Source organism: Pseudomonas nitroreducens NBRC 12694 (assembly GCF_002091755.1).
Lineage (GTDB): Bacteria > Pseudomonadota > Gammaproteobacteria > Pseudomonadales > Pseudomonadaceae > Pseudomonas > Pseudomonas nitroreducens.
Map to the genome: position 1 here is coordinate 1 of NZ_BDAI01000006.1, position 223,336 is coordinate 223,336.

Genomic DNA, 223,336 nt, shown 5'->3' on the forward strand with positions numbered 1-223,336 from the left:
GGCGCATAACGCGCAGCGTTATCCGCCGCTGAACTCAACAGGGACTCTCGGCACCCTTGCGCGCGTACCACCACCAGGTGGCGACGATGCAGGTCAGGTAGTAGGCGACGAAGACGTAGAGGGCGCCCTCGGCGCTGCCGGTCATGGCCAGCGAAGTGCCGAACGCCTTGGGAATGAAGAAGCCGCCGAAGGCGCCGATGGCGGCGGAGAAACCGATCACCGCGGCCGATTCCATGCTCGCGCCCTTGGCGGCCTGGGCCTCGGTAAAGCCGCCTTGCTTCAGGCGCGCGGCCCACTCGTTGCGGAAGATCACCGGGATCATGCGGAAGGTGCTGCCGTTGCCGATGCCGGCGAAGAAGAACAGCGCGATGAAGGAGCCGAGGAAGCCGAAGAAGCTGCCTGCACCGTTGGCACCCGGCAGGAAGCTGATCACCGCGAACACCCCGGCGATCATCGCCGCGTAGTTCCACAGGGTGATCCGTGCGCCGCCGAACTTGTCCGCCAGCCAGCCACCGAGCGGGCGGCTCAGGGCGCCCACCAGCGGGCCGAGGAAGGCGTACTGCAGCGGGTTGATGTCCGGGAACTGGGTCTTGCTGAGCATGGCGAAGCCGGCGGAGAAGCCGATGAACGAGCCGAAGGTGGCCACGTACAGCCAGCACATCAGCCAGTTGTGCTTGCGCTTGAAGATCACCGACTGGTCGCGGAACGAGGCCTTGGCATCGGCGATGTCGTTCATGCCGAACCAGGCAGCGACGGACACCACGGCGATGAAGGGCACCCAGATCCAGCCAGCGTTCTGCAGCCACAGACGGGTGCCGTCGGAAAGTGTCTCCGGCTCACCACCGAAGGCGCCGAACAGCCCGCCGGCCACGGCCAGCGGCACGGCGAACTGCATCACCGACACACCGAGATTGCCCAGGCCGGCGTTCAGGCCCAGGGCGGTGCCCTGCTGGTTCTTCGGATAGAAGAAGCTGATGTTGGACATGCTGGAGGCGAAGTTGCCGCCGCCGAAGCCGCACAGCAGCGCGATGGTCGCGAACACCCAGTACGGCGTGGTCGGGTCCTGCACGGCGAAGCCCAGCCAGAGGCAGGGGATCAGCAGCGAGGCGGTGGACAGCGCGGTCCAGCGGCGGCCGCCGAAGATCGGCACCATGAAGGAGTAGAAAATGCGCAGCGTGGCGCCGGAGATCGACGGCAGCGCGGCGAGCAGGAACAGCTGGTCGTTGCTGAAGCTGAAGCCGGCGGCGTTCAGGCGCACGGTGACGGTGCTCCAGATCATCCACACGGCGAAGGCGAGCAGCAGTGCGGGAATCGAGATCCACAGGTTGCGCGCGGCGATGCGCTTGCCGGTACGGGCCCAGAACTCCGGGTCCTCCGGGCGCCAGTCGACCAGCAGCGGGCCTCTGGCGGCTTTGAGTTGGGGCTTGGCGATCATGCCCATGACGGCATTACCTCAGGAGTGGCTGGAAGGAATGGGAGAGGCGTCGACATCGGCCGCGCGGGGCTGGCCGTCGAGGCGCTGTTGCTGCTTGATCGCGTAGTGCATCCAGACCATGCACACCACGGTCAGGCCGAACAGCAACATGAAGCAGGAGGAGCGCACGCCGATGCGGTCGGCGGCGAAGCCGAACAGGATCGGCAGACAGAAGCCGCCGAGGCCGCCGATGACCCCGACCATGCCGCCGACGGTGCCCATGTTCTGCGGGTAGTAGTCGTGGATGATCCGGTACACGCTGGCCTTGCCGAAGCCCTGGGCGATGCCGACGACGAACACCAGGAAGGTGAACAGCCAGACGTTCAGGCCGATACCGAGGCTGACGTCACCCTTGATGCCGTGGATGGTCATGGTGGTCGGCGGGTAGGAGAGGAAGAACAGGCAGACCAGGCAGATCCAGAACACTCCCCAGTTCACCGCACGGGCGCCGTAGTGGTCGCTGAACCAGCCGCCCAGGGCGCGGATCAGGCCCGACGGCAGGGTGAACAGCATGGTAATGAAGGAGGCGGTGCGCAGGTCCAGGCCGTACTCGGCGATGTAGTACTTGGGCAGCCACAGGGCCAGGGCGACGAAGCCGCCGAAGACGAAGAAGTAGTACAGGCCGAAGCGCCAGACGCGCAGCTCGCCCAGCGGCGCCAGCTGCTTGGCCAGGGTCGGCCGCGGGCGGCTCGGGTCGGCGTCGCCGCCCTTGGTGTGGGCCGGGTCGGTCCAGGTGCAGAACCAGAACAGCAGCGCGGTGACCAGCATGGCCACCGAGTAGATCTGCGGAACCATGCGCCAGCCGAAGGCGACGACGATCATCGGCGCCACCAGGTTGGTGATCGCCGCGCCCGCGTTGCCGGCACCGAAGATGCCCATGGCGGTGCCCTGGCGTTCCTTCTCGAACCACGAGGAGGTGTAGGCGATGCCCACGGCGAAGGAGCCGCCGGCCAGGCCGACGAACAGGCCCAGCACCAGGTAGTGCCAGTAGAGGGTGGCGAAGGCCAGCCCGTAGATCGGGATGGCCACCAGCAGCATGTGGATGAAGAACACGCGGCGACCGCCGAAGCGGTCGGTGATCAAGCCCAGGGGCAAGCGCACCAGCGAACCGGTAAGGATCGGCAACGCGACCATCAGGCCGAACTGGGCTTCGGACAGCCCCAGCTCTTCCTTGATGCGGATACCGATGATCGAAAACATCGTCCAGACCGCGAAGTTCACGGCGAACGCCAGTGTGCTCATGCCGAGCACGGAGTACTGTTTCTGACGGTGGGACAACATGGCTAAGCTCACTTCCTGACAGCCTTTGCCCGCACGTTAGGTAAGGACTCGCGTCCTTCTTTTGATCGTCATCAATGAGCGAAAGGGCGATTCGTGAGCAGATGCGCGCCGCTACTCCTTAGTGGGTATCTCCGAAAAGAACATATAAGTTGTTGTTTTTAAAGGCATTTCATATGAACACGGCGTCCCAACCCGAGCCCTCCGCCAGCGACCGATTCTTTGTGGGTAGTCCGCCCGCCGGACGCCCTTCCCTGCGCAAATCCATCGTCGTACGCTTCGGCTGCTACCTCACCCTGCTGGTATCCCTGGCCCTGGCCGGTATGTTCAGCGCACTGCTGTTCGCCGACTATTCGCACCAGGATGCGGCGGTGATCAACCAGGCCGGTTCGCTGCGCATGCTCACCTACCGCCTGGCGCTGGACCCCTCGCCGATCAATCGCCAGGCCCTGCAGGCAACCCTCGCCGCACGCCTGGACAACGACGAGATCACCCGCCTGCTGCGCCGCTCGGATGCCGACGCGCCGATCCGCCAGCAGCACGCGCAACTGCGCAAGGAGCTGCAGAACCTCGACCTTTCCGAAGCGCCGGCGCTGGCGACCCTCGACACCTTCGTCAGCCACATCGACGGCTTCGTCGGCACCCTGCAGAGCAATGCCGAATACCGCTCGCAGATGCTCAGCACGGTGCAGGGGCTGTGCCTGTTCCTCAGCCTGCTGGTGGTGTTCATCAGCCTCTATGACCTGAGCTACCACGTGGTCGGCCCGCTGCGCGAACTCACCACGACAGCCCGCCGCCTGGGCGAAGGCGACCTCGATGCACGGGTCAGCAGCAGCGGCGAGGACGAGTTGAGCCAGTTGGGCGAGCGCTTCAACCAGATGGCCGAGGAACTCCAGGCCAGCTACCGCGAGCTGGAAGCACGTGTGGAAGAGAAGACCCGCGCCCTCACCAACAGCCACCAGCGCCTGGAGCTGCTCTACGACAGCGCCCGCCGCCTGGGCCAGGACCCGTATGACGAGCGCTCCCTGCAACCGCTGCTGAACCAGCTGGAGCGCGTGCTGCAGGCCGGCAAGGTGACCCTGTGCCTGAACAAGGACGGCGTCGAGCGCGCCTATTCCTCGCTGACCACCGACGGCATCACCGGCAGCTTCTGCCTGCAGGGCAACTGCGGCGACTGCCGCGCCCAGGCCGACCATTGCGGCGAGCCAAGCCAGGGCATCAATCCGCTGCTGATGCAGCCGCTATCCATCGGCGAACATCGCTTCGGCGAGTTGTTCATCGAAACCGCCAACGGCCAGTTGGAAGACTGGCAGCGGCAGTTCGTCGAAGGCTTCTGCGACAACATCGCGCGCACCTTCGCCCTGACCCTGCAGCAGGAACAGGAGAACCGCCTGGCGCTGTTCGCCGAGCGCGGCACCATCGCCCGCGAGCTGCACGACTCGCTGGCGCAGTCGCTGTCCTACCTGAAGATCCAGGTCAGCCGCCTGGCCACGCTGCTCAAGCGCGACGTGCCGCCACAGAAGATCGAGGAAACCCTCGACGAACTGCGCGAAGGCCTCAACAGCGCCTACCGCCAGCTGCGCGAACTGCTCACCACCTTCCGCCTGAGCCTGGAGCAGTCGAGCCTGGAAGCGGCGCTGGTGAAGACCGTGGAAGAGTTCGCCGAGCGCGGCAACCTGGGCATCGAACTGGACAACCGCCTGGCGCACATCCCGCTCAACCCCAACGAGGAAATCCACATCCTGCAGATCGTCCGCGAGGCGCTGTCAAACGTGGTTCGCCACGCCGGCGCCAGCCACGCGAAGGTGACCCTGGGCGAAGATGCGGATGAGCAGGTATGCATCACCGTGGACGATGACGGCGTCGGCTTTGACCCAGCGCAGAGCCGCAACGGGCACTACGGGCTTAGCATCATGCGTGAGCGCAGCCAGACCCTGGAAGCCAGCTTCAGCATCGCCCCGCGCGAGCCGCAGGGCACCCGCGTCAGCGTGCGCTTCACCCACAAACCCCTGTCGCAGTACCCGGAGACCCACCCATGACGGCCACCCCCACCGATGACCGCGCGCGCATCCTGCTTGTCGACGACCACCCGATGATGCGCAAGGGCGTGATCCAGTTGCTGGAGTTCGAGGACGACCTGCAAGTGGTGGGCGAAGCCGGCAGCGGCGAGGAAGCGCTGCGCATGGCGGCGGAGCTGGAACCGGACATGATCCTGCTCGACCTCAACATGAAGGGCATGACCGGCCTGGACACTCTGCGCGCCCTGCGCGAGAACGGCGAGGACGCGCGCATCGTGGTGTTCACCGTCTCCGATGACCGCAACGACGTGATCAACGTGCTGCGCGCTGGCGCCGACGGCTACCTGCTCAAGGACATGGAACCCGAGCGCCTGCTGGAACACATCCGCCAGGCTGCCACCGGCCAGCTCACCATCAGCCCGCAGTTGACCCAGGTACTGGCCCAGGCCCTGCGCGGCGATGACCGGCCCAAGGGCATCGAGGAGCTGACCGATCGCGAGCGGCAGATCCTGCGCCAACTCGCCCACGGCTACAGCAACAAGATGATCGCGCGCAAACTCGACATCACCGAAGGCACCGTGAAGGTCCACGTGAAGCGCGTGCTGCACAAGCTGGGCATGCGCTCACGGGTGGAAGCAGCGGTGTGGGCGGTGGAGAACCATCTGGTCTGACCTCGACGCCAAACGCAATTTGTCGGGCGCATAACGCCAACGGCGTTATCCACCTCCGGGTCTGACGGCGGATAGAGCCTTCCGCTTTATCCGCCCTACCTCCCTGGTAGTAGTCCAATCGCCGACTTGATTCAGATCATGTCGCGCCAGCCCACGGCGGCAGGACACTGCGGGACTTACCCAGGAGGTCCCCATGCCGCCCTCGCCGAACCTGCCCCTCGTGTACTCCTGCTCCGGCTGCTCCAATCTCGCGCAATTGGCCAACGACCTCGCCCTGCGCCTGGACCGTGACGGTCTGGCGGAGATGTCCTGTATCGCGGGCGTAGGCGGCGACGTGCCGGTACTGGTGAAGACAGCCTGCTCCGGCCGGCCGATCATCGCCGTGGACGGCTGTCACCTGCACTGCGTGCGGAACTGCCTGGCGCGCCATGGCGTGAAGGCCGCGCACGAGGTCACCCTGACCGAGTACGGCCTGAAGAAACGCTACGGCCAGGACGCGCCGGTGCAGGACTTCGAGATGCTCTACGAGGAACTGCAGTTCCTCGTGCGCACCCGGGCCTGAAGCTCAGGCGTTTTCCTGCACCACCCGGCTGGCGCGGCGCATGGCGCTCCACAGCCAGGCCGGCAGGCTGTCCGGATCGAGGCTGTCGATCAGGTTCTTCACCGCCAGCCCCAGCTCGGTATCGCCCTCGATCACCAGGCGACGGCGGAAGAACAGCGTGTCCGGATCCTCCTGGCGGCCCGCCAGCAGCAGGAAGTCACGCCAGCTGCCGCGAATGGTCACGCTGGGCACGCAGGCATCGGCGAAACGCAGGCCCTTGCGGTCGTGGGTGAAACTCCAGGCCAGGCCGAGATCGCTCACTTCCAGCCGCAGCCAGTGGCCGTCGAGGATATCGAAGGCACCGTCGGCCAGCGCCTCGGCGAACAGGCGATTGGCGGCACGCTGCAGCACCGCGCGCTGCAATCCCGACGGGACGCGCGCGGCCAGCGGCAGGAGTCGGTCGGCGGCGCGCAGGGCACCGGTTTCCAGAGTCAGCACAGGTTCACCTCATCACTGCGCAGCATGCCCGGTCGGCCATGCCAGTATCCGTTGCAACCCTCCACCGCCAGCGGCGGCGTGGCGCCCTTGCGCACGCGGTCGAAGGCCTGCACGACGTCCACCATGCCTTCCGCGCGCGGGCTCAGGCGCAGCAGGTCGGCGCCGCAATCACGCAGCGAGGCGTAGTCCGCCAGCAGGTTGCTGGACTCGCCGGACAGGGTCTGGATGCCGTTGAGGGTGAACAAAGGGAAACCCTCCTGGCTGAGCATCGACATCCCTTCCGGGTAGTTCAGGCAACAGAACTGGCAATCGTCCTTGGGCCGGTTCTCCGCTCGCGCGGTGAAGCAGCGCGCCGAGTACGCCAGCGGCAGATGGCCGTAGGCGAACACCTCGGTCTCCACATCATTGATGCCCAGCTCGCGCGCCTGCTCGATCACCGCGTGGATCTGCTCGCCGGAGCACTCCACCGGCGGCACCCAGCGGCGCAGGCCAGCGGCATGCAGCTCCGCCAGCGTATGGCCGTTGTAGACATTCAACGCCGGCCCGCCGACGAACTCGACACCCAGGCCGGAGAGAATCTGCACCGCGCCCATGTCGTTGGCCTCGACCCGCAGCTCGCCGTTGGCGCACAGACGGCGCAGCGCGGACAGCTCCGAGGCCGCCTCGATCAGCGCCAGCCCCGCGATGAGAATCTGCGCCCCGCTCTGCTGCTGCAGCTCGCGCCCAAGTCCGAGCCAGTCGTCCAGCGACAGCGCCCGGCGTTTGGAGCAGACGGTCTCGCCGATAGTGATGGCGTCCAGCGGCTGCTCCGCCATCTGCGCATAGAAATCCAGGAGTGTCCGGCGGTCCCAGTAGAACAGCACGGGGCCCAGGCTGAGTTTCATCTCGATGTCCTCACTGCCAGGAGCGATGGTAGGCGCCCAGGGTCGTCTGGTGGCCTTCGGAAAGCTTGTCCAGGGCATCCTGCCACTGCGTCAGCGCACGGTAGTTCTCCGGTGCGCGTTGCCACGCATCCAGCGCCTGGCGCCAGACGCGGGTGACCTGCTCGACATAGGCCGGGCTGCGCTGCCGGCCCTCGATCTTCACCGCCGCCACACCGATCTCCGCCAACTGCGGGATCAGGTCGATGGTGTTCAGGCTGGTGGGTTCTTCCAGCGCGTGGAAGCGCTCGCCGTTGACCACGAAGCGGCCCTTGCACAACGTCGGGTAGCCGGCCGGCTCATCCGGCGCGTAGCGGTCGATCAGCACGTCGTTGAGGCGCGAGGTCAGGCCTTCGGGCTCCTCGCTCCAGCGCACCGCCTTGGCCGGCGAACAGACGCCGCAGAGATTGGGCGACTCGCCGGTGACATAGGACGACAGGTGGCATCGTCCCTCGGCCATGATGCACAGGCTGCCGAAAGCGAAGACTTCGATGGGCACCGGGCTGTTCGCCGCCACCTGGCGCACCTGCGCCAGCGAGAGTACGCGCGGCAGCACGGCGCGGCGGATGCCGTAGCGCTCGTGGTAGAACGCCAGCGCCGCCACATTGGTGGCCGAGCCCTGCACCGAAAGGTGCAGCGCCAGGTTCGGATGGCGCCTGGCGGCATAGCCGAGCACCGCGCAGTCGGCGGCGATCAGCGCATCCACGCCCAGGTCGGCGGCGTGGTCCACGGCGCGTTGCCAGCGGGCCCAGCCCGCCGCGCCGGGATAGGTGTTGACCGCCACGTACATCTGCTTGCCGGCGTCGTGGATCAGGTCCACGCCCTGGCGCAGTTGGCGATCATCGAGGTTGAGGCCGGTGAAGTGCCGGGCGTTGGTGTCATCGCGAAAGCCGACGTAGATGGCGTCGGCGCCTTCGCGCAGGGCCGATTTCAAGGCGGGCAGACTTCCCGCCGGGCAGACCAGTTGCATGTTTCCCCCTGGCACTACGGAGGCCGCCGGCCCCCGCCGGCAGCCGGGAACGGCGTCAGGCGCCGAGTTCGCTGAAAGACAGGAACGGCAGCGGCTCGCCGGCGTGCAGGGTGCGCCCGGCCTCCACCACCGCCAGGCCATCGGCCCAGCTCGCCGCGCGCAGCATGGCCGAGCCTTGCTGCGGGTGCAGGCAGATGCGCGCCACGCCGCTGGCATCGAGTTCCAAGCGCGCGCGCAGGTACTGGCGGCGCGAGTTGGCGGCGGGCCAGTCGAAGCCTGCCGGCAACGTCACCGGCAGCGTCTGCACGTCACTACGCCCCTGGGCGCGCCAGAGGAACGGCCGCGCGACGACCAGGGCGGTGACCAGGGCCGCGGCAGGGTTGCCCGGCAGACCGATCCACGGTTTGCCCGAAACACTGCCAAAAGCCAGTGGCTTGCCCGGCTGCATTTTCAACTTCCACAGGTGCAGCTCGCCCAGTTCGCGGATCGCCTGCTTGAGGTAATCGCGGTCCCCCACGGAGACACCGCCGCTGGTGATCAGCACGTCCCATTCGGACGCAGCGAGGCTCAGCGCATCGCGGCTGGCCGCCAGGGTGTCGGCGAGCACGCCGTAGTCATGCACTTCGATGCCCCAACCGCGCAGCAGTGCGCCGATGCTGAAGCGGTTGGCGTTGTAGATCTGCCCCTGCGCCAGCGGCTCGCCGGGCTCGCGCAGCTCGTCGCCGCTGCTCAGCAGGCAGACCCGCAACGGCCGGTAAACCGCGACGCGATCCAGCCCGACGCTGGCCAGCAGGCCGATGTCCTGGGCGCGCAGTTTCTGTCCGGCACTGAGCAGGGCCTCACCGCTGCGGAGCTCTTCACCACGCCGGCGCACATGGCTGCCGAGGGCTACCTGGGGAACCAGCAAACGTTCGCCCTCGACCTCGCAGTACTCCTGAGCGATCACGCTGTCGGCACCCGGTGGTAGCGGCGCGCCGGTGAAGATGCGCATGGCCTGGCCCGGTTGCAGCGCAACGTCGGCGGCATCGCCCGCGGCGATGTAGCCGGCGATCTTCAGCCGCGCGCCGGCTTCTCCCGTGTCGTCGCTGCGCAGGGCGTAGCCGTCCATCGCGCTGTTGTCCCACAGGGGCAGGTCGATGGGCGAGCGGATGTCCTGCGCGAGGACGCGACCCAGGGCGCTTTCCAGGTCGACGTGTACGGTCGGCGGCGCCACGGGAGCGAAATCCATCAGCGCGGCGATGGCCTCGTCCACCGGGCGCAGGCCGGCGCCGGAACAGCCGCAGCCGCTCACGAGCGGGTACCGCAGGCCAGCACCGGGCGCTCGGGCAGGCGCTTGAGATGAGGAACGAAATTGCAGGGCTTGGTGCGGCTGTCCAACTGCTGGACGAGGATCTTTTCCCAGGCCGTCAGGCAGGCGCCGGTGGAGCCGGGCAGGCAGCAGATCAGCGTGCCGTTGGTGATACCGGCGATGGCGCGGGACTGGATGGTGGAAGTGCCGATTTCCTCGCGGGAAATCTGCCGGAACAGTTCACCGAAGCCGTCCACGGTGCGCTCCAGCAGGGGTGCCACGGCCTGCGGGGTGTTGTCACGCAGGGTGAAGCCGGTGCCGCCGGTGATCAGGCCGATCTGGACTTTGGGATCGGCGATCCAGGCCGAGACCACAGCGCGAATCTGGTAGATATCGTCGATCACCAGCCGACGCTCGGCGAGGGCATGGCCGGCACGCTGCAGGGAGGTGACCAGGGCCTGGCCGGAGGTATCGTTGTGCAGGCTGCGGGTATCGCTGACGGTGAGGACAGCGATCTCCAGCGGCTGGAATTCCGGGGTGCTGAGATGGCTCATAAGGGGGCTCTCCGATTCGGAGCAAAAAGGCTGGCGCCAGCCTGCGCCCGTACTCCCCTGCCGCCCATTCCTCCTCGGAGGTACTGCCCCGGCGCGTGCGGGGCATCGCCGCTCAGCAGAGACGGCGGATAAAGCGTTCCGCTTTATCCGCCCTACGTGGAGCGCCGTCGTAGCTTCCGGACAAACCCTAGGGCGCACAACGCCTCCGGCGTTATCCGCCAGCCGTCACCGGTAGAGACTGGATCAGCTCTTCCAGCGCTCGGCGGCGGCCTGATCACTGCAACGGCCCTCGACCCAGCGCGGGCCGTCGCTGGTGTCTTCCTTCTTCCAGAACGGCGCGCGGGTCTTGAGGTAGTCCATGACGAAGTTGCAGGCATCGAACGCTGCCTGGCGGTGGGCACTGGCGGCGCCGACGAAGACGATGGGCTCGCCCGGTTCCAGGCGGCCGATGCGGTGGAGGATTTCCAGGCGCAACAGCGGCCAGCGCTGGTTGGCTTCCACTTCGATCTTTTCCAGCGCCTTCTCGGTCATGCCGGCGTAGTGCTCGAGGAACATGCCGCCCACTTCGCGCCCATCGTTGAAGTCGCGCACGTAGCCGACGAAACCGACCACCGCGCCCACGCCGACATTGGCGGCGTGCATCGCATTGAGTTCGGCGCCCGGATCGAACGCCGCGGGCTGGACGCGGATCGCCATGGGCTCAGCCTCCGGTAACGGTGGGGAAGAACGCCACCTCGTCGCCATCGGCGAGGGGCTCATCCAGGGAGCACAGCTCCTGGTTGCGTGCGCACATCAGGTTCTGCTCGCCGAGCACGTCCCAGGCGCCGCCGCGCTCCAGCAGCAGGCGCCGCAGGTCGTCGAGGCTGGCCAGGGAAGCGCTCCAGTTCAGTTGCTCGCCATCGAGACCGAGGGCTTCGCGGTAACGGGCGAAGTACTGCACGCGGATCATGGGGTGTCTCCTGCGGAACTGTCTGTCGCCACGTAATGGCCGCTCTTGCCGCCGAGCTTCTCCAGCACCCGCACGCTGTCGATGGTCATGCCGCGGTCCACGGCCTTGCACATGTCGTAGATGGTCAGCGCAGCGACGCTGGCGGCGGTCAGCGCTTCCATCTCCACGCCGGTCTGCCCGGCCAGCTTGCAGCGGGCGACTATGTGCACCGTGTCTTCACCCTCGGCGGCCAGTTCGACCTTGACGCTGGTGAGCAGCAGCGGGTGGCACAGCGGAATCAGTTCATGGGTCTTCTTGGCTGCCTGGATGCCGGCGATGCGCGCCACGGCGAACACGTCGCCCTTGGGGTGGCCGCCGTCCTGGATCAGTTGCAGGGTCGCCGGGAGCATGCGCACCCGGGCTTCGGCCACGGCTTCACGGGACGTCACGGCTTTTTCGGTGACATCGACCATATTGGCGCGGCCCTGGGAATCGAGATGGGTCAGCACGGGTGGGCACTCTCCGGAGAATCAGGGGAACAGTTTAACCCCGGCGCGCGGGGCCGGCAGACCGGCGAGCGGCGCGTTGGGGGGGAGGATTGTATACAAGAAGAGGTATGCGCGGGCTACCGCCGGCGTCGCCAGGGTTCGCGAGCAAGCTCGCTCCTACAAGAGCATGTCGCGCCGGACCTTGGGGAGCGAGCGTGCTCGCGAACAACCTGGAAGCAGGAATAAAGAGGCCCGCCAGATGGCGGGCCCTGCTGAGTGGGTGGAAGTGGCCTACATGTGCGCTTCGGCGAACTCCGCCAGCACCGAGCGCGGCACCCCTTGCAGGGTCACGTGCACGCCGTGGGGGAAGTCCTTGAAGCGTTCGGTCAGGTAGGTCAGGCCGGAGCTGGTGGCCGACAGGTAGGGGGTGTCGATCTGCGCCAGGTTGCCCAGGCAGATCACCTTCGAACCGTTGCCCGCCCGGGTGATGATGGTCTTCATCTGGTGCGGGGTGAGGTTCTGGCACTCGTCGATCAGGATCAGGCTCTGCTGGAAGCTGCGGCCGCGGATGTAGTTCAGCGATTTGAACTGCAGCGGCACCTTGCTGAGGATGTAGTCGACGCTGCCGTGGGTGCACTCGTCGTCCGAATGCAGGGCTTCGAGGTTGTCGGTGATCGCGCCGAGCCAGGGCTCCATCTTCTCCGCCTCGGTGCCGGGCAGGAAGCCGATGTCCTCGTCCAGGCCCTGCACGCTGCGAGTCGCGATGATGCGCTTGTAGCGTTTGGTGACCATGGTCTGCTCGATGGCGGCGGCCAGCGCGAGGATGGTCTTGCCCGAGCCCGCAGCGCCGGACAGGTTGACCAGGTGGATGTCCGGGTCCAGCAGCGCATACAGCGCCAGCGACTGGTACACGTCGCGCGGACGCAGGCCCCAGGCTTCCTGGTGCAGCAGCGGCTCCTGGTGCAGGTCGAGGATGGTCAGCTCGTCCTGGTCGATCCCCTTGATCCAGCCGACGAACCCCTGCTCATCGACGATGAACTCGTTGATGTGGACCGCCGGCAGGTTGTCGGTGAGTTGCACGCGGTGCCAGGTGCGCCCGCGGTCCTGGCGGGTCTCCACCTTGCTGACGCGGTCCCAGAACGATCCGCTCAGCGAGTGGTAGCCACGCGACAGCAGGTTGATGTCATCGACCAGCTGGTCGGTGTGGTAGTCCTCGGCAAATACCCCACAGGCACGCGCCTTCAGGCGCATGTTGATGTCCTTGGTGACCAGCACCACGCGCTTGCTGCTATGGCGACTCTTCAGCTCCACCAGCTGGTTGATGATCTTGTTGTCGTTCAGGTGCTCGGGCAGCCAGGTGATCGGCTCGGCGCGCTTGCTCATGAGGATCGACAGGCTGCCGCAGGGGCCGCTCTTGCCGCGCTGGATGGGCACGCCATCCTCTACCTGCTCGGGCGAGGCTTCGCCCAGTACCGAGTCGATCAGACGGATCGCCTGGCGACATTCCGCGGCCACGGTGTGTTTGCCGGTCTTGAGCTTGTCCAGTTCCTCCAGCACCGTCATCGGGATGGCGACGTGGTGCTCCTGGAAATTCAGCAAGGCGTTGGGATCGTGGATCAGGACGTTGGTGTCGAGGACGTACAGGGTGGGCTGGGTGGGGCGGGAGCGTCCGTGGTCATCCATACGCGGGTCACCTCTTGTGGGGGCGTTCGACGGAATGCCGCTACAGCGCTCCGCCGTGCTGCGAACCACCTGCTCTCGAAGCCTGGGATCAGGGCAGGAATCGAGAGAACTGCAAGAAGAGGACGGGCCGGGCCGGGGCCGCCACCTGTCTGCAGGGTTCGGCGGTCTACGTCTCAACAAATACAGGAAAAAACATGACGATAAAAAGTCTTTTTCCTTCCTAAGGAAGTTTTTTTCGTCGTACGACGAAATACCTTGGCGAGGGCCTCGGACAGCGCTAGTTTTAGGGGTCCCACCTCCCGCGTTTCCCTGCCTTTCCCTCGACGGATCAGTCCCTTAGCCCTTCGCCACGGCAACTTGCGCCGCGCCAGGCCCTGGCTCTGCGTCCGCGCCCTCCTCTATAGAGAGGCTAATCGTCCCCATAGGTGGAGCCAACGCCCGCGACTCCTTACAATCGCCGCTCGCTTGTAGGAGACCGCACGATGCTGATGGTGATTTCCCCCGCCAAGACCCTGGACTACGACACCGCGCCGGTGACGCAGCGCTTCACCCTGCCCGAGCACCTGGACGACGCGCAGGAGCTGATCGGCATCCTGCGGGAACTGGCCCCGGCACAGATCGCCGAACTGATGCACCTGTCGGACAAGCTGGCCGGCCTCAATGCCGCGCGCTTCGGCAGCTGGCACCCGGAGTTCACCCAGGCCAATGCCAAGCAGGCGCTGCTGGCCTTCAAGGGCGACGTCTACACCGGCATGCAGGCCGAGGACTTCAGCGAAGACGACTTCGATTTCGCCCAGCAGCACTTGCGCATGCTTTCCGGCCTTTACGGCGTGCTGCGGCCGCTGGACCTGATGCAGCCCTACCGCCTGGAGATGGGCACCAAGCTGGCCAACGCCCGCGGCAAGGACCTCTACGCCTTCTGGGGTGAGCGCATCAGCGGCTGGCTGAACGAGTCCCTGGCCGAACAGGGCGACGATGTGCTGCTCAACCTGGCCTCCAACGAGTATTTCGGCGCGGTGAAGCGCAAGGCGCTGAACGCGCGGGTGATCGACACCGAGTTCAAGGACCTGAAGAACGGCCAGTACAAGATCATCAGCTTCTACGCCAAGAAGGCCCGCGGGATGATGGCGCGCTACGTGATCAAGGAGCGCCTGAGCAACCCCGAAGGCCTGAAGGACTTCAACTACGCGGGTTACGCCTACAGTGCCGAGCACTCCAAGGCGGACCAGCTGGTGTTCCTGCGCGACCACGCCGACGACTAAGTTGCCCCACCTGCTGCACCGAACGGGAGCCCTGAGGCTCCCGTTTTCGTTTCGATCCCCCCTTCCTGTCGGGCGCGCGAGCGTCGGTGGGGCGCCTCGATGGTGCGGTGACGCCGGTTACTGAGCCCGCACGCCCCGCAAAAACCTGCCTGATACCAAGTGGCCTGTAAGCCATTGACCATGGAACTGCGCGGTCACGGGGGCCTGAACTGTACGTTTACTGCTCAAAACACCCCCTAATGCCCACACAGTGAAAATGGTCAAAATGACCGTTCGTCTGCTTCGGGATTAATCGTGAGAAATTTTTTCCGCCATCCGAACCGACCGGATGGATGGAAATCGTCCCGATTCGCTCCTGCCCTTGTAATCCATTGGCCATTAACAGCCCTTGGCCATGACATGCATTTCACGATTGCACTTTGCAAGAGAGAAAGCTGAACGGCAGCTGAACGAATGTCTTACCGACGATACACGGTCGTTTTTAACGAAAAATTCAATGGAACTTTTCCTGACCATGCACTTTGCACTGGAAAGGCCAAGTCGCGAATGGCCATTAATCCAGCATCAAGTGATATCAATTGGATATTTCAAATCATTTCCGAGGCGGGATGAGCGGAAGGAACTAACCGCATTTGAGATAAATCCTATTTGCGCAACGATCATCGATGGCGACCAGAAAGTGCCTCGGTGAGAAATTGGAGATTAGGTTCCAAGGTTATTTCGATTGGCAATCAGCGATTGAACTAAGCACCTAACCCAATGAAAAAACTGAACTTTTCAGATGACGAGGCAATCATCTAACCAGACTTGAGCACGCCAGGACGGAGAGCGCACCAACTTTGCAATCCGCCTGAAACATAACAGGGCAACTATTAAAAGTTCGCCCCAAGACTGTGCTCGAAAGTTTAGCACTCGATTCCCATGCCTGCCTGGAAGGAAGTACGGAAGAACTCGAAAGAGCATCTTCCGAGGGTTCACTCAACCTGAATAAAGCGCCCTTCGGGGCACCCTTTAAAAACGCCCACGGGCAACTTAAACAGTTCGACCATTGAAGAGGTGAATGCGATGCGTATCAGCATCTTTGGTCTTGGGTATGTTGGCGCAGTATGTGCCGGCTGCCTGTCCGCACGAGGCCATGAAGTCGTTGGGGTGGATGTCTCCACCACCAAGATCGATCTGATCAACAACGGGAAGTCGCCCATCGTCGAACCGGGCCTGGAGCCTCTGCTGGAGCAAGGCATCCGCAGCGGTCGCCTGTCGGGCACCACCGACTTCAAGAAGGCCGTGCTGGACACCGACGTGTCGTTCATCTGCGTCGGCACCCCGAGCAAGAAGAACGGCGACCTCGATCTTGGCTACATCGAGTCCGTGTGCCGCGAGATCGGCTACGCCATCCGCGAGAAGAAAGCGCGCCACACCGTGGTCGTGCGCAGCACCGTGCTGCCGGGCACCGTGAACAACGTGGTGATCCCGATCATCGAGGACTGCTCGGGCAAGAAGGCCGGCGCCGACTTCGGCGTGGGCACCAACCCGGAGTTCCTGCGCGAATCCACCGCGATCAAGGACTACGACTTCCCGCCCATGACCGTCATCGGTGAGCTGGACGCCCAGACCGGCGACCTGCTGGAAGAAATCTACCGCGAACTGGACGCGCCGATCATCCGCAAGACCATCGAGGTCGCGGAGATGATCAAGTACACCTGCAACGTCTGGCACGCCGCCAAGGTCACCTTCGCCAACGAGATCGGCAACATCGCCAAGGCAGTCGGCGTCGACGGCCGCGAGGTGATGGACGTGATCTGCCAGGACCGCAAGCTGAACCTCTCGCGCTACTACATGAAGCCCGGCTTCGCCTTCGGCGGCTCCTGCCTGCCCAAGGACGTCCGCGCCCTCACCTACCGCGCCAGCCAGCTGGACATCGAACACCCGATGCTCGGCTCGATCATGCGCAGCAACCAGCACCAGGTGCAGAAGGCCTTCGACATCATCGCCGCCCACGGCAGCCGCAAGGTCGGCCTGCTCGGCCTGTCGTTCAAGTCCGGCACCGACGACCTGCGCGAAAGCCCGCTGGTGGAGCTGGCCGAGATGCTCATCGGCAAGGGCTACGAGCTGCAGATCTTCGACCGCAACGTCGAGTACGCCCGCGTCCATGGCGCGAACAAGGAGTACATCGAATCGAAGATCCCGCACGTTTCCTCGCTGCTGGTCTCGGACCTGGACGCGGTCGTGAAGTCCTCCGACGTGCTGGTGCTGGGCAACGGCGACGAGCTGTTCGTCGACGTCGTCAAGCAGGCGCCCGAGGGCAAGAAGGTCGTCGACCTGATCGGCTTCATGCCGAGCGTCACCGACGACCGCGCCGAAGGCATCTGCTGGTAATTGGGTTTCGATTGGCTGCGCGTCGGCCCGGTGTCGTTGGAGAGGAACTCGGAAATGCTCATTCACTTCAGTGAACTCCGCTTCCTCGTCCCTCTCCGCCTAACCGGACTCTAGCTCGCTCAATCGAGTCCATGCCTTCAGAACCCCAAAGCGCCGGTTACCGGCCCGCCCAGGCGGACCGGTAACCAAGCCCCACCAGACGGATAGACGACGATGGAAACCTACAAACGAGTGATCGGTGAAGCCACGGGCTGGCTGGTCTTTCTCAGCCTGCTGATGCTGCTGGCGCTACTGGTGCCACCGACCGTATTCGACGCCGAGTCCAAGGACTTCCTGCTGCTGATCGGTGCGGTCGGTATCTGGCGCTATTCCATGGGCGGCCTGCACTTCCTGCGCGGCATGCTGTTCCTCTACCTGGTCTACCCGCACTACCGGCGCAAGGTCCGCAAGCTCGGCGACGCGGCCGACCCGTCGCACGTTTACCTGATGGTCACCAGTTTCCGCATCGACGCGCTGACCACCTCCATGGTCTATCGCTCGGTCATCGAAGAAGCCATTGCCTGCGGCTACCCCACCACCGTGGTGTGCTCCATCGTCGAGATGTCCGACGAGGTGCTGATCAAGCAGCAGTGGCAGAAGCTCAACCCGCCGGACCACGTCAAGCTCGACTTCGTGCGTATCCCTGGCACCGGCAAGCGCGACGGCTTGGCCCATGGCTTCCGTGCCATCTCCCGCCACCTGCCGGATGAACACGCGGTAGTCGCGGTGATCGATGGCGACACCGTGCTCGAACCCGGCGTGGTGAAGAAGACCGTGCCCTGGTTCAAGCTCTTCCCCAACGTCGGCGGCCTGACCACCAACGAATTCTGCGAAGTGCGCGGCAGCTACGTGATGAGCGAGTGGCACAAGCTGCGCTTCGCCCAGCGCCACATCAACATGTGCTCCATGGCCCTGTCCAAGCGCGTGCTGACCATGACCGGACGCATGTCGGTATTCCGTGCTGCCGTGGTCACCGATCCGGACTTCATCACCGACGTGGAAAGCGACCACCTCGACCACTGGCGCCTGGGCCGCTTCCAGTTCCTCACCGGCGACGACAAGTCCAGCTGGTACAGCCTGATGCGCCTGGGCTACGACACCTTCTACGTGCCGGACGCGGCGATCAACACGGTCGAGCACCCGCCGGAGAAGAGCTTCATCAAGGCCAGCCGCAAGCTGATGTTCCGCTGGTACGGCAACAACCTGCGGCAGAACTCCCGCGCCCTGGCCCTGGGCCCGCAACGCCTGGGCTGGTTCACCAGCGTGGTGCTGTTCGACCAGCGCCTGTCGATGTGGACCTGCCTGCTGGGCCTGGTCGCCGCGATCATCGCCAGCATCAAGTACAGCATCGCCTTCCTGCTCATCTACCTGCTGTGGATCGGCATCACCCGCTTCGTGCTGACCCTGCTGCTGTCGCTGTCGGGCCACCACATCGGGCCGGCCTACCCGGCGATTCTCTATTACAACCAGATCGTCGGCGCCCTGGTGAAGATCTACGTGTTCTTCCGCCTCGACCAGCAGTCCTGGACCCGCCAGAACACCAAGCTCGACCGTGGCCTGGCCAGCTTCCAGCGCTGGTTCAACACCTGGTCCTCGCGCGCCATGACCTTTTCCGCGGCCAGCGTTTTCGTCGCCGTACTGCTGACCATCGTCTGAAGGCTCCCTTTAGCCACGCCCCTTTTAGCTACGAACAGGACTCGACCCCATGAATACCGCCGTCAACGTCAATGTCGTGCATGAATCCGAAGCCCAGCGCCAGCACGCACGGGTCAAGCTGCCCGCGCGCATCCGCTACATCGGTGGCAACCGCGAAGGCGTCGATGCGCGCCTGCTGGACCTGTCCGCCGGCGGTTTCGCCTTCAGCTCGGCGAACAACACCCCGGTCCAGGTCGGCGACCTGCACAAGGGCAAGCTGCTGTTCCAGATCGACAGCATCAGCTTCTCCCTGGAGGTGGAATTCCAGGTGCGCTCCTACGACCGCGACAGCGGCCGCGTGGGGTGCGAATTCCAGCACCTGAAGCCGCGCGAGATCGCCGCCCTGCGCTACCTGATCACCTCCTACCTGGCAGGCGAAGTGATCAGCGTGGGCGACATGCTCAACACCCTGCAGCGCGAGAACTTCACCAAGGCCCGCAAGCACGGCGCAGGTTCGGGTGGCATGGGCTTCTTCGGGCGCTTCCGCGCGGTCACCGTGAGCACCGCGATCTTCGTGGTCGGCGTCGGCGCCTTCGCGGTGATCCTCAACCAGATCTACAACCTGTACTTCGTCACCCACGCCGATTCGGGCGTGGTCAGCGTGGCCAACCAGCAGATCACCATGCCCCGCGAAGGCACCGTGGAAAGCCTGGTCGAACCCGGTGCTGAAGTCGCCAAGGGCGCGCCGATCGCCTCCTTCTCCGCCAACCTGCTGGACCTGCTCAAGGGCAACCTGACCGAAGAACAGCTCAACCCGAGCAACATCGAGAAGCTCTTCGGCCACCAGATGAAAGGCACCCTGACCAGCCCGTGCGATTGCCGCGTGGTCGAGCAGCGCGTCGCCAACGGCCAGTTCGCCAACAAGGGCGACGTGATCTTCACCCTGACCCCGCGCGACAGCACCGCCACCGTCGAGGCGCGCTTCCCCTACCGCAACGCCGCCGAGCTGTCCCCTGGCACCCACGTGAACTTCCAGGTCGCCGGCGACAGCGAAGTACGCGGCGGCCGCATCCTGCGCACCGCACCGGTGGACGGTGACCTGTCCTCGGAAATCCGCGTGCAGATCACCCCCGACCAGCCGCTCGACAGCCAGATGGCTGGCCGCCCGACTGAAGTCAGCATCGGCGGCCTGCCGGGCCGCACCCTGCTGAACAAGGCGATGGCCCTGGCCACCGCTCGCTAAGAGGACTGCCCGCATGAATCGACCTGTCTTGCGACACGCCCCGGACCTGGCCCGACACCTTGGATTGGCGCTGGCCATCGCCGCAGCCGCCGGTTGCGCCGGCCTGCCCGACCAGCGACTGGCCCAGGAAGCCCTGGAGCGCGGCGACATCGCCACCGCCCAGGCCAACTTCCAGGCCCTGGCGACCATGGGTTACGCCGACGCACAGGTCGGACTGGCCGACATGCAGGCCGCCACCGGCGACCCTGACGAGCAGGCCCGCGCCGAAAAGCTCTACCGCGAAGCCGCCGAGAGCTCGCCGCGCGCCCGCGCCCGCCTGGGCAAGTGGCTGGCAGCCAAGCCCGGCGGCACCGACGCCGAGCACCGCGAAGCCGAGCAACTGCTGACCCGTGCCTTCGACGAAGGCGAGGACAGCGCCTTGGTGCCGCTGGTGGTCCTCTACCTGCAGTACCCGCAGGCCTGGCCGAACGTGAACCCGCAGCAGCGCATCGACCAGTGGCGCGCCCAGGGACTGCCCCAGGCGGACCTGGCGCAGATCATCCTGTACCGCACCCAGGGCACCTACGACCAGCACCTCACCGAAGTCGAGCAGGTCTGCCAGCGCTGGCTGAACCGCATGGACGTGTGCTGGATGGAACTGGCCACCGTGTACCAGAAGCAGGGCAACGCGGATAAGCAGAAGGCCCACATCGAAGCACTCAAGGCAGGCTGGAAGGCCGGCCGCGTGCCGTCCGAGCGCGTCGAGTCGGTGGCCGGCGTGCTGGCCGATCCGAACATCGGTACCGCCGACTCGCAGGCCGCGCAGGCGCTGCTCACCGAGATCGCGCCGACCTACCCGGCCGCCTGGGTCAGCCTCGCCAAACTGCAGTACGACAACCCCGACCTGGGCGACCTCGACCAGATGCTCGACTACCTGAAGAAAGCCCAGGACGCCGCCCAGCCCCGCGCCGAGCTGCTGCTCGGGCGCCTCTACTACGACGGCAAGTGGGCCCCGCAGGAGCCGCAGAAAGCCGAGCAGCACCTGCTCAAGGCCGCCGCCAGCGAACCCCAGGCGCACTACTACCTGGGCCAGATCTACCGCCGCGGCTTCCTCGGCCAGGTCTACCCGCAGAAGGCCGTGGATCACCTGCTGATCGCCGCCCGCGCCGGTCAGGCCAGCGCCGACATGGCCCTCGCCCAGCTGTATTCGCAGGGCCGTGGCGTGCGCCCGAACCTGGTCAACGCCTACGTCTTCGGCGAACTCGCCCAGCGCCAGCAGGTGCCCACCGCCAGCGACCTGATGGCGCAGCTCGAACCGCAGATCCAGCCGGCCGACCGCAGCGCCGCGCAGCAACTGCTCAAGCGTGAAGAACAGGCTCGCGGCGCCAACTGGCAAGCCACCGTCAGCCTTCTGCAGAACAACCAGGAACAAGAAAACCTATGAAGCGCATCGACCCGATGACCACCCCGCCGTTTGCTCTTATCGAAGGGATTAAGCCGCGAGCTCTGGCTACCGCTGTTCGCCGCGCCCGCCTGTTCCCTGCCATGTTCGGCGTCGGCCTGAGCCTGGCTGGCACCCTGTTCGGCAGCCTCGCCCATGCGGCAGAAGAGCCGCCGAAGAACGTCGGCATCGACATCAAGGTCACCGCCGAATCCGAGGATGATCGCGACCTGGGCACCGCCCACGGCGGCGACCTCAACGGCATCGGCCTGGACCTGCGCCCCTGGGCCTTCGGCCAGTGGGGCAACTGGAGCGCTTATGTGATGGGCCAGGCAGTTGCCGCCACCGACACCATTCAGACCGACACCCTGCAGAACGACGACGTCAACAACGACAGCAGCGGTCGCAGCGACAACAAGCGTGAGCCGGACGACGCCTACCTCGCCCTGCGCGAATTCTGGGTGGACTACGCCGGCCTCACCCAGTACCCCGGCGAGCACCTGCGCTTCGGTCGCCAGCGCCTGCGCGAAGACAGCGGCATGTGGCAGGACACCAACATCGAGGCCCTGAACTGGACCTTCGACACCACCCTGCTGCGCGCCCACCTTGGCGCCGCCCAGCGCTTCTCCGACTACCGTACCGACATCACTGACCTGGCGCCGGACGACAAGGACCGCACTCACGTGTTCGGCGACATCTCCACGCAGTGGATGCCCCAGCACTGGGTCGGCCTGCGCGTGCACCACGCCGACGACAGCGGCAGCCTGCCGGACCCGGGTGAAACCGTCGACTCGCTGGACAAGCGCTCCACCGGCGACCTCACCTGGGTTGGCATCGAGGCCAACGGCGACGGCTACAACTGGCGCTCGCAGATGCCCATCAACTATTGGGCCAGCGCCACCTGGCTCACCGGTAACCGCGACCGCCTGACCACCGTCCCGGTAAACGGCGAGCGTGTCGCCGCCGGCAAGCAGAGTGGCGATGTGGATGCCTACGGCGCGGACCTGGGCCTGCGCTGGAACATCGACGAGCAGTGGCGCGTCGGTGGCGCCTACGCCCGTGGCAGCGGCGGCGGCAAGAACGGCGAAGACCAGTTCGAACAGACGGGACTGGAGAGCAACCGCTCCAACTTCACCGGCACCCGGGCCCGCGCGCATCGCTTCGGCGAAGCTTTCCGCGGCGAGCTGTCGAACCTTGAGGCCGCAACGCTGTTCGGCTCCTGGCAGCTGCGCGACGACTATGACGCCAGCGTCATCTACAACAAGTTCCGCCGCGTGGACAGCGATTCGGACATCGGCAACAGCGGCATCACCGCGCCGCTGGTCAATGACTCCAAGGACATCGGCCAGGAAGTCGACCTGGTCGTCACCAAGTACTTCAAGCAGGGCCTGCTGCCGGCCTCGATGAGCCAGGCGATCGATGAGCCGTCGGCGCTGATCCGCTTCCGCGGCGGCGTGTTCAAGCCCGGCGATGCCTACGGCAGCCACGTCGACTCGACCATGCACCACGCCTTCGTCGATGTGATCTGGCGCTTCTGAGGACTGTAGCGATGAACATCCGTCAGCTACCCGCACTCGCACTCCGCCGCTCCCGGCGCGTAGCCGGGTGCCTGGCGGATGACCGCGCGCAAGGAGACATGGCCATGAACCGCCACCCGTTACACGCCCTGCCGCTGACCGCGCTGCTGCTCGGCGGCCTGCTCAGCGCCGGCGCACCGGTCTGGGCGGCGCAGCCCGCGGCCAAGGCCGAGAGCAGTGCCAAGGCCGCCGCGAAAGGCAGCGAAGAGAAAACCGCTGAGGAACATCCCGGCGCCGAGCCCGGCAAGACCCAGACGCTGAAGGAGTCCGGCAACTACACCGTGACCGCCGCGCCCAGCGAACCGCTGCACCTGGAACCGCCCAAGCTGCCCGACCTCACCGGCTACACCGCCGAAGCGGTGGAGAAGAAGATCGAGCGCAAGAAGCCCGGCCGGGCCCACATCGAGCGAATGGTCCAGCAGCAGCCGCTGAAGGAATTCACCGGCGGCAAGAACCGTCTCGCCGAATGGGTGAAACGCCAGCGCCAGATGCCCCAGGCAATCTTCATCGACGGCGGCTACGTCAACCTCGCAGACCTCGTCGGCAAACTGCCGAAGACCGCGCTGGAACAGACCGAGCCGGGCGTCTACATCGCCCGCCTGCCCATCGTCGTCAGCCAGGGCGCGACCCTGGAAGTCGACGGCAAGGTCAAGGAACTGCGGCTGTCCCAGGACCGCGGATCGTTCCTGGTCAACGACGGCAAGCTGTTCGTGCGCGACACCAAGGTCACCGCCTGGAACGAGGCGAAAAACGAACCGGCCTGGTTCAAGACGCCCAACGAGTTCCGCCCCTTCCTGATCTCCTGGGGCGGCGCCGAGGCCTACCTGGTGAACAGCCATTTCACCAGCTTCGGCTACAACGCCTCGAAGGCCTACGGCATCTCCATCTCGCAGTACAGCCCGGGCATGGACAAGACCATGAAGCGTCCGCGCCCGCAGGGCTGGGTGCTCGACTCGACCTTCGAGGACGCCTGGTACGGCTTCTACTGCTACGAGGCGGACGATCTGGTGGTGCGCGGCAACACCTACAAGAACAACATCGTCTACGGCATCGACCCGCATGACCGCTCGCACCGTCTGATCATCGCCGAGAACACCGTCTACGGGACGAAGAAGAAGCACGGCATCATCGTTTCCCGTGAGGTCAACGACAGCTGGATCATCCACAACAAGACCTACGACAACCACCTTTCCGGGATCGTCCTCGACCGTAATTCCGAGCGCAACCTGGTGGCCTACAACGAGGTGTACCGCAACCACTCCGACGGCATCACGCTCTACGAGTCCGGCGACAACCTCATCTACGGCAATCAGGTGCTGGCCAACCTGCGCCACGGCATCCGCATCCGTAACAGCGTGAACATCCGCCTGTACGAGAACCTCGCGGCCGGCAACAAGCTGATCGGCGTCTACGGCCACATCAAGGACCTGACCGACACCGACCGCAACATCGACCTCGACCCCTTCGACACCAAGGTCTCGCTGATCGTGGTCGGCGGCAAGCTGGCCGGCAATGGCTCGGGCCCGCTGTCGGTGGATTCGCCGCTGTCGCTGGAGCTCTACAAGGTGGCCATGCTCGGCCCGACCAAATCTTCCGGCATCAGCTTCAACGGCGTGCTCGGCGAGAAGCAGGACCAGATCCTGGACCTGCTGGTGCGCCAGCAACGCGCGGTGCTGATCGACCCCGTCGAAAGCCAGGCCGAACTGCAGAACTGAGGACCGACCATGAAACGTATGACCGTCAATTTCCTGCGCCTGTCGGGCCTCACCGCCGGCCTGCTGCTCGCCCACCACACCCTGGCCGCCGACGCGCCGAGCTACACCGCTCAACCGGCCGCCGGCCTGTGCCCCACCGCGTCCAACGACGCGGCGTACAACACCAAGTACCTGGGCTTCTTCACGCACCTGGTGCCAGCTCAGGAAGACTGGCTGTTCCGTACCACCTACGACCTGCGCACCGACTTCGGCACCAGCGCCGAAGGCTGGCGCGAGCTCAAGCAGTTGCGCGACGAACTCAAGCGCAAGGGCATCGACCTGGTCGTCGTCTACCAGCCCACCCGTGGCCTGGTGAACCGCGAGAAGCTCAACCCGCAGGAGAAGGCCAGCTTCAACTACGACCTGGCGAAAAAGAACTACCAGGCGGCCATCGCCCAGTTCCGCAAGGCCGGCATCTACACCCCGGACTTCTCGCCGCTGTTCGACGAGAAGCAGGAGCACCCCTACTACTTCAAGGGCGACCACCACTGGACGCCATATGGCGCGATGCGCAGCGCGAAGATCGTCGCCGAAACCCTGAAGGAAATCCCCGCCTACAACGACATCCCGAAGAAGGAATTCGAGAGCAAGCGCGTGGGCCTGCTGTCCAAGCTGGGTACCTTCCACAAGGCCGCCGCGCAGCTGTGCGGCAGCAGCTACGCACCGCAGTACGTCGACCGCTTCGAGACCGAGCCGGTGGGCGATTCGGGCGGCGGCGACCTGTTCGGTGAGGGCGGCGATGCCCAGGTTGCGCTGGTGGGTACGTCCAACAGCGGCCCGGCCTACAACTTCGCCGGTTTCCTGGAGCAGTACGGCAAGGTCGACATCCTCAACAACGCCGTGTCCGGCGGCGGCTTCGACAGCTCCCTGCTGGCCTACATGACCAGCAAGGAATTCCACGACAAGCCGCCGAAGATCCTCATCTGGGAATTCGCCACCCACTACGACATGGCGCAGAAGAGCTTCTACCGCCAGGCCATGCCGCTGGTGGACAACGGCTGCGCCGACGGCAAGCCGGCCATCAGCCGCAAGGTCAAGCTGCACGCGGGCAGCAACGAGGTGCTGCTCAACAGCGGCGCCCTGCCGATCCGCTCGGGCAGCTACACCGCCGACGTCACCTATTCCGACCCCGGCGTACACGAACTCAAGAACACCATCTGGTACATGAACGGTCGTCGCGAGCAGCTGAAGATCGAGCAGTCCAAGGCCGTGGATACCGGCGGACGCTACGTCTTCGAACTGCGCAACGACGAAGACTGGTCGAACCAGCAGTTCCTCTCCCTGGAGATCGAGGCGCCGGATGACATGCCGGCGGGCCTGGAAGTCGAGGCCAAGCTCTGTCAGACGCCCAAAGCCAAGTCGGCCGACGTGGCCGCCAACTGAAGCGAGGGACGAGAACCATGCCCAGCCTCCACAAGATCAAGACACCCGTTGTCGCCCGCATCGGCCTCACCATCGCGGTCCTCGGCGCGCTGTTCGGCGAGAGCACCACCTACGCCGCCGACCTGATGCCGCCGCCGGGCTACTTCTCCGCGGTCGGCGACAAGAGCAGCAAGAAGGACGCGGACAGTTGCCCTACCGCCCCGACGCCCTACACCGGCAGCCTGCAGTTCACCAGCAAGTACAAGGGCTCGGACTCGGCACGCTCGACGCTGAACGTGGATGCGGAGAAAGAGTTCCGCAGCCAGATCAAGGACATCACCGACATGGAGCGCGGCGCCACCAAGCTCATCACCCAGTACATGCGCAGCGGCAACAAGGGCGACCTGGACTGCGCGATGAGCTGGCTCGATAGCTGGGCCAAGGCCGGTGCGCTGGAAAGCAGCGACTACAACCACACCGGCAAGTCCATGCGCAAATGGGCACTGGGCAGCCTGTCGTCGTCCTACATGCGCCTGAAGTTCTCCAGCAGCCGGCCGCTGGCCGCCTATGGCGAGCAGTCGAAGGAGATCGAGAACTGGTTCAGCACCCTGGGCAGCCAGGTGGTGCGCGACTGGAGCGACCTGCCGCTGAAGAAGATCAACAACCACTCCTACTGGGCCGCCTGGTCGGTGATGTCCACCGCCGTGGTGACCAACCGCCGCGACCTGTTCGACTGGTCGGTGCAGGAGTTCAAGGTCGCCGCCAACCAGGTGGACAACGACGGCTACCTGCCCAATGAACTCAAGCGCCGCCAGCGCGCCCTGTCGTACCACAACTACTCGCTGCCGCCGCTGACCATGATCGCCGCCTTCGCCCAGGTGAACGGCGTCGACCTGCGCCAGGAAAACAACGGTGCCCTGCAACGCCTGGCCAACCGCGTGATGCAAGGCGTGGATGATCAGGACGCATTCGACGAGAAGACCGGCAACGACCAGGACATGGGCGACCTGAAGGAGAACAGCAAGTTCGCCTGGCTGGAGCCCTACTGCGCGCTCTACAGCTGCGCACCGAAGACCCAGGACTGGAAGAAGAAGATGGAGCCGTTCAACAGCTTCCGCCTGGGGGGTGAAGTGACCAAGGTTTTCAACCGTCAGGGGGCGGGGAGCTGAAGCAGCGCCCGCCTCCTTGAGGAGGCCAGAGCCCCTCACCCTGACCCTCTCCCGGAGGGATAGGGGACCGTCCGAGCATTCGGGCAGCACTGAGCCAGCCGGCGAGCGCGAAAACAACCGCCGCACGGATACCCCCTCTCCCTCCGGGAGAGGGCTGGGGTGAGGGCAAACCCTCGCTCCGAAGCAACAGCATCACCACCCGACCCACGCAATAAAGACGTGAGCGGGCGCAACAGATTGAGCACCACATGGGGAGGAATTGGCGGGTTGCCCCGGCCTTTCCTCAAGGCGTCGAGAAGACGCCGGAAGGTCCGGAGCCACTCAAGGTTTGAAGCTCCAGAGAGAGACGCGGAATGGTCTTTTCTTCCAACGTGTTCCTGTTCCTGTTCCTGCCGGTCTTCCTCGGCCTGTACTACCTGAGCGGGAACCGTTACCGGAACCTTCTGTTGCTGGTCGCCAGCTACATCTTCTACGCCTGGTGGCGGGTGGACTTCCTCCTGCTGTTCGCCGGCGTCACCGTATTCAACTACTGGATCGGCCTGCGCATCGGCGCCGCCGGCGTACGCACCAAGGCCGCCCAGCGCTTGCTGCTGCTCGGCGTGGTGGTCGACCTCTGCGTGCTGGGCTACTTCAAGTACGCCAACTTCGGCGTGGACAGCCTCAACGAGATCATCACCTCGTTCGGCATGCAGCCCTTCGTGCTGACCCACATCCTGCTGCCCATTGGCATCAGCTTCTACACCTTCGAATCGATCAGCTACATCATCGATGTGTACCGCGGCGATACCCCGGCCACGCACAACCTGATCGACTTCGCGGCCTTCGTGGCGATCTTCCCGCACCTGATCGCCGGCCCGGTGCTGCGCTTCAAGGACCTGGTCGACCAGTTCAACCACCGCACCCACACCGTCGACAAGTTCGCCGAAGGCTGCACCCGCTTCATGCAGGGCTTCGTCAAGAAGGTGTTCATCGCCGACACCCTGGCCGCGGTGGCCGACCACTGCTTCGCCCTGCAGAACCCCACCACGGGTGACGCCTGGCTCGGCGCGCTGGCCTACACCGCGCAGCTGTACTTCGACTTCTCCGGCTACAGCGACATGGCCATCGGCCTGGGCCTGATGATGGGCTTCCGCTTCATGGAGAACTTCAACCAGCCCTACATCAGCCAGTCGATCACCGAGTTCTGGCGGCGCTGGCACATCAGCCTCTCCACCTGGCTGCGCGACTACCTGTACATCAGCCTGGGCGGCAACCGCGGCACCACCTTCCAGACCTACCGCAACCTGATCCTCACCATGCTGCTGGGCGGCCTGTGGCACGGCGCCAACGTCACCTACATCATCTGGGGCGCCTGGCACGGCGTGTGGCTGGCCATCGAACGCGCCCTGGGGGTGAACGCCGCGCCGCGCGTGCTCAACCCGCTGAAGTGGGCCTTCACCTTCCTGCTGGTGATCGTCGGCTGGGTGATCTTCCGCGCCGAGAACCTGCACGTGGCCTGGCGCATGTACGAAGCCATGTTCAGCTTCGGCGACTGGAAGCTCTCCGAGCTCAACCGCGCCAGCCTCACCGGCCTGCAGGTCGGCACCCTGGTGATCGCCTACCTCGTGCTGGCCTTCTTCGGCATCCGCCAGTTCTACAACCAGCCGATGCAGGACAAGGCACCCAAGGCCGCCGCGAAGACCGAACAGGTCGACGCCGACGGCCCGGCCAGCGCCCAGCCGCGTACCCCGGCCATGGCCCGGCAGGACCCGGCCGCCATCGCCTATTCGCCCAGCGGCGCCGCCGTCTACCAGCCGCACTGGATGTCCCAGCTGCCGGTACTGGCCACCCGACTCGCCCTGCTCCTGCTGTTCGCCGCTTCGGTGCTCAAGCTTTCGGCGCAGAGCTACTCGCCGTTCCTCTACTTCCAGTTCTGAGCGAGGCCGGATCATGCAATCGACCACTCAACCCAAGATCAGCAAACCCCTGCAGTACGCCTACATCGCCGCCTTCGGCGGCATGCTGCTGGGCCTGGCCGGCTGGTCGCTGAAGGCTTTCCCGAGCTTCTCCGCCGCCGAAGGCACCACCGTGCTCAACGGCAAGCTGGCCCACGCCTTCGAAGGCCACTACGACGACGAATTCCCCATCAAGCGCCTGGGCACCAACCTCTGGGCCGCGCTGGACTACACCGTCTTCGACGAGGGCCGCCCCGGCGTGGTGATCGGCAAGGACGGCTGGCTGTTCACCGATGAAGAGTTCAAGCCCGCGCCGACCCAGCAGCAGCTGGACGACAACTGGGCGCTGGTGCGCGGCGTGCAGCAGGAGCTGGAACGCCGCGGCGTGAAGCTGGTGCTGGCGATCATCCCGGCCAAGACCCGCCTGTATCCCGAGTTCGTCGGCAAGGAACAACCCGCCGCCCTGCACGCCTCGCTCTACAGCGACTTCCTGCAACGCGCCCGCCAGGCCGGCATGGCCGCGCCCGAGCTGCTCGGGACGCTGGAAAAAGCCAAGGACAACGGCCAGGTGTTCCTGCGCACCGACACCCACTGGACTCCGCTGGGCGCCGAGGCCGTGGCGCAGCGCCTGGGCGAAAGCATCCGCCAGGGCCAGGGTGCCGACCTGCCGACCCAGACCTTCGTCACCGAGGCCGGCAAGAGCGGCGCGCACAAGGGCGATCTGCTCACCTTCCTGCCGCTGGACCCGCTGTTCACCGAGCTGCTGCCGCCCGAAGACCAGCTGGAACAGCGCCAGACCCATCCGGCCGACGACGCCACGGCGGCATCCGAAGGTGGCGGCGACCTGTTCGGCGACAGCGCCCAGCCGCAGATCGCCCTGGTCGGCACCAGCTACAGCGCCAACCCGCGCTGGAACTTCGCTGGCGCGCTGAAGCAGGCGCTGTCGGCAGACGTCATCAACTACGCCAAGGAGGGCAAGGGCCCCCTGGAACCGATGCTCGAACTGCTGCAGGACGAAGGCTTCAAGAAAGCCCCGGCCAAGCTGCTGGTCTGGGAATTCCCCGAACGCTACCTGCCGATGCACAGCGACCTCAGCCAGTTCAACCAGGACTGGCTGGCGCAACTGCGTGCGGACGGTAACCGCGACGAACGCCTGGCTTCCAACCAGGCCGCTCACTGACCCGAACACCCACGGCGCACCAAGCGCTGGAACTGGGCACCTCTTGTGCCCCCCAAGAGAGAAAGACGGAGGTACACCCCATGAACCGACTGAGCATTCGCACCCTGAAGTCGTCCGCCCTCGCCCTCGCCCTGGGCGCCGCTTCCTTCGGCGCCTTCGCCGGCGGTGAAGGCGCGCTCTACGGCCCGCAGGCACCCAAGGGCTCCACCTTCGTGCGGGCTTACAACGCCGGCAGCTCGGAGCTGTCCGTCAGCGTCGGCAACGCCACCCTGAACGACATCTCGCCGCTGGGCTCCAGCGACTTCAAGTTCCTCCCGCCGGGCAACTACACCGCCAAGGTCGGCTCCCAGAGCCTGCCGGTGAAGCTTGACCCGGACGCCTACTACACCCTCGTCAGCCAGCCCGGCGGCCAGCCGCGCCTGGTGCCCGAGCCGCCGTTCAAGAACAAGCAGAAGGCCCTGGTCCGCGTGCAGAACCTCAGCGGCAAGGCCCTCACCCTGAAGACCGCCGACGGCAAGACCGAAGTGGTCAGCAACGTCGCCCCGCAAAGCCACGGCGACCGCGAGATCAACCCGGTGAAAGTCAACCTCGCCCTGTTCGACGGCGCGAAGAAAGTCAGCGACCTCAAGCCCGTCACCCTCGAGCGCGGCGAAGTGGTCTGCCTCTACGTCACCGGTGACAGCAAGCTGAACCCGGTGTGGGTCAAGCGCCCGGTGAAGGCGGACTGATCCATGCGCCGGCGGATGCTGCATGGCCACTCCCAACCGGAGTGCGCGCGAGGCGCCACACCTCCCGCCGGCACGAACTGCCTGCCCTCCCCTCGGCGAGGGTCCTGGGGCGCGCGAGCAATTGACGCGCCCCGCTCCACCCAGAACAACAAGACCGGCCCAGCACCGGCAGAAGAACCCGTGCGCCGCAGCGACGGCAAGCACTGGAGAGGTCACCCAAACCGCAGGCCGGTCCGCACGACGCGGCTCGGCAGACAGAACGCAAACGCTTAAGGAGAAACCCGATGATCCCAGTAATTCTTTCCGGTGGCAGCGGCTCGCGACTCTGGCCTCTTTCGCGCAAACAGTATCCCAAGCAGTTCCTGGCCCTGACCGGCGACCACACCCTGTTCCAGCAGACGCTGGAACGCCTGGTGTTCGAAGGCATGGAGCCGCCCGTCGTGGTGAGCAACCAGGAACACCGTTTCATCGTCCAGGAGCAGCTCGAAGCGCTGAACCTGAAGACCCAGTCCATCCTCCTCGAACCCTTCGGCCGCAACACCGCCCCAGCGGTCGCCATCGCCGCCATGAAGCTGCTCGCCGAAGGCCGCGACGAACTGCTGCTGATCCTCCCGGCCGACCATGTGATCGACGACCAGCGCGCCTTCCAGCGTGCCCTGGCGCTGGCCACCAACGCCGCCGAGAAGGGCGAGATGGTGCTCTTCGGCATCCCTGCCAACCGCCCGGAAACCGGCTACGGCTACATCAAGGCCGGCGACGAGCGCGGCCTGCCGGACGGCGTCATCCGCGTCGAGCGCTTCATCGAGAAACCCGACGAAGCCCGAGCCCAGCAGTTCGTCGAGGACGGCGGCTACTTCTGGAACAGCGGCATGTTCCTGTTCCGCGCCAGCCGCTTCCTCGAGGAACTGAAGAAGCACGACGCCGACATCTACGACACCTGCCTGCTGGCCCTGGAGCGCAGCCAGCACGATGGCGACCTGATCAGCATCGACGCCGCCACCTTCGAGTGCTGCCCGGACAACTCCATCGACTACGCGGTGATGGAAAAGACCCGCCGCGCCTGCGTGGTGCCGCTGTCCGCCGGCTGGAACGACGTCGGCAGCTGGTCGTCGATCTGGGAAGTGCACGACAAGGACGATGACGGCAACGTCACCATGGGCGACGTGATGGTCCACGACAGCCACAACTGCCTGGTGCACGGCAACGGCAAGCTGGTCTCGGTGATCGGCCTGGAGGATATCGTGGTCGTCGAGACCAAGGACGCCATGATGATCGCCCACAAGGACCGCGTGCAGGACGTCAAGAAGGTGGTCAACCAGCTCGACGCCGCCGGCCGCAGCGAGACCCAGAACCACTGCCAGGTCTATCGTCCGTGGGGTTCCTACGACTCGGTGGACATGGGCGGCCGCTTCCAGGTCAAGCACATCTCGGTCAAGCCGGGCGCGCGCCTGTCACTGCAGATGCACCACCACCGCGCCGAGCACTGGATCGTCGTCTCCGGCACCGCGCAGGTGACCTGTGACGACAAGACCTTCCTGCTCACCGAAAACCAGTCCACCTACATCCCGATCGCCTCGGTCCATCGCCTGGCCAACCCCGGCAAGATCCCGCTGGAAATCATCGAGGTGCAATCGGGCAGCTACCTGGGCGAAGACGACATCGAGCGTCTGGAGGACGTCTACGGCCGCACCACGGAGAACGTGGAACTCCAGGCTGTAGTTCGCTAAGCCCCGGGACCCGGCGCTTCCCCCCATCGGCGCCAATGCCCTCGCACCATTCGGTGCGGGGGCTTTTTTATGGGCTGGCGCTTTGCCGGCGCCACATCAACCCACCGCCGCGAAGCTCCTGCTAAGGTATCCACACATCCCCCGCGGAGCGCTCCATGCTGTACGGCATCCTGCTGATCGTCACCTGGATCATCCTGCTGATCCGCTACCCCTCCCGCGCCCTGCCGATCTCCGGTGCCGGACTGGTCGGGCTGGCCTGTGTGATCGCCATCGCCATCTGGCAGGACAACAGTGACGCACGCCAACTCGAGCACCTGGAACTGCGCATCGCCTACCAGCCCGAGCAGTGCCAGCCCGGCCGCCCGCTGGCCGTCAGCCTGAAGAACGGCTCTTCCCGCCCGCTGCTGGAACTGCGCTGGAAGGTCGCCGCCTACCGCCCTGGCGATACCACCGATCTCGCCGAAAACCTCTACGAAGCCCCGCGCTACCGCGGCCCCGGCGCGCTGCTCGCCGGCGACAGCTGGAGCGACTGCCTCCCCTTGCCGCCGCTGCGGCCCGGCTACCGCGCCAGCACCCTGGAATTCCGCGCCGAGCGGGTGAACGGCCGTTTTGGTAACTGATTCACCTGCCCCGCACAATCCGGTACGGTAGTCCCGCCCACAGACACGGACTACCAGACCATGCCCCAGCCCGTCGCCCTCATCACCGGATGCTCCAGCGGCATCGGCCGCGCTCTAGCCGAAGCCTTCCAGACCGCCGGGTACCAGGTCTGGGCCACCGCCCGCCGCGATGAAGACGTCGCCGCACTCGGCCAGGCCGGCCTTCGCGGCGTGCTGCTGGACGTCAATGACGAGCCCGCCGTCGAACGTCTCGCCGAGCAGTTGCAGCGTGAAGCCGGCGGGCTCGACGTGCTCATCAACAACGCCGGCTACGGCGCCATGGGGCCGTTGCTCGATGGCGGCAGCCAGGCGATCCGCCGGCAGTTCGAAACCAATGTGTTCGCCGTGGTCGGCGTCACCCGCGCGCTGTTCCCGGCGCTGCGCGCACGTCGCGGGCTGGTGGTGAACATCGGCAGCGTGTCCGGTGTGCTGGTCACGCCTTTTGCCGGCGCCTACTGCGCGTCAAAGGCTGCTGTGCACGCACTGAACGACGCCTTGCGCCTGGAACTGGCGCCTTTCGGCATCGAGGTGATGGAGGTGCAGCCCGGCGCCATCGCCTCCAACTTCGGCGCCAACGCCAGCCGCGAGATGGCTGCGTTGGTCGGCGAGGACTCCGCCTGGTGGCCGCTGCGCCGATTCATCCAGGCGCGCGCCGCCGCCTCCCAGGACAAGCCCACCCCAACCAGCGACTTCGCGCAGAAGCTGCTGGCCGCCGCGCAGAAGTCCCCGCGTCCGCGCCTGGTGCGCATCGGCAACGGCAGCCGCGCCCTGCCACTGCTCTCGCGCTGGCTGCCCACCGGCCTGCTGGATAAGGTGCTGAAGAAGCGCTTCGGCCTCGATGGACAACTCTGATGACATACCAGGTCCGCTACCTCGCCCTTGCCGGTATCCTCGCCGCCTTCTTCCTCAATGTGGTAGCGCGCGGGTTGCTGCGGGTCGGTGGCGTGCCGGCGACCCTGCTGGTGGCGGCGGTGATCGCCGCCGCGATGGCCTTCTGGTTCGCCCGCCGGCACAAGCGCCTGGCGGAAACCGGTGAACGCTGGCGGCTGACTGCGCTGTACGGCGGCGGCCTGGCCCTGCTCTACACCCTCCTGGTGGGCATGGCGGCGTGGAAGAACACGCCCAGCCCGGCAGCACTGCTGCTCTACTTCCTCAATTACCTGTGCTACCCGCTGTGCGTCTGGTGGTTCTTCCGCCCCGGCGTGCTGCTGCGCTTCCTGCCAGCCGACAGGCGCTGAGCGGACTTCACGCTTTCTTCACCTGCATTTCATCCCGGCACGACCCGACCCCGCCTAAGGTGACGCAGACCTTGGAGGAGTCCCCATGTCCCTGCCCCGTTCCCTTCGCGGCGCCATCGCCGCTGCCCTGCTGACCTTCGGCCCACTCGCCCTGGCCGCCGGCGAGAGTCCGTCCGACTGGGCCAGGCCGGTGGACCCATCGTTCAACCTCTACCAGATGTCGCCCACGCTCTACCGCAGCGCACTGCCCGGCAGTGCCGACCTGCCCGAACTGCAGCGCATGCAGGTGAAGACCGTGGTGAGCTTCATCAAGGACGACGACCGCGAATGGATCGGCCAGCAGAACATCGAGGCAGTGAGCTTCCCGACCCACGCCGACCGCGTCGATGACGCCGACGTGCTGAAGGTCCTGCGTATCCTGCAGAGCGCCGAGCAGAACGGCCCGGTGTTGATGCACTGCAAGCACGGGCGTGATCGCACCGGCCTGTTCGCCGCCATGTACCGTACCGTGATCCAGGGCTGGAGCAAGGAAGACGCGCTCAAGGAAATGACCCAGGGCGGCTTCGGCACCGAGGATGACATGCAGGATGCCATCGCCTATGTGCAGAAGGCCGACATCGGCCAGCTGCAACAGGCCCTGGCCAGCGGCGAATGCAGCACCTCGGCCTTCGCCGGCTGCCAGCTCAAGGGCTGGTTGGCGGACACCTTCGGCGAGGAACGGTCGCCGCACCCGGCGCACTGATCGGCGACCTGTCACACCGAATCGGCAAGAGTGCGGTAGCTTATCCGCACCCTCACCGTTTCACAGGCTCGCCATGACCGCTTCCCGCTTCAGCGCCGTTACCCACACCCGCTATATCGACCACGCCGGCCTGGATGCCTTCTGCGCCGACTACGACGGCTTCCTGCTCGATCTCTGGGGCGTACTGATCGACGGCGTCGACGTCTTCCCCGGCGCCCTCGCCTGGCTCGCCCGCCGCGCCGCCGAAGGCAAGCCGGTGTGGTTCCTCAGCAACGCCTCGCGCAGCGTCCCGGAGATGGCCGACACCCTGGTGCGGCTGGGCGTCTCCCGCGAGCTGTTCGCCGGTATCACCACCTCCGGCCAACTGGCCATCGACGCCTTCACCCATGAACGCGAATTCCAGCGCGGCGGCATCTATACCGTCGGTGTGGGCGATGCGCTGACCACCTGGCCGGCAGACATCCGCGAGCGCTTCTGCGATGACATCCACGCTGCATCGCTGATTCTGGGCGTCGGCAGCTTCCCGCAGGACGAACTGGAAGAGCGCTTCGCCCCGCTGCGCGGCGCCACCGAAAAACCCTTCCTGTGCGCGAACCCGGACCGCGTGGTGGTCTCCGGTGGGCAAACGGTGTTCGGCGCCGGTCGCCTCGCCGAAGCCTTCGCCGAAGAAGGCGGCAAGGTGCACTGGTACGGCAAACCCGATCCTTCCGCGTTCCGCATCGCCCATCGGCAGTTGGAAGCGCGCGGCGCGAAGCACATCCTGTTCGTCGGCGATTCGCTGGTGACCGACGTCCCCGGCGCGCTGGCCGCGCGCATCGACACCTTGTGGCTGGCATCCACCGGCATCCATCGCCAGGCGCTGGGCGTGCCCTTCAACGGCGGGCTGGACCCGGAAAGGACGAACGCTCTGCTCGATGGCTATCCAATTCGTCCGCACTTTGCCGCGCCGGGGCTGGTCTGAGTTCAGGACAAACGCCTGAGCTTGCCCCCATGAACGAACTGATCGACCTGCTGCAATGGCCGGCCATGCTGGTCACCGTCCTCGCCGCCTGGCTGGTGGGTTCCCGCGACCGAAAGCGGCGCAAGGTGGGCTTCTGGGTATTCATCGCCAGCAACGCGCTGTGGATCGCCTGGGGCCTGCCCGCCCACGCTTACGCGCTGGTGATCCTGCAGCTGTGCCTGGCGGCGATGAACATCCGCGGCAGCTACAAGAACCGCAAGCGCGAGCATGCCGAGGGTTGAGCCGCTTTCGTAGGAGCGAGCTTGCTCGCGAACCGCATGGCACCGGAGCTGGGCTGTTCGCGAGCAAGCTCGCTCCTACGAAGAGCCCCTGGGCTCCGCTCCGCCCTACGCGACTTGCATGCCGCCGTAAGAGCGCCGCGATCTGGCCGCCAACGAAAACGGGAGCCGAAGCTCCCGTTGTCATTCATTGAATCAGATCACTGCGCCGTCGCAGCTGCGCCGTCGGAATGCTCCGCGTTGCGGCTCTGCGGATTGACGATCACGGTGGCGGTGATGCCCGCCGCCAGCAGCACGCCGTCCGGTACCTCGTCGATATGGATGCGCACCGGCACGCGCTGGGCCAGGCGCACCCAGTTGAAGGTCGGGTTGACGTCGGCCACCAGCTCCCGGCTTTCCGGGTTATCGCGATCGTAGATGGCGCGGGCGACGCTTTCGACGTGGCCCTTCAGGCGCTCGCCGCTCATCAGTTGCAGCTCCGCCGGGTCGCCGACGCGGATGTGCGGCAGCTTGGTCTCTTCGAAATAGCCGTAGATCCAGTAGGAGTTCTCGTCGACCACGGCCATCTTCGCCTCGCCGACGCGGGCGTAGTCGCCACGGTGCACGTTGAGGTTGGTCACGTAGCCATCCACCGAGGCGCGCACCTGGGTGCGTTCCAGGTTCAGCTTGGCGGCGTCCAGCGCGGCCAGGGCCTGCTGGTAGTCGGCCTCGGAGGCGGCGGCGGTGTTGCTGGCATCGTCCAGGCTCTCGCGGGAGACCACTTCTTCATCCATGGCGCGGCGGCGCTTGGCGTTGAGCTGGCGCATCTGCAGGGTGGCCTTGCGCGAAGCGACCAGGGCTTCGGCCTGCTTCACGGCGATCTGGTAGTGGTCCGGGTCGATCTGCATCAAGAGATCGCCTTTCTTCACCTGCTGGTTGTCGCGCACCGGTACGTCGACCACCACGCCGGAGACGTCGGCGGCGACGTTGATGATATCGGCTCGTACCCGGCCGTCGCGGGTCCAGGGCGTATCCATGTAGTTCACCCAGAGGGCGCGGCCGATCAACGCGGCGACCGCCAGGATGATCAGGGTCGCCAGCAGGCTGATGATGGATTTGAGAGTCATGGGTGCACGCTCGTTACTTATAGACAGTGAGGGACAGCCCGCCGAACAGGCAGGCGAACAGGCACACGCGGAACAGCGCCGGGTGCCAGGTGTAGCGGTACAGGCCGACCGAAGCGAGGATGCGGTCGATGCCCCAGCAGATCACCGCGGCGACGAGGAACATCAGGGTCAGGGTCGGCATGTAGACCCCGTGGAACGCGATCTCGCGGGGCAGGTCAGGCAACATGGGTCGATCTTCCAGAAGAGGTTTCGCCATCGCGCAGCGGCGACTGCGGGTCGAGCAGGCTGCTGCGGATGAAGTGCAGGTAGCTGAGCACGCGGCGCAGCGGCGAGCTTTCGAAGTCCGGCGCGCGCGGCTCGTCAGTGGTCTTCACGCAATCGATGGCCTGCTCCACTGCGACCAGGGCGCGCTCAAGGTTGGCTTCGCAGGGCTTGACGAACAGGCGGATCAGCGCACGGCCCATGGCGCGGATCGACTGCCGCCAGGGCGACGATTGCGCATAGCAGGGCTCGCTCGGCAGGTTCTCCTGCTCGACACGCAGTTCGATGATCGAATGTCCGATTTCCAGAACCACGAAGGTCCAGCGCAGCAGGCGGCGTTGCATCTGCGGGCTGCGCGCGGCCACACCGTAGGCCTGGTTGAGCAGGTCGCGGGTGCCGCTCTCGAACGACGAGACAAGGCCGTCGAGCTTGCCGCTGATGGCTTCCACCACGCGCAGGCGCAGGTCCTTCTCCAGGCGGCGCCAGAGCCAGGCGCTGGTGGGCGGCATGATCACCGCGGCGACCACCGCGGCCAGGCTTTGCGACAGCACCAGGGCGATGTACTCGTTGAGCATGCGGCCCGGATCGTAGACGGTGAGGTTCGCCGGGATCGCGCCGAAGCTGAAGAACACCAGCAGGCCCAGGCCGTAGCCGGCGTATTTGGGCTTGATCGAGAAGAACGCGCCCACCGCGAACACCGGCGCCAGGGCGAAGGCCAGCAGGGCGAAGCCGTCCAGGTGCGGGAACACGAAGAAGGTTTCCGAGAAGCCGAGGATCGCCGCGAAGAAGGTGCCCACGGCCATCTGCATGGCCATCTTCGCCGGGTCAGGCGCGGCCGAGACCAGCGCGGCGACGGCGGCGGCGTTGAGCACGAAGGTGCTGCCGCTGGGCCAGGCGGTCTCGATCCAGAACAGGCCGAACACCAGCACCATCAGCGCGGTACGCCCGCCCGCCACCAGCGAGGCGACCAGGTTGGCCTTGGGCGAGAAGCCGTGCTTCCAGTTCTCCCGCTCGTGCTTGTGCGCGGCCAGGGAGGCGTGGGTCAGGGCGTAGTTGTAGAGGTCGTCGGCCAGGCGGTAGAGCAGCTCGCCGGCGGTGTTGTAGTCCAGCAGCGCGGAGGGCTCGTCCTGCTCCGCGAGCAACTGCGCGCGGCCGGAACGGATGCACTGCATCATCCGCGTGCGGTGGCTTTCCAGCTGCGCAGCGAGGCGTTCGGCGTCACGGTCGGTGACCGACTGGCCGCGCCACGGGGCGAGCACCTGAGTCAGTTCATCCAGGCACGGTTGCAACGCGCGCAGCACCGCCTCGGCCTCCTGCGCACGCAGGCGCGAGAGCAACTGGTGCAGCGCGTGGTAACGGGTGGTGAGGACCATGAACTCGTTGTTCAGGCGCGACAGGCGACCCGAACGCAGGCGCATGTGCGGGTCTTCGAAGCGGGTAACGCTGCGCAGCGCCTCCAGGCCCACGGCCTGGGAAGCGAAGGCGACGTTGGATGCCTCGAACCTGCGCCGATCACCGCCGCCGAGGTTGTCCAGGACGAAGCCGGCGAAGGCGCCGAAACGCTGGTACAGCGCGCTGCGCATGGCCGTGCTGGAGGTCTGCGGGAACAGCGTGGCGCTGACCACCATGGAGCAGAGAATCCCCAGGCTGATTTCCAGCACGCGCCAGATGGCCGACATGAACGCGGCTTCCGGGTGCAGGGTGGCGGGCAGGCCGATCAGCGTGGCGGTGTAGCCGGCGAGCACGCAGGCGTAGGAGCGGAAGTCGCGGTAGCGCGCGGCGCCGACGGTGCACAGGCCGATCCACAGCGCCGAGACCAGCAGGAACAGCTCGCGCTGCTGGGCGAAGATGGCAATCAGCGCAACCATCACGGAGAGCCCGACGAGGCTGCCGAGAATCCGGTAGAAACTCTTGGCGAACACCTGGCCGCTCTGCGGCTGCATGACGATGAACACGGTGATGGTCGCCGTGCTTGGCTGCGGCAGCTCCAGGCGCATCGCCAGCCACAGGGTCAGCAGCGCGGCGAGCAGCACCTTGGCGATATAGATCCAGGTGATGCCGTCGCTGCGGCCCCATTCCAGCAGCGCGCGACGCAGGGCGTCCAGCGGCGCCGGGTGGGCGCTGAAGTCGTTCGCCGCCATATCAGCGTCCGGCGCCCTGTGCCGCACGCACGTCGACTGTCTCCGGGACCATCTTTTGCTCCCGCGGGCCTTCCTGCTTGTCCATCAGGCCGCCGCCGAGGGCAACGACGAGGCCGGCATGGGTCGCCAGGCGCGCGGCACGTACCTGCTGCTCCACCAGTTGCTGCTGAAACAGGCGGGTCTGCGCGTTGAGCACGTTGAGGTAGTCGGTCAGGCCGCCACGGTACGCCTTGGTGGCGATGTCGTAGGTGCGCTGGGCCGAGGCCACGGACTTGGCGGCGAAGCCTTGCTGCAGCTCCATGGAGTGCATGCGGATCAGGTGATCGGAGATGCCCTTGAGCGCGTTGATCAGCGTCTGGTTGTACTGCGCCACGGCGGCGTCGTAGCCCGCCGCTTCCTGGCTCAGCTGCGAGCGGCGACGACCGCCGTCGAAGATCGGCAGGGAGATGGCCGGGCCGACGCCGTAGGTGAATTTCTCGGCATTGAGGAACTCCAGCATGCCGCCGCCGACCGCGCTGTAGCCGATGCTCGCGACCAGGTCGACGTTGGGGTAGAACTCGGCGCGGGCGACGTCCACGCCCTTGGCCTGGGCGGCGACTTTCCAGCGGCTGGCGACCACGTCCGGGCGGTGCCCGAGCAACTCCATCGGCAGCTTGCTGGGCAGGCCGGGGCCTTCGGCGAGCTTGAGGCTCGGGCGCTGGATCGAGGCGCCGGCGCCGGGGCCTTTGCCGGCCAGGGCGGCGATCTGGTTGCGGGTCAGCTGGATTTCCTCGTCCACCGCTTCGATCTTGCGTTCGGTCTCCGGCAGCGGGACTTCCGCCTGGCTGACTTCGAAATGCGTGCCGATGCCGCCGGCCAGGCGACGCTGGGCCAGCGCGAGGATGCCCTGTTGCTGAGCCAGCATGGCCTTGCCGATGTCCAGCTCGGCGTATTGCAGCGACAGCTGGATGTAGGCGCGGACGATGTTGCTCTCCAGCTCCAGCTGGGCGACCCGTGCCTCGGCGGCGGTCATCTTGGCGATGTCGAGGTAGCGCTCGGTGTTGCTGCGCTCGCGGCCCCAGAGGTCGAGCGAATAGCTCAGGCCCAGGGCGGCGTTGTTGTTCCAGGTGGTGGTATCGGCCAGGTCGCCCGGGCCATAGAAATAGTCGGTCGGCCAGCGGTGGCGGGTCAGCGAGGCATCGCCGCTGATCTGCGGCGACTCGGCGGACTCGGCGACGCCAGCCATGGCCATGGCCATGCGCACCCGCGCCTCGGCCTGGGCCAGGGTCGGGCTGCCGTCCAGCGCAGTCTGCACCCAGCTATTCAACTGCGGATCGCCATAGGCACGCCACCACTGCTCGGCCGGCCAGCCAGCTTCCTGGTTGGCGTGCGCGATGGCGGCGTCGGTGGCCAGCTCGGTGTCGCCCATGCGCTGTTCCTGCGGGGCGATGCCGTTGGTGCTGATACATCCGGCGATTGTTGAAAAAATGACAAAGGAGCCGACGAACGTCAGTCCTTTCACGAGGTGACGCGACACGGTGGAGGTCCTGGAAGTGGTCTAGCTTTTCAGCGTGGGGCTTTTAAGCGTGGAGAGCCGGCAAAGCCAGTTGCGGCGATTGAATTCTAGGGACGGGAAAGGGAACGGATAAGCCGGCTGTTTTGTGATTGTTTATTACCGATAATGAAACAATGTGTGTCGTCATCCATGTGACAATAGGCCGCCCCCGCTCTGCTCCGCGCATTGCCACCCATCAAGGACATGCCGGCGGCGGCGACGTATCGCTGCATCGACGTCGCCACCCGGGACAGACGCCCCACTGACGAGGCCCCAATGGACACACTGCAGACCATGCGTGCGTTCGCCTGTGTCGCGGAAACCGGCAGTTTCACCGCCGCCGCGCAGCAGCTGAACACCACCACCGCCTACGTATCCCGCGCGGTCGCCAATCTGGAGTCCCACCTGCGGACCCGCCTGCTCAACCGCACCACCCGGCGAATCGCCCTGACCGAGGCCGGCCAGCGCTACCTGCTGCGCTGCGAGCAGATCCTCGCCTATGTCGAGGAAGCCGAGGCCGAGGCCAGCGATGCCCACGCCCGCCCTGCCGGCCGCCTGCGCGTGCACTCGATGACCGGCATCGGCCAGCACTACGTGATCCGCGCCATCGCCAACTATCGCCAGTTGCATCCGGATGTGACCTTCGAGCTGACCATGGCCAACCGCGTGCCGGACCTGCTCGACGAAGGCTTCGACGTGGCCATCGTGGTCGCCTCGGAACTGCCCGATTCGGGCCTGGTGTCCCAACGCATCGGCGAGACCTACAGCATCCTCTGCGCCTCGCCCGACTACCTGGCCCGACGCGGCACGCCGAAGACACCCACCGAACTGATGGAGCACGACTGCCTGCGCCTGATCAGCCCGGTGCTGCCGCTGGACAAATGGCTGTTCGACGGCCCCAACGGCCAGGAAATGATCACCCTCGGCCCCTCGCCCTTCCAGGTGAATGTCGGTGACGCCATGACCGAGGCCATCGGCTCCGGCATGGGCATCAGCGCCTTGCCGGTCTACTCGGCGATCGACGGCCTGCGCGATGGCTCGCTGGTGCGCGTGCTGCCGCATTACAAGCTGCAGATCCTCAACGTCTACGCGCTGTACCCGTCGCGGCAGTACCTGGACGCGAAGATCAAGACCTGGGTAGCCTACCTGCGCGAGAACCTCCCCGGCGTGCTCCAGGCCGATGGCGCCGGCCTCGCCGATGTGGGACCCTGACCACCCTCTTTCGTCGTGTTTCGCGGGCAAGCTCACTGTGTAACTCCCTACCCCGGTGTTCAGTGAGCTTGCCCGCGACCCACTTTCCCCCGCACCACCCGGGGTGTTCGTCGTTCGATAACCGCCCAGCGCACACGTAAGCCTTGCGCCGCTCTAGCCCGGCAGTGGTAGGGTTAAGCCCCTCCCGCCTCCCTGCCGCCCGAGAGCCATGAAAAAGAACGTCTTTGTCTTCAGCCGCCTTGCCGCGGCACACCTCGACCGCCTGCGCGCCCAGTTCAACGTCACCGTGCTCGACCCCAAGCAGGGCGACGTCGACGCGCAGCTTGCCGCGGCCCTACCGACCACCCACGGCATGATCGGCGTCGGTCGGCCGCTGGGCGAGAAGCAACTGGCCCAGGCCACGCAGCTGGAAGTCATCTCCAGCGTCTCGGTGGGCTATGACAACTACGACCTGGATTACCTGAACCAGCGCGGCATCCCGCTGACCAACACCCCGGACGTGCTCACGGAAACCACTGCGGACCTCGGCTTCGCCCTGATGATGGCCGCCGCCCGGCGCACCGCCGAGCTGGATGCCTGGACCAAGGCCGGCCAGTGGAAGCGCACCGTGGACGCCCAGCAGTTCGGCGTCGACGTGCACGGCAAGAAGCTCGGCATCCTCGGCCTGGGCCGCATCGGCGCCGCCATCGCCCGCCGCGGCCACTTCGGCTTCAACATGGACATCCTCTACCACGGCAACAGCCGCAAGCCGGAGCTGGAACAGGAACTGGGCGCGCGTTTCTGCGGCTTCGATGAACTGTTGGGCGAGGCGGATTTCGTCTGCGTAGTGGTGCCGCTGTCGGACAAGACCCGCAAGCTGATCGGCAAGCGCGAGCTGGAACTGATGAAGCCCACCGGCATCCTGGTGAACATCGCCCGAGGCCAGGTGATCGACGAAGCCGCGCTGGTGGAAGCGCTGCAGGAGAAGCGCATCCTCGCCGCCGGCCTGGACGTCTACGAGAAGGAACCGCTGGCCGAGTCGCCGCTGTTCGCCCTGCCCAACGCCGTGACCCTGCCGCACATCGGCTCGGCGACCCACGAAACCCGCCAGGCCATGGCCGAGTGCGCGCTGGACAACTTCGAGGCGGCGCTGCGTGGCGAGCGACCGAAGAACCTGGTCAACCCGCAGTCGTGGAAGGCCTGATGCGCTTTTCGTAGGGCGCATAACCTGGAACAGGTTATCCGCCGGCACCTCGGCGGCGGATAACGCTGGCGCGTTATTCGCCCTACGAAGCTGATGTCCCAGCGCTGAAGCCAGGATATCCATGTAGGAGCGAGCTCGCTCGCGAACCAGCCCCGCAGTGAGGCTGTTCGCGAGCAAGCTCGCTCCTACAGGTTCACGCCCGTGCCGGCTGCAGCACCGGCCTGGGCTTGCGGAACACCAGGACGTTGCCGGCCATCACCAGCCCCAGCCCGGCCAACGCCGGCAGGCTCCACTGGTAACCTTCGGCGAAGGCCGAGACGTTCAGCGCCACCACCGGGAACAGCACGGTGCAATAGGCCGCGCGCTCCGGGCCCATGCGCCCGACCAGTGTCAGGTAGGCGGTAAAGCCGATCACCGAACCGGGAATCGCCAGGTACAGCAGCGACCAGACGTACTGCGGGCTGCTGTCGAAGGTCAGCGGGACGCCCCGCACCAGGCAGATGCCCAGCAGGATCAGCGAGCCGTAGAGCATGCCCCAGGCATTGGTCGACAGCGGCCGCAGCCCGGCCTTCTGCTGCAGGCTCGACAACAGGTTGCCCGCCGAGAAACACAAGGTGCCGAGCAGCGCCAGGCCCAGGCCGTAGAAGGTCTCCCGCGTCGCCTGGTGCCCTGACAGCTCCGGCCAGAACAGCAGCGCCAGCCCTGCAAGGCCGAATGCGCCGCCGCCCAGCACGTTGGGCGCAATGCGCTGGCCGAAGAAAATCCGCGCATTCAGCGCATTCCACAGCGTGGCGGTGGAAAACACCACGGCGACCAGCCCGCTGGGGATCCATTGGCTCGCGGTGTAGAAGCACAGGAAGTTCACGCAGAACAGGCACAACCCCTGGGCGAAGCAGATCGCCTGCCCGCGCCGGCCCAGCGGTTGCAGCCGCCGCGACACCAGCAGCAGGACGAACAGCACCAGCGCCGCCAGGCTGAAGCGGTAGGCGATGGACAACGGAATGGCGACGGCGCCGACCTGCAGCTTGATGGCGATCCAGGTGGTGCCCCAGATGAGCACCGTGAGCAGGTAGAGCGAGAGATTCATGGCGATCTCCGGATGACTGGAGAAACAGTCTCCCGCCCAGGCCCGGGACCGGCTTGCAGATTCTTGCGCTTATTGCGACAGCCGGGCTGGCGAGGCGCGCCCGCGCGGGTAGAGTGAAGGCAGCAGAGGAACGCCCATGTCAGCCATTTCGCAGCTAGAAGTCTTCCAGTCGATGAACGCCTCGCCCAACGCCCGCCTGGAGCGCTGCGCGGAGCTGGGCGACGGGCTGTCCGCGGCGATCTGGAGCAACAGCCACGATGCCCGCGACTACCACGCGCCCAGCCACCACACGCTGTCCTGCTACCTGAACGACGGCACCGGCACCTTTCGCCGCGGCGCGCCGGGCAGCAAGGGTGCACCAGACAAACTCTGTGTGATGCCGGCCGGCGCCGAGTCGGCCTGGATCGTCAACGGCGACATCCGCCTGGCGCACCTCTATATCGGCCAGGAACAGTTCTCCCTCGGCTGCATCCGCCTGCTCGACCGCGAGCCGCGCGAACTGCAACTGCACGAACGCACCTTCCTCGATGACCCGCAGCAGGCTGCGCGATTCCGCCAACTGGTGAAGCTGGACTGGCACGAGCCGGGCGAACGCATCCGCACCAGTACCCTGGCCCATGACCTGATCGATCATCTGTTGCTCAATCAGGTCGGCCTGCGGGAAGGGTTGAAGCTCAAGGGCGGATTGGCACCGGTGATGCGCCGGCGGATTGCCGAGTACATCGAGCAGCGCCTGGACCAGCCATTGTCGCTGGGCGAGCTGGCGATGCAGACGGCGCTGTCGGAATACCACTTCGCGCGGATGTTCCGCGAAAGCTTCGGCATGCCGCCGCACCAGTACGTGCTGGCCCGCCGCGTGGCCCTGGCGCAGCGCCTGCTGCGCGATACGCGCCAACCGTTGAGCCAGGTGGCGCTGGCGTGCGGGTTCTCCAGCGCCAGTCATTTCGCCAACCGTTTCAGGTCGGTGGTGGGTGGCACACCGGGGGAATATCGGCAGGCGTTCGAGGAGTAGGCCGCTGGCCGATCCTGCGCGAACACCCGACCTATAGGAGCGAGCTTGCTCGCTCCTATAAAAAGCTTGAAGCGTCAGCCGAGTACGGCCAACACACCACCAATCACCGGCATCGCCGCCGCCGTCGGCAGCGCCCAGCGCGGCCGCCAGGCCAGCAGCAGGACCAGCACAGCCCCCGCGATCATCAACAGGCACGCCCAATAGACGATGCCCAGTTCCATGCCGATGACGTGGATCGCGTAGGCCAGCGCCAGCGCGCCATCCACCAGCGCCACGATACGCAGCAGACGCACACGGGACTCGGAGGGCGCATTACCGAACAGATCGCGGTGATGGCGCGACAGCGACAGGCAGCCCGCCGCCAGCGCCAGCAGATTGAGACCGAACACCAGCAGCATCAGGCGAACTCCTCGTTACGGGCACGACCTGCGCGGGCGGGCTCGGCGCGCTCCTGGCCCAGTCGCCAGCCAAGAAAGGCGCAGAGGCTGCCGACCAGCAGCAGACCAAGATCGATACCGACCATCGTCCAGTCGCCATTGGCGAAGTGGGTCGTGATCCGTCCCGGCTCGGGGCCGAACAGACTCAGCACCGGCAGTAATAACGCCAGCGCTGCCAGGGTGACGAACTGCTCGCGGGCCATGGCCCGGCTCCCCCGGCGCAGCAGCGCATGGAGCAGCGCCAGCAGCCAGATCACCACGAAGGCGGTGGCCTCCCAGCGAGTGCGCTGGAGCAGGTCGGCCGGCAACAGTCGCGAAGCCGCGAGCAGGCCGAGCGAGGCGACCGGGAGGCCGCCGCACACCGCGCCGTTGAGCGTGCGTACCAGCGCCACGCCCCGGTGGCCACGGGTTTCACGCTTGCTCACCCAGACTTGCAGGCCGCCGAACACCATCACGCAGCCCACCAGGCCGAGGGCGAAATACATCACCCGCAGCAGGTCGTTGCCGAACTGCGCCATGTGCAGGCCGGTCAACCAGGCGTAGGTCTTGTAGCCCGGCTTGTAGGGCTTCTGCACGTGCAGCAGCGCGCCGCTGCCGGAGTCGAAGGACACGGTGCGCTGGTCGTTGACCATGCCCTTGTCCACCGCCTTGCGGATCTGCACCATCGCGCCGGCGTCCCCCGGGTTCTCGATATTGATCCAGCCGACCTGGCTGTCGTCGCCCCAGGCTTCACGGGCCTTGAGGATCATGTTGTCGATGGACTTGGTCGCCTTCGCCGGCTTGCCCAGCGCTTCACGGTCGAAGGCGCCCTGCACGTCATGGAAGAAATGCTCCATGTCGTTCTTGTAGGCCACCTTGATGCCGGCGGTCATATAGAAGGTGATGAAGATCGCCAGCCCCGTGTACGCCATCAGCAGATGGAACGGCAGGCCGAGCACGCCCAGCACGTTGTGCGCATCCAGCCAGGCGCGCTGCTTCGCCGCCTTCGGACGCAGGGTGAAGAAGTCCTTGAAGATGCGCCGGTGGACGATCACCCCGCTGACCAGCGCCACCAGCATGAACACACCGGCCACGCCGACCATGTAGAGGCCGATCATCCCGCCATGCAGCTCGTAGTGCAGTTCGAGGAAGAAGTTGCCGCCGACGGTCCTGGGCAATACCTCGCCGCTCTGGGCGTCCACCAGGAACGACTGGAACTCGCTGAAGTCCGCCGGCTCCCAGCCAGCCGTCCAGTACGGCATGCGTTCGGTGGGCGGGTGCATCCAGTAGCCGTGGGCCTTGGGCGCACGCTCGACGATCAGCTCACGCACCTGGTCGGCACCGACTTTCACTTCGTCCAGCGTGTGCAACTGCGGCGTCATCCAGCGGGTGAGCTCCTTGTCGAACACCGCGACGGTGCCGGAGAACAGCACGACAAAGAGAATCCAGCTGACCAGCAGCCCGCTCCAGGTGTGCAGGCCGGACATGGATTGGCGCAGGCTCATGGGCGCACCCCGTAGGCGGTCGGCAGGAAGGCGGCCAGGCCCAGCACGACGCTCAGCGCCACCGGCACCCACACCGCGCGCCACGGGCTTTTCGCGCCGAAGGCGTAGAGGATCGCCGCGACCCAGACGATGAAGCAGGCCAGGCTGGCCAGCGACACGCGATCCGAGCGCGACATCGGCAGGTAGACGCTGAAGAAGGCAGTGGCGGTGTAGGCCAGGGCATAGCCGCCGACCACGGCGCTGAGGATGCGGGCAGCGATGACGCCGGCCTGGGTTGCGCTCATGGTTGGGTGCTCGAACGGTTCAGGCGCGGTGAGACGCACATCGAGGTGAATCCTGCGAGGCGGCCCGGGCACAGCCCAGGCGCGTGATTGAAAAGCGGAATTATATGATATTGCTTCTCAATTAAAAGAACTCAGCAGCGCCGTTTGTGAGTATCTGTGTCGGAAATTCGCTGAACGGCATAGGCCGCGGTCACATCCATGGCGCGCAACAGACTGTTCATCATCAGGTCGGCCTCGGCCGTGACACGCAGGGGCGGCGGCCCCGGCAGTATCCGGGAAGCACCGGGTGTCAGTTCGACGGAGGCCACCACCGTGCCTTTGCCGAACAGGTATTCGTAGATCAGCAGATAGTCCGTGTCCGGTAGGTCCTTGTACTCAGCGATTCTGCGCAGCACGTTGATCGCACCGATGATCCAGTCGCGCCTTTCGGTGAACTCCAGCACGCCCAGGCTCCAGGTCTGGGTCGCATCGTCGTAGTGGTTCCAGGCCGGCGAGCGCAGGTGCCGGCTCCAGCCCGCGACCCAGGCCGCCGCGGTGGTGCCCTGCCCCAGTTCGCAGAGTTCGCTCCAGGTGAGGCCGCCTCGCCGGTGGTGATCGCCATCCAGCCATCGCTCGAGATCGCCAAAACACGCGGCGGAACCCGCCTCCTGGGAAAGAAAGGCCTCAAACCTGAAGCGGCTGATGGCAACCTTCAGGTACAACTGGCACGGCTCGGCCATGGGGTGTCCTCTTTTTCTGATCCAACGATTCACCTCGGGATGCTCAGTGCGCCCCGAACGGCTGAATCGATAATCCTAGAGCTTCGCTCCTGCTGGCAGTTCACCCACCCGTTCGACCGTGAAGTGGTATTTTTCAGATTCCCTTGTACAACTGTTCAATTTTCCGCAGCCGTTTCGGTCGATACAGGAGTTATCGCCTTTACGGGCGATTCGCCACCTGCCCCATGGCCCGCTCCAGCCCCTCGAACACACGAGGCGACAGGCACTGCGCGACGTTGAAGCGCAGGTAACCGGTGGCGCTCTGGCTCAGGCTGAAAACGTTGCCCGGCGCCAGCACCAGGTTGTCCGCCAGGGCCGCGCGCGAGACTTCGGCGGCGTCCAGCCCTCCCGGCAGGCAGGCCCAGACGAACACCCCGCCGCGCGGCTCCAGCCAGGGCTGGATATCCAGCGCGCGCAAGCGCAACAGCGTCTCGCCCATGGCGTCGGCCAGGCGCCCGCGCAGGCTGTCCAGGTGGCGGCGGTAGCTGCCCTTGCGCAGCAGCTCGAAGAGCATCTCGGCACTGAAGGGGCTGTTGCCGAAGCTGGTCGCCAGCTTCAGGTCCACCAGGCGCTCGCACCATTCCGGCTGGGTGGCGATGTAGCCGCAGCGCACCGAAGCCGACAGCGTCTTGGAGAAGCTGCCGACCTGGATCACCCGCTCCAGCCCGTCGAAGGCCGACAGGCGCGGCGCACTTTCGTGCTCGAAGTCGCCGAAGATATCGTCCTCGACGATCAGCAGGTCATGGGCCTCGGCCAGCTTCAGCAAGCGATGGGCGACCAGCGGCGAGAGCACCGCGCCGGTGGGGTTATGGAAGGCCGAGTTGGTGATGTACAGGCGCGGGCGGTGCTGCTCCAGCAGGCCAGCCATGGCGGCGACGTCCGGCCCGGTCGGCGTATAGGGCACACCGACGACCTGCACCCGATGGGCACGCAACAGTGCCTGGAAGTTGAAGTAGCCCGGGTCGTCCACCAGCACGCAGTCACCGGGCTCCAGCAGAAAGCGGCAGATCAGGTCGATGGCCTGGGTGCCGTTGTCGGTCAGCACTATCTGCTGCGGGCCCACCGGCACGCCGTAATCGCCCAGCCGCCGCGCCAGCTGTTCGCGCAGGCCGGAGTGGCCGTAGGGGCGACCATATTCCAGCAGGCTGGAGTGCGGCGCGCGGGCAATCTGCCGCAACGCGCGGCGCAGCTCCTCTTCCGGCAGCCAGGACGGCGGCAGCCAGCCGCAACCGGGCTTGAGCGAGGTATCCGCGGCTTCCAGGGATTGCCGGGAAATCCACAGCGGGTCGATGCTGCGGTCCAGCGTCGGGCCGACGTCCGCCAGGGACAGCGGCGGCGCATGGCCGGCCACATAGAAACCGGAGCCACGCCGCGCAGCGATCACACCGTCGGCGGCCAGCCGGTCGTAGGCCTCCACGACGGTGGTCTTGGACACCTCCAGCTGCTCGGCCAGCTGGCGAATCGACGGCAGCCGTTCCCCCGGCACCAGCGCCCGCGCCGCCAGGCGCTCGCGCACATGCTGCATTACCGAATCGACCCGTGTGCTCTTTGGCCTGCCCATGCCGCCCTCGCCTGCCCCTGGATTTTGTACCGGGATAATTTACGGACAGTTTGCGCAAATTGTACCTTTCTGTCACTGGCCGCCCGGCGGCTCTGCGCGCATCCTCCAGGCTCGCTCTCCTGCCGGATGCTACCCATGAACAACTCCCACACCCTCGCCTCGAACAGCCACCTCAGCGGCTGGCTCAGTGGCTTTCTCGGCGTGCTCATCTTCAGCGGCTCGCTCCCGGCAACGCGGGTAGCGGTAGCCCACTTCGATCCGACCTTCCTCACCCTGGCCCGCGCCAGCATCGCCGGCCTGCTGGCGGCGGCGATCCTCATCCTGCTGCGGCAGAAGCTGCCGGCGCGCAAGGACCTGATTCCCCTGCTGGTGGTGGCCGGCGGCGTGGTGGTGGGTTTCCCGCTGCTCACCGCGCTCGCGCTCAAGCACGTCAACTCTGCCCACGCCATCGTCTTCGTCGGCCTGCTGCCCCTGGCTACCGCGCTGTTCGGCGTGATCCGCGCCGGCGAGCAGCCGCGCCCGGCGTTCTGGATCTGCTCGCTGCTGGGCAGCGCCGTGGTGGCCGGCTTCGCCCTGTCGCAGAGCGGCGCGGGCAACTTCACCGGCGACCTGCTGATGCTGGCCGCCGTCGTCGTCTGCGGCCTGGGCTACGCCGAGGGTGGCCGCATCGCCCGTCACCTGGGCAGCTGGCAGGTGATCTGCTGGGTGCTGGTGCTGTCCCTGCCGCTGATGCTGCCGCTGGCCTGGTACACCCAGCCGCAGACCTTCAGCGGCGCCAGTTGGCCGGCCTGGCTGAGCCTGGGCTACGTGTCGCTGTTCAGCATGCTGATCGGCTTCTTCTTCTGGTACCACGGCCTGGCCACCGGCGGCATCGCCGCGGTCGGCCAGCTGCAGCTGTTGCAGCCGTTCTTCGGCCTGGCGCTGGCCGGCCTGCTGCTGCACGAGCAGATCAGCCCGCTGATGGCCGGTGCCACCGTCGCCGTGGTGCTGTGCGTCGCCGGGGCGAAACGCTTCGCCCGCTGACCGCCGGTTTCCTTCCGCGTCCCGCCCGAGAAAAATCGCGGTATCATCGGGCGTTTGCGTACTCGGCTGGACTGCCGGAAGGACACTCGGATGAAGCCACCCGCCGAATCTCCATTGCCTGCCGTGGAGCGCGACGAACTCGCGCCCCGGCCACGGCTGACCCTGGGCAGCCACGTGCACAGCGGCTTCGACCTGCGCAGCGGGCGCATGCAGAACATCTCCCGGCACCGCGCCGCGCTGGCCTTCCTGTATGGCGACATGCCGGTCTCGGGCAGCGTCACCCCGCGCTCGGGCCGCGAGATCCGGGTATTCCGCGATGACCAGATCGTCCGTGTCAGCCGCGAACTGGAACTGGAGCAGGCCTGGCGCCTGGACCTGCGTGAACTCGGCTTCAAGCCGGCGATGCGCCGCAGCGATGCCCTGGAAGACAGCGCCGGGGAAATGTTCGAACTGCCCGACGACAGCGCCTGGCAGGAGTTCATGCGCGAAGGCCTGCCGCGGCTGCGCGAGCAGGGCTGGGAAATCGACATCCGCCCCGAATTCGTCTTCGACCTCACGCCGGTGGAGAACTGGTACGCCGAGATCGAGGAAACCGACGACCGCCAGTGGTTCGACCTGGAACTGGGCATCGAGGTGGAAGGCCGGCGCATCAGCCTGCTGCCGGCGCTGATCGAACTGATCCGGCGCATGCCCGCGCTGCTCGACCCGGTCGCCCTCGCCCGCCATGCCGACGATGAACAACTGGTGCTGCGCCTGGATGCCGGGCGCAACCCGATCCACACCTGGCAGACCGCTTCCGACCGACCGCTGCGCGTCTCGCTGCCCTTCGGCAAGCTCAAGCCGATGCTCGGCACGCTGTCCGAGTTCTATCTTGGCGAACAACTGCCGGTACGCCGCCTGCGCATGGGCGCGCCGGACGCCGCGCGCCTGACCGAACTGGAAGAACTGCCGCTGACCTGGCAGGGCGGCGAGCAATTGCGCGAAATAGCGCATCGCCTACGCGACTACCGCGCGCAACCGGCGCAGATCCCCGCCGGCCTCCACGCCGAGCTGCGCGCCTACCAGCACGAGGGCCTGAGCTGGATGCAAACGCTGCGCGAAGTTGGCGCCAGCGGCATCCTCGCCGACGACATGGGCCTGGGCAAGACGCTGCAGTCCCTCGCCCACGTGCTGCTGGAAAAGCAGGCCGGGCGCCTGACCAGCCCGGCGCTGGTGATCATGCCCACCAGCCTGATCCCCAACTGGCTCGACGAAGCCGAGCGCTTCACTCCGCAGCTGCGCGTGCTCGCATTGCACGGAGCCGGCCGGCGCAAGGCGTTCGCGAAGATCGCCGAACACGACCTGATCCTCACCACCTATGCCCTGCTGCCGCGCGATGCCGAGAAGCTCGGGCAGCACGAGTATCACCTGCTGATCCTCGACGAGGCGCAGAACATCAAGAACGCCACCACCAAGGCGGCCCAGGCCGCGCGCCACCTGCGCGCTCGCAATCGCCTGTGCCTGACCGGGACGCCGCTGGAGAATCACCTGGGCGAGCTGTGGTCGCTGTTCCACTTCCTGCTGCCGGGCTGGCTGGGCGACGCCCGGCAGTTCGCCGTGGACTACCGCACGCCCATCGAGCGCCACGGCGACCAGGGCCGCCTGGCGCACCTGGCCGCGCGCATCCGCCCGCTCCTGCTGCGCCGCACCAAGGAACAGGTCGCCTCGGAGCTGCCGCCCAAGAGCGAGTTCATCCAGCACATCGAACTCAGCGAGGCGCAACGCGACCTCTACGAAACCGTGCGCCTGGCGCTGGACCGCAAAGTGCGCGACGAGATCGCCCGCCGAGGCCTGGCGCGCAGCCGCATCATCATCCTCGAGGCGCTGCTCAAGCTGCGCCAGGTCTGCTGCGACATCCGCCTGGTGAACAAGGAAGCGCCGCCGCCCACCGGCAAATCCGCCCGCGCGGTGACCTCGGGCAAGCTGGTCTACCTGCTGGACATGCTCGAAGAGCTGCTCGCCGAAGGCCGCCGCGTACTGGTGTTCTCGCAGTTCACCTCGATGCTCGCGTTGATCGGCGAGGCGCTGGCCGAACGCAACCTGGAATACGCCCTGCTCACCGGCGACACCCGCGACCGCCGCGCGCCGGTGAAGGATTTCCAGGAAGGCCGCGTGCCGCTGTTCCTCATCAGCCTGAAGGCCGGTGGTGTAGGCCTGAACCTCACCGCCGCCGATACCGTGATCCACTACGACCCCTGGTGGAACCCGGCCGCGGAAAACCAGGCCAGCGACCGTGCCTACCGCATCGGCCAGGACAAGCCGGTATTCGTCTACAAGCTGATCGCCCGCGGCACGGTGGAAGAGAAGATCCAGCGGCTGCAGCGCGACAAGGCCGCGCTGGCCGCCGGCATCCTCGAAGGTACCGGCGCCGACTGGCAACTGGACGACGCGGATATCGACGCACTCTTCGCACCGCTGCCCAAGGCGGTGTGATTGCCAGCGGAGCGTTGCGCAAACGAACAGGCTCGCCTCGGGAGCCTTGGACATTGGCCTCAGGCCAACGGCACCAGCGTCACCCACCAGCGCGTACGGTACTGCGCGCGCACTGGCAGGCCGCGTTGCAGCGCGGCAATGGCCTGCTCGGGCTGGTCCAGGGGGAACACGCCGGAAATGGCCAGGTTGGCGACCGCCGGATCGCAGCGCAGCACGCCGGGGCGATAGCGCGCCAGTTCGGCACACAGGCGGCCGAGCGTCCACTGCCGCGCCACCAGGCAGCCCTCGCTCCACACCAGTGAATCGGCCTCCAGCGTCGTTTCGCCATACAGGCCCTTGCGATCGAAACGGTCCTGGCGGCCGGCCTCGATGACACCGGCCGACTCATGGCGCAGCGCCGGCATGACCGCCACCGCACCCTCCTGCACCGAAAGCCGCACATCGCTGCCGTCCAGGCGTACGGCGAATCGCGTGCCCAGCGCCTGCAGGCGCCCCAGCGACGTATCGACCCAGAAGGCACGGCCGGCGCTGTCCGGAGCGGTCTGTACCAGCAGCTCGCCGGCGTACAGGCGCACGCGTCGAGTGTGGCCGTCGTAGGCTATATCCACGGCGCTGTCGGTGTTGAGTTGCAGCCAGCCACCATCAGGCAGGGCGATGCGTTGGCGCTCTCCCACCGAGGTGCGCTGCTGCGCCAGCCAGGGCGAGTCGCGCAGGCCCAGGCTGCCACTGCCCACCACCGCCGCGGTACCGGCGAGCAGCAGCAGGCTTTTCATATTGAATACGAAATATTATTGTTTGAAAACGATGCGCCATGGCGGCCCCGCCACGGCAAGCACCATGTGTGTCGTGACGATCATCGGCAGGGACGGAAGTGCCATTTGTCGCCACCGGGGACGACGAGCCAGCAGCAATCGCCCGACGGCAAATCGGACGTGCCAGCCGATGGGGAATTGCCTGACAGACCGAACGGTAAACCCACTACATCGCTCGGCCCCGATCCAGGGGAATCTACTACTGCGCCGAATCAATCAGCCCCGCCCCGGAACAGGCAGAAATTCCAGGAGAACCGGAGCGCTTGCCGGCGCAGATGTTGTTCCCAAGCCCTGGCTCGCCTGTCGATTGAGCCGGGGCTTTTTTCTGGCGCTACGCCTGCACTTCAGCGCATCCCCCAGCCATGGCTGACCAGCACCGACTGCCCGGTGAGCGCCGCCGAGGGGAAGCTGGCCAGGAACAGCACCGTCTGCGCCACATCCTCCACGGTGGTGAACTCGCCATCCACGGTGCCGCCGAGCATCACCTGCTTGACCACCGCTTCCTCGCTGATGCCCAGTTCCTTCGCCTGCTCGGGGATCTGCTTCTCCACCAGCGGCGTGCGCACGAAGCCGGGGCAGACCACATGGGAGCGCACGCCCTGCGGCCCGCCCTCCTTGGCCAGGGTGCGAGCCAGCCCGAGCAGGCCGTGCTTGGCGGTGACGTAGGCGGACTTCAGCGGCGAAGCTTCATGGGAATGCACCGAGCCCATGTAGATCACCACACCACCGCGCCTGGCCGGGTACATATGGCGCAGCACGGCGCGGGTGGTGAGGAAGGCGCCGTCCAGGTGGATGGCGAGCATCTTCTTCCAGTCAGCGAAGGCGAAGTCCTGGATCGGGTTGACGATCTGGATGCCGGCGTTGGAGACCAGGATGTCGATGCCGCCGAAAGTGGCGGCCACCTGATCGATGCCATTGTCCACCGCCTGCTCGTCGGTGACGTCCATGACCACCGCCAGGGCCTTTCCGCCGGCTGCCCCGATCTCATCCACCACACGCTGGGCGGCGCCCTGCTGCAGGTCGGCGATGGCCACGGCCGCGCCCGCCTGCGCCAGCGTCAGCGCGATCTGCCTGCCGATGCCGCTGGCCGCGCCGGTGACCACCGCAACCTTGCCATTCAATGGATTCATCACAGAGCTCCCGCAGAGGTAGGAACTCTCACTCTAGACGGATCAGTCGCGCGTCAGCTCGATATTGCCGTCGCGCTGTTGGCGATAGACCGTATACGGCAGTGCCAGGGTATCGGTAGCGGCACTGAGCACGCCGTCGAACAGGGGGCAGAACGAAAGTGGCCGCCTACCAGCCCTTGAGCTGGTCCCAGCGCCAGTTGCGGTACTGGTAGACCAGAGTACCCAGTAAACCGTAAGCCGCCGCCATGGCGAACAGGATGAGAATCCTGTCGGCAACGGCAGAGAGCGGCAGGTTCATCTGGTTCATTTCCACCACCGCGCGAATCGCCCAGGTGGACGGTATCGCGTCGGCCAGCAGTTGCACCCACTGCGGCATGGCCTGGGGCGGCCAGGTGAAGCCGGCCATGTAGAACAGTGGCAGGGTGATGAAGGTCATGGTCAGGTAGACCGCCTCTTCCGAGGGCAGCACCTCGGCGATGAATTCGCTCATGGCGATCACCGCCAGCAGGAACGGCAACACCAGCCCCATCAGCATGAAGAACGACGCGGTCTGCCGGTAACCCATCATCCACGGCCAGATCACATAGAAGAGCATCGCCAGCACCGTCCAGATCGACAGCTGGGCGGCGTACCGGCCAAAGCGCGTGGACGCCGGCTGGCGCAGCGAACGCGGCGTGCCGCCGCGCAGGTTGAGATTCACCCGCGTGCAGGAAAGCAACAGGCTGTGCTGCAGGATCAGCGTCACCAGCCCCGGCAGCACAATGGCCGCGAAGCTGGTGCCAGGGTTGAACAGGTCGGTGAGCTGGCCGATGGTCGGTTGCAGCAGGACGTTCGACTGCTGCTCGGAGAAGCCCCCGCGCATCAGCCGTTCGCGGTTGTAGCGCAGCGACAGTTCGGTGTAGGTGGCACTGATATCCTGCTGGATCTGCCCATTGGCCATGCGGTTGGTGGCATCGCCGAAGATCGGCACGGTGACCGCCTCGCCACGCAGCACGCGCTTCTCGAAGTCCACGGGAATTACCACGATCCCGAACAGCTCGCGCCAGGCGAGATCGCGTTGGGCTTCAGGCAATTGGTCGTAGGCACGCACGGCGATCTTCGGCGCGGCGTCGAGCTGGCGGATCAGCTCGCGGGACACCGAGCTGTGATCCATGTCGATCACCGCCACCGGCAGGTCGTCCATGGTGCGATGGGCGTATGGCAGGGTGGTCAGCGTCACCGACAACACCATCAACAGCCACAGCGGCTTGCCGAGCATGTTGCCCAGGGACTGGCGGAAGACGGTCCAGAAGTTCTGCATGGCGGTACCTTACGCCGGGCTCAGGTCGAGGCGCCGGCGCAGGCGCATCTTGGCGATCATGTAGGCGATCAGCGGGTAGAGCAGCAGCTTGCAGCAGGTATAGAGCCCGGACTCGGCCGGCGCCCTGCGCAGGAACTGGTCGAACAGGCCGTGCAGGGTATGGGTCAGCGGCTCGGCCTCGGAGATGATGCGGGCGATCTGCGGCATCGCCAGCTCCGGCAGCAACACGCCGGAATAGGTCTGCGCCACACCGATCAGCAGGCCGATCAGCGAATAGGCGCTGAAGCGGTTGGCAGTAAAGATGAACAGCATCAGCCCCACGCTCTGCGCCGCTGCCACATAGCAGACGGTGATCGCCAGCATCCACCACGGATTGCCATTGATCCGCGCGCCATTGATCTCCACCAGCAGGAACAGCTCGACCATCAGCAACGTACTGAACAGCAACGTGTAGGGCGCCATCTTGCCCAGTAGACGAGCCCCAAGGGCCTTGGCCCGCAGGATGTGTGGCGAGGACGCACGCAGCTCCGGTGCCTCCCGGGCCAGCACATGCACCGTGGCAACGATCACGAACAGCTGCAGCAGATGCACGATGGCGGCGAACTGCTGGAAGTAGATGTAGTTGCCGCTGGCATTGAACAGGCTTTCATAGGACACGCTGATACTGGCCAGCGCCGGCATGCTGCGATCCATACCCACGGCCAAGCGTGGGCGCAACTCGGCGTTGACCGAGCTCATCAGGCCGCTGAAATCCTGGGTCGAGTAGAAGCCGGCGGAATAGAACAGCGAGTTGTAGTAGAGCTCGGCAACCGGCTGGCGACCCGACAGCGCATCCGCCTCGAAGTCGCGGGGGATATATAGCAGCGCATAGTCGTCGGCCATGCGCAGGCGGCGCAGGCCTTCCTGCAGGCCGCCGCCGAGCACCTCGACCTTGGCGTGGGAGCCGGCATCCAGCTCACGAACGATGCGTCGCGACAGGCTGCTGTGGTCGGCATCGACCACCGCCACCGGCATGTCCAGCAACGTGCCCGCCTGGTACACGCCGCTGATCACCACGAACAGCAGCAACGGCCAGAGCCAGCCGAGCCAGTGGATGGTCCAGCTGCGCAGGGCGACCCGCGTCTCGCTACCGAAGGCCTGGGCGAAGCGCCGCAGGTTGCTTCTTACTGCTTCCACTGCCACAGCGCGCTCATCCCGGGTCGCAGGCCTGGCACCGGTTGCTCCGGATAAAGGCGGACCTCGAAGGTCTTCAGGTCGAAGTCACCGGTGGCACGGGTGGCACGCTTGGTCGCGAAGTCGCCCAAAGGTGCGATATAGCTGACCTTGGCCTTCACCTCGGCGCCCTTCAATGCCGGAACCTGGATGGCCACTTCATCGCCTTTCTTCACATCCGCGAGGATGTCTTCCCGCAGGTTGAAGACGAAATAACTGTCGGACAGGCGCACCAGCGTGAGCAGCGGGCTGTAGGCATTGACCAGTTCGCCCTGCTCCGCCGGGATCGGCCCGACCTCGCCGTCCACCGGTGCCACCACGTTGAGGTCGTCGGTCTGGGCCTGCAGTTCGAGGATCTGCGCATCGGCCCGGCGCACGGCAGCTTCCAGCGCCTGCCGGCGCTCCTCACGGTCGCCCTGGTTGCCCTGGTCGAGATTGGCCTGGGCCTCGGCGACGCGGTTGCGCGCCACGTCGCGGCCGCGCCGGGAAAGGTCCATCTGCGCCTGGGAAACGAAGCCGCGCCCGGCCAGTTCTTCATTGCGCTGGTACTCCAGCTCGGCATTGCGCAGCTCGGCCTGGGCCTGGGACAGGCTGGCCTGCAGGGCACGCAGGGTTTCCTCGCGGGTGCCATGGAGAGATTCGTCGAGATTGGCCTGCACCTGGTTGCGCGCAGCGCGCAGGGAATCCAGCTGGGCCTCTAGCTCCGGACTGCTGAGGGAAATCAGCACCTGGCCCTGCTTCACGTCGTCGCCACGCCGCACATGCAGCACTTCGACCCGCCCCTTGGCCTTGGAGGCGACAATCACGTTGGTGGCGTCCGCTTCACCCTGCAGCAACAGCGGCTGGGTATGCAGGCGCAGGTAAAGGGTGATGGCGATGATCACCAGGATCAGCAGGGGTGCGAACAGCTTCCATCCCTTCATGGAGTGGTCTTCTCAGGCGGCGGATGCACCGATGGTAGTGCATCCGCCGCCCGAGCGGCGGCTCTGGATCAAGCCGGCGGGCGATCAGCGCTCGTCGTCGCTGATCAGATCGCGCTCACCGCCACCCCGTTGCGTGGAACTCGGCGAGGGAAAGCGCGAGGAGGCGTAACGCACCACGAGGATCGCCAGCGCCAGCAGCAGCAATGCCACCGAAACCAGGATGATGCCGTCGTCGGGCACGTGGTTGTGCTGGATGTCGGCGATCATCAGGCGGGTCAGCGCGGTCATCGCCACGTAGATCAGGAAGCGCACCGGCATGTGGTTGGTCTTGAAGTAGATGCCGACCATCGCACCCAGTTCGAGGTAGATGAACAGCAGCAGGATGTCGTCGATGCTCGCATGACCCTTGCCGACCATCTCGCCGAAGGCCACCGCCGCCGACCAGAACACCGTGCCCCCGATGGCGAACAGCGCCAGGTAGTGGAAGCCCTCCACCAGCAGATTGCCCAGGGATTCGGCACAGCCGTGCATCCGTTCGCTCAGGCGCTCGGCCCAGTTCTGTTTCATTCGTCGGTTCTCCGCAATACAAGGCTTGGTTGGCGTGAAGCCTGCAAGTGCTACGCCATTGATCTTGCGCAGTCATGGCACAGATCGACTGCGCGAATATGACTGCGAACTTTTTCGGCTGCGCCCCGGTCCATCCAGAGGCACGCCCCACAACAGGCAGGAACGAGTGATGGATAGTCCCTTTCAGACGCTGACCGACGCCTTTCAGGACCAATACCGCGTCAACTTCAGCGTTGAACGGCCCGACGGCAGCATCGTCCTTACCCTCTCCACCGAAGAGGGTGTGATCGCGCGCCGCCTGATCCGCAATCCCCAGCTGCAGGACCCGGAGCAACTCCAGCGCTTTATCCAGAGCATCCGGTTCGGCATCGCCATCGAGCAAGGCGGCACAGCGCCGCAGCTGCTGGCTGCCATGACGCGCGGCGATAAAGGCCTGCCGATCGCGTCCTGACGTTCCCCTCTGCAAGAATTGCTTCCCTCAGAGCCATCTGACTGACGATTCATTGCGCCAGTCACCTGGCTCGCTGGCGCGCGCCCACAGGGCGTGCGCACCGCTTTGGGCCGCCCACCGATGGTGGCCAGATACAGGCACTTCCCCTTCCTGCGTCTACGCTGCTGACAACGATTCGCACACCAGCAGTAGCATTGCGCAATCAATTTACTGTATAAACAACCAGTAAATTTGCTCCCCCCAATCAAAGAGAAGGCACAGAGGTGATGAATGGCCGTCGAAGTGGTGTACCGCAGCAGCCGCGATCCGGAGCGCCTGTTCATGGATAAGGCAGAAGCCGACCGGCACGACAAGATGCTGGAACTGGCGGAAACGCTGGCCGAGGTACTGGAGAAGGCGGTGCCTTCGCTCAAGGAAGATCAGCTCGAGGAGATCGGCATCTTCATGGCCAAGAATCGCGACGCCTTCGCCCGGGCCTTCAAGAACCAGCCCGATGCGCTCAACGACATCTTCAGCGAGGGCGCCGCCGAGGAGTGACGTACGGCGGCACGAAGCTCAGTGCCCCGAATATTCCCCGTAGAGAATCCGCTCAGCCAGCTTGTCGGCTACCCGGGCCGGCGACAGATGATCGGCCTGTGCGTGGGCATAGACTTCGGTCAGGCGCTCGGCGATACGAGACAGGTGCGCGGTAATGGTCGGCAGTGACTCGCCCTGGTGCTGCAGGGCCACGTAGATCAAGCCACCGGAGTTGATCACGTAGTCCGGCGCGTAGAGGATGCCCCTGCCCTCCAGTTCATCCGACACCTCAGGGTGCGCCAGCTGATTATTGGCCGCCCCGGCGACGGCAGCGCAGCGCAGGTGGCCGACCACCTGCGACGTCAGCACACCGCCCAACCCACAGGGCGCAAGGATGTCGCATGGCGTGGTGAGCAGCGCTTCGTTGGGCACCGGCCGTGCGCCCAGTTGTTGCACGGCCAATTGGACCTTGCCTGCGTCGATGTCGCTGACCAGCAGTTCCGCCCCTGCGGCCGACAGATGTTCGGCCAGCGCATAGCCCACGTTCCCCAGCCCCTGAATCGCTACACGCAGCCCATCGAGATCATCACTGCCCAGGCGCGCCTGGGCGCTGGCACGAATGCCGGCGAAAACGCCCAGTGCGGTATGCGGGGAAGGATCGCCACCGCTGGTGGTGCTGGTGACATGACGGGTGAACTGGGCAATGCAGTCCATATCGGCGCTGGAGGTGCCACTGTCCACCGCCGTGATGTAGGCGCCGCCGAGGGTGTCGATCATGCGGCCGAAAGCCTCGAAGAGTTCGCCACGGTTGTTGACGTGAGGCGCGCGCAGTATCACCGCCTTGCCGCCCCCCTGGCGCAGGCCGGCCAGCGCCGCCTTGTAGCTCATGCCCTGGGCCAGGCGTGCGGCGTCGCGCAGTGCGGCATCCTGACTCGGATAGGGCAGGTAGCGACAGCCCCCCAGGGCCGGCCCGAGCCGGGAGTTGTGGATGGCGATGATGGCCTTGAGTCCCGTGGCCGGGTCCTGGAAGAGATGCAGCGACTCGAGCCGGGTGGCTTCCATCATGTCGAACATGGCGGCGCTCCCTTGCTGTGGGTGGACAACGGTCCGTCGAAGGACCCTCCTGAGTATAGGCAGCGCCTGTCACATCACCTTCACGGGCGACGACCGCACCACTGGACGAGTGCCCATTGCTCCGGTTACAACCGCAAAGTCAGCCGGAGAACGCCATGGACCCGCGTCAAGCCTGCCTTGCCTGCCTTGCCCAGGACCCGCCCGCCCTGTTCGAAGCCGCTCTGTGGATCGCCACCGAGCACGAGCCGCACCTGCCGCCGGAGCATGCGCTGCGGCTCTTCGACTCGCTCGCGCACCAAGTCGCAGTGGCGCTGCCGCAGGGTACCGGCGATGCGGAGCGCGCGCAGTTCCTGCTGCGCCGGTTGAGCGAACTGGGCTTTGCCGAGGATGACGAGCACCCCTTGCACCCGCGCGCCGCCCTGCTCCCCCAGGTCTTGCAACGCCGCCACGGCCAACCGCTGTCATTGGCGCTGATCGCCCTGGAGATGGCGCGCCGCAACGGCATCACCCTGGTCGGCGTGAATTTCCCTGGCCGCTTCCTCCTGCGGGTGCCCGGTGCCGACCACCTGCTCGACCCGACCACCGGCCGCCGTCTTTATACCCGCGACTGCCGCGACCTGCTGGCGCGCCAGATGGGAACCAACGTCGAGCTGTCCGCCGAGCACCTGCGGACGGCCAGCGCCACCGACATGCTCCAGCGCCTGTCACGCAATCTGCGTCAACTGCACCTCGCCGCCGGGGAACCGCTGGCGGCATTGAAAGATGCCCAGCGCGTGCTGGAACTGGGGCCGCCCAGCGCCAGCGATCATCTCGCGCGCGCCGACCTCTACCACGTGCTGGACTGCCCGCAGGCGGAACGCTACGACCTCGAACGGGCCATGCTGCTCAGCGACGACGCCGCCGAGCAGATGCGCCTGGCCCAGCGTCTGGCCGACATCAGCGTGCCGCCCAAGGCACTGCACTGACGCCTCAGACCTTCAACAACCCCAATTCCTTCGCCCGCGCCACCGCCTGGGTGCGTCGCTCCACGCCGAGCTTGCCGTTGATCCGGCGCGCATGGGTCTTCACCGTGTGCAGGGAGATGTACAGCCGCTCGCCGATTTCCAGGTTCGAACACCCTCGGGCGATCAATTCCAGCACCGACAGCTCACGCAGGCTCAGCAGGTTGTGCGGGGCCATCTCGCCGGCATGCGGGCGCAGACCGAACAGGCCCGGCTGCCTGCGCTGGGTGTCGCGCAGGGTGGAGACCAGGCCGAAACGCTGGGCCAGAGCAACGCCCTCGTCCAGCGCGCTGCGCGCTTCGTCCAGGCTACCGGCGATGAAATGTGCTTCGGCCAGCGCCAGCCAGACGTCGCAGGCCAGGGTGTTGCGTCCCTGACGCAGCAGGTCAGGCAACATTGCCAGCAGCCTCTGCTGCGCGGCATCCACGTCGCCGTCGTAGAGCTCGGCCAGCGCTAGGTGGTGCTCGACCCGCAGGATCTGGTCCGGCGCCGCCGCCGGCGGGCAGAGAGAGTCGCTACGGTAGCGCGCAGCCACGCGTTGCAGGACCTCCCGCGCCGGCCCCGCCCGGTTCTGCCGCAGGTTCAACGCGCCGCTGGCGAGCAGCAGCGGCCCACGGTAGATGGGTTCCGGGACATGCTGCAGCTGCATCAGCCGCTCGACCTCGAGCAGGCGACTGAAGGCGCCGTCGGTGTCGCCGTCCAGCGCATCCAGCCAGGCCATACCGGTGAAGCCATAGATCGAGCTCGGGTCGTGGCTGCGGCGGGTTTCGTTCAACCCGGCAATGAACAGTTCGCGGGCCTCGTCGTCACGCCCCTGGCGAAGGCACAGCCAGCCGCGGCGCAGAGCAACACGGCCGGCCATGGCATTGCAGGTGATGCGCATCTCATCAAGGTATTCCTGCACCCGCGCCAGCAGCGCATCGGCCCGCTGCAGTTCGCCGCGCTGCTCCAGCCACTGGGCACGATCCAGTTCCAGCAGCGCTTCGAACGTGGTGCTGCCTTGCAGGCGCGCTCGCCGCAGCGCCTCGCGGTTGATCAGCCGTGCCTCGGCCAGGCGCCCTTCGGCCTGGGCCTGCTGGGTCAGCGCGGACAGGCAGATCAGGGTCTGCGCCCAGGCCTCCTCCGGCAGGTACGCCAATGCCTCGCGCAGTTGCTCGCGGGAGCCACGCAGGCCACGGGCATGGGTAAGCATGCCGTTGAGCCCTTGCCACTGAGCGATCAGCGCACGCTGGCGGTGCTCGCCGGGCATCGGCAGGAAACGATCGAAGCCGGCCAGCAGCGCTTCCACGTCATCCAGGCGACCGACGAACAACAGGGTCCAGGCGTTGAGGATGAGCAGGCGCGGAGTGCTGCACAGCAACTCCTCGGGCAGCGATTCGCGCAGTTGCAGCACACGCTCGACATTGCGACCGTGCAAGAGCTGCTCTTCGGTCAGGCGTTGCAGCAGGCTGGCAGAAACATCCGGCTGCTCGGCGTACAGAGAATGCTCGAAAGCCGAGTGGATCTCACCGCACTGGGTGAACCACTGGCAGGCGCGCCGATGCAGGGTCGCCGCCGGCCAGCGTGACAGGCTGGCCAGCGCCGTCGCGAGCATGGGTGCCACCTGGAACCAGTGCTGGGTGTTGTCCACCGCTTCGATCAGCACTCCCCAGGCTTGCAAGCCGTCCAGGCCAAGACCGGGCTCATCGAACAGGTAATCGCAGAGCTCGCGGTTGAAGCGGGCAATCTGCGCGAGGCCGCAAAGCGTCTCCGCCAGCTCTGCCGGCAGGCTCGCCAGGACTTCGCGTTGCAGGTAATCCTGCAGCAGGCCGTTGCCGGTCTCGGCGACCAGTGTAGCGCAGGGCGCGATGGGCTCATTGCCCAGGCTGAGCAGGCGAAGGCGCACGCCGGCGAACCAGCCATGGGTCGCGTCCTGCAGCGCCTGGCGCTGGGCCTGGGGCCACTCCAGGCCGGCGGTCTGCAGGTAGGCGTCCAGCTCGCCCTGGGTCAGGGCCAGGCTGCTGGCACCCAGCTCCAGCAGCTCGCCTTCGAGCAGCAGGCGGGTCAGGTTGCAGGCCGGGCGACGACGGCTGGCCAGCCACCAGCCGATCAGCGGAGAAGCGACGGCAAGCAGGCGGTCGAAGCAGTCGTCGAGAGCGGGATCGGGCGCGCGGGGATAGTCATCGAGCATCAGCCAGACCGGCTCGCTGGCGTTCTCCAGCCAGCTCGCCAGTGCCGCCTCGCCGGCCCAGGGCACGCCCAGTGCCTCGCCCAGCCGCTCGCAGAACTGCTCCGGCTGCAACGCCCTCCCTCCCAGCCCCAGCCAGACCACGCGAGTTCCGGTCGGTACCAGGCGTGCGCATTCGCTCATCAGCACCGTCTTGCCGCAACCGGGCGGCGCCACCAGCAGGCGCAAGCGGCACTCGGTGGCACTCAGGCTGGCGTGCAGCCGTTCGCGGGGCAGGTGCTGGCGGGGCAGGCGAGGCAGCGCCGCGCTGTGCTGGGCGATTGTCGACATGGGCTTCTTCCGGCCATTTGCAGGCCAGACTATGCCCGTGGGCAGAGCGGGCAAAGGACCATCAGCCAGACTCATGGGACGGTATAGCGCAGACTGCGCCCAGGCCCGAAGTAGAGGGCGCGCCGCTTGACCGCAGCGCAAAAAAAGAAACCCGGCATCCACCTGGAATGCCGGGGCCAAGGAGCGGACTGCGGGATCAGCGAACGCCGGCGTTACGCAGCGCTGCGGGGGTGAAGTCGGCCATGCTGGCCTTCTGGCCGAACTGATAGCCGCGCTTCTCTTCGTTGTTCAGGCCGAAGGTCACGTAGCGGCCGGCGAGGATGTCGTAGAGCGACTCAGCGGCGTAGCCGGTGGCGAGTTCGGTGTAGAAGGTCATCTCGTGGCCTTCACCGACGCGCCATAGCTGGCCGCGGCCGTCATACAGCTCGGACACGGCGATCTGCCAGCTGTCCTCGTCGAGGTAGAAATGCCGCTGGCCGTAGATGTTGCGCTCGCCGGACTTCAGGGTGCCGACCACTTCCCACACGCGGTGCAGTTCGTAACGGGTCAGGTCCTGGTTGATGTGACCCGGCTTGACGATGTCGTCGTACTTGAGGTCCGGCGAGTTCAGACGGTAGCTGTTGTACGGGATGTACATCTCGCGCTTGCCGACCAGTTTCCAGTCGTAACGATCCGGCGCGCCGGAGAACATGTCGTAGTTGTCCGAGGTGCGCATGCCATCGGAGGCGGTACCCGGACCGTCGTAGGCCACCTGCGGTGCACGGCGAACACGGCGCTGGCCGGCGTTGTAGATCCACGCCAGGCGAGGTTCCTTCACCTGGTCCAGGGTCTCGTGCACCAGCAGGACGTTACCGGCCAGGCGTGCCGGCGCCGTTACCTGCTGCTTGAAGTAGGTGAGGATGTTGCCGGTCTTGCCGGCGTCCTGGTCAGTCATGCTCTGCGGCACCGCGATCGATTCTTCGAAGCGGATCGGCGTGTAGCTGCCGTTGGTCTGCGGCACCACCTGTACTACCGTGCGGGAAATGTTACCGCCGTGGTAACGGGTCAGATGGTTCCACAGCGCTTGCACGCCGTTCTGCGGCAACGGGAAGGCGTAGTAGCGGCTCTTCTCGAAGTTCTCCAGGCCGTTGCCATCGTTGATCGGCTGGACGAACTCGGCGCTGCGTTTGATGGCGGCGTAGATGTCGTCGGGCAGCGCGAAGGTGCGGTGGGTCTTGTACACCGGGATCTTGTAGGTATCCGGGTAGCGCTTGAACATCGCCAACTGGCCGGCGGAGAGCTTGTCCTTGTACTGATCGGCGTTCTGCGCGGTGATGGTGAACAGCGGCTTCTCGTCGGCGAAGGGGTTGGAAAGGAAGCCCTTGCCGTCGAGTTTGCCGGCGGTGCGGGAGATGCCCCCGGTCCAGGCCGGGATGCTGCCGTCGGCGTTGCCTTCCTTCTGCGAGCCCATGGGCGTCAGGGTCGTACCCAGCTTGGCCACTTCGTCGGCGGACACCGCCGCCATCACGCCACCGGACAGCAGGCTCAGGGCCAGCGCGCCGCATTGGAGGATTCTTGTCGTTCTCATGTCGATTCCTTGAGCAGGCAGGTCAGAAGTTCACGCCGAAGCTGAGCGACAGGAAGTCCCGGTCGACGATGGTGTTGTAATCGCCGCCGAAGAAGTTCGTGTAGTTCAGACTCGCGGTGTAGGTGTTCTGGTAGTCCGCATCGATGCCGACGCTGGCCGCCTTGCTGCCTTCGTTGAAGACCGGGCCGTAACCGTGCACGTCGTGGGACCAGGCGATGTTCGGCTTGAGGTTCACCCCGGCGAAGACGTTGTTGTAGTCCCAGATGGCGCGGGCGCGATAACCCCAGGAGGACGAGGTGTAGAAGCCGCCGCTGCCATACTCGTTACGCGCGGTGGCGTTCTCCGGGACGCCGTAGACGGAGTCGCGGCCGTAGCGCTCGCCGACCTCATTGGTCATGCCACCCACGTAGGTCATGCCGACTTCGCCCACCAGGGTGAGGCGGTCCGCGCCCATGGTCTGGTCGAAGAAGTGGGTGAAGGTGGTCTGCGCCTGGGTCACTTCCTTGCGCACATAGCCGTGACTGACGCGGCCGGCCTGGGCCAGCGCACCGGCAGCGCCACCGCTGGTGAAGCCGCCGACCACGGTAGTGGCGAGCAATGGCGTCATGTCGGTGGTGTTGAGCTGCAGGGGCATGTTCGGCCGGTAGCTGATCTCGCCGTTCCACGCGGTGCCGGTGGGCAGGGTGGTGGAGAAGCTCAGGCCGTAGAGGCGGATGTCTTCCGGGTACTCGAGGAAGTAATTGCCGCGACCGAGCAGCAGCGGTTGTGCGAGTGCTGCACCACCCGGTACGGACAGCGCGCGGAGCACGTTGCCGATGTCGGCGGTGCCGGCGTTCTTCATGCTCACGATGGGCGTGCGGCTGTGGTAGTTCATGGCGTAGGCGCCGTATTCCACATCGCTGCCCAGCCAGCGCAGGGCCAGGCCCCACTGGCCCGAATCACGTGCGTCGCGGTCGGCGCCGCGCGGCACCATCAGGCCTTCGGGTGTGACGGTGACGCCCAGGGAATTGAGCAGCGCCTTGGTCGCCGGGGCGTTCAGCGAGTTGACCGTGGCCGGGTCGAGGATGTTGTAGTTGGTCTTGCAGCCGTCGGCCGCTACGTCGGTGGTGGAGAAGAAGGTGCCGCAGTTGTCGAGCACCGTCTGGTCCCACTCCAGCTGGTAGAAACCTTCGACGGACAGGCTGTCGGTCAGGCTCTGCGACAGGTAGAGCATGTTCACCGGGATCAGGCCTTCCTTGATTTCCGAACCAGGACGACGGAAGGCGGAGACGTCGATGGGGTTGATGGTGTTGATGCTGTTGCCGATGAAGGTACTCTCCCCCCAGCTCACCACCTGCTTGCCCAGGCGCACGGTGCCGGGCATGTCGGCAATCGCGTAGTTGTAGTAGCCGAAGGCATCGAGCAACTGGGCGCCGGAAGCCTTGGCGCCTTCCTTGCGGCCGTCGTCCGAAAGGTCTTTGAAGGCTACGCCTTCATCCTTCAGACGGAAGTCATACCAGTACTTGCCCCGGGTGAAGACGCCGAAGTCCCCGTACTTCAGCTCCAGGTCGTGGATGCCCTTGAAGATCTTCGAGAAGGTATGGCCCTTGCGGAAGTTCTGACGGCCATCGTCGTTGGTCTGGGTCATGCCGTGGCCGCCGTTGGCGGCCCCGATCAGGTCCTCTTTCGGACTCTGGGTACTCCAGCTGGCCCCCACGGACAGACTGGAATCGAACTGACCTTCGATCTCCCCGATATTGAAGTTGATTGCCTGAGCCTGGGTGGCGCATCCCAGGGCGACAGCAGTGGCGAGAAGTTGCGGTTGGAAGAATCCGCGCCTTGTTTTTGTTGTCATGCGGCTCTCCTGACGGTGTCTAGGTGGCCTTACCCTACTGAGCGACCTGACGGGGAGTAAGCGCTCCAAGGTGGTATTTGGCGTGTCGCCCGAAAGAGTGAATCCCCCCTCTGCCATGGGCTCTGGCGGGCGATATTGGCGCAAGCGATGACGGATCATCGAGACGATGGATAGTGCCTTGCGCCCGGCAGGTGCTTTTCCACTACCCGAGAAGCGCTGTCTGGGGCATCCTTAGCCCCCTATGCATGCCATCGACCAACGCCCGACCGACAGCCACCTGACCGAGCAGACCCGCGAGGTGGTGCTGCGCTACCATCAGTACTGGAAGCATCGCGACCTCGAAGCGGTGCTCACGCTGTATCACGCGCAGGTGCAGTACAACGACTTCTTCCAGAACCGCACCCTGGGCTACACCGACCTGCGCGACTACGTGCAGGCCACCATGCCCAGCCGCCCGGAAGAGTTCCTCGACCACATCGACCGCATCCGCGTGGACGGCGACACCGCCTTCATCCAGTACCGCATCGCGGTCACCTTGAGCGGCCGCCTGGCGACCTTCCACTCCAGCGAAGCGATCACCGTGCGCGACGGCCTGATCTGGCGCATCAACGAATATGCTTCGGTCGTGCGCGAAGGCGGCGAAAGCCGTCCACAGGCCATCGACCCGCGTCCGGCCACCAGCCGCCTGGGCCTCTCGCCGCGCCAGCTCAGCCAGTTGGCCAGCGACCTGGAGGACTACTTCAGCAAGAGCCAGCCGTACCTGGCGCCGGACCTGGACCTGACCCAGGTGGCCACTGCCACCGGCTACACGCGCAACCAGATTTCCTACCTGCTCAACCAGGTGATGGGCCTGAGCTTCTACCAGTACGTCAACCAGACCCGCCTGACCCACCTGCTCAGCCAGCTGCGCCCGCCGCTGCCTTCGCGCATCGACGAACTGGCCTTCTCCGCCGGCTTCAACTCGCTCTCGGCCTTCTATCGCTGCTTCCGCCAGCAGACCGGCCAGTCTCCCCGCGAGTATCTGAAACGCCTGCGCGAGGAACAGGCAGAGGCCTGATGCGCCCCTGCCGGCGGGTACGCGAGCAATCCTCGCGTACCCGCGCGCACGACAGAACCCCGCGCCAAATCTAGGCTTGCCGACATTCCCCCTTCTTCCTTTTGGAGTCGTCTATGTCGGCATGGCGTCATATCAGTCTGTGGATGAACCAGCTGGACGATGATCTCGTCCCGCGGCCATCCCTGCAGGGCACCCTGGACGTCGATGTGGCCATCGCCGGCGCCGGCTACACCGGTTTGTGGACTGCCTATTACCTGAAGCTGCGCGCGCCGCAGCTGAAGATCGCCATCGTCGAGGCCGAGACCGCCGGCTTCGGCGCATCCGGTCGCAACGGCGGCTGGCTGATGGGCAACATGCTCGGCGAAGACCGTCTGCTCGCCGGCCTGTCGCCCGAGCAGCGCCGCGCGTCCTACGACCTGCTGCACGACATTCCCGATGAAGTGGCCCGCGTCCTCGACCGCGAAGGCATCGACTGCGACTACCGCAAGGCGGGGGTGCTCTACACCGCCGCGCGCTACCCGGAGCAGGAAACCCGTCTGCGCGACTACCTCAAGCATCTGCACAGCGAAGGCCTGACCGAGGACGACTACCGCTGGCTGAGCAAGAGCGAGCTGGCCGAACAACTGCGCATTCCGAGCGCGCTGGGCGCCATCCACACCCCGCACTGCGCCACCATCGACCCGGCCAAGCTGGTGCGTGGCCTGGCCCGCGCGGTTGAACGCCAGGGTACGCAGATTTTCGAGAAGAGCCGCGTCACGCATTGGGCACCCGGCCTGCTGCGCACCGAGCAGGGTGAACTGAAAGCACAATGGGTGGTGCCGGCCATCGAAGGCTACGCCGCCGACCTGCCCCCGCTGGGCAACTACCAGCTGCCGGTGCAGAGCCTGCTGGTGGCCACCGAGCCGCTGCCCGAATCGGTCTGGGCGGAGATCGGCCTCGACAAGGGCCAGGCCTTCAGCGAATTCAGCCGCCAGGTCACCTACGGCCAGCGCACCCCGGACAACCGCCTGGCCTTTGGCGCGCGCGGCGGCTACCGCTTCGGCGGCAAGCTGCGCAACGACTTCAGCCTGACCAATGATGAAGTGGAGCTGCGCCGCTACCTGTTCAGCGAACTGTTCCCGCAATTGAAGGACGTGCGCATCACCCACACCTGGGGCGGCAACCTGGGCATGTCGCGGCGCTTCCACCCGCACATGCTGGTCGACCGCCGCAACGGCATCGCCCTCGCCGGCGGCTACGGCGGTGAAGGCGTCGGCGCCACCAACCTGGGCGGCCGCACGCTGGCCGACCTGATCCTCGGCCAGGACAGCGCCCTCACCCGCCAGCCCTGGGTCATCAACGACCGCAGCGTGCAGGACGGCCTGCGCGGCTGGGAGCCGGAACCCTGCCGCTGGATCGGCTACAACGCCATCATCCGCAGCTTCGTGCACGAGGACGATGTATTGGCGAACCCGAACAGCGCGCCCTGGCGTCGCCGGCTGGCGGAGAAGGTCGCCGCCAGCATGGAAAACCTGATGACCTGGAAGGTCGGCTGATTCGCCGACCTCTTCTGAATAGCCAGTCCCCGAATAGAAATCCCACTGGAGCCCCGTATGAAACTGACCCACCTGAAAGACACCCTGCACGCTCAACTCGGTGAGGCGAACCCGGTCGCCGTGCCCCTGGGCGAGCCGATTTCCGAGACCCGCGTGGAATCTGTTGAGCGTCCGGACGGCGTGGAAACCGGCATCTGGGAATGCACCCCCGGCCGCTGGCGCCGCCAGATCGTCGAGCAGGAGTTCTGCCACTTCATCTCCGGCCGCGGCACCTTCACCCCGGACGGCGGCGAGCCGATCGCCTTCCAGGCCGGCGACGCCTTCCTCCTGCCGCAGAACAGCCTCGGCATCTGGGACATCCAGGAAACCACGCGCAAGACCTACGTGATCATCGAGCGCGATTGATCGATCTGTTGGGGTGATGGGAAGCCCCGGCACTCGGGCTTTCCCTCTCCTCAGCTGCCTGGAGCCATGCGCAACGCGGTGTAAGCCAGTATTTGTAGGAGCGCGCTTGCTCGCGAACGGACTTACCGGCAGGACCAGCGCTGACCGGGTTCGCGAGCAAGCTCGCTCCTATCGTCAGAATCCCTGTCAGAACTCCCCGTGCCGCCCCGCTCCGCCGGCAAAGCGCTTCGCCCCGTCCACCGTCTCGCCGCTTTCGATCACCGCCATTCCACCCTGGAATTCGTTGGCCAGCGCCACGTCGAACGACAGCTCCCATTGCGCGAACACGCTCGCCCGGTCGGCCAGCATGCAGCTCTGCGGAAAATCGGCGATCTCCCGCGCCAGCTCTTCCGCCGCCTCCAGTGCCGTGCCGGTGGCCACCACACGGTTGGCCAGGCCCATGGCGAAGGCTTCCTGGGCGCCCACCGGGCGGCCGGTGAGAATCAGGTCCAGCGCCCTGCCCTGGCCGACGATCCGTGGCAAACGCACAGTGCCGCCATCGATCAAGGGCACGCCGAAGCGTCTACAGAAAACCCCACAGACCGCGTCCTCGGCCATCACCCGCAAGTCCGCCAGCAGCGCCAGCTCCAGGCCGCCCGCCACGGCGTAGCCCTCGATGGCGGCGATCAATGGCTTGGACAACTGCATCCGGCTCGGCCCCATGGGGGCATCACCTTCGGTTTCCAGTCGGTTGCGTCGCTCACCGCCCTCCGCCAATGCCCCCAGGTCAGCGCCGGCACAGAAGTTCCCGCCGGCACCGGTGAGCACGGCGACGCGGGCTTCGCCGTCCTGTTCGAACTCGCGCAGGGCATCGGCCAACGCCTGGGCAGTGGGCAGGTCCACAGCGTTACGCACCGCAGGGCGGGCGATGACCAGGGTGGTCACCGGGCCGTTCTTCTGGATTATCACGCTCATGGCGAACTCCTCGAGCCTGGAAGCGGAAAAGCGAAGGGCCGGCATTCAGCCGGCCCTTTCACCTTACTGCGTTCACCGCCCCGGAACAGCCCCGCTGGCGGTTCCGCCGGTCAGGCTGACCGGATCAGCTGACGTATTTCTGCAGGTTCGCCATCATTTCGCGCAGCGCCTCGACGTTGTCCTTCGGATGCGCGGCATTCTCGAAGTCGCAGATCTGCGCGAAGTTGGCCGCCACGTCCTCGACGCTGAAGCCCTTGCGCGGGTCGAAGCCCACGCCCAGGCTGCGCTCCCAACGCACCTTGCCGATCCAGCCACCACCCACTTCGAACAGGCCGGAGGTTTCCTGACAGGCCTCGCTGCCCAGGTACACCACCAGCGGGCTGACCAGCTCGGGCTTGAGCTGCTCGAATACCTGCGGCGGGATCAGGCCTTCGGTCATGCGGGTGCCGCCGGTGGGGGCGATGGCGTTGACGAAGATGTTGTTCTTGCGGCCTTCGATGGCCAGGTTGCGGGTCAGGCCGTAGAGGCCGAGCTTGGCCATGCCGTAGTTGCTCTGGCCGAAGTTGCCGTAGATGCCGGAGGTGGACGAGGTGAAGATCACGCGGCCATAGCCCTGCTCGCGCATGAACGGCCAGGCGGCACGGGTCACCTTGTAGGCGCCCTCGACATGGACCTTGTAGACCAGGTCCCAGTCGGCGTCTTCCATCTTGTGGAAGGTCTTGTCGCGCAGGATGCCCGCGTTGTTCACCACCACGTCGATGCGGCCGAATTCCTCGACGGCCTGGCGCACGATCTTCTCGCCATCGGTCACCGAGTCGTGGTTGGCGATGGCGATGCCACCGGCTTCGCGGATTTCGGCGACCACGCGGTCGGCGGCCGAGGCATTGGCGCCTTCGCCATGGGTGCTGCCGCCCAGGTCGTTCACCACCACCTTGGCGCCGTACTTGGCGAACAGCAGGGCGTGGGCACGGCCGATGCCGCCACCGGCTCCGGTAACGATCACGACTTTTCCGTCGAAGTGCAGGGCATCACTCATGATTGGGGCTCCAGACAGGATGGTTTTTCATCAAGTGTCCGGCAGTCACGATCCGGTCACAACCAAGACGACCGCGGCTGAATGGTGCCCGATAAGGCCAGGGGATGATCCGTCAGCGCATGGGCATGTTCAGGTTGCCGCGCGGGCCGAGCTTGAACAGCCACCAGTCGTACTCGCTCCAGAACAGCACCAGCCCCACCGCCGCAAGCATCGCCAACGCAGCGCCAGCGGCAGGCGCCCAGTGCTGCAGGAGCCAGGCGTAGTAACAACCGGCCGCGCTGGCCGCCAGCAGCAGCAACAGCAGCGGAATGGCGATCCAGACGAAGTCCTGGCGCATGTGCAGCAACACCCGGTAGCGCAGCGAGCCTTGCGGCTGGCGGACGGGAATGACGGATCTGAGTGGCATGTTAGCGGCCTCCGGCGGAACAAAGCCGGGGAAGCTACCGCTGCCACTCAGCGTGTGCCTATCAGCCAGTTCCTAATCTACGGGCGGATCAGTCCGTACCTGCTCGGCACGCTCCTGTCGAAAGGCCAGATAATGCCGCAGTACCTGCTCCGGCGCCTCGACCTGCGGGTAATGGCCGATCCCGGGCAACTCCACCGTATCGGGATGCGGTATCAGTTCGCGATAGCGCACCACCATGTGCGCGCCGGAGATCGGGTCCTCCGGTCCGTCAATCAGCCGCAGCGGCACGTCGGTGCGCTGCATCGCCCCGACCCAACGCTCACGGTGCTCGCGACGGTCGAGAATGTAGTGGATGAGCCGGTGCATGACTTTCGGCCCGTCGTTGTGGCGGATCAGTTCCCAGAAGGTATCCAGTTCCGCTTCGGACGGTTGCGTACCAGGGCCGAACACCTTGGCGAAGTTCTGCGCCAGTCGCCGGCGATCGAAGAGTTTGCCGAAGAAACCACCCAGCGGGCTGAGCAGGAGCTTCTGCGACAGCACGGCGCGATGAGTCTCCGGAAACAGCCCGCCATTGAGGAAGGCCAGCGAAGCCAGCTTGAAAGCTCCCTCTTCGTGCCGCGCCAGCAGCTCCTGGCCGACGCTGTTGCCGTAGTCGTGCACCAGCAGGTGCACCGGTTCCTGCACACCCAGGTGCTCCAGCAGCGCCTGCTGCAGGTCGGCCTGTTCGAGGATGCGGTAGTCGTGCCCCGCGGGTTTGGCGGAGTCGCCGAAGCCGAGCATGTCGCAGGCGATAACCCGGTAGCGCTCGGCCAGTGGCTGCCAGAGGAAGTGCCAGTCCCAGGATGCCGTGGGAAATCCGTGGATCAACAGCAGCGGAGCGCCGCTGCCGGCGCTCCAGTACCTGATCGGGTGGCCACGGAAGGTGAAGTCGCAGCCCTGCGCGCGCCAGTCGCGCAGAGTGATGCCGGCCAGCGCCATCAGTCGCGGTAGCCGGGGTTCTGCAGGTCGAGCTTGCGCAGCAGTGCCGGCCAGGCCAGCGCGCCGCCCATGCCCTGCTTGCTCTTGGTAACGGCTGCAGCCATGGCGCGGGCGCCATCGAGGATCTGCTGCGGAATCATGATCAACTCGGCGCCGCCGCCCTGAGCCAGCACCTGGATCTCGCAGGCGCGCTGCAGGGTGAACATCATCAGGAAGGTGTCGGCAATGGTCGCGGAGCAGGTCAGCAGGCCATGGTTGGGCAGGATCATGAAGTTGGCTTCGCCCAGGTCGGCCTGCAGCCGCGCCTTCTCGTCATGGTTCAGCGCAACACCTTCATAGCCGTGGTAGGCCAGGCTGGAGAGGACGAACAGCGACTGCTGGGAGATCGGCAGCAGGCCCTGCTTCTGCGCGGAAACGGCGATGCCGGCGGCAGTGTGGGTGTGCAGGACACAGGCGACGTCGTGGCGCACATCATGGATGGCGCTGTGGATGGTGTAGCCGGCCGGGTTGATGTCGTAGGGGCTGTCCATCAGCTTCTTGCCCGAGGCATCCACCTTCACCAGGCTCGACGCGGTGATCTCGTGGAACATCATGCCGTAGGGGTTGATCAGGAAGTCCTCGGTGCCGGGGACCTTGGCCGAGATATGGGTGAAGATCAGGTCGTCCCAGCCCTGCAGGGCGATCAGGCGGTAGCAGGCGGCGAGGTCCACGCGGGTCTGCCATTCGGCGGCGGAGACCTGGTCCTTGACGTTCACGGTGGGCAGCGGATGAGCGGCGTGCATGGTCGGTAGCCTCTTCGTTGTTGTTGTTCGATGGCGCAGTCTAGTCAGCAGCGCGGCGAAGCGACTGTCACGGAACTGACAGTTGCCTCTGCCACTGTCTGGCGAATGTTCCCCCATAAGCGCGGACCGATGAGCCGCCTTGCGCGGCGAGTCTCACCACCTATAGTGGGCGAAGTTGCACTGAGCGGCGCCAGCGGGACCCGGCGCACCGGCAACTCCTTCCAAAGGCGCTATCCAGACAGTGCGGCAGCCAGATCGCAGGTCCGGGCTGGCGGAAGCGTGCTCGTTTGCCGCCCTGCCCCCGACGCCTGATCCGGCGCTTTCGGTCCACCTGGAAACATTTCGCAATATCTTTGGCAACATTCCGCAGCAGTACCTGGGAGTCGGGAGGAGACTCCAGTTCGGCCAACGAGGCAGCCGACGTGAAACGAACCGCCATCATGCAGCCCTACTTCTTTCCTTACCTGGGCTACTTCAGCCTGATCAAGCACACCGACCTGTTCGTCCTGTTCGATACCGTGCAGTACATCCATCACGGCTGGATCGAGCGCAACCGCATCCTCAAGCAGCAGGACGGCTGGCTGTACATCCGCGTGCCGCGGATCAAGCACCACCGCGAGACACTGATCAAGGACGTGCGCCTGGACAACAGCCAGGACTGGCGGCGCAGCCTGTTCTCGCAGTTGGACGTGTACCGCAAGGTGGCCCCTTACTACCGCGATGTGCGGGAGATGATCGCCGCCTCCCTGGACCATCCGTTCGAAGACATCGTCTCGCTGAACAAGACCACCCTGGAGGCAACCTGCGCCTATCTGGGCTTCCCCCGGCAGATGCCGGTGCTTTCGCGCATGGACCTGCCGATGGAGCGCCCGAAAGCGCCGGACGAATGGGCGCTGAACATCTGCAAGGCACTGGGCAGCGTGGAGGAATACTGGAACCCGCCAGGCGGCCAGAGCTTCTTCGACCGCCGCAAGTACGACGCTGCCGGGCTGACGCTGCGCTTCCAGGAGCCCAAGCTGGTGCCCTACGAGCAGAAGCGGCCGACCTTCGAGGCCGGCCTGTCGATCATCGATGTGATGATGTTCAACTCCCCCGCCGACACCTCGCGCATGCTCGATGCCTACGAGCTCAGCTGAGCCTTACAGGCACCAGGCCAGGACCGGGGCCATCAGCAGGTTGAACAGCCCGGTCAGCACCATCAGCAGCCCCGCCGCCGAACCTTCCTCACCGCCGAACTCATAGGCCCGACTGGTACCCGCGCCGTGGGCGCCAACGCCCAGCAGCGCGCCACGGGCCAGGGCGGAGCGCAGGTGCAGCATTTTCATCAGCACGCCGCCGATCAATGCGCCAAATACCCCGGTGATCATCACGAAAGCTGCCGTGAGCGCCGGCACGCCGCCCAGGTCGTGGGACATCTCCATGGCAAAGGGCGTGGTGATCGAGCGCGGAATCAGCGACAGCGTTACCTGGCCATCCAGCGCCAGCGCGTGGGCCAGCGCCCAGGAACTGCCGATGGCCATGGTCGAGCCGGCCAGCATGCCGGTCAGCAGCGCCGGCCAGTGGCGTGCGAGCAAGGCGCGCTGCTGCCAGATCGGAATGGCGAACGCCACGGTGGCCGGGCCGAGCAGCGCCACCAGCCAGCTGGTGTCGCGGGCGTAGTCGGCGTAGCGGGCCTGCATCGGGATCGCCAGGGCGAACAGCAGCACCGGCACGAAGACGATGGGCGACAACCAGTACTGCTGGAAACGGCGGTAGAGGGTACGGCTGAGCAGATAGCCGCCCAGGGTCACGGCCAACCAGAACAGCGCTTGCTTATCGAGGCTCATGGCGCGAACTCCTGTTGCACATCCATTCCACCGCCAGGGCGGTGGAGAGCATCACCATCACGGTACTGGCGGTGATCACCAGCAGAATCTTCCAGCCTTCGCTGCGCAGCAGCGGGCCGTAGTCCAGCAGGCTCATCAGGGCGGGGATGAAGAACAGCAGCATCTCCGCCAGCAACAGGCCAGCGCCACCCTGCAACAGCGCCGGGCGGATCGCCCCGCAGGCGAACAGCACCAGCAGCAGCGCCAGGCCGATCACCCCGCCGGGCAGCGGCAGCCCGGTGAGCGTGGCAACCCAGCCGCCGATCCACCAGAAGGCGACCAGGACGGCGAGTTCGAAAATCAGGCGGGCGGCGCGGCGAAACATGGCGGCGATCTCGATGCGTTGAGTGGATGAATAAATCGGTTGGGAATGGCGCAAAGCCTACTCCCGCGCCTATCATCCCCAAAGCGAATAGATCGAATCGGAACCATTCCAGAATGGAATTCAAGCAGCTGCGCACCTTCGCCGAAGTGGTGCGCCACGGCAGTTTCACCCAGGCGGCGGTGCACCTGAACGCAAGCCAGTCGGCGGTGAGCAAGCAGGTCGCGCAGCTGGAGCAGAGCCTGCGCGTACAACTGCTGGAGCGCAGCGGCCCGCACATCCGTCTGACGGCCGCCGGCGAAGTGGTACTGCGCCGCGCCGAGGACATGTTGCGTCTGCGCCGCGAGCTGCATACCGAACTGGACGACCTCACCCACCTGCACCGCGGCGAACTGCGCCTTGGGTTACCGCTGCTGGGCGCCGACGCGCTGTTTGCCGGGCGCTTCGCCGAGTACCGGCGGCGCTACCCGAACATCGACGTGCACCTGATCGAGGGCGGCAGCAAGACCATGGAGGAAATGGTCCGCAGCGGCGAACTGGAACTGGGCGGCGGCCTCACGCCGGACGAGCCCGGCTTCGACTGGCAGCCATTCTGCAACGAGCCGCTGGACGTTCTGTTGCCGGCCGATCATCCGCTGGCATCGCGGGAAAGCCTGGAACTGGTGGAACTGTCCGACACGCCCTTCCTGCTCTACCAGCAGAGCTTCACCCTCAACGACCGCCTGCTGCGCGCCTGCCGCGAAGTCGGCTTCGAGCCCAAGGAAGGCGGGCGCAGCGGCCAGGCGGACTTCCTCGGCGCGCTGGTCGCTGCCGGCCAGGGCGCGGTACTGCTGCCCCGCGTGGTAGCGAAGGACCTGGAGCGGCCGGGCCTGGTGCGCGTACTGCTGAGCCAACCGGACCTGCGCTGGGACATCAGCTTCATCTGGCGGCGCGACGCCTACCTGTCGAATGCGGCGAAGGCCTGGTTGGCGTTGATGATCGAGATGCCGTTGCATCCTTAGTGAAGCGGGTTCAGAGCAGCTCGGGAAACTCGCCGGCCAGCTTCGGCCAATCCCGTAGCGCCTGCTCATCATCGGCAAGCAACTGGAACCCGGCGAACTCGAATGCCGGCGACACGGTACACCCCACCAGCACGTAGTCTCCCAGGCAGCGCGCCGCCTGCCAGGCATGGGCGGGCACGGCGCGTTGCGGCAGGCTGCCCTCGCCCACCGGGCCGAGGGTTTCGATGCGCACGACAGACTCCGGAGCGTCGGCGATCAGCAACTCCAGCGGCGAGCCTTCGTGGAAGTGCCAGAGCTCGTCGGCATCCACGCGGTGCCAGCGGCTGACGGTTCCCGCCGGCAGGAGGAACAGGATGGCCGACGATTGCGGCCGGCCATCGGCGCCCTTCAGCCGCGACTCGAACACACGTCGGTAGAAGCCGCCCTCGGGGTGCGGGGCGAGTTGCAGTGTGTCGATCAGCTGGCTGGCGCGGGGATGCATCAGGCCTTCAGCGCGGCGATGAATTCGCCCAGCCATGGCTCGGAGTCGGTCTCCTGGTCCACCGTCTCGCTGCCGTCCAGGCGCAGCATCGGCACCACTTCCCGTACGCCCAGCTCGGCGAACAGTTCACGCACCTGCTCCCCACCACCGCAGTAGGTGTCGCCATAGCTGGAATCGCCCAGCGCCAGCACGCCGCCGGGGCAACCGCGCCATTGCGCGGGCAGGCGATCACGGATGGCATGGAACAGGGGCTGGAAGCTGTCCGGCAGATCGCCCATGCCAGTGGTGGAAGTCACCACCAGGAAGGCTTCGGGAGAAAAATCGAGCACCGCATCCAGGGTGGCGCGCGGGTCGAACCAGGCCTCGAAGCCGGCGGCCTCGAGCAGGCGCTTGGCGTGACGGGCGACTTCTTCGGCGGTGCCGTAGACCGATCCGGACAGGATGGCGACTTTCATGTTCACTCCCACAAGGCAAGACAAGGCCGCCCATTATGCCCCATCCGTGCCGCACCGCGCCGGGGCTGGTATAGTTTTGCCCTACCCGGCCGCTCGGACATTGTCCATCGCGGCGCTTCCCCTGTGGATTTTCGCGAGGCGTGCATGGGCCAGACCCCAGCCCCCATCCTGATTACCGGCGCCAGCCAGCGCATCGGCCTGCATTGCGCGAAACGCCTGCTGCAAGACGGCCAGCCGGTCATCGCGACCTATCGCCAGGAAAAACCCGGCATCGCCGAACTGCGCGAACTGGGCGCCACCTGCCTGCACGCCGAACTGGCCGACGAGGCCGGCATCCAGGCCTTCATCGACGAGCTGAAGTCCCGCACCGACCGGCTACGTGCGATCATCCACAACGCCTCGGCGTGGATCGCCGAGCAGCCCGGCGAAGAGGCGCAGGCCTTCGAGTCGCTGTTCCGCGTGCACATGCTCGCGCCCTACCTGATCAACCTGCGCTGCGCCGAACTGCTCGAGCGCGACGCCGCCGGGCGCGGCGCCCCGGCCGACATCATTCACCTCAGCGACGACGTCGCCCGCAAGGGCAGCGCCAACCGCATCGCCTACTGCGCCAGCAAGGCCGGCCTGGACAACCTCACCCTGTCCTTCGCCGCCAGCCTCGCACCGCGCATCAAGGTCAACGGCATCGCGCCGGCACTGATCATGTTCAATCCCGGCGACGACGCCGAGTACCGCGCCCGCACCCTGGCGAAATCCGCCATGGGCATCGAGCCCGGCCCGGATGTGATCTACCAGAGCGTGCGCTACCTGCTCGACAGCCCCTACGTGACCGGCACCACCCTGACCGTCAACGGCGGCCGGCACCTCAAATGACCCGCCCGGTGCGGGCGCGAGGAACTCCCACCATGATTGAAGACCTGTCTCACCACTACCGTGAGATTCTCAAGGGGCTCGGCGAAGACCCGACCCGCGAGGGCCTGCTGGACACCCCCAAGCGCGCTGCAAAGGCCATGCAGTACCTCTGCCACGGCTACGCACAGACGCTGGACGAGATCGTCAACGGCGCGCTGTTCGCCTCGGACAATGACGAAATGGTCATCGTCAAGGACATCGAGCTCTACTCGCTGTGCGAACATCACCTGCTGCCCTTCATCGGCAAGGCCCATGTGGCGTACATTCCCACCGGCAAGGTGCTGGGCCTGTCGAAAGTGGCGCGCATCGTCGACATGTTCGCGCGTCGCCTGCAGATCCAGGAAAGCCTGACCCGGCAGATCGCCGAGGCCGTCCAGCAGGTCACCAGCGCCGCTGGCGTGGCGGTGGTGATCGAGGCGCAGCACATGTGCATGATGATGCGCGGGGTGGAGAAGCAGAACTCGGTGATGAACACCTCGGTGATGCTCGGCGCCTTCCGCGAATCGACCAACACCCGCCAGGAATTCCTGCAACTGATCGGACGGAGCAAGTGAAATGACGCAACTGCAGCCGGGCATGGCGCGGATCCGGGTCAAGGACCTGCGCGTACGCACCTACATCGGCATCAAGGAAGAGGAAATCCTCAACAAGCAGGATGTGCTGATCAACCTCACCATCCTCTATCCGGCCGGCGACGCGGTGCAGGTCAACGACATCGACCACGCGCTGAACTACCGCACCATCACCAAGGCGATCATCGCCCACGTCGAGGAAAACCGCTTCGCCCTGCTGGAGCGCCTGACCCAGGAGCTGCTCGACCTAGTCATGGCCAACCCGGCGGTACGCTATGCCGAAGTGGAAGTGGACAAGCCCCACGCCCTGCGCTTCGCCGAATCGGTGTCGATCGCCCTCGCCGCCCAGCGCTGACACCTTTGTTGCATCCCTGCACGCCCGTGCCAGTCGGCCAACGGGCGTTGCTGGCAGATCGCCCGCCTCTTAGAATCTCGCCAGCCCCGCCATGCGCCTCCGATGCGCCCTTGTTGAGAGACCTGCCATGACCGAGCCGATGACCCTGACCGACGAGCAGCGCACCGAACTGGAAGCCGCCGCGTTCCGCACCCTGGTGCAGCACCTGCGTACCCGCAAGGATGTGCAGAACATCGATCTGATGAATCTTGCCGGGTTCTGCCGCAACTGCCTGTCCAAGTGGTACAAGGCCGCGGCGGACGATATGGGCCTGCCTGTCAGCCCGGATCAGGCCCGCGAAGAGATCTACGGCATGCCTTACGCCGAATGGAAGGCCAAGTACCAGACGGAAGCGACCCCTGCCCAGCAGACGGCCTTCGACAACGCGAAGAAACACTAAGAGTTTGCCTTGATGACCCTCACCGATTTTCGCGTGCGCCTGCGCAGCGAGCAGCACCTGTTCACCGACACCCTGGCGTACATCGCCGAGCACTACAGCTATAGCCCCAGCGCCTTCACCAACGGCAGCGTGGAAAACCCCGCCGGGCAGAACGAGGGCTCCTGCAAGACCCTGGGCTTCGCCATTCTCGAAGGCCTGAGCCAGGAAGAGAGCCTGCTGGCGTTCGGCGAGCACTACCGCGCCGTGCGCGAGCACCCCGAAGGCACCGATCACGCCAATATCCGCGCCCTCCAGGTGACTGGACTGGCCGGCGTCAACTTCGAGCGCCAGCCGCTGTCGCGCCGCGGCTGAGGCTACTCGCTCGATGCAAAAGCCCCGCCGATACGGGGCTTTTTCTTGGGCGATCCAAATGCCCAACGGCGCGAAACCCGGTTGTGGGAGCGAGCTTGCTCACGAAGCTGCAAAGCATCGTGCCAAGCGGTCCGCGAGCAAGCACGCTGCGCGAAAAGCGCCCCCTAGCCAGGCAGAAAAAGGCCCCGCAAAGCGGGGCCTCTTCCTGCACGCCGGCTCTTCGGGCCGTTACAGGGAATCCAGGTAGCGCTCGACGTCCAGCGCGGCCATGCAGCCGGCGCCGGCGGACGTGATCGCCTGGCGGTAGACATGGTCGGCCACGTCGCCGGCGGCAAACACGCCGGGGATGCTGGTCGCCGTGGCATTGCCTTCGCGGCCGCCGTTGACCACCAGGTAGCCGTCCTTCAGCTCAAGCTGACCTTCGAACAACGAGGTGTTCGGCGTGTGGCCGATGGCGACGAACAGGCCGTCCACCTTCAGTTCCGAAGCCTCGCCATCGTTATGGCGCAGGCGCACGCCGGTGACGCCCATGGCATCGCCCAGCACCTCTTCCACCTGGGCATTCAGGCGCAGTTCGATCTTGCCCTCGGCGACGCGGGCACGCAGCTTGTCCTGCAGGATCTTCTCGGAACGGAAGCTGTCGCGGCGGTGCACCAGGGTCACCTTGCTGGCGATATTGGCCAGGTACAGCGCCTCTTCCACGGCGGTATTGCCGCCGCCCACCACCGCCACTTCGCGGTTGCGGTAGAAGAAGCCGTCGCAGGTGGCGCAGGCGGACACACCCTTGCCCATGAACGCCTCTTCCGACGGCAGGCCGAGATAACGCGCACTGGCGCCGGTGGCGATGATCAGGGCATCCGCGGTGTAGGTGCCGCTGTCGCCCTTGAGCACGAACGGCTTGCCGGCCACGTCGACGCCATGGATATGGTCGAAGACGATCTCGGTCTCGAAGCGCTCGGCGTGTTCCTGCATGCGCTGCATCAGCGCCGGGCCGGTCAGGCCATGGGGGTCGCCCGGCCAGTTGTCGACTTCGGTGGTGGTGGTCAGTTGGCCGCCGGCCTGCATGCCGGTGATCAGCAGCGGCTTGAGGTTGGCGCGGGCGGCGTAGACCGCAGCGCTGTAACCCGCAGGCCCCGAACCCAGAATGATGACGCGCGCGTGACGATCGGACATGACAGCCTCCAGTGCTCGGGTGAAGAGCGGGATGCAAAAGAAAAGGGAGCTGCCAAAGCACCAGGGGGAAGGTTGGGAGGGCGGCAGCTCCACTGAAAGGTTTCTTGCGCGGACCGCACGGCCCGGAGACTGAGGACAATGCGGTGTGACCTGAGTCACGGATCGCATTGTCCCGCAGAACTCCGGAAAACCCTTGAGATAAGTCAGGGATTTCCGCGGTCGCCCTGCGCTCCTTGAGATAAGTCAGGGAGTGTCGGATCGACCCTCGAACTCGTTCGATACCAGATGGCGCGCAGCTTACCAACGCCGCAGCGTCCTGCTGAAATGCCCAATCTCAATGCCCCCCATAGGCTGCCCCTATGTAGCGGGCAGCCACTGCACCTGTGTCTAGACTCAAGCAAACCAGAGGTCACCCGGACCACCATGAACCTTCGCGCCCGCCTGCTTTGGCTGTGCCTGCCCCTGTTCGTCGCGAGCCTCGCAGGGGTCTGGCTGCTGTCGGACATGATCCTGCTCGACCGCTTCGACCGCGGGGACCGCCAGCGCCTGGCCGACGAGGTACGCATCGTCCACAACCGCATCGCCTACGAGAAGCAGCGCAACCTCGACATCGTCCATAGCTATGCCTGGTGGGACGCCAGCTACCAGTTCATGCGCCTGCCGCAGGCGCGCTTCGTCGAGGACAACCTGGACCAGGACCTGCTGGGCATCCTCGGCTTCGACTATGTCCTGTTCGTCGACCGCACCGGGCACATCCTCGCCCAGCAATGGAAGCTCGACGAACTGGCCCGGCGCTTCCCCGGCCAGCCGGTGCCCGGCACCACCCGGCTGCGCGACGGCATCCTGCGCACCGCGCTGGAACTGGGCGCGCTGGATATCGATGGCGACCCGCGCCACAGCCTGGACCAATTGCTGCAAATCGAAGGCGTCCCCCAGATGCTGCTCAGCTATCCCATCAGCAATACCGCGGGTACCGCCGAGCCGGCCGGTGTGGTCATCGCTGGCGTGCTGCTCGACAGCGCGCGCATGTACAACCTGCAGACCCAGATGGGCGCAAGCCTTCGCCTGGCCCAGGATCCGGTGCAGAACAAGGATTGGCGCACCCTGAACATCCCCACCGGGCGCGGTGCCACCCTGCTCAGCTCGCGGCATCTGCTGGACGGGAACAGTCAGCAGATGTCCCTGCTCTATCTCGACTCCCGCGGCCGGCCGCAACTGCGCCTGGAACTGACCAGCCCGCGGCCGCTGTACCAGCAAGGCCGGCAGTCGGTCAGCCTGTTCCTCTACCTGACCCTGGCCCTGCTCGGCGGCGCCATCCTGCTCGCCTACGTGGCCCTGGAGCTGCGGATCATCCGCCGGGTCAGCAGGATGAACCGCGAAGTGGCGGTCATCGGGCAGGACCGCACCGCCCTGCGCCTGAGCCCACAGGGGACGGACGAACTGGGCCAGCTGGCCAACGAGATGAACCGTACCCTCGATCGCCTGGCGCAGAGCGAAGCGCGCGATCGGGCCATCCTCGATGCCATCCGCGATGGCTACTTCGAGATGGACACCCGGGGCATCATCCGCACCGTCAACCCAGCACTGTGCCGGATGCTCGACTACGCCGCCGACCAGCTCAACGGCCAGCACTTCGGCATCCTCCTGCAGGAGGAGGACTATCACCGTGCCCAGAGCCTGTACGACAAGGTCCGCGACGACGAGCAGGAAACCACCTTCTCCGCCCCGTTCAAGCGCCGCGATGGTCGGCTGGTGAGCTGCGAAACGCGGCTCTCGGCGATCCGTGATGGACAGGGTGGATTCCAGGGCTTCCGCGGCATCCTGCGCGACATCAGCGAGCAGGTGGCCTACCAGAAGCAGCTGATCAACCTCGCGTACCGAGACACGCTGACCGCACTGGGCAACCGCAAAGCCTTCAACGAGCAATTGCAGCGCGCCATCGTGCACAGCAATCGGGTGGCCCTGCTGTACATCGACCTGGACCGCTTCAAGCAGGTCAATGACCGCTTCGGCCATGCCATCGGCGATGCGCTGCTCAGCACCGTCGGCGAGCGCATGCGCGGCAGCCTGCGCCAGCCGGACCAGGCCTTCCGCCTGGGCGGCGACGAATTCGCCGTGCTGCTGGAAAATGCCCAGCCGGATCAGGCCGAAGCCCTTGGCATGCGCCTGCTGGGTGTACTCGGCGCCGAGTACCGCCTGGGCGGCCAGGTCATCGACTTCGTCACCCCCAGCATCGGCATCGCCTTCTACCCGCAGGACGCCGCCGATGCCGACGCCCTGACCCGCGCCGCCGACATCGCCATGTACCAGGCCAAGCAGGAACGCAACCGCTGTTATCGCTACACGGTCGCCTGAACGCGCGGCTGCGATGCACATACCCGGCAAAACAGACGGCTCGCCGGGCCTTCGCCGGGTCTGCTAAGGTCGCCTACGGTTCAACCCTGGAGAGTCCGATGTCCACCCTGAGCGGCCCGCAATACCTCGGCGAAGGCCTGAAACTGATGATGCGCCCCGGCCTGCGGCTGTTCGTCCTGCTGCCCCTGAGCATCAACATCCTGCTGTTCGTCGGCCTGATCGGCTTCGCCATCAACCAGTTCAGCCACTGGGTCGACTGGCTGATGCCGACCCTGCCGGACTGGCTGAGCTTCCTGCAGTTCATCCTCTGGCCGCTCTTCGTCGCGCTGGTCCTGCTGATCGTGTTCTTCACCTTCACCATGATCGCCAACATCATCGCCGCGCCCTTCAACGGCTTCCTGGCGGAGAAGGTCGAAGTCGTGGTGCGCGGCACCGACGACTTTCCCGAATTCAGCTGGGGCGAGCTGATGGCCATGGTGCCGCGGACCATCGGCCGCGAGCTGCGCAAGCTCGGCTATTTCCTGCCACGCGCCATCGCGCTGTTCATCCTCAGCCTGATCCCCGGCCTGAACCTGATCGCTGCACCGCTGTGGCTGATCTTCGGCGTGTGGATGATGGCGGTGCAGTACATCGACTACCCGGCGGACAACCACAAGCTGGGCTGGAACGAGATGCTCGCCTGGCTGCGCAGCAAGCGCTGGGCCTGCATGGGCTTCGGTGGCATCACCTACCTGGCGCTGCTGATCCCGCTGGTCAACCTGGTCGCCATGCCCGCCGCCGTGGCCGGCGCCGTGCTGTTCTGGGTGCGCGAGGGTGGTGAGAAGGCGCTGGTGAAGTAACCCGCCGCCGCGCCTGAGCGGCTGTCACCTATCGATCATCGCATTGTCATCGGCGCGCCACCGCGCGCCGGGACACTGCGAGCATGACCACGATTCCCCTGCGCATCGCGCTGATCAGCGAAACCTTTCCGCCGGAAATCAACGGCGTGGCCAACACCCTCGGCCGGCTGGCCTCAGGGCTGTTGCTTCTCGGACACCAGATCCAGGTCGTCCGCCCGCGCCAGCAGAGCGACGAAGGCCGACACAGCGATGGCGAGCTGGTGCTGACCCGTGGTTGGCCGCTGCCCGGCTACCCTGGCCTGCAATGGGGCCAGTCGTGCCTGCACAAGCTGCTGCGCCACTGGAAACGCACCCGCCCGGATGTGCTCTACATCGCCACCGAAGGCCCCCTCGGCCTCGCCGCCCTGCGCGCCGCCCGGCGCCTGAAAATCCCGGTGATCAGCGGTTTCCACACCAATTTCCAGCAGTACAGCGCGCACTACGGCTTTGGCCCGCTGATGCGCCTGGTGACCCTGTACCTGCGCTGGTTCCACAACCGCACCCAGCAGACCCTGGTGCCCAGCGCCAGCCAGTCCATGGAGCTGCAGCGGCGCGGCTTCGAGCGCCTGGCGCAGCTCTCGCGCGGCGTCGACAGCCAACTGTTCAACCCGGCCCGCCGGGACGAAGCGCTGCGTCGCGAATGGGGCCTGGGCGAACGGGATATCGCCGTGCTGCATGTCGGCCGGCTGGCAGCGGAGAAAAACCTGTCACTGCTGGGCAGCAGCTTCCGCGCCCTGTGCGCCGACCACCCGCAACTGAAACTGCGCCTGGTGATAGTCGGTGACGGCCCCCAGCGCGCGCACCTGCAGAGGGAACTGCCCGAAGCGCTGTTCTGCGGCCTGCAGCGTGGCGAGGAACTGGCCCGACACTATGCCAGCGGCGACCTGTTCCTGTTCCCCAGCCTGTCGGAAACCTTTGGCAATGTGGTGCTGGAGGCGCTGGCCTCAGGGCTGGCGGTGGTGGCCTTCGACCAGGCGGCCGCCGGCCAGCACATCCGCCACGGGCACAACGGCGTACTCGGTGTTCCGGGCGAGAGCCAGAGCTTCTTCGAAGCAGCGAGCTGGCTGCTGGCGGACCCGGAGCGTTTGCGCCGGGTGCGCCTCAACGCTCGTCACCACGCCATCCACCAGGCGTGGGACACGGTGGTCGAGCGCTTCGCGGGCTATCTGCAGGAAGCCTGCCGCGCGGGCCTGCCGGGGAAGAACTCCGGCGGCCTGGGTCACCCTGAAACCCACAAGTAGCGATCAGGCGAAGGGCTTGGGCTCGGCGGCGAAGGACAGGCTCATGGCGCCGGCGCCGAGGTTGATGCCGCCGGTGGGGCTGAGCATCGCCAGGTGCACCTGCACGCCCTTGGCCTGGCAGGCCGCTTCCAGCGCGGCGAAGCCCGGCAGGTCACGCAACGCGGAAGGATCGCCGGCATAACTCAGGCTCATCTGCGGCGCCAGCAAGTCGCCCGCCTCGACCCGCGAGCGGGCGAAATTGAGCAGGCGCTCGGCGGATTTCTCGTAGTTGGGCGAAACCGAGACGGGCTTGTCCTCGCCCTGCACCAGGCTCAGCACCGGCTTCATGTCGAGCATCGAACCCAGGCCGAGGAAGGCGCCACGCAGGCGGTCGCCGATGCTGCTGCGGTCGCCCTTCTGGAAGCCACGGCGGCGGATGTGCCCCAGGTCGCTGGCGACCAGGAAGGTGTTCATCTGCTGGCTGAGCTGCTCCAGGCGGGTGCGCACGGCGTTGGGGTGCTGATCTTCGCCGAGCAGGCGCACGCCTTCGGCGGCCAGCACGGCCAGGCCGGCGAACACGGTCTGGCTATCGATCACCCGCAGCGCGAAGGGCCCGGCGATGCCGGCGGCGGCGCGGCGCTCCTTATAACTCTGCAGGAGGCTGAAGGAGGCCTGGGTGGCGTTGTCGAAGATCGGGCTGCGCTGGCTGCTGACGGTCAGGCAGATCACATAGTCGAAATCGGTGACCAGCTTTTCCAGAAACCAGTCGTGGGTCTGCGCCGGCGTCAGCGGCTCGCTGCCGTCCTCGGGGCCGACCTTGGGCAGGTCCTGGGAATAAAACTTCAGGGTGGTGTCGGGATCGCGGTCATCGACGATGCGACGCTCGCCCACACGGATACCGATGGGGAGGACGCGAATGTTATGGGCAGCAAGGAATTCGGGGGGAAGGTCGCAGGTTGCATCGACTACCAAGCCGATCCGCATGACTTACTCCTATGGCCGTCTCCCGGCCTATTGTTGTGTGAACGCGTTCATACTCTGCCCGTTTCGGACTGGGAAGTCAGCATGCGGAAAGGTGGGTCTCGGAAAAGATTTGTAAACGCCTGGGACGGTGCTTTCAGACCATTCAGACAATCAATAATCCACCATAAACAAGGCATCGCTGGTAGGAGCGAGGGGGACGCCCTCGTTCCTAGAGAAACGAGAAAGCCCCTGGCACCATCGGTGCCAGGGGCTTTCCTGCATCAGGCGCGGGCGAATCAGGCCAGCGACATCAACGCGTCACGGCTGAACGGTTTGATATCGGCAAGACGACCGTCGCGGACCTTCACTGCCCAGTCCGGGTCGACCAGCAGAGCACGACCGACGGCGACCAGGTCGAACTCCTCCTTGTTCAGACGCTCCAGCAAGCCGTCGATGCCCGACGGCTGGGCGATTTCCTCGGTGTTGCCGAAGAAGGCCAGGAACTCGCTGCCGTCCAGGCCGACGTTACCGACGGTGATGGTCGGCTTGCCGGTGAGCTGGCGGGTCCAGCCGGCGAGGTTGAGGTCGGAGCCTTCGAATTCCGGAATCCAGAAGCGGCGGGTGGAGCAGTGGAAGATGTCCACGCCGGCCTCCGCCAGCGGCTTGAGGAAGGCTTCCAGCTCCTCGGCGGTCTGCACCAGTCGGGCGCTGTAGTCCTGCTGCTTCCACTGGGAGAAACGGAAGATGATCGGGTAGTCGGGGCCGACGGCCGCGCGCACGGCCTGGATCAGCTCGATGGCGAAGCGCGAACGGTTGGCCAGGCTGCCGCCGTATTCGTCAGTGCGCTTGTTGCTGCCGTCCCAGAAGAACTGGTCGATCAGGTAGCCGTGGGCGCCGTGGATTTCCACCCCGTCCATGCCGATGGCCTTGGCGTCGCGAGCGGCCTGGGCGAAGGCGGCGATGACTTCCTGGATGTCTTCCTTGGTCATCTCATGGACCAGCACAGTGCCGTCCTTTTCCTTGCCGCTGGGGCCATAGCCCGGAACGCTGGCGTCCGGCTCGGTACCCAGGCGGCGCACGGCACCGACGTGCCACAGCTGCGGGACGATCTTGCCGCCTTCGGCGTGCACGGCGTCGACCACCTGCTTCCAGCCAGCCAGGGCGTCTTCACCATGGAAGCGCGGCACGTTCGGATAGCCGTTGGCAGCCTTGTGGTTGACCGTGGTGCCCTCAGTGACGATCAGGCCAACGCCGGCAGCAGCGCGACGGCGGTAGTACTCGACGACCTGCGCGTGAGGCACGCCGCCGGGGCTGAAATTGCGGGTCATCGGCGCCATCACGATGCGCGTGGGCAGTTCCAGACCGCCCAGGCGGAACGGCGAGAACAGAGTATCTACGGATGCAGTCATTGAAGTCTCCATGACGGCCAGGCGACCGGTCGTCTCGTTTTTGAGTGGGGCTGAAAAAATGAGTGATGACTCAGGCAGATCAGGCCTGCAGCAAGTGCTCCAGGCGCTCGATAAAGCGTTCCACCGGCTTGAGCGAAGCGCTGACTTTCATGCGCGCCAGCACACCCTGCCAGGCATTGCCGATGAACTCGGCCAGTTGCTCGACGTTCTCCGAGGCGGGCAATTCCCCGGCGCGCTGGGCGTCGGCCAGGCAGTCGCGCAGGGTGTCGATGGACTGCTGGAGGATGCCGTCGACGCGCTCGGCAATGGGCGGCGACAGCTCAGCCATCTCGAAGCTCAGGCTGCCGATGAAGCAGTGGTACTCGAGCTTCTCCTGGCGGGCAAAATGCGCCAGCAGTTCGCGGTAATAGGTGAGGATGCGCGCACGCGGCCCCAGGGCCGGGTTGCCCAGAGCCTCGGCGTAGCGTGCCAGGCGTGGTGCATACAGGTGCTCCAGGGCCTGCAGGGCGAAGTCTTCCTTGCTGTCGAAGTAGTGATAGAAAGAGCCCTTGGGGATGCCGGCGGCCTGGACGATGTCCTGCACGCCGGTGCCGTGGTAGCCGCTGCGGGTCATCGCCAGGGAGCCCTTGGCGAGGATCAGGTCACGCTTGTCGAGTCGGATGCTGTTCATGGCGGCAAGAATATGACCGGTCGTCTCACTTTCGCCAGCATCATTGATCGCAGTGATTTTCCTTCAGAAGCGGATCAGCGAAGCGCCGGGCTTTCCAGCAGCTCCGCCACGCCTTCCTTCAGCAACTCACGCAGGCGCTCCACCACGGCTTCAGGTTCGGCTTCACTGCAATGCAGGCACAGGCCCAGCGGCTCCATGGTCGGCAGCCCGGCGCGCCCGGCATCCAGCCGCTCGACGCCGACCGGCAAGCCGATGGGAGTACGCAGGCCGATCCCCAACCCCGCGCCGACGGCGGCCCAGATGCCGGACAGCCCGGCACTGGTGAAGGCCACGCGCCAAGGCACGCCGGCCCTGTCCAGGGCCGTCGTTGCCGCGCTGCGCAGCAGGCAGGGCGCCTCCAGCATGACCAGCGGCAGCGCTTGGGCAGCGGGAAACAAGGGCGCATCCGGTGCGCCGATCCAGCACTGCGCCACCGCCCCCAGGCGTTCCATGTAGGGCGTGCGCTCACCGGTTTCCCACGCCAGCGCCAGGTCCAGTTCGCCGCTGCGCACCCCTTCGATGAGTTGTTGATTGCGCGAGGTGCGCACCTCGATGCGCACCCTGGGGTGAGCACGGGCGAAGCGCGCGAGCACGGCGGGCAACAGGGTTTCGCCGAAGTCCTCCTGCAGGCCGAGGCGCACCCGGCCTTCCAGCGAACCACCGCGCAACGCGCCGGCGGCTTCGTCGTTCAACTCCAGCAGGCGGCGGGCGTAGGCCAACAGCGTCTCCCCCGCCTCGGTCAGTGCCATGCCGCGTCCTTCGCGGCGCAACACCGGGGTACCGGCCTGCTCTTCCAGCTTCTTCAGCTGCGCGCTGACGGCAGACGTGGAGCGCCCCAGGCGGTCCGCGGCACGGGCGAAGCTGCCCAGCTCGATACCGGTGACGAAGGTACGCAGTACGTCCAGATCGAAGTTGATGCGAGCCATGGCAACCATTCTGATTAATCGAACTATCAGTCAAATATTTCCTGATTTTCAGAACAAACCTGCCGCGCTAGCCTGATTCCGTCAAGCCACAGAAGAGGAACGGCAGCATGTCTCGTCCACCCCAGGTCTCCCCCGCCCTGCAACAGCAGGCACCGAAGCTGGCGCAAATCACCGAGCAGGTGCTGTTCGGGGATGTCTGGCAACGCCCACAGCTGAGTCCGCGCGAGCGCAGCCTGGCAACCGTCGCCGCCCTGATGGTGCAAGGCCGGCAGGAACAACTGCCGTTCCATTTCGAACTGGCCCGCCACAACGGCCTGACCCGCGAGGAGCTGGTCGAGCTGATCACCCACCTGGCCTTCTACGGCGGCTGGCCGACGGCCGCTTCCGCTCTCAACCGTCTCGACGAGGAGTGACATCATGCCCACCGTCCGCATCTCCCTGCGCAAAGGCAAGCAACCGCAGTACCTGCGCCAGCTGGCCGACACCGTGTACGACGCCATGCACGAGGCTTTCAACGTCCCGGAAGGTGACCAGTTCGTGATGATCCACCAGCATGAAGCGGAGGAATTCGTCTACAACCGCGACTACCTCGGCGGCCCGCGCAGCGACGACTTCGTCCTCATCGCCATCACCATCGGCCGGCCGCGCGACTCGCAGACCAAACAGGCGTTCTACCGGCGATTGAACGCGCTGTTGGGCGAGCGACTGGGAATCGCCAGCGAGGACGTGATGGTGCAGATCACCACCAGCGAGGCGGACGACTGGTCCTTCGGCGGCGGGCGCATGGGCGTGCTGACGCGCCCCGATGCGGTCAGTGCCAGCTGACGCGCTGCTCCAGCGGGAAGCGCAGGCGCGGGTTGTAGACGCCGTTGTCCGCAGCCCGCCCTGCCGCCAGCAGCATGATCGGCACCGCGCGGCGGGGAATCAGCAGCACCTTGCGTAACCGCACTTCATCGAAGCCCTCCATGGGGCAACTGGCGAAGCCGTGGCTCTGCAGGGCGAGCATCAGGTTCTGCGCCGCCAGCGCGGTGGATTTCACCGCCCACAGGCGCATTTCGGCGTGGCTGTTGGGCTGCCGCATCAGGGCACGGCGCAACCCGACGACCGAATACAGCGCGCGCTTGAACAGCCCGCGCAAGCCTAATGCGCCCTGGTCGTACTGGAAAGGCGCGGTGCGCTCATAGAAGCGCCGGACCTTCTCCGGCACCTGCGGTTCGGGCCATTGCTCGAGGATGTCGGCGCAGGACTCGCGCCAGGTATCCGGCCGCGCCAGCACGGCGATCAGCACCGGCGCCGTGCGCGCTGCGTTCTGCCCCAGGCAGACCGGCACCAGTTGGCGCCGCAGCTGGGCATCGCGGATCACCTGGAAACTCCAGGGCTGCAGGTTGCAGGCATTGGGAGCGAGCACCGCCAGCTCCAGGCAATCGCGCAGCACGGCATCGGGCACAGGCTCGTCGAGGAAGCGACGAACCGAACGACGCTGCTCGATCAAGGCGCGCAGGGCATCAGGCGTGGCAGGCAAGCAGGCGGACTCGGCGGCGAAACGGCTCATGGCGGGCTCCGGAAGCAGGTCGCCCGATTAAGCCGCCGCGCGCTGCGCGAAACAACGTAAAGGAAGAAATGCCAGCGGGAATGGCGCAAGCGCCCTCTCCCGCCGGCAGCGGTCAGGCGCCCAGCGCCTTCTCGATAGCCTGGACCAGCGCCGGATCATCCGGTGCGGTGCGCGGGCTGAAGCGCGCCAGCACGCGGCCGTCCGGACCGAGCAGGAACTTCTCGAAGTTCCAGGTAATGTCGCCGGGGAACTCGGCGCCCTCGCCCGCCAGCAGGCGGTACAGCGGATGACGTTCCGAGCCGTTGACGTCCAGCTTGCCCGACATGGGGAAGCTGACCCCATAGTTCAGCGAGCAGAACGACTGGATCTCGGATTCGCTGCCCGGCTCCTGCCCGGCGAACTGGTTGCAAGGCAGCCCCAGTACCACGAACCCCTGATCCTTGTATTGCTGGTAGAGCTTCTCCAGACCGGCGTACTGCGGAGTCAGGCCGCACTTCGAGGCGACGTTGACCACCAGCACGACCTTGCCCTTGAGCGGGGCCAGCGGCAGATCCTGGCCGTCGAGACCATGCAGCGTCAGATCGTGAAAAGCGCTCATTGCTTGCTCCTTGAAGAAGTAGGCACGAAGTGCCCGCGCAGGGGCGGACAATGTGTCCGACGTGCTGCGCAATCCCAGTCGATGCGGGAAAAATGCCCTGGCATTCTTTGCAGTTGAAGCCGATTGCATGAGAAAGGCGCCCGAAGGCGCCTTTCCCGATTGAGCTTAGCAGCTCAATGATGGCTCCACCCGATCTCGATGAGCGACCGGGTGGCAGCGATCAGTGGTGATGACCACCTTCGCCGTGGACGTGGCCGTGGGCGACTTCTTCAGCCGAAGCGTCACGGATGTCGACCACTTTCACCTTGAAGTTCAGGCGCTGGCCGGCCAGCGGGTGGTTGCCGTCGACAGTCACGTCATCGCCGTCGATGTCGCGGATGGTGACGATCTGCATGCCGCCGTCCGGAGCGGAGGCGTGGAACTGCATGCCGACTTCCAGCTCGTCCACGCCTTCGAACATCTCGCGGGTCAGGGTGGCGACCAGTTCGGCGCTGTACTCGCCATAGGCCTCGGCCGGCTCGACGGTCACGTCCAGTTCATCACCGACCTGCTTGCCTTCGAGGGCTTTTTCCAGGCCGCCAATGATGTTGTGGGCACCGTGCAGGTAGACCAGCGGAGCGCCGCCGGCGGAGCTGTCGATGACCTCACCTGCGTCGTTGGTCAGGGTATAGTCGATGGAAACCGCCTTGTTGGCCGCGATCTGCATGGTTCGAAACCTATCTGATATAGAAGTTGAGCGCGTAAGTTTACGCGGCGACGCCCCCGAATGCGACCCGAAGACGGACGGACGGGACAACGCGGGGCCACCGCGCCTGCTTGACTTTCATCAGGACGAAGACGGCCACTGGGTGGCAGTCTTGTCCTGCGGCCACACCCAGCACCTGCGCCACCAGCCGCCCTGGCAGTCACGGCCCTGGGTGCTGGATCCGCAGCAACGCAAGGCGCAGATCGGCCGCTGGTTCCCCTGCGGCTGGTGCGCCAAGGATTCCGACAGCAACAAGGAGTAGGCATGCCGGCTCGCAATATCCTGGTGATCAACTGCGGCAGTTCTTCGATCAAGTTCGCTCTGGTTCGAGAAGGGCGCGAAGACTTCATCCTCCACGGCCTGGCCGAGCGCCTCGGCTCCAACGGCGCCAGCCTGCGCTGGCAGGGCGAGACCGACGAGCAGCCGCAGACCCTGGAGCTGCCCGGTGGCGACCACAAGGCCGCCCTCGCCCGCCTGCTGCCGCTGGTGGCCCAGGCTGCGCAGGGCGAGTTGCACGCCATCGGCCACCGCGTGGTACACGGCGGCGAGCGCTTCACCCAGGCCTCGCGCCTGACCGATGAAGTGCTCAGCGCCATCCGCGAGACCTCGCCCCTGGCGCCGCTACACAACCCGGCCAACCTGGTGGGCATCGACGCCGCCATGGCGCTCTACCCGGCCCTCCCGCACATCGCCGTGTTCGATACCGCCTTCCACCAGAGCCTGCCCGAGCGCGCCTACCGCTACGCCATCCCCGAGCCGCTGTACCGCGAGCAGCACGTACGCCGCTACGGCTTCCACGGCACCAGCCACCGCTATGTCAGCCACAAGGCGGCCGAGATGAGCGGGCTGGCGGTGGGCGACAGCTACTGGCTGTCCGCGCACCTGGGCAACGGCAGCTCCACCTGCGCCATCGCCAACGGCCAGAGCCGCGACACCAGCATGGGCCTGACCCCGCTGGAAGGCCTGATGATGGGGACCCGCTCGGGCGACGTCGACCCGAACCTGCACAGCCACCTGGCGCGCACCCTGGGCTGGAGCCTGGAAAAGATCGACCACATGCTCAACCACGACAGCGGCCTGCTCGGCCTGTCGGGGCTGTCCAACGACATGCGCACCCTGGAGCATGCCCGCGAGCAGGGCCACGCCAATGCGGCACTGGCCATCGAAGTATTCTGTTACCGATTGGCCAAGTCGCTGGCCTCGCTGACCTGTGCGCTGCCGCGGCTGGACGGCATCATCTTCACCGGCGGCATCGGCGAGAACTCCGCGCTGGTGCGCAACCTCACGGTCAAGCACCTGCACGTGCTCAACCTCGAACTCGACGGCGAGGCCAACGCCCGCTGCGTGCGCGGCGTCGGCGGGCCGATCCACCTCGCCGGGCACCCGCGCGTGCTGGTCATCCCGACCAATGAGGAAAAGCAGATCGCACTCGACACCCTGGCTGTCCTCGACTGAAGATTCATCGGTTGCGCCCCACAAGGGCACAGACCATTCCCGCACGGCTTAAGGAGCCCGGATGCACACCTTCTTTCTCGCGCCGACCGGTTTCGGTGTCGGCCTGACGTCCACCAGCCTGGGCCTGATCCGCGCCCTGCAACGCGCCGGTCTGAAGGTCGGCTTCTTCAAGCCCATCGCCCAGCCCCATGCAGGGGACGATGGCCCCGAGCGCTCCAGCGAACTGGTCGCGCGCACCCACGGACTCAACGCCCCAACGCCGCTGTCGCTGGCAAAAGTCGAGCGCATGCTCGGCGACGGCCTGCTCGACGAACTGCTCGAAGACATCGTCGGCATGTACAACAACGCCGCTGCGGACAAGGACGTGATGATCGTCGAAGGCATGGTGCCGACCAAGCACGCCAGCTACGCCGCACGCATCAACGCGCACCTGGCGCGCAGCGTGGATGCCGAAGTGATCCTCGTCTCCGCGCCGGACAACGAAACCGTGAGCGAGCTGTCCGACCGCATCGAGATTCTTGCCCAGCTGTTCGGCGGCCCGCGCGACCCGCACCTGGCCGGCCTGATCGTGAACAAGGTGCGCGGCGGCGAGAGCGACGACATGCCGCGCGACGCCGTGGAAGCCGCGCGGCTGTTCGGCGAGCGCCTGAAGGAACACTCCCCGCTGCTGCGCGACGGCGATGTGCGCCTGCTCGGCTGCATCCCCTGGCAGGACGAGATGAACGCCCCGCGCACCCGCGATGTCGCCGACCTGCTGGATGCCAGCGTGCTCAACGCCGGCGACTACGAACAACGCCGCGTGCAGAAGATCATCCTCTGCGCACCCTCCGCGCCGAATACCGTGCACCTGCTCAAGCCCGGCGTGCTGGTGGTGGTGCCGGGCGATCGCGACGACATCATCCTCGCCGCCTGCCTCGCCGCCATGAACGGCGTGCCCCTGGCCGGCCTGCTGCTGTGCTCGGGCCTGGCGCCGGACGCGCGGGTCATGGAGCTGTGCCGCAGTGCGTTGCAGAGCGGCCTGCCGGTGCTGACGGTGAAGACCGGCTCGTTCGACACCGCCGGCGACCTGTCGCGGATGAACAAGGAAATTCCGGTGGACGATCGCGAGCGCGCCGAGCGCGTTACCGAATTCGTCGCCGAACACATCGATTTCGAGTGGCTGAAGGACCGCTGCGGCGCTCCCCACGAGCTGCGTCTGTCACCACCGGTATTCCGCTACCAACTGACCCAGCGCGCCAACCGCGCCGACAAGCGCATCGTCCTGCCCGAAGGCAGCGAGCCGCGTACCGTGCAGGCCGCCGCCATCTGCCATGCCCGCGGCATTGCGCGCTGCGTGCTGCTGGCCAAGCCCGACGATGTGCAGGCCGTGGCGCAGATGCTGGGCATCGTGCTGCCCGAGGACCTGGAAGTGGTCGACCCGGACCTGGTACGCAGCCGCTACGTCGAACCCATGGTCGAGCTGCGCAAGGGCAAGAGCCTGAACGCGCCGATGGCCGAGCAGCAACTGGAAGACAACGTCGTGCTGGGTACCATGATGCTCGCTCTGGACGAAGTGGACGGGCTGGTCTCCGGCGCCATCCACACCACCGCCAACACCATCCGCCCCGCCCTGCAGCTGATCAAGACGGCGCCGGGCTACAACCTGGTGTCCTCGGTGTTCTTCATGCTGCTGCCCGACCAGGTGGTGGTCTATGGCGACTGCGCGGTGAATCCCGATCCTTCGGCCAGTGACCTGGCGGAGATTGCCCTGCAGAGTGCCGCCTCGGCGCAATCCTTCGGCATCACCCCGCGCGTGGCGATGATCAGCTACTCCACGGGTGACTCCGGAACCGGCGCAGATGTCGATAAAGTCCGCGAAGCGACACGCATCGCGCAGGAAAAACGCCCCGATCTGTTGATCGACGGCCCCTTGCAGTATGATGCCGCCGCCATCGCCAGCGTGGGCCGCCAGAAGGCACCTGACAGCCCGGTGGCCGGACGCGCCAACGTGTTCGTGTTCCCCGACCTGAACACCGGGAACACCACCTACAAGGCGGTCCAGCGCAGCGCCGACTGCGTCAGTATCGGGCCGATGCTGCAGGGCCTGCGCAAACCGGTGAACGACCTGTCACGCGGGGCGCTGGTGGACGACATCGTCTATACCATCGCGCTGACGGCGATCCAGGCGGACAGCGGCAAGGACGGCTGATAATCCAGGCACTAGGGATGTGCCCGTGAACGCATCACGCGCCCGGCCAACCGGGCGCCTACGTACAAGGACCATTCCTCGATGTTGAGTTTTCTCCCGCACACACTGCGCGGCATTCTCGCCACCCTGATCCTGGTGGTGAGCACACTGTGCTGGTGCATTCCGCTGCTCTCCATGTCCATCGTCAAGCTGCTGCTGCCCTTCGCCGCCGCGCAGCGGGTGTGCAGCAAGATCATGAGCCTGATCGCCGAAGGCTGGATCGCCTGCAACAAAGGCTGGATGAACCTGGTCCGCCGTACCGGCTGGAACGTGCAGGGCCTGCAGGGGCTGGAGTACGACCACTCGTATCTGGTGACCAGCAACCACCAGAGCTGGGTCGATATCCTCGTGCTGCAGTACCAGCTCAACCGCCGCATTCCACTGCTGCGCTTCTTCCTCAAGCAGGAGCTGATCTGGGTTCCGGTGATCGGCCTGTGCTGGTGGGCGCTCGACTTCCCCTTCATGAAGCGCTACACCAAGGCGTACCTCGCCAAGCACCCGGAAAAGAAAGGCAAGGACCTGGAAACCACCCGCAAGGCGTGCGCCAAGTTCAGCCGCATTCCCGTGGCGATCTTCAACTTCCTCGAAGGCACCCGCTTCACCCCGGAAAAGCATGACGAGCAGGCCTCTCCGTTCAGGCACCTGCTCAAGCCCAAGGCCGGCGGCATCGCCTTCGTCCTCGACGCCATGGGCGAACAGCTGCGCACCCTGGTGAATGTCACCATTCATTATCCCGACGGCCGCCCGACCTTCTGGTGTCTGCTGTCCGGCCGCCTGCGCTCGGTGGTGGTGCGTTTCGAAGAGATGGAAATTCCCCGCCAGTTCGTCGGCAGGAGCTACGACCAGGACGAAGGCTATCGCGCCGAGTTCCAGCTGTGGGTGAACCAGCTGTGGGAGCGCAAGGACCAGTTACTGGCCCAGTTGCACCGGGAGTTCCCGGCCGCCAAGGCTTGACCCAGCGTCGGTCACGCTACAACGAAAAAGCCCGCCAATCGGCGGGCTTTTTCATGGGCGCTGCTTACTGCTGGTACTGCTGGGTCTGCGCCCCCGGCAGGGCCTTCAGGTTCACTTCCACGCGGCGGTTCTGGGCGCGGCCATTGGCGTCGGCGTTGGACGCAATCGGTTGGTCCGGGCCCATGCCACGGGTGCTGACGCGGGTGCCGTCGACGCCCTGGGAGGTCAGGTAGGTCGCAACCGACTGCGCACGGCGCTGGGACAGGTCCATGTTGTGCTGGCGGCTGCCGGTGCTGTCGGTGTAGCCGACGATCTCGATGCTGTTCTGGTTGAACTCCTTGAAGGAGTTGGCCAGGTTGTTCAGCGGGGTATAGAAGGACGGCGCGATATTCGCCGAGTCGGTGGCGAAGGTGATGTTGCCCGGCATGATCAGCTTGATGTCGTCACCCTGACGCTCGACCTGCACGCCGGTGCCCTGCATCTGCTGGCGCAGCTTGGCTTCCTGCTTGTCGGCGTAGTAGCCGTAGCCCGCCGCCGCGGCGCCCACGGCGGCGGCGCCGATCAGCGCGCCTTTGCCACGGTTGTTGTGGTCGATGGCGGCACCGGCGATGGCACCGGCCAGAGCACCCAGCCCACCGTACTTGGCGGTCTTGCTCACTCCGCCTTCGGCCGGAACCTGGGTGTTGGGATCATAGGGGTTCTGGGAGGCGCAACCGGCCATGAGGGCAAAGGCGGTGGCAGCCGCGACCATGGACAGACTACGTGCGGTGAACATGTCGGATGACTCCTCGAATTAGCGAAACACCCAGTAGCGGGCGGCAGTTTAGAGCTTAGGTCGTGCAAATAATTCCGTAGCAACCTTAAGCACGGATGAAGGGATTCTCCCGCATCTCGTCGCCCAGGTTGGTATCCGGACCGTGGCCAGTAACCACGGTGGCTTCTTCGTCCAGGGAATAGAGACGCTCGCGGATCGAACGCTCGATAGTGGCGTAATCGCCACCCCACAGGTCGGTGCGGCCGATGCTGCGGCGGAACAGCGTGTCGCCGGCGATCAGCAGCTTGTCCTTCGGGAACCAGAAACTCATGGAGCCCGGCGTGTGCCCCGGCGTATGCAGCGCCACGCCGCAGCCGCAGGCCAGTTCCTCGTCGTCGGCCAGCCATTGGTCCGGCGACGGCACCGGCGTATAGGGCACGCCGAACATGCGGCACTGCATTTCCAGGTTGTCCCAGAGGAACTGGTCGTCCTTGTGCAGGTGCAGGGTCGCGCCGGTCTTTTCCTTCATCTGCCCGGAGGCGAGGAAGTGATCCAGGTGCGCATGGGTATGGATGATGCTGACCACCTTGAGCCCCAGTGCGTCGAGACGTTGCAGGATGAGCTCGTGGTTGCCACCCGGATCGACGACGATGGCCTTCTTCGTCACGGGATCACCGATGATGGTGCAGTTGCACTGCAAGGGGCCGACAGGGAAGGTTTCGCGGATCAGGGCAGGCTGTTCGCTCATCAAGGGCTCGCTGGGTGGCGGAAGTACACGACGCCCATTTTCGCTGATTCCCCCTGCCCTGGCGAGCCGGCCCGGTCGACGGTTCAGTCGCCCTGGCGGTAATCCGTGGGCAGCTTGCCGGTCCACTTGCGGAACGCCCGGCGGAAGTTCGACGGATCGTTGAAGCCCAGCAACAGCGCGATTTCGTAGAGCGGCAAGTGGGTCGTGGTGAGGTATTGCAGGGCCAGGCGCTTGCGCACGTCGTCGAGCACTTCCTGGTAGGTGGTACCCAGGTTCGAAAGATGTCGACGCAGGCTGCGGCCACTGGTGTGCAGGTCCGCCGCCACCGCCTCCAGGTCGGGAAACTCGCCGGGGCGCGCCAGCAGCAGGCGGCGGATGCGGGTCAGCAGGCCTTCCTGCACGTCCAGCGTGGCCAGCAGCGCCTCGCACTGCTGCTCGCACATCTGCACCGTGGCCGGGTTGGCCAGCGCCATGGGCCGCGCCAGGTATTCGCTGGGCAGGCCGATGAAGTGGAACGGCTGGTCGAACAGCACTTCGCCGCCGAATACCTCGGCGTAGCGCTCGGCGTAGTCCGGCTCGGCATGGGCGAAGCCAACACTGACGCCCTGCAGCGGCTCGCCCACCAGGAAGCGGGCGATGGTGTGCAGGCTGGTCATCAGACCCTCGGCGGCGAAGCGGCTCGTCGGCCCGAGGGGAATCGACTCGCTGGCCCGCAGGTAGGACACGCCGCCGTCTTCCACCATCTCCAGATCGTAGGCCAGGCCCAGCACGCGGTAGTACTTCAGGGCGAAGGCGATGGCACGCTCGAGATTGGCGCTGGACAGCACGGCGTAGCCGAGGATGCCGTGGGTGGAGACGTTCAGCCGTTGCCCCAGCAGCAGGCCGAAGGCGGGTTCGTTGCAGTGCGCCAGGGCGGCGCTGGACAACTGATGGAAATCGACGAAGGACAACCGACCGTTGGGGCTCTGCAGTACTTCGGGGCGCACGCGGGCCAGCTCGAACAGTCGCGCGCGCGGCACGCCAAGCTCTTCGGCAAGGTCCAGGAGCGCCTGCGCATAGGCGACCGGCACCAGTTCGGCGGTGAAATTGAGCGGTTGCTTCATCGTTCTTCTTATGTTGACCGCTGGCCGGATATGACCGGAAAGTTGGCAGACAATAACCTTGTGACGCTTCCGCTACAAGCCCAGAGTAATGACCATGGACAACCACCACACTGGAGCCGCCATGGCCAGCACCACCCCCGCAGGACTGGAGATCAAGCCCCGGCACATGGACTTCGACCTGCCCGATCCGCTGCCGCGTCACTGGCACGGCGGAGACGCTTTCAAGTCCCACCTGTTCGACGCCATGTCGGTACTCTTCCCCGACGGCGAGCGCTTCTTCATCGACTCGGTGCGGCAGTTCCGCGACCAGATCAGCGACCCGGTGCTGAAAGAGCAGATCCGCGGCTTCATCGGCCAGGAAGGTCACCACAGCCGCGAGCACCTGACCTACAGCCAGCGCCTGCGCGACCTGGGCTACGACGTCACCGCCATCGAGAAACGCGCCCAGGCGCGCATCCGCTTCACCCAGAAGAAGTTCCCTGCCAAGCGCCAGTTGGCCGCGACCGCAGCGCTGGAACACATCACCGCGATCATGGCCAACGGGCTGCTGACCGACCCGCGCACCATGGAAGGTGCCGACCCGGTGATGCAGCGCCTGTGGCGCTGGCACGCACTGGAAGAAACCGAGCACAAGGCGGTGGCCTTCGACGTCTACAACCAGGTCTGCGGCAGCCGCAAGCTGCTGCGCCGGGCGATGCGCATGGCGACCTTCTTCTTCGTGCTGGATACCTTCCGCGGCCTGGTGCACATGCTCAAGGTGGACGGCCTGCTGTGGAATTGGCGCGTCTGGCGCGACGGCATCAAGTGGACTTGGGGCAAGCACGGCGTGTTCCGCCCGCTGCTGCGCGAGTACCTGGATTTCTTCAAGTCCGACTTCCATCCATGGCAGCACAACAACCTCGATGTGCTTTACGAGGTGCGCAAGGAATACGACCCACAGCCGCTGGCACACGCTGGCTGATCCGCGCCTCGCTTCGAACACCGCCCCGCCCTGTCGGGGCGGTGTCGTTTGCGGACCTCTGTGGGAGCGAGCTTGCTCGCGAAGCTCTTCACTCGGCTGGAGAATCTGGCGCTCATGCGGTTCGCGAGCAAAGTCGCTCCTACAAAAAGCCGTTAGAGAAAAAAGCCCGGCGCTTGGCCGGGCTTTTCCTTGGGGCGATCAACAGTCAAGCATGCAGAAAGCGCAGCGCATCCGCCGCCGACTCCTCGGGGATTTCCTCCATCGGGATATGCCCCACGCCCGGGTACACCTTCACCTCGATCCCCGGTACGTCACGCTGCCACATCGGCACATGGCGTGGCGAAATCCAGCGATCGCGCTCACCCCACATCAGCATCGTCGGCACCTTCAGCGAGGCGACGCGGTTGGGGGTGGTAGGCAGCTCCTCGCGGTTGGCCTTCACCAGTACGCGGAAGATGTCGATCATCGCGCGGCGGTTACCCGGCCGGCGGCTGATGTCGTAGTAACGATCGATCACGCCCGGCTTGATCTTGCGCGCATCGCCGTAGACTTCCTTGATGCCCTGCGCCACCAGGGCGCGCGGCATCCACATCGGCATCATGATGCCGGCGCCGGGCAGTACGGCGCTGGCGATCATCAGCGGCACCTTCTGCATGTAGTAGCCGGCCGGGTCGATGAGGATCAGCCGCTCGACGCGGTGGGCGTTGGCCAGCGCATAGTTCCAGGCGATGTAGCCGCCCAGCGAGTTGCCGGCGATGGACACTTGCTTGAGGTCCAGGCGGTCGAGGAACAGGCCGAACACCTTCACCAGGCGCTCGCCGTCGTACTCGCGGTCCTGGCCGCCACCAGTGAGGCCGAAGCCGGGAACATCGAGGCGGATGATGCGGAAGTGCTCGGACAACTCGGCGACCCAGCCGTCCCAGGTATGCAGCGAGGCCATTACGCCGTGGACCATCACCAGCACCGGTTTGTCGGGGCTGCCTTCGTCGCGGTAATGGATGTCGAAGCCGTCGACGTGGATGAACTTCGAACCGGACTCGGGCGAAGCGTAGCGTGCCTTCAGCGCAGCCAGCGGCAGCGGGCCGAAACCATAGCGGGCCAGGCCCTCGGCCAGCGGCGGTTGCACAGACAATGTGGCGGTCATGGACGAGTGACTCCCGTGCTTGTTGTTCTCAAACCCGAATCACACCACAGCGTCCACGTCGCCGCGCCCAACCTAGGTAGTGTCGAGGCCCGTCACGGGATGACGCAGGCCTTGCACCTGGTTAACCTAGCCCGACCCGCCCTCGCGCAAGGAAAGCCCGTTCGTGCCGATCCTGACTCGCCGTTCGCTGTGGCCGCTGGCCGTGCTGTTGCTGCTCCTGTGCCGCCCGGCCCTGTCCGCCGACCTCTATTACCTGGGCCAGAAGATTCCCGACATTCAGCGCAACTGGACCAGCGCCGACTACCAGGTGCTGATCGACGCGCTGAAGAAGATCGACGAGACCCAGGTCAACGGCCTGCCCCGTCGCAGCGGCGAGTTCACCGGGCCGATCTACCAGCGCATGGTCAGCGAGGAAAATTTCCGCCCGCAGCTGAACATCTACGCGCCGCTGGAGCTGCGGCAGAACGAGGCGCGCGAGGTGCTGTTCAAGCTCAAGGAGCTGATGCGCCTGTACTTCAACTTCCGCGCCGCCAAGCAGCCCTACGGTGCCGAGGCACTGGGCCTGATGAGCTACTCGCTGCGCGAACAGGCGATCCTGTTCAACCTGACGGTGGAGTTCTGGATGACCCTGGCACAGAGCGAGCAGCGCAACCCGGTGCGCCTGCAGGGCATGCAGGAAGCCAAGGCCGCCGCCTCGATGCTCACCAGCAGCGCCCTGGACTACCTCGGCCTGACTGCCCAGTTCGATCGCCAGGACCTGGTGCTCTACAGCGCCGAACTGGCAAAGCAGTTGCCTGAACTCTTCATCCACCTGCCGCCGGAAGTGCGCGTGCAACTGCTGATGCGCGTGGATGAACTGGCGCAGAAGCACGCCTACCCAGAGGTGCGCGAGAACATGCGCGACCTGCTGCCGGTGCTGCAGGCGATCCAGGCGGATGTTCAGAAACAGCTGGCCGCGCCAGCCAAGGGGCAGGCCGCGCCCAAGGGATTGGATTTGAGTGCGCCGGCGGAGGCGGAGAAGAAGAAGGGGATGTGAGCCTGGAGCCAGCGGATCGCTGTTTAGATAGCTGAAGATCAGCCCAGCATCGGAGCCCACGGCTCGGCACCCTCACTCCAGCCCTATCCCAGCGGGAGAGGGGAAACCCAGGTAGAGGAGATCCTACCGCAGCAATCCCATCTCCTTCGCCCGCGCCACCGCCTGGGTACGACGTTCCACGCCGAGCTTGTCGTTGATGTGCCGGGCGTGGCTCTTCACGGTATGCAGGGAAATGAACAGGCGATCGCTGATCTCCTGGTTCGAGCAGCCCTGGGCGATCAGTTCCAGCACGGCCAGCTCACGGCCGCTGAGGCAGTCGGTGAGCGTCGTGCTGCGCTCCGGCGCCGCCGGCAAGCGTTCACGCAGGGCCTCGATGGCTGGCGAGGTGACCCGCACGGCCAGTTGCTCGCGCAGCCATTCCGGATGTTGCTGCAGCACTTCCTGAAGCGGGATCGTCAGGCCAGCGGCCAGGCCGCTCAGGCACTCGCCCAACTCGAAAGAAGCCTCGCGCTCGCGGCCATCCTGCAGCAGCAAGGCAACCAGCTGGCCCTGGGCAAAGCGCGCCTGCAACTGCGCACCACCTTGCAGGGCGCCGCTGGCCACGGCTCGCAGGCGTGCTTCGGCCTCGGCCATGCGGCCTTCGCGGCGCTCCAGTTGAGCCTGGAGCATTTCCACATTGCGCGGCAGCTGCGGCGAGCATTCCGGTGGCGTGGCCGGCTCGGCGCCGGTGTAGGTGTCGCGCAGACGCTCCAGCCAGGCACTGGCCAGTTCGACCTGGCCCTGGCCGAGCCAGAGCTCGCATTTGATCAGGGTGATGGCCGACAGGTAATAGACCGGCGGCACGTCCCAGACATGCATCATCCGCTCGACCTCGGCGAGGTGAGCGAAGGCACGGGTGTAGTTGCCCAGCCGCCCCTCCAGACTTGCCAGCACGCAGAAGCCGATCACCAGGCTGATGTCGCGGCAGGCGCGGGCTTCCTCGATGCCGGCCTTGAGGCACTTGCGCGCCTCGTCCGGTTGCAGCGCGAGGCTGCGCAGGTAGCCCTGGTAAAGCATCAGCCGGCCACGCACGGCATAGCGCCGCAGCGAGGACAGACCGGAAAGCCGCGCCAGCCCCTGGCGCACTTCGTCTTCGGCACGCAGCACTTCACCGCGTGCTTGCAGTACGCGGGCACGGTCGTAATGGACCATGGCCTCGAACAGCGGATTGCCGAAGCGCTGCGCCAGCTCCAGCGCTTCTCTGTTGAGGCCGCGCGCGCGCCACAGATCGTCGCGCACGATGGCCAGGTTGCTCAGCGTCGACAGGCACAACAGGCGCGGGCCGAAGCGTTCCGGGCCAAGGCCGTGCATGGCCTCTTCGCAGTGGCGCTCGGCCGCATCGATCTCGCCGCGGCCACGGGCAATCACTCCGGCCAGAGCCTGCCATTGCGCCAGCAGATCGCGCTGGGCCGTGGCATCGGCGGCGGGCAGGAAGCGCGACAGCTGCGCAGCCAGTTCCTCCGCCGCATCCAGCTGGCAGGCCAGCGCCAGCGCCCAGCTGTACAGCACGATCAGACGCGACGTGCTGGCCAGCAGGCTGTCGGGCAGGTCCATCTTCCAGCGCAGCAGCGTGGCGACGTTCTGCTCGGCCAGCAGTTGTTCTTCGGAAAGGCTCTGTACCAGGCTCGCCGCGACTTCCGGATGGCCGGCGCGCAGGGCCTGCTCCACCGCGTCATCGAACAGTCCCTGGGCGCTGAACCAGCGGCACGCGCGAAGGTGCAGCGCAGCGGTGGACGGCCCTGAGCCAGGCAGCGGGCGCGCCAGCAGAAGGTCGGAGAACAGGTGGTGATAACGGAACCACTGGCCTTGCTCGTCCAGCGGCACGAGGAACACCTGGTGCTGCTGTAGATGGCGCAGGATCGATGCGCTGTCGTGTGCGTCACGCAGCGCGTCGCAAAGCTCGGCAGAGAAGCGTTCGAAACGCGCGGTCTGGGCCAGGAATACCTGGACCTCCGGCGACTGCTTGTCGATCACCTCTTCCAATAGATAGTCGCGGATCAGCTCCTCCGCGCCATGCACCGAAAGATCGGGCACGTTCGCCGCCAGTTCGTCGCCATGGGCCAGCAGCCACAGGCGCAGGCCGGCGATCCAGCCTTCACTGCGCTCGACGAGGTTGTCCAGGGCGTTGTCGTCGAGCTGGGCGCCGCTGGCCGAGACCAGTTGCGCAGTTTCCTCGACGGTCAGGCGCAGGTCCTGTTCGGTGAACTCCAGCAGTTGCCGCGACAGGCGCAGGCGCGCGAGGTGCCAGTCCGGCCGCTGGCGGCTGGTGACCAGCACGACCAGGCCGGCGGGCTGGTGATTGAGGAGGAACTGCAGGCAGCGGTCGAGCACCGCGCCCTGGGCCAGGTGGTAGTCGTCCAGTACCAGCAGCAATGGGCGGTCGACGGACAGGCTGCCGACCAGTTCATCGAGCAAGTCATCGAGCCAGGATTCGAAAGCGAACGGCTGGTGGCGCTGGCGCATTTTCAGCAGCGCCAGGGCTTCTTCACCGAGGGTGGGGAAATGCAGGCGCAGGCCTTCGAGCAGGCGTTCGAGGAATCGGCCGGGGTCACTGTCCCTGCCACTGAGCCCCAGCCACAGACTGCGCCATTGGCTTTCCAGGGTCTGACAGAATTCGATGGCCAGCGAGCTCTTGCCGAATCCGGCCGGCGCGGACACCAGTATCAGCCGCCCCTCCAGCCCGGCGGCCATGCGCTGACAAAGCTGCGAGCGGGCGACGTGGCCATGCGGCAGCGGCGGCCGGAAGAAGCGGCTGCCGGCCGTGCTGGGGGGAATATCGGTCAGACTTGGCAGAGTCGAGAAGTCGGTCATCGGCCTGGCTCTTGCTCTAGCTCTTATCGCTATGTCAACGAAGGTCACACTGCCGTCCGAGCCTAGCCGCTCACGGCCAGGAATAGAAGTCGATTTTGTTACCTTTGCTCACAAGATGACTGGAATAAGTCCGACATTCTTCCCTCCATTCATCTGACAGATGATGCTCCATAAAAAAACCGGCCCGAAGGCCGGTCTTTTTTCACCGCGGAACCACCCGTGGGGATCGGGGGATCAGCGCACGCCTTCCTGGCGAAGCGCTGCCGGGGTGAAGTCGCTTTCCGAAGCGCTGTAGTTGAAGTCGTAGGCGGATTTCTCCTCGTTCTTCAGCCCCAGCACCAGGTAGCGGCCGGACAGCAGGTCATACAGGGTTTCCGCGGTGTACCACGGTACCTGGTAGTTGTAATAGTACTGGTTGAACGCCTCGGCTACGCGCCACAGGGTGCCACGACCGTCGTAGTGGTCGATTTCCACGGCCTGCCAGGTGTCTTCGTCGATGAAGAAGTCACGCTTGGCATAGATGTGGCGCTCGCCCGGTTTCAGGGTGGCGGTCACGTGCCATACGCGGTGCAGCTCGTAGCGGGTCAGGTCCTGGTTCAGGTGACCGGGCTTGATGATGTCGGCGTACTTGAGCTTGGGATCATCGAGCTTGTAGTTGTTGTACGGAATGTACAGCTCCTGCTTGCCCACCAGTTTCCAGTCGTAGCGGTCCGGCGCGCCGTTGTACATGTCCAGGTTGTCGGAGGTACGCAGGCCGTCGGCGGCGGTACCCGGGCCGTCGTAGGAGACCTGCGGCGCACGGCGTACGCGGCGCTGACCGGCGTTGTACAGCCAGGCCAGGCGCGGTTCCTTCACCTGGTCGAGGGTCTCGTGCACCAGCAGCACGTTACCGGCCAGACGCGCCGGGGCGGTTACACGCTGCTTGAAGTAGAACAGCACGTTGCTCGGCTTGCTGGCGTCGTAGTCCTTCAGGTCGGTGCGGAAGACGAATTCGTCCTGGAAGTACACCAGCGAGTAGGAACCGTTGACCTGCGGCGTGGCCTGGGTCACCAGACGGCGTACGTGGCCGCCACGGTAGCGGGTGATGTGGTTCCAGATGACTTCCAGGCCGTCCTTCGGAATCGGGAAGGGGTTAGCCGTCTGGAAGTTTTCCAGGCCGTTGCCGCCCTGCAGCAGTTTGGTATTGGTGGCGTTCTGCTTGGTCGCGGCGAGCACGCTGTCCGGCACGGTGGCGGTCCGGTGCGTCGGATACACCGGCATCTTGTAGGTGTCTGGGTAGCGCTTGAACATGGCCTGCTGGCCGGGGGTCAGCTTGGCCTTGTACTGATCCATGTTCTGCGCGGTGATGGTGAACAGCGGCTTCTCGTTGGCGAACGGGTCGCTGAGGAAGCCCTTGCTGTCGGCGGTGCCGGCATTCTTGGGCAGGCCGCCGGTCCAGGCCGGGATGCTGCCGTCGGCGTTGCCGGCCTTTTCTGCGCCCATCGGAGTCAGGGTAGAACCCAGCTTCGCCGCTTCATCGGCAGAGACGGCCGCCATCACCTGGGAGGCGATGAGGCTGAGCGCCAGGGCGCCCGTGTGCAGCAGGATCTTTGTTGTTCTCATTCGTTTATCGTCCTCGTTGAGTCTTTGCCCACCGCGGTGGCCGCGCTTGCAAACGCGGTTCGCGGGTCTTGTCTGCTGCTCGCGCGGGGCGGGTCACCCCGCCCGCGCGGATGGCCCGCCACGCGGGCGGGCCGGTTGCCGGTTGAACGGCCGGCTTAGAAGGTCACACCGAAGCTCAGGCTGACGAAGTCACGATCGTCGACGGTGCTGTACTTGCCGTCGAAGTAGTTGGTGTAGGCCAGGCTTGCGGTGTAGGTGTTCAGATAGTCGGCGTCGATACCCAGGCTGATCGCCTTGCGGCCTTCCTCGAAGTTGCCGCCAGGGCCGGGGGAGTAACCGTCCACGTCGTGCTGCCAGGCCACGTTGGGCTTGAGGTTCACACCGGCGAAGACGTCGTTGTAGTCCCAGATGGCGCGGGCGCGGTAGCCCCACGAGTCGGCAGTGGTGAAGCCTTCGCTTTCGCAGTTGCGGCTGACGTTGTTGGCGTTGGCGGTGCCCAGGGTGGAGATGTTGAGCGCTTCGCACGTCGGACGGCCGTTGAGGCTGCCGTTCAGCGGGCCAGGACCGAAGACCGGGTCACGGCCGTAGCGCGCCTTGTTCTGGCTTTCCAGGCCGCCGACGTGGGTCCAGCCAACTTCGCCCACCAGGGTCAGACGCTCGGCGCCCATGACCTGGTCGAAGAAGTGGGTGAAGGTGGTCTGCAGTTGGGTAACTTCCTTGCGGCGGTAGCCATGCAGGTCCTGGCCGGCGGTGCCGGTCAGCACGGAGGCGTTGTCGTAGACGTGGTTGCCGCCGATGGACACCGGGTCCAGGCCGGAATACAGGATGTCGGTGGTGTTCAGTTGGACCGGGGCGTTCGGACGGTAGCTGATCTCGCCCTGCCACGCGGTGCCGGTGGGCAGCGTGGTGGAGAAGCTCAGGCCGTAGAGACGGATGTCTTCGGGGTACTCGATGAAGTAGCTGGAGTTCCCCGCCATCGCCGCCGCGCCGGCTTGGGCCGCCAGGGACGGGCTGATCGCCGCGATGTTGGTGATCAACTGGTTGATCTGCGCCACCTTGGCGGTGTCGGCGCCACGGCCGCTGAAGATCGGCAAGCGGCTGTGGTAGTTCATATAGTAGCCGCCGAACTCGGTGTTCAGGCTGTCGGCGAAGTACTTCAGGGAGAAGCCGTACTGGCCGCTGTCGCGGGCGTCACGGTCCGGGCCACGGCGCACCACGATACCCTCGTTCCACGGCGAGGGAGTCAGGGCCAGGCTTGGGCCGAGCAAGGAGTTCAGGGTGTTGATCGATGCCTGATTGTTGGTCAGCACCGCCAGGTTCTGGGTGCAGCCATCAGCCACCACGTCCGGCTGGGAGAAGAAGGTGCCGCAGTTGTCGACCACCGTCTGGTCCCACTCCAGCTGATAGAAGCCTTCGGCGGAGAGGTTCTCGGTGAGGTTCTGCGACAGGTAGAACATGTTCACCGGCACCAGGGCTTCCTTGATCTCGGAGCCCGGACGGCGGAAGGCGGTGACGTCGAACGGGTTGATTACGCTGATGCCGTTCTGGATGAAGGTACTTTCACCCCAGTTCACCACCTGCTTGCCCAGGCGCACGGTGCCCGGCAGGTCGGCGATGTTGTAGTTGTGATAGATGAAGGCGTCGAGAATCTCACCGCCGGAGGCCTGGGCGGCTTCCTTGCGGTTGTGGTCGGAGAGCGGCTTGAACTCGGTATTTTCGTCCTTCTGCTCGAAGTCATACCAGTACTTGCCACGTACGAACACGCCGGTGTCGCCGTACTTGAGTTCGAGGTCGTGGATGCCCTTGAAGATCTTCGAGAAGGTCTTGCCGGCCTTGTAGTTCAGGTGACCATCGTCGGAGGTCTGGGACAGGCCCTTGCCGCCGTTGTTCACGCCGATGAGATTGCTGTTGGGGTTCTGTGTCGACCAACTGGCCCCCACGGACAGCGTCGAGTCGAACGAGCCTTCGATTTCCCCGATGTTGAAGCTGACAGCGGAAGCGGGAGCCGCCAGCGAAGAAGCCAGGCTGACTGCCAGCGGCAACCGTGCCAGGCGCCAGATATGTTGCATGGTTTTCATCGACGCTACTCCATGTGTTTTTTGTTATGAGTAGTGGCGACTATATCCAGCGCCCCACAACGCTTGATCGCTCGAAAGTGTGATTTGTCTTACAAAGGCCCTGACTAGACGCTTGCGCAGGCCCCGAGGTGGCGTGATCACTGGGCTGCGCCGTGCCAAGCGCTTGCTTGGCACGGCCGCCCGCCAACCGTGACTTGCCGGTCGTCGGTCACACCGTGGAGAGGAAGGCGCTGCCGGCCTCCTGCCATTGGGCGATGTCTACCCGGATGCGCTTCTTGTCGAGCTTACCAACGCTTGTCTTGGGAACTTCAGTAACAACGGCGATCTGCGATGGAATCGCCCATTTGTTGATGTTGCCCTGCTCGACGAAAGGCTTGAGGTGCTCGCGCAGCCCCTTGGCATCCAGCGCGAGGCCATCGCGCAGCACCAGCAGGGCGAATGGGCGCTCGCCCCACTGCGGATCGGGCACGCCGACCACCGCCACTTCGCGCACCGCCGGGTGGCGGCTGATGAGGTCTTCAAGCTCCAGGGAGGACAGCCATTCGCCGCCGGTCTTGATCACATCCTTGATCCGGTCGCGGATATCGATGAAGCCCATGCCATCCAGGGTCGCCACGTCGCCGGTATGCATCCAGCCGCCGGTCCAGAGCTCCTCGCCTTTCTGCGGCTCCCGGAAGTAGCCCTGGGTCAGCCAGGGCGCGCGCAGCACCAGCTCGCCCTGGGATTCACCGTCGGCCGGCAGGAATTCGCCGTGTTCATCCATGATCGCCGCCTCCACCAGCGGCACTGGCACACCGGCCTTGATGCGGTAGGTAGTGCGCTCGTCCTCGCTGCCGGCGCACAGTTCCTGGTTGAGGTAGCCACAGGAGATCAGCGGGCAGGTCTCGGACATCCCGTAAGCGGCGGTAAGCTGGATGCCGCGGGCCTTGGCGGCATCGTAGAGCGCTCGATTAAGGGCGCTGCCCCCGATAATGATCTTCAGCCCACCAAAGTCGTGATCCCTGGCGCTGGCGGCGTTGAGCATCATCTGCAGGATGGTCGGCACGCAGTGGGAGAAGGTCACCTTCTCTTCACGGATCAGCTTGCACAGCAGCTCCGGCTCGTAACGCCCCGGGTAAACCTGCTTCACCCCCAGCATGGTCGCCACGTACGGCACGCCCCAGGCGTGGACGTGGAACATCGGTGTGATTGGCATGTAGACGTCGTCGGTGCCCATCAGGCGGATGCTGTCCAGGCTGCCGATGGTCGAAGCCATGGCCAGGGTATGCAGCACCAGCTGACGGTGGGTGAAGTACACCCCCTTGGGGTTACCGGTGGTGCCGGTGGTATAGAAAGTGGTGGCCACCGAGTTCTCGTCGAAATCTGGGAACGCGTAGCGCGGACTGGCGGCAGCCAGCAGGGTCTCGTACTCACCGACACAGTTGGGCAGCGTGCTGGTCTTGTCCGCACCGTCGGTGATCAGCAGGGTCTTTTCCACCGTGGTCAATTGCCCGGCGATGCCCTGGTAGAGCGCGGCGAATTCGCTGTTGACCAGCACGAAGCGGTCGTCGGCGTGGTTCATGGTGTAGAGGATCTGGTCCGGCGAAAGACGGATATTGATGGTGTGCAGCACCGCGCCGATCATCGGGATGGCGAACATGCACTCCAGGTAACGGTGACTGTCCCAGTCCATCACCGCCACCGTGTCACCGGCCTTCACACCGGCGTCGGTCAGTACGTTGGCCAGTCGCGCCACACGCTCGTTGAACGTGGCATAGGTGTAACGCACGCTGTCGCGATAGACGATCTCCCTGCCCTTTTCATAACGACTGCCGGACAGCAGCAGGCTCTTGATCAACAACGGATACTGATAGGCGTTCTGAGCAGCGGGGATGACGCGGGTTTTCAGCATGGCGTGCGCACTCTCAAGGCTGGATTTCGAGTTGAGTCTCATCAGGATGAGACCGACTCTAGAGCGCTGCGCCGAGCCATTCATCAGTCAAAAGAGTGATTTGCCGATGACTCTTTGGCGACATCCGGTCACGCGGTAGAATACTGACGCCCGGCCGTTCACGGCCGGTACCTTTACCCGGAGTCCGCGTAGGGCCTGCGAGCTAGAGCAGAACAAGGCGGAAGCAGGCGAGGGAGCGGAGTTTACATCTTGTAAATGAGCATGACTCGCTTCGCTCGCCCCTGCGGGGCCGCGCTGAAGCGCGTTAGCCGCAAGCGGCTTCCGAGCCTGCTTCCAACGCAGTTCTACCGATGCGCAGCCGGTCCTACGCGGACTCCTACAACAAGAGCGAAGAGGTTAGTCATGTCCGAGATCGTCATCGTCAGCGGCGCCCGTACTCCCATGGGCGGCTTCCAGGGCAGCCTGTCCGGCGTTTCCGCCGTCGACCTGGGCGCCATCGCCATCCGCGAAGCCATCTCCCGTGCCGGCATCCAGCCCGAAGACGTGCAGGAAGTGATCATGGGCAACGTGTTGCCCGCCGGTCTGAAACAGGGCCCTGCCCGCCAGGCGTCGCTGAACGCCGGCCTGCCCGCCGCCACCGGCTGCACCACCATCAACAAGCTCTGCGGCTCCGGCATGAAAGCCGTGATGCTGGCCCACGACCTGCTCAAGGCGGGCACCAACAGCGTGATGGTCGCCGGCGGCATGGAAAGCATGTCCAATGCTCCCTACGTGATCGAGAAGGCCCGCACCGGCCTGCGCATGGGCCACGGCGAGATCAAGGACCACATGTTCCTCGACGGCCTGGAGGACGCCCGCACCGGCCGCCTGATGGGTTCTTTCGCCCAGGAAACTGCCGATAAGTACAACGTCACCCGTGGAGAGATGGACGCCTACGCCATCGAATCCCTGCAACGCGCCCAGGCCGCCATCAAGGACGGCTCGCTGGCTTCGGAAATCGTCCCGGTCACCGTTACCACCCGCAAGGGCGAGACCGTGGTGAAGGACGACGAGCAGCCGCTGACCGCCAACCTGGACAAGATCCCCGGCCTGCGCCCGGCCTTCCGCAAGGACGGCACCATCACCGCCGCCAACGCCAGCTCCATCTCCGATGGCGCCTCCGCGCTGGTCCTGATGACCGCCGAAGAAGCCGCCCGCCGTGGCCTCAAGCCGCTGGCGAAGATCGTCGCCCACGCTACCCAGAGCCAGGACCCGGCCGAATTCACCCTGGCGCCCATCGGCGCCATGGCCAACCTGTTCAAGAAGGCCGGCTGGAGCAAGGACGACGTCGACCTCTTCGAGATCAACGAAGCCTTCGCCATGGTCACCATGCTCGCCATGCGCGAACACGGTCTGGACCACGCCAAGGTCAACGTTTACGGCGGCGCCTGCGCCCAGGGCCACCCGGTCGGTTCCACCGGCTCGCGGATCATCGTTACCCTGATCAACGCCCTGCAGAAAAAGGGCGGCAAGCGTGGCGTGGCCTCGCTGTGCATTGGCGGCGGCGAAGCCACCGCGGTGGCGATCGAATTGGTCTGATACTTCGTCAGGCATGAAAAAGGGGCGCCTCGGGCGCCCCTTTTTCATTCGGAACAAAGCATTCCTGCAGGAGCGTTCAGCGCAACTCGGTGAAGGCCAGCTTGATCCCCAGGCCGATCAGTACCACGCCCATCAGCCGGTCGAACCAGTGGCCCATGCGAGCGAAGCCGGCACGGACGCGTTGCTGGCTGAACAGCAGCGCCACCAGGCAGAACCACACCGCCGTGGCACAGGCCAGGTACACGCCATAACCGGCCTGGACCAGCAACGGCGTATGCGGGTTGATCACCACGGTGAACAGCGAAAGGAAGAACAGCGTGGCCTTGGGGTTCAGGCCGTTGGTGACGAAACCGGCGACATAGGCACCACGAGCCGTACGGGCGACCGGAGCCGCCATCGTCTCTGCCGCCGCCGGATCAGCCGGGCGCGCACGCAAAGCCTTGACGCCGATGTACAGCAGATAGGCCGCTGCCAGCCATTTCAGTGCGTTGAACAGCACGATCGACTGCGACACGATCAGGCCGATGCCCAGCAGCGAGTAGGTGACGTGGAGGAAGATCGCGCTACCCACGCCCAGTGCCGTCCAGGTGCCGGCACGGCGGCCGTGGGTCACGCTCTCGCGCACCACCACGGCGAAATCCGGGCCGGGGCTGGCCACCGCCAGCAGGTGAATGAACGCCACCGTGAGAAATTCCGCCCAGTACATCGCGCCTCCGAACAACCGCCGAGAAAAGCTCATCTTCTATACGAAGCGACGGGCAACCGACAAGCCGCCGGCAGGAGACGCGGAAACTAGCGCGCGCCGGCGTGGCCAAGAGCGTGCAGCAGCGGAAGCTGACGCAGCGGGCAGGCCTGCCAGGGCGAAAGATAGTCGGCGAAAGGGCTGATGCCGTCCAGCAGCTCCATGCCGCTACGGATGAGGCGCTTGCCGACCTCCCAATCCTCGTTGGCCAGGGCATGGCCGAGCACCATCGAGATCAGGTATTGCTCCCAGCAATCGAACGCCGCACGGGCCTGACGAGCCATGTGGCGCAGGGCATTCCAGAGTGTCTCTTCATCCAGCAACCCAGCACTGAAAGCCAGCCGCGCACCGAAGGCTGCACGCTCCAGATCGTAGGCCAGCAGGGTCTGACAGTCCTCGATCATCTCCGGATCGTGCCCGGCCTTGAGCAATGCCCGCCGCGCCTGCTCGAAGCGCGCCCCACCGGCCACTCCGTCAGTTTTCCGCTTACCACCCACGGTGCCCAGTTGTCCTAGCAAGGGGTCCAGCTTCAGTCGGCTGCCATGGTCCATCAGCCACTCCATACGCTGGAGAACGCCATTCTGGTCGGTGGCGTTCCAACGTTCGGCGAGCCAGGCCCGGTTCAGTTCCCGTTCATGGTCCGCGATCGCCAGGGAATCGGCACGCGCGCCGCCACTGGTAGCGATCAGCGCCCCGAAGGCGAGCAGTGCCCGCCGCGCAGGGAGGCCGGGCCTTTCGACCGAGTGTTCCGAGTGCAGGACCACCTCGGCCACCTGTATGCCCGCCAGCGGATGCGCCTGCCACAGGCCAGCCACCGCATTGCCTTTACGCCTCTCCCCCATGAGCTCCTTGAACGCACGGATCGCCAGCGCAGTCTGTTGCCCGTCGCGCAGCAGGGTTGCCCGTCCCAGCACGAAGGAGGCGGCGTAGTCCTGCCAGTTGGCGAAGCTGCGGATCGCCGCGTCGGCCACCCAGGCCAGGGTCAACCAGGCCTCGGCTTCGGTGAGGTATCCACAGGCACGGCAGCGACGTGCCAGCCAGGCGATGCATTCGTAGTCATGGGCCGCCATCGACAAGTGACACGGCAACGTCAGGCCGGCCTTGACCCAGGCCTGCTTCGCCCGCTGCCAGCGCAACCGCTGCTCACCGTCGAAAGCACTGGATTCATTGCGCTGCAGTCGCTGAAAGTCACCGTCCAGTTGCTGGCCATGGGCTTCGAGCAACATATCCTGCAAGGTGCTGCGAGCCGAACCGGCATCGTCTATGCCCCAGCATTCACCCAGTTCCCTGTCCAGGCCGGCGGCGACCTCCGAGCACTCGCCAGCCAGCGAATGCCCAAGCGCCCCGTTACAGGCTGCCATCAGTGCGCCGAAGCACAGCAGGGGCTCGGGGCCAGCCGGGGTACTCGGTCGGCGCCGCCGCGCCCGTGGACCGGGAAAATGCCCATCACCGCGCAGCCCGACGCGTGCGCCGAGCGCCCGGATAGCTGTGAGGCTGGAAAGAATCCATCCCATCATCGCGACTCACCTCAGGATTTCGATGAGTGCAATCTACGAAGCCGTTGACGCTTGGCAGATGAGGGAAAACTGAAACGCCCGTCAGACTTTTCAATCAAACATCTACCATCAAAGCAAGACAGCCCAGCCGTGCACGTGCGGGAAGCGCGGGTTGTCCGCAACGGCGGTTGTGCCGAGAATCCCCCTCATCCCGCCCTTCCGATCAAGGTGTCATCGCTCATGAATCCTGCTCGCGCCGTCTTCCTCGACCATGCCTCCCTCGACCTCGGTGACCTCGACCTCGCGCCGCTGCGCGCACCTTTCGGCGAACTGGTCCTGCACGGGCGCAGCGAGACTCAGCAGGTGGCCGAGCGGCTGCAGGGCGCACAGGTGGCGATCAGCAACAAGGTTCGCATCACTGCCGAGGTGTTCGAGCAATGCCCGGACCTCCAACTGGTCCTGGTGGCCGCCACCGGCACCAACAACGTCGACCTTGAGGCCGCGCGCCAGCACGGCGTGACCGTGAGCAATTGCCAGGGCTACGGCACCCCGTCGGTGGCCCAGCACACTCTGATGCTGCTGCTCGCCCTGGCCACCCGCCTGCCGGATTACCAGGCGGCGATCCGCGAAGGCCGCTGGCAGAAGGCGCCGCAGTTCTGCCTGCTGGACTTTCCCATCGTCGAACTGGAGGGCAAGACCCTCGGCCTGCTCGGCCACGGCGAACTGGGCGGCGCGGTGGCGAAGCTGGCCGAAGCCTTCGGCATGCGCGTGCTGCTCGGCGCCCTGCCCGGCCGCCCACCACGCGCCGATCGCCTGGCGCTGGACGACCTGCTGCCGCAGGTGGATGCCCTCACCCTGCATTGCCCGCTGACCGACGCCACGCGCAACCTGATCGGCCAGCGCGAGTTGGACCTGATGAAACCCGGCGCCTTCCTGATCAACACCGCCCGCGGCGGGCTGGTGAACGAACAGGCGCTCGCCGACACCCTGCGTCGCGGCCATCTGGGCGGTGCGGCCTTCGACGTGCTCAGCGTGGAGCCGCCCAAGGACGGCAACCCGCTGCTGGCCGGCGATATCCCGCGCTTCATCCTCACCCCGCACAGCGCCTGGGGCAGCCGCGAGGCACGGCAGCGCATCGTCGGCCAGTTGAGCGAGAACGCCGCCGGCTACTTTGCCGGCGAGCCGCGCCGGGTGGTGGCGCCATGAGCCTGCACCTGGTTTGCGGCGACGGCGCCGCCGATGCCCTGCGCCGCGCGGTCGAAGCAGGCGTGCTGACCGAGAAGAAAATCCGCGTGATGCCGGACGACCTGGCCGTCGGCCCGCTGAGTGACGTCGACACCCCGCCCTGCCGGCAACGCGCCGCGTTCTGGCACGAACTGGGCGGCGACGCCCTGCAGAACCGGGAAATCGCCATCGAGATGGCCACCGAAGTGAACTGGCTGCGCAGCCCCGACGTACCCGCCGTCACCCTCTGGCACGGCGACAGCGCCAGCGAGCAATTGCTGCTGCGGCGCGTCTGCGCGCTGCTACCCGCGCACGTCACCCTGCGCAGCGTTGGCGCTGGCAGCGGCCAGTGCCGCAGCGAGGACCGCCACGCCATCGCCATGCTCAAACCCGAGGAACTGGCCAACGCCCTGGCCGGCAGTCATGAACTGGAAGCCACCGAGCGCCAGCGCCTGGGCGCGGACTGGGAGCGCGCGCTGCTTGAGAACGCCGAGTTGCGCCTGTGGCTCGATGGCCAGTTGAGCGGCACCGGTTACGCACACATCGACCGCATCCTGCTGGACAGCGCCAGCGAATCCTGGCGCGCGGTGCAATCGCTGATCGGGCCGACCATGGCTTACGTCGACGGCCTGTTCGTCAGCGACCTGCTGGCCGCCTGGCGCCTGCGCGCACAAGTCGCGGCCGGCGCCCTGGAACTGCGTGGCGAGGACTTCTGGAAGAACGCCGAGGTGCGGCTCGCCTAGGCTCGGCCGCGGCAGCCCTGCTAAACTCGCGCCCTTTTTTCGAGGAGGCCGCATGTCCAACGCCCCCACCAGTGAAGTGCTGCTGCGCCAGATCGAGCGCTTCCAGGGCCGCGTCCTGCTCGCCGGCCTGCCCGCCGACGCCCTGCTCGGCGACCTGCCGCAGGCGCAAGGCTGGAGTTGGCACGCCGGCGAGGCCCGACAGCTCGAAGCCCGCTACGCCGGCCGTTGCCACTTCGGCGCCACACCGCCCGAGGGCCAGTTCGACGCCGCTGTGCTGTTCCTGCCCAAGTCCCGCGAACTGACCGATTACCTTCTGGCCGCGCTGGCCAGCTGCGTGCCGGACGGCGAGCTGTACCTGGTCGGTGAGAAGCGTGCCGGTGTCGAGCGCGCCAGCAAGCAGCTCGGCGAATTCGGCCGCGCCAGCAAGCTCGACAGCGCTCGCCACTGCCAGCTGTGGCACACGCACATCGACGGCGCCCCGGCAGCGCCCGACCTGCATGCCCTCGCGCAACGCTATGAACTGCCGCTGGCCGACGGCCCGCTGCACGTCATCACCCTGCCCGGCGTGTTCAGCCATGGCCGCCTGGATCGCGGCAGCGCCCTGCTGCTGGAGCACCTGGACAAGCTGCCCGTCGGCCACCTGCTGGACTTCGGCTGTGGTGCCGGCGTGCTCGGCGCGACGCTCAAGCGACGTTATCCACAAAGCCGGCTGACCTTGCTGGACGTCGACGCCTTCGCCGTCGAAAGCAGCCGCCTGACCCTGGCTGCCAACGGACTGGAAGGCGACGTGATTGCTGGCGACGGCATCGACGCCGCGCCAAGCGATCTGGCCGCCATCGTCACCAACCCGCCCTTCCACCAGGGCGTGCACACCAGCTACGCCGCCACCGAACACCTGCTGCGCCAGTCTGCCCGCCACCTGGCGCCCGGCGGCGAGCTGCGCCTGGTGGCCAACAGCTTCCTGAAATACCCGCCGCTGATCGAACAGCACCTGGGCCCCTGCCGCACCCTGGCCGAGGCCGACGGCTTCCGACTCTACAGCGCCCGGCGCTGATCCCAGGCTCGCACTACACTCCACCGAGCCTGCCCGGATCGGCGCATCGCCGCTCGCCCTGAACTATCGAGGACACCCGTGAATCGCAGAATCAAAGACGACGTCGAACTGACATTCGCCATGGGGCCGAAAGAGAAGCCGCATCACCTCAAGCGCTCTCTCAAGCCACGCCACCTGAACATGATCGCCATCGGCGGCTCCATCGGCACCGGGTTGTTCGTCGCCTCCGGCAGCACCATCGCCACCGCAGGCCCCGGCGGTGCGCTGCTGGCCTACGCGCTGATCGGGCTGATGGTGTTCTTCCTCATGACCAGCCTCGGCGAACTGGCGGCCTACATTCCCGATTCCGGCTCGTTCTGCACCTATGGCAGCCGCTTCATCGACGATGGCTTCGGCTTCGCCATGGGCTGGAACTACTGGTACAACTGGGCGGTGACCATTGCCGCCGAGCTGGTGGCGGCGCAGCTGGTGATGAAATTCTGGTTCCCGGAAGTCTCGGGCATGTACTGGAGCGCCGGCTTCCTGGGCATCATGTTCATGCTCAACTTCTTCTCGGTGAAGGGTTTCGGCGAAAGCGAATTCTGGTTCGCGCTGATCAAGGTCGTAGCCGTGGTGGTCTTCATCGGCATCGGCCTGGCCAGCATCATCGGCATCATGCATGGCATCGACAGCCCCGGCTTCAGCAACTTCACCACCGGTGATGCGCCCTTCGTCGGCGGCCTGCAGGCGATGATCGGGGTGGCGATGATCGCCGGATTCTCGTTCCAGGGCACCGAGCTGATCGGCGTCGCCGCCGGTGAATCGGAGAATCCGCAGAAGTCCATTCCCATCGCCATCCGCCAGGTGTTCTGGCGAATCCTGATGTTCTACATCCTGTCGATCTTCGTCATCGGCATGCTGATTCCCTACACCGATCCGAACCTGCTCAAGACTGACAGCAGCGACATCAGCACCTCGCCCTTCACCCTGCTGTTCGAGCGTGCGGGCCTGGCGGCCGCGGCCGGCGTGATGAACGCGGTGATCCTCTCGGCGATTCTCTCGGCCGGCAACTCGGGCATGTACGCCTCCACCCGGATGCTCTACACCATGGCCACCCAGGGCAAGGCGCCGCGAATGTTCACCCAGGTGTCCGAGAGCGGCGTGCCGCGCTACGCGCTGTACGCCACCACGCTGATCGGCGCGCTGTGCTTCCTCACCAGCTTCATCGGCGACAAGACCGTTTACACCTGGCTGCTCAACGCGTCGGGCATGTGCGGCTTCATCGTCTGGCTGGGCATCGCGGTGTCGCACTACCGCTTCCGCAAGGCCTTCGTCCTGCAAGGTGGCAACCTCGGCGACCTGCCCTACCGCGCCAAGTGGTTCCCCTTCGGCCCGCTGTTCGCGTTCGTCCTCTGCCTGATCATCACCCTGGGGCAGAACTACCAGGCCTTCGTCGGTGAGCACGTGGACTGGGCGGGACTGGTCGCCACCTACATCACCATCCCGCTGTTCCTCGCCATCTGGCTGGGCTATCGCTGGAAGAACGGCACCCGCTTCATCCGCTACGAAGACATGGACATTCGCCCCACCCGCGAATGATCCGACACGCAGGCTTGCCCAAGTCCCAGGAGTTGGGCAGAATGCGCCCCGTCCTAGGGGAGTAGTCTCCCGCGAGCAACCCGCTCGCCCGGTACGCGTCAACACACTTGGTCCGCAGACCATGGCGCGTACGATCCAGGCCTGCAGCGTTCAGGCCGGGGTTTGACAAGACCTATGACACGAGCAACCTGACCCGGGGCGGGCAGGTGGCGCGTGTCATGGTGATTCGTCGACCCGCCCCTTAGGAAGCCTGATGGAATCCCTCTTCGTCCCCACCCTGATCGTTGCCCTCGCGGAAATCGGCGACAAGACACAACTGCTCGCGCTCGTCCTCGCCGCGCGCTTCCGCAAGCCCTGGCCGATCATCGCCGGGATCATCGCCGCCACGTTGGCCAACCACTTCGCCGCCGGCGCCGTCGGCAGCTGGGTCGCCAGCTTCTTCTCCGAAGCCACGCTGAGCTGGGTACTGGCCGTATCCTTCCTGGCCGTTGCCGGCTGGACCCTGATCCCGGACAAACTGGATGACGACGAAGAAGGCTCGCTGAAGAAATTCGGCCCCTTCCTCACCACCCTGATCGCCTTCTTCCTCGCCGAGATGGGCGACAAGACCCAGGTTGCCACGGTGATGCTGGCCGCGCAGTACCCGCACTTCTGGCTGGTGGTCATCGGCACCACTCTGGGCATGCTGATCGCCAACGTGCCGGTAGTGCTGGCCGGCAACTTCGCCGCCGAGCGCCTGCCGCTGAACCTGATCCGTCGCCTGGCTGCCGCGGCCTTCGCCGTCCTCGGCCTGGCCGCCGTGTACCACGCGCTGAAACTGGGCGGCGTGTTCTGACCGAGAGCTTTTCGATGGGAGGCTGGCGCGCCGGCCAATGCCTGTGTATCGCCTGCGATACACAGTGGCGATTCCGCCTCCTACGACAAAGGAAGTCGCCATGCCGGAAAAAGACCTGAAGAAGATCGCCCGCCAGCACATCGACCTCGCCTGGAACAAGGGACACCTGGCATTGGTGGAGCAACTGCACAGTCCGGATTTCATCTACAAGAGCGCCTTCACCGCGCAACCGTTGGACAATACCGGCTACCGCGCACTGGTGGAGGAAATCCGCGGCGGCATGGACGATCTGGAAGTGGCCGTCGAGGAATGCATCCGCGAGGGCAACAAGGTCTTTACCTGGAGCACGCTGATGGGCTGCATTGTCCGGCCCGTACTGGGCTACCCGGCCAGCGACCGCATCGTCAGCATCTCGGCCATGGGCTTCTGGGTGTTCAACAGCCAGGACCAGGTACAGGAGCTGTGCACGCTGTTCGACATGGAAAGTTTCCGTGCGCAGATGGGGCTGCCCAACCGGCCCTTCGCCGAGAAGGCGCTGCCCTGATCAGTTAAAAAGCCCGGCATGTGCCGGGCTTGTTGTTCTGGCTCGCGTTCACCTACAACTGCTGGCCCTGGAAATCAGAGGTAGTCGTTGGCGTGGAACCAGGAAATGGCGCGCTCCAGCGTGTCCTGCAACGGCACATGCGACTCGAAGCCCAGCTCCTCGCGTGCCTTGCGGCCGTCGAGGAACTGCCCGCCGGCCATCACCTCGATGGCGGTGTCATCGAGCAACGGCATCTTGCCGGTCAGGCGATAACGCCAGCGCCCCAGGGTCGCCAGCGCGCGGGCGCGGTGCAGCGGCATCGGCGTTGGCGCCGGCTTGCCCAGCAACCTGGCGATGGTCGCGGTCAGCTCGGCCATTTCGATGTTGTGCCCGGTGAGCAGGTAACGCTCCCCTACCCGGCCGCGCTCCAGAGCCTTGAGCAGACCGCGCCCGGCTTCGGAAGCATCGATGACATTTCGCCGCCCCGGCACGTAATGCAGCATCTCGTCGCGGCCGATGGCGGTGATCAGGCGGCCGGTGGTCGGGCCGATGTCCAGCTCGCCCAGCACCATGCCGGGAATCCCGATCACCACCGGCAGCCCGCCGCGAGCCTGTTCACGAGCCTGCTCGTCCAGCGCCCACTTGCACATCACGTAGGCGCTCTTGCCGGTGGGCAAGCCTTCGTAGAACAGCCCCTCATGCCCCGGCAACCCCTGCGGATGCAAAGGCATGGCGAACGCCGAGCCGACATAGAGGATGCGCGGCACCCTGGCCTGCAGGCAGGCGGCGTAGAAGTGGTTGGTCAGGTCCAGCGCGCTGGCGACTTCCTCCTGCCAGCGACGCGGCCGCACCGGGTAGTAACCGGCGCTGAAGATCACCGCGTCCAGGCCGCTCAGCGCGCGGGCCATGCCCTGGTGATCGAAGAGTTCGGCCACCCGGCACTCCGGCTCCAGATAGGCCAGGCGCTGGATCTGCGACGAGGGTCGGTGGATCAGCACCAGTTGATGGCCCGCCGCCTTGATCGCGCGGGCGGCATGGTGGCCCAGGAGGCCGGTGGCTCCGAGTACAGCGATTTTCACGGATACTCCCTGTTCACGGGGCAAAACAGCGCAACCATACGCTGACCGATGGCAAAGAGGAATCAGCGAGTCTTGGACTGCTCGTAAAGCGGCATGACTTTCGGGATAGCCGCCTGCAGGTTGGCCATCCGCGTGCTGTCCGCCGGGTGAGTGCTGAGGATTTCCGGTGGCGCGTCGCCGCCAGCCTGGCCCATTTTCTGCCACAAGGTGATCGCGGCGTTGGGGTTATAGCCGGCTCGTGCCGCCAGCTCCAGGCCGATCAGGTCGGCTTCGTTCTCGTTCTGCCGGCTGTTGGGCAACGTCAGGCTGTACTCCACCACCTGATGCGCCAGGTCGACACTGGTCTGGCCAAGGCCCAGCAACTGGCCGCCCAGCCCCAGGCCAACCTGCTCGGCATAGGCACGGGACATCGCCTCGCGACCGTGCTCGCGCAGCGCGTGAGCGATCTCGTGCCCCATGACGGCAGCGAGTTCGTCGTCGGTCAACTTAAGCTTATCGATCAGCCCGGTGTAGACGATGATCTTGCCGCCGGGGCCGCAGTTGGCGTTGAGCTCATCACTCTGGATCACGTTGACTTCCCACTTCCACGAGGGCGCGTCCGGACGGAAGGCGCCGGTCTGCGGAATCAGCCGTGCGGCGATGGCCTTCACGCGCTTGGCGTCACTGCTGCTGGCATCCAGCTTGCCGGCCTTGGAGGCCTCGCCAAGGGTCTGCTGGTAGGACTGCGCATACATCTGATCGACCTGCGCGCTGGACAGCATGCTGAACATGGTCTGCTTGCGATCCACGCCGACGACGCCGCCGCTGGTGGTGTTCACCTGCTGGCAGGCGGTCAGCAGCAGGGCGGCGGCAAGGCCGGCTACACGAAAGACGCTGGGCATGATGCTCTCCTGAATCAATGCATTATCCCGGGGACAGCGCGCATGGTAGGCCCAGCCCCGGCGGCCGGCAACTATCGCAAAAAACGCTGGCACAGCAGGGAGTTACGGACATTTGAGACCTGCCGCAACGTGCTCGCCGGCGACCGCGGGACCGATGATTGCATTGAGCCATCACCTGCTAGACCGCCCGGTCGACGCCGACAATCCTGCGACAAGCGGCGAACAGCCGCGTTACAACCCATTACAAGGACCGATTAAGGATTTTCGCGGGTTCTGCCGATATAGAAAGACACGCAGGCTTCTGGCGAATTCCGGGTACCCGTATGAAATTCAAGTCGATCCAGTTTTCCGTGGTTGCGCTGGCCGGTGCCAGCGTTCTGGCGGTGGTCGCCGCACTGGTCCTGTACGCGCTCTTCGCCGGGTCAAGAACCCAGGCGCTGGTGCAGGATCGTACCCAGGCGCTGCTCGAACAGGTCATCAATGAACGCCTGGTGGCCCTGGCGCGCGGCCAGGTCGCCCAGATCCAGCGCGAGCTGGAATACCCGCTCACCGTCGCCCGTGACCTGGCCAACACCAACGCCCTGATCGATGCGACCGACGCCAACGGTCAGCCGCTGCTGGGTATCGGCCGCGCCGGCATGTCCAACCTGCTGCGCCAGACCGTCGAACTCAACCCTAAGCTGCTCGACGCCTTCGCCGGCTGGGAGCCCGACGCCTTCGCCGGCAACGACAGCCAGTACTCGGGCCTGCCCGGCTATGACGCCAGCGGCCGCTTCATGCCCTGGTGGTACCGCAAGGACGGCAGCCTGACCGTCGAAGCCATGGGCGACACCCTGGAAAGCCAGAAGATGCAGCCCACTGGCGTGCGCGAAGGCGAGTACTACCTGTGCCCGAAGGAAAAGCACAAACCCTGCATCATCGACCCGGCACCTTACGAGATGGGCGGCAAGATGGTGCTGATGTCCTCGTTCAACGCGCCGATCATGGTCAAGGGCCAGTTCAAGGGCACCGTCGGCGTGGACCTGTCCCTGGACTTCATCCAGGACCTGCTCAAGACCTCCGACAGCCAGCTCTACAACGGCGCTGGCGAGATGGCGCTGATCTCCACCAACGGCCGCCTGGTCGCCTACACCAAGGACCCGTCCAAGCTCGGTGAATCCGCCAGCAGCGTGCTGGACGCCAACGAAGTGGCCAACCTGACCAAGCTCACCCTCGACCAGCCGCTGACCTCGGTGGACAAGGAGCACGGTCACATCGAGCTGTTCCTGCCCTTCACCATCGCCGACTCCGGCGCGCGCTGGACCCTGATGCTGCAGCTGCCGCAGGAAGCCGTTCTGGGTGACCTGAACCAGCTGCAGAGCGACCTGAAAGCCCAGCGCGACAGCGACACCCTGGGCATGACCCTGGTCGGCCTGCTGATCGCCGCCATCGGCCTGGCCGTGATCTGGCTGGTCGGCCACGGCATCGCCCGCCCGCTGCGCCAGCTGGTCGGCATGCTCGATGACATCGCCCAGGGCGAAGGCGACCTGACACGCCGCCTGACCAGCGACCGCGCCGACGAACTGGGTTCCATCGCCAAGGGCTTCAACACCTTCCTGGTCAAGCTGCAGGGCATGATCGGCCAGGTGGTGACCTCGGTGCAGCACGTCAGCGACTCCTCCGAGCACACGGCCGACATTGCCATCCGCACCAACCAGGGCGTGCAGAAGCAACTGGCGGAGATCGAACTGGTTGCCACCGCCGTCCATGAGATGACCGCTACCGCGCAAGATGTGGCGCGCAACGCCACCCACGCGGCAGAAGCGGCCAACCACGCCGACCAGGCCGCGCACCACGGCAAGCGCATCGTCGAAAGCAGTTCGGCTGCGATCCAGGCGCTGGCCAGCGAAATCGGCCGCGCCGTGGGCGTGGTGCAGTCTCTGGCCCGCGACAGCGAGAACATCAACGCCATCCTGGTGGCCATCCGCGGTATCGCCGAACAGACCAACCTGCTGGCGCTCAACGCTGCCATCGAGGCCGCCCGCGCCGGTGAGCAGGGCCGCGGCTTCGCGGTGGTCGCCGACGAAGTGCGCAACCTGGCGCAGAAGACCCAGCAGGCCACCGAGGAAATCCAGTCGATGATCCAGCAACTGCAGAACGGCACCCGCGAAGTGGTGCAGGTGATGCAGCAGAGCCAGGACAAGACCGAGGACAGCGTGCGCCACGCCGGCGAAGCAGCTCAGGCGCTGGAGTCGATCACTCAGGCGGTGTCGGTGATCAACGACATGAACACCCAGATCGCCAGCGCCGCCGAGGAGCAGAGCGCGGTGGCCGAGGACATCAACCGCAACGTCAGCAACATCGGCATGGTCGCCAACCAGGTGGCCGGCGGCGCCGACGAAGCCTCCCAGGCCAGCGCCGAACTGACCAAGCTGGCCGAGCAACAGCGCAGGCTGGTGAATCAGTTCAAGGTGTAGAGCCAGCCCCGCGCGCTGATCCCGTCGGCGCAACTGTCTTCCTCTGAACGGCCGTGCAAGTGCGTCCCCTTTCCCGCTTGCGGGAGAGGGTGAGAGCGCTGTTGATCCTGCAGGGTGCGTCGTCAGGCGGGAGTGAGGCACTCCGGCCCATTGCAGGTGGGGTCGTTGATGAAGTTCGCCAGCGCCTGCTCGCGCAGCCGCGCCTGGGGCAGCAGGAGCAACTCCATCAGCCGCGCCGTCCCGGTCTCGTTCGACAGCCACTGTGCCTGCTCGGCGACATCCAGAACCAGTGGCCGACGCATGCCGCCCGCTTCCTGGGTCAGCATCGCCACGCTGTAATAGGTGTGGCCCTCCACCGGATACGCCTCCCACACGCCCGCGAAGCAGATCAGCCCGCCGCCGGAAACCCAGTGCGGCCGCTTGCGCACGCCGCGCCACTCGTAGAAGCCGTTGGCCGGCAACAGGCAGCGGCGCTGGGCAAACGCGTCGCGAAACATCGGCTGTTCGGCGATGGTTTCGACGCGGGCATGGGCGGGAGTGCGCGACAAGTCCTTCAACCAGGCGGGCGTCAGGCCCCAGCGCGCAAGGTCGGCATGGCGAATGCCGTTCTCCTCGCGCAGCATCAGCACACGCGCGCCGGGCGAGAGACTCCACTGCGGCCGCAGGTCGGCGGGGAAGCCGGCGCTGTCGGCCAGCTCGCGGTTCCAGCGGAACAGGGCGTAGCGGCTGGTCATCGGGACTCGTTGTCGGAATTCAGCAAAGCAGGACGCCTGGGCCGCCTTCGTGATCGTCAGCGGGCCCCGGCAGGGGTTGCGCGGCATTGTACGCGGCGATCAGCTCCCGCGCCTGCTCGGCCATCTCGTCCTCGACCCAGAGGTGCAACAGCCCCATGCCGGGCAGCTCGCCGATGCCGCCGACCAGGTGACGCCCGCCCAGGTGCGACGAAATGCCCTCGTTGGCCAGCATGCCCCCCAGCAGTTCGGCTTCGATCAGGTCGGCAGGTGCGTAGATTCGCTGCATCAATCGTCCTCGCGCTGGACTTCCAGGGACCATTCCACCCCATCGGTGCGGAGCTGGAACAGGATCGGCCGGCAACACACCGGGCAATCTTCATAGTAGCTCTGGTCGCCCCCGGAGAGGTCGAGCATGGCCTCGGCCGGCTCGCCGCAATAAGGGCAGGAATAGGCCTGACTTTCGAGCATCGCTGGTTCCCCCGTGACTTCCGTTTATAATCGCGCGGTCTTTTGGGGCGCCCGCCTGACCGATGAGTCGGCGGCATACCCTTCCGGACCGTCTACATCGCGGCCCGACCCGTGATACCCCCGAGCATTCATTAGAGAGCATGATGGGCGAGTTCGAAGCCATCCGACCGTACAACGACGCCGAAGTCCCGGCTGTCCTGCAGCGCCTGCTGAGCGATGACGCCTTCCTCGGCGCCCTGGCGCGTTACCGTTTCCCGCGTCTGTCCGGTCCGTTCGGCTGGCTGCTCAGACCTCTTATAGCCCATCGGCTGGCCCGCGAAGTCACCGGCATCCGCAGCGTCAGCGAGCTGCAGCACAAAGTCGAGCCCTACGTCGACCGGACCATCGAGCACGCCACCGACGGCGTCACCTATTCGGGTGTCGAGCGCCTGCAATCCGGCCGTGCCTACCTGTTCATCGCCAACCACCGCGACATTGTGGTGGACCCGGCCTTCTGCAACTACGCGATCTACCACGCGAAGCTGCCAACGCCACGCATCGCCATCGGCGACAACCTGCTGCAGAAGTCCTTCGTCAGCGACCTGATGCGCCTGAACAAGAGCTTCATCGTGCACCGCTCGATCAGCGGTCGCCGCGAGAAGCTGGCGGCGTACCAGAACCTCTCGGCCTACATCAATCACTCGATCCGAAACGACGGCCAGTCGATCTGGATCGCCCAGGCCGAGGGCCGCGCCAAGGACGGCGATGACCGCACCGATTCGGCGATCCTCAAGATGTTCCACATGAGCCGCAAGGACGAGCCGTTCGCCGAAGTGATCCGCGAGCTGCACCTGATCCCGGTGTCCATCAGCTACGAATACGACCCGTGCGACGCCGCCAAGGCCCGCGAACTGTATACCCGCGCCACCACCGGCGAGTACAGGAAGGCGCCAGGCGAAGACGACCGCAGCATCGTGCAGGGCATCACCGGCTACAAGGGCCGAGTGCACATCAACTTCGGCGAGGAGATCACCGGTGACTTCGCCGACGCCAAGCAGCTCGCCGCCGAGCTGGACCGGCAGATCCTCGGCAACTACCGGCTGTTCCCGGTGCACTACCTCGCCTACGAGGCCTCCGACCTGCGCGACGCTGCGCTGAACGTGCCCCGCGCCGAAACCCTGTTCAAGGCCGAGGAACTGCAGCGTGCGCGCACCGAATGGGAGCGTCGCGTGGGCGAATGCCCCGTGGAGCAGCGCGGCCACCTGATCCTGCAATACGCCAACCCGGTGTTGAACCAGTACCGGCTCAAGCCGCAGGTATGAAAAAAGGCGCCCTCGGGCGCCTTTTTGCTTCCACTCGCTACTGGCCCAGCTGCGTGCTGTACCAGCTCACGGCCAGCGCCAGCGTCATGCAGGCAAAGCCGAAACGGTAGAAGAAGCGATTCATCCGCACGGTCGGCTGGACGCTGTCCAGGGGGACCGGTGCGATCTCGCTTTCGGCAGCCAGGCGAGCCAGGGCGAGGCGTTCACGGCGGCGGGTGGCCAGCAGCAACCAGCCTCCGGCCAGGGCGAAGAACAGGGCCAGGTCGTTCACGATACGACCGGGATGGGCCTGGAAAAGACTCCAGAGCGCCTGCAGCGACATCACAACCTCCGCTTCAGAACTGCACGCCATCGACTTCGAAGCAAAGCGGGGGTCAGTCTGGACGAACGGGCTTGGCCCGTCATGGATGAGAAACAATGGTCGCGCATTTTATCCGCTGGCCCTGCCTCGCAGCCAGCGCGTTACGCTTATTTACGACGAGCGTAAAGGTTATCGAGAAATGGTCTAAGACCTCTCCCGCGCTTTGGCACGCTGCTGGCTTTCACGAAATCTGCCAATCGAAGTCTTTCGCCAAGGAGATTCGCCATGCTCGAAATCGTCCCCCACGAAAACGCCTATCTGATGGAACACCTGGAAGAAATCGAAGCCGTCGTCACCGAACTCTCGTTCAATGTCCAGGATGACCATTGGCTGGTCTACACCCAGGCCTGTGGCCACGAGCACCTGGACCTGCCGGAAGCCGACGAGCGCGTGCGCCTTGTCGAGGTCGACCCGTACCACCAGGCCGCCTGATCCTTCGATCGGCCGCCCACGAAAAAGCCCGGCAGATGCCGGGCTTTTTCATTGCCGCCTCGATCAGCGCTGGTTCAGCGTCTGGCCGATGGTCGGGTCTTTGAACACCCGGGTCAGCGCGTCGCTGAGCACTTCGCTCACCAGCTTGGTGTTGGTCGCCTCGTTGGGCGCCATGCCGAAGCGCTGGTTGGTCGAGGCACCATAACGACCGCTGTAGCGACGGGTGCCGCTCTGCACGTCGGCACGGAAGGTGGCGCCGATGTCCGCCTCGGTGACGTACATGCCTTCCTTGGGCGACTGGTACTTCAGTTCGGCCAGGGTCAGGGTCAGTTGCGGTGCGTTGTAGGCGTTGGCCGACGGGGTGAAGCCCAGCAGGCGCACGGCGGTTTCAGCCTGCAGCTGCAGCTTGGGGATCACGTCCTCGCTGCGCACGGTCAGTTGGCTGGTTTCCGAATACAGGCCGCCACGGGTGCCCAGCGCGGTGCTGGGACGACCGTCGACGACACGTACCACTACCGGCTGGCCCTGGCCAACCGCGGCGACCGGCCCCTTGAATTCGGGAGTCGGGTTGAGTTGTTGCGGGCTGAGCGCGCAGCCGGTCAAGGTCAGGCTGGCGGCAGCGATAAAGCCGAGCAACAGGCGAGGCAGCATGCTCATCTCTCCATGGGGTAAGCGATGGCCGGCAGTATACCGGCGGGCAGCGCGGTCAGATAGCGCTTGGCCATTGGACGCAGAACCCGTTCTCAGGGTTCCCGTGCGCGCGTCGATCGGCCGCCTTGACCCACCCGGAGGCGAGACGCACCGGGACGGGGCACAATTGGCAAATCAAGGGGTGCAGACTAGGAAAAAAGTCTAAGGTGCAGAGCTTTTTTTTGTGTTTCGCCGTTATAATCGCCCCCCGATTATAAGGACGCCTCCTGGTCGGGCCCCGCACGATGCCGACACACCGTGTCTCGCCTCTGCCACCCCTCAAAGAGAGTCGCCACTCGCCTCGGTCACTGGCCGTCGCGCTTTGTACGTTCGTTGCGCAGAACTTGGCAAGGATGCAGCCGCCCACTCCGCACGGAGACCGGACCGGCCCGCGACGACGATCCCCTTTGAGCTTCACGCCTCCAAAAGAGCGTGATCGAAGGTTTTTCACTACTTCACGAGAGTGTGGCGAGCAATGAAGAGTTTTGCGTTGGTAGCACCATTGACGTCTGACCCCGCAGCACTGAATCGCTTTTTCGGCACCGGAAGCCGCGCCTGAGCGCCACTTTCGGATGCACTTGCGGATGAGTTCGTCCGCCGTGGACTGCCGAGAAGGTGCGCATTTCCCCTCCTCCGATCCCGGCCCGACACATTCGCGAAAGGTCCCTCGTGACCTGGGAAGAATTCGGACATGCGGCTTTGCCATTGAGTGCAAGCCCGCTGTCACAACTGGCTGCTGATAGTTTTGGAGACGCGTTAATGGCGCAGAACGAAATCGAATCGATGGACGTGCTGCTGGTCGGCGCCGGCATCATGAGCGCAACCCTGGCTGTCCTGCTCAAGGAAGTCGATCCGGGCGTGAAGCTGGAGATCGTCGAACTGCAGGAATCCGGAGCCATCGAGAGTTCCAACCCGTGGAACAACGCCGGCACCGGTCACGCCGGCCTCTGCGAGCTGAACTACACCCCGCAGGCCGCCGACGGCTCGATCGACATCAAGAAGGCGGTGAACATCAACGCCCAGTTCGAAGTGTCCAAACAGTTCTGGGCCTATCTGACCGGGAAGGACGCCTTCGGCGCGCCGCGCAACTTCATCAACCCCGTTCCGCACATGAGCTTCGTGCGTGGCAAGGACATTCCTTTCCTGAAGAAGCGTCATGAACTGCTCAGCCAGCACCATGCCTTCGCCTCGATGGAGTACACCGAGGACCGCGCGAAGATCGCCGAATGGGCCCCGCTGACCATGCCCGGCCGTCCGGCTGACGAGCAGGTCGCGATGACCCGCGTGGAAAGCGGCACTGACGTCAACTTCGGCGCCCTGACCAACCAGTTGCTGGGTTACCTGTCCAGCCGCGAAGGCAGCGAAGTCCGCTACTTCCAGAAAGTGGTCGGCCTTGAACGCAGCGGCGACGGCTGGCTGGTGGACATCAAGAACACCCAGACCGGCGACGCCCGCAAGGTCAAGGCGAAGTTCGTCTTCCTCGGCGCCGGCGGCGGCGCCCTGCCGCTGCTGCAGATGTCCGGCATCCCGGAAAGCAAGGGCTTCGGCGGCTTCCCGGTGAGCGGCCAGTGGCTGCGTTGCGACAACCCCGAGGTGGTCAAGCAGCACCAGGCCAAGGTCTACAGCCAGGCCGAAGTCGGCGCCCCGCCGATGTCCGTGCCGCACCTGGACACCCGCGTGGTCGAGGGCAAGACTTCCCTGCTGTTCGGCCCCTATGCCGGCTTCTCCACCAAGTTCCTGCGTCATGGCTCGTTCCTCGACCTGCCGCTCTCGGTGCGCACCAGCAACCTGCTGCCCATGCTCGCCGTGGCCCGCGACAACATGGACCTCACCCGCTACCTGGTGAAGGAAGTCATGCAGTCCATGGACCAGCGCATCGAAGCCCTGCGCAAGTTCTACCCGCAGCTGAACCCGGCCGACTGGCGCCTCGAAACCGCCGGGCAGCGCGTGCAGATCATCAAGAAGGATCCGAAGAAGGGCGGCATCCTGCAGTTCGGTACCGAACTGGTGGCAGCCCAGGACGGCAGCATCGCCGCTCTGCTCGGCGCCTCGCCGGGCGCCTCGGTCACCGTGTCGATCATGCTGGGCCTGCTGGAGCGCTGCTTCCCCGAGCGCTACCAGTCGGCCGAGTGGACCGCGAAGCTCAAGGAGATCTTCCCGGCCCGCGAGAAGCAGCTGGAAACCGACGCCGCGGTGTACCGCGAAGTCAACCAGATGACCGCCGACCGCCTGCAGATCGTCGCCGCGTCCTGAGTGCTGCACTCATGAAAAAGCCCGCCATCCGGCGGGCTTTTTCGTTTCGGGCGAATCAGTGGCAACTGACCATCCAGCCGACGCCGAAACGGTCGGTGAGCATGCCGAAGCGCTGCGCCCAGAAGGTCTTTTCCAGCGGCATCTCCACCCGCCCCTTCTCCGCCAGGGCGGCAAACGCCTGCTCCGCGGCCACCACGCTGCGCAGCGTCAGGTGCAGGGAGAAGCCGTTGAAATTGGCGTTGTGCTCGCCGCGACCATCAGACAGGAAAACCTCCGTCTCGCCGATCTGCAGGCTGGCGTGCATCACCTTGTCCAGCCAGCCATCGGGCACCGGCGACGGTCCCGGGGCCTCTTCGAAGCGCATCAGCGCGCCGAGCTGAGCACCTACCGCATGCTGGTAGAAGGCAATGGCCTCATCGGCGCGACCATGGAAAAACAGATAGGGCTGTACTTGCACGGCTTCGTCCTCGCCTTGTCGTTATCGTTCTTCCGAGAAGTCTAGGCGGGGATTTTGGAGCGGTGCCCCGAGCGGCCTCAAAAGCCTCGCCGCGGGCTATTTTCGCGAGCTGGCTCGCGAGCCGCCCGAACAAAAAAGCCCGCACAAGGCGGGCTTTTCAGCGCATCGATGCAATCAGCCGCGAGCGGACTTGATCACTTCGATGTAGGGCTCGGCCTGGCGCTGGTCCTGGATCAGGGCGACGAAATCCTTGCCCTGGGCATCCTTGGCGGACAGGTCGTACCCAGCTTCGACGAAGAAGCCGACGAAGCGCTCGAAGTCGTCGATGCGCAGGCCGCGGTAGGCCTTGACCAGCTTGTGCAGGGACGCCGGGGTGTCGTCGGCCGGTTCCACGTCGAGGAACAGCTTGATCTCGGCGTCGTCGATCTCTTCGCCAATCACCTGCTTCTTGTCTTTACGCATCGCTCGCTTCTCTCTACGGCTGTCTCGGGGATCGCGGCCGGCAACGGCTGGCCGGGCACCACGGGTCGGGCAGTTTACCCCCGCGCCGGGCGCGGCTCAACGCGCACGCACCGCGCCGGTATGCAGGTCGGCCCAGATATGGCCGTTGCCGTAGGTGAGGAACTGCACGTAGACGGTGCCGTTGCGCAGCAGATCGAGCAGCTGTGGATAAGCCGCCTGCGGGTAATACAGGCTGAGCACGCGGGTCTTTTCGTCGTAGGCCGGCTTCTTCAGGCTCTTGCCCTCGGCGTCGAAGCTGATCACCACCTGGCTGATCTGCGCGCCCTTGTTCAGCGGCTTGCCCTTGAGGCGCAGCAGCGACGGCGTGGTAATCGGGATCGGCTGCTGGTTGGACTGGCGCTGGTTGCCCAGCACCACGCTGTATTCGGTGACCTGCAGCAGTTGCTGCTGCTCCGGCTCGCCCTGGCGCAGGCCGGCATCGTCCGGCGGCAGGAACTGGCCGTGCATCGGCGCAGCGATGGCGGCATCAGCAAAGCCGAGGGGAATGCAGAACAGCAGCGCCAGCACGGCGCCCGGCATGCGAACGGACATCATCACCTCCGCGGGACAGGGCCGGGCACTCTAGCACGCACGTCGAGCAGGACGACAGGCACGCATGGCAAGCCCGCCGATACATTGATAGCCTTCGAAGTTATCAACTCAATACATCGCCAGCCTCCGATCGAAACCGCCATGCTGCACAACGTCTCCGACCTCGACCTGCGCCTGCTGCGCATCTTCGCCTGTGTGGTGCGCTGCGGCGGCTTCTCTGCCGCGCAGGGCGAACTGGGCATGGGCCAGTCGACCATCAGCACGCACATCGCCAGCCTGGAGACACGCCTGGGCTACCGCCTGTGCGAACGTGGCAAGAGCGGCTTCCGCCTGACCGAGAAAGGCGAGCGGGTGCTGGACTACGCGCAGAACCTGTTCGCTGCGCTGGGGGACTTCCGTGATCAGGTACAGTCACTGGCCGGGCGCCTGGTCGGCGAGTTGCACCTGGGCCTGGCCGACAATATCGCCACGCTGCCCGACGCACGCATCCACCAGACCCTGGCGCGTTTCAACCGCCGCGACCAGGACGTGCGCCTGCACTTCCTCATCGAATCATCCAGCGAACTGGAGCGCCTGGTACTCAGCGGCCGCCTGCACCTGGCCATCGCCTGCTTCAGCCGGCGCCTGCCGAACCTGCGCTATGAGCCGCTTTACCACGAGCGCGTGGCGGTGTTCTGCGGGCACGAGCATCCGCTGTTCGACAAGGACGTGCGCGCCGCCGCCGAACTGGAAGCCTGCAACTGGATCCAGCACGGCTATGCGGTGGCGGACGTGCAACTGCCCGCCGACCCACAGCGCAGCACGGCCTTCGCCCAACACATGGAAGCGGTACTGCACGCGGTGCGCGCCGGCACCCACCTGGGCTACCTGCCGACGCACTACGCCGAGCGCTGGGTCGAACAGGGCGAGATGCGCGCGTTGCTGCCGGACAGCCTCGGCTACGGCATCACCCACAGCCTGGTGGTGCGCGACGAGCCGGGGCACAACGAAGCGCTCCAGGCGCTGGTCGCAGACCTGCGCCTGGAGCACGGGGTGACGCCGATCAGCGCGGCGCGGTGATGTGCTTGATATCGAAGAATGCCGACAGGCCCCACGGTCCCAGCTCGCGACCGATGCCGCTGCGCTTGCCGCCGCCCCAGGAAGTCTGCGGGAAGACGACTTGCGGCGAGTTCAGCCAGACGTTGCCGGCCTCCAGGTTCTCGGCGACACGCTGGGCACGCTCGAGGTCGGCGCTGCACACGGTGGCGGCCAGGGCGAAATCGCTGTCGTTGGCCTGACGCAGGGCATCGGCTTCATCGCTGAAGGTACGTACGCACAGCACCGGGCCGAAGATTTCCTCACGCCACAGGCGGCTGTCCGCCGGCACGTCGGTGTACACGGTCGGCTGGATGAACCAGCCCTCGGCTGCTTCGCCACCGGTCAGGCAGGCCAGGCCTTCGTCGCGGGCCACGGCGAAGTAGTCGAGCACCTTGCGGTACTGCGCTTCGCTGGTCATCGGCCCCATGTCGGTCTCGCCCAGCAACGAGTCGCCAACGCGCAGGCCTTCCACCGCGACCTTCAGCTTCGCCAGCAGCGGTGCGGCGATGGACTCCTGCACCAGCAGGCGCGAGGTGGCGGAGCACATCTGCCCGGCGTTCCAGTAGACGCCGGCGATGATCCACTGCACGGCTTCGTCCAGGTCGCAGTCCTCGAACACCAGGATCGGCGACTTGCCGCCCAGCTCCAGGCCCACCGGCAGGGTGCGCGCGGCGGCCGCTTCCATGACCTTGCGGCCGACGACGTTGCTGCCAGTGAAGGACAGCTTGGCGATGCCCGCATGGCTGCACAGCGCAGCGCCGGCATCGGCCAGGCCCGGCACCAGGTTCAGCACGCCGGCAGGCAGGCCGATGGCGTCGGCGATCTCGCCCAGCACCAGTTCGATCAGCGGGGTGATTTCCGAGGGCTTGAGTACCACGGTGCAGCCCGCTGCCAGGGCCGGCGCGACCTTCCAGGCGCTGGTCACCAGCGGGAAGTTCCACGGTACGATCAGGCCGACCACGCCGATGGGCTCGAAACGGGTCTGCGAGCGGTAGCCGGCGTCGGGCAGGGCCACCTCGGCGTTCTGCCGGGCATCCAGTTGCTCGGCCAGCTCGGCGTAGTAGGCAAAGGTCGCGATGGCGTCACCGATATCGATTTCCGCTTCCAGGCGCGGCTTGCCGCTGGCCTGCATCTGCAGGGTGATCAGCGCTTCGCTGCGGGCTTCGAGCTGCTCGGCGAAAGCTCGCAGGTAACCGGCGCGCTGGGCGGCGCTGGTCAGCTTCCAGTCGGCGAAGGCGCGCCTGGCGGCAGCGACGGCGCGCTCTACGTCGGACACACCGGCGCAGGCAACTTCCGGCAGCGCTTCACGGGCAGCGGGAGCGATCGGGCGCAGGACGGCGCCGCTGTCGGCGGCCTGCCATTGGCCATCGATATAAAGGAGACGGGACATGCGAACCTCGGGCGGTTGTCTTGTGAGGGTCGCAGGATAGGCGGAGCATGCATTGGCAAAAATGAGCGCTTACCCATGCATACATCGATACCGCTCGATGCATGCCCTTGTGCAGGAACGCAATTCAGAGTGGGAATTGAGAACGCATCCACGCCAGGTATTCAGTCGCGCCCGCCTCGCCCTCGCGCGGCGCCCACTGCCCGCGCTCGTCCTCGCCCAGCGGCACGAAGGGGCCAGCCTTGGCTTCGAACATGATGCTGTCCGGCTCCAGCGCGACGATGGCGTGGAAGGTGCCCGGCGGCAGGTCTGCGCCGACGCACTCGCCGCCCGCGCGCAGTTCGCGAGTGGTCAATAGCTCACCGGAGTCGGAGAAGATCAGCAGGCCCAGCGCGCCCTTCACCACCAGCAGGCTTTCGGCCTTGTCCGGGTGGCGATGGCAATGCGGCGGGATGTAACTGTCGGGCTGCAGTGCATTGAGCAGGCGATGGCAGGGCTCGGTCTGCTCATGGAAGTTGTGGTTCTGCCGGCGCCGGGGGCTGGCGGCGGCACGGGCCGCGACCTCGTCGAACAGCGCGCTGTCGAGGAAACGCGGCCCGCTCATCGTCAGAGGCCCTTGACGGCGAAGATGCCGGCGGCGTTGCGCCAGTAGCCCTTGTAGTCCATGCCGTAGCCGAAGATGTAGCGGTCGATGCAGGACAGGCCCACGTAGTCGGCCTTCAGGTCCGGGCGGGCCTTGCGGTCGTGGTCCTTGTCGATCAGCACGGCGGTGTGCACGCGCTTGGCGCCGGCGTGCTTGCAGAAGTCCATGATCGCCGAGAGGGTGTGCCCTTCGTCGAGGATGTCGTCGATGATCAGCACTTCGCGGTCGATGAAGGAAATTTCCGGCTTGGCCTTCCAGAACAGCTCGCCACCGGTGGTCTCGTTGCGGTAACGGGTCGCATGCAGGTAGGAGGCTTCCAGCGGGAAATTCAGCAGCGGGAGCAGCTTGCCGGAGAAGATCAGGCCGCCGTTCATCACGCAGAACACCACCGGGTTGGTGTCGGCCAGCGAGCCGTTGATGGCCTCGGCCACACGGGCGATGGCGGCCTCTACCTCGGCGTTGGTGTACAGGCAGTCGGCTTCGGCCATGACTTGGCGGATGTGCGCGAGATCGACGGACATGGGGGTTCTCCCGTGAAAAAGTGCGCAAAGGTACCTATCGGCGTGCCACGGAGCAAGGGTCAGCGGACGAATGTCGCCGACAATCGTGGCCCAAGGTAGCTAGGATGCATTACGCTACCGCAATTTTTTTGCCAGCCCGTCCGGAGAACCCGTCCATGCCCGTACTCGAGATTCGCCATCCCCTGATCCGCCACAAGATCGGACTGATGCGCCGTCACGATATCAGTACCAAGAATTTCCGCGAGCTGGCCCAGGAAGTGGGTGCCCTGCTGACCTACGAGGCGACCAAGGACCTGCCGCTGGAGAACTACGAGATCGAAGGCTGGGCCGGCCCGGTGCTGGTCGAGAAGATCGCCGGCAAGAAGATCACCGTGGTGCCGATCCTGCGCGCCGGCATCGGCATGCTCGACGGCGTGCTCAGCCTGATTCCGGGCGCCAAGGTCAGCGCCGTAGGCGTGGCGCGCAACGAGGAAACCCTCGAAGCGCACACCTACCTGGAAAAGCTCGCGCCGGACATCGCCGAGCGCCGCTCGCTGATCATCGACCCGATGCTGGCCACCGGCGGCTCCATGGTCGCCACCATCAACCTGCTCAAGAAAGCCGGCAGCAAGGATATCCGCGCCATGGTGCTGGTGGCGGCGCCGGAAGGGATCAAGGCCGTCAACGATGCGCATCCGGACGTGCTCATCTATACCGCCTCCATCGACCAGTGCCTGAACGAGAACGGCTACATCATGCCGGGCCTGGGCGATGCCGGTGACAAGATCTTCGGCACCAAGCAGAAGGAAACCTGATTCATGGCCGATGAATTCAACGAACCGCTGTGGCGCCAGATCATCTCTGGCGCGCAGATGCTCTTCGTGGCCTTCGGCGCGCTGGTGCTGATGCCGCTGATTACCGGGCTCGACCCGAACGTCGCGCTGTTCACCGCCGGCTTCGGCACCCTGATGTTCCAGATCGTCACCGGCCGTCAGGTGCCGGTGTTCCTGGCGTCGAGCTTCGCCTTCATTACCCCGATCATCCTCGCCAAGGGCCAGTTCGGCCTGGCCGCGACCATGGGCGGCGTGGTGGCGGCCGGCTTCGTATACACCTTCCTGGGCCTGGCGGTGAAGGTCAAAGGCACTGGATTCATCGACCGCCTGCTGCCGCCGGTGGTCATCGGCCCGGTGATCATCTCCATCGGCCTGGCCATGGCTCCCATCGCCGCCAACATGGCCATGGGCAAGGCGGGTGACGGCACCGAGCTGATCCCCTACAAGACCGCCATGTTCATCTCCATGCCGGCGCTGCTGACCACGCTGATCGTCGCGGTGTTCGGTAAAGGCATGCTGCGCCTGGTGCCGATCATCGCCGGCGTGCTGGTGGGCTATGGCCTGTCCTTCGCCTTCGGCGTGGTCGACGTGGCGAAGATCGTCACCGCACCCTGGCTGGAACTGCCGAAGTTCACCGCACCGGAATTCAACTGGCAGGCCATCCTGTTCATCGTTCCGGTGGCGCTGGCCCCGGCCATCGAACACATCGGCGGCGTCATCGCCGTGGGCGGCGTGACCGGCAAGAACTACCTCAAGACCCCGGGCCTGCACCGCACCCTGCTGGGCGACGGCATCGCCACCTCCACCGCCGGCCTGTTTGGCGGCCCGCCCAACACCACCTACGCGGAAGTGACCGGCGCGGTGATGCTGACCAAGAACTACAACCCGAAGATCATGACCTGGGCGGCGGTATTCGCCATCGGTCTGGCCTTTATCGGCAAGTTCGGCGCCATCCTGCAGAGCATTCCGGTACCGGTGATGGGCGGCATTCTCTGCCTGCTGTTCGGCACCATCGCCTCGGTGGGCATGAACACCCTGATCCGCCACAAGGTCGACCTGTCCCAGGCGCGCAACCTGTGCATCGTCTCGGTCACCCTGGTGTTCGGCATCGGCGGCGTGCTGATCGGCACCGGCACCGGTCCGGACGACTTCGGCCTGAAGGGCATCGCTCTGTGCGCCATCGTCGCGATCCTCCTGAACCTGATCCTGCCGGGCGAAGAAGGCTGGGAGAACAAGGCGCTGGAACAAGGCGCCGACGACGGAAAATCCGCCGAGTGATTGGTAAGGGCGCCGACTGAGCGCGGCGCCTTGACCAGGTAAAGTTCGGCGAACGCAGCATGCCGTTGACGGTCCATTCAGCATGACAGTTCGATTCCGACAGGAGCCTCTGGTTATCCGCTCCGCCTCGCTCCTGCCCCTCCCGCCGCCGAAGGTGCGCCCGTGAGCCGTGCCTGGTGGCTGCTGCTCGGCCTGATCGGCGCCTCGCTGATCCCGCTCGCCCTCGGCGGCCGGGAAATGCTCGATCACGTCCTCGCCTTCCCTCTCGACAAGCTGCTGATCATGTTCGGCATGATCTGCCTGTGCTGGCTGATCAACGCGCAGAAGCTGCGCGTGCTGCTCAATGGCCGCGCGGGGGAGATCGGCAAGGTGCGCTCGGTGGGCATCATCATGGCCTCGGAGTTCGCTTTCTATGCGACCCCCGGCGGCACCGGCGGCCCGCTGACGCTGATGGCATTACTCGCGCGCCACGGTATGCGCCCGGCCCACAGCAGCGCGATCTTCGCCGTGGACCAGTTGAGCGACCTGCTGTTCTTCCTCTGCGCGCTGGCGGCGGTGCTGGTCTGGGCGCTGTCCCACAGCGTCAGCCCGAACCTGGAAACCTCGCTGATCACCAGCGGCGTGCTGCTGGGCGGAATCTTCTTCGGCGTGGTACTGCTGGCGCGTTTCCAGCGCCGGGTGATCAAGGCCAACGGCCGGCTGTTCCAGCGCCTGGGAATGAAGCCGCGCACACGCCTGCACTGGGCGCGCAAGGCGCTGCACTTCCGCGACACCCTGGTCAGCTGCCTGCGCCAACCCAAGCGCCGGCTGGCACTGATCTTCTTCTTCACCTGCTGCCACTGGATCCTGCGCTTCTCGGTGCTCTACATCACCCTCAAGGCGCTGGGCGTGGACCTGCACTGGGCCTGGGCCTTCCTGATCCAGCTGCTGTCGCTGGCGGCGGGCCTGGCCACGCTGCTGCCCGGTGGCGCGGGTGGTACCGAGCTGACCAGCGCCGCGCTGCTCGCCCCGCTGGTGGGCAAATCCACGGCGGCCGCGGCCATCCTGATCTGGCGCGTGGTGACCTACTACTTCTACCTGGTGATGGGTGCGCCGGTGTTCGCCCTCATGGCGGGGCGTCCACTGCTGCGCAAGCTGATAGGGATGCGCGAACGCGCCTGAAGCTCAGCCGCTGGCGGGCTTGTCTTGCTTCTGCTCAGGCTTGAGCGAATCCCAGAGCTCGGCGGCGCCGGGAAACTCGGTGCCGTCCTCTTCGCTCAGCGCGTCGGGATCGTAGCGGCTGGTGCAGCCTTCGCCCAGGGTGGGCGGTGGGGTGGCGGTGCCGGGGTTCTTCGGGTCGCTCATGGCGGCGTCTCTGTTGGGCGCAGCGCCCGCCGTCGGTGGACGGCGAGCGCATGCGGAGTACCCAGTCTGGAACGAGACCGCGTGGATCAGTCGAACACCACGGTCTTGTTGTCGTGCACCAGCACGCGGTCTTCCAGGTGGTAGCGCAGGCCGCGGGCCAGCACCAGCTTCTCGACGTCCTTGCCCAGGCGCACCAGGTCCTCGATGTTGTCGCGGTGGCTGATCCGCACCACGTCCTGCTCGATGATCGGGCCGGCGTCCAGTTCCTCGGTGACGTAGTGGCAGGTCGCGCCGATCAGCTTAACGCCGCGCAGCGAGGCCTGGTGGTACGGCTTGGCGCCGACGAAGGACGGCAGGAAGCTGTGGTGGATGTTGATCACCTGGTGGCGGTACTTCTGGCACAGGTCCGGCGGCAGGATCTGCATGTAGCGCGCCAGCACCACGTTATCGGCCTGGTGTTCGTCGATCAGGCGCGAGACCTGCTCGAAGGCCGGCTGCTTGTTCTTCGGGTCCACCGGGACGTGGAAGTAAGGAATGCCATGCCATTCCACCATGCTGCGCAGGTCATCGTGGTTGGCGATCACGCAGGGAATCTCGCAGTCCAGCTCGCCGCTGTGCCAGCGGTGCAGCAGGTCGGCCAGGCAATGCGATTCGCGGCTGGCCATCAGCACGACGCGCTTCTTCACCGAGGAGTCGGTGATCCGCCACTCCATGGAGAACTCGCGGGCGATGGGGGCGAAGGCCTGGCGGAAACCGTCGATATCGAACGGCAGGGAGTCGGCACGAATCTCATGCCGCATGAAGAACCAGCCGTTGTCGTTGTCGGAATGGTGACTGGCCTCGGTGATCCAGCCGTTGTAAGTGGCCAGGAAATTACTCACCTTGGCGACGATGCCGACCCCGTCGGGGCAGGCGATCACCAGTCGGAAAGTGCGCATGGGTGTACTCCAGATACATCGCGAAGGCCGCCATTCTAGCGGCTGCCGGGGAAAAGATCAGCCATTGCCGCAGTGCGCCGACGAGAGCCAGTTCGGTGCATTGCGAGTGCATCGATTAATTACCAGAGAATAAATTAGTTAAATAAGTCGACAATTAACGACAAAACTTTCCACAAGCATTTACTTGAACAACTTCGCTGACTATTATGTCTGCTACAAACTATCCGCCACCGCTGGACCCAGAACAAGGTACCCAACATGTCGCTGATCAACGAGTACCGCGCTACCGAAGAAGCCATCAAGGAACTTCAGGAGCGCCTGAAATCCCTGGAGCAGGACGACAAGCTGAAGAAAGAGCTTGAGTTCGAAGAGAAACTTCGCGCGCTGATGGCCAGCTATGGCAAGTCCCTGCGTGACGTCATCGCCCTGCTCGATCCGGACGCGAAGCTGAGCAAATCGCCGCGCACCGCAAAAGCCACCGTCGCCAAGCGCGCGCGCAAGGTCAAGCAATACAAGAATCCGCACACCGGTGAAGTCATCGAGACCAAGGGCGGCAACCACAAGACCCTCAAGGAATGGAAAGCCAAGTGGGGCGCCGAAGCCGTGGAAGGCTGGGCCACACTGCTGGGCTGAGCCTTGCGGAGATGAAAAACGCCAGCTTCGCGCTGGCGTTTTTTATTGCCTGCCGAAAAGTGCGCGGCGCTACAGGCGATAGCGCGCGCGCAACACCTGCGCATACTTCTCCCACTCTTCCAGCACCAAACGGCCGGCCGGCGTGGCATTGACCAGCTGTTCGCTCATTGCCGCGGCAAAGTTATCCAGAGTATTCGGTGCGCCGTATTCGGCCTGACTCAGGCGCGCGCGGCAGAAGTCCTGCCATTGTTGCTGTTGTGTGGCACTCAAAGTTTCCGGGAAATTGCGTGCCCGATAACGGAAGAGAAGTTCGGGAAGTCGCGCATCATCGAATGGCCATTGTTCTTTCGCCAGCCGCGCGGGATCAGCCTGACGCACCTGTTCGCACAATCGGCGATCACGGTCACCAATAAAGCCGTCATACAACTGCTGCTCGGGATCTTCGCTGCCGGCAAAACTTTCCTCGGCATACAAGGGCGCCAGTTTGTCCTGCCAGATCGCTTTCGCCTGGGTCAGGGTTTGCCCAGCGGCCAGGCAGGCATCGAGATCCACGCCGATGCGCTCGCGATCCTGCGGGCGCAGCACGGACAACGGCGCCACCACCGGGCAGCGGTTGATGTGCAGCAGTTTCAGCGGCACCGGCAACTCGCCTTCGGCCAACTCATCACGGCGCGTATAGAGGCGCTTGCGCAACGTTTCCGCATCGAGCTCCAGCAACGGCGAAACATCCACGCCCAGGTCGCAGACGATCAGCGCGTTGCGGTTGCGTGGATGCCATCCCAACGGCAGCACCACGGACAGGTAGTGCCGCGCCGCGGAGAACATGCCGGAGATGTGCACCATCGGTTGCAGCACACGAACCTGATCCAGCACGCCCTGCTTGCCGCGCAGGCGATAGAGGTAGTCATAGAGTTTCGGCTGGCGGTCGCGCACCAGCCGGGCCAGGGCAATGGTGGCGCGCACGTCGGACAGCGCGTCGTGCGCCTGCCCATGGTCGATCCCGTTGGCCGCGGTGAGGCGCTCCAGCTTGAGGCTGACGGCGCCATCCTGTTCCGGCCAGACGATGCCCTCCGGGCGCAGCGCGTAGGCGGTGCGCACCATGTCGATCAGGTCCCAGCGGCTGTTGCCACCCTGCCACTCGCGGGCGTAGGGATCGAAGAAGTTGCGGTACAGGCTGTAGCGCGTGACCTCGTCATCGAAACGCAGGGTGTTGTAGCCGGCCACGCAGGTGCCCGGCTGCGCCAGTTCGGCGTGCAGGCGGGTCATGAATTCGGCTTCGCCCAGACCGCGCTCCTCCAGGCGGTCCGGGGTGATACCGGTGACCAGGCAGGCGGCCGGATGCGGGAGGATGTCATCGCTGGGCCGGCAGTAGAGGTTCAGCGATTCACCGACCTCGTTGAGGTCCTCGTCCGTGCGAATGCCGGCCACCTGCAGCGGACGGTCGCGGCGCGGGTCGATGCCGGTGGTTTCGTAGTCGTACCAGAAGATGCTGGCGTTCATCGTTTTTCCTTGCCTGCAAGCGAGTGCGTCGCAGTCTAACAGTGCTGCCGACCACACTTCCAAAACGCCTCGCTGGCACCTAGCCAGCCCGCGCCTTTATGATGGCCGTCGCAAGGACACCCCACTGGAAAGGACTTTCCTCATGCAAGACCTCGCAGCACAAAATCCCTACAGCGCTCCACTGAGCAACCTCGAACCGGGCGCAGCCCCGGGCGCCGTTCCCTCCGTCGCCGAGGCGCTGAGCCGCGGTTACAACTTCAGCATCAACGAACTGCTGGGCGAATCCTGGCGCCGCACCAAAGGCACCAAGGGGCTGATCATTGGCGGCTTCGTGGTCTTCTATGCGGCGATCTTCGCCCTGGTCAACCTGCTCAGCCTGTTCCTCACCGTGGTCGGCGTCGCCGGCATCGCCGGGATGGGCCTGCTCGGCGATAGCGAAGCCGCCGGCGGCATGGCGGTCGGTGCGCTGGTGGCCTTCTTCATCGGCTCCATCGTCCTGAGCTTCGTCGCCACCGCCGTGTGCTACCCGCTGCTGGCGGGCGTGAACATGCTCGGTATCCGCCGCGCCGCCGACCAACCGCTGCGGTTCAACGAAGTCTTCAGCCACTTCGGCCGCACCTTCCAGGTGGTCGTCTGCGTGCTGCTCAGCACCCTCCTGATCTGCGTCGGCTACTTCCTCTTCGTGCTGCCGGGCATCTACCTGAGCATCGCCTATATGCTCGCCATCCCGCTGGTGGTCGAGCGCGGCCTGTCGCCCTGGGCGGCGCTGGAAGCCTCGCGCAAGGCCATCAGCCAGCACTGGTTCAAGGTCTTCGGCCTGCTGCTGGTGTTCGGCCTGCTGTTCATGCTCAGCACCCTGACCCTGGGTATCGCGCTGATCTGGGTGATGCCGTGGTTGATCGTCGCCATCGGCGTGCTGTATCGCACCATCTTCGGTGTGCTGCCACCGGCCAAGTGATCAATCCGGCCTGAGCCCGCCAGCGTGGTTGCCTCGCCGCACCGCGCTGGCTAGCATCTGGCTCTCAGTCATCGACAGCGGTTTCCCTTGAGCCCAGCAGACCTTTCATCCCAAGCGTCTTCCCACGCCCCCGTCCTGGACACCCGCTACCACGTGGAGACTCCGGAAGGCATCGATCTGCTGCTGCGTCCCGCCGGTGTCGTCCCCCGCGCCCTCGCCTACCTGATCGACCTGGGTATCCGCATCCTGCTGATGCTGGCGCTGTTCATGCTGCTGGCCTTCCTCGGCGAACTGGGCACCGGCCTCGGGCTGATCCTCACCTTCGTCATGACCTGGTGGTACATGGTGCTGTTCGAAGTGCTCAACCAGGGCCGCTCGCCCGGCAAGCAGATGATGGGCCTGCGCGTGGTACACGACGACGGCACGCCAATCGGCTGGTCCGCCTCACTGCTGCGCAACCTGCTGCGCTTCGCCGATATCCTGCCGTTCGCCTACACGCTCGGGCTGCTCAGTTGCCTGTCCAACTCCGCCTTCAAGCGCCTGGGGGATCTCGCCGCCGGCACCCTGGTGATCTACCGCGACCCGCCGCCAAGCCGCCCGCAGGTCTCGGAGGCTGCGCCCGAACTGGCGCCCTGGCCGCTGAAGCTGGAAGAGCAACGCGCACTGATGAGCTTTGCCGAACGCGGCACGCAACTCTCCGCCGCCCGCCGCGAGGAACTGGCCGGCATTCTGGCGCAACCGCTGGGTATCGCCCCGGAACAGGCGGAGGCCCGCCTGAATCGCATCGCCAGCGGCCTGCTCGGTAACGGGACGGGCCACCCATGAAGCAGGCCTTCTTCGAACAACGCCACCAGGGCAGCTGGAAACGCTTCGCCAAGCGCCTGGAACAACTGGAAAGCGGCAAGCGCCAGGAACCGAGCGAGAAGCCCGAAGAATTCGCCGCCGATTACCGGCGTATCTGCCAGCAGCTCGCCCTGGCCCAGGAGCGCGGCTACAGCAGCCACCTGATCGACCAGTTGCAGCAGCTCGCCATGCGTGGCCACCAGCAGTTCTATCGGCACCGCAGCCATCTGGGTGCGCGCATCCTCGGTTTCCTGGTCGCCGGCTTTCCGCGCCTGGTGCGCGAGGAGTGGCGCTGCATCGCCATCGCCAGCCTGCTGTTCTACGGCAGCCTGCTGCTGATGGGCGTGCTCGTCTACCACTTCCCCGACCTGGTCTACAGCGTCATGGCACCGGAGCGAGTGGCCGAGATGGAGTCGATGTACTCGCCGGACACCACGCGCCTGGGCCCCATGAGCACGCGCGACGCCGGCGATGACTGGAAAATGTTCGGCCACTACATCATGAACAACATCGGCATCGCCTTTCAGACCTTTGCCAGCGGCCTGCTGTTCTGCGTCGGCAGCCTGTTCTTCCTGCTGTTCAACGGCCTGATCATCGGCACGGTGGCCGGCCACCTGACCCAGGTCGGCTACATCGAGACCTTCTGGTCCTTCGTCATTGGCCACGGCGCCTTCGAGCTGACCGCCATCACCTTCGCCGGCGGCGCTGGCCTCAAGCTCGGCTGGGCGCTGCTCGCCCCCGGCCGCCTGAGCCGCCTGGAAGCGCTGCGCCAGGCCGCCGCCCGCGCCGTGCAGTTGATCGGCGGGGTGATCCTGATGCTGCTGATCGCCGCTTTCGTCGAGGGCTACTGGTCCTCCGTCACGCATTTCTCCGCCACCGTGAAGTACATCGTCGGCGCCTGCCTGTGGCTGCTGGTGGGCAGCTACTTCCTCCTTGCCGGACGGAGGCGTCATGCGCCTGACTGACGCCAGCGTCGCCATTCGCCCGCGCAGCGCCTGGGAGGCACTGGACCTGGGCATTCTCCTGGCTCGCCGCCACGCTGGTGTGCTGATGGCCAGCTGGGCCATCGTCACGCTGCCGGTGTTCGTGCTGCTCTCCGTGCTGCTGTGGAACTACTCCAGCTGGGCGATACTGATCTTCTGGTGGCTCAAGCCCGCCTTCGAACGCCTGCCGCTGTACATCCTCTCGCGCTCGCTGTTCGGCGACACGCCGACGCTCAAGGAAGCGCTCAGGGCCTTCCCCGGACTGCTCAAGTCACAGCTGCTGCCCAGCCTGCTCTGGCGACGGCTGAGCCCGACCCGCAGTTTCGACCTGCCGGTGCTGCAGCTCGAAGGCCTCAAGGGCCAGGCTCGCAGCCAGCGCCTGGTGGTGCTCGGCCAGCGCAACGCGGGCGGGGCCACCTGGCTGACCATCGTCGGCATGCATTTCGAACTGGCGCTGTGGCTGGGCCTGACCACGCTGATGTACCTGATGCTGCCGAACCAGTGGGTGGAAGACTGGGAATGGAAGTCGCTGATCAGCGCCGCCGAAGGCGACTGGGTGTGGCTCGAACACATCAGCAACCTGGTCTACGCCCTGCTGCTGATAGTCTGGGAGCCGGTGTATGTCGCCTGCGGCTTCACCCTCTACCTCAACCGCCGCACCGAGCTGGAAGCCTGGGACATCGAACTGGTGTTCCGTCGCCTGCGCCAGCGCCTGATCGGCAGCGCCTATGCCCTCCTGCTGGTGGTGGCCGGCGCCTTCGCGCTACTGCCGGCCCATGACGCGCTGGCGGCCGGCGCGGAAGCCGGCGGCAAGGCCAGCCAGAGTTGCCCGTTGCCCGACCAGAACCCCGACGGCCCGCAGGGTGCGCGGCTGACCCAACAGAAACTCAACAGCGAGGACTCGCGCAGCGCCGCGGAAAGGATCCTCGCTGCGCCGCCCTTCAAGAACAGCGAGAAGGTCACCGGCTGGCGCCTGAGCGAAGACAAGAAAGAGGAAAAGCCGGCAGACCCGGATGACGCCAAACGCCTAAAGAGCTTCTTCGAAGCGCTGGAGAACTGGAAAGCCTTCAAGTTCGCCGCGCAGGGCATCGAGGTACTGCTCTGGGGCCTGCTGTTCACCGTCATCGCCCTGGTCATCTGGCGGTATCGCCAATGGCTGCGGTTGTTCGTCGGGCGCATCGGCCTGCCGCAGCAGCCGCGCCGCGAAGCCCCCAGCGTGCTGTTCGGGCTGGACCTGGCGCCGGAAACCCTGCCCAGTGACGTCGCCAGCGAGGCCGAGCGCCTGTGGGACGAGCAACCACGCGCCGCCCTCGGCCTGCTCTATCGCGCCCTGCTCAGCCGCCTGCTGCACGATTTTCGCGTGCCCCTGCGCGAGTCCACCACCGAAGGGGAAGTCCTCGTACGCGTGGCCGACCTCAACGACCCGCCGCTGGACAATTTCGCCCGCAGCCTGACCCAGCAGTGGCAGGCGCTCGCTTACGGGCACCGCCCGCCGCGGGCCGAACTCAAGCAGCAGCTGTGCGGCGAATGGCGCCACCTGTTCGGTAACGAGGTGCGGGCATGAAGCGCGGCAACCTCGCCCTGCTGGTACTGCTCGTCCTGCTGGTGCTCGGCGGCATCGGCTACTACCTGTACCGCAACCTCGAGCCCTACACCGAGACCGTCGAGCACGGCGCCTCCCCGGAGGCCCGCGCCAACCCCTACCTTGCCGCCGAGATGTACCTGCGTGGCCGCGGCATCCGTGTCACCACCGCCCGCGGCATGGAAGTGCTGGACCAGCTGCCGAGCAAGGGCCAGACCCTGATCCTGCTGGGCACCCGCGAGAACGTCACGCCGACGCAGAACGCCCGCCTGCTCGACTGGGCCAACCGCGGCGGCCACCTCATCGTCACCGCCGAAAGCCTGTGGGACGAGGATGAAGGCAAGAGTGGCGACCTGTTGCTGGATCAACTGGGCGTCCAGCAATTCCTCACGGCCGACCTGAAGGACAAGGAGGAGGAGAAATCCACTCAGTCCGACGAGCAGACTGCAGCCCCATCCGAGGACCGCGCGGACGACGATACCGGCAAGGCAGAAGTGGAACACGAGCACCCGGACCAGACCTCCGGCACTACCGACAAGGCCGATGCAGAAGCCGATCCCTACCCGAACCTGACCAAGCTCTACCTGGAGAACGAGAAGGCCCCGGCCTATATCGACTTCGACACCGACTATCACCTGTTCGATTCGAAGAACCTCGCCTACGCCTGGGCCAACAGCGCCGACTCCACCCACCTGCTGCAACTGCAGCGGGGCCAGGGCTTGATCACCGTGCTCACCGACAACTGGATCTGGCAGAACGGCGAACTCGACGCCTACGACAACGCCTGGCTGCTCTGGTACCTGGCCCAGGACAGCGCCGTTACCCTGGTCTACCGCGCCGACGGCACCAGCCTCATGACCCTGCTGATGCGCTATTTCCCGCAGGCACTGCTGGCTGCCGCCCTGTTGCTGGCACTGCTGCTCTGGCGCAATGGCCTGCGCCAGGGCCCGCAGCAGCCCAATCCGGACCGCAGCCGTCGGCAACTGGAAGAACACCTGCGCGCCGGCGCCGACTTCATCCTCCGCCAGCGCGGCCAGCTTGCCCTGCTGCAAGGCCTGCAACGAGATGTGATGCGCCGGGCGCGGCAGCGCCAGCCCGGCTTCGACCGCCTGCCGGTCGCCGAACAATGGCAAGCTCTGGGCCGCATGACGCGCATGTCGGTCAGCGCCATCAGCCAGGCCATGCGCCCCTATCCGCAACAGCGCATGGCCGTCGCCGAATTCACCCGCCAGGTCGCGCACCTGCAAAGCCTCAGGAATGCCCTATGAGCGAACAGACGCCTGAACCCTCCAGCACCACCGCCCCCAATGCCGCCGCCCAGCGCCAGCGCGCCAGCCAGCTGGCCCAGGCGCTGCGCCACGAATTGCAGAAGGCCCTGATCGGCCAGCAGGCCGTAATCGACGACGTGCTCACCGCCCTGCTCGCCGGCGGCCATGTGCTCATCGAAGGTGTGCCCGGCCTGGGCAAGACGCTGCTGGTGCGCGCCCTCGCCCGCTGCTTCGACGGCGGCTTCGCGCGCATCCAGTTCACCCCCGACCTGATGCCCAGCGACGTCACCGGCCACGCCGTGTACGACCTCGCCACCGAGCAGTTCAAGCTGCGCAAGGGGCCGGTGTTCACCCACCTGCTGCTGGCCGACGAAATCAACCGCGCCCCGGCCAAGACCCAGGCCGCGCTGCTGGAAGTGATGCAAGAGCGCCAGGTCACCCTCGAAGGCCGCGCCCTGCCGGTGCCGCAGCCGTTCATGGTGCTGGCCACGCAGAACCCCATCGAGCAGGAAGGCACCTACCCGCTGCCCGAAGCCGAGCTCGACCGCTTCATGCTCAAGCTGCGCATCGACTATCCGCTGGAGGCCGAGGAACAGACCCTGGTGCGCCAGGTCACCCGCTCGGCGCGCAGCGACATGCTCGACGTGGCGCCCATGCGCGCCCTGCTCAAGGACAAGGACGTGCTGGCGCTGCAGAAGATCGCTGCCGACCTGCCCATCGATGACCAGGTGCTCGACTACGCCGTGCGTATCGCCCGTACCACCCGCAACTGGCCGGGCCTGGCACTGGGCGCCGGCCCGCGTGCATCCATCGCCCTGGTGCGTTGCGCCCGCGCCCGCGCCCTGCTGCGCAGCGGCGACTTCGTGATTCCGGACGACGTGAAAGGCAGCGCCCTGGCCGTGCTGCGCCATCGCGTGCGCCTGTCGCCGGAACTGGAAATCGAAGGCCTGTCGGTGGACCAGGTGCTGCAACAACTGCTCGACCAGGTACCGGCGCCGCGCGTATGAAGCCATCGCGCGCGCTCCTCGCGTTGCTCGGCGCCCTGCTGGCGATTGCCATCGCCCTCGGCGCGGCCGAGGCCCTGGACTCGGGATCGGCACTGCTCGGCCGCCTCTGGTGGGGGGCGCTCTGCGCGCTCCTCCTGCTGGCGCTGGCCGATGCGCTCTGGCTGCGCCGCACGCCCTCGCCCGAGCTACGCCGCCAACTGAGCGGCAACCTGCCGCTGGGCCGCTGGAGCGAGATACGTCTGCAGTTCCATCACCGCTACGCCCAGCCACAACGCGTCACGGTGTTCGACCACCTGCCGGCCGGCATGGAGTTCGAATACCTGCCGCAGACCGTGGAACTGCTCCCCGGTGAACAGACTGAACTGGGCTACCGCGTGCGCCCGCTGTCCCGCGGGCATTTCGTCTTCCAGCGCTGCGAGATCGAGTTGTCCAGCCCACTGCGTCTGTGGAAGGGCCGGCGCTACCTGGAACAGCGCGACGAAACCCGCGTCTACCCGGACTTCGCCCGCCTCTACGGCGCCGAACTCATGGCAGTGGACCACTGGCTCAACCGCATCGGCGTGCGCTCCGGGCAGCGGCGTGGCCTGGGCCTGGATTTCCACCAGTTGCGCGAGTTTCGCGACGGCGACACCCTGCGGCAGATCGACTGGAAGGCCACCGCACGCAAGCGCACGCCCATCGCCCGCGAATACCAGGACGAACGCGACCAGCAGATTCTCTTCCTGCTCGACTGTGGCCGGCGCATGCGCAGCCACGACGGCGACCTCTCGCACTTCGACCATTCACTCAACGCGAGCCTGCTGCTGGCCTACGTCGCCCTGCGCCAGGGCGACGCCGTAGGCCTGATGACCTTCGCAGGCGATCAACCGCGCCACCTGCCGCCGGCCAAAGGCAGCGCCCAGCTCACCGCCCTGCTCAACAGCGTCTACGACCTGCGCAGCAGCCAGCGCCCGGCGGACTACCCGGCGGCCGTGCAAGCCGTGCTGACGCACCAGCGCCGCCGTGCGCTGGTGGTGATAGTGACCAACCTGCGCGACGAGGATGACGAGGAACTGGTGGCCGCGGTGAAACGCCTCGGACGCCAGCACCGTGTGCTCGTCGCAAGCCTGCGCGAGGAAGTGCTGGACCGCCTGCGCCAGGCGCCGGTGGAAGGTTTCGAGGAAGCCCTGGCGTACTGCGGTGCGGTGGATTACCTGAACGCCCGCGCCGGCCTGCACGAGAAGCTGGCAGCCCATGGCGTGCCGGTGCTCGACGCGCGGCCGAGCCAGCTGGGGCCGGAACTGATCAGCCGTTACCTGGGCTGGAAGAAGGCTGGCGCGCTGTAACAGCGCGCCACGACCGGACACCAACTCCCTGGCGTCCCACACCGAGCAGATCGGTCAGCGCGTCCTGCGCTTCAGACCGACTCCACCTGCCGGCGAAAACTGAAATAACGGCGCAGCGCGTCGACCAGTTCGACGTACTCCGTCGGCGCCGCCGCCAGGCTGAAGCCCGAATCGTAGTTGCCCGGATTGACGTCTTCGCGGCACCACTGGCAGGTGGCGGCGAACTCGATCAGCTGCAGCTTGCCGTCATGCCCCGGGATCTTCAGGCGCATTTCGAAGCGGCCACCCACCAGCATCGGCAGCTGGCTGATGAGGAGCAGCCCGTCCAGCGACACGTTGCCCAGGTAACCCATCGGTTTGTCGGTGATGCTGTTGAACACCTTCAGGTAGTAGGGCAGCTGATGGCGCTCGATATGTCGTTGATGACGCATAATGGCGTTTCGCTATGAGATATCGTCCAGTATGACGATGCTGCCCGCCGGGGGCCAGTCCTAACGACAACCTTCCGCCAGTCGTGCGCTAAGCGCCTGACGAGCGGCGTCGATCTGTGCATCGCTGTAGTAAGTCCTGTCGCCACTGCCGTCCTGCGAGAAGTAGCGCCCGCCATGACTGAGCGACTCCAGGTCATGACGCCACTTCGCACACTGCTGGTCCAGCTTGGCCTGCTGCTGCGCCGCCTGGCTCTGCGCGGCCGCGCTTTCATCTCGACGCGCATCGTAGAAGCGGCGGGTACGTTCCTCCCGCTCGCGGGTCGCCGCGTCACGTTCGACAACCTGCGGCTTGACCTCGACGCGTTGCGCCCCTGGCGGTGGTGTTTCGCTGAAGTGCACCTTTCCCTGAGCGTCGGTCCAGCGGTAGATATCCGCCGAAGCGAGCAGGGGGAAACACCAGGCGCAAAGCCACAGGGCGCGCATTCGTACCTCCTTGCACAAAGCACTCAAGAGATTAGCCAGCTAGCGGCCTGGCTCAAGTTCGCCACCGACCGGCGGTCAGGGGGTAGCCGGGTAGGTACGCGAATCGCCGGGCAGCCGACCGTTGAGACGCAGTGTCTCCAGGCGTGCCTTGGCCCGGTAAGCATACTCGCTGGTGGGGTAGCGGGCGATGATGAACTGGTAGGTCTGCGCCGCGTCGACGTAGAACTTCTCACGCTCCAGGCACTGCCCGCGCAGCATGGAGATTTCCGGCTGGATCCACGGCCGCGCGCGGGCCTTGCGCTCGGTCTCGGACAGCTCCAGTTGCACGCGCTGGCAGTCGCCGCTCTTGTACGCGCGGTAGGCGTTGTTCAGGTGATAGTTCATCGACCAGCTGGTGCAGCCGGTAACACTCAGCGCCAGCAGCGCGAGGAAAAGGGTTCGCATGGGCATATCCTCCGTTGGGAAGTGTATCGGCCCGTCTTGGCCGTACTGTAGCCCGCCACTAGACTCACGTGGACCTCGCCCTGGCGCAAAGGAGTTGCCATGCGTTTCGTCCATGCCCTGCCCCTCGTCATGCTGCTGCCCTGGCTCGCCGCCTGCGCCCCTACCACGCCGTTGTTCGTCGCGCAGATCACCACCGGTGAAGTCGCGGAGTACAAACAGCTCAAGAACAAGCGCATGACCGCCGCGGTGGAAGAAGAAGGCGACCTGCTCACCTACAGCGCCCAGGCCATCCGCGATGGCAAGAGCGCCGAGGCCGAAAAGCTCTACCTCACCGGCTACGACAACACCCGCTACAGCCCGGAAGTGCGGGCGATCGCCCTGTACCAGATCGGCCTGATCTACATGAGCCGCTACAACGACCAGCGCGATGACCAGAAGGCCATGGACTACTTCCAGCGCATCGACCGCGAGTTCCCCGGCACCCAGGCTGCCGAACATGCCGACGCGCGAGAGCTGATCATCCGCCAGCGCGCCAAGGACCCGGTGCAGAAAACCGCGAAGCAACTGTTGGCCGATTGGCAGCCGCAGTACAACCTGGACCTGAACAAGCCGACCCTCGATCCGGACATGACCCTGCTGTCACGCCGTGCCGTCCTCAAGGACCGTGTTGACGAGGCCGCGCAACTCTACCTGCTGGGCGCCAACGATCCAGCCATCCCGCCGGACATCCGCGAGAAGGCGCTGTACCAGCTGGGGTTGATGTACATGGCACAGGACAACCCCCACCCGGACCGCGAGAAGGCCATCGCCTACCTGCGCCGCCAGCTCGCCGAATTCCCCAACGGCGAGCTGGCCGACAAGGGCGCCCGCCATCTGGATCGTGCGCTGAACCAGACCTCGCCACGCAGCTGACGGCAAACCCGGCGCGCTGCTGAGCCACATCAAGGCGCACGGCAGGCGCCAGTGTCTACGCTTGCTCTGCATTGAGCGCAGAGCAAGCGAGGACTCCGCCATGAAGCTGCAGCACCTGCTCGTCATCATCGACCCGACCCGCGAGGACCAGCCCGCCCTCACCCGCGCCCGCTGGATCGCCCAGCGCTGCGGCGCGCGCCTGGAGCTGCTGGCCTGCGAATACAACCCGGCGCTGGACAACGCGCTGCTATTGGAGCGCGGCGACCTCGACGCCGCCCAGCGCAACCTGCTGGACGAACGCCTGGCCTGGCTGCAAGCGCTGGCCGAGCCGCTGCGCGACGGCGGCCTCGATGTGCACTGCCAGGTACGCTGGGGCAAGTCCCTGCACCACCAGGTCGTCCTCCACTGCGAGCAGACCACGCCCGACCTGATCCTCAAGTCCGCGCACCACCACAGCCTGCTCAAGCGCCTGTTCCTCACCAACAACGACTGGCAACTGATCCGCCACTGCCCGCAGCCGCTGTGGCTGGTGCAGCATGGCGAGTGGGCCGGCAGGAGCCTGTGCGCCGCCGTCGATCCGCTGCACAGCGGCGACGTCCCCGCCACGCTGGACCATCGACTGATCATGGTGGCCCGCGAACTGGAGCAGCGCCTGCAACTCGACGCCCATTACCTGCACGCCTACATGGCCCTGCCGCACACCCTCGCATTCAACGCCGAACTGTTGGCCGACTATGAAAATTACGTACTGCGTACCGAGGCGCATCACCGCAAGGCCTTCGACGCCCTGCTGGCCAGTTATCCACAGATCGACCGAGCACGTACTCACCTGGGCCAAGGCTTCGCCGAGGAGCTAATCCCCACCTATGTAAAGGAGCACGGCATCGACCTGCTGCTGATGGGCGCTGTCGCCCGCGGCCAGCTCGACAACGCGCTGATCGGCCAGACCGCCGAGCGGGTCTTCGAGGAAGTCGAATGCGATCTGCTGGTGATCAGACCTGTCACCTGAAAGAGAGTAAGATGGCGCCCTGGCTGCCTCGGACCCGCTCGCGGGGCAACCTGACCGCTGCTTTCCCCTAGGAGTCCCGCATGTCCCTTCGCCGCACCAAGATCGTCGCCACCCTCGGCCCAGCCAGCAATTCCCCCGAAGTCCTGGAACAGCTGATCCTCGCCGGGATCGACGTCGCCCGCCTGAACTTCTCCCACGGAACTCCCGACGAACACCGCGCCCGCGCCCAGCTGGTACGCGATATCGCCGCCAAGCACGGCCGCTTCGTGGCGCTGCTGGGCGACCTGCAGGGTCCGAAGATCCGCATCGCCAAGTTCGCCAACAAGCGCATCGAACTGGCGGTCGGCGACACCTTCCGCTTCTCCACCAGCCACCCGCGCACCGACGGCAACCAGCAGGTCGTGGGCATCGACTACCCGGACCTGGTCAAGGACTGCGGCATCGGCGATGAGCTGCTGCTGGACGACGGCCGCGTGGTCATGGTGGTGAAGGAAGTGAAGGCAGACGAACTGGTCTGCGAAGTCCTGATCGGCGGCCCGCTGTCCGACCACAAGGGCATCAACCGTCGTGGCGGCGGCCTCACCGCGCCGGCCCTGACCGAAAAGGACAAGGCCGATATCAAGCTGGCCGCGAGCATGGACCTGGACTACGTCGCCGTGTCCTTCCCGCGTGACGCCAAGGACATGGAATACGCCCGCCGCCTGCTCACCGAAGCCGGTGGCACCGCCTGGCTGGTGGCCAAGATAGAGCGCGCCGAAGCCGTCGCCGACGACGAAGCCCTGGACGGCCTGATCCGCGCCAGCGACGCGGTGATGGTGGCCCGTGGCGACCTCGGCGTGGAAATCGGCGACGCCGAGCTGGTGGGCATCCAGAAGAAGATCATTCTGCACGCCCGCCGCTACAACAAGGCCGTGATCACCGCGACCCAGATGATGGAGTCGATGATCCACAACCCGATGCCGACCCGCGCGGAAGTCTCCGACGTGGCCAACGCCGTGCTCGACTATACCGACGCCGTGATGCTCTCCGCCGAATCCGCCGCCGGCGAGTACCCGGTGGAAGCGGTCAAGGCCATGGCACGCATCTGCGCTGGCGCCGAGAAGCACCCGACCACCAAGAAGTCCAGCCACCGCATCGGCCAGACCTTCGAGCGCTGCGACGAAAGCATCGCCCTGGCGGCCATGTACACCGCCAACCACTTCCCGGGCATCAAGGCGATCATCTGCCTGACCGAAAGCGGCTACACCCCGCTGATCATGTCGCGCATCCGCTCCTCGGTACCGATCTTTGCCTACTCCCCGCACCGCGAAACCCAGGCTCGCGTGGCGCTGTTCCGTGGCGTGGAAACCATCCCGTTCGACCCGGCCGCCCTGCCGCCGGAGCGCGTCAGCCAGGAAGCCGTCGACGCGCTGCTGCAGCGTGGCGTGGTGACCAAGGGTGACTGGGTGATCCTGACCAAGGGCGACAGCTACACCGCCCAGGGCGGCACCAACACCATGAAGGTGCTGCACGTGGGCGACCTGCTGGTCTGACCCTGCGTCAGCAACAAAAAGGCCGCCCTCGGGGCGGCCTTTTCATTTCCGTTGCAGGGACCTTGTTGGAGCGAGTTTGCCCGCGAACCAGGATCGCAGCAGGGGCTTGTTCGCGAGCAAGCACTGGGCGTTCCCCTCGGTCCTACGAAGAGCAAAAGCTCGCGCTGCTCAATTCCTGTCCAATCCGCGCCAAGGCCTATGGCGCCTGGCTTGCAGCGGTTGCATCAGAGCTTATCCACAACGCCTTCCACATCTACTGTGGGCAACCGGCACGGCATCGCTCAAATACCGCTCAATCCCCTGCAGGCCATGCGCGGCGTGGGTTCTGCAGGTTGCCCCAGAGCTTATCCACAACGCGTTCCACAGATTGTGTGGGCAACCTGCCTCAGAGGAACTTGGAGAAATCCGGCTGGCGACGCTGGGTGAAGGCGCTCAGCGCTTCGTGGGCTTCCGGGGAGTGCAGGCGCTGCACGAAGTGCTGCCCCTCCTCCGCCACCACGCGGCGCAATTGCTCGATGAAAGGCGCTTTCAGCAGGCGCTTGCTCAGCGCCACCGCCGCCGGAGGCAGTTGCTGGAAGGCCTGGCAGACCTCGCGGGCACGCTGCAGCGCAGCCGCCCCGTCTTCCAGCGCCTCATTGGCAATGCCGTAGGCCACGGCCTGCTCGCCGGTAAAACCTTCACCGCGCAGCAACAGGCTGGAAGCCTTCACCGGGCCGACCAGGCGCGGCACCAGGAAGCTGGAGCCGAACTCCGGGCACAGGCCGAGGTTGACGAAGGGCATCTTCAGCTTGGCGCCCTTGGCGATGAATACCTGGTCGCAGTGCAGCAGCAGCGTGGTGCCGATGCCCACGGCCGGGCCAGCGACGGCAGCGACCACCGGCTTGGTGAACTCCATCAGCGCGCGCATGAAGCGGAACACCGCACTGTCCGGGCCGCTCGGCGGCTCCTGGAGGAAGTCGACGATGTCGTTGCCGCTGGTGAAACACTCGGCGTTGCCGGTGATCAGCACCACACGCACCGAACGATCCTCCTGCGCCGCTTCCAGGGCATCGGCGAGCCCCGCATACATGGTGCGGGTCAGCGCGTTCATCTTGTCCGGACGGTTCAGGCGCAGGGTCAGCAGGCCCTCTTCGCGCTCGACGAGAATCTGTTCGCTCATGGCAAGTCCTTGTTGTTTTTGAGTGGAGCGACCGGTTCAGGCGTGGGGCAGGAACAGGTCGGCCAGGGTCTGGCCACGGGGCACGCCGCAGAGGTAAAGGCGGCGGGCGAAGGCATCGACGCTGGCGGGATGGCCGCAGAGTAAGGCGAGTGTTCGCCGCGAAACAAGCCGGAGTTGCGCCAAAACCTCGGTCGACTCGGCCGTGGTCATCAGCGTGACCTCCAGCTCCGGGTGGCTGGCGGCCAGGGTTTGCAGGGGTTGGGCGAGGTAATGGCCAGCACGATCATGGGCCTGGTGAATGACGCGGATCGGCCCGCTGTGATGCTGCCGCAGCGCTTCACGCAGGACGCCCCAGAGCGGTGCCAGGCCGGTGCCGGAGGCCATCAGCAGCAGCGGCCGCTCGTGCCATTCCGGGTCATAGTGCAGTGCGCCTCCGCGCAGTTCGCCCAGGCGCACAGCGTCACCGATCTTCAGCTCACGGGCGAAATCGGCGAAGGCACCGCGCTCGCGACAGTCGATGTGGAACTCCAGCCAGGGATCGAGCCCCGGTACGCTGGCCAGCGAGTACGGCCGCGCAATGCCGTCGGCACTCCAGAGAATCAGGTGCTGCCCAGCGCCGTAGCGCAGCGGGCGTTGCGGGGCCAGGCGCAGGCGCAGCACGTCGGGGGCTGGCCAGTCCAGTTCGGCGACCGTGGCGGGCAGGCCGTCACGTTGCGGGTCGAAGGTTTCCACCGCAATGTCGCCGACCACCCGGCACTGGCAGGACAACCGCCAGCCCTGGTCTCGCCGTGCTGCATCGAGGGCGTCGGGCAGGGCATCGAGGACTTCTCCCTGCGTGCAACGTACCAGGCAGGCATGGCAACTGCCGGCCCGGCAACTGTAGGGCACAGCGATGCCGGCCCCGCGCAGGGCATCGAGCAGGTTGGTTCCGGGGCTGACCGAAAAGCGTTGCGATCCGGCCTGTATCTCAGGCACGCGTCCACTCCCATGCGGCATCGCAGCGGTTGCGTCCGCTGCGTTTCGCACGGTAGAGCGCCTGGTCGGCCCGTTGCAAGGCTTCGTCTAGATCGTCGTTGGCATCGAGCAGGGTCATGCCCGCGGAAAGGCTCAGGCTTTCGATGTTCACGCCCACCGGCTCTGCCGCGGCATAGGCCATCCGCAGGCGTTCACAGCAGGTGGTCAGGCGGTCGGCATCGGCGTTGGGCAACAGCAGGACGAATTCCTCGCCGCCGTAGCGTGCCAGCACATCGCCCTCGCGCAGGCAGGCCCGCGCCACGGCGGCGAAGGTCTGCAGCACGCGGTCGCCGGCGGCGTGGCCGTGAACGTCATTGATGCGCTTGAAGTGATCGAGGTCGATCAGCGCCAGGCCGTGGCGCTGGCCTTCGCGCATTTCTTCCAGCGCACGACCGGCCAGACGGAGAAAATGCCGGCGGTTGAACAGACCGGTGAGTTCGTCGGTAGCGACCAGGTCTTCGAGCTGGCGCATCATGCCGCGCAACGTGTCCTGGTGCGCCTGCAGCGCGTAGCGGCGCTGACGCATGCGTTGGCGCAGCGACTGCACGTAGCCAGCGAACAGGCTCAGCCAGGTCAGCACGATAAACAGCACCAGCAACTGCAACACGGCCTGGGCCGGCAGTTGCAGGCGTTGCTGGAAGGCTTCGTGGAGGTTGAGCCCGGCAAAGGCGATGAAGGCCAGCGCCGCACAGCGGGCGAACACCCTGGGCTGCAACTGGAAGACACCGAACAGCAGGATCAGCACGTAGAGCACCATCAGCGTGCCGCGCGCGGTATCCACGTTGGCCAGGAACAGAGTGTTCCAGACCACCGCCACCAAGACCTGCGGCTCGGTCATGCTCGGGTCGGTGAAGCGCTGGTTGCGCCCGGTGAGGAAGAGCCAGCCGAACACCAGCTGACTGCCGGCGACCAGCAGGGTGCAGGTCAGGGCGAAGCTGACGGGCGCGCGATAGAACTCGCCGAACACCGCCAACCACAACAACAGCAGCGCCAGGGCATAGGTCCCGAGGGCCATGCCGAATCGCCTGATGAGTAGTTTTTGTAAGGCGTGCTGCTTCAGAGGTGGTTTCAGCGTGCTCATGGGGCTCCATCCCGTAATGGCACCTTGCCCTCACTCTACTATCAAAGCGCCCCAGTGCCTAGCCGATCGGAATGTGGGCGGCCCTGGCAAGGTTCAGAGTCCATCTGGGACCAAGGTCGGATCGCTGGCGGGTGCGCGGCGAGCGGCCGCGGCGGTATACTACGGCGCCTTTTTTCGCCGCAGCCGTGTCGGCGAATTCCCGATGTAACAGGCCCCATGCCTGTACTACCCGCCTGAAGAGGACCGTGCTCCATGGCCGTGATCAAGCAAGACGACCTGATCCAGAGCGTCGCCGATGCCCTGCAGTTCATCTCCTACTACCACCCGGTTGATTTCATCCAGGCCATGCATGAGGCCTACCTGCGCGAAGAATCGCCGGCCGCCCGGGACTCGATGGCGCAGATCCTGATCAACTCGCGCATGTGCGCCACCGGTCATCGCCCGATCTGCCAGGACACCGGTATCGTCACCGTGTTCGTCCGCGTGGGCATGGACGTGAGCTGGGCCGGCGCCACCATGAGCGTCGACGACATGATCAACGAAGGCGTGCGTCGCGCCTACAACCTGCCGGAGAACGTCCTGCGCGCCTCCATCCTGGCCGACCCGGCAGGTAGCCGGAAGAACACCAAGGACAACACCCCGGCGGTGATCCACTACTCCATCGTCCCCGGCAACACCGTGGAAGTGGACGTGGCGGCCAAGGGCGGCGGCTCCGAGAACAAGTCGAAGATGGCCATGCTCAACCCGTCCGACTCCATCGTCGACTGGGTGCTGAAGACCGTTCCGACCATGGGCGCCGGCTGGTGCCCGCCGGGCATGCTCGGCATCGGCATCGGCGGTACCGCCGAGAAGGCCGCGGTGATGGCGAAGGAAGTCCTGATGGACGAGATCGACATCCACGAGCTGAAGGCCCGCGGCCCGCAGAACAAGATCGAGGAAATGCGCCTCGAGCTGTTCGAGAAGGTCAACCAGCTGGGCATCGGCGCCCAGGGCCTGGGCGGCCTGACCACCGTGCTCGACGTCAAGATCATGGACTACCCGACCCACGCCGCCTCGCTGCCGGTCTGCATGATCCCCAACTGCGCCGCCACCCGCCACGCACACTTCGTGCTCGACGGCTCCGGCCCGGCCGAACTGGAAGCGCCGTCGCTGGACGCCTACCCGGAAATCGTCTGGGAAGCCGGCCCGTCCGCGCGCCGCGTCAACCTCGACAGCATCACCCCCGAGGAAGTGCAGAGCTGGAAGCCGGGCGAGACCATTCTGCTCAACGGCAAGATGCTCACCGGTCGCGACGCTGCGCACAAGCGCATGGTCGACATGCTGAACAAGGGCGAAGAGCTGCCGGTGGACCTGAAAGGCCGCTTCATCTACTACGTCGGCCCGGTCGATCCGGTCGGTGACGAAGTGGTTGGCCCGGCTGGCCCGACCACCGCGACCCGCATGGACAAGTTCACCCGCCAGATCCTCGAGCAGACCGGTCTGCTGGGCATGATCGGCAAGTCCGAGCGCGGCCCCATCGCCATCGAGGCGATCAAGGACAACAAGGCCGTCTACCTGATGGCCGTGGGCGGCGCCGCCTACCTGGTCGCCCAGGCGATCAAGAAGTCCAAGGTCCTGGCCTTCGCCGAACTGGGCATGGAAGCGATCTACGAGTTCGAAGTGAAGGACATGCCGGTGACCGTCGCGGTCGACACCCATGGCGAGTCGGTGCACATCACCGGCCCGGCCATCTGGCAGAAGAAGATCGCCGAGAACCTGGCGGTGGAAGTGCAGTGATCACTGCATGACCGCCCCATGAAAAAGCCCGGCCATGTGCCGGGCTTTTTCATGGGTGAATGTCTGTGGCTTCGATGCAGGGGCAGGCCGATCGCGGATGAGTCCGATCCCGTAACGGTCGGCAGCAGGGCTCAGGCGCTGCGCGGCACCCGGTTCAGCTCCACGACGTTGTCACGGCGCTGGGCGAGGAAGCGCGTACAGCTCACCCGCAGGAAGGAAGCGAAGTTCACCACCTCCCCGCGATAGTCCATCACCTCGTCATAGAGCTTGGCGATCAACTGGTTGGTGGTCATGCCGTCCACCTCGGCGATCTCGCGCAGGATGTCCCAGAACTGGTTCTCCAGGCGCAGCGTGGTGACCACGCCACGGATGCGCAGCGAGCGGGAGCGCGACTCATAGAGGATCGGGTCGGCCTTTACATAGAGTTCGCACATGGACGGCTTCTCCTGCTTCGGGAGCGGGCAAGTTTACAGGCTGATCCTGGTGCCCAGTACGTCGAGAAACTTCGCCAGCCAGGCGGGGTGCGCCGGCCACGCGGGCGCGGTGACCAGGTTGCCGTCGACATGGGCGGCGTCTACCGGGATGTCCACGTACTCACCACCGGCCAGCGTGACTTCCGGGCCACAGGCCGGGTACGCACTGCACGCGCGCCCCTTGAGCACGCCAGCAGCGGCCAGCAGCTGGGCGCCATGGCAGACGGCGGCGATGGGCTTCTTCGCGGTGTCGAAGGCTTTCACCAGTTCGATCACCTTCGCATTCAGGCGCAGGTATTCCGGGGCGCGGCCGCCGGGGATCAGCAGCGCGTCGTAGTCGTCGGCGCGCACATCGGCGAAGTTGGCGTTGAGGGCGAAGTTGTGACCCGGCTTCTCGCTATAGGTCTGGTCGCCTTCGAAATCATGGATGGCGGTACGGATGCTCTGGCCGGCCTTCTTGTCCGGACAGACGGCGTGGACGGTGTGTCCGACCATCAGCAACGCCTGGAACGGCACCATGGTTTCGTAGTCTTCGGCGTAGTCGCCGACCAGCATCAGGATCTTCTTCGCGGCCATCTGGGGCATCCTCCCGGCAGGGCCCCGCCGTGGCGGCGGGGCATGCGGGAGAGCTTAGACAGTCACGCTGGCGGCGGGGTAATACGCCGCTACTACAGCACGGTCAGAGGCCGATGCGCTCGAAGAAGCCCGGCCCTTCGACTTCCTTGCCACTGGCGGCGATGCTCACCGGCTCCTGCACCTGGCGCGTGGCGGGGATTTCCCGAGAGCCCAGCTCCTTGCCCACCAGTTGCAGGGGGCCAGCGCCCTGGCCGGCGGTGTGCTCGTATTTGGGTGGCGTGTGGGTTTCGTCGTAGCGCAGGTAATAAACCTCGCCGGCGCGGGCCTCCAGGGTGAAGCCGGCGATCAGGGTGAAGTCCAGACTGCCACCGGCGAAGAAGGTCCAGAAGCTGCCCAGCAGCGGGCGGCGCATCTGTAGTGGATAACTGCCGGGGGCGAAGTGCAGTGTGAAGTAGCCGTTGCTCGGCAGGCTGCCGATCAGCTCGTTGTTGAGGAACAGCCCCGGCGCTTCCAGTTCTTCATCGGACCACTGGTTCTGCGGCCGGTAGAGGTACACCGTGGCCTGCTGCGAATCCGCGGGCTGCGCACTGTACTGCGGCCCGTCCACCGCGCCGAAGAAGGCGCCGGGCGAACTGCAGCCGGCCAGCATCAGGAGAAAGGCGCACAGGGCCAGTCGGAGCATGGAAAGTCCCTCTTATGGTTATGCCCGGAGCATAACCACGGCGCGTGAGCTTGCCACCCGTCGAAAGTCCGGGTCGAAGAGTTCACACAAACGCCAGGGCGAGCCCCGCTCATCCCAACCTGTTTGACACTGCTGCACCCAGAGCGAAGTATTACCCGGTATTACCTTTAACTACACAGGTGCCGCCATGGCCACTTCAGTCAAACTCGACGAGGAAATGCTCGCCCGCGTGCGCGAGCTGGCCGAACTGCGCCAGCGCTCGCCGCACTGGATCATGCGTGAAGCCATCGGCCAATACGTCGTGCGTGAAGAGCAGCGCGAGAAGCTCAAGCGCGACACCGAGCAGGCCTGGGAAGAATTCCAGGCGACCGGCCAGCACGTCACTGCCGAAGCGGTGGAGAGCTGGCTGAACAGCTGGGGCGATGAGGACGAGCAAGCCGCACCAAAATGCGAGTGATCTACGCGCCCGCAGCGCTTCGCGACCTCGACCGCCTGCGCCGATTCCTCCGGGAAACCAATCCCACCGCCGCCCGCCGCGCCGGCCAGATCATTCTCCAGGCCACCCAGGCGCTGGGGGCCTATCCGCAGATGGGGCGACTGATCGATGACCTGCCGATCGAATTCCGCGAATGGCCCATCGACTTCGGTGACAGCGGCTACATAGCTCGCTACCACATCGATGGAGAAACACGGGTCATCCTCGCGATCCGCCACCAGCGCGAAGCCGGTTACTGAACCCGAGTCAGCTCAGTTCCTTTAGCCAGAACATCATCGATTTCGCAGTCTCTCGCTGCCCACCGATATCGCGCCAGTGGTATTCGATCCGCAGGGAGGGCTGCGGAGTGAAGCCGCGCTGCAGCCAGAAGGCGTCCGGTGAGCGATAACCGGCAGGTCGCGCGGCATGCTCCGGTGGTCGCCGAAGAGCGCAGAAGGCCGCCCAATCGAAGCGTCCCAGGCCGCGCGCAAAGCGCTCGCGCTCCTCGAAGAAACGCAGGTCGAAAGCGGTGCTGCGGTACTCCGGCAGAACCACCGACTCGCCGAAATAGAAGATTCGTTCCGGGTTCCAGCCCTGCGCGAGGAGCGGTTGCTGGAGAGCCTCGGCCTCGTCCACCAGCGGCAGCCCGGTCGAAGCCCCCACTACCCGGCCCTCATCGATCACCAGTACGCACAGACTCCAGGCCGAGCGCACATGGCTGTCGAGGTATCCGGCTTCATATTCCGGGCCGCCGTCGTAGAGGTACGGATAATCACGGAACACGGTGATGCGCAGTCGCGCCAGATCATCGATGAACGGGCGAAGGGCGCCGCCGCTGAGTAGACGGAACTCGATGGGCATGGTGGCTTTCTTCCGCAAGGGGCCGCAGCGGCGGCACTGCAGAAAACCTAGCACCGGCAGCGCAGGTCGGCAGAAGCCGGTGAAGGGCGGCGCTGTTTCTGGTTCGCGAGCAAGCTCGCTCCTACGAAGAGCGCAACCTGTCGGAGCGCGCTTGCTCGCGAACGGCCCAACGATGGATTACGACTCGGTAACCACCCGTCGCCGCGGGGCTGGCGGTGTGGGCGGCACCGGCAACAGGTGGCGCACCAGCCATTTGCGCACCGGCACCACGCAGCGCTCCTGCACCAGCACGCAACTGGCGACCATGAACAGCAGGAACAACGGATACAGCCAGATCGACAACTGCTGATGGGTCGCGGACTCGACACAGAAAGCCCAGTCCGCGAGGCAATCCCCCGGTGCACGAATCAGTTTTTCCGTTCGCGAGAACAGCGTGAACAGCGGCACGTGCAAGGCGAACAGTGACAACGATGCAGCGCCCAATCGCGGCGACCAATGACGGATCACGCTGCTCTTCGGATCGCGCGGCAAAGCGCTCATGTACACCAGCATCAGCTGGGCCGGCAGCAACAGGCCGTTGTGTAGCAGGAAGTACCAGAACTTCGCGCCGTGAGTGTAGAGGTAATCGGCAACCAGGAAATTGGCCAGCACGAACGCGCCCATCGCCACCAGCATTCCGCGGCCGGGCAGATGGCCGGCGTCCTTGTACTCGCGGAACAGTCCGTAGGCGAGGATGCCGCTGAGGAACTCCGGCAATCGCAGCAGCGGGTTGCGGTGCAGCAGGCCGGTCCAGGGCATGCCGTACTGCTCGCTGGCAACCACCAGGATCGGCGGGATCAGGTAGAGCACCCACAGCGCCAGCAGCCAGCGCCACTTGTGCTGCAGCCGCGCCAGGCGCGGGGCGACGAAGGGGAAGCAGAGGTAGAAGAAGAACAGCGTCGACAGCGACCAGAGCGGCGCGTTGAAGGTCAGGTAATACGGGTTCCAGGCCTGCAGCATGGTGAGTTGGAGGATGCTGTTGAACAGCAGTTCGCGGTCGCTCATCCAGTGGTGGAACAGCTCCGGCTGCAACCGGCCGATGGCTTCGTTGGTGTCGTAGATGACGAAGCGCGGCGTCGCCTGGTCCAGGTCCGGGCCGATGCCCAGCCCGCTCACCACCAGCAGCACGGCGATGGTCAGCAGGATCGAGAAGATGTGCAGCGGGTAGAGGTTGGACAGGCGCTTGGTGAAGAAGCTGCGCGGGCTCTCGCGCAGGTGCCCGTCGGTGACGTAGACGTGGCAGAGCAGGAAGCCGGAGAGCACGAAGAAGGTGCTGGTGGCGAAAAAGCCCAGGGCAGTCAGGTCATCGAGGCCGGCGAATTTCTGCTCCGCCGGGTAACTGTGCAGCGTGTGGTAGATCACCACGTACAGGCCCATCAGGAAGCGCAGCCACTCCAGCCCGATGAAACGCTCCTTTTGAATCTTTTCCACACCGACCTCCTACTCGACAGACAACCCTGCGACGTCATCGGCGGCGGTCGAGGAAGTTCACCACCAGTCGGTCCAGCGAGCCCCACAGTCGCTCGCGAAGGCGTTTCCACCAGGGGCGCGCGCGCCAGAAACCCAGGTCGATCTCGCGGCTCTGCGCGAAGTCGGCAGCCAGACAATCGGCCACCGCCGCGGTGAATGGCGGATCGAACGCTTCTACATTGGCCTCCAGATTGAACCGAAGGTTCCAATGATCGAAGTTGCACGAGCCGACGCTGACCCAGTCATCGACCAGTACCATCTTCAGATGAAGGAAGCGCGGCTGGTATTCGAAGATCTTCACCCCGGCGCGCAACAGTCCAGGGTAATAGCGCTGACCGGCGTAACGCACGGGCGCATGGTCGGTGAGCCGGCCGGTGAGCAGCAGGCGCACGTCGACACCGCGCTGTGCAGCCTTGCGCAGTGCACGACGGACCTTCCAGGTCGGCAGAAAATACGGTGTCGCCAACCAGACGCGCTGGTGCGCACCACGCAGCGAACGAACCAGCGCCTGGAGGATGTCACGATGCTGGCCGGCATCCGCATAGGCAACGCGCGCCAAACCTTCGCCGTAGCTGGGAATCGGCGGCAGGCGGGTCAGCAGGACTTCCTCCCGCGGCTTCCAGGCCCGCACGCCGAGGCACGCATTCCACTGCCGCTCGAACAGACGTTGCCAGTCGGCGACGATGTTCCCGGTCATTTCCACCATCACTTCGTGCCAGTCGCTGCGGTTCTCCCGCGCGGACCAGAACTCGTCGGTGGCGCCGGTGCCACCGACATAGGCGATGCGCTCATCTACCAGCAACAGCTTGCGGTGGTCGCGGTACAGGTTGCGCAGGCCGGCTTTCCAGTTCAGCGGGTTGTAGTGGCGCAGCTCGCCGCCGGCCTCCAGCAACTGGCGCGTCCAGGCGCTGGAAAGCTTCAAGCTGCCAAAGGCGTCGAACAGGCAACGCACCTTCACGCCGCGCCCCAGGGCAGCCAGCAGCCGGTCGAGCAACGCCTCGGCGCAACTGCCGCTTTCCACCAGGTAGAGTTCCAGTTCGATCTGCCGCTCGGCGCTGTCGATGGCCTGGAACATGCGCGGGAAGAAGCGCTCGCCATCGCAGAGCAGGGCGAAACGGTTGCCCGTCCGCCAGGGGAAGATCGGGCCGCTCACCGCGAGGCGAAGATCAGCACGGCGCCCACCGGCACCGACAGGCCGATACTCTTCAGCCCGGCCAGTTTGCGCAGCTGCGCCACGCCCGGCGCGAGGCCGAAGTCAGCGGCATTGATCACCAGCGGCTGCAGGGTCACCACCTGGAAGCGGTGCTCGTCCAAGCGGGTGATCAGCACGTCGGTGCGGTAGTTCTTCGCCTGGCCATTGAGCTCCAGGCGCAGTGGCAGGCGCATCTCCAGTTGCACGCCGCTGGCCAGTTCGGTGATCGGGCGCAGGTCGATGCGCGAGGTGATGCGTGCCTCGGGAAACTTCTCGGTATCGAACAGCTTGTCGCGCAGGCGCTCATCGCGCAGCGGAATGCCGCTGCTCACCGAATCCATCTCGATGCGCAGCTCCACCTGCCCCTGCTCCTCCACCTTGCCGTGCATCACCAGGACGCGGTTTACCTCGGCGATATCGGCGTTCTTGGTGGTGACGAAGGTCAGCCGCGAGGACTCGTAGTCGAGGTACCAGGCAGCCTGGGCGGAAGCGGCGAAGCAGGCCGCGAAGAGGAAGGCGAACAGCGAGCGCATGAAATCCCTTACATGGAAACGGATGGACCAACGGCCAACGATAGCGGCCCGCCGTCGGCTTGCAAACCAGCCAACCGGCGAGCCCTTTGGGCAGGCGCCGGCGCCAATGGTTCAGTCGGCCAGCAGCGCCGGAATCCCGGCCACCAGCGCATCGATGGCGCAACGGATCTTCGACGGCATGTAGCGGGTCTTCTGCCACACCACATGGATATCCTGCGGCGGCTGATTACAACGCCCCTTGACGACTACCAGCTCGCCGCTCCTCACATGCCGAGACAGCAGCCAGGAAGGCAGACGAGCCAGACCAAATCCGGCCACGGCGGCTGCGGCGATCGCCTGCAGGTCGTCCATGCTCAGTTGCGGATCAATGTCGATACGACGCCGATGGCCGTCATCGTCACGCAGACTCCAGGGCGAGGTGACACCGGCGACCGAATAGCTGATGGCGGCGTGGCCGACAAGATCGTCCAGGCCCACGGGCATCCCACACTGGGCAATGTAGGACGGCGCCGCACCGATGCTGGTGTATTGCGCACCCAGTCTGCGCGCGGCGAGCGTTGCACTATCGCCCAGCGGACCAATGCGCACTGCAAGGTCGAAACCCTCCTCCACCAAATCGACGCGACGGTCGGTGAAGGACATGTCGATCTTCAGCGAAGGGTATTTCCGCGCCAACTCCAGCATCAGCGGCACCACGCAGAGGTGGCCGAAGGAGATCGGCACGCTGACCCGCAGGCGCCCGCGCGGCTCCATCCGACCGCCCTCCAGCGCAGTGTGCGCGGCCTCCAGCTCGGCCAGCGCACGCACGCAGCTGTCGTAGAACACCTGGCCGTCGTCGGTGAGGCTCTGGCTGCGGGTGGTGCGTTGCAGCAGGCGCACCCCCAAGCGCGCCTCCAGCCGGGCAATGGCCTTGCCGACCGCCGAGCGCGTGAGGTTCAAACGCTCCGCTGCAAGCGCGAAGCTGCCGGCATCCACCACCTGGACGAAGGTGGCAATGCCATCGAGTCGGTCATCCATCAGGCAGCCCCTTTTGAGTCCTCAAGAGCCCCAATGATGGGACCAAATGGCGCCAATGGGGAACCCTGTTCTTTTTCAGAATAGTGGCTCGTCCCACGGAGCCATCCTCATGACTGCCCTCCATAACCCCAGAAACCTCATCGCCCTGGCCGCGGTATGCCTGTCCTCGATGATGTTCGGCCTGGAAATCTCCAGCGTACCGGCGAGCCTGCCAGCCCTTGAGCGGGTACTGCACGGCGACTTCCAGGACCTGCAATGGGTGATGAACGCCTACACCATCGCCGTCACCAGCGTACTGATGGCCGCCGGTACCCTGGCCGACCGCTTCGGCCGCAAGCGCCTGTTCGTCATCAGCCTGGCGCTGTTCGGCCTGACCTCGTTGCTCTGCGGGCTGGCGGGCGACATGCCGAGCATGATCGCCGGGCGCTTCCTGCAAGGCGCCGCCGGCGGCGTCATGCTGATCTGCCAGGTGGCGGTGCTGACCAGCCAGTTCAGCGACCCGGCCGAACGCGTGCGCGCCTTCGCCGCCTGGGGCGTGGTGTTCGGCATCGGCCTGGGCTTCGGGCCGATCATCGGCAGCGCCATCGTCGCCCTGGCCAGCTGGCAGTGGGTGTTCCTGGTACACGGGCCGCTCGCCCTGCTGACCCTCGCGCTGGCGCAGTACGGCGCGGTGGAGTCGCGCGATCCGCAAGCCGAGCGGCTGGATATCGGCGGCATGCTCACGCTGTCACTGGCCGTGCTCGGCATCGTGTTCTACATCACCCAGGGCGCCGGCATGGGTTTCACCAGCCCGGCCGCGCTGGCGATCCTGCTGCTCAGCCTGGCCAGCCTCGCCGCCTTTGTCCTGATCGAGCGCCGCGTCGCCCACCCGATGTTCGACTTCTCCGTGCTGCGCACCCGCGCGTTTTCCGGCGCGATGTTCGGCTCGGCGGGGATGAACGCAAGCTTCTGGCCGCTGATGATCTACCTGCCGGTCTACTACCACGGCGTGCTCGGTTACGGCGACGTGAAGGCCGGCTGGTCGTTGCTGGCGTACACGCTGCCGACGCTGCTGGTGCCGCCCATCGCCGAGCGCCTGGCGCACCGCTTCCACCCCGGCTGGGTGATACCCGGCGGAATGTTCGTGATCGGCACCGGCTTCTTCCTGATGCTCTGGGGTAGCGCCGTGGATCACGCCAGCTGGCTGACCCTGCTGCCCGGCTGCGTGCTGGCCGGCATCGGGCTGGGCATGACCAACACCACGGTGACCAACACCTCCACCGCCGCCGTGCCCGCCGCCCGCGCGGGGATGGCCTCGGGCATCGACATGAGCGCGCGGATGATTTCCCTGGCGATCAATATCGCGGTGATGGGGTTGATCCTGCTCTGGGGCGTCGCTGCCGGGCTGCACGGCGTGAACGGCAGCGAGAAGCTGCAACAGGCCGCCAGCATCGCCGCCGGCCAGTTGGGCCCCGATGCCCCGGCCAGCGCGCGGGCGGCACTGGTGCAGGGCTTCGGCTGGGTGCTGGGCTACGGTGGGGTCAGCGCGTGGCTGTTCGCAGCGGGCAGTTTCGTGACCTTCGGCGCGCGCCGGGCGGCACGACCTACACTGGAGGTAGCCCGATCCTGATTGACAGGAAGACCGCCATGAAAACCATCCTGCTGCTCGCCTTCGTGTTCATCAGCGCTTCCAGTTGCAGCGTGGGCTCCGGCTTTCGCTTCCAGCCAGACTTGCCGGCAATTGCGGCGCGGGCTTAAGGCTGGCTGTTTTCGCGATTGACGCTGTGCCGTGCGGTTCGCGAGCAAGCTCGCTCCTACGAGGAGCATCCGGCCTGTAGGAGCGAGCTTGCTCGCGAACCCGCCCAACGCCGCCTGGCCGGCGAATCGCAGAGAAGATCGGCACGAACGAAGATGCCGATCCACAACGATCACGGCGCCTGCTTGATCACCTGGCTGAACCCCAGCACCGCGAACACCGGCACCTCGGGCGTGATCGAAGGCACGTTGGCGACTTCCTTGAGCGGCTCGAGTTTCTCTTCCAGGCCGAAGTCGATCAGCTTGAGCACCAGCGGCTCCAGGGTCGTCACCTCGATGCGGCTCTCGCTGGGGCGGCTGACCAGCACCTGTGACTTCAGCCGGCGCTGCTGGCCGTGCAGGTCGAGGTTGAAGTCCACGGTTTCCTGGCGCGACTGGCCGACCCGCAGGTCGTCGTAACGGCTCAGGTCCAGCTGGCTGCTGACGATCGCCTCGGGGAAGCGCTCGATCTCGAAGAAGGAGTTGCGCATGCGCTCGTCGCGCAGCGCCAGGCCGCTGTCGATGGACTCCAGCGGCACCACCACGCGCACCGCGCCCTGGTCGTCGATCTGTCCGGAAAGGCGGTCGAAGCGCTGCACTTCTGCCATCTTGCCGCGCTTGACCGAGACGAAGCTGATCCGCGAGGTGTCGCCGTCCAGTTGCCATTCGGCCAGCGCCAGGGGGCTGGCCAGCACCAGCAATGCGCACACGGCTCCTGTTACAAAAGAATGCATTCGTCCTCCGAAGCGGGTCGCCCCGCTCCGTGGAACGCGCCCGTCAGAACGTGATTACGATCTCGCGAGCTAGAGCAGAACAAGGCAAAAACAGGCGAGGATGCGCAGTTTACAAGCGGTAAATGAGCAGTCCGAGCCTGTTTTTAACGCCGTTCTGCCGACGCGCAGCAGATCGTAATCGCGTTCTCAGTGGTTGCCCGATTCGGGCAAATCATCCGCCTGGGGCATCAGTTGGCATCCCTCGCGCGCACCGAGCCAGGCGGCTGTCTGTGTACTGCCGAGGCCGCGGGCGGTCACCCGCTTGCGCGCTTCGTCGTCGAGGAAGCCGCTGGTCGGCACGTACTGCTTGGTATAGGCCTGGCAATAGTCTGCCGAGTTCCCCATAACGTAGCGACAGGAGCAGTACTCCTTGGCGGTGTAGGCGCCGATGATGCCGGGGAAGGCCGCGAGATGGATGCGGTTCTGCCAGATCACCACGGCCAGCGCGACGATCAGAAGGACGAGAACGCTGAGGATCGGATGGCGGCGGATCATGGCTGCACCTCCCCGTGGGCGAAGGCCGCCTGGGCGAGTTTGAGGAAGGCGTCGTGCTGGTAGCTGCCGTCGCGGTCGTCGGCGTAGCGGACGATCACCAGCTTCTGTTCGGGGATCACGTAGAGCGCCTGGCCCCAGTGGCCGAGCGCGGCGAAGGTGTCTTCGGGCGCATCCGGCCAGGGTACCGGCGCGCCGGCCACCGGGCGATTGAGCCACCACTGGCCACCGGGCACCGCTTCGTTGGGTTTCTTCGGATCAGGCTGGTACTCGGGGAACGGCGCAAGAACGAATTTCATCCAGTCCTGTGGCAGCAACTGGCGATCCTTCCAGCGCCCGTCGCGCTCCATCAGCAGGCCGATGCGCGCCATGTCGCGGGCAGTCATGTAGGCATAGGACGAGCCGACGAAGGTACCGCTGGCATCGCGCTCCCAGACGGCCGACTGGATGCCCAGCGGCTCGAACAGCGCGGTCCAGGGGTAGTTCGCGTAGTCCTTGCCGACCATCTGCTTGAGCGTGGCGGAAAGCACGTTGCTGTCGCCGCTGGAGTAGCGGAAGCGCTTGCCCGGCTCGGCATCGGCAGCGAAGCCGGCGGTGAACTTCGCCATGTCGTCGCGGCCACGGGTGTAGAGCATCGCCACCACCGAGGAGCGCACCGGCGCGTATTCGTACTCTTCCTGCCAGGCCAGGCCGGAGGCCCAGTGCAGCAGGTCGCGCATCCTGATATCGGGATGGTCGGCGAAGGCCGGGTAATGCTGGGCGACCGGGTCGTCGAGCTGGAACTTGCCCTCGCCGAAGGCCACACCGAGGACGCTGGCCATCACGCTCTTGCTCATCGACCAGGCCAGGTGCGGCGTCTGCGCGCTGGTTGGGCCGGCGTAGCGTTCGTAGATCAGTTGGCCGTCGCGAATCACCACCACCGCATCGGTGCGCACGCCCTTGCGGGTCGCGTCGTCGCGGCTGGGGAAGGCGTAGCTTTCGAAGGCTTCGACAGCAGCGCCACTGGGCGTGGCGCCGTGGGGCCAGTCGGCCTCGGGCCAGGTGTCGGCACCGTGGGCATGGCTGCTGAGCAGGCAGGTGGCCAGGGCCAGTGCGCGCAGCGCTGGCCTGTAGGAAGTGAAGGGCATCGGCGGGCCTCTTGTTATCAGGTCGGCCCGCACCCTAGCACGGTGAAGATGACGAATTAAGCGCCGATCGTGCCGTAATCAAGGACGATTGGCGCAATCGGTCAGCATGGGACCTGTCAGCGTGGCACCTGGTAATCCTCCGGCCCCATCAGGTCCATGCCGCATTGCAGGTCGCTGATCCAGTCGAGGAAGGCTCCGATCATGGCCTTGCCCACGAAGGGCCGGCCGTGCTGCGGGACGATCATCTCGATGTCCATGCCGCGCACCATCGATGCCCAGAGCCGCGCGACCTTGTTCGACGCCATGTAGCGACGGTGGAAGCCTTCCATGTGCGGTACGTGCGCAGCGAAATCCTGCACCGGGCTGGCGTCGTCCACCAGGGAGGCGCCCATGTCGCCGGAGAAGAGGATCTTGCTGACCGGATCGTAGATCTGGAAGTTGCCCACCGAGTGGAGGAAGTGCGCAGGGATCATCTTCAGTTGGCAGCGGCCCAGCTGCACCGACTCGCCGCGGTCCGGCAGCGGAATCACCCGGTCATAGGTGGAGATGCCATGGCTGACCGCCAGGTAGTTGGCCGTCAGGTGCGGCAGGAAGCGCGCCCAGAGCTTCGAGCAGATGACCTTGGCGCGGGTGTGCAGCAGCCACTTGTCCAGCGCGGCGATGATGTCCGGGTCCTGGTGCGAGGCGAAGATGTAGTCCAGGTCCTGCAGCGAGAACAGTTTCGAGAGTTCCAGGGACAACGGCGTATAGGTCAGGTCGCCGCCCGGATCGAGCAGCAGGCGCTTGTCGTGGTCGACGATGAGGAACTGGTTGGATTGCACACCGTCGCCGCTGACCAGATCGTCGAAACACAGGCATTGGTGTTTACCGTCGTCGAACAGCACGATGGGTTCGCGTCGCATGAGGGGATTTCCTAAAGCAGTGGGAGGGGAAAACAGTGGGTAGCCCTGCGGAAATTTCTTGGTATCTCAGAAACATCTGTAAGGCTAACGTCCCCTCCCCAGGCCCTCACTGACGTGGGTCAAGGCCTATTGCCACCCTCGCTTTCTCCAGGCGCTTGGCCCGGGCGGCGCCGGCGATGGCGAGCACACTCTTGTCGCGTCTCCAGACCGCCGCCAGTTCCGGGTCGCCCGAGGCGAAGGCGGCATCCAGCGTCGCAGCGAGGCTTTCGAACTGGCTGAACACGCCGGCCAGCAGCAGGTGGGTTTCCGGTTGCGAAGCCGGCTGCCGGCTGACTTCCGCGCAGCCGGCCAGCACACCGGTCAGGCGCAGGCCCAGCTCCGCCGGCCACTGTTTATCCAGCGCCAGGCCGTAGAGCCAGGCGCAGATCGCCGCCAGCACATGGGTATCTTCCAGGGTGCGGAAAGGTTTGCTGTAGGCCTCCCAGCCATCGCCGGGCAGGCGTTCGCAATGGGCACCGTCGAGCAGCAGGCGGGCGTGGGGGATGTCAGGCAGCAGCGGCAGGGCCGGCAGCGCCTCCAGCTTCGCGCCGGGGGCGCCGGCCTGCACCACGGTCATGGCGATGCGCGGAGGCTGTCCCTCGTCCTCGTCACGCGCGGCGACCAGCCACCACGCGGCGCTGTCGGCGGCGGTGGCGAAGTCCTTGCGACCGTGCAGCACCAGACCGTCGAGGCGGGTCTGCAGGTCGGCGGGGCGCACGCTCTTCTTCTCGGTCACGCAGAGCGCGCCGAGACTGAGCGGGGCCGCCGGCCAGAGCGCGCGCAGGGCGGCCTGGTAGCCGGCGAGGAAGGCCAGCCCCGGTGAGGTCGCCAGGCGCCCGCCGAGCACTGCCAGCTCGAAGCTGCCGCTATGGCCGGCGCGCGCCAGCAGTTCGGCGTACCAGTCGTCCAGGGCCAGGCCGGGCGGCAATCGGTCCTGCGGGCCGAGCAGGCATTTCCAGGGCATCGCGGCGCTCCTTCCTTCGAGGTCGTTGTTCTTGTCATACAAGCATCACCGCACCGTCATGGGCGTGACACCGGTCATTCCTAGCCTGAGCTTGCACAACAAAGCCGACCGGCCGCAACCCGCATGGCCGGTTCACGGAGGCACTCGCATGAGTCAGATCGCCCTCTCCTGTGACACCCCGGCGCAGCGCCGTCTCAAGGCCGTGCGTCTGCGCGGCGCCCGCGCCCTGCGCGAAGCCCAGGCCCTGCGTTACCGCGTGTTCAGCAGCGAATTCGACGCCCAACTCAAGGGCGCGGACCAGGGGCTGGACATGGACGACTACGACCGCCACTGCGCCCACATCGGCGTGCGCGACCTCAACACCGGCGCGCTGGTGGCCACCACCCGCCTGCTCGACCACCGTGCCGCACAGCGCCTGGGCCGCTTCTACAGCGAAGAGGAATTCGCCCTCGACGGCCTGGACAACCTGCAGGGCCCGGTGCTGGAAATCGGCCGTACCTGCGTCGACCCGGACTACCGCAATGGCGGCACCATCGCCGTGCTCTGGAGCGAGCTGGCCGAAGTGCTGAATGAAGGCGGCTACCGCTACCTGATGGGCTGCGCCAGCATCCCCATGCGCGACGGCGGCATCCAGGCCCGCGCGGTGATGCAGCGCCTGCGCGACCGCTACCTGTGTCAGCAGAACCTGCGTGCCGAACCGAAGACCCCGTTGCCGCAACTGGACGTGCCGGAAAACCTCACCGCTGAGCTGCCGCCGCTGCTCAAGGCCTACATGCGCCTGGGTGCGAAGATCTGCGGCGAGCCCTGCTGGGACCCGGACTTCGGCGTCGCCGACGTGTTCATCCTGCTCAAGCGCGACGAACTCTGCCCGCGCTACGCCCGCCACTTCAAGGCTGCGGTCTGATGCGCAGCCTGCGCGCCTGGCTGCGCGTTGCCCGCCTGCTGCTGGTGTTGACGGTGGGCCTGGTGCTGGCTGCCTTCGTCAGCCTGCTGGAGCGCCTGCCCGGCCGCGACTGGATGCCCCTGCGCCAGCGCCTGACCTGCTGGTACCTGGCGCGCCTGACGGCTGCCCTGCCCTTCAAGGTGAAGGTGCACGGCGAGCTACCCGGCCAGCCGATGCTGTGGGTGTCCAACCATGTGTCCTGGGTCGATATCCCGCTGCTCGGTGCGCTGCTGCCGCTGACCTTCCTGTCCAAGGCCGAGGTGCGCCAATGGCCGGTCGCCGGATGGCTGGCGGAAAAGGCCGGTACGCTGTTCATCCGCCGGGGTTCTGGCGATGCCCGAATGATCAACGCGCAATTGGCCACGCATCTGGCGCGCGGCCGTTCCCTGCTGGTCTTCCCCGAAGGCACCACCACCGACGGCCAGGGCCTGCGTACCTTCCACGGCCGGCTGATGGCCAGCGCCATCGAGGCCGGCGTGCCGGTGCAGCCTGTGGCGCTATGCTACCGGCGCAACGGGCAGGCGTGCGAGCTGGCGCCCTTCATCGGTGACGATGATCTGGTCAGCCACTTGAAGCGGCTGTTCGACAATGATCGGGGAGTCGCGGAAATCCACTTCTTGCCGGCGCTGTCCAGCGCCCACCAGGACCGCAACCTGCTGGCCAGACAAGCGCACGCGGCAATCCGTGCAGTGGTGTGTGAAGCGCAGGAAGAGGCGGCCATTGCGGCCTGACGTTCGCTGACAAGGGAAGGGATTGGAGCCCGCCGTAACCTACGGCCGGCGGGTTCCCACTCTGACGAAACGGCTTTCAAACTGCGCCGGGCGGCACCCTCGAGTCGCCCGACGCAGCCTGAAAACAGTCTCCAGACGCCGCAGGCTCAAGCCTCCGGCGGCACGACCAGGATGTCACAATCCAGTTCGCGCAGAGCGTAGTCGGCAACACTGCCGATCAGGGCACGCTTGATTCCGCCCATACCCCGAGTACCCATGACCAGCAGATCCGGCCGATGCTTGTCGACCATCCGCTGCAACACGTTGCCCGGCAACCCGACGGCCACCAGTTGTTCATCGATGTGCTCCTCCAGGTGCTGGTCATGGAGGAACTTCTTCAACTCGTCCACCGCCTGGCGCGACTCGCTGCCGACAAATTCGTCGATGCGCTCCTCGCTCACTCCGGAGTACTGCATCATGCCCTTGGCCAGCGGGCTGAAGGCGTAGACACCCCGGCGCACGGCACCTTCGAGCAGGCCCAGTTCATCGGCCACTTCCACCGCATGGGCCGAAGCCGGCGAGGTATCGAGGGCGACCAGCAGGTCGCGGTATTGGCCGCCGGCGGGCTGGTTGACCACCAGCACCGGCAGTTGCCCGGCGCGAAGTACTCGCTCCACCGTGGTGCCGACGAAGATGTCGCGCAGCACGCTCTTGCGGTGGGCTCCCATCACCAGCATCTCGCAGTTCTGCTTCTTCGCCGCAGCGAGGATCTGCTGATTCGGATCGCCGCGCTCCACCAGCAGTTTCGGGCAGGTGCCGCCCAGTTCGGTGAGTTCCACAAGCCGCGCTTCGAGCATCAGGCGCACCTGGGTGACTTCCTGCTCGACCAGCGCCGATGGCTGGTCTTCATCGACCACGTAGAGCACGGTCCAGGGACAGGCGTAGCGCTTGGCGAGCGCCGCCGCACGGTGCAAAGCCTTTTCGGAACGGCCAGACAGATCCGTTGCGACCATTAACGACTTCATCATGCTGCTCCTCTCGTCGTCCTTCAGATGTGTCTATTGCACACGCTATGGGCCGCCGGCCGGTTGACACATATCAAGTCAGGCCGGACCGTCCATCGATTTCGGCGGATTTCTGACGAACTCCTGAAGTTCGGGATAGAACTCACGGAAGTCGCTGCTCAATGGCTCGTAAAGACGATCCAGCTCCTCCCAGGCGCCATCCAGCAGGGACGGCCGCGACAGGCGCCGGGACATGCCGGAGACAACGTCCTGCAACACCTCGAACTGCCGATAGCTGCCGAGCCAGTCCTGCGCGGCCATGCGCGGTGCAATGCGCGCCAGACGCTCCGGCAGGCCGGGCGTGCGGCCCAGTACACCGTAGACCCGTTGGGTGAACTGCTCCAGCGGCTCGCCGGAGAAACGCTCCCAGTCGCGGGCCAGGCAGTGGTCGTAGAACACGTCCAGCAGCACGCCGGCCATGCGTCGGCGCTCACTGGGGAAGCGCGACTTGGCACTGTGTATCAAGGGATGACTGTCGGTGAAGGCGTCGATGCGCCGGTGCAGGCGGATAGCCGCCTCGATTTCAGCGGGCCACTGCCCGGCCAGCGGGCCTTTGACGAAATCGCCGTAAAGGCTGCCGAGCAGTTGGGCGGGCCGGTCGCCGCCCAGGTGGAGATGCGCGAGGTAGTTCATGAGATGAGCTTAGCGCGTACCGATGCTCTGCTGTAGGAGCGAGCTTGCTCGCGAACCTCTTGGCCCCGAGCAGTCTCGGTTCGCGAGCAAGGACTGGGCGCCCCCCGCACCGACTAAAAGCGGCACGGAGCAGAGGCGGAACCATCGCGGACGGAGCACGCTCCCACGTTAGCCCGCCCCTATTATCACGGGCGGTGATCATTACTATCGCGCCAAACGAATTCATATCGTTTTTGACCGATATATAGTTCGTCCCAACGCGATAGACCGATACGCCCATGACTGAACAACACACTCTCGACCTCGACGAAATCTTCAAGGCCCTGGCCCACCCGGTGCGACGCGACATGCTGCACTGGCTCAAGGACCCGGAGAAATTCTTCGTCGAGCAGGAACACCAATCCTTCGAGATCGGCGTCTGCGCCGGCAAGTTCGACCAGCGTACCGGTCTGTCGCAATCCACCGTTTCCGCGCATCTGGCCACCCTCCAGCGCGCGGGCCTGGTGACCAGTCGAAAAGTCGGCCAGTGGAACTTCTTCAAACGCAACGAAGAAACCATCCAGGCCTTTGTTCGCCACCTGAGCGAAGCGCTGTAACAAACCCGTTCAGAATCTTGCGAGCTAGAGCAGAGCAAGGCGAAAACAGACGAGGAAGCGCAGTTTACAAGCGGTAAATGAGCATTCCGAGTCTGTTTTCAACGCAGCTATGCCGACGCGCAGCAGATTCAGGACGGGTTTGACCGGCTACTGCCAGCCAAGACAATTTCAACTCTCCAGGAGCAGGCGCATGCCCACTTCGCTTCTCGTCCTCGCTTTGTCCGCGTTTGCCATCGGCACCACGGAATTCGTGATCATGGGCCTGCTGCCCGAGGTCGCGGGCGACCTGTCCGTCTCTATTCCGGCCGCCGGCTGGCTGGTCAGCGGCTATGCCTTCAGTGTCGCCATCGGCGCGCCGATCATGGCGCTGCTCACGGCCCGCCTGCCGCGCAAGACCGCGCTGCTGATGCTCATGGGCATCTTCATCCTCGGCAACCTGCTCTGCGCCGTGGCCGCCAACTACGGCCTGCTGATGCTGGCGCGGATCATTACTGCGCTGTGCCACGGCGCCTTCTTCGGCATCGGCTCGGTGGTCGCCGCCAGCCTGGTACCGGCCAACCGCAAGGCGTCCGCCGTGGCGCTGATGTTCACCGGGCTGACCCTGGCCAACGTGCTCGGCGTTCCGGCCGGCACTGCGCTGGGCCAGGTCGCCGGCTGGCGCTCGCCGTTCTGGGCAGTCACGCTGATCGGCGTCATCGCATTGATCAGCCTGTGGCGCGTGCTGCCCAAGCAACACGATGAAGAAGCGGTGGACATGCGCAAGGAAGTCTCCGCGCTGCGCAACGGACCGCTGTGGCTGGCGCTGGGCACCACCGTACTGTTCTCCGCCGCGGTGTTCGCGCTGTTCACCTACGTCGCGCCGTTGCTCGGCGAAGTCACCGAGGTCTCGCCGCGCGGCATCACCTGGAGCCTGGTACTGATCGGCCTCGGCCTGACCCTGGGCAACATCATCGGCGGCCGCCTCGCCGACTGGCGCCTGGGCACCACCCTGGCCGGCGTGTTCGCCACCATGGCGGTGGTTTCCACTGTGCTGAGCTGGACCAGCGCCGCGCTGATCCCGGCCGAAATCACCCTGTTCATCTGGGCCGCTGCCGCCTTCGCCGCGGTGCCCGCCCTACAGGTCAACGTGGTCCGCGTCGGCGGCGCCGCGCCCAACCTCGTCGCCACCCTGAACATCGGCGCCTTCAACGTCGGCAACGCCATCGGCGCCTGGGTCGGCGGCAGCGTCATCGACCACGGCCTGGGCCTGACCCGCGTGCCCCTGGCCGGCGCCGTGCTCTCCGTACTCGCGCTGATCGCGGTGATGATCGCGTTCGGCGGCAAGCCCAACCAGACACAAACCGTCCTCGATTGAACCTCCACCCTCATGCCCCGGAGTAATGCAATGACTACGCTTTTCGATCCCATCGTCATCGGTGACCTGGAACTGCCCAACCGCATCATCATGGCCCCACTGACCCGCTGCCGCGCCGACGAAGGCCGCGTACCCAACGCGCTGATGGCCGAGTACTACACCCAACGCGCCGACGCCGGCCTGATCCTCAGCGAGGCCACCTCGGTGACCCCGATGGGCGTCGGCTACCCCGACACTCCCGGCATCTGGTCCGACGACCAGGTGCGCGGCTGGACCAACGTCACCAAGGCCGTGCACGCCAATGGCGGCCGCATCTTCCTGCAACTGTGGCACGTCGGCCGCATCTCCGACCCGCTGTACCTGAACGGTGAAACCCCGGTGGCGCCGAGTGCGATCAAGCCGGCCGGCCATGTCAGCCTGGTGCGTCCGATCAAGGAGTTCGTCACCCCGCGCGCCCTGGAAACCGAAGAGATCGCCGACATCGTCGAGGCCTACCGCATCGGCGCGGAAAACGCCAAGGCCGCCGGTTTCGACGGCGTGGAAGTACACGGCGCCAACGGCTACCTGCTCGACCAGTTCCTGCAGAGCAGCACCAACCAGCGCACCGACCAGTACGGCGGCTCCGTGGAGAACCGCGCGCGCCTGCTGCTGGAAGTCACCGACGCCGTGATCGGCGTGTGGGGCGCCGGCCGTGTCGGCGTGCACCTGGCGCCGCGCATGGACTCCCACGACATGGGCGACTCCGACCCGCTGGCCACCTTCGGCTACGTGGCCCGCGAGCTGGGCAAGCGCGGCGTGGCGTTCATCTGCACCCGCGAGAAGGCCGCTGACGACAGCATCGGCCCGAAACTGAAGGAAATCTTCGGCGGCGTGTACATCGCCAACGAGCGCTTCACCCAGGAAACCGCCACCGAGTGGCTGGAAAGCGGCAAGGCCGATGCCGTGGCCTTCGGCATCCCGTTCATCGCCAACCCGGACCTGGTAACCCGCCTGCAGAAAGGCGCCGCCTGGAACGAGCCGCACCCGGAAACCTTCTACGGCAAAGGCCCGGTCGGCTACCTGGACTACCCGCGCCTGTAAGCGCCGGTACCAGCGCCAACGAAAAGGGCGCCTTCTTGCGAAGGCGCCCTTTTTCCATGCCGGTGCCAATTCGTAGGGCGGATAAGGCCTCAGGCGTTATCCGCCATTGCGGCGTATAACCCGTTCCGGGTTATACGCCCTACACAGAGCTCCAGCGCAGCGGCGCAACAGTGTTTCTCGACGACAACCGATACCCTGTCGTCGAACACGGCGTCGTCTCCGCGCATCCCTTGCAGCTCCCGCAGGCCGCCGGCTCGGACGCGACCTTTTCCACCACGCCCATCGCCAGCAAGCGCTCCAGCAGGGCTTCGAGCAGAGCCTTCGAAGCGCCGAGGCGTTGAGCCAGAGTCGGCACATCCGCCTCGCCCATCTCACCCAGCAGGTTACGCACGGCGATTGCCGAGGTCATCAGTGGCAGCTCCCGGCCGGAGTGGCGCGCAGTTCACGCTCGCCATTCAGTTCCAGGCCGCGCCGACCGACCCAGCGCAGGATGAGGAACAGCACCAGGTTGAACACCAGCACCAGGCCGATGGCCACCGCGCTGTACTGCGGATGCTCGGCAAAGCTGAACACCTGGTAGCAGAGGGTTGCCAGCGAGTAGGCGACGTTCAGGCCCCAGAGCACCGAGAAGGTCATCCAGCCGCGGCCGCTTTCGCGGGTCAGCGCTCCAAGGGTCGCCACGCAGGGCACGTAGAGCAGCACGAAGACCAGGTAGCTGTAGGCGGCCAACGGACTGCCGAACTTGGCAGCGAAGGTGCCCATGGAGCCCTCTTCCATCTCGCCGTCTGCCATGCTCGCGGCGACCGGGTTGGCCAACACGCTGAGGCTAAACGAGTCGCGCAGGCTGTCCAGCGTATCCGCCCCGGCCTGCTTCAACTGGGCCCAGAGGTCGTAGCCGTCGGCGTCGAACGCTTCGCCCTGGATGTGCTCGGCGGTGTAGAGCGTGTTGAGTGTTCCGACCACCACTTCCTTGGCCAGCGCGCCGGTGACCAGGCCAACGGTGGCCTGCCAGTTGTCCGGGTGCACGCCCATGGGCGCCAGCAGCGGCGTGACCTTGTGGCTGAGACTCGACAGCGCCGAGTCGGCGATGTCGCCCTGCACCGGGCGGCCATCGAGGGTGACGCTGTTCAGCCCGCCGATCACCAGGCTGACCAGGATGATCACGGTGCCGGCGCGGACGATGAAGGCACGCAGGCGCGTCCAGGTCTGCAGCAGCAGGCTGCGCAGGTGCGGCACGTGGTAAAGCGGTAGTTCCATGACGAAGGGCGAGGCCTCGCCGCGCATCAGCGTGTGTTTGAGCAGCAGCCCGGTAAGAACCGCCACGACGATTCCCAGCAGGTACAGCGAGAAGATCGCCAGCGCACCGTTCTGGCCGAAGAAGGCCGCGGCGAATACCGCGAAGATCGCCAGCCGCGCGCCGCAGGACATGAACGGCGCCATCATCGAAGTCATCAGGCGTTCGCGCGGGTTATCCAGGGTGCGGGTGCCCATGATCGACGGCACGTTGCAGCCGAAACCGACGATCAGTGGCACGAAGGATTTGCCCGGCAGGCCGAGGGCCTGCATCAGGCGGTCCATGACGAAGGCCGCGCGAGCCATGTAGCCGGAGTCTTCCAGCAGGGCGAGGAACAGGTACATCAGGCCGATCTGCGGGATCAGCGGCAGCACCGCGTTGATGCCACCGCCCAGGCCCTGGGCCAGCAGCGCGGTCAACCAGTCCGGTGCGCCGCTGCGCGCGCCCAGCCACTGGATGCCGTCGATGAACAGCGCCGAGGAGCCCTGGTCGAAGATCGGCTGCAGCGCCCCGCCCAGAGTGATGGCGAAAAAGAACATCAGGTACATCACCAAGAGGAACACCGGGATGCCCAGCCAGCGGTTCAGCGCGATGCTGTCCAGCATCTGGGTCAAGCGATGCGGCGCGGCCTCACGGTGGTTGCTGGCGCGCTCGCAGAGTTCGCCGATCAGCCGGTAGCGCGCGTCCACCAGCAGCAGTTCCGGGTCCTCTCCACAGGCGCAACGAATCGCGTCACGCGCGGCCAGCAGGCTCGTCGGGTCGAGCTTGAGCTGGCTGGCACTGTGCAAGTCGCCTTCCAGCGCCAGCAGGGCCATCCAGGTGTGGGCCGGCGGTGCGTCGGCCGGTAGCAGTTGAGTGACGGCGTCCCGCAGCGCGGCGGGATACGGCACCTGCAGCGGTTGCTGTACACCCAGGCTGTCGATGGCCTCCTTCAGTGCATCGATGCCTTCGCCGCGGGTCGACACCAGCGGCACCACCGGGCAACCCAATTCCCGCGCCAGCGCCTCGCGGTCGATGTTCAGGCCCTGGGTGCGGGCGATATCGAGCATATTCAGCGCCACCACGCAGGGCAGGCCCATCTCGCGCAGCTGCACGGTGAGGTAGAGGTTGCGTTCGAGGTTGGTGGCGTCCACCACGTTGACCAGCACGTCCACCTCGCCATCGACGATGCAGCGCCGGGCGATCTGCTCGTCCAGCGAGGCCTGGGTCGACAAGGTGGTCAGCGAATAGGTGCCGGGGAGGTCCACCAGGCGCACGCTGTGCCGCGCGGTGCGGAAGCTGCCTTCCTTGCGTTCGACGGTCACGCCGGCCCAGTTGCCCACGCGCTGGCGGGAGCCGGTGAGCTGGTTGAACAGGGTGGTCTTGCCCGCGTTGGGGTTGCCGATCAGGCCGATGCGCAGTTCATCCATGGGTCGATCAGTCCTGCGCTTCGAGCTGGAGGAAGGCCAGATCGCGGCGGCGCAGGACCAGGCTGCACTGGCGGGTATCCACCTGCACCGGATCGCCCAGCGGCGCCACGCGGCGAACCTTCAGCTCGGCACCTGGCAGCAGCCCCATGGAGAACAGACGCTGGCGGAAGGCGGCGCCGATCCCGGGCCGGTACCCCGCGATACGATACCGGCGTTGCGCTTGAAGATCGTGCATGGAAAGCCTCCGGGCGAATGATCGAACAAGGGGAGAATCAGAATAACTCTCATTTGTTAGCGATTATTCGCTTCGAAGCCCGCCCTGAAACTGATTCAAGACAAGAATTGCCGTGACTACTCCCAAAGAGGGATGGCCAATGAAAAGCCCCCGGACCGTTCGGTGCGGGGGCCTTTTTCAGACCGCGGTTCAGCGCGTGCTGATCTGCTGCTGGAGGTTCTGCATCTGCTGCTGCAGGGTGTTGATGTTGCGCATCACCTGGATGCGGAATACATCGAACTCCTTGGTATCGCTGTTGGCCTGGCCCTGGCGGCCATCGACTTCGGAGCGCAGCACGAAAAGGTCGTCCTGCAGGCTCTTGATCGCCTTGGACTGGCTACCGTCCTTCTTCAGGTTGGCGACTTCCGTGTTGAGCGCCTGGATCTGCTGGTTGGCGGCGGCGAGGTCGGCCTGCACGTTCTTGAACTTGGCCTGCTCGTCGGAAATGGTCTTGAGCTTGGCGTCCAGCTGGGCCACCAGTTGCGCGGCACTTTCCTGTTGCGCCTTGAGGTCGTCGCTGATCTGCGCCAGGCGCTTGCCCTGGGCGCCGTCGAATTCCGACAGGGAAATCTGCTGCGCCTTGGCCTGCTCGGCCAGGCGGCCCTGCAGTTGCTTGACCTGCAGCTTCAGCGCCTCGCGGTCGCTCATGCCATTGGATTCGTTGGCGACGAACTTGCCGCGGATGTCGTCCAGGCGCCCGGCGGCCTCCTCGCTGATCTTGGCGAAGCTTTCCTGGGTGGCGATCAGTTGCTGCTCCATGAGCAGCAGTTGCTGGTGGCTCCACCAGCCCACACCGGCCAGGGCGATGGCCATAGCTGCGACCAGCGCCCACAGCGCACCGGTCCCGCCGCCACGTTTCACCGGCGAGGGCAGCGGACGTCCGCTGGGCTCGACCACACGGCGCGGGTGATGGCCGAATTCGTCGCGGTCGGCGGCGTCGGTGGAAAGGTGGGGCACATCATCGAATTCGTCGAACGTGTCATTACGCATGGAATGAACCTGTGGGGATGAAGCGGCGTGTTGCCTGCGCAGGGCGCAGTATATCCGTTCGCATGACTCTGAGAGCAGCCTGGGAGCAGCGTGCCATCACAGGGCGTCACGCACCTCGTCGGCGCACAGAAGACCTGTGACGGAGGGCGCAGTTCCCCAGGCGACCCGCCAATAGTGGCTTTGCGACATCGTGGCACGCCCCTTGCTCCTGCTCCCGATACTTGGCGCCGCTTTGGCGCCCTTCGCGGGGGAGGAAGTCGGGTGATCGAACTCAACAAGGCCATCCTGGATTGCATGCGCGAATTGCGCCGCCGTCTGCGTGAAGAACAGGCACTGGAGATCCAGTACCAGCAGAGCGATGCCATCGAGCGAATGCTGCGCGCCTGTGCCGATTCCAGTTGCGAGGAGACCCGCCACTTGGGCGAGCGCCTCAGCGAGCTGAGCGGCATACAGCTACCGCGCCTGGTGCAGGAGCCGAGCTTCCTGCCAATGCAGGGCGGCGGCGAGCAACAGTATTCCGGCCCACTGCGTGGCGGTGCTCGCGCACCACGCTAGGCAGAGAAGGCTCTCGCAGGAGCGCGCCTCTACATGCCGCGCAACCGCCACCAGTCACAGAACTCGTCCAGCGCATCCCACAGGCTGTTCTGCGGGTCGTAGTCGAGGTACTGGCGCGCACGGGAGATATCCAGGGAGAAGTCCTTGGCCATCACCGCCATGCCCAGGCGATGCAGGGTCGGCTCCGGGCGACCGGGCAGGACCTTGCACACGCCCTCGTTGATCAGCGCCAGGTTGTACGCCAACCCGTAGGGCATGTGCCGCTCCACCGGCTGCATGTCCAGTCGGCGCAGCACGTAGTTCACCACGTCCCACAACGGCAGCGGCTGCCCGTTGCTGATGTTGTAGGCCTGGCCGAGCGCCGCATCGCCCGCCATCAGGCTGGAGAACAACGCGTCGTTGAGGTTCTGGATGCTGGTGAAGTCCACCTTGTTCAGGCCCTGGCCGATGATGCGCAGGCGGCCCTTGCGGTGCGCGGCGATCATCCGCGGGAAGATGCTGGTGTCGCCGGCGCCGGTGACGAAGCGCGGGCGCAGCGCCAGCACTTCCAGGCCGAACTCCTGGGCGCCGAGGGCGACCAGTTCCGACTGATACTTGGTCGAGCCGTAATGGTTGGCGAAGCGCTTGGGCACCTGTTCTTCATTGATGCCGACATGGGACTGGCCGTCGAAATAGATCGATGGCGAGGACAGGTGCACCAAACGGCGGACCTTCTGCTTCAGGCACGCCTCGACGATGGCCTCGGTCATCACCACGTTGGCCTGGTGGAAGTACTCGTGGCTGCCCCACACACCGACCGCACCAGCGCAATGCACCACGGCGTCGACGTCGCTGCACAGCGCGCGCACCAGCGCCGGGTCCGACAGGTCGCCGGCCATGAACTCCGCGCCACGCGCCACCAGCGGCTGCAGCGCTTCCTCGCGGCGTCCGTTCACCCGTACCGCCAGCCCCTGCTCCAGGGCGAAGCGAGCGAAACGCCCGCCAATGAACCCGCTGGCTCCGGTGACCAGAATCTTCATGCACGCCACTCCTGTTTTTATTTCCGGCGACTCTATCAGCCGCCGCACGCTACCACTCTGGCCTTGCACGCCAGAAACGAATCCTTGCAGACCGCAGCGAGCCGGCAGGGTTGCACGACTTGAGATCGGCGACATGCCGGGGGTAGTTGCGACTACCCTTGAGGCACTCACGCGTATCCACGAGGCCACATCATGAGCAAGTCCCACTGGATGATCTACGGCGCCAACGGCTACACCGGCCGGCTGGTGGCCGAGCAGGCGCAACGCGAAGGCCTGACGCCGATCCTCGGCGGCCGCAACCCGGCCAGCCTGCATGCGCTGGGCAGTTCGCTGGGACTGGAGTGCCGGGTGTTCGACCTGAACGACAGCGCCGCCGCCCTGGCTGCGCTGGAAGATATCGCCGTGGTCGCCAACTGCGCGGGCCCCTTCTCCGCCACCGCCGCGCCGATGATCGAGGCGTGCATCGCCAGCGGCGCCCATTACGTCGACATCACCGGGGAGATATCCGTCTTCGAATACGCCCACGGCCTCGACGAAGTGGCGCGCACGGCAGGCGTGGCGATCTGCCCCGGCGTCGGCTTCGACGTGATCCCCACCGACTGCGTCGCCGCCTGCCTCAAGGAAGCCATGCCCGACGCCACGTCCCTGGCGCTGGGCTTCGACAGCGGCAGCGGCCTTTCGCCGGGTACCGCCAAGACCACCGTCGAAGGCCTCAAGCTGGGCGGCAAGGTGCGCGAAGCCGGCCGCCTGCGCGACGTGCCGTTGGGCTACAAGCGCCGCGACATCGACTTCGGCCGCGGCCTCAAGCATGCCGTGACCATTCCCTGGGGCGACGTGGCGACAGCCTATTACTCCACCGGCATCGGCGACATCGAGGTCTACCTGCCGGTGCCGCCCGCCGCCGCCATCGGCATGCGCGTGATGGACAGCTTGCGCCCGCTGCTGGGCCGCGACCGCGTGCAGGACTGGCTCAAGGAGCAGGTGGAGAAGCGCGTCCACGGCCCGGACGAAGTGGCGCGCGGCAAGCTGCGCACCTGGGTCTGGGGCGAAGTGCGCAATGCCCGTGGCGAACGCTGCACGGCGCGCCTGGAAACGGCCAACGGCTATGACGTGACCATCCACGGCGTGCTCTTCGCGGTGCGCCATCTGCTGGCCAATCCCACCAGCGTCGGCTACTTCACACCGTCGAAGCTCTTCGGCGCGCGCTGCATCGAGCAGTTGCCCGGCAGCGGCAGCATCGTCATTCGCGGCTGATCGGCACCATCAGCCCCGGCGCCTTCGCCAGCAGGTGCCGGGTCAGCGCGGCGAGCAGTTCGCCGCCGTTGCGCCAGTGGTGCCAGTAAAGCGGAACGTCGATCACCCGCCCCGGCAGCATGTCCACCAGCTCACCGCGTTCCAGCTCGCCGCGCACCTGCTGCTCGGGCACCAGCCCCCAGCCGAGGCCGCCACTGGTCATGCGCACGAAGCCCTCGGAAGACGGGCACAGGTGGTAGCTGAAGTGACCATCGACGCCCAGGTCCTTCAGGTAGCGGTGCTGCAGTTGATCGTCCGGCCCGTAGACGATGGCCGGGGCGCGCACCAGCCCTTCGGGCTTCACTCCCTTGGGGAAATGCCGGGCAATGAATTCCGGGCTGGCCAGCCCGCGATAGCGCATGGCGCCCAATGGCTCGCAGCGCCCGCCGGCCACCGGGCGCGGGCTGGCACAAACACAACCGGCCACCTCGCCGGCGCGCATGCGCTTGAGGCCGACTTCCTGGTCCTCGACGACAAGGTCCAGCAACACATGGCGCTCGCCACAGAAGTCCCCGACCGCCTGCGCCCACCAGGTCGCCAGGCTGTCGGCGTTCAGCGCCAGGCGCAGGCGCTCGGGCGCAGCGCCGTCGTCCAGCGCAGGCACCGATTGCTGCAGGTCGCCCTCCAGCAGGCGCACCTGCTGCACATGGTTGAGCAGGCGCTGGCCGAGATCGGTCGGTTGCGGCCGCGCCGCGCGCACCAGCACCGGCTGGCCGACCCGCGCCTCGAGCAGCTTGATGCGCTGGGAAATCGCCGACTGCGACAGCCCCAGCACCTGGGCGCCGCGCTCGAAACCACCCTGTTCCACCACGGCGGCCAGGGCGGCAAGCAGCTTGTAGTCGAACATGATCATTTTTCCTAATGAGATATCAGCAGTATTGGTTTTTCTTATACCCGCGAAAACCAGACAATCGCCAGCACTCCCTACTCGACGGACTGATCCTCATGGCTGGCGAAACCTCCCTGGCCGCGCTGCTGCGCGACATGACCCCGGTGCTCAATGACGGCGAATACGTCTATTGCACCTTGCCCGACGGGCAAATACCCGCCGGCCTGCAGCCGCTGGGCAGCTTCCGTGAAAGCGAAGGGTTGACGCTGATCCTGCCCCGCGCCGAGGCAGAACAGGCAGGGCTGGCCTTCGACTACGTCGCCGCGTGGCTGACCCTCGAAGTGCACTCGGCATTGCAGGCGGTGGGCCTCACCGCCGCCGTCGCGACGGCCCTGGCCAAGGCCGGGATCAGCTGCAACGTGGTCGCCGCCTGGTACCACGACCATCTGTTCGTGGCCCACGCCGACGGCCCGCGCGCGCTGGACGTCTTGCACGCGCTCACGCTCGACCCGGAAGGGATCTGAATCATGTGGCAGAGCTATCTCAACGGCATCCTGGTCGCCGCCGGGCTGATCATCGCCATCGGCGCGCAGAACGCCTTCGTCCTCTCCCAGAGCCTGCGCCGCGAGCATCACCTGTCGGTCGCCGCGCTGTGCGTGGCCTGTGACGCCATCCTGGTCAGCGCCGGGGTGTTCGGCCTGGCGAAAATCCTCGCCGAGAACCCGACGCTGCTGGCCATCGCCCGCTGGGGCGGTGTCACCTTCCTGGTCTGGTACGGCCTCAAGGCACTGCGTCGTGCAGTCGCACCCGAGGCCATGGCCAACGCCGGAGAAACCGGCCCGCGCTCGCGCCGCACCGTGCTGATGGCCGCGCTGGCGGTTACCCTGCTCAATCCCCACGTCTACCTCGACACCGTGCTGCTGATCGGTTCACTCGGCGCCCAGCAGGCCGCCCCCGGCGCCTACGCCATGGGCGCGGCCAGCGCATCCCTGCTGTGGTTCTTCACCCTGGCCTTCGGTGCCGCCTGGCTCGCGCCCTGGCTGGCGCGCCCTGCCACCTGGCGCCTGGTGGACCTGATGGTCGCCGTGATGATGCTGGGCATGGCCGCGCAACTGGTGTTTGCCGCCTGATCCAAGCACTTCGCGGGAAAATAGTCCGAACGACGATCCGCCATCCCGGTCAGTCTAAGGTGGAGTGATTGCACGCAGCCCGCGACCTTGGGCCTTTGCCCCTACAGTTGCTGCGTGGATATGCCACAGGTCGGGTGCTATGATCCGACCTTCGCGGCGCCGGCGGGCTCTGAGCCTTCCGGACGCAACTGGCGCGCTGCCTGCCTCTTGATGGGGCGCATTGCAGCTACGCCCGGATGCCGCGACAAACATCGAACCGGCCCCGTGTACCGGTCGCGCGCTCGTCGCGCTAGCCCAGACTGAGTGAGATAGGAGAGAGACCATGGCTTTCGAATTGCCGCCGCTGCCTTACGCGAAGAACGCCCTTGAGCCGCACATTTCCGCGGAAACCCTGGAATACCACCACGACAAGCACCACAACACCTACGTCGTGAACCTGAACAACCTGGTTCCGGGTACCGAGTTCGAAGGCAAGAGCCTGGAAGACATCGTCAAGACCTCGTCGGGCGGCATCTTCAACAACGCAGCCCAGGTGTGGAACCACACCTTCTACTGGAACTGCCTGAGCCCCAACGGCGGTGGCCAGCCCACCGGCGCCCTGGCTGACGCCATCAACGCTGCCTTCGGTTCCTTCGACAAGTTCAAGGAAGAGTTCAGCAAGACCTCCATCGGCACCTTCGGCTCCGGCTGGGGTTGGCTGGTGAAGAAAGCCGACGGTTCCCTGGCCCTGGCCAGCACCATCGGCGCCGGCTGCCCGCTGACCAGCGGCGACACCCCGCTGCTGACCTGCGACGTCTGGGAACACGCCTACTACATCGACTACCGCAACCTGCGTCCGAAGTACGTCGAGGCATTCTGGAACCTGGTCAACTGGGATTTCGTGGCCGAGCAGTTCGCTGCTTGATCGCACCCCGATTGATCTGAAAAAACCCGGCCCCGTGCCGGGTTTTTTCGTAATGGGCGCGTAACGCCTTCGTGTCGGCTAACCTGAAAGGCCGGTACAGTCACGAAACACAACGATGGCCCTTTGACGCCATTGCGCCAATTGCCAATACTCAGCCCCAGTCGTTCGCCCCTGGCGAGAAACAAGGAAAGACCTTGAAACTGGATCCCCGGCACAGCCTCTCCCTCAAGCTGCTGCGAATGGTATTGCTCGCGGCCCTCGTGGTCGGGGTGGTACTCAGCTGTGCCCAGATCGTCTATGACGCCCACAAGGCGCGCCAGAACGTACACAACGACGCCCAGCGCATCCTGGCGATGGTCCGCGACCCTTCCACCCAGGCCGTCTACAGCCTGGACCGCGACATGGCGATGCAGGTCCTCGAAGGCCTGTTCCAGCACGAAGCCGTGCGCTATGCCGCCATCGGCCACCCGGACGAACCCATGCTGGCGGAAAAATCCCGCCCGCTGCTGGACTCCAATACCCGCTGGCTGACCGACCCGATCCTCGGCGCCGAGCAGAACTACTCCATCCGCCTCGCCGGCCGGGGCGGCTCCAACGAATACTACGGCGACCTGAAGATCACCCTCGACACCGCGCCCTACGGCAACGATTTCGTCGCCACTTCGGTGATCATCTTCATCTCCGGCATCCTCCGCGCCATGGCCCTGAGCCTGGTGCTGTTCATGGTCTACCACTGGCTGCTGACCAAGCCGCTGTCGAAGATCATCGAGCACCTGGCCTCGATCAACCCGGACCGCCCCAGCCAGCACAAGCTGCCGATGCCCGACGGCCACGAGAAGGACGAACTGGGCCTGTGGGTGAATACCGCCAACCAGTTGCTGGCCTCCATCGAGCGCAACGGCCACCTGCGCCGCGAGGCCGAAGACAGCCTGCTACGCATCTCCCAGTACGACTTCCTCACCGGCCTGCCCAACCGCAAGCTGCTGCAACAGCGCCTGGACCAGATCCTCGAAGGTGCCTCGCGCCTGCAGCGCCGCGTCGCCGTGCTCTGCCTGGGCCTGGATGACTTCAAGGGCATCAACGAGCAGTACAGCTACCAGTTCGGTGACCAGCTGTTGATCGCCCTCGCCGACCGCCTGCGCACCCGCAGCGCGCACCTCGGCGCCCTGGCGCGGCTGGGCGGCGACCAGTTCGCCCTGGTCCAGGCCGACATCGAGCAGCCCTACGAAGCAGCGGAGCTCGCCCAGCAGATCCTCGACGACCTCGAAGCGCCCTTCGAGCTGGACCAGCACCTGGTCCACCTGCGCGCCACCATCGGCATCACCCTGTTCCCCGAGGACGGCGAGACCACCGAGAAGCTGCTGCAGAAAGCCGAACAGACCATGACCCTGGCCAAGAGCCGCTCGCGCAACCGCTACCAGTTCTACATCGCCAGCGTCGACAGCGAGATGCGCCGCCGCCGCGAACTGGAGAAGGACCTGCGCGAAGCCCTGGCGCGCAACGAACTGCACCTCGTGTACCAGCCGCAGGTGGATTACCGCGATCACCGCGTGGTCGGCGTCGAGGCGCTGCTGCGCTGGCAGCATCCGACCCAGGGCTGGGTCGCGCCGGACCTGTTCATCCCGCTGGCGGAACAGAACGGCAGCATCTTCAGCATCGGCGAATGGGTGCTCGACCAATCCTGCCGCCAACTGCGCGAGTGGCACGACCAGGGCTTCGACGACCTGCGCCTGGCGGTCAACCTGTCCACCGTGCAGTTGCGCCACAACGCCCTGCCGCGCGTGGTCAGCAACCTGTTGCAGATGCACCGCCTGCCGCCGCGCTCGCTGGAACTGGAGGTCACCGAGACCGGCCTGATGGAGGACATCTCCACTGCCGCCCAACACCTGCTCAGCCTGCGCCGTGCCGGCGCCCTGATCGCCATCGACGACTTCGGCACCGGCTACTCCTCGCTGAGCTACCTGAAGAGCCTGCCGCTGGACAAGATCAAGATCGACAAGAGCTTCGTCCAGGACCTGCTGCTGGACGACGACGACGCCACCATCGTTCGCGCCATCATCCAGCTGGGCAAGAGCCTGGGCATGCAGGTGATCGCCGAGGGCGTGGAGACCGTCGAGCAGGAGGCCTACATCATCGCCCAGGGCTGCCACGAAGGTCAGGGCTACCTCTACAGCAAGCCGCTGCCGGCGCGCGAGCTGACCCTCTACCTCAAGCAGGCGCGGCGCCTGGCCGAGGCTGCCGGCGGCAACTCCAACGGTTCCGTCGAACGTCACTGACTCCGCCTTACCGTAGGGCGCACAACGCGGAACGCTTTATCCGGCGGCTGCGCTTCCAATGTCGGTGGATAACGCCAGAGGTGTTTTTCGCCCTACAACGGCCTCCCGCTTAAATCACGTGATACTCCGGCGAGCGGCCGCTCTGGTGGCAACTTACTGGCCCCGCGGCGAATGGCGCCAGCGATCTCTCTTTTCAAAAATGCAAATCTTTCGCATTATGTTGCGGATTTTCTTGCGCAGTCCTTTTTCGTGCGCCTCCTCTCCATGCAAAGGAACCCGTCATGACTCGTATGCCCTGGGCCACTGCCAGCCTGCTCGCCATCGCCATTTCCCTCGCCGGCTGCGGCGATGACAAGAAAGCCGAAGCCCCCGCCGCCGCGCCGGCTGCCAGCACCCAGAGCACTGCCCCGGCAGCGGCTGCCAAGGTCGACGAGGCCGCGGTCAAGGCCGTGGTGAAGAACTACCTGGACATCGCCGAAGCCACCTACGGCGACGCCCTGACCACCGCCAAGGCCCTGCAGACCGCTGTCGACGCGCTGATCGCCAAGCCCAGCGAAGAAACCCTGAAGGCCGCCCGCGAAGCCTGGATCGCTTCCCGCCCGTCCTACTCGCAGAGCGAAGCCTTCCGCTTCGGCAACTCGATCATCGACGACTGGGAAGGCGCGGTTAACGCCTGGCCGCTGGACGAAGGCCTGATCGACTACGTCGCCAAGGACTACCAGCACGCCGAAGGCAACGCCGGCGCCACCGCCAACATCATCGCCAACACCGAGATCCAGGTCGGCGAAGACAAGATCGACGTCAAGGAAATCACCGGCGAGAAGCTCAAGGGCCTGAACGAGCTGGGCGGTTCCGAAGCCAACGTCGCCACCGGCTACCACGCCATCGAATTCCTCCTCTGGGGCCAGGACCTCAACGGCACCAAGCCGGGCGCCGGCGATCGCAAGTACACCGACTACGCCCAGGGCAAGGACTGCACCAATGGTCATTGCGACCGTCGCGCTGCCTACCTGAAGGCCGTCACCGACCTGCTGGTCTCCGACCTGGAAGAAATGCACGGCAACTTCAAGTCCGGCGTCGCCGACAACTACCGCGCCAAGGTCGAGGCCGACACCGCCGAGAACAATCTGCGCAAGATGTTCTTCGGCATGGGCTCCCTGTCCCTCGGCGAGCTGGCCGGCGAGCGCATGAAAGTCGCGCTGGAAGCCAACTCCACCGAAGACGAGCACGACTGCTTCAGCGACAACACCCACAACACCCTGTTCTTCAACGCCAAGTCCATCCGCAACATCTACCTGGGCGAATACAAGCGCACCGACGGCAGCGTCGTGAAGGGCCCGAGCCTGTCCGACCTGGTCGCCAAGGCTGACGCCGCCGCCGATACCGACCTGAAGAATGACCTGGCCAACACCGAAGCCAAGATGCAGGTCATCGTCGACCGTGCCGAGAAGGACGGTGTGCACTTCGACCAGATGATCGCTCCGGAAGACAAGGACGATCAGCAGAAGATCCGCGACGCCATCGCCTCGCTGGTCAAGCAGACCGGCGCCATCGAGAAGGCCGCTACCGCGGTCGGCGTGCAGGACCTGAAGCCGGACAACGCCGATCACCAGTTCTGATCCGCGCGTCCTGAAGTGACTGCGGCTCCAGGCCGCAGCTACTGAAATGGCAAAGGCAAAGCCCCGTACTGCGGGGCTTTGTCGTTTCCGGGCGGCAAACGATGTCGTTCGCAAATACAAATTTTTCATATTTGCATTTGACACCCCTGATAACATGGCGCGCTGCCATGTCACCGCTCTGGAACCCGTCGATGCTCCACCGCCGTACCGCCCTGCACCTCGTGCCGCTGCTGACTGCCATCGCCCTTGCCGCGTGCAAGCCGGAGACCTCCCAGCACGCCGTGAGCGAACCTGGCGAAGCGCTTTCCGGCGGCGCCACCACGGTCAAGCAGAGCGACCGCAACGCCTATTCCATGCCCTCGGCCAACCTCACGCCGAGCCGCCGCCTGGACTTCGCCGTGGGCAACAGCTTCTTCCGCAATCCCTGGGTGATCGCGCCGACCACCACCACCGCGCGCGACGGCCTCGGCCCGCTGTTCAACACCAACGCCTGCCAGAACTGCCACATCAAGGACGGCCGCGGCCATCCTCCGGAGTTGAACGACGTCAACGCCGTATCGATGCTGGTACGCCTGTCGATCCCCGCCGGCTCCGCCGACGCCGAAACCATCAAGCGCCTGGGCGTAGTGCCCGAGCCGGTGTACGGCGGCCAGTTCCAGGACTCGGCGATCCCCGGCGTGGCGCCCGAAGGCAAGGTCCGCGTGGAGTACGACGCGGTGCCGGTGACCTTCAAGGACGGCACCGTGGTCGAGCTGCGCAAGCCGAAACTGCGCATCAGCGACCTGGGCTACGGCCCGATGCACGCGGACACGATGTTCTCCGCGCGCATCGCCCCGCCGATGATCGGCCTGGGCCTGCTGGAGTCCATCAGCGAGGCGGACATCCTCGCCAACGCGGAACGCCAAGCCAAAAATGGCGACGGCATCCACGGCCGACCGAACCGGGTCTGGGACGATGCCACGCAACAGACCGTCCTCGGCCGCTTCGGCTGGAAGGCCGGGCAGCCCAACGTCGCCCAGCAGAACGCCCACGCCTTCTCCGGCGACATGGGCCTGACCAGCGACCTGCTGCCCAGCGACGACTGCACGGCAGCGCAGACCGCCTGCAAGAACGCCATCGACGGCGGCAAGCCGGAAGTCAGCCAGCACATCTTCAACCAGGTTGCCTTCTACGCCCGCAACCTCGCGGTACCGGCGCGGCGCAAGGTCGACGACCCACAGGTGCTGACCGGCAAGGGGCTGTTCTTCGACACCGGCTGCGCCAGTTGCCACACGCCCAAGTTCACCACCGGGCCGAACGCCGCCGAGCCCGAACTGGCCAACCAGGTCATCCGCCCGTACAGCGACCTGCTGCTGCATGACATGGGCGAGGGACTAGCGGACAATCGCCCGGAATTTCTCGCCAGCGGCCGCGATTGGCGCACCGCGCCGTTGTGGGGCATCGGCCTGACCGAAACGGTCAACGGCCACACCCAGTTCCTGCATGACGGCCGCGCCCGCAACCTGCTCGAAGCCGTGCTCTGGCACGGCGGCGAAGCCGAAGCGGCCAAGCAACGCGTACTGAACTTCGACGCCGGGCAGCGCGACGCCCTGCTGGCGTTCCTGAACTCACTCTAAGGAGCCGAGCCCACCATGTTCCGCCCCCGACTTCTGATCACCAGCCTCGCCATCGCCCTGGGCGCCTGCTCGCCCACCGATCCGCAGGCGACCACCAGCGCCACGCTGGCCCAGCAGGTGATCCTGCCGACCTACAGCCGCTGGGTCGACGCCGACCGCGCGCTGGCCGCCAGCGCCCTGGCCTACTGCCAGGGCAAGGAAGACCTGAGCAAGGCCCGCGCCGACTTCATGGCCGCCCAGAAGGCCTGGGCCGAGCTGCAGCCGCTGCTGGTCGGCCCACTGGCCGAAGGCAACCGTTCCTGGCAGGTGCAGTTCTGGCCGGACAAGAAGAACCTCGTGGCGCGCCAGGTCGAGCAACTGCTGAGCAGCGGCAACGCGATTTCCCCGGCGACCCTGGATAAATCCAGCGTCGTGGTCCAGGGCCTGACCGCCTACGAATACATCCTCTACGACGCCAAGATCGACCTGGCCAACGCCGAGACCAAGGCGCGCTACTGCCCGCTGCTGGAAGCCATCGGCAGCCACCAGCAAGCCCTGGCGGAGAACATCCTGGCGCAGTGGAAGCAGGACGGCGGCATGCTCGCCCAGCTCTCCAAATTCCCCAACGACCGCTACGCTGACGCTCACGAGGCCATCGCCGAACTGCTGCGCGTGCAGGTCACCGCGCTGGACATGCTGAAGAAGAAACTCGGCACCCCGCTGGGTCGCCAGAGCAAGGGCATCCCGCAGCCGTTCCAGGCCGAAGGCTGGCGCAGCGACATGTCGCTGGCGAGCCTGGACTCCAGCCTGACCGGCGCCCAGGCGCTGTGGGACGGCACCGACAAGAAGGGCCTGCGCGCCCTGCTGCCGGCGGAACAGAAAGAGCTGGCCGGCAAGATCGACGCGGCCTACGCCGATGTCCACGGCAAGCTGAAAGCCATCAATAAATCCTTGAGCGAACTGCTGAAGGACGAGGCTGGCCTCAAGCAGTTGAACGAGCTGTACGACAGCCTCAACGTCGTCCATCGCCTGCACGAAGGCGACCTGGCGAAAGCCCTCGGCGTACAACTGGGCTTCAACGCCAACGACGGCGACTGATTCGGTCTGCTGCGCGTCGGCCAGGTGTCGTTGGAAAATACGTCGAATTGCTCATTGGCTGGAAGCCAACTCCGCATTCGCCACACCTTTCCGCCTAACCTGGCTCTAGCTCGCAAGACCGATGGAATACGAGAAGTGATAGAGGTGAACGCCATGTTGCGACGTCACGTGATCGGCCTGGGCAGCCTGTTGCTCGGTGCCCTGACCTTCGGCGGCTGGACGCTGTCACGCAAGGGCAAGGAGCCCCTGGTGCTGTCCGCCCGTGACGACGCGGATGGCAAGCACTACGCCGTGGGCTATCGCCTGGACGGCAGCTGCGCCTTCGCCACCGAAGTCGGCCTGCGCTGCCACGACGTGGTGCAGCATCCCGAGCTGCCACTGGCGCTGTTCGTCGCCCGCCGGCCGGGCCGGCAGAGCTACCTGATCGACCTGAACGACGGCCGCCTGCTGCAGACCCTCGACTCGCAGGCCGACCGCCACTTCTACGGCCACGGCGTGTGGCACAAGGACGGCGAATGGCTCTACGCGACGGAGAACGACACCACCGATCCGGGCCGCGGGATGCTCGGTGTGTACCACTTCGACGGTGAACGCCTGAGCCACACCGGCGAGATTTCCACCCACGGCCTCGGCCCGCACCAGGTGTCCTGGATGCCCGATGGCGAGACGCTGGTGGTGGCCAACGGTGGTATCCGTACCGAAGCCGAAAGCCGCGTGGAAATGAACCTCTACGCCATGGAGCCGAGCCTGGTGCTGATGCGCCGCGACGGCTCGCTGATCTCCAAGGAAACCCTGCCGCAGCAGATGAACAGCGTGCGCCACCTGGCCATCGCCGGGGACGGCACCATCGTCGCCGGTCAACAGTATATGGGCGATGCTCACGACCGCGCCGACCTGCTCGCCATCAAGCGCCCCGGCGAGGCCTTCCAGCCCTTCCCGCTGGCCGACGAGCAGCGCCTGGCGATGACCCAGTACACCGCCAGCGTCGCCGTGCACAACGAGCTGCGCCTGGTCGCCCTCACCGCGCCGCGTGGCAACCGCTTCTTCATCTGGGACCTGGACTCCGGCGCCGTGCGCCTGGACGCGCCGCTGCCCGATTGCGCAGGCGTCGGCGCGGTGAAGGACGGCTTCGTCGTCACCTCCGGCCAGGGCCGCTGCCGCATTTACGACTGCCGCCAGGAACGCATCGCCGGCACGCCGCTGGACCTGCCGCCGGCCTTCTGGGACAACCACCTGCACCTGGCTTGATAACGGCCCGCGCGCTGCATCCAGATTTGCACCGATTCAGCGCGCATTTCTCGTAAACCCTTCAGTTTCAGCGGGAAACGTCTTGTAAACGCGGCCCTTTGACTCGCCACCGATTCAGGAATAAGGTGCGCAATTGCGCCCCGCAATGGGGCGTCCCACGTATAGGCTTCAGAGCCTGATCGACATCTGCGCGAACGGAAGGCCGCCCGGCCAATAGTGGGCGAGCGATCGCGCTCGATAGCTGCCAGGCACGTACCAAGGAACAGGAAGATGTTGCGCCGCATGCTGATCATGCTGGGCGTAGTTGCCGTCATCGTTGCGGTGCTCGCCGGCTCGAAATACCTCTCCATCACCCGACAGATCGCCATGTTCTCGGCTCCCCGCCCGCCGGTGAGCGTGAACGCGACCCACGCCGAAGAACGCGACTGGCAGAGCCGTCTGGCAGCCATCGGCACCCTGCGCGCGATCCAGGGCGTGACCCTGACTGCGGAAGTCTCCGGCACTGTGAGCGCCGTGCAGTTCGTCTCCGGCGACAAGGTCAAGGTCGGCCAGCCGGTCGTGCAACTGGAATCCGACGTCGAGCAGGCCACCCTGCGCACCGCCGAGGCAGACCTGGGGCTGGCCCAGGTCGAGTACGAGCGCGGCAAGAGCCTGGTGGGCCGCCAGGCTATCTCCAAGAGCGAGTACGACCGCCTCGCCGCCCAGCTGAACCGCTCCACCGCCACCGTCGCGCAGCTCAAGGCGGCGCTGGCGAAGAAGCGCATCCTCGCGCCGTTCTCCGGCACCATCGGCATCCGCCAGGTGGACGTGGGCGACTACGTTTCCCCCGGCACCGAGATCGTCACCCTGCAGGACCTTTCCACCCTTCAAGTGGACTTCTTCCTGCCCGAACAGGACTTCCCGCTGCTCAAGCGCGGGCAGAAGGTGGTGGTGCGTGTGGCGGCCTATCCGGGCCAGAGCTTCGACGCGCAGATCGACGCCATCAGCCCGCGGGTGGACAACCAGACGCGCAACCTGCTGGTCCGCGCCAGCATGGCCAACCCCGACGGCAAGCTGCTGCCGGGCATGTTCGCCAACCTGGAAGTGCAGCTGCCTGACAGCGCGCCGCGCGTCGTGGTACCCGAGACCGCCGTGGCCTTCACCCTGTACGGCAACTCGGTGTACGTGGTGGTGCCGCACAAGCCCAAGGACGGCGAGAAAGCCGAAGAGGCCAAGGCCGGTGACGCGCCGAAGCTGGACGTCGAACGCCGCTTCGTGAAAACCGGCGAGCGCCGCGAAGGCAACGTGGTGATCCTCGAAGGCCTGAAGGCCGGCGAGGAAGTGGTGACCTCCGGCCAGCTCAAGCTGGACAACGGCACCGCCGTGGCCATCGTCAAGGACCCGCAGTAATCGCACAGGCGGTGCGTCGCTGACTCAGCGCGCGCCCACAGGCCCGGTCGCCAACCGACCCAGGCCCGCAACAAAGGATTGAGCTTATGGGCTTCACCGATCCCTTCATCCGTCGCCCCGTGCTGGCGACCGTGGTCAGCCTGCTGATCGTCCTGCTCGGCATGCAGGCCTTCAGCAAGCTGGTGATCCGCGAATACCCGCAGATGGAAAACGCGCTGATCACCGTCACCACCTTCTATGCCGGCGCCAACGCCGAAACCATCCAGGGCTACATCACCCAGCCGCTGCAACAGAGTCTCGCCAGCGCCGAAGGCATCGACTACATGACCTCGGTGAGCCGGCAGAATTACTCGGTGATCTCGATCTACGCGCACATCGGCGCCAACACCGATCGCCTGGTCACCGAGCTGCTGTCGAAGATCGGCGAGGTGAAGACCCAGCTGCCGCCGGACGCCGAGGACCCGATCCTCGACAAGGAAGCCGCCGACGCCTCGGCGCTGATGTACATCAGCTTCTTCAGCGAACAGATGAACAACCCGCAGATCACCGACTACCTGTCGCGGGTGATCCAGCCCAAGCTCGCCACTCTGCCGGGCATCTCCGAAGCCGAGATCCTCGGCAACCAGGTGTTCGCCATGCGCCTGTGGCTGGACCCGGTGAAGATGGCCGCCTACGGCATCACCGCTGGCGACGTGGCCAGCGCAGTGCGCGAGTACAACTTCCTTTCCGCCGCCGGCGAGGTGAAGGGCGAGCTGGTGGTCACCTCGGTGAACGCCACCACCGACCTGAAATCCCCGGAAGCCTTCGCCGCCATTCCGCTGAAGACCGCTGGCGACCGCCGCGTGCTGATGGGTGACGTGGCGCGCATCGAACTGGGTGCGGCGAGCTACGACGCGGTCAGCTCGTTCAACGGCATCCCCTCGGTGTACATCGGCATCAAGGGCACGCCCAGCTCCAACCCGCTGGACGTGATCAAGGAAGTCCGCGCGAAGATGCCGGAGCTGGAAGAACAGCTGCCGCCCGGCCTGAAAGTCTCTATCGCCTACGACGCCACGCGCTTCATCCAGGCATCCATCGACGAAGTGGTGAAGACCCTGGCCGAGGCGATCCTGATCGTCATCGTCGTGGTCTTCCTGTTCCTCGGCGCGTTCCGCTCGGTGATCATCCCGGTGGTGACCATCCCACTGTCGATGATCGGCGTGCTGTTCTTCATGCAGATGATGGGCTACTCGATCAACCTGCTGACGCTGCTGGCGATGGTGCTCGCCATCGGCCTGGTGGTGGACGACGCCATCGTCGTGGTGGAGAACATCCACCGCCACATCGAGGAGGGCAAGTCGCCGCTCCAGGGCGCCATCGAGGGCGCGCGGGAAATCGCCGTGCCGGTGGTGACCATGACCATCACCCTGGCCGCCGTGTATGCGCCCATCGGCTTCCTCAGCGGCCTGACCGGCGCGCTGTTCAAGGAGTTCGCCTTCACCCTCGCCGGTGCGGTAATCATCTCCGGCATCGTCGCCCTGACGCTGTCGCCGATGATGTGCTCGCGCCTGCTGCGCCACGACGAAAACCCCAGCGGCCTGGCGCATCGCCTGGACCTGATCTTCGAGGGTCTCAAGCAGCGTTATCAGCGCGCCCTGCATGGCACGCTGAACAGCCGTCCGGTGGTAATCGTCTTCGCCCTGCTGGTGCTGGCGATCATCCCGCTGCTGTTGATGTTCACCCACAAGGAACTGGCGCCGGAGGAAGACCAGGGCATCGTCTTCATCATGGCCAACGCACCGCAGACGGCGAACCTGGATTACCTGTCGAAGTACACCGCCGAGTTCGAGGGTATCTTCCGCAAGTTCCCCGAGTACTATTCGGCGTTCCAGATCAACGGCTACAACGGCGTGCAGACCGGCATCGGCGGCATGCTGCTCAAGCCCTGGGACGAGCGCGACCGCAGCCAGATGGAGCTGCTGCACGCGGTACAGGAAGAGCTGAACAAGATTCCCGGCCTGCAGATCTTCGGCTTCAACCTGCCGTCGCTGCCGGGTACCGGCGAAGGCCTGCCGTTCCAGTTCGTGATCAACACCGCCAGCGACTACCAGTCGCTGCTTCAGGTGGCCGAGCGGGTGAAGAAGCGCGCCGAGGAATCAGGCAAGTTCGCCTTCCTCGACCTCGACCTGGCCTTCGACAAGCCCGAACTGGTGGTCGACATCGACCGCGCCAAGGCGGCGCAGATGGGCGTCAGCATGCAGGACCTGGGCGTGTCCCTCGGCGCGCTGCTGGGTGAAGGCGAGATCAACCGCTTCACCATCGACGGGCGCAGCTACAAGGTGATCGCCCAGGTCGAGCGCGCCTACCGCGACAACCCGAGCTGGCTGAACAACTACTACGTGAAGAGCCAGAGCGGCCAGCTGATCTCGCTGTCCACCCTGGTGACCTTCCACGAGCGCGCCCGCCCGCGCCAGCTCAACCAGTTCCAGCAATTGAACTCGGCAATCATCTCCGGCGTGCCCATGGTCAGCATGGGCGAGGCCATCGAGACGGTGCGCGGTTTCGCCGAAGAGGAATCGCCGCGCGGCTTCTCCTTCGACTACGCAGGCGCCTCGCGGCAGTTCGTGCAGGAAGGCAGCGCGCTGATGATCACCTTCGCCCTGGCATTGGCAGTGATCTTCCTGGTGCTGGCGGCACAGTTCGAGAGCTTCCGCGACCCATTGGTGATCATGGTCACCGTGCCGTTGTCGATCTGTGGCGCGCTGATCCCGCTGTTCCTCGGCCTGTCGAGCCTGAACATCTACACCCAGGTCGGCCTGGTGACGCTGATCGGCCTGATCAGCAAGCACGGCATCCTCATCGTCGAGTTCGCCAACCAGCTGCGCCATGAGCGTGGCCTGTCGGTGCGCGAGGCGGTCGAGGAAGCCGCGGCGATCCGCCTGCGCCCGGTACTGATGACCACCGCGGCGATGGTGCTGGGCGTGACCCCGCTGCTGTTCGCCAGCGGCGCCGGCGCGGTCAGCCGCTTCGACATCGGCGTGGTGATCGCCACGGGCATGAGCGTCGGTACGCTGTTCACCCTGTTCGTCCTGCCCTGCGTGTACACGCTGCTGGCCAAGCCGGACAAGAAGCCTGCTGAAGCCGGCACGCCAGCCACGGCGCACTGAATGAAAAAGCCCCGCATCCGCGGGGCTTTTTTCTCTGTTTGATCCGCGCGCCTGGCCCTTGTAGGAGCGAGCTTGCTCGCGAACCGCCTGATGCCAATGTCCCTGGCGAAACCGCGTTCGCGAGCAAGCTCGCTCCTAGAGTTCCTGCACATCCGGGACTTCACTGTTTCGGAATTGAAAACGCCACCAGCCGATACCCGTCGGCGGTGCGGATGAAATCGAAACTCGCATGCTTGGCCGGCTCGAATGAGCCCTGCTCCCAGTGCTCCATGGCAGAGACCTTGGGCGTCGTCCACTGGGCGAAATCGCCGCAGTTGTCGAAGTACTGCGGGTCGCTCTCGGGGTCGAACGGCCAGCCCATGTCGTCCTGGCGCACGCCATAGCCACCTGACGCACGCAGGGTTTCCAGGCGCTTGCGCAGCTCGGCCACGTGTTGGCGCAAAACATCGTCCACCGGAGCGGCCTGCCAGTCATCCAGCGATTCGCTGCCCTGACCGTGCCAGACTCGCGAGTAGCTGTGCGCCTTCAGCGAATCATCATCGAGCTGTGCGAGAAAAACGTCCCTGAACCAGAGAGCGAAGTCCTTCTCGATGTCGACGAAGCTGATGTAACGACCGTCGACTCCCTGGAAGGAGACGCGGCGCGGGTCGTTGGAGGGTTGTTCGCTCACCTGCTGCGAGAACCAGTCCAGCGCGCCAGCACGGGTGCTGTCGAAGTTCGACACCAGCGCCTTGCCATGGCGGTCGAGCAGCAACTCGGTGCCGCCCTTCCAACCTCGGTGTTCACAATGCTCCAGGCTGATACCCGGATCGGCGCAGGTTCGGCTAGCCCCCGTCAGCGCCACGACCATGCCGTTACGCATGGCACTGGCGTCGCTCAGCTCGGCCGGGATCAGTACCCGGCCATGGCCATTGAGGAACCCCACCTTGTCACGCTGGCGATCGCGGAAGCGGATGCTGTTCTCACTCTCGCAGACCGGCGCGTTGTCGAAGAAGTAGACCGCATCCGGCGCCACCCGACGACCATCGCGCAGCAGGTGGTAGGTGCGGTAACCGTCGGCGGTTTCCTCGCCGGCGGCGATGATGTGCTCGAAACGCCGCGCCATCGTGAACATCGGGCTGAGCCTGGGCCGGACCTGGACCGTGCCCTGCGCATCCTTGAAGCCGATGAGGTCGTTCTGCGTGAACGCCACCCAAGGCTCGTTCGCTCCTGCCGGAGCGCACAGCGCCAGTGCCCCCAGGACAAGCAGCCCTGCACGAATGCCCTTTCCTTCCATGCTGGAAATCTCCCCTCGAACCCATGTTCCGTCGCATTGTGCCACGCACAAAGAAAAGCCCCCGCGCATCGCTGCGCGGGGGCTCGGTGCCGAACTGGCAGTATCAGGCCGGCTGGCGTTGCATCGCGCCGCTGCCGCTGTCGCCCTTCAGGCTCCAGCTCTTGAGGTGCTCGAGGCTGGCCCGGTATGGCTTCAGGCCGTTGGCCAGGAACAGCGCGCCCGCCAGCAGGGCCACGGCGCTGACGATCAACAGCGAATAACGCAGCGCCATGTCGTCGGCGAACACGTAGTCGGTGACCAGGGCGATGGCGGTGGGGCCTACGCCCAGGCCCAGCAGCGTGACCACGAACAGGTAGATAGCCGAGGCCTGGCCGCGCATGGAGTTGGGCATGATTTCCTGGATCGCCGCCGGGGCGACGCCGAAGGGCATGCTGAGGAAGAACACGATGGGCGCCATCATCGCGGCAGCCGCATTGGCACTGTCCAGCAGCGGGTAGACCAGGCTCAGCGGGATGGCCAGGATGGCGGCCAGCAGGCCCACGCGCATGTTGGCGTCGGTGCGCCCGCGCTTGGCCCAGTAGTCGGCCAGGCGGCCACCGCAGACGATGCCCAGGCAGCCGAACACGGCGACGATGCTGCCGTACACCACGCCCACGTGGCCGGCGTCCCAGCCATAGGTGCGGACGAAGAAGGTCGGCACCCAGGCGCCGCTGCCGTAGCTGGCGAAGGAGATGCAGGCGAAGCCGAAGTTGTGGCAGATCACCGTCTTGCGGTTGGCGCGCAGGTAGGCGCCCACCTCGCTCATTGGCACCACCACGCCGGCCCCCACGCCACGACGGGTCGGCTCCTTGACTGCGAGCATCAGCAGGGTGAACAGCACGCCGGCCGCGCCGAGAATCAGGAAGATCAGCTGCCAGGGGCGCACTTCACCGAGGACCGGCAGGTGCACGTCGCCCTGGGCCGAGGCGAACTTGATCACCAGGCCGCCGAGTAGGAAGGCCAGGCCCGAGCCGAGGTAGATGCCCATGGAGTAGACGCTGATGGCGGTGGCGCGGCGATTGGCCGGAAAGCTGTCGGCGATCAGCGAATAGGCTGCCGGCGACAATGCCGCCTCGCCCACGCCGACACCGACGCGGAACAGCAGGAAGTGCCAGTACTGCTTGGCCAGGCCGCAGGCGGCGGTCATGGCGCTCCAGATCAGCACGCCGACGGTGATCAGCCCGCGGCGGCTGCGGCTGTCCGCCATGCGCCCGAGGGGAATGCCGCACAGGGTGTAGAACAGCGCGAAGGACAGGCCCATCAGCAGGCTCATCTGCGTGTCGCTGATTTCCAGGTCGCGACGGATCGGGCCGACCAGCAGGTTGAGAATCTGTCGATCGATGAAGGAAAGCACATAGGCGACCATGAGGATCGCAACCGTGGACCAGGCCACGGCACTGGAGGGGTAGCCGTTATTGTTGTTGTTCATGCCGGGCTCCTGATACGCCGCCAATCGCGGCGAAGGCGAAGGGGAGACCCGCAGAGTAGGCATTGCGAACACACAGCGCGCGCACTATCAGGTCTCTGAATGCGTGCGTCGGCCGTTGGCTGATGAATGGGTGGTCAGAGGCTGAACGAAGGGTCTTGCTGAAGGACCGCCGTGTAGGAGCGAGCGTGCTCGCGAACCGGCCCCGTCGCGGAGTCCGTTGGCGATCAAGCTCGCTTCTACGAAGATCAGGCAAGTGCCGGAGATACCCTCACCCTGACCCTCTCCCAAAGGGAGAGGGTCAGGGTGAGGGGAAGCCAGAGCGCCAAAGTCGATCAGATCGCGGCAGGCGTCCGCTCACACAGCTTGGCCAGCGCGCGCGCCCACAACTCCTGGTCATTCAGGCAAGGCACCAGCACCAGCTCCTCGCCACCTGCCGCGCGGAACTGCTCGTTGCCGCGCTGGCCGATTTCTTCCAGCGTCTCGATGCAATCGGCGACGAAGGCCGGGCACATCACCAGCAGCCGTTTCACGCCCTGCTTGCCGAGTTTGTCCAGCTGTGCCTCGGTATAGGGCTCGATCCACTTGTTGCGTCCCAGACGCGACTGGAAGGACACCGACCAGCGCCCGTCCTCCAGCCCGGCACCCGCGGCGAAGTCTTCGGCCGTGCGCAGGCATTGGCTGCGGTAACAGACAGCCATGACATCCTCGTGCACGCCCCGGCTGGAGCTGGCGGTGAGGTCGTGGCTCTTGTCCTTCACCAGCTTGCGGATGTGAGACTCGGGCAAGCCATGGAAGCTCAGCAACAGATGATCGTAGGGCTGCTCCAGATAGGGCTTCACGCTATCCACCAGCGCCTGGCGGTACTCGGGCTCCGCGTAGAACGGCGGCAGCACCTTCAGCTCCAGCTTGAGGCCATGCTCGCGCATTACACGGCGGGCTTCCTCGATGGCGGTGGTGGTGGTGCTGTCGGCGAACTGCGGGTAGAGCGGCGCGAAGGTCACCTGGGTGATGCCCTGCTGGCTCAGGCGCAGCAGCGCCCCCTCGATGGACGGCTCGCCGTAGCGCATGCCCAGCTCCACCGGGCCATGCGACCAGAACGGCCGGACGGCCTCCTGCAGGCGGCGGCTCAGCACGACCAGCGGCGAGCCGTCGTCCCACCAGATCGATGCATAGGCATGGGCGGACTCCTCCGGGCGCTTGCGCAGCACCAGCGAAACCAGCAGCCGGCGAATCGGCCAGGGCAGATCGATCACGTAGGGGTCCATGAGGAATTGATCGAGGTAGCGGCGCACGTCCTCGACCCGGGTGGAAGCCGGCGATCCCAGGTTGACCAGCAGGAGGGCGTTTTGGGTCATGCAGTGTCCTTAAACCGGTGCGGTAGGCGGTCATCGTGCGGGCTGCGCAGTTTACACGCAGCTCGCTCCATCAAGAGGCCCCGAGGCTGTCACCGATGTCGCAGGGCCTCGGCAGGCCGGGGTTCAGCGGGCCTCGCGAAGCACGTCGGCCAGGGCCTCCTTCAGCTCCGGGAAACGAAACTCGAAGCCGGCGTCCAGCAGGCGTCGCGGCACGATGCGCTGGCCGCCCAGCAGCAGGGTCGACATCTCGCCCAGCAGCAGGCGCAGGGCGAAACCCGGCATGGGCATCAGCGTCGGCCGGTGCAGTGCCTGGCCCAGCTCCTGGGTGAAGTCACGGTTGCGCACCGGCTGCGGCGCGCAAGCATTATAGGGACCCTCGGCATCGGCCTTGCGCAAAAGAAAATCGATCAGGGCGATCTGGTCCTCTATATGGATCCAGGACATCCACTGGCGACCGTCCCCCAATCGCCCGCCCGCGCCCAGGCGGAACGGCGGCAACAGGCGCTTGAGGAAGCCACCTTCGGGCGCCAGCACCAACCCGGTACGCACCAGGACCACACGGATGCCCAGTGCCTCGGCCTCGCGGGCGATCTGCTCCCAGGCCAGGCACAGCTCGCTGGCGAAGTCTTCGCCGGCCGCTGCGCTGTTCTCTTCCAACGGGCGCTCACCCGCGTCGCCATACCAGCCGACCGCCGAGCCGTTGATCAGCACTGCCGGACGCTGGCTGCGGCTTTCCAGCCAGGCCACCAGGCGCTCGGTCAGGCGCACCCGGCTGTCCCACAGCAAGGCCTTGCGCCGGGCACTCCACGGCTTGTCGGCAATCGGCTCGCCGGCCAGGTTGACCACTGCGTCCAGCGGCCCGTCGCCATAGCCTTCGAAGTCGGCGATGCCGCGCACCGTCTCGCCGCACAGCGACGGAACGCGCTGCGGCTGGCGGCTGAGCACGGTGAGCTGGTGCCCCTTGGCGCTCCACTGGCGGCAGAGGCGGCGGCCGATCAGGCCGGTACCGCCGGTCAAGAGAATATGCATGGCGAACTCCTTGTTGCGTTGTTCCACCTTCCATCAGTCTGGACGAGAGGGAGGCGATTGCATTGACACTCCCTCTGCGGCGAGGTCTACGCTGTAAGTGCCGGAACCCGAGCCGGGCTCATCTCTGAATGAACCGATGCGGCACCGAAGGTTCCGATGATCGGATTCCTATCGATGACGAGCGCAGGCAACTGAAACACAATTGTACAGATAGTTTCGTTTGTACAAGAGCATCCCGCTCGTTACGCTGAAAGACCCAGAATACGAGGCATGTCATGAGCGCCCCCATTGCCATTATCGGCACCGGTATCGCCGGACTATCGGCGGCCCACGCCCTGCGTGACGCCGGACAGGACGTCCAGCTGTTCGACAAGGGCCACGGCAGCGGCGGCCGGATGGCCAGCAAGCGCAGCGAGGCCGGTGCACTGGACCTCGGCGCACAGTACTTCACCGCCCGCGACCGCCGCTTCCTCGACGCCATTCAGCAGTGGCGCGAGCATGGCTGGGTCGCCGAATGGGACCCAGCCCTCTACCAGTACCGCGACGGCGAGCTCAGCCCCTCTCCCGACGAGCAGCCACGCTGGGTCGGCACCCCGCGCATGAGCGCGATTACTCGTGCACTGCTGCAGGACCAGGTCGTCACCTTCGCCTGCCGCATCACCGAGGTATACCGCGGCGAGGAGCACTGGCACCTGCAGGACTCCGAGGGGCAGACGCACGGTCCGTTCAGCCGCGTGCTGGTCGCCACCCCTGCGCCACAGGCCGCCGCCCTCCTGGCCAGCGCGCCTAAGCTGGCCGCCGCCGCCGCGAGCATTCCCATGGAACCCACCTGGGCCGTTGCCCTGGCCTTCCGCGAACCGCTGGATACGCCGGTGCAAGGCTGCTTCGTCCACGAGGGCCCGCTGTCCTGGCTGGCCAGCAACCACTCCAAGCCGGGGCGCGACGAACAACTGGACACCTGGGTGCTGCACGCCGCCAGCGGCTGGAGCAAGCAGCACATCGACCTGCCCAAGGAAAGCGTGATCGAACACCTGCGCGGGGCCTTCGCCGAGTTGATCGGCTGCGCCGTGCACGCGCCCGACTTCGCACTCGCCCACCGCTGGCTCTACGCCCGGCCCATGGAAGCCCATCAGTTCGGCGCCCTGGCCGATGCTGACCTGGGCATCTACGCCTGCGGCGACTGGTGCCTTTCCGGTCGCGTCGAAGGCGCCTGGCTGAGCGGCCTGGAAGCCGCCCGCCGCCTGCTCGAACACCTCTGATCGCGCACGGCCCTCAGCTTCCGGAGAGGCCGTGAAGCCCCACGCTGGCGTCCCGCCCCTGTACAAAGCTTTGCACTTGTACAGGCTTGCGTCTATCCTGGCCGATAGTTGTACAAATAAATCATAATGTACAAGAAATCGGTCAAAACCATGTCCAGCATCCCGCCACGTCCCAAGCTCGGCATCAGCGCCTGCCTGCTGGGCGAACCGGTGCGCTACAACGGCGGGCACAAGGCCTCGCGACTGTGCCTGGACGTGCTCAGCCGCTATTTCGACTTCGTCCCGCTGTGCCCAGAAGTCGCCATCGGCCTCGGCGTGCCACGCCCAACCCTGCGTCTGGTGGGCGACCAGGATGATCCCCGCGCGCTGATCCAGCGCGAGGGCGGCCGCGACGTCAGCGAAGCCCTGCGCAATTTCGGCCGCCAGCAGGCCACTCTGCAGCAGGACATCTGTGGCTACATCTTCATGCAGCAATCGCCCTCCTGCGGCCTGCACCGGGTGAAGCTGTACCGCTTCGACGGCCAGTTGCGCTCAGCGGGCGGGCGCGGGCTGTATACGGAAACCTTCTGCGCCGCGCGCCCGGAACTGCCGGTGGAAGAAGAAGGCCGGCTCAACGATCCGGTAATCCGCGAGAACTTCCTCACTCGCGTCTTCGCCTGCGCCGAATGGCAGAAGCTCTGTACCCAGGGCCTCACGCGCCATGCAGTGATCACCTTCCACTCGCGCTACAAGTACCAGCTGCTGGCACACAACCCGCGTCAGTACAGCGCCCTCGGCCAGCGTCTGGCGAAGATCGGCGAACAGCCGCTGGAAGACTTCGCCCCGGGCTATTTCCGCGACTTCATGCAGGCCCTGGGTAGTTGCGCCACCCGCGGTACCCACAGCAATGTCCTGCAGCACCTGGCCGGCTACCTCAAGCACGACCTGCCCTCCGCCGAGAAGGCCGAGATGCAGCGCCTGATCGATCAGTACCGCGAAGGCGTGATACCGCTGGTGGTGCCGCTGACCCTGCTCAAGCACCACTTCCGCCTGCACCCGCACCCCTACATCGACGCTCAGGCTTACCTGCAACCGCACCCGGAAGACCTGAGCCTGCGCAATGCCATCTGACGTACCCACAGGATCCCCATGAACCCCGACCACCCTCACCGCGAGTCGGACGACGACTACCGCCAGGCCCTGGCCGACGGCTGGCTGCCGATCCGCGAAGTATCCCGGCGCACCGGCGTCAACCCGGTCACCCTGCGCGCCTGGGAACGCCGCTACGGCCTGGTCGTCCCCCAGCGCACGCCCAAGGGCCACCGCCTCTACTCCGAAGCGCAGATCTCGCGCATCCAGGCCATCCTTACCTGGCTCGGCCGAGGCGTGGCAGTGAGCAAGATCCGCGCGCTACTCGACGACAACGCGCCGCTGCCGGTGGACACCTCCGCCTCCCCCTGGGACGACCTGCGCCAGCAATGCATCGCCGCCATCGGCCGAATCAGCGAGCGCCAGTTGGACGAACTGTTCAATGGCGCGCTGGCGATCTACCCCGCACAGACACTCTGCGAACAATTGATGCTGCCGCTGCTGGACGAACTGGAACGGCGCTGGCAGGGCCAGTTCGGCGCGCAGCTGGAACGGGTGTTCTTCCATACCTGGCTGCGCACCAAGTTCGGCACCCGCCTGTACCACCACAACCGCCAGCAACGCGGTGCCCCGCTGCTGCTGGTCAACCAGTCCGGCTTGCCGCTGGAGCCGGGCCTGTGGCTCACCGCCTGGCTGGCCAGCAGCGCCGGCTGCCCACTGGAAATACTCGACTGCCCGCTACCGCCGGGCGAGTTGGCACTGGCGGTGGAGCGACTGCAGCCACGCGCCGTGCTGCTCTACTCCAGCCACACGCTGAATCTGTTGCAACTGCCCAGACTGCTGGCTGGCGTCGACTGCCCGCGCCTGCTGGCCGGCCCCGCCACTGCCATCCACCCCGATGCGCTGCAGGAACTGGCCATCGGCGAACCGCCGCTGCACCTGGCGAGCGACCCAGTCGCCGCGTTCGACCTGCTGCGCGAGCTGCACCTGCTCAACGGGGAGGCTGCATGAAGCGCCAACTCGTCTGGCTGCGCACCGACCTGCGCCTGCGCGACAACAGTGCCCTGCACGCCGCCGCCGAGCGCGGACCGGTGATAGCCCTTTACCTGCTCAGCCCCAGCCAGTGGCAACGCCACGACGATGCACCGAGCAAGGTCGACTTCTGGCTGCGCAACCTGCGCGAGCTGCGCACCGGCCTCGGCGAGCTGCACATCCCGCTGCTCATCCGCACAGCGGACTACTGGGACGAGGCACCGAAGGTCATCGCGCAACTCTGCCGCGAGCTGGACATCGAGACGCTGCACGTGAACGAGGAGTACGGCGTCAACGAAACGGCCCGCGACGCCGCCATGGAGAGGGAGCTGGTGCACAGCGGTGTCCGCTTGCGCAGCCACCTTGACCAGCTGTTCTTCACACCCGGCACCCTCCTCACCAAGAGCGGCACCTACTTCCAGGTCTACAGCCAGTTCCGCAAGGTCTGCTACGAACGCCTCAACCTGAGCGTACCCAGCCTTGTGCCTGCGCCCCGCTCACAGCAGGAGCTGAATATCGCCAGCGATGAGGTGCCCGAATACATAGAAGGCTTCGAGCCTCCGCCGCCGCAACTGCGCGAAGAATGGCCCGCCGGCGAAGACGCCGCGCACGAGCGCATCGTGCTGTTCACCGACGAGATCCTCAGGACCTACCAGGACACCCGCGACCTTCCCGCCCGCGACGGCACCAGCCGCCTATCGCCCTACCTGGCCGCTGGCGTGCTCTCGCCCCGGCAATGCCTGCATGCGGCGCTGGCGAATAACCATGGCGAGTTCGAGACCGGCAACAGTGGCGCAGTCAGCTGGATCAACGAGCTGCTCTGGCGCGAGTTCTACAAGCACATCCTGGTCGGCTTCCCGCGCGTGAGCCGGCACCGCGCATTCCGCGAAGACACCGAGAAGCTGAAGTGGCGCCAGGACAAGAAGGACCTGGAAGACTGGCAGCAGGGTCGTACCGGCTTCCCCATCATCGACGCCGCCATGCGCCAGTTGCTCGCCACCGGCTGGATGCACAACCGCCTGCGCATGGTGGTGGCGATGTTCCTGACCAAGAACCTGCTGATCGACTGGCGCGAGGGGGAACGCTGGTTCATGCGCCACCTGATCGACGGCGACCTGGCGGCGAACAACGGCGGCTGGCAGTGGAGCGCCTCCACGGGGACCGATGCGGCGCCCTACTTCCGCATCTTCAACCCGATCTCGCAATCCGAGCGCTTCGACCCGGACGGCCGATTCATCCGCCGCTGGGTTCCGGAGCTGGCCGGACTGCAGGGGCGCGCGCTGCACGATCCGTCGAAGCAGGGCCTGTTCGGGCCTGACGGTTATCCACAGCCGATGTGCGACCTCTCGGCCACGCGGGAGCGGGCGCTGGAGGCGTTCAAAAGCCTCGCAAACTCCCGCTGAGGCCCCTCTTCGTGGGTGCGGCTGAACCTCGATATGGCGCACATAAAAAAGCCGGGCGCTGGGCCCGGCTTTTTATCAGCGATCTGTTACAGCGGATGCGTGTAATAAAGGCTGTAGGATTCGATGCCATCGTTCGGCTGGCTGATACCGGCGTTGGAGTAGTGCATGGCCCGGACACCCAAGGCCTGGCCCTCTCCGAAACGCAGGCCGACGCCCAGGCGATCCTCGAAGTTGAAGGCGCCACCCAGGTCCTGGTCGCCGACACGGGAACCGCTGAAGACGGCTACGCCGATACCTGCCTCAACGAAGGGTTTGACCTTCTCGCCGGAAAATTCGTAGACGAATACCGGGCTGAAGGACAGCGAGTGGCGTCCACTGGCTTGGTCACCGCCTTCCCAGTAGGTGTAGCCGGCGTCCCAGTAACCGGTGAGGCGGCCCGTCGAAGTTTCCCACCAACTCTTGTCCCAGTCGAAACCCAGGCCCAGTCGGTAGGTCATGTCGTTCTGCCCGGTGAAACCGACAGCGCCGGTCAGGCTGGCTGCCTGCGAAGAGACCATGTATCCGAGAGTCAGAGCTGCCACAGTGGCAAGCGAGAGCAGTTTCTTCATCGAAACGTCCTTTATTAGAAAGCTGAATGAAAAATCCCCGCGAATAGCTGGCAATTATAAGGCCATTTGTCAGCATTTACTGACAGACCAAAGTAGATAGCTAGCTATTTTTCCATCAGCCAGGGAAGTGACTGACAGGTTCGTCAGTTCCCCAGAGCACTGGCAATACCGGTTCAAAGGCTTCGACTGCGCCGCTGGTCCATAGCTCAATTTTTTTTGCGTGGCCTTCAGCCAGCATCCCCCGTGCCTGCAGCACCCGCTCAAGCTGGCGAGCTACGGCGGCCCCGGTGTCGATCAGCGAAACGTCCGCGGGCACCAGTTGGCGCAGCAGCGGACGCAAAAAAGGATAGTGCGTGCAGCCCAGGATCAGCGTGTCGCAGCCTTCGGCCAGCAGCGGCGCAACATAACTCATCAGCAGTTCACGGGTCTGGGGGCCGTCCAGATCGCCCAGCTCGATGCGCTCCACCAACCCAGGACAAGGCTGGGTGATAACCCTCACATCGCTGGCGAAACGATCCAGCAACGCGGCGAATCGCGCACTCTTCAAGGTCCCGGTGGTGGCGAGTACGCCCACCACACCGCTGCGGGTCGCCTCGGCGGCGGGCTTCACCGCCGGCTCCATGGCAACGATGGGCAGCTGTGGATAAAGCTCGCGCAGGTCGGCGGCCGCAGCGGCCGTTGCAGTGTTGCAGGCCAGCACCAACGCCTTGGCGCCACGGCCCAGAAGGAATTCGGCGATGGCACGGCAACGCGCGCGGATGTACTCGGGAGTCTTCTCGCCGTAGGGTACATGGCCGCAGTCGGCGAGATAGATCAGCGATTCATGGGGCAGCCGCGCGCGGATTTCGTGGAGGACGCTCAGGCCGCCCACGCCGGAGTCGAACACACCGACCGGCGCGGCATCAGCCATGTGCCGCTCCGCACACGGCGCACTGCGGATCGCGCTTGACCCGCAGCTCGCGGAAGCGCGAGCCCAGCGCATCGATCAGCAGCAGGCGGCCCACCAGCGGCTCGCCGAAACCAGCCAGCAGCTTCAGCGCTTCCAATGCCTGCAGGCTGCCCACCAGGCCCACCAGCGGACCGACCACGCCGGCCTCGCTGCAAGTCAGCTCGGCTTCGCTGCCATGGCCATAGAGGCAGTGGTAGCAGGGGCTTTCCTCACGGCGCAGGTCAAACACCGAGAGCTGCCCTTCCAGGCGAATGGCCGCGCCACTCACCAGCGGCTTCTTCGCGGCAACGCAGGCGGCGTTGACCGCCTCCCGGGTGCCGAAGTTGTCGCAGCAATCCAGTACGAGATCGACGGCAGCAACCGCGGCGTCGAGGGAGTCGGCGTCCAGCGCCTGGCGATGGGCGACCAGCTTCACGTCCGGATTGATCGCCGTGAGGCGGGCAATGGCGGAATCCACCTTGCTCACTCCCACGCTGTCGCTGTCGTGGATGATCTGCCGCTGCAGGTTGGTCAGGTCGACCGTATCGAAGTCCGCCAGGTGCAGCTCGCCGACACCGGCAGCGGCCAGATACAGCGCCACCGGCGCACCAAGGCCACCAAGGCCGACGATCAGCACACGGCTGTCTTTCAGGCGTAGCTGGCCATCCACATCGATCTGCGGCAGGAGAATCTGCCGGCTGTAACGCAGCAGTTCGTTGTCGGTCAGCATGTCCAGCGCCCCAGGCTGATGCGTTCGTGGCCGCCCAGGTCACGGCGGCTTTCCACGGCAGTGAAGCCGCGGCCCAGCAGCAGGTCGCGCACGGCGTCGGGCTGGTCGAAGCCATGTTCGAGCATCAGCCAACCGCCATTTTCCAGATGGTTCGGCGCCTGGTTGATGATCAGGCGGATGTCGTCCAGCCCGTCCTGGCCGGAGACCAAAGCACTCGACGGCTCGAAGCGCACGTCGCCCTGCTTCAGGTGCGGGTCGGTACTGGGAATGTAGGGTGGGTTGCTGACGATCAGCGAGAAGCGCTCGCCATTGACCGCAGAAAACCAGTGACTGGCACGGAAGGCGACGTTGGCCAGGCGCAGGCGCTCGCGGTTGCGCTCGGCCAGGGCCACGGCCTCGGGAATGCGGTCCACACCCAGCACTTGCCAGCTTAGGCGCTCACAGGCCAGCGCGAGGGCAATGGCGCCAGTGCCGGTGCCCAGGTCGAGCACGCGGGAAGGCGAGGCCGGCAGCAGCGCCAGCGCGGTCTCCACCAGCAGTTCGGTGTCCGGGCGCGGGATCAGGGTATGCGGCGCGACTTCCAGGTCCAGGCTCCAGAAGCCCTGGCGGCCAAGGATGTAGGCCACCGGCTCGCCGGCTAGGCGGCGCGCCAGGTAGCGGTCGAAGAGGTCGTGCGCCTCACGGCTGACCACGCGTTCGGGCCAGGTGCGCAGGAAGCTGCGCGGTTTGCCCAACGCGGCGGCGAGCAACAGCTCGGCATCCAGGCGCGCACTGGGCGAGTCCGGCAATTGCGCCTCGTTGAGCAGAGTCATGATGGTTGCCATGGTCTGTCGCTCTCTTAATCGCCGAGCGCGGCCAGCTGGTCGGCCTGGAACTCTTGCAGCAAGGGCTCGATCACTTGCTCCACCGCGCCTTCCATCACTTCGCCCAGGGAATACAGGGTCAGGTTGATGCGGTGATCGGTGACGCGCCCCTGAGGGAAATTGTAGGTGCGGATGCGCTCGGAGCGATCACCCGAACCGACCAGCAGCTTGCGCGTGCTGGCGATCGCCTGCTGGGCCGCGGCCTGCTGCTGGTCGTTGAGCTTGGCCGCCAGCCAGGCCATGGCCTTGGCGCGGTTCTTGTGCTGCGAACGCTCTTCCTGGCACTCGACCACAATGCCCGACGGAATGTGCGTGATGCGCACCGCCGAGTCGGTCTTGTTCACGTGCTGGCCGCCGGCACCGGAGGAGCGGTAGGTGTCCACGCGCAGGTCGGCTGGGTTGATCTCGATGGCCGCCTGTTCGTCCGGCTCGGGCAGCACCGCGACGGTGCACGCCGAGGTGTGGATACGACCCTGGGACTCGGTCGCCGGCACACGCTGCACGCGGTGTGCGCCGGACTCGAACTTGAGCTTGGCGAAGACGCTTTCGCCCTCGACGCGGGCAATCACTTCCTTATAGCCGCCATGCTCTCCCTCGCTCTCGGACATGACTTCCACACGCCAGCCCTGCTTCTCGGCGTAGCGCGAGTACATGCGGAACAGGTCGCCGGAGAAGATCGCGGCTTCGTCGCCGCCGGTGCCGGCGCGGATTTCCAGGAAGACGTTGCGGCCGTCGTTGGGGTCCTTGGGCAGCAGCATGCGCTGCAGGCGGTCCTCCAGGCCAACCAGCGCACTCTTCGCTTCGGCGACCTCCTCCTCGGCCATTTCGCGCAGGTCCGGGTCGCTGTCCTTGAGCAGCGCCTGGGCGCCTTCAAGATCGGACTGCACCTTGCGGAACTCGCGGAAGGCAAGGATCACCGGCTCCACCTCGGCGTACTCACGGGAGTAGGCGCGGAACTTGGTCTGGTCGCTGATCACCTCGGCGTCGCCCAGGAGCGCAGTGAGCTCTTCGAAGCGATCGCTGAGGATATCCAGCTTTTTCAGGAGGGACGCTTTCATCGCTTGTCAGTGCCCTCCTCGAGGGCGAACAGTTCCTGCGCGACGGCCAGCGCATCGATGCGGCCCTCGGCGGAGAGTTTCTTCATCTGCACGCTGGGGGCGTGCAGCAATTTATTGGTCAGGCCACGGCTGAGCTGGGCGATGACTTCCATCGGGTCGGCGCCATTGGCCAGCAGACGCTGGGCCTTCTGGGTTTCCTCGTCGCGCAGGCGCTCGGCCTGCTGGCGATAGGCGCGCAGCACGTCGACCGCGGCCAGTTCGCGCAGGCGCTGCATGAACTCGACGACGCCATCGCCGACAAGCTCCTCAGCGGCCTGGGCGGCGCCCTGGCGGCTCTTGAGGTTCTCGGCGACCACTTCGTGGAGGTCGTCGACGCTATAGAGGTAGACGTCTTCCAGCTCGCCGACTTCCGGCTCGATATCGCGCGGCACGGCGATATCGACCATGAACATCGGCTTGTGCCGGCGCTGCTTCAAGGCTCGCTCCACCGCGCCCTTGCCGAGGATGGGCAACTGGCTGGCGGTGGAACTGATGACGATGTCGCTGTTGACCAGCTCGTCCGGCATGTCTGCCAGCAGGATGGCGCGTGCGCCGAACTGCTCGGCCAGTTGGCTGGCTCGCTCCAGGGTGCGGTTGGCGACCACGATGCGCTTCACGCCCTGCTCGTGCAGGTGGCGAGCGACCAGCGTGATGGTCTCGCCGGCGCCGATCAGCAACGCCTGGCTGCGGCTCAGGTCGCTGAATATCTGCCGGGCCAGGCTTACAGCGGCGAATGCGACCGACACCGGGTTCTCGCCGATGGCCGTGTCGGTGCGCACGGTCTTGGCGGTGCTGAAGGTAGCCTGGAACAGGCGCCCGAGCATCGGCCCGACGGTGCCGGCCTCGCGGGCCACCGCGTAGGCGGACTTCATCTGCCCGAGGATCTGCGGCTCGCCCAGTACCATGGAGTCCAGGCCGGCCGCGACGCGCATCATGTGGCGCACGGCTTCCTCGTCCTGGTGGACGTAGGCGCAGGCGCGCAGGTCATCGATGCCCAGGTTGTGGTAATCGGCCAGCCAGGCCAGCACGTCGCCGGCATCCGGGTGTTCGATCTCCAGGTAGAGCTCGCTGCGGTTGCAGGTGGAGAGGATCGCGGCCTCGCGGCTGGAGGTCAGCCTGCACAGCAGCTGCAGGGCCTCGACCATCTGCTCGGGAGTAAAAGCCACGCGCTCGCGCACGGCCACGGACGCGGTCTTGTGGTTGATGCCGAGGGCAATGAAGGCCATGCAGAATCGCTGATGCTGATCGGAAAGCCCGCAATTGTCCTACTTAGGCCAGTGAAGGACAACCACCCGCGACGTATCGCACACTGCAAATCGTATACAGGCCATCCAGCGGCGCTTGCCCATGGGATTGGCACTTTCCTTATGTCATGATGGTCCCATTTCGCAGGTCAGGCCCTCGTCCTTCCTCTATGAACAAGTCTCTTGCGCTGCTGACTGCTCTGCTGCTGCTCGGCGGCTGCCAGTCTCTTACACAGAAAAATTCCGACAGTGCTTCCGCGGAGAAGGACAAGGCCGCGGCTGCCCAGAAGGACCAGAAGTACGGCTCCTTCAGCGAGGACACGATGTTCTCGCTACTGACCGCCGAACTGGCAGGCCAGCGCAACCGCTTCGACATCGCCCTCGCCAACTATGTCGAGCAGGCCAAGGAAACCCGCGACCCGGGCGTCGCCGAGCGCGCGTTCCGCATCGCCGAATACCTGGGCGCCGACCAGGAAGCCCTGGACACCTCGCTGATCTGGGCCAAGGCCGCGCCGGACAACCTCGACGCCCAGCGCGCCGCCGCCATCCAGCTGGCGCGCACCGGGCAGTACGACGAATCCATGGTGTACATGGAGAAAGTCCTCAATGGCCAGGGCGACACCCACTTCGACTTCCTCGCGCTGTCCGCCGCCGAGACCGACCCGGATACCCGCGCAGGCCTCTTGCAGAGCTTCGATCGCCTGTTGAAGAAGTACCCGGACAACGGCCAGTTGCTGTTCGGCAAGGCCCTGCTGCTGCAACAGGACGGCCGCCCGCAGGAAGCCCTGCACCTGCTCGAAGACAATTCCGCCAGCAAGCACGACGTCGCCCCGCTGCTGCTGCGCGCCCGCCTGCTGCAGAGCATGAAGCGCAGCGATGAAGCGCTGCCACTGCTCAAGGCCGGCATCAAGGAACACCCGGACGACAAGCGCGTCCACCTCGCCTACGCCCGCCTGCTGGTGGAGCAGAACCGCCTGGAAGACGCCAAGGCCGAGTTCTCCGCGCTGGTCGAGCAATTCCCCGATGACGACGACCTGCGCTTCTCCCTGGCCCTGGTCTGCCTCGAAGCCCAGGCCTGGGACGAGGCCAAGGTCTACCTGCAGGAACTGGTGGAGCGCGACAGCCACGTCGACTCCGCCCACTTCAACCTGGGCCGCCTGGCCGAGGAGCAGAAGGACCCGGAAACCGCGCTCAAGGAGTACGCCCTGGTCGGACCGGGCAACGACTTCCTCCCGGCCCAGCTGCGCTCCACCGAGATCCTGCTGGACCAGAAACGCTATGACGATGCCTCGCGCCGCCTCGCCGAAACCCGCGACCGCCAACCGGACTACGCCATCCAGCTGTACCTGATCGAAGCGGAAGGCCTGTCCAACCGCGACCAGGTCGATCGCGCCTGGAGCGTCATCCAGCAAGGCCTCAAGCAGTTCCCGGACGACCTCAACCTGCTCTACACCCGTTCCATGCTCGCCGAGAAGCGCAACGATCTCGCACAGATGGAGCAGGACCTGCGCCTGATTATCCAGCGCGAGCCGGACAACGCCATGGCGCTCAACGCGCTGGGCTACACCCTGGCCGACCGCACCACCCGCTACAGCGAAGCCCGCGACCTGATCCAGAAGGCCCACTCGCTGAACCCGGACGACCCGGCGATCCTCGACAGCCTGGGCTGGGTGAATTATCGCCTGGGCAACCTCAGCGAAGCGGAAACTTACCTGCGCAAGGCGCTGGAACGCTTCCCCGACCACGAAGTGGCCGCACACCTGGGCGAAGTACTCTGGGCCCAGGGCAAGCAGAGCGAAGCCCGCAAGGTCTGGGCCACCGCCCTGCAAAGCCAGCCTGACAGCGCCGTCCTGCGCGACACCATGTTGCGCCTGACCGGCTCCGGAACCCTCTGATTTATGCGTTTACGTCACCTGATCGGCGCTGCCGCGCTGGCCCTGCTGGCCGGCTGCTCCAGCTTCGGCACCCACGAAGCCCTGGAAGGCCAGGGCAAC

General features: G+C 65.7%; 215 protein-coding genes and 1 riboswitch (1 of these 216 cut by a window edge). Of the genes, 104 read left to right on the forward strand and 111 right to left on the reverse strand.

Going from position 1 to position 223,336, the window contains the following annotated elements:
• Positions 1–34: 34 nt before the first annotated feature.
• Positions 35–1,441, reverse strand: coding sequence for a NarK family nitrate/nitrite MFS transporter (locus tag PNI01S_RS17170; protein WP_084358681.1), 1,407 nt, complete (start codon positions 1,439–1,441; stop codon positions 35–37).
• A gap of 12 nt (positions 1,442–1,453) precedes the next feature.
• A complete protein-coding gene (locus PNI01S_RS17175; protein ID WP_038803578.1) occupies positions 1,454–2,755 on the reverse strand; it encodes a nitrate/nitrite transporter in 1,302 nt (433 codons plus the stop codon).
• A 173-nt stretch (positions 2,756–2,928) separates the two neighbouring features.
• On the opposite strand from PNI01S_RS17175, the gene PNI01S_RS17180 reads away from it, so the two are divergent.
• From PNI01S_RS17180 to PNI01S_RS17190, 3 genes are all read left to right on the forward strand, one after another.
• Complete coding sequence (locus PNI01S_RS17180) at positions 2,929–4,791, forward strand: histidine kinase (RefSeq protein ID WP_084358682.1); 1,863 nt, start codon at positions 2,929–2,931, stop codon at positions 4,789–4,791.
• Positions 4,788–5,441 carry a two-component system response regulator NarL gene (gene narL, locus PNI01S_RS17185; RefSeq protein WP_024765829.1) on the forward strand — a complete coding sequence of 218 codons (654 nt, stop codon included), beginning with the start codon at positions 4,788–4,790 and terminating at the stop codon, positions 5,439–5,441. Before PNI01S_RS17180 ends, narL begins: the two co-directional genes overlap by 4 nt.
• Positions 5,442–5,634: 193 nt before the next feature.
• The gene (locus PNI01S_RS17190) at positions 5,635–6,003 is read left to right on the forward strand and encodes a putative zinc-binding protein (RefSeq protein ID WP_024765830.1); all 369 of its coding nucleotides are present in this window, start codon (positions 5,635–5,637) and stop codon (positions 6,001–6,003) included.
• Between the two features lie 3 nt (positions 6,004–6,006).
• On the opposite strand, the gene ubiT is transcribed toward PNI01S_RS17190, so the two are convergent.
• From ubiT to PNI01S_RS17235, 9 genes are all read right to left on the reverse strand, one after another.
• Complete coding sequence (gene ubiT / locus PNI01S_RS17195) at positions 6,007–6,480, reverse strand: ubiquinone anaerobic biosynthesis accessory factor UbiT (protein ID WP_084358683.1); 474 nt, start codon at positions 6,478–6,480, stop codon at positions 6,007–6,009.
• On the reverse strand, positions 6,474–7,364 hold the full coding sequence (locus PNI01S_RS17200; protein WP_024765832.1) for a U32 family peptidase: 891 nt from the start codon (positions 7,362–7,364) through the stop codon (positions 6,474–6,476). Before PNI01S_RS17200 ends, ubiT begins: the two co-directional genes overlap by 7 nt.
• A gap of 10 nt (positions 7,365–7,374) precedes the next feature.
• On the reverse strand, positions 7,375–8,370 hold the full coding sequence (ubiU, locus tag PNI01S_RS17205) for a ubiquinone anaerobic biosynthesis protein UbiU (protein ID WP_084358684.1): 996 nt from the start codon (positions 8,368–8,370) through the stop codon (positions 7,375–7,377).
• Between the two features lie 55 nt (positions 8,371–8,425).
• A complete protein-coding gene (locus PNI01S_RS17210; protein WP_084358685.1) occupies positions 8,426–9,661 on the reverse strand; it encodes a molybdopterin molybdotransferase MoeA in 1,236 nt (411 codons plus the stop codon).
• Entirely contained in the window at positions 9,658–10,212 is a 555-nt protein-coding gene (gene moaB / locus PNI01S_RS17215) for a molybdenum cofactor biosynthesis protein B (protein WP_084358686.1), read from the reverse strand. Before moaB ends, PNI01S_RS17210 begins: the two co-directional genes overlap by 4 nt.
• 243 nt (positions 10,213–10,455) lie before the next feature.
• Positions 10,456–10,908 carry a molybdopterin synthase catalytic subunit MoaE gene (gene moaE / locus PNI01S_RS17220; protein ID WP_037015984.1) on the reverse strand — a complete coding sequence of 151 codons (453 nt, stop codon included), beginning with the start codon at positions 10,906–10,908 and terminating at the stop codon, positions 10,456–10,458.
• 4 nt (positions 10,909–10,912) lie between these two features.
• Positions 10,913–11,161 (reverse strand): MoaD/ThiS family protein, encoded by a 249-nt coding sequence (locus PNI01S_RS17225; protein WP_024765836.1) that lies wholly within the window; start codon positions 11,159–11,161, stop codon positions 10,913–10,915.
• Positions 11,158–11,649: a cyclic pyranopterin monophosphate synthase MoaC gene (gene moaC, locus PNI01S_RS17230; protein WP_024765837.1), complete on the reverse strand. Its 492-nt coding sequence runs from the start codon at positions 11,647–11,649 to the stop codon at positions 11,158–11,160. The genes PNI01S_RS17225 and moaC overlap by 4 nt, the downstream gene beginning before the upstream one ends.
• A gap of 270 nt (positions 11,650–11,919) precedes the next feature.
• On the reverse strand, positions 11,920–13,311 hold the full coding sequence (locus PNI01S_RS17235) for a PhoH family protein (protein ID WP_024765838.1): 1,392 nt from the start codon (positions 13,309–13,311) through the stop codon (positions 11,920–11,922).
• A gap of 482 nt (positions 13,312–13,793) precedes the next feature.
• Between PNI01S_RS17235 and yaaA the strand changes: the two genes are divergently transcribed.
• From yaaA to PNI01S_RS17330, 19 genes are all read left to right on the forward strand, one after another.
• Positions 13,794–14,573, forward strand: a complete 780-nt coding sequence (yaaA, locus tag PNI01S_RS17240; RefSeq protein WP_024765839.1) for a peroxide stress protein YaaA — start codon at positions 13,794–13,796, stop codon at positions 14,571–14,573.
• Positions 14,574–15,638: 1,065 nt separating this feature from the next.
• Positions 15,639–16,949 carry a GDP-mannose 6-dehydrogenase gene (gene algD / locus PNI01S_RS17245; RefSeq protein ID WP_084358687.1) on the forward strand — a complete coding sequence of 437 codons (1,311 nt, stop codon included), beginning with the start codon at positions 15,639–15,641 and terminating at the stop codon, positions 16,947–16,949.
• 213 nt (positions 16,950–17,162) lie between these two features.
• Positions 17,163–18,644 (forward strand): mannuronan synthase, encoded by a 1,482-nt coding sequence (alg8, locus tag PNI01S_RS17250; protein WP_037015978.1) that lies wholly within the window; start codon positions 17,163–17,165, stop codon positions 18,642–18,644.
• Positions 18,645–18,693: 49 nt separating this feature from the next.
• The gene (locus PNI01S_RS17255; protein WP_054910083.1) at positions 18,694–19,866 is read left to right on the forward strand and encodes an alginate biosynthesis protein Alg44; all 1,173 of its coding nucleotides are present in this window, start codon (positions 18,694–18,696) and stop codon (positions 19,864–19,866) included.
• Positions 19,867–19,879: 13 nt separating this feature from the next.
• A complete protein-coding gene (gene algK / locus PNI01S_RS17260) occupies positions 19,880–21,289 on the forward strand; it encodes an alginate biosynthesis TPR repeat lipoprotein AlgK (RefSeq protein WP_084358688.1) in 1,410 nt (469 codons plus the stop codon).
• A 101-nt stretch (positions 21,290–21,390) separates the two neighbouring features.
• Entirely contained in the window at positions 21,391–22,824 is a 1,434-nt protein-coding gene (locus PNI01S_RS17265) for an alginate export family protein (RefSeq protein WP_065086699.1), read from the forward strand.
• A 104-nt stretch (positions 22,825–22,928) separates the two neighbouring features.
• Complete coding sequence (gene algG / locus PNI01S_RS17270; protein WP_084358689.1) at positions 22,929–24,578, forward strand: mannuronan 5-epimerase AlgG; 1,650 nt, start codon at positions 22,929–22,931, stop codon at positions 24,576–24,578.
• 9 nt (positions 24,579–24,587) lie between these two features.
• A complete protein-coding gene (locus PNI01S_RS17275) occupies positions 24,588–26,000 on the forward strand; it encodes an alginate O-acetyltransferase (RefSeq protein ID WP_037015972.1) in 1,413 nt (470 codons plus the stop codon).
• 35 nt (positions 26,001–26,035) lie between these two features.
• On the forward strand, positions 26,036–27,148 hold the full coding sequence (locus PNI01S_RS17280; protein WP_084358776.1) for a mannuronate-specific alginate lyase: 1,113 nt from the start codon (positions 26,036–26,038) through the stop codon (positions 27,146–27,148).
• 353 nt (positions 27,149–27,501) lie between these two features.
• Positions 27,502–29,064 (forward strand): MBOAT family O-acyltransferase, encoded by a 1,563-nt coding sequence (locus PNI01S_RS17285; RefSeq protein WP_084358690.1) that lies wholly within the window; start codon positions 27,502–27,504, stop codon positions 29,062–29,064.
• 13 nt (positions 29,065–29,077) lie between these two features.
• Positions 29,078–30,262 (forward strand): alginate O-acetyltransferase, encoded by a 1,185-nt coding sequence (locus tag PNI01S_RS17290; protein WP_051445682.1) that lies wholly within the window; start codon positions 29,078–29,080, stop codon positions 30,260–30,262.
• A gap of 80 nt (positions 30,263–30,342) precedes the next feature.
• Positions 30,343–30,990 (forward strand): alginate O-acetyltransferase AlgF, encoded by a 648-nt coding sequence (locus PNI01S_RS17295; protein WP_024765849.1) that lies wholly within the window; start codon positions 30,343–30,345, stop codon positions 30,988–30,990.
• Between the two features lie 284 nt (positions 30,991–31,274).
• A complete protein-coding gene (locus PNI01S_RS17300) occupies positions 31,275–32,717 on the forward strand; it encodes a mannose-1-phosphate guanylyltransferase/mannose-6-phosphate isomerase (protein WP_065086676.1) in 1,443 nt (480 codons plus the stop codon).
• A 155-nt stretch (positions 32,718–32,872) separates the two neighbouring features.
• The gene (locus tag PNI01S_RS17305) at positions 32,873–33,337 is read left to right on the forward strand and encodes a multidrug transporter (RefSeq protein ID WP_084358691.1); all 465 of its coding nucleotides are present in this window, start codon (positions 32,873–32,875) and stop codon (positions 33,335–33,337) included.
• A 60-nt stretch (positions 33,338–33,397) separates the two neighbouring features.
• On the forward strand, positions 33,398–34,228 hold the full coding sequence (locus PNI01S_RS17310) for an SDR family oxidoreductase (protein WP_065086674.1): 831 nt from the start codon (positions 33,398–33,400) through the stop codon (positions 34,226–34,228).
• The gene (locus tag PNI01S_RS17315; protein WP_024765853.1) at positions 34,228–34,614 is read left to right on the forward strand and encodes a hypothetical protein; all 387 of its coding nucleotides are present in this window, start codon (positions 34,228–34,230) and stop codon (positions 34,612–34,614) included. The genes PNI01S_RS17310 and PNI01S_RS17315 overlap by 1 nt, the downstream gene beginning before the upstream one ends.
• Before the next feature lie 85 nt (positions 34,615–34,699).
• A complete protein-coding gene (locus PNI01S_RS17320; protein ID WP_084358692.1) occupies positions 34,700–35,356 on the forward strand; it encodes a dual specificity protein phosphatase family protein in 657 nt (218 codons plus the stop codon).
• 73 nt (positions 35,357–35,429) lie between these two features.
• Positions 35,430–36,317 carry a TIGR01459 family HAD-type hydrolase gene (locus tag PNI01S_RS17325; RefSeq protein WP_084358693.1) on the forward strand — a complete coding sequence of 296 codons (888 nt, stop codon included), beginning with the start codon at positions 35,430–35,432 and terminating at the stop codon, positions 36,315–36,317.
• A 29-nt stretch (positions 36,318–36,346) separates the two neighbouring features.
• Positions 36,347–36,598, forward strand: coding sequence for a hypothetical protein (locus tag PNI01S_RS17330; protein WP_024765856.1), 252 nt, complete (start codon positions 36,347–36,349; stop codon positions 36,596–36,598).
• A 197-nt stretch (positions 36,599–36,795) separates the two neighbouring features.
• Here PNI01S_RS17330 and PNI01S_RS17335 read toward each other — a convergent pair whose 3' ends face one another.
• Genes PNI01S_RS17335 through PNI01S_RS17350 form a run of 4 tightly spaced genes read right to left on the reverse strand, consistent with a single transcriptional unit; the run spans position 36,796 to position 41,619 of the window.
• The gene (locus PNI01S_RS17335; RefSeq protein WP_024765857.1) at positions 36,796–37,701 is read right to left on the reverse strand and encodes an efflux RND transporter periplasmic adaptor subunit; all 906 of its coding nucleotides are present in this window, start codon (positions 37,699–37,701) and stop codon (positions 36,796–36,798) included.
• Between the two features lie 13 nt (positions 37,702–37,714).
• A complete protein-coding gene (locus PNI01S_RS17340) occupies positions 37,715–37,915 on the reverse strand; it encodes a DUF1656 domain-containing protein (protein ID WP_024765858.1) in 201 nt (66 codons plus the stop codon).
• 1 nt (position 37,916) lies between these two features.
• Entirely contained in the window at positions 37,917–40,103 is a 2,187-nt protein-coding gene (locus PNI01S_RS17345) for an FUSC family protein (RefSeq protein WP_084358694.1), read from the reverse strand.
• Position 40,104: 1 nt separating this feature from the next.
• The gene (locus PNI01S_RS17350; RefSeq protein ID WP_081754044.1) at positions 40,105–41,619 is read right to left on the reverse strand and encodes an efflux transporter outer membrane subunit; all 1,515 of its coding nucleotides are present in this window, start codon (positions 41,617–41,619) and stop codon (positions 40,105–40,107) included.
• A 294-nt stretch (positions 41,620–41,913) separates the two neighbouring features.
• Between PNI01S_RS17350 and PNI01S_RS17355 the strand changes: the two genes are divergently transcribed.
• Together PNI01S_RS17355 and PNI01S_RS17360 are read left to right on the forward strand one after the other, a co-directional pair.
• Positions 41,914–42,849, forward strand: a complete 936-nt coding sequence (locus PNI01S_RS17355; RefSeq protein WP_017519048.1) for a LysR family transcriptional regulator — start codon at positions 41,914–41,916, stop codon at positions 42,847–42,849.
• Positions 42,850–43,057: 208 nt separating this feature from the next.
• Positions 43,058–44,032, forward strand: a complete 975-nt coding sequence (locus PNI01S_RS17360) for a 2-hydroxyacid dehydrogenase (protein WP_084358695.1) — start codon at positions 43,058–43,060, stop codon at positions 44,030–44,032.
• Positions 44,033–44,225: 193 nt separating this feature from the next.
• On the opposite strand, the gene PNI01S_RS17365 is transcribed toward PNI01S_RS17360, so the two are convergent.
• Positions 44,226–45,119: a DMT family transporter gene (locus tag PNI01S_RS17365; RefSeq protein WP_024762726.1), complete on the reverse strand. Its 894-nt coding sequence runs from the start codon at positions 45,117–45,119 to the stop codon at positions 44,226–44,228.
• A 136-nt stretch (positions 45,120–45,255) separates the two neighbouring features.
• Between PNI01S_RS17365 and PNI01S_RS17370 the strand changes: the two genes are divergently transcribed.
• Positions 45,256–46,131 (forward strand): helix-turn-helix domain-containing protein, encoded by an 876-nt coding sequence (locus PNI01S_RS17370; protein ID WP_084358696.1) that lies wholly within the window; start codon positions 45,256–45,258, stop codon positions 46,129–46,131.
• 74 nt (positions 46,132–46,205) lie between these two features.
• On the opposite strand, the gene PNI01S_RS17375 is transcribed toward PNI01S_RS17370, so the two are convergent.
• The 5 genes from PNI01S_RS17375 to PNI01S_RS17395 form a co-directional block, all read right to left on the reverse strand.
• Positions 46,206–46,529: a DUF3325 domain-containing protein gene (locus tag PNI01S_RS17375; RefSeq protein WP_024762724.1), complete on the reverse strand. Its 324-nt coding sequence runs from the start codon at positions 46,527–46,529 to the stop codon at positions 46,206–46,208.
• Positions 46,529–48,052 (reverse strand): PepSY-associated TM helix domain-containing protein, encoded by a 1,524-nt coding sequence (locus tag PNI01S_RS17380; RefSeq protein WP_084358697.1) that lies wholly within the window; start codon positions 48,050–48,052, stop codon positions 46,529–46,531. The genes PNI01S_RS17375 and PNI01S_RS17380 overlap by 1 nt, the downstream gene beginning before the upstream one ends.
• Positions 48,049–48,336, reverse strand: a complete 288-nt coding sequence (locus PNI01S_RS17385; RefSeq protein WP_065086696.1) for a DUF3649 domain-containing protein — start codon at positions 48,334–48,336, stop codon at positions 48,049–48,051. The genes PNI01S_RS17380 and PNI01S_RS17385 overlap by 4 nt, the downstream gene beginning before the upstream one ends.
• Positions 48,337–48,467: 131 nt before the next feature.
• Positions 48,468–49,055 carry a hypothetical protein gene (locus PNI01S_RS17390; protein WP_084358698.1) on the reverse strand — a complete coding sequence of 196 codons (588 nt, stop codon included), beginning with the start codon at positions 49,053–49,055 and terminating at the stop codon, positions 48,468–48,470.
• A gap of 199 nt (positions 49,056–49,254) precedes the next feature.
• Positions 49,255–50,655, reverse strand: a complete 1,401-nt coding sequence (locus tag PNI01S_RS17395; protein ID WP_037006574.1) for an aminotransferase-like domain-containing protein — start codon at positions 50,653–50,655, stop codon at positions 49,255–49,257.
• A gap of 135 nt (positions 50,656–50,790) precedes the next feature.
• On the opposite strand from PNI01S_RS17395, the gene PNI01S_RS17400 reads away from it, so the two are divergent.
• Complete coding sequence (locus tag PNI01S_RS17400; protein WP_084358699.1) at positions 50,791–51,678, forward strand: DMT family transporter; 888 nt, start codon at positions 50,791–50,793, stop codon at positions 51,676–51,678.
• Positions 51,679–51,768: 90 nt separating this feature from the next.
• Positions 51,769–54,150, forward strand: a complete 2,382-nt coding sequence (locus PNI01S_RS17405; protein ID WP_084358700.1) for a DEAD/DEAH box helicase — start codon at positions 51,769–51,771, stop codon at positions 54,148–54,150.
• 59 nt (positions 54,151–54,209) lie between these two features.
• Here PNI01S_RS17405 and PNI01S_RS17410 read toward each other — a convergent pair whose 3' ends face one another.
• From PNI01S_RS17410 to PNI01S_RS17440, 6 genes are all read right to left on the reverse strand, one after another.
• Complete coding sequence (locus tag PNI01S_RS17410; RefSeq protein ID WP_084358701.1) at positions 54,210–54,923, reverse strand: FecR domain-containing protein; 714 nt, start codon at positions 54,921–54,923, stop codon at positions 54,210–54,212.
• Positions 54,924–55,306: 383 nt separating this feature from the next.
• On the reverse strand, positions 55,307–56,092 hold the full coding sequence (locus PNI01S_RS17415; protein WP_084358702.1) for a 3-hydroxybutyrate dehydrogenase: 786 nt from the start codon (positions 56,090–56,092) through the stop codon (positions 55,307–55,309).
• Positions 56,093–56,258: 166 nt separating this feature from the next.
• Positions 56,259–57,392 (reverse strand): ABC transporter permease, encoded by a 1,134-nt coding sequence (locus PNI01S_RS17425; RefSeq protein ID WP_024762716.1) that lies wholly within the window; start codon positions 57,390–57,392, stop codon positions 56,259–56,261.
• A 9-nt stretch (positions 57,393–57,401) separates the two neighbouring features.
• Entirely contained in the window at positions 57,402–58,574 is a 1,173-nt protein-coding gene (locus PNI01S_RS17430) for an ABC transporter permease (RefSeq protein ID WP_024762715.1), read from the reverse strand.
• Positions 58,556–59,527, reverse strand: coding sequence for an HlyD family secretion protein (locus PNI01S_RS17435; protein WP_065086658.1), 972 nt, complete (start codon positions 59,525–59,527; stop codon positions 58,556–58,558). The genes PNI01S_RS17430 and PNI01S_RS17435 overlap by 19 nt, the downstream gene beginning before the upstream one ends.
• 84 nt (positions 59,528–59,611) lie before the next feature.
• The gene (locus PNI01S_RS17440) at positions 59,612–60,094 is read right to left on the reverse strand and encodes a phosphate-starvation-inducible protein PsiE (RefSeq protein WP_084358703.1); all 483 of its coding nucleotides are present in this window, start codon (positions 60,092–60,094) and stop codon (positions 59,612–59,614) included.
• Between the two features lie 169 nt (positions 60,095–60,263).
• Between PNI01S_RS17440 and PNI01S_RS17445 the strand changes: the two genes are divergently transcribed.
• Together PNI01S_RS17445 and PNI01S_RS17450 are read left to right on the forward strand one after the other, a co-directional pair.
• Entirely contained in the window at positions 60,264–60,545 is a 282-nt protein-coding gene (locus PNI01S_RS17445) for a DUF3509 domain-containing protein (RefSeq protein ID WP_084358704.1), read from the forward strand.
• 270 nt (positions 60,546–60,815) lie between these two features.
• Entirely contained in the window at positions 60,816–61,082 is a 267-nt protein-coding gene (locus tag PNI01S_RS17450) for a YebG family protein (protein WP_024762711.1), read from the forward strand.
• An 18-nt stretch (positions 61,083–61,100) separates the two neighbouring features.
• Here PNI01S_RS17450 and PNI01S_RS17455 read toward each other — a convergent pair whose 3' ends face one another.
• The gene (locus tag PNI01S_RS17455; protein WP_024762710.1) at positions 61,101–62,135 is read right to left on the reverse strand and encodes a Glu/Leu/Phe/Val dehydrogenase family protein; all 1,035 of its coding nucleotides are present in this window, start codon (positions 62,133–62,135) and stop codon (positions 61,101–61,103) included.
• Positions 62,136–62,290: 155 nt separating this feature from the next.
• On the opposite strand from PNI01S_RS17455, the gene PNI01S_RS17460 reads away from it, so the two are divergent.
• Positions 62,291–63,100 carry a SirB1 family protein gene (locus PNI01S_RS17460; protein WP_024762709.1) on the forward strand — a complete coding sequence of 270 codons (810 nt, stop codon included), beginning with the start codon at positions 62,291–62,293 and terminating at the stop codon, positions 63,098–63,100.
• Positions 63,101–63,104: 4 nt separating this feature from the next.
• Here PNI01S_RS17460 and PNI01S_RS17465 read toward each other — a convergent pair whose 3' ends face one another.
• The 3 genes from PNI01S_RS17465 to PNI01S_RS17475 form a co-directional block, all read right to left on the reverse strand.
• Positions 63,105–65,633, reverse strand: a complete 2,529-nt coding sequence (locus PNI01S_RS17465; protein WP_024762708.1) for a LuxR C-terminal-related transcriptional regulator — start codon at positions 65,631–65,633, stop codon at positions 63,105–63,107.
• 196 nt (positions 65,634–65,829) lie between these two features.
• Entirely contained in the window at positions 65,830–67,200 is a 1,371-nt protein-coding gene (locus PNI01S_RS17470) for a DUF1329 domain-containing protein (RefSeq protein ID WP_084358705.1), read from the reverse strand.
• A 22-nt stretch (positions 67,201–67,222) separates the two neighbouring features.
• Positions 67,223–69,034: a DUF1302 domain-containing protein gene (locus PNI01S_RS17475; RefSeq protein WP_024762706.1), complete on the reverse strand. Its 1,812-nt coding sequence runs from the start codon at positions 69,032–69,034 to the stop codon at positions 67,223–67,225.
• Positions 69,035–69,275: 241 nt separating this feature from the next.
• On the opposite strand from PNI01S_RS17475, the gene PNI01S_RS17480 reads away from it, so the two are divergent.
• The 3 genes from PNI01S_RS17480 to PNI01S_RS17490 all read left to right on the forward strand — a co-directional run bounded on the left by PNI01S_RS17480 (position 69,276) and on the right by PNI01S_RS17490 (position 72,031).
• The gene (locus tag PNI01S_RS17480) at positions 69,276–70,091 is read left to right on the forward strand and encodes an AraC family transcriptional regulator (RefSeq protein WP_037006572.1); all 816 of its coding nucleotides are present in this window, start codon (positions 69,276–69,278) and stop codon (positions 70,089–70,091) included.
• 113 nt (positions 70,092–70,204) lie between these two features.
• A complete protein-coding gene (locus PNI01S_RS17485; RefSeq protein ID WP_024762704.1) occupies positions 70,205–71,626 on the forward strand; it encodes an NAD(P)/FAD-dependent oxidoreductase in 1,422 nt (473 codons plus the stop codon).
• A gap of 57 nt (positions 71,627–71,683) precedes the next feature.
• Positions 71,684–72,031 (forward strand): cupin domain-containing protein, encoded by a 348-nt coding sequence (locus tag PNI01S_RS17490; protein WP_038803573.1) that lies wholly within the window; start codon positions 71,684–71,686, stop codon positions 72,029–72,031.
• A gap of 186 nt (positions 72,032–72,217) precedes the next feature.
• Here PNI01S_RS17490 and PNI01S_RS17495 read toward each other — a convergent pair whose 3' ends face one another.
• The 5 genes from PNI01S_RS17495 to PNI01S_RS17515 all read right to left on the reverse strand — a co-directional run bounded on the left by PNI01S_RS17495 (position 72,218) and on the right by PNI01S_RS17515 (position 76,187).
• Entirely contained in the window at positions 72,218–72,985 is a 768-nt protein-coding gene (locus PNI01S_RS17495) for a crotonase/enoyl-CoA hydratase family protein (RefSeq protein WP_084358706.1), read from the reverse strand.
• 124 nt (positions 72,986–73,109) lie between these two features.
• Positions 73,110–74,021 (reverse strand): SDR family oxidoreductase, encoded by a 912-nt coding sequence (locus tag PNI01S_RS17500; protein ID WP_024762702.1) that lies wholly within the window; start codon positions 74,019–74,021, stop codon positions 73,110–73,112.
• A 112-nt stretch (positions 74,022–74,133) separates the two neighbouring features.
• A complete protein-coding gene (locus PNI01S_RS17505) occupies positions 74,134–74,427 on the reverse strand; it encodes a hypothetical protein (protein WP_024762701.1) in 294 nt (97 codons plus the stop codon).
• A 72-nt stretch (positions 74,428–74,499) separates the two neighbouring features.
• The gene (locus PNI01S_RS17510; protein WP_037015065.1) at positions 74,500–75,405 is read right to left on the reverse strand and encodes an alpha/beta fold hydrolase; all 906 of its coding nucleotides are present in this window, start codon (positions 75,403–75,405) and stop codon (positions 74,500–74,502) included.
• Complete coding sequence (locus tag PNI01S_RS17515; RefSeq protein WP_024762699.1) at positions 75,405–76,187, reverse strand: class II aldolase/adducin family protein; 783 nt, start codon at positions 76,185–76,187, stop codon at positions 75,405–75,407. The genes PNI01S_RS17510 and PNI01S_RS17515 overlap by 1 nt, the downstream gene beginning before the upstream one ends.
• A 422-nt stretch (positions 76,188–76,609) precedes the next feature.
• On the opposite strand from PNI01S_RS17515, the gene PNI01S_RS17520 reads away from it, so the two are divergent.
• On the forward strand, positions 76,610–77,323 hold the full coding sequence (locus tag PNI01S_RS17520) for a WbqC family protein (RefSeq protein ID WP_024762698.1): 714 nt from the start codon (positions 76,610–76,612) through the stop codon (positions 77,321–77,323).
• A gap of 3 nt (positions 77,324–77,326) precedes the next feature.
• On the opposite strand, the gene PNI01S_RS17525 is transcribed toward PNI01S_RS17520, so the two are convergent.
• Together PNI01S_RS17525 and PNI01S_RS17530 are read right to left on the reverse strand one after the other, a co-directional pair.
• Entirely contained in the window at positions 77,327–78,013 is a 687-nt protein-coding gene (locus PNI01S_RS17525) for an LrgB family protein (RefSeq protein ID WP_064979867.1), read from the reverse strand.
• Positions 78,000–78,377 carry a CidA/LrgA family protein gene (locus PNI01S_RS17530; RefSeq protein WP_024762696.1) on the reverse strand — a complete coding sequence of 126 codons (378 nt, stop codon included), beginning with the start codon at positions 78,375–78,377 and terminating at the stop codon, positions 78,000–78,002. Before PNI01S_RS17530 ends, PNI01S_RS17525 begins: the two co-directional genes overlap by 14 nt.
• 113 nt (positions 78,378–78,490) lie before the next feature.
• Here PNI01S_RS17530 and PNI01S_RS17535 point away from each other — a divergent pair, with 113 nt between their 5' ends.
• Entirely contained in the window at positions 78,491–79,375 is an 885-nt protein-coding gene (locus PNI01S_RS17535) for a LysR family transcriptional regulator (protein WP_084358707.1), read from the forward strand.
• Positions 79,376–79,385: 10 nt separating this feature from the next.
• Here PNI01S_RS17535 and PNI01S_RS17540 read toward each other — a convergent pair whose 3' ends face one another.
• Both PNI01S_RS17540 and PNI01S_RS17545 read right to left on the reverse strand, forming a co-directional pair.
• Positions 79,386–79,892, reverse strand: a complete 507-nt coding sequence (locus tag PNI01S_RS17540) for a cupin domain-containing protein (protein ID WP_231387821.1) — start codon at positions 79,890–79,892, stop codon at positions 79,386–79,388.
• Entirely contained in the window at positions 79,856–80,311 is a 456-nt protein-coding gene (locus PNI01S_RS17545) for a flavodoxin (RefSeq protein ID WP_065084521.1), read from the reverse strand. The genes PNI01S_RS17540 and PNI01S_RS17545 overlap by 37 nt, the downstream gene beginning before the upstream one ends.
• 144 nt (positions 80,312–80,455) lie before the next feature.
• Between PNI01S_RS17545 and folM the strand changes: the two genes are divergently transcribed.
• The 5 genes from folM to PNI01S_RS17570 all read left to right on the forward strand — a co-directional run bounded on the left by folM (position 80,456) and on the right by PNI01S_RS17570 (position 82,937).
• On the forward strand, positions 80,456–81,181 hold the full coding sequence (gene folM / locus PNI01S_RS17550; RefSeq protein ID WP_084358709.1) for a dihydromonapterin reductase: 726 nt from the start codon (positions 80,456–80,458) through the stop codon (positions 81,179–81,181).
• A gap of 32 nt (positions 81,182–81,213) precedes the next feature.
• Positions 81,214–81,774 (forward strand): GTP cyclohydrolase I FolE, encoded by a 561-nt coding sequence (gene folE / locus PNI01S_RS17555; RefSeq protein ID WP_065084520.1) that lies wholly within the window; start codon positions 81,214–81,216, stop codon positions 81,772–81,774.
• Position 81,775: 1 nt separating this feature from the next.
• Complete coding sequence (gene folX / locus PNI01S_RS17560) at positions 81,776–82,147, forward strand: dihydroneopterin triphosphate 2'-epimerase (RefSeq protein ID WP_017519088.1); 372 nt, start codon at positions 81,776–81,778, stop codon at positions 82,145–82,147.
• A gap of 139 nt (positions 82,148–82,286) precedes the next feature.
• The gene (locus PNI01S_RS17565; protein WP_169889002.1) at positions 82,287–82,586 is read left to right on the forward strand and encodes a DUF1244 domain-containing protein; all 300 of its coding nucleotides are present in this window, start codon (positions 82,287–82,289) and stop codon (positions 82,584–82,586) included.
• 12 nt (positions 82,587–82,598) lie between these two features.
• Positions 82,599–82,937, forward strand: coding sequence for a HopJ type III effector protein (locus PNI01S_RS17570; protein ID WP_024762690.1), 339 nt, complete (start codon positions 82,599–82,601; stop codon positions 82,935–82,937).
• Positions 82,938–83,165: 228 nt separating this feature from the next.
• On the opposite strand, the gene trxB is transcribed toward PNI01S_RS17570, so the two are convergent.
• Positions 83,166–84,110, reverse strand: coding sequence for a thioredoxin-disulfide reductase (trxB, locus tag PNI01S_RS17575; protein ID WP_084358710.1), 945 nt, complete (start codon positions 84,108–84,110; stop codon positions 83,166–83,168).
• Positions 84,111–84,533: 423 nt separating this feature from the next.
• Between trxB and PNI01S_RS17580 the strand changes: the two genes are divergently transcribed.
• From PNI01S_RS17580 to PNI01S_RS17590, 3 genes are all read left to right on the forward strand, one after another.
• Positions 84,534–86,465: a sensor domain-containing diguanylate cyclase gene (locus PNI01S_RS17580; RefSeq protein WP_024762688.1), complete on the forward strand. Its 1,932-nt coding sequence runs from the start codon at positions 84,534–84,536 to the stop codon at positions 86,463–86,465.
• A gap of 98 nt (positions 86,466–86,563) precedes the next feature.
• Positions 86,564–87,304, forward strand: coding sequence for a sulfate transporter CysZ (cysZ, locus tag PNI01S_RS17585; protein ID WP_024762687.1), 741 nt, complete (start codon positions 86,564–86,566; stop codon positions 87,302–87,304).
• A gap of 83 nt (positions 87,305–87,387) precedes the next feature.
• Complete coding sequence (locus PNI01S_RS17590) at positions 87,388–88,584, forward strand: glycosyltransferase family 4 protein (RefSeq protein WP_084358711.1); 1,197 nt, start codon at positions 87,388–87,390, stop codon at positions 88,582–88,584.
• 3 nt (positions 88,585–88,587) lie between these two features.
• Here the strand turns inward: PNI01S_RS17590 and PNI01S_RS17595 are convergent, their stop codons facing one another.
• The 4 genes from PNI01S_RS17595 to PNI01S_RS17610 form a co-directional block, all read right to left on the reverse strand.
• Positions 88,588–89,547 (reverse strand): DegV family protein, encoded by a 960-nt coding sequence (locus tag PNI01S_RS17595; RefSeq protein WP_024762685.1) that lies wholly within the window; start codon positions 89,545–89,547, stop codon positions 88,588–88,590.
• A gap of 275 nt (positions 89,548–89,822) precedes the next feature.
• Positions 89,823–90,935, reverse strand: a complete 1,113-nt coding sequence (locus PNI01S_RS17600; protein ID WP_024762684.1) for an NADH:flavin oxidoreductase — start codon at positions 90,933–90,935, stop codon at positions 89,823–89,825.
• A gap of 79 nt (positions 90,936–91,014) precedes the next feature.
• On the reverse strand, positions 91,015–91,605 hold the full coding sequence (locus PNI01S_RS17605) for a TetR/AcrR family transcriptional regulator (protein ID WP_024762683.1): 591 nt from the start codon (positions 91,603–91,605) through the stop codon (positions 91,015–91,017).
• A gap of 74 nt (positions 91,606–91,679) precedes the next feature.
• The gene (locus PNI01S_RS17610; protein WP_084358777.1) at positions 91,680–92,570 is read right to left on the reverse strand and encodes a LysR substrate-binding domain-containing protein; all 891 of its coding nucleotides are present in this window, start codon (positions 92,568–92,570) and stop codon (positions 91,680–91,682) included.
• Positions 92,571–92,677: 107 nt separating this feature from the next.
• Between PNI01S_RS17610 and PNI01S_RS17615 the strand changes: the two genes are divergently transcribed.
• Together PNI01S_RS17615 and PNI01S_RS17620 are read left to right on the forward strand one after the other, a co-directional pair.
• Entirely contained in the window at positions 92,678–92,983 is a 306-nt protein-coding gene (locus tag PNI01S_RS17615) for a carboxymuconolactone decarboxylase family protein (RefSeq protein ID WP_084358712.1), read from the forward strand.
• A gap of 4 nt (positions 92,984–92,987) precedes the next feature.
• Positions 92,988–93,395: a tautomerase family protein gene (locus tag PNI01S_RS17620; protein ID WP_037015090.1), complete on the forward strand. Its 408-nt coding sequence runs from the start codon at positions 92,988–92,990 to the stop codon at positions 93,393–93,395.
• On the opposite strand, the gene PNI01S_RS17625 is transcribed toward PNI01S_RS17620, so the two are convergent.
• The 3 genes from PNI01S_RS17625 to PNI01S_RS17635 form a co-directional block, all read right to left on the reverse strand.
• A complete protein-coding gene (locus PNI01S_RS17625) occupies positions 93,382–94,122 on the reverse strand; it encodes a nitroreductase family protein (protein ID WP_084358713.1) in 741 nt (246 codons plus the stop codon). The genes PNI01S_RS17620 and PNI01S_RS17625 overlap by 14 nt on opposite strands.
• Before the next feature lie 112 nt (positions 94,123–94,234).
• Positions 94,235–94,720: a glutathione peroxidase gene (locus tag PNI01S_RS17630; RefSeq protein ID WP_037015094.1), complete on the reverse strand. Its 486-nt coding sequence runs from the start codon at positions 94,718–94,720 to the stop codon at positions 94,235–94,237.
• 220 nt (positions 94,721–94,940) lie between these two features.
• Entirely contained in the window at positions 94,941–95,426 is a 486-nt protein-coding gene (locus PNI01S_RS17635; protein WP_037015096.1) for an FKBP-type peptidyl-prolyl cis-trans isomerase, read from the reverse strand.
• On the opposite strand from PNI01S_RS17635, the gene PNI01S_RS17640 reads away from it, so the two are divergent.
• From PNI01S_RS17640 to yihG, 4 genes are all read left to right on the forward strand, one after another.
• On the forward strand, positions 95,395–95,727 hold the full coding sequence (locus PNI01S_RS17640) for a DUF3565 domain-containing protein (RefSeq protein ID WP_164488281.1): 333 nt from the start codon (positions 95,395–95,397) through the stop codon (positions 95,725–95,727). The two genes, PNI01S_RS17635 and PNI01S_RS17640, sit on opposite strands and share 32 nt — an antisense overlap.
• A gap of 2 nt (positions 95,728–95,729) precedes the next feature.
• A complete protein-coding gene (locus PNI01S_RS17645; RefSeq protein ID WP_024762677.1) occupies positions 95,730–96,920 on the forward strand; it encodes an acetate kinase in 1,191 nt (396 codons plus the stop codon).
• 61 nt (positions 96,921–96,981) lie between these two features.
• Positions 96,982–99,108 carry a phosphate acetyltransferase gene (pta, locus tag PNI01S_RS17650; RefSeq protein ID WP_084358714.1) on the forward strand — a complete coding sequence of 709 codons (2,127 nt, stop codon included), beginning with the start codon at positions 96,982–96,984 and terminating at the stop codon, positions 99,106–99,108.
• A gap of 81 nt (positions 99,109–99,189) precedes the next feature.
• Complete coding sequence (gene yihG, locus PNI01S_RS17655; protein WP_084358715.1) at positions 99,190–100,101, forward strand: 1-acylglycerol-3-phosphate O-acyltransferase, YihG family; 912 nt, start codon at positions 99,190–99,192, stop codon at positions 100,099–100,101.
• Between the two features lie 64 nt (positions 100,102–100,165).
• On the opposite strand, the gene PNI01S_RS17660 is transcribed toward yihG, so the two are convergent.
• From PNI01S_RS17660 to PNI01S_RS17670, 3 genes are all read right to left on the reverse strand, one after another.
• Positions 100,166–100,876 (reverse strand): YiaD family glycine zipper/OmpA-like lipoprotein, encoded by a 711-nt coding sequence (locus PNI01S_RS17660; RefSeq protein WP_024762674.1) that lies wholly within the window; start codon positions 100,874–100,876, stop codon positions 100,166–100,168.
• An 85-nt stretch (positions 100,877–100,961) separates the two neighbouring features.
• Complete coding sequence (locus tag PNI01S_RS17665; protein ID WP_024762673.1) at positions 100,962–101,603, reverse strand: MBL fold metallo-hydrolase; 642 nt, start codon at positions 101,601–101,603, stop codon at positions 100,962–100,964.
• A gap of 83 nt (positions 101,604–101,686) precedes the next feature.
• Positions 101,687–102,706, reverse strand: a complete 1,020-nt coding sequence (locus tag PNI01S_RS17670) for an AraC family transcriptional regulator (RefSeq protein WP_024762672.1) — start codon at positions 102,704–102,706, stop codon at positions 101,687–101,689.
• Positions 102,707–102,827: 121 nt separating this feature from the next.
• Between PNI01S_RS17670 and PNI01S_RS17675 the strand changes: the two genes are divergently transcribed.
• Positions 102,828–103,667 (forward strand): metal-dependent hydrolase, encoded by an 840-nt coding sequence (locus PNI01S_RS17675; protein ID WP_024762671.1) that lies wholly within the window; start codon positions 102,828–102,830, stop codon positions 103,665–103,667.
• Between the two features lie 205 nt (positions 103,668–103,872).
• On the opposite strand, the gene PNI01S_RS17680 is transcribed toward PNI01S_RS17675, so the two are convergent.
• A complete protein-coding gene (locus PNI01S_RS17680; protein ID WP_084358716.1) occupies positions 103,873–104,811 on the reverse strand; it encodes an alpha/beta fold hydrolase in 939 nt (312 codons plus the stop codon).
• Between the two features lie 163 nt (positions 104,812–104,974).
• Here PNI01S_RS17680 and PNI01S_RS17685 point away from each other — a divergent pair, with 163 nt between their 5' ends.
• Positions 104,975–105,847 (forward strand): hypothetical protein, encoded by an 873-nt coding sequence (locus tag PNI01S_RS17685; protein ID WP_024762670.1) that lies wholly within the window; start codon positions 104,975–104,977, stop codon positions 105,845–105,847.
• Between the two features lie 123 nt (positions 105,848–105,970).
• On the opposite strand, the gene PNI01S_RS17690 is transcribed toward PNI01S_RS17685, so the two are convergent.
• The 4 genes from PNI01S_RS17690 to PNI01S_RS17705 all read right to left on the reverse strand — a co-directional run bounded on the left by PNI01S_RS17690 (position 105,971) and on the right by PNI01S_RS17705 (position 114,268).
• Positions 105,971–108,697 (reverse strand): winged helix-turn-helix domain-containing protein, encoded by a 2,727-nt coding sequence (locus tag PNI01S_RS17690; protein WP_024762669.1) that lies wholly within the window; start codon positions 108,695–108,697, stop codon positions 105,971–105,973.
• 234 nt (positions 108,698–108,931) lie between these two features.
• Entirely contained in the window at positions 108,932–110,299 is a 1,368-nt protein-coding gene (locus PNI01S_RS17695; RefSeq protein ID WP_024762668.1) for a DUF1329 domain-containing protein, read from the reverse strand.
• Positions 110,300–110,454: 155 nt separating this feature from the next.
• Positions 110,455–112,377, reverse strand: a complete 1,923-nt coding sequence (locus PNI01S_RS17700; protein ID WP_024762667.1) for a DUF1302 domain-containing protein — start codon at positions 112,375–112,377, stop codon at positions 110,455–110,457.
• 208 nt (positions 112,378–112,585) lie between these two features.
• Positions 112,586–114,268: a fatty acid--CoA ligase gene (locus PNI01S_RS17705; RefSeq protein WP_038803569.1), complete on the reverse strand. Its 1,683-nt coding sequence runs from the start codon at positions 114,266–114,268 to the stop codon at positions 112,586–112,588.
• 402 nt (positions 114,269–114,670) lie between these two features.
• Here PNI01S_RS17705 and PNI01S_RS17710 point away from each other — a divergent pair, with 402 nt between their 5' ends.
• Complete coding sequence (locus tag PNI01S_RS17710) at positions 114,671–115,846, forward strand: thiolase family protein (protein WP_084358717.1); 1,176 nt, start codon at positions 114,671–114,673, stop codon at positions 115,844–115,846.
• 76 nt (positions 115,847–115,922) lie between these two features.
• On the opposite strand, the gene PNI01S_RS17715 is transcribed toward PNI01S_RS17710, so the two are convergent.
• Both PNI01S_RS17715 and PNI01S_RS17720 read right to left on the reverse strand, forming a co-directional pair.
• Positions 115,923–116,552: a LysE family translocator gene (locus tag PNI01S_RS17715; protein WP_024762665.1), complete on the reverse strand. Its 630-nt coding sequence runs from the start codon at positions 116,550–116,552 to the stop codon at positions 115,923–115,925.
• 86 nt (positions 116,553–116,638) lie between these two features.
• Positions 116,639–118,105 (reverse strand): DUF1266 domain-containing protein, encoded by a 1,467-nt coding sequence (locus PNI01S_RS17720; RefSeq protein ID WP_081753934.1) that lies wholly within the window; start codon positions 118,103–118,105, stop codon positions 116,639–116,641.
• A 219-nt stretch (positions 118,106–118,324) separates the two neighbouring features.
• Between PNI01S_RS17720 and PNI01S_RS17725 the strand changes: the two genes are divergently transcribed.
• The 6 genes from PNI01S_RS17725 (at position 118,325) to PNI01S_RS17750 (ending at position 124,062) form a co-directional block, all read left to right on the forward strand.
• A complete protein-coding gene (locus PNI01S_RS17725; RefSeq protein WP_084358718.1) occupies positions 118,325–119,290 on the forward strand; it encodes a 2-hydroxyacid dehydrogenase in 966 nt (321 codons plus the stop codon).
• Positions 119,287–120,051 (forward strand): DUF1835 domain-containing protein, encoded by a 765-nt coding sequence (locus PNI01S_RS17730; RefSeq protein ID WP_084358719.1) that lies wholly within the window; start codon positions 119,287–119,289, stop codon positions 120,049–120,051. Before PNI01S_RS17725 ends, PNI01S_RS17730 begins: the two co-directional genes overlap by 4 nt.
• Positions 120,052–120,103: 52 nt before the next feature.
• Complete coding sequence (locus PNI01S_RS17735; protein WP_084358720.1) at positions 120,104–121,105, forward strand: methyltransferase; 1,002 nt, start codon at positions 120,104–120,106, stop codon at positions 121,103–121,105.
• Positions 121,106–121,225: 120 nt separating this feature from the next.
• A complete protein-coding gene (locus tag PNI01S_RS17740) occupies positions 121,226–122,683 on the forward strand; it encodes an amino acid permease (RefSeq protein WP_024762661.1) in 1,458 nt (485 codons plus the stop codon).
• 44 nt (positions 122,684–122,727) lie between these two features.
• Positions 122,728–122,922, forward strand: a riboswitch (yybP-ykoY riboswitch).
• Between the two features lie 14 nt (positions 122,923–122,936).
• Positions 122,937–123,518 (forward strand): TMEM165/GDT1 family protein, encoded by a 582-nt coding sequence (locus PNI01S_RS17745; RefSeq protein WP_024762660.1) that lies wholly within the window; start codon positions 122,937–122,939, stop codon positions 123,516–123,518.
• Positions 123,519–123,618: 100 nt separating this feature from the next.
• Positions 123,619–124,062 carry a ketosteroid isomerase-related protein gene (locus PNI01S_RS17750; RefSeq protein WP_024762659.1) on the forward strand — a complete coding sequence of 148 codons (444 nt, stop codon included), beginning with the start codon at positions 123,619–123,621 and terminating at the stop codon, positions 124,060–124,062.
• Positions 124,063–124,136: 74 nt separating this feature from the next.
• Here the strand turns inward: PNI01S_RS17750 and PNI01S_RS17755 are convergent, their stop codons facing one another.
• Both PNI01S_RS17755 and PNI01S_RS17760 read right to left on the reverse strand, forming a co-directional pair.
• On the reverse strand, positions 124,137–125,144 hold the full coding sequence (locus PNI01S_RS17755) for an NAD-dependent epimerase/dehydratase family protein (protein ID WP_089285733.1): 1,008 nt from the start codon (positions 125,142–125,144) through the stop codon (positions 124,137–124,139).
• Positions 125,145–125,182: 38 nt separating this feature from the next.
• Complete coding sequence (locus PNI01S_RS17760; protein ID WP_024762657.1) at positions 125,183–126,001, reverse strand: M48 family metallopeptidase; 819 nt, start codon at positions 125,999–126,001, stop codon at positions 125,183–125,185.
• Positions 126,002–126,324: 323 nt separating this feature from the next.
• Here PNI01S_RS17760 and PNI01S_RS17765 point away from each other — a divergent pair, with 323 nt between their 5' ends.
• Entirely contained in the window at positions 126,325–128,457 is a 2,133-nt protein-coding gene (locus PNI01S_RS17765) for a methyl-accepting chemotaxis protein (protein WP_084358721.1), read from the forward strand.
• 122 nt (positions 128,458–128,579) lie between these two features.
• Here PNI01S_RS17765 and PNI01S_RS17770 read toward each other — a convergent pair whose 3' ends face one another.
• From PNI01S_RS17770 to PNI01S_RS17780, 3 genes are read right to left on the reverse strand one after another with little or no spacing between them, the layout of a single operon-like run.
• On the reverse strand, positions 128,580–129,191 hold the full coding sequence (locus PNI01S_RS17770) for an SOS response-associated peptidase (RefSeq protein WP_024762655.1): 612 nt from the start codon (positions 129,189–129,191) through the stop codon (positions 128,580–128,582).
• A 19-nt stretch (positions 129,192–129,210) separates the two neighbouring features.
• Positions 129,211–129,477, reverse strand: coding sequence for a putative signal transducing protein (locus tag PNI01S_RS17775; protein ID WP_024762654.1), 267 nt, complete (start codon positions 129,475–129,477; stop codon positions 129,211–129,213).
• Positions 129,477–129,659, reverse strand: a complete 183-nt coding sequence (locus PNI01S_RS17780; protein WP_065084466.1) for a CPXCG motif-containing cysteine-rich protein — start codon at positions 129,657–129,659, stop codon at positions 129,477–129,479. Before PNI01S_RS17780 ends, PNI01S_RS17775 begins: the two co-directional genes overlap by 1 nt.
• Before the next feature lie 140 nt (positions 129,660–129,799).
• Between PNI01S_RS17780 and PNI01S_RS17785 the strand changes: the two genes are divergently transcribed.
• Complete coding sequence (locus PNI01S_RS17785; protein ID WP_024762652.1) at positions 129,800–130,960, forward strand: 1-acyl-sn-glycerol-3-phosphate acyltransferase; 1,161 nt, start codon at positions 129,800–129,802, stop codon at positions 130,958–130,960.
• A 37-nt stretch (positions 130,961–130,997) separates the two neighbouring features.
• On the opposite strand, the gene PNI01S_RS17790 is transcribed toward PNI01S_RS17785, so the two are convergent.
• Positions 130,998–131,282, reverse strand: a complete 285-nt coding sequence (locus PNI01S_RS17790; RefSeq protein ID WP_024762651.1) for a hypothetical protein — start codon at positions 131,280–131,282, stop codon at positions 130,998–131,000.
• Between the two features lie 264 nt (positions 131,283–131,546).
• On the opposite strand from PNI01S_RS17790, the gene PNI01S_RS17795 reads away from it, so the two are divergent.
• A complete protein-coding gene (locus PNI01S_RS17795) occupies positions 131,547–131,753 on the forward strand; it encodes a hypothetical protein (RefSeq protein WP_024762650.1) in 207 nt (68 codons plus the stop codon).
• Between the two features lie 63 nt (positions 131,754–131,816).
• Here PNI01S_RS17795 and PNI01S_RS17800 read toward each other — a convergent pair whose 3' ends face one another.
• A complete protein-coding gene (locus PNI01S_RS17800) occupies positions 131,817–132,404 on the reverse strand; it encodes a YajG family lipoprotein (protein WP_024762649.1) in 588 nt (195 codons plus the stop codon).
• Positions 132,405–133,202: 798 nt separating this feature from the next.
• On the opposite strand from PNI01S_RS17800, the gene mqo reads away from it, so the two are divergent.
• Positions 133,203–134,696: a malate dehydrogenase (quinone) gene (gene mqo / locus PNI01S_RS17805; RefSeq protein WP_084358722.1), complete on the forward strand. Its 1,494-nt coding sequence runs from the start codon at positions 133,203–133,205 to the stop codon at positions 134,694–134,696.
• 55 nt (positions 134,697–134,751) lie between these two features.
• Here the strand turns inward: mqo and PNI01S_RS17810 are convergent, their stop codons facing one another.
• The 3 genes from PNI01S_RS17810 to PNI01S_RS17820 all read right to left on the reverse strand — a co-directional run bounded on the left by PNI01S_RS17810 (position 134,752) and on the right by PNI01S_RS17820 (position 136,194).
• Positions 134,752–135,153 carry a VOC family protein gene (locus PNI01S_RS17810; RefSeq protein WP_024762647.1) on the reverse strand — a complete coding sequence of 134 codons (402 nt, stop codon included), beginning with the start codon at positions 135,151–135,153 and terminating at the stop codon, positions 134,752–134,754.
• A 174-nt stretch (positions 135,154–135,327) separates the two neighbouring features.
• On the reverse strand, positions 135,328–135,615 hold the full coding sequence (locus tag PNI01S_RS17815) for a PA4642 family protein (protein WP_024762646.1): 288 nt from the start codon (positions 135,613–135,615) through the stop codon (positions 135,328–135,330).
• Between the two features lie 96 nt (positions 135,616–135,711).
• A complete protein-coding gene (locus tag PNI01S_RS17820) occupies positions 135,712–136,194 on the reverse strand; it encodes a hypothetical protein (protein WP_413247469.1) in 483 nt (160 codons plus the stop codon).
• Between the two features lie 153 nt (positions 136,195–136,347).
• Between PNI01S_RS17820 and PNI01S_RS17825 the strand changes: the two genes are divergently transcribed.
• Positions 136,348–137,265, forward strand: coding sequence for a LysR family transcriptional regulator (locus PNI01S_RS17825; RefSeq protein WP_084358723.1), 918 nt, complete (start codon positions 136,348–136,350; stop codon positions 137,263–137,265).
• Here PNI01S_RS17825 and PNI01S_RS17830 read toward each other — a convergent pair.
• The 3 genes from PNI01S_RS17830 to PNI01S_RS17840 all read right to left on the reverse strand — a co-directional run bounded on the left by PNI01S_RS17830 (position 137,249) and on the right by PNI01S_RS17840 (position 139,834).
• Complete coding sequence (locus tag PNI01S_RS17830) at positions 137,249–138,673, reverse strand: aldehyde dehydrogenase family protein (protein ID WP_084358724.1); 1,425 nt, start codon at positions 138,671–138,673, stop codon at positions 137,249–137,251. The two genes, PNI01S_RS17825 and PNI01S_RS17830, sit on opposite strands and share 17 nt — an antisense overlap.
• Positions 138,674–138,797: 124 nt before the next feature.
• Entirely contained in the window at positions 138,798–139,274 is a 477-nt protein-coding gene (locus PNI01S_RS17835) for a WbuC family cupin fold metalloprotein (protein WP_024762643.1), read from the reverse strand.
• Positions 139,275–139,276: 2 nt separating this feature from the next.
• Complete coding sequence (locus tag PNI01S_RS17840) at positions 139,277–139,834, reverse strand: hypoxanthine-guanine phosphoribosyltransferase (RefSeq protein WP_017519718.1); 558 nt, start codon at positions 139,832–139,834, stop codon at positions 139,277–139,279.
• 155 nt (positions 139,835–139,989) lie between these two features.
• Here PNI01S_RS17840 and upp point away from each other — a divergent pair, with 155 nt between their 5' ends.
• The 3 genes from upp to gpgF all read left to right on the forward strand — a co-directional run bounded on the left by upp (position 139,990) and on the right by gpgF (position 143,085).
• On the forward strand, positions 139,990–140,628 hold the full coding sequence (upp, locus tag PNI01S_RS17845; RefSeq protein WP_054908629.1) for a uracil phosphoribosyltransferase: 639 nt from the start codon (positions 139,990–139,992) through the stop codon (positions 140,626–140,628).
• A 3-nt stretch (positions 140,629–140,631) separates the two neighbouring features.
• On the forward strand, positions 140,632–141,924 hold the full coding sequence (locus PNI01S_RS17850) for a uracil-xanthine permease family protein (RefSeq protein WP_084358725.1): 1,293 nt from the start codon (positions 140,632–140,634) through the stop codon (positions 141,922–141,924).
• Positions 141,925–142,086: 162 nt separating this feature from the next.
• Complete coding sequence (gene gpgF / locus PNI01S_RS17855) at positions 142,087–143,085, forward strand: glucosaminyl phosphatidylglycerol flippase (RefSeq protein ID WP_024762640.1); 999 nt, start codon at positions 142,087–142,089, stop codon at positions 143,083–143,085.
• A gap of 3 nt (positions 143,086–143,088) precedes the next feature.
• Here gpgF and PNI01S_RS17860 read toward each other — a convergent pair whose 3' ends face one another.
• Positions 143,089–143,268 (reverse strand): hypothetical protein, encoded by a 180-nt coding sequence (locus tag PNI01S_RS17860; RefSeq protein WP_024762639.1) that lies wholly within the window; start codon positions 143,266–143,268, stop codon positions 143,089–143,091.
• Positions 143,269–143,354: 86 nt separating this feature from the next.
• The gene (gene purU / locus PNI01S_RS17865; RefSeq protein WP_017519713.1) at positions 143,355–144,206 is read right to left on the reverse strand and encodes a formyltetrahydrofolate deformylase; all 852 of its coding nucleotides are present in this window, start codon (positions 144,204–144,206) and stop codon (positions 143,355–143,357) included.
• A gap of 258 nt (positions 144,207–144,464) precedes the next feature.
• Here purU and mvaT point away from each other — a divergent pair, with 258 nt between their 5' ends.
• Complete coding sequence (mvaT, locus tag PNI01S_RS17870; protein WP_024762638.1) at positions 144,465–144,839, forward strand: histone-like nucleoid-structuring protein MvaT; 375 nt, start codon at positions 144,465–144,467, stop codon at positions 144,837–144,839.
• A gap of 69 nt (positions 144,840–144,908) precedes the next feature.
• Here the strand turns inward: mvaT and sbcB are convergent, their stop codons facing one another.
• The gene (gene sbcB / locus PNI01S_RS17875; protein ID WP_084358726.1) at positions 144,909–146,339 is read right to left on the reverse strand and encodes an exodeoxyribonuclease I; all 1,431 of its coding nucleotides are present in this window, start codon (positions 146,337–146,339) and stop codon (positions 144,909–144,911) included.
• A 142-nt stretch (positions 146,340–146,481) separates the two neighbouring features.
• On the opposite strand from sbcB, the gene PNI01S_RS17880 reads away from it, so the two are divergent.
• From PNI01S_RS17880 to PNI01S_RS17910, 7 genes are all read left to right on the forward strand, one after another.
• The gene (locus PNI01S_RS17880) at positions 146,482–147,297 is read left to right on the forward strand and encodes a DUF975 family protein (RefSeq protein ID WP_024762637.1); all 816 of its coding nucleotides are present in this window, start codon (positions 146,482–146,484) and stop codon (positions 147,295–147,297) included.
• Between the two features lie 87 nt (positions 147,298–147,384).
• Positions 147,385–148,122: an RDD family protein gene (locus tag PNI01S_RS17885; RefSeq protein ID WP_037006563.1), complete on the forward strand. Its 738-nt coding sequence runs from the start codon at positions 147,385–147,387 to the stop codon at positions 148,120–148,122.
• Entirely contained in the window at positions 148,119–149,105 is a 987-nt protein-coding gene (locus tag PNI01S_RS17890) for a stage II sporulation protein M (RefSeq protein WP_024762635.1), read from the forward strand. The genes PNI01S_RS17885 and PNI01S_RS17890 overlap by 4 nt, the downstream gene beginning before the upstream one ends.
• Positions 149,092–150,687, forward strand: a complete 1,596-nt coding sequence (locus PNI01S_RS17895; protein WP_024762634.1) for a DUF4129 domain-containing protein — start codon at positions 149,092–149,094, stop codon at positions 150,685–150,687. Before PNI01S_RS17890 ends, PNI01S_RS17895 begins: the two co-directional genes overlap by 14 nt.
• Positions 150,684–151,973: a DUF4350 domain-containing protein gene (locus tag PNI01S_RS17900; RefSeq protein WP_065084454.1), complete on the forward strand. Its 1,290-nt coding sequence runs from the start codon at positions 150,684–150,686 to the stop codon at positions 151,971–151,973. Before PNI01S_RS17895 ends, PNI01S_RS17900 begins: the two co-directional genes overlap by 4 nt.
• Positions 151,970–152,980 (forward strand): AAA family ATPase, encoded by a 1,011-nt coding sequence (locus PNI01S_RS17905; protein ID WP_038803565.1) that lies wholly within the window; start codon positions 151,970–151,972, stop codon positions 152,978–152,980. The genes PNI01S_RS17900 and PNI01S_RS17905 overlap by 4 nt, the downstream gene beginning before the upstream one ends.
• The gene (locus PNI01S_RS17910) at positions 152,977–154,305 is read left to right on the forward strand and encodes a DUF58 domain-containing protein (RefSeq protein ID WP_084358727.1); all 1,329 of its coding nucleotides are present in this window, start codon (positions 152,977–152,979) and stop codon (positions 154,303–154,305) included. Before PNI01S_RS17905 ends, PNI01S_RS17910 begins: the two co-directional genes overlap by 4 nt.
• Positions 154,306–154,376: 71 nt before the next feature.
• Here PNI01S_RS17910 and PNI01S_RS17915 read toward each other — a convergent pair whose 3' ends face one another.
• The 3 genes from PNI01S_RS17915 to PNI01S_RS17925 all read right to left on the reverse strand — a co-directional run bounded on the left by PNI01S_RS17915 (position 154,377) and on the right by PNI01S_RS17925 (position 155,663).
• Entirely contained in the window at positions 154,377–154,736 is a 360-nt protein-coding gene (locus tag PNI01S_RS17915; protein ID WP_024762632.1) for a PilZ domain-containing protein, read from the reverse strand.
• Between the two features lie 60 nt (positions 154,737–154,796).
• Positions 154,797–155,219 carry a DUF4124 domain-containing protein gene (locus tag PNI01S_RS17920; RefSeq protein WP_024762631.1) on the reverse strand — a complete coding sequence of 141 codons (423 nt, stop codon included), beginning with the start codon at positions 155,217–155,219 and terminating at the stop codon, positions 154,797–154,799.
• Between the two features lie 75 nt (positions 155,220–155,294).
• Positions 155,295–155,663 (reverse strand): lipoprotein, encoded by a 369-nt coding sequence (locus PNI01S_RS17925; protein WP_024762630.1) that lies wholly within the window; start codon positions 155,661–155,663, stop codon positions 155,295–155,297.
• A gap of 99 nt (positions 155,664–155,762) precedes the next feature.
• Here PNI01S_RS17925 and PNI01S_RS17930 point away from each other — a divergent pair, with 99 nt between their 5' ends.
• The 3 genes from PNI01S_RS17930 to pyk all read left to right on the forward strand — a co-directional run bounded on the left by PNI01S_RS17930 (position 155,763) and on the right by pyk (position 159,116).
• Entirely contained in the window at positions 155,763–156,575 is an 813-nt protein-coding gene (locus PNI01S_RS17930; protein WP_024762629.1) for an outer membrane protein assembly factor BamD, read from the forward strand.
• Positions 156,576–156,675: 100 nt separating this feature from the next.
• A complete protein-coding gene (locus PNI01S_RS17935) occupies positions 156,676–157,584 on the forward strand; it encodes a universal stress protein (protein WP_084358728.1) in 909 nt (302 codons plus the stop codon).
• 80 nt (positions 157,585–157,664) lie between these two features.
• Positions 157,665–159,116, forward strand: a complete 1,452-nt coding sequence (gene pyk / locus PNI01S_RS17940; protein WP_024762627.1) for a pyruvate kinase — start codon at positions 157,665–157,667, stop codon at positions 159,114–159,116.
• A 385-nt stretch (positions 159,117–159,501) separates the two neighbouring features.
• Here the strand turns inward: pyk and PNI01S_RS17945 are convergent, their stop codons facing one another.
• The 3 genes from PNI01S_RS17945 to PNI01S_RS17955 are packed head-to-tail and all read right to left on the reverse strand — an operon-like array spanning position 159,502 to position 162,370.
• Positions 159,502–160,275, reverse strand: coding sequence for an enoyl-CoA hydratase-related protein (locus PNI01S_RS17945; protein ID WP_084358729.1), 774 nt, complete (start codon positions 160,273–160,275; stop codon positions 159,502–159,504).
• Between the two features lie 36 nt (positions 160,276–160,311).
• Positions 160,312–161,250: an iron-sulfur-binding ferredoxin reductase gene (locus PNI01S_RS17950; protein WP_084358730.1), complete on the reverse strand. Its 939-nt coding sequence runs from the start codon at positions 161,248–161,250 to the stop codon at positions 160,312–160,314.
• Positions 161,243–162,370: a GGDEF domain-containing protein gene (locus tag PNI01S_RS17955; RefSeq protein ID WP_024762624.1), complete on the reverse strand. Its 1,128-nt coding sequence runs from the start codon at positions 162,368–162,370 to the stop codon at positions 161,243–161,245. The genes PNI01S_RS17950 and PNI01S_RS17955 overlap by 8 nt, the downstream gene beginning before the upstream one ends.
• A 252-nt stretch (positions 162,371–162,622) precedes the next feature.
• On the opposite strand from PNI01S_RS17955, the gene PNI01S_RS17960 reads away from it, so the two are divergent.
• Positions 162,623–164,146: a fumarate hydratase gene (locus PNI01S_RS17960; RefSeq protein WP_024762623.1), complete on the forward strand. Its 1,524-nt coding sequence runs from the start codon at positions 162,623–162,625 to the stop codon at positions 164,144–164,146.
• Between the two features lie 131 nt (positions 164,147–164,277).
• On the opposite strand, the gene PNI01S_RS17965 is transcribed toward PNI01S_RS17960, so the two are convergent.
• The 3 genes from PNI01S_RS17965 to PNI01S_RS17975 form a co-directional block, all read right to left on the reverse strand.
• Positions 164,278–164,580: a ribbon-helix-helix domain-containing protein gene (locus tag PNI01S_RS17965; RefSeq protein WP_017519692.1), complete on the reverse strand. Its 303-nt coding sequence runs from the start codon at positions 164,578–164,580 to the stop codon at positions 164,278–164,280.
• A 33-nt stretch (positions 164,581–164,613) separates the two neighbouring features.
• Entirely contained in the window at positions 164,614–165,195 is a 582-nt protein-coding gene (locus PNI01S_RS17970; protein WP_065084442.1) for a DJ-1/PfpI family protein, read from the reverse strand.
• Between the two features lie 103 nt (positions 165,196–165,298).
• A complete protein-coding gene (locus PNI01S_RS17975) occupies positions 165,299–165,877 on the reverse strand; it encodes a DUF2846 domain-containing protein (RefSeq protein WP_084358731.1) in 579 nt (192 codons plus the stop codon).
• A gap of 187 nt (positions 165,878–166,064) precedes the next feature.
• On the opposite strand from PNI01S_RS17975, the gene PNI01S_RS17980 reads away from it, so the two are divergent.
• Together PNI01S_RS17980 and PNI01S_RS17985 are read left to right on the forward strand one after the other, a co-directional pair.
• A complete protein-coding gene (locus PNI01S_RS17980; RefSeq protein WP_024762620.1) occupies positions 166,065–166,334 on the forward strand; it encodes a CopG family ribbon-helix-helix protein in 270 nt (89 codons plus the stop codon).
• A complete protein-coding gene (locus PNI01S_RS17985; RefSeq protein ID WP_065084440.1) occupies positions 166,325–166,612 on the forward strand; it encodes a type II toxin-antitoxin system RelE/ParE family toxin in 288 nt (95 codons plus the stop codon). Before PNI01S_RS17980 ends, PNI01S_RS17985 begins: the two co-directional genes overlap by 10 nt.
• 7 nt (positions 166,613–166,619) lie before the next feature.
• On the opposite strand, the gene PNI01S_RS17990 is transcribed toward PNI01S_RS17985, so the two are convergent.
• The 5 genes from PNI01S_RS17990 to PNI01S_RS18010 form a co-directional block, all read right to left on the reverse strand.
• Positions 166,620–167,207: a GNAT family acetyltransferase gene (locus PNI01S_RS17990; protein ID WP_065084471.1), complete on the reverse strand. Its 588-nt coding sequence runs from the start codon at positions 167,205–167,207 to the stop codon at positions 166,620–166,622.
• Positions 167,208–167,390: 183 nt separating this feature from the next.
• Entirely contained in the window at positions 167,391–168,683 is a 1,293-nt protein-coding gene (locus PNI01S_RS17995; RefSeq protein WP_084358732.1) for an acyltransferase family protein, read from the reverse strand.
• Between the two features lie 34 nt (positions 168,684–168,717).
• Positions 168,718–169,875, reverse strand: a complete 1,158-nt coding sequence (locus PNI01S_RS18000; RefSeq protein ID WP_024762616.1) for a phospholipase D-like domain-containing protein — start codon at positions 169,873–169,875, stop codon at positions 168,718–168,720.
• Complete coding sequence (locus tag PNI01S_RS18005) at positions 169,872–170,447, reverse strand: YceI family protein (protein WP_084358733.1); 576 nt, start codon at positions 170,445–170,447, stop codon at positions 169,872–169,874. Before PNI01S_RS18005 ends, PNI01S_RS18000 begins: the two co-directional genes overlap by 4 nt.
• Positions 170,448–170,558: 111 nt before the next feature.
• The gene (locus tag PNI01S_RS18010; RefSeq protein ID WP_084358734.1) at positions 170,559–171,464 is read right to left on the reverse strand and encodes a LysR family transcriptional regulator; all 906 of its coding nucleotides are present in this window, start codon (positions 171,462–171,464) and stop codon (positions 170,559–170,561) included.
• A 109-nt stretch (positions 171,465–171,573) separates the two neighbouring features.
• Here PNI01S_RS18010 and PNI01S_RS18015 point away from each other — a divergent pair, with 109 nt between their 5' ends.
• Entirely contained in the window at positions 171,574–173,073 is a 1,500-nt protein-coding gene (locus tag PNI01S_RS18015) for an MFS transporter (RefSeq protein ID WP_084358735.1), read from the forward strand.
• 298 nt (positions 173,074–173,371) lie between these two features.
• On the opposite strand, the gene PNI01S_RS18020 is transcribed toward PNI01S_RS18015, so the two are convergent.
• From PNI01S_RS18020 to PNI01S_RS18040, 5 genes are all read right to left on the reverse strand, one after another.
• The gene (locus PNI01S_RS18020; RefSeq protein WP_037006560.1) at positions 173,372–173,971 is read right to left on the reverse strand and encodes a YceI family protein; all 600 of its coding nucleotides are present in this window, start codon (positions 173,969–173,971) and stop codon (positions 173,372–173,374) included.
• 186 nt (positions 173,972–174,157) lie between these two features.
• Positions 174,158–174,505 (reverse strand): hypothetical protein, encoded by a 348-nt coding sequence (locus PNI01S_RS18025; RefSeq protein ID WP_024762611.1) that lies wholly within the window; start codon positions 174,503–174,505, stop codon positions 174,158–174,160.
• On the reverse strand, positions 174,502–175,629 hold the full coding sequence (locus PNI01S_RS18030) for a serine hydrolase domain-containing protein (protein WP_024762610.1): 1,128 nt from the start codon (positions 175,627–175,629) through the stop codon (positions 174,502–174,504). The genes PNI01S_RS18025 and PNI01S_RS18030 overlap by 4 nt, the downstream gene beginning before the upstream one ends.
• A gap of 116 nt (positions 175,630–175,745) precedes the next feature.
• On the reverse strand, positions 175,746–176,531 hold the full coding sequence (locus PNI01S_RS18035) for an oxygen-binding di-iron domain-containing protein (protein WP_024762609.1): 786 nt from the start codon (positions 176,529–176,531) through the stop codon (positions 175,746–175,748).
• Between the two features lie 106 nt (positions 176,532–176,637).
• Positions 176,638–177,534 carry an acyl-CoA dehydrogenase middle domain-containing protein gene (locus PNI01S_RS18040; protein ID WP_024762608.1) on the reverse strand — a complete coding sequence of 299 codons (897 nt, stop codon included), beginning with the start codon at positions 177,532–177,534 and terminating at the stop codon, positions 176,638–176,640.
• Between the two features lie 148 nt (positions 177,535–177,682).
• Here PNI01S_RS18040 and olsB point away from each other — a divergent pair, with 148 nt between their 5' ends.
• Together olsB and PNI01S_RS18050 are read left to right on the forward strand one after the other, a co-directional pair.
• Entirely contained in the window at positions 177,683–178,438 is a 756-nt protein-coding gene (olsB, locus tag PNI01S_RS18045; RefSeq protein ID WP_084358736.1) for an L-ornithine N(alpha)-acyltransferase, read from the forward strand.
• Positions 178,438–179,208 carry a lysophospholipid acyltransferase family protein gene (locus PNI01S_RS18050; RefSeq protein WP_024762607.1) on the forward strand — a complete coding sequence of 257 codons (771 nt, stop codon included), beginning with the start codon at positions 178,438–178,440 and terminating at the stop codon, positions 179,206–179,208. Before olsB ends, PNI01S_RS18050 begins: the two co-directional genes overlap by 1 nt.
• A gap of 146 nt (positions 179,209–179,354) precedes the next feature.
• Here PNI01S_RS18050 and PNI01S_RS18055 read toward each other — a convergent pair whose 3' ends face one another.
• Together PNI01S_RS18055 and PNI01S_RS18060 are read right to left on the reverse strand one after the other, a co-directional pair.
• The gene (locus PNI01S_RS18055; RefSeq protein ID WP_226045570.1) at positions 179,355–180,215 is read right to left on the reverse strand and encodes a universal stress protein; all 861 of its coding nucleotides are present in this window, start codon (positions 180,213–180,215) and stop codon (positions 179,355–179,357) included.
• A gap of 75 nt (positions 180,216–180,290) precedes the next feature.
• Positions 180,291–180,884, reverse strand: a complete 594-nt coding sequence (locus tag PNI01S_RS18060; protein WP_024762605.1) for an acyl carrier protein phosphodiesterase — start codon at positions 180,882–180,884, stop codon at positions 180,291–180,293.
• A 278-nt stretch (positions 180,885–181,162) separates the two neighbouring features.
• Here PNI01S_RS18060 and PNI01S_RS18065 point away from each other — a divergent pair, with 278 nt between their 5' ends.
• The 3 genes from PNI01S_RS18065 (at position 181,163) to PNI01S_RS18075 (ending at position 183,914) form a co-directional block, all read left to right on the forward strand.
• Positions 181,163–181,480 carry an ArsR/SmtB family transcription factor gene (locus tag PNI01S_RS18065; RefSeq protein ID WP_024762604.1) on the forward strand — a complete coding sequence of 106 codons (318 nt, stop codon included), beginning with the start codon at positions 181,163–181,165 and terminating at the stop codon, positions 181,478–181,480.
• Between the two features lie 190 nt (positions 181,481–181,670).
• On the forward strand, positions 181,671–182,834 hold the full coding sequence (locus tag PNI01S_RS18070) for an MFS transporter (RefSeq protein WP_024762603.1): 1,164 nt from the start codon (positions 181,671–181,673) through the stop codon (positions 182,832–182,834).
• A gap of 30 nt (positions 182,835–182,864) precedes the next feature.
• Positions 182,865–183,914, forward strand: a complete 1,050-nt coding sequence (locus tag PNI01S_RS18075) for an alkene reductase (RefSeq protein ID WP_024762602.1) — start codon at positions 182,865–182,867, stop codon at positions 183,912–183,914.
• Positions 183,915–184,053: 139 nt separating this feature from the next.
• On the opposite strand, the gene PNI01S_RS18080 is transcribed toward PNI01S_RS18075, so the two are convergent.
• From PNI01S_RS18080 to PNI01S_RS18095, 4 genes are all read right to left on the reverse strand, one after another.
• Positions 184,054–184,323, reverse strand: a complete 270-nt coding sequence (locus PNI01S_RS18080; protein ID WP_024762601.1) for a FeoC-like transcriptional regulator — start codon at positions 184,321–184,323, stop codon at positions 184,054–184,056.
• Positions 184,323–186,617 (reverse strand): Fe(2+) transporter permease subunit FeoB, encoded by a 2,295-nt coding sequence (gene feoB, locus PNI01S_RS18085; RefSeq protein WP_084358737.1) that lies wholly within the window; start codon positions 186,615–186,617, stop codon positions 184,323–184,325. The genes PNI01S_RS18080 and feoB overlap by 1 nt, the downstream gene beginning before the upstream one ends.
• Before the next feature lie 7 nt (positions 186,618–186,624).
• Positions 186,625–186,852 (reverse strand): ferrous iron transporter A, encoded by a 228-nt coding sequence (feoA, locus tag PNI01S_RS18090; protein WP_024762599.1) that lies wholly within the window; start codon positions 186,850–186,852, stop codon positions 186,625–186,627.
• A 189-nt stretch (positions 186,853–187,041) separates the two neighbouring features.
• Positions 187,042–187,881, reverse strand: a complete 840-nt coding sequence (locus PNI01S_RS18095; RefSeq protein ID WP_084358738.1) for an ATPase — start codon at positions 187,879–187,881, stop codon at positions 187,042–187,044.
• A 264-nt stretch (positions 187,882–188,145) separates the two neighbouring features.
• On the opposite strand from PNI01S_RS18095, the gene PNI01S_RS18100 reads away from it, so the two are divergent.
• Positions 188,146–188,436, forward strand: a complete 291-nt coding sequence (locus PNI01S_RS18100) for a hypothetical protein (RefSeq protein WP_024762597.1) — start codon at positions 188,146–188,148, stop codon at positions 188,434–188,436.
• A 29-nt stretch (positions 188,437–188,465) separates the two neighbouring features.
• On the opposite strand, the gene PNI01S_RS18105 is transcribed toward PNI01S_RS18100, so the two are convergent.
• Positions 188,466–189,455, reverse strand: coding sequence for an NAD-dependent epimerase/dehydratase family protein (locus PNI01S_RS18105; RefSeq protein WP_024762596.1), 990 nt, complete (start codon positions 189,453–189,455; stop codon positions 188,466–188,468).
• A 192-nt stretch (positions 189,456–189,647) separates the two neighbouring features.
• On the opposite strand from PNI01S_RS18105, the gene PNI01S_RS18110 reads away from it, so the two are divergent.
• Positions 189,648–190,709, forward strand: a complete 1,062-nt coding sequence (locus PNI01S_RS18110) for a saccharopine dehydrogenase family protein (RefSeq protein ID WP_024762595.1) — start codon at positions 189,648–189,650, stop codon at positions 190,707–190,709.
• On the opposite strand, the gene PNI01S_RS18115 is transcribed toward PNI01S_RS18110, so the two are convergent.
• Positions 190,696–191,601, reverse strand: a complete 906-nt coding sequence (locus PNI01S_RS18115; RefSeq protein WP_089285734.1) for a LysR family transcriptional regulator ArgP — start codon at positions 191,599–191,601, stop codon at positions 190,696–190,698. The two genes, PNI01S_RS18110 and PNI01S_RS18115, sit on opposite strands and share 14 nt — an antisense overlap.
• 92 nt (positions 191,602–191,693) lie before the next feature.
• On the opposite strand from PNI01S_RS18115, the gene PNI01S_RS18120 reads away from it, so the two are divergent.
• The 10 genes from PNI01S_RS18120 to PNI01S_RS18165 all read left to right on the forward strand — a co-directional run bounded on the left by PNI01S_RS18120 (position 191,694) and on the right by PNI01S_RS18165 (position 205,982).
• Positions 191,694–192,101, forward strand: coding sequence for an ACT domain-containing protein (locus PNI01S_RS18120; protein WP_037009458.1), 408 nt, complete (start codon positions 191,694–191,696; stop codon positions 192,099–192,101).
• A 3-nt stretch (positions 192,102–192,104) separates the two neighbouring features.
• On the forward strand, positions 192,105–192,707 hold the full coding sequence (locus PNI01S_RS18125) for a LysE/ArgO family amino acid transporter (protein ID WP_024762592.1): 603 nt from the start codon (positions 192,105–192,107) through the stop codon (positions 192,705–192,707).
• 322 nt (positions 192,708–193,029) lie between these two features.
• Positions 193,030–193,611 (forward strand): superoxide dismutase [Fe], encoded by a 582-nt coding sequence (gene sodB / locus PNI01S_RS18130; protein ID WP_024762591.1) that lies wholly within the window; start codon positions 193,030–193,032, stop codon positions 193,609–193,611.
• 194 nt (positions 193,612–193,805) lie between these two features.
• Complete coding sequence (locus PNI01S_RS18135) at positions 193,806–195,887, forward strand: putative bifunctional diguanylate cyclase/phosphodiesterase (protein WP_024762590.1); 2,082 nt, start codon at positions 193,806–193,808, stop codon at positions 195,885–195,887.
• A gap of 281 nt (positions 195,888–196,168) precedes the next feature.
• Entirely contained in the window at positions 196,169–197,506 is a 1,338-nt protein-coding gene (locus PNI01S_RS18140; RefSeq protein WP_024762589.1) for an imelysin family protein, read from the forward strand.
• Between the two features lie 191 nt (positions 197,507–197,697).
• Positions 197,698–199,122, forward strand: coding sequence for a di-heme oxidoreductase family protein (locus PNI01S_RS18145; protein WP_038803563.1), 1,425 nt, complete (start codon positions 197,698–197,700; stop codon positions 199,120–199,122).
• Between the two features lie 15 nt (positions 199,123–199,137).
• Complete coding sequence (locus PNI01S_RS18150) at positions 199,138–200,199, forward strand: imelysin family protein (protein ID WP_024762588.1); 1,062 nt, start codon at positions 199,138–199,140, stop codon at positions 200,197–200,199.
• Between the two features lie 153 nt (positions 200,200–200,352).
• Positions 200,353–201,447 carry a DUF1513 domain-containing protein gene (locus tag PNI01S_RS18155; protein ID WP_024762587.1) on the forward strand — a complete coding sequence of 365 codons (1,095 nt, stop codon included), beginning with the start codon at positions 200,353–200,355 and terminating at the stop codon, positions 201,445–201,447.
• Positions 201,448–201,717: 270 nt separating this feature from the next.
• Entirely contained in the window at positions 201,718–202,836 is a 1,119-nt protein-coding gene (locus PNI01S_RS18160; RefSeq protein WP_084358739.1) for an efflux RND transporter periplasmic adaptor subunit, read from the forward strand.
• Between the two features lie 86 nt (positions 202,837–202,922).
• A complete protein-coding gene (locus PNI01S_RS18165; RefSeq protein ID WP_084358740.1) occupies positions 202,923–205,982 on the forward strand; it encodes a multidrug efflux RND transporter permease subunit in 3,060 nt (1,019 codons plus the stop codon).
• Positions 205,983–206,142: 160 nt separating this feature from the next.
• On the opposite strand, the gene PNI01S_RS18170 is transcribed toward PNI01S_RS18165, so the two are convergent.
• From PNI01S_RS18170 to PNI01S_RS18185, 4 genes are all read right to left on the reverse strand, one after another.
• Positions 206,143–207,174, reverse strand: coding sequence for a hypothetical protein (locus PNI01S_RS18170; protein WP_084358741.1), 1,032 nt, complete (start codon positions 207,172–207,174; stop codon positions 206,143–206,145).
• Between the two features lie 187 nt (positions 207,175–207,361).
• Positions 207,362–208,726: a spinster family MFS transporter gene (locus PNI01S_RS18175; RefSeq protein ID WP_084358742.1), complete on the reverse strand. Its 1,365-nt coding sequence runs from the start codon at positions 208,724–208,726 to the stop codon at positions 207,362–207,364.
• Positions 208,727–209,058: 332 nt separating this feature from the next.
• On the reverse strand, positions 209,059–210,081 hold the full coding sequence (gene hemH / locus PNI01S_RS18180) for a ferrochelatase (protein ID WP_024762582.1): 1,023 nt from the start codon (positions 210,079–210,081) through the stop codon (positions 209,059–209,061).
• A gap of 123 nt (positions 210,082–210,204) precedes the next feature.
• Positions 210,205–211,110: a TIGR01777 family oxidoreductase gene (locus tag PNI01S_RS18185; protein WP_084358743.1), complete on the reverse strand. Its 906-nt coding sequence runs from the start codon at positions 211,108–211,110 to the stop codon at positions 210,205–210,207.
• 275 nt (positions 211,111–211,385) lie between these two features.
• Between PNI01S_RS18185 and PNI01S_RS18190 the strand changes: the two genes are divergently transcribed.
• The 4 genes from PNI01S_RS18190 (at position 211,386) to phrB (ending at position 215,872) form a co-directional block, all read left to right on the forward strand.
• Complete coding sequence (locus PNI01S_RS18190; RefSeq protein ID WP_024762580.1) at positions 211,386–212,369, forward strand: NAD(P)/FAD-dependent oxidoreductase; 984 nt, start codon at positions 211,386–211,388, stop codon at positions 212,367–212,369.
• Positions 212,370–212,519: 150 nt separating this feature from the next.
• Entirely contained in the window at positions 212,520–213,479 is a 960-nt protein-coding gene (locus PNI01S_RS18195; protein WP_037011966.1) for a YbgA family protein, read from the forward strand.
• An 18-nt stretch (positions 213,480–213,497) separates the two neighbouring features.
• Entirely contained in the window at positions 213,498–214,448 is a 951-nt protein-coding gene (locus PNI01S_RS18200; RefSeq protein ID WP_084358744.1) for a MerR family transcriptional regulator, read from the forward strand.
• Positions 214,445–215,872, forward strand: a complete 1,428-nt coding sequence (gene phrB / locus PNI01S_RS18205; protein ID WP_084358745.1) for a deoxyribodipyrimidine photo-lyase — start codon at positions 214,445–214,447, stop codon at positions 215,870–215,872. The genes PNI01S_RS18200 and phrB overlap by 4 nt, the downstream gene beginning before the upstream one ends.
• Positions 215,873–215,958: 86 nt before the next feature.
• Here the strand turns inward: phrB and PNI01S_RS18210 are convergent, their stop codons facing one another.
• The 6 genes from PNI01S_RS18210 to hemA all read right to left on the reverse strand — a co-directional run bounded on the left by PNI01S_RS18210 (position 215,959) and on the right by hemA (position 221,324).
• Positions 215,959–216,480 (reverse strand): acyloxyacyl hydrolase, encoded by a 522-nt coding sequence (locus PNI01S_RS18210; RefSeq protein WP_084358746.1) that lies wholly within the window; start codon positions 216,478–216,480, stop codon positions 215,959–215,961.
• Between the two features lie 115 nt (positions 216,481–216,595).
• A complete protein-coding gene (gene murI, locus PNI01S_RS18215) occupies positions 216,596–217,390 on the reverse strand; it encodes a glutamate racemase (RefSeq protein ID WP_024762575.1) in 795 nt (264 codons plus the stop codon).
• Complete coding sequence (locus PNI01S_RS18220) at positions 217,383–218,138, reverse strand: molybdopterin-synthase adenylyltransferase MoeB (RefSeq protein ID WP_084358747.1); 756 nt, start codon at positions 218,136–218,138, stop codon at positions 217,383–217,385. Before PNI01S_RS18220 ends, murI begins: the two co-directional genes overlap by 8 nt.
• Positions 218,132–218,962, reverse strand: coding sequence for a peptide chain release factor N(5)-glutamine methyltransferase (prmC, locus tag PNI01S_RS18225; RefSeq protein WP_084358748.1), 831 nt, complete (start codon positions 218,960–218,962; stop codon positions 218,132–218,134). Before prmC ends, PNI01S_RS18220 begins: the two co-directional genes overlap by 7 nt.
• 14 nt (positions 218,963–218,976) lie before the next feature.
• On the reverse strand, positions 218,977–220,059 hold the full coding sequence (gene prfA, locus PNI01S_RS18230; RefSeq protein WP_084358749.1) for a peptide chain release factor 1: 1,083 nt from the start codon (positions 220,057–220,059) through the stop codon (positions 218,977–218,979).
• On the reverse strand, positions 220,056–221,324 hold the full coding sequence (gene hemA, locus PNI01S_RS18235; RefSeq protein ID WP_038803562.1) for a glutamyl-tRNA reductase: 1,269 nt from the start codon (positions 221,322–221,324) through the stop codon (positions 220,056–220,058). Before hemA ends, prfA begins: the two co-directional genes overlap by 4 nt.
• 146 nt (positions 221,325–221,470) lie before the next feature.
• Here hemA and PNI01S_RS18240 point away from each other — a divergent pair, with 146 nt between their 5' ends.
• Entirely contained in the window at positions 221,471–223,237 is a 1,767-nt protein-coding gene (locus PNI01S_RS18240) for a tetratricopeptide repeat protein (RefSeq protein WP_169890142.1), read from the forward strand.
• 3 nt (positions 223,238–223,240) lie between these two features.
• Positions 223,241–223,336, forward strand: partial view of a lipoprotein insertase outer membrane protein LolB gene (lolB, locus tag PNI01S_RS18245; RefSeq protein WP_024762571.1) — the start only. 534 nt of this gene lie beyond the right edge of the window; 96 of the gene's 630 nt are visible here — the first part of the coding sequence; it begins with the start codon at positions 223,241–223,243; the stop codon falls past the right edge of the window.

Excerpts from the sequence above, each read along its gene's own strand:
- PNI01S_RS17170 (WP_084358681.1), bottom strand. The coding sequence starts at position 1,441 with ATGGGCATGATCGCCAAGCCCCAACTCAAAGCCGCCAGAGGCCCGCTG.
- PNI01S_RS17175 (WP_038803578.1), bottom strand. The coding sequence starts at position 2,755 with ATGTTGTCCCACCGTCAGAAACAGTACTCCGTGCTCGGCATGAGCACA.
- PNI01S_RS17180 (WP_084358682.1), top strand. The coding sequence starts at position 2,929 with ATGAACACGGCGTCCCAACCCGAGCCCTCCGCCAGCGACCGATTCTTT.
- narL (WP_024765829.1), top strand. The coding sequence starts at position 4,788 with ATGACGGCCACCCCCACCGATGACCGCGCGCGCATCCTGCTTGTCGAC.
- PNI01S_RS17190 (WP_024765830.1), top strand. The coding sequence starts at position 5,635 with ATGCCGCCCTCGCCGAACCTGCCCCTCGTGTACTCCTGCTCCGGCTGC.
- PNI01S_RS17200 (WP_024765832.1), bottom strand. The coding sequence starts at position 7,364 with ATGAAACTCAGCCTGGGCCCCGTGCTGTTCTACTGGGACCGCCGGACA.
- ubiU (WP_084358684.1), bottom strand. The coding sequence starts at position 8,370 with ATGCAACTGGTCTGCCCGGCGGGAAGTCTGCCCGCCTTGAAATCGGCC.
- moaB (WP_084358686.1), bottom strand. The coding sequence starts at position 10,212 with ATGAGCCATCTCAGCACCCCGGAATTCCAGCCGCTGGAGATCGCTGTC.
- moaE (WP_037015984.1), bottom strand. The coding sequence starts at position 10,908 with ATGGCGATCCGCGTCCAGCCCGCGGCGTTCGATCCGGGCGCCGAACTC.
- PNI01S_RS17225 (WP_024765836.1), bottom strand. The coding sequence starts at position 11,161 with ATGATCCGCGTGCAGTACTTCGCCCGTTACCGCGAAGCCCTCGGTCTC.
- PNI01S_RS17235 (WP_024765838.1), bottom strand. The coding sequence starts at position 13,311 with ATGGATGACCACGGACGCTCCCGCCCCACCCAGCCCACCCTGTACGTC.
- yaaA (WP_024765839.1), top strand. The coding sequence starts at position 13,794 with ATGCTGATGGTGATTTCCCCCGCCAAGACCCTGGACTACGACACCGCG.
- algD (WP_084358687.1), top strand. The coding sequence starts at position 15,639 with ATGCGTATCAGCATCTTTGGTCTTGGGTATGTTGGCGCAGTATGTGCC.
- alg8 (WP_037015978.1), top strand. The coding sequence starts at position 17,163 with ATGGAAACCTACAAACGAGTGATCGGTGAAGCCACGGGCTGGCTGGTC.
- PNI01S_RS17255 (WP_054910083.1), top strand. The coding sequence starts at position 18,694 with ATGAATACCGCCGTCAACGTCAATGTCGTGCATGAATCCGAAGCCCAG.
- algK (WP_084358688.1), top strand. The coding sequence starts at position 19,880 with ATGAATCGACCTGTCTTGCGACACGCCCCGGACCTGGCCCGACACCTT.
- PNI01S_RS17265 (WP_065086699.1), top strand. The coding sequence starts at position 21,391 with ATGTTCGGCGTCGGCCTGAGCCTGGCTGGCACCCTGTTCGGCAGCCTC.
- algG (WP_084358689.1), top strand. The coding sequence starts at position 22,929 with ATGAACCGCCACCCGTTACACGCCCTGCCGCTGACCGCGCTGCTGCTC.
- PNI01S_RS17275 (WP_037015972.1), top strand. The coding sequence starts at position 24,588 with ATGAAACGTATGACCGTCAATTTCCTGCGCCTGTCGGGCCTCACCGCC.
- PNI01S_RS17285 (WP_084358690.1), top strand. The coding sequence starts at position 27,502 with ATGGTCTTTTCTTCCAACGTGTTCCTGTTCCTGTTCCTGCCGGTCTTC.
- PNI01S_RS17290 (WP_051445682.1), top strand. The coding sequence starts at position 29,078 with ATGCAATCGACCACTCAACCCAAGATCAGCAAACCCCTGCAGTACGCC.
- PNI01S_RS17295 (WP_024765849.1), top strand. The coding sequence starts at position 30,343 with ATGAACCGACTGAGCATTCGCACCCTGAAGTCGTCCGCCCTCGCCCTC.
- PNI01S_RS17300 (WP_065086676.1), top strand. The coding sequence starts at position 31,275 with ATGATCCCAGTAATTCTTTCCGGTGGCAGCGGCTCGCGACTCTGGCCT.
- PNI01S_RS17305 (WP_084358691.1), top strand. The coding sequence starts at position 32,873 with ATGCTGTACGGCATCCTGCTGATCGTCACCTGGATCATCCTGCTGATC.
- PNI01S_RS17310 (WP_065086674.1), top strand. The coding sequence starts at position 33,398 with ATGCCCCAGCCCGTCGCCCTCATCACCGGATGCTCCAGCGGCATCGGC.
- PNI01S_RS17315 (WP_024765853.1), top strand. The coding sequence starts at position 34,228 with ATGACATACCAGGTCCGCTACCTCGCCCTTGCCGGTATCCTCGCCGCC.
- PNI01S_RS17320 (WP_084358692.1), top strand. The coding sequence starts at position 34,700 with ATGTCCCTGCCCCGTTCCCTTCGCGGCGCCATCGCCGCTGCCCTGCTG.
- PNI01S_RS17325 (WP_084358693.1), top strand. The coding sequence starts at position 35,430 with ATGACCGCTTCCCGCTTCAGCGCCGTTACCCACACCCGCTATATCGAC.
- PNI01S_RS17330 (WP_024765856.1), top strand. The coding sequence starts at position 36,347 with ATGAACGAACTGATCGACCTGCTGCAATGGCCGGCCATGCTGGTCACC.
- PNI01S_RS17335 (WP_024765857.1), bottom strand. The coding sequence starts at position 37,701 with ATGACTCTCAAATCCATCATCAGCCTGCTGGCGACCCTGATCATCCTG.
- PNI01S_RS17345 (WP_084358694.1), bottom strand. The coding sequence starts at position 40,103 with ATGGCGGCGAACGACTTCAGCGCCCACCCGGCGCCGCTGGACGCCCTG.
- PNI01S_RS17355 (WP_017519048.1), top strand. The coding sequence starts at position 41,914 with ATGGACACACTGCAGACCATGCGTGCGTTCGCCTGTGTCGCGGAAACC.
- PNI01S_RS17360 (WP_084358695.1), top strand. The coding sequence starts at position 43,058 with ATGAAAAAGAACGTCTTTGTCTTCAGCCGCCTTGCCGCGGCACACCTC.
- PNI01S_RS17365 (WP_024762726.1), bottom strand. The coding sequence starts at position 45,119 with ATGAATCTCTCGCTCTACCTGCTCACGGTGCTCATCTGGGGCACCACC.
- PNI01S_RS17370 (WP_084358696.1), top strand. The coding sequence starts at position 45,256 with ATGTCAGCCATTTCGCAGCTAGAAGTCTTCCAGTCGATGAACGCCTCG.
- PNI01S_RS17375 (WP_024762724.1), bottom strand. The coding sequence starts at position 46,529 with ATGCTGCTGGTGTTCGGTCTCAATCTGCTGGCGCTGGCGGCGGGCTGC.
- PNI01S_RS17380 (WP_084358697.1), bottom strand. The coding sequence starts at position 48,052 with ATGAGCCTGCGCCAATCCATGTCCGGCCTGCACACCTGGAGCGGGCTG.
- PNI01S_RS17385 (WP_065086696.1), bottom strand. The coding sequence starts at position 48,336 with ATGAGCGCAACCCAGGCCGGCGTCATCGCTGCCCGCATCCTCAGCGCC.
- PNI01S_RS17390 (WP_084358698.1), bottom strand. The coding sequence starts at position 49,055 with ATGGCCGAGCCGTGCCAGTTGTACCTGAAGGTTGCCATCAGCCGCTTC.
- PNI01S_RS17395 (WP_037006574.1), bottom strand. The coding sequence starts at position 50,655 with ATGGGCAGGCCAAAGAGCACACGGGTCGATTCGGTAATGCAGCATGTG.
- PNI01S_RS17400 (WP_084358699.1), top strand. The coding sequence starts at position 50,791 with ATGAACAACTCCCACACCCTCGCCTCGAACAGCCACCTCAGCGGCTGG.
- PNI01S_RS17405 (WP_084358700.1), top strand. The coding sequence starts at position 51,769 with ATGAAGCCACCCGCCGAATCTCCATTGCCTGCCGTGGAGCGCGACGAA.
- PNI01S_RS17410 (WP_084358701.1), bottom strand. The coding sequence starts at position 54,923 with ATGAAAAGCCTGCTGCTGCTCGCCGGTACCGCGGCGGTGGTGGGCAGT.
- PNI01S_RS17415 (WP_084358702.1), bottom strand. The coding sequence starts at position 56,092 with ATGAATCCATTGAATGGCAAGGTTGCGGTGGTCACCGGCGCGGCCAGC.
- PNI01S_RS17425 (WP_024762716.1), bottom strand. The coding sequence starts at position 57,392 with ATGCAGAACTTCTGGACCGTCTTCCGCCAGTCCCTGGGCAACATGCTC.
- PNI01S_RS17435 (WP_065086658.1), bottom strand. The coding sequence starts at position 59,527 with ATGAAGGGATGGAAGCTGTTCGCACCCCTGCTGATCCTGGTGATCATC.
- PNI01S_RS17440 (WP_084358703.1), bottom strand. The coding sequence starts at position 60,094 with ATGAAACAGAACTGGGCCGAGCGCCTGAGCGAACGGATGCACGGCTGT.
- PNI01S_RS17445 (WP_084358704.1), top strand. The coding sequence starts at position 60,264 with ATGGATAGTCCCTTTCAGACGCTGACCGACGCCTTTCAGGACCAATAC.
- PNI01S_RS17450 (WP_024762711.1), top strand. The coding sequence starts at position 60,816 with ATGGCCGTCGAAGTGGTGTACCGCAGCAGCCGCGATCCGGAGCGCCTG.
- PNI01S_RS17455 (WP_024762710.1), bottom strand. The coding sequence starts at position 62,135 with ATGTTCGACATGATGGAAGCCACCCGGCTCGAGTCGCTGCATCTCTTC.
- PNI01S_RS17460 (WP_024762709.1), top strand. The coding sequence starts at position 62,291 with ATGGACCCGCGTCAAGCCTGCCTTGCCTGCCTTGCCCAGGACCCGCCC.
- PNI01S_RS17465 (WP_024762708.1), bottom strand. The coding sequence starts at position 65,633 with ATGTCGACAATCGCCCAGCACAGCGCGGCGCTGCCTCGCCTGCCCCGC.
- PNI01S_RS17470 (WP_084358705.1), bottom strand. The coding sequence starts at position 67,200 with ATGAGAACGACAAGAATCCTCCAATGCGGCGCGCTGGCCCTGAGCCTG.
- PNI01S_RS17475 (WP_024762706.1), bottom strand. The coding sequence starts at position 69,034 with ATGACAACAAAAACAAGGCGCGGATTCTTCCAACCGCAACTTCTCGCC.
- PNI01S_RS17480 (WP_037006572.1), top strand. The coding sequence starts at position 69,276 with ATGCATGCCATCGACCAACGCCCGACCGACAGCCACCTGACCGAGCAG.
- PNI01S_RS17485 (WP_024762704.1), top strand. The coding sequence starts at position 70,205 with ATGTCGGCATGGCGTCATATCAGTCTGTGGATGAACCAGCTGGACGAT.
- PNI01S_RS17490 (WP_038803573.1), top strand. The coding sequence starts at position 71,684 with ATGAAACTGACCCACCTGAAAGACACCCTGCACGCTCAACTCGGTGAG.
- PNI01S_RS17495 (WP_084358706.1), bottom strand. The coding sequence starts at position 72,985 with ATGAGCGTGATAATCCAGAAGAACGGCCCGGTGACCACCCTGGTCATC.
- PNI01S_RS17500 (WP_024762702.1), bottom strand. The coding sequence starts at position 74,021 with ATGAGTGATGCCCTGCACTTCGACGGAAAAGTCGTGATCGTTACCGGA.
- PNI01S_RS17505 (WP_024762701.1), bottom strand. The coding sequence starts at position 74,427 with ATGCCACTCAGATCCGTCATTCCCGTCCGCCAGCCGCAAGGCTCGCTG.
- PNI01S_RS17510 (WP_037015065.1), bottom strand. The coding sequence starts at position 75,405 with ATGGCGCTGGCCGGCATCACTCTGCGCGACTGGCGCGCGCAGGGCTGC.
- PNI01S_RS17515 (WP_024762699.1), bottom strand. The coding sequence starts at position 76,187 with ATGCACGCCGCTCATCCGCTGCCCACCGTGAACGTCAAGGACCAGGTC.
- PNI01S_RS17525 (WP_064979867.1), bottom strand. The coding sequence starts at position 78,013 with ATGAGCCTCGATAAGCAAGCGCTGTTCTGGTTGGCCGTGACCCTGGGC.
- PNI01S_RS17530 (WP_024762696.1), bottom strand. The coding sequence starts at position 78,377 with ATGTTTCGCCGCGCCGCCCGCCTGATTTTCGAACTCGCCGTCCTGGTC.
- PNI01S_RS17535 (WP_084358707.1), top strand. The coding sequence starts at position 78,491 with ATGGAATTCAAGCAGCTGCGCACCTTCGCCGAAGTGGTGCGCCACGGC.
- PNI01S_RS17540 (WP_231387821.1), bottom strand. The coding sequence starts at position 79,892 with ATGGCTGGGCGAATTCATCGCCGCGCTGAAGGCCTGATGCATCCCCGC.
- PNI01S_RS17545 (WP_065084521.1), bottom strand. The coding sequence starts at position 80,311 with ATGAAAGTCGCCATCCTGTCCGGATCGGTCTACGGCACCGCCGAAGAA.
- folM (WP_084358709.1), top strand. The coding sequence starts at position 80,456 with ATGGGCCAGACCCCAGCCCCCATCCTGATTACCGGCGCCAGCCAGCGC.
- folE (WP_065084520.1), top strand. The coding sequence starts at position 81,214 with ATGATTGAAGACCTGTCTCACCACTACCGTGAGATTCTCAAGGGGCTC.
- folX (WP_017519088.1), top strand. The coding sequence starts at position 81,776 with ATGACGCAACTGCAGCCGGGCATGGCGCGGATCCGGGTCAAGGACCTG.
- PNI01S_RS17565 (WP_169889002.1), top strand. The coding sequence starts at position 82,287 with ATGACCCTGACCGACGAGCAGCGCACCGAACTGGAAGCCGCCGCGTTC.
- PNI01S_RS17570 (WP_024762690.1), top strand. The coding sequence starts at position 82,599 with ATGACCCTCACCGATTTTCGCGTGCGCCTGCGCAGCGAGCAGCACCTG.
- trxB (WP_084358710.1), bottom strand. The coding sequence starts at position 84,110 with ATGTCCGATCGTCACGCGCGCGTCATCATTCTGGGTTCGGGGCCTGCG.
- PNI01S_RS17580 (WP_024762688.1), top strand. The coding sequence starts at position 84,534 with ATGAACCTTCGCGCCCGCCTGCTTTGGCTGTGCCTGCCCCTGTTCGTC.
- cysZ (WP_024762687.1), top strand. The coding sequence starts at position 86,564 with ATGTCCACCCTGAGCGGCCCGCAATACCTCGGCGAAGGCCTGAAACTG.
- PNI01S_RS17590 (WP_084358711.1), top strand. The coding sequence starts at position 87,388 with ATGACCACGATTCCCCTGCGCATCGCGCTGATCAGCGAAACCTTTCCG.
- PNI01S_RS17595 (WP_024762685.1), bottom strand. The coding sequence starts at position 89,547 with ATGCGGATCGGCTTGGTAGTCGATGCAACCTGCGACCTTCCCCCCGAA.
- PNI01S_RS17600 (WP_024762684.1), bottom strand. The coding sequence starts at position 90,935 with ATGACTGCATCCGTAGATACTCTGTTCTCGCCGTTCCGCCTGGGCGGT.
- PNI01S_RS17605 (WP_024762683.1), bottom strand. The coding sequence starts at position 91,605 with ATGAACAGCATCCGACTCGACAAGCGTGACCTGATCCTCGCCAAGGGC.
- PNI01S_RS17610 (WP_084358777.1), bottom strand. The coding sequence starts at position 92,570 with ATGGCTCGCATCAACTTCGATCTGGACGTACTGCGTACCTTCGTCACC.
- PNI01S_RS17615 (WP_084358712.1), top strand. The coding sequence starts at position 92,678 with ATGTCTCGTCCACCCCAGGTCTCCCCCGCCCTGCAACAGCAGGCACCG.
- PNI01S_RS17620 (WP_037015090.1), top strand. The coding sequence starts at position 92,988 with ATGCCCACCGTCCGCATCTCCCTGCGCAAAGGCAAGCAACCGCAGTAC.
- PNI01S_RS17625 (WP_084358713.1), bottom strand. The coding sequence starts at position 94,122 with ATGAGCCGTTTCGCCGCCGAGTCCGCCTGCTTGCCTGCCACGCCTGAT.
- PNI01S_RS17630 (WP_037015094.1), bottom strand. The coding sequence starts at position 94,720 with ATGAGCGCTTTTCACGATCTGACGCTGCATGGTCTCGACGGCCAGGAT.
- PNI01S_RS17640 (WP_164488281.1), top strand. The coding sequence starts at position 95,395 with ATGGAAACCGCCTTGTTGGCCGCGATCTGCATGGTTCGAAACCTATCT.
- PNI01S_RS17635 (WP_037015096.1), bottom strand. The coding sequence starts at position 95,426 with ATGCAGATCGCGGCCAACAAGGCGGTTTCCATCGACTATACCCTGACC.
- PNI01S_RS17645 (WP_024762677.1), top strand. The coding sequence starts at position 95,730 with ATGCCGGCTCGCAATATCCTGGTGATCAACTGCGGCAGTTCTTCGATC.
- pta (WP_084358714.1), top strand. The coding sequence starts at position 96,982 with ATGCACACCTTCTTTCTCGCGCCGACCGGTTTCGGTGTCGGCCTGACG.
- yihG (WP_084358715.1), top strand. The coding sequence starts at position 99,190 with ATGTTGAGTTTTCTCCCGCACACACTGCGCGGCATTCTCGCCACCCTG.
- PNI01S_RS17660 (WP_024762674.1), bottom strand. The coding sequence starts at position 100,876 with ATGTTCACCGCACGTAGTCTGTCCATGGTCGCGGCTGCCACCGCCTTT.
- PNI01S_RS17665 (WP_024762673.1), bottom strand. The coding sequence starts at position 101,603 with ATGAGCGAACAGCCTGCCCTGATCCGCGAAACCTTCCCTGTCGGCCCC.
- PNI01S_RS17670 (WP_024762672.1), bottom strand. The coding sequence starts at position 102,706 with ATGAAGCAACCGCTCAATTTCACCGCCGAACTGGTGCCGGTCGCCTAT.
- PNI01S_RS17675 (WP_024762671.1), top strand. The coding sequence starts at position 102,828 with ATGGCCAGCACCACCCCCGCAGGACTGGAGATCAAGCCCCGGCACATG.
- PNI01S_RS17680 (WP_084358716.1), bottom strand. The coding sequence starts at position 104,811 with ATGACCGCCACATTGTCTGTGCAACCGCCGCTGGCCGAGGGCCTGGCC.
- PNI01S_RS17690 (WP_024762669.1), bottom strand. The coding sequence starts at position 108,697 with ATGACCGACTTCTCGACTCTGCCAAGTCTGACCGATATTCCCCCCAGC.
- PNI01S_RS17695 (WP_024762668.1), bottom strand. The coding sequence starts at position 110,299 with ATGAGAACAACAAAGATCCTGCTGCACACGGGCGCCCTGGCGCTCAGC.
- PNI01S_RS17700 (WP_024762667.1), bottom strand. The coding sequence starts at position 112,377 with ATGAAAACCATGCAACATATCTGGCGCCTGGCACGGTTGCCGCTGGCA.
- PNI01S_RS17705 (WP_038803569.1), bottom strand. The coding sequence starts at position 114,268 with ATGCTGAAAACCCGCGTCATCCCCGCTGCTCAGAACGCCTATCAGTAT.
- PNI01S_RS17710 (WP_084358717.1), top strand. The coding sequence starts at position 114,671 with ATGTCCGAGATCGTCATCGTCAGCGGCGCCCGTACTCCCATGGGCGGC.
- PNI01S_RS17715 (WP_024762665.1), bottom strand. The coding sequence starts at position 116,552 with ATGTACTGGGCGGAATTTCTCACGGTGGCGTTCATTCACCTGCTGGCG.
- PNI01S_RS17720 (WP_081753934.1), bottom strand. The coding sequence starts at position 118,105 with ATGATGGGATGGATTCTTTCCAGCCTCACAGCTATCCGGGCGCTCGGC.
- PNI01S_RS17725 (WP_084358718.1), top strand. The coding sequence starts at position 118,325 with ATGAATCCTGCTCGCGCCGTCTTCCTCGACCATGCCTCCCTCGACCTC.
- PNI01S_RS17730 (WP_084358719.1), top strand. The coding sequence starts at position 119,287 with ATGAGCCTGCACCTGGTTTGCGGCGACGGCGCCGCCGATGCCCTGCGC.
- PNI01S_RS17735 (WP_084358720.1), top strand. The coding sequence starts at position 120,104 with ATGTCCAACGCCCCCACCAGTGAAGTGCTGCTGCGCCAGATCGAGCGC.
- PNI01S_RS17740 (WP_024762661.1), top strand. The coding sequence starts at position 121,226 with ATGGGGCCGAAAGAGAAGCCGCATCACCTCAAGCGCTCTCTCAAGCCA.
- PNI01S_RS17745 (WP_024762660.1), top strand. The coding sequence starts at position 122,937 with ATGGAATCCCTCTTCGTCCCCACCCTGATCGTTGCCCTCGCGGAAATC.
- PNI01S_RS17750 (WP_024762659.1), top strand. The coding sequence starts at position 123,619 with ATGCCGGAAAAAGACCTGAAGAAGATCGCCCGCCAGCACATCGACCTC.
- PNI01S_RS17760 (WP_024762657.1), bottom strand. The coding sequence starts at position 126,001 with ATGCCCAGCGTCTTTCGTGTAGCCGGCCTTGCCGCCGCCCTGCTGCTG.
- PNI01S_RS17765 (WP_084358721.1), top strand. The coding sequence starts at position 126,325 with ATGAAATTCAAGTCGATCCAGTTTTCCGTGGTTGCGCTGGCCGGTGCC.
- PNI01S_RS17770 (WP_024762655.1), bottom strand. The coding sequence starts at position 129,191 with ATGACCAGCCGCTACGCCCTGTTCCGCTGGAACCGCGAGCTGGCCGAC.
- PNI01S_RS17775 (WP_024762654.1), bottom strand. The coding sequence starts at position 129,477 with ATGCAGCGAATCTACGCACCTGCCGACCTGATCGAAGCCGAACTGCTG.
- PNI01S_RS17780 (WP_065084466.1), bottom strand. The coding sequence starts at position 129,659 with ATGCTCGAAAGTCAGGCCTATTCCTGCCCTTATTGCGGCGAGCCGGCC.
- PNI01S_RS17785 (WP_024762652.1), top strand. The coding sequence starts at position 129,800 with ATGATGGGCGAGTTCGAAGCCATCCGACCGTACAACGACGCCGAAGTC.
- PNI01S_RS17790 (WP_024762651.1), bottom strand. The coding sequence starts at position 131,282 with ATGTCGCTGCAGGCGCTCTGGAGTCTTTTCCAGGCCCATCCCGGTCGT.
- PNI01S_RS17795 (WP_024762650.1), top strand. The coding sequence starts at position 131,547 with ATGCTCGAAATCGTCCCCCACGAAAACGCCTATCTGATGGAACACCTG.
- PNI01S_RS17800 (WP_024762649.1), bottom strand. The coding sequence starts at position 132,404 with ATGCTGCCTCGCCTGTTGCTCGGCTTTATCGCTGCCGCCAGCCTGACC.
- mqo (WP_084358722.1), top strand. The coding sequence starts at position 133,203 with ATGGCGCAGAACGAAATCGAATCGATGGACGTGCTGCTGGTCGGCGCC.
- PNI01S_RS17815 (WP_024762646.1), bottom strand. The coding sequence starts at position 135,615 with ATGCGTAAAGACAAGAAGCAGGTGATTGGCGAAGAGATCGACGACGCC.
- PNI01S_RS17820 (WP_413247469.1), bottom strand. The coding sequence starts at position 136,194 with ATGCCGGGCGCCGTGCTGGCGCTGCTGTTCTGCATTCCCCTCGGCTTT.
- PNI01S_RS17825 (WP_084358723.1), top strand. The coding sequence starts at position 136,348 with ATGCTGCACAACGTCTCCGACCTCGACCTGCGCCTGCTGCGCATCTTC.
- PNI01S_RS17830 (WP_084358724.1), bottom strand. The coding sequence starts at position 138,673 with ATGTCCCGTCTCCTTTATATCGATGGCCAATGGCAGGCCGCCGACAGC.
- PNI01S_RS17835 (WP_024762643.1), bottom strand. The coding sequence starts at position 139,274 with ATGAGCGGGCCGCGTTTCCTCGACAGCGCGCTGTTCGACGAGGTCGCG.
- PNI01S_RS17840 (WP_017519718.1), bottom strand. The coding sequence starts at position 139,834 with ATGTCCGTCGATCTCGCGCACATCCGCCAAGTCATGGCCGAAGCCGAC.
- upp (WP_054908629.1), top strand. The coding sequence starts at position 139,990 with ATGCCCGTACTCGAGATTCGCCATCCCCTGATCCGCCACAAGATCGGA.
- PNI01S_RS17850 (WP_084358725.1), top strand. The coding sequence starts at position 140,632 with ATGGCCGATGAATTCAACGAACCGCTGTGGCGCCAGATCATCTCTGGC.
- PNI01S_RS17860 (WP_024762639.1), bottom strand. The coding sequence starts at position 143,268 with ATGAGCGACCCGAAGAACCCCGGCACCGCCACCCCACCGCCCACCCTG.
- purU (WP_017519713.1), bottom strand. The coding sequence starts at position 144,206 with ATGCGCACTTTCCGACTGGTGATCGCCTGCCCCGACGGGGTCGGCATC.
- mvaT (WP_024762638.1), top strand. The coding sequence starts at position 144,465 with ATGTCGCTGATCAACGAGTACCGCGCTACCGAAGAAGCCATCAAGGAA.
- sbcB (WP_084358726.1), bottom strand. The coding sequence starts at position 146,339 with ATGAACGCCAGCATCTTCTGGTACGACTACGAAACCACCGGCATCGAC.
- PNI01S_RS17880 (WP_024762637.1), top strand. The coding sequence starts at position 146,482 with ATGCAAGACCTCGCAGCACAAAATCCCTACAGCGCTCCACTGAGCAAC.
- PNI01S_RS17890 (WP_024762635.1), top strand. The coding sequence starts at position 148,119 with ATGAAGCAGGCCTTCTTCGAACAACGCCACCAGGGCAGCTGGAAACGC.
- PNI01S_RS17895 (WP_024762634.1), top strand. The coding sequence starts at position 149,092 with ATGCGCCTGACTGACGCCAGCGTCGCCATTCGCCCGCGCAGCGCCTGG.
- PNI01S_RS17900 (WP_065084454.1), top strand. The coding sequence starts at position 150,684 with ATGAAGCGCGGCAACCTCGCCCTGCTGGTACTGCTCGTCCTGCTGGTG.
- PNI01S_RS17905 (WP_038803565.1), top strand. The coding sequence starts at position 151,970 with ATGAGCGAACAGACGCCTGAACCCTCCAGCACCACCGCCCCCAATGCC.
- PNI01S_RS17910 (WP_084358727.1), top strand. The coding sequence starts at position 152,977 with ATGAAGCCATCGCGCGCGCTCCTCGCGTTGCTCGGCGCCCTGCTGGCG.
- PNI01S_RS17915 (WP_024762632.1), bottom strand. The coding sequence starts at position 154,736 with ATGCGTCATCAACGACATATCGAGCGCCATCAGCTGCCCTACTACCTG.
- PNI01S_RS17920 (WP_024762631.1), bottom strand. The coding sequence starts at position 155,219 with ATGCGCGCCCTGTGGCTTTGCGCCTGGTGTTTCCCCCTGCTCGCTTCG.
- PNI01S_RS17925 (WP_024762630.1), bottom strand. The coding sequence starts at position 155,663 with ATGCGAACCCTTTTCCTCGCGCTGCTGGCGCTGAGTGTTACCGGCTGC.
- PNI01S_RS17930 (WP_024762629.1), top strand. The coding sequence starts at position 155,763 with ATGCGTTTCGTCCATGCCCTGCCCCTCGTCATGCTGCTGCCCTGGCTC.
- PNI01S_RS17935 (WP_084358728.1), top strand. The coding sequence starts at position 156,676 with ATGAAGCTGCAGCACCTGCTCGTCATCATCGACCCGACCCGCGAGGAC.
- pyk (WP_024762627.1), top strand. The coding sequence starts at position 157,665 with ATGTCCCTTCGCCGCACCAAGATCGTCGCCACCCTCGGCCCAGCCAGC.
- PNI01S_RS17945 (WP_084358729.1), bottom strand. The coding sequence starts at position 160,275 with ATGAGCGAACAGATTCTCGTCGAGCGCGAAGAGGGCCTGCTGACCCTG.
- PNI01S_RS17955 (WP_024762624.1), bottom strand. The coding sequence starts at position 162,370 with ATGAGCACGCTGAAACCACCTCTGAAGCAGCACGCCTTACAAAAACTA.
- PNI01S_RS17960 (WP_024762623.1), top strand. The coding sequence starts at position 162,623 with ATGGCCGTGATCAAGCAAGACGACCTGATCCAGAGCGTCGCCGATGCC.
- PNI01S_RS17965 (WP_017519692.1), bottom strand. The coding sequence starts at position 164,580 with ATGTGCGAACTCTATGTAAAGGCCGACCCGATCCTCTATGAGTCGCGC.
- PNI01S_RS17970 (WP_065084442.1), bottom strand. The coding sequence starts at position 165,195 with ATGGCCGCGAAGAAGATCCTGATGCTGGTCGGCGACTACGCCGAAGAC.
- PNI01S_RS17975 (WP_084358731.1), bottom strand. The coding sequence starts at position 165,877 with ATGCTCCGACTGGCCCTGTGCGCCTTTCTCCTGATGCTGGCCGGCTGC.
- PNI01S_RS17980 (WP_024762620.1), top strand. The coding sequence starts at position 166,065 with ATGGCCACTTCAGTCAAACTCGACGAGGAAATGCTCGCCCGCGTGCGC.
- PNI01S_RS17985 (WP_065084440.1), top strand. The coding sequence starts at position 166,325 with ATGCGAGTGATCTACGCGCCCGCAGCGCTTCGCGACCTCGACCGCCTG.
- PNI01S_RS18005 (WP_084358733.1), bottom strand. The coding sequence starts at position 170,447 with ATGCGCTCGCTGTTCGCCTTCCTCTTCGCGGCCTGCTTCGCCGCTTCC.
- PNI01S_RS18010 (WP_084358734.1), bottom strand. The coding sequence starts at position 171,464 with ATGGATGACCGACTCGATGGCATTGCCACCTTCGTCCAGGTGGTGGAT.
- PNI01S_RS18015 (WP_084358735.1), top strand. The coding sequence starts at position 171,574 with ATGACTGCCCTCCATAACCCCAGAAACCTCATCGCCCTGGCCGCGGTA.
- PNI01S_RS18020 (WP_037006560.1), bottom strand. The coding sequence starts at position 173,971 with ATGCATTCTTTTGTAACAGGAGCCGTGTGCGCATTGCTGGTGCTGGCC.
- PNI01S_RS18025 (WP_024762611.1), bottom strand. The coding sequence starts at position 174,505 with ATGATCCGCCGCCATCCGATCCTCAGCGTTCTCGTCCTTCTGATCGTC.
- PNI01S_RS18030 (WP_024762610.1), bottom strand. The coding sequence starts at position 175,629 with ATGCCCTTCACTTCCTACAGGCCAGCGCTGCGCGCACTGGCCCTGGCC.
- PNI01S_RS18035 (WP_024762609.1), bottom strand. The coding sequence starts at position 176,531 with ATGCGACGCGAACCCATCGTGCTGTTCGACGACGGTAAACACCAATGC.
- PNI01S_RS18040 (WP_024762608.1), bottom strand. The coding sequence starts at position 177,534 with ATGCCCTGGAAATGCCTGCTCGGCCCGCAGGACCGATTGCCGCCCGGC.
- olsB (WP_084358736.1), top strand. The coding sequence starts at position 177,683 with ATGAGTCAGATCGCCCTCTCCTGTGACACCCCGGCGCAGCGCCGTCTC.
- PNI01S_RS18050 (WP_024762607.1), top strand. The coding sequence starts at position 178,438 with ATGCGCAGCCTGCGCGCCTGGCTGCGCGTTGCCCGCCTGCTGCTGGTG.
- PNI01S_RS18055 (WP_226045570.1), bottom strand. The coding sequence starts at position 180,215 with ATGATGAAGTCGTTAATGGTCGCAACGGATCTGTCTGGCCGTTCCGAA.
- PNI01S_RS18060 (WP_024762605.1), bottom strand. The coding sequence starts at position 180,884 with ATGAACTACCTCGCGCATCTCCACCTGGGCGGCGACCGGCCCGCCCAA.
- PNI01S_RS18065 (WP_024762604.1), top strand. The coding sequence starts at position 181,163 with ATGACTGAACAACACACTCTCGACCTCGACGAAATCTTCAAGGCCCTG.
- PNI01S_RS18070 (WP_024762603.1), top strand. The coding sequence starts at position 181,671 with ATGCCCACTTCGCTTCTCGTCCTCGCTTTGTCCGCGTTTGCCATCGGC.
- PNI01S_RS18075 (WP_024762602.1), top strand. The coding sequence starts at position 182,865 with ATGACTACGCTTTTCGATCCCATCGTCATCGGTGACCTGGAACTGCCC.
- PNI01S_RS18080 (WP_024762601.1), bottom strand. The coding sequence starts at position 184,323 with ATGACCTCGGCAATCGCCGTGCGTAACCTGCTGGGTGAGATGGGCGAG.
- feoB (WP_084358737.1), bottom strand. The coding sequence starts at position 186,617 with ATGGATGAACTGCGCATCGGCCTGATCGGCAACCCCAACGCGGGCAAG.
- feoA (WP_024762599.1), bottom strand. The coding sequence starts at position 186,852 with ATGCACGATCTTCAAGCGCAACGCCGGTATCGTATCGCGGGGTACCGG.
- PNI01S_RS18095 (WP_084358738.1), bottom strand. The coding sequence starts at position 187,881 with ATGCGTAATGACACGTTCGACGAATTCGATGATGTGCCCCACCTTTCC.
- PNI01S_RS18105 (WP_024762596.1), bottom strand. The coding sequence starts at position 189,455 with ATGAAGATTCTGGTCACCGGAGCCAGCGGGTTCATTGGCGGGCGTTTC.
- PNI01S_RS18110 (WP_024762595.1), top strand. The coding sequence starts at position 189,648 with ATGAGCAAGTCCCACTGGATGATCTACGGCGCCAACGGCTACACCGGC.
- PNI01S_RS18115 (WP_089285734.1), bottom strand. The coding sequence starts at position 191,601 with ATGATCATGTTCGACTACAAGCTGCTTGCCGCCCTGGCCGCCGTGGTG.
- PNI01S_RS18120 (WP_037009458.1), top strand. The coding sequence starts at position 191,694 with ATGGCTGGCGAAACCTCCCTGGCCGCGCTGCTGCGCGACATGACCCCG.
- PNI01S_RS18125 (WP_024762592.1), top strand. The coding sequence starts at position 192,105 with ATGTGGCAGAGCTATCTCAACGGCATCCTGGTCGCCGCCGGGCTGATC.
- sodB (WP_024762591.1), top strand. The coding sequence starts at position 193,030 with ATGGCTTTCGAATTGCCGCCGCTGCCTTACGCGAAGAACGCCCTTGAG.
- PNI01S_RS18140 (WP_024762589.1), top strand. The coding sequence starts at position 196,169 with ATGACTCGTATGCCCTGGGCCACTGCCAGCCTGCTCGCCATCGCCATT.
- PNI01S_RS18145 (WP_038803563.1), top strand. The coding sequence starts at position 197,698 with ATGCTCCACCGCCGTACCGCCCTGCACCTCGTGCCGCTGCTGACTGCC.
- PNI01S_RS18150 (WP_024762588.1), top strand. The coding sequence starts at position 199,138 with ATGTTCCGCCCCCGACTTCTGATCACCAGCCTCGCCATCGCCCTGGGC.
- PNI01S_RS18155 (WP_024762587.1), top strand. The coding sequence starts at position 200,353 with ATGTTGCGACGTCACGTGATCGGCCTGGGCAGCCTGTTGCTCGGTGCC.
- PNI01S_RS18160 (WP_084358739.1), top strand. The coding sequence starts at position 201,718 with ATGTTGCGCCGCATGCTGATCATGCTGGGCGTAGTTGCCGTCATCGTT.
- PNI01S_RS18165 (WP_084358740.1), top strand. The coding sequence starts at position 202,923 with ATGGGCTTCACCGATCCCTTCATCCGTCGCCCCGTGCTGGCGACCGTG.
- PNI01S_RS18175 (WP_084358742.1), bottom strand. The coding sequence starts at position 208,726 with ATGAACAACAACAATAACGGCTACCCCTCCAGTGCCGTGGCCTGGTCC.
- hemH (WP_024762582.1), bottom strand. The coding sequence starts at position 210,081 with ATGACCCAAAACGCCCTCCTGCTGGTCAACCTGGGATCGCCGGCTTCC.
- PNI01S_RS18185 (WP_084358743.1), bottom strand. The coding sequence starts at position 211,110 with ATGCATATTCTCTTGACCGGCGGTACCGGCCTGATCGGCCGCCGCCTC.
- PNI01S_RS18190 (WP_024762580.1), top strand. The coding sequence starts at position 211,386 with ATGAGCGCCCCCATTGCCATTATCGGCACCGGTATCGCCGGACTATCG.
- PNI01S_RS18195 (WP_037011966.1), top strand. The coding sequence starts at position 212,520 with ATGTCCAGCATCCCGCCACGTCCCAAGCTCGGCATCAGCGCCTGCCTG.
- PNI01S_RS18200 (WP_084358744.1), top strand. The coding sequence starts at position 213,498 with ATGAACCCCGACCACCCTCACCGCGAGTCGGACGACGACTACCGCCAG.
- phrB (WP_084358745.1), top strand. The coding sequence starts at position 214,445 with ATGAAGCGCCAACTCGTCTGGCTGCGCACCGACCTGCGCCTGCGCGAC.
- PNI01S_RS18210 (WP_084358746.1), bottom strand. The coding sequence starts at position 216,480 with ATGAAGAAACTGCTCTCGCTTGCCACTGTGGCAGCTCTGACTCTCGGA.
- murI (WP_024762575.1), bottom strand. The coding sequence starts at position 217,390 with ATGGCTGATGCCGCGCCGGTCGGTGTGTTCGACTCCGGCGTGGGCGGC.
- PNI01S_RS18220 (WP_084358747.1), bottom strand. The coding sequence starts at position 218,138 with ATGCTGACCGACAACGAACTGCTGCGTTACAGCCGGCAGATTCTCCTG.
- prmC (WP_084358748.1), bottom strand. The coding sequence starts at position 218,962 with ATGGCAACCATCATGACTCTGCTCAACGAGGCGCAATTGCCGGACTCG.
- prfA (WP_084358749.1), bottom strand. The coding sequence starts at position 220,059 with ATGAAAGCGTCCCTCCTGAAAAAGCTGGATATCCTCAGCGATCGCTTC.
- hemA (WP_038803562.1), bottom strand. The coding sequence starts at position 221,324 with ATGGCCTTCATTGCCCTCGGCATCAACCACAAGACCGCGTCCGTGGCC.
- PNI01S_RS18240 (WP_169890142.1), top strand. The coding sequence starts at position 221,471 with ATGATGGTCCCATTTCGCAGGTCAGGCCCTCGTCCTTCCTCTATGAAC.